The sequence below is a fragment of the Mesorhizobium sp. M0136 genome, from assembly GCF_040322515.1.
Lineage (GTDB): Bacteria > Pseudomonadota > Alphaproteobacteria > Rhizobiales > Rhizobiaceae > Mesorhizobium.
In genome coordinates this window covers 1-227,126 of record NZ_JAMYTP010000007.1, presented here as the reverse complement: position 1 = coordinate 227,126, position 227,126 = coordinate 1, and the positions used below count along the sequence as shown (strand labels likewise).

The window sequence follows — 227,126 nt, the reverse complement described above, 5'->3', positions numbered from 1 at the left end:
CATCGAACGCAGGCCGTTCTGTTCGACCGCGCAGATCGCGACGTCTGCGGCGCCAGTTCTCCGGTTTGGCGAGGCGGCGCATTCGCCACACGATCCGGCGGAATTTGGTTTGCCGGGCGCGGCGATTCTGCCTATAGTCGCTGATGTCGTCGGTTCCGTTTGGAACCAAGAGGGAATGCGGTGCGGGCGAAATTGTTTGCCCAATGCCGTGGCTGCCCCCGCAACTGTGTGCGGTAGTCCTCTCCATATGCCACTGAAGGTTCGCCTTCGGGAAGGTGGGGAAGGGCGCTGATCCGCGAGCCAGGAGACCTGCCGGCGACAGGAAACTGACTTCTATGCCCTCGGGTGGAGGGCGAAAGGACAAGACATGAATACCGCTTCCGTTTCGCTCGGCGCTTCCGCCTCCTCGCAGTCGCGTCTCATGCAGCTGGCGCTTGCTGCATTCCTCGGCATTTTCGTCATGGGCTTTGTCGGCTTTTCGCATATCGATGCCGTCCACAATGCCGCGCATGACTATCGCCACTCGATGGGCTTTCCCTGCCACTGACAAGGGGCTGACATCATGACACTGTTTCGCAACGTCGTGTTCATCGCGGCGATCGCAGGGCTTGTGGCCGGCGTCGTTCTCGCCTGCATGCAGGCCTACGCCACCGTGCCGCTCATCCTGAAGGCGGAAGTCTACGAACAGGCCGGCGGCGGCCATGACCATGCCGCGGCACCTGCGGCACCGGCCGAAAACGCAGCGGGCACGATGGCTATGAGCAACGCCGCGCCGGCACCGGCTGAAGCAATGGCTCCGGCTGAAGACGAAGGCTGGGCGCCGGCCGACGGCTTCGAGCGCTTTGGCTTCAGCGTCGTTGCCAATATCGTCACCGGCATTGGCTTCGCACTGGTCCTGGTCGCGGTTTCGGAATTCGCCGGCGGCATCGGCAATTGGCGCCAGGGCCTGTTCTGGGGGCTTGCCGGCTTTGCCGTGTTCACGCTGGCGCCCGGCCTCGGCCTGCCGCCGGAACTGCCGGCGATGCCGGCGGCCGACCTTGTCCAACGCCAGATCTGGTGGTGGGCAACAGTGGTGGCGACAGCGGCCGGTCTCGGCCTTATCGCCTTCCGCAGATCGCTGCCGCTGGCGATTCTTGCCGTGGCGTTGATCGTTGCGCCGCATACTGTCGGCGCGCCTCAGCCCGACAGTTTCGAGACGGCGATTCCGGAAGGCCTGCATCATCAGTTCGTGGTGGCGGTGACGCTGACCAATCTGGTGTTCTGGCTGATGCTCGGTATGGTCGTCGGGCTGGTGCGCGGACGCTTCACCGGCGCGGCAACCAGCCTGCGCGACAGCTTTGCCTGACCGCGCTGCCGGGGCGCTGACCCTGGTCATCGGCGGTGCGCGCTCCGGCAAGAGCGCGCATGCCGAGAGGCTGGTGAGCGCCTGTCCGGCGCCGTGGAGCTATATCGCCACAGCGCAAGCCTATGACGAGGAGATGCGTCAGCGCATCGCGCTGCACCGCTCGCGGCGAGGCGATGGCTGGACGACCATCGAGGCGCCGCTCGACCTTGCCGGCGCGATCGAGGCACTGCCCGACGGCCAGCCGGTGCTGATCGACTGCCTGACGCTGTGGCTGACCAACCACATGCTGGCCGACCATGATGTCGAGGCCGAATGCCGAAGGCTGGCCGATGTGCTGTCGCGGCCGCGCGGCCCGTGGTTCGTGGTGTCCAACGAAATCGGCCAGGGCATCGTGCCGGACAATGCGCTGGCAAGACGGTTTCGCGATGCCGCCGGCCGGCTGAACCAGGACGTCGCGGCGGTCGCCGGCACCGTGCTTTTGATGGTGGCGGGGCTGCCGCTCAAGGTGAAATGACATGGCTGATACTATCGATCCCAAGACCATTGAACAGGGGGACGAGGAACGCCACCGCGCCAAGATGGCCAAGCGCAAGGCGGTGCAGGACGCCGAGGTTGCAGCCAAGACGGTCGAGAAGGGGCTGTTGATCGTCAACACCGGGCCGGGCAAGGGCAAGACCACGGCCGCCTTCGGTCTGGCGCTCAGAATGCTCGGCTACGGCAAGCGCGTCGGCGTCGTCCAGTTCATCAAGGGCAAATGGCACACCGGCGAGAAGGACGCCTTTGCCGCCTTCGGCGACCGTGTCCTCTGGCACGCCATGGGCGAGGGCTTTACGTGGGAGACGCAGGACCTGAAACGCGACATCGCGGCGGCCGAGGCCGCCTGGGCGAAGGCGCTCGAGCTGATGGCCGAGCCGTCGATCAGCCTGGTGGTGCTCGACGAGTTGAACATCGCGCTGCGTTACGACTATCTCGACCTCGAAAAGGTGGTCGCGGCGCTGAAGTCACGCCGCGAAGGCCTGCATATCGTCGTCACCGGCCGCAACGCCAAGCCGGCACTGGTCGAGGCGGCCGACCTGGTCACCGAGATGGCCGTGACCAAGCACCACTTCTCCGCCGGCGTGAAGGCGCAGCAGGGGATTGAGTTCTGAGGGGTGTTGCTGGTTTGTCAAGGTCAGCGCTGCCCCTCATCGCCTGCCGGCGACTTCTCCCCGTGAAGGACGGGGAGAAGGAGCTAGCCGCAACGCTGGCGATCTCCCTCTCCCTGTCTTTTCACGGGGAGGTAAGGCTGAGGGGCAGCGCCGACCTGAACCGATTATTTGAGGCGTTGCCCTATTTTGTTCTTGCTTTGTACCGGCAGCTATGCTACTAATTCCGCTATGGTGCTAATTGGCTCCAACGACCCGCCGCTTGGCGGGTTTTTTGTTTGCGCTCGATCTCGAGCGCAGGTCACGCCAAGATAACAACCACTGCGACCACCCCGAACAGCGCAATCAGCAGCAAGTCGGCGACCTGGTAGAGTTTCAGCGCCCGTCGGACGTCGGTGCTCTCGACATCGTCGCGGCGGCCGCCCTCGCCCATCAACGCGTCTTCGACCATCACGCCGTCGTAGGAACGGGGGCCGGCGAGCGCCAGGCCGAGCGCGCCGGCCATCGCTGCCTCCGGCCAGCCGGCATTGGGCGAGCGGTGTTTTTTCGCATCGCGCCGCACGGCGTGCCAGGCGGCTTTGGCGTCGGCGCCCTTGACCAGGAAAGCCGCAAGCACGATCAGCAGCGCCGTCAGTCGCGACGCCGGCAGGTTGATCCAGTCGTCGAAGCGCGCAGCCGCCCAGCCGAAGGCTTCGTGGCGCGGAGTGCGGTGGCCGATCATCGAATCGGCGGTGTTTGCGGCCTTGTAGGCGACGCCGCCGGCGAGCCCGCCAATACCGATCCAGAAGGCCGGCGCGACGACACCGTCGGAGAAATTCTCGGCAAGACTTTCGATCGCTGCGCGGCAGACAGCGGCCCTGTCGAGCTTTTCCGGATCGCGGCCGACGATCCTGGAGACGGCGATGCGGCCCATGTCCAGTCCGCCGCTGTCGAGTGCGTCGGCCACCGCTTCGACGTGCTCGGCCAGGCTCTTCTGCGACAGCAGCGACGTCGCCAGGATTGCGGTGATCAACAAGCCGAGGGGAATGCTCCAAAGCATGGCTTCGATCCAGAAGGCGAGGGCGGCCGGCACCAGCACGATCACCAGCAGCGCGACGACGCCCCGGCGGCGACGGTCGGCGTCGGAATCAGTGGCGCGGTTGAGCCTGCGGTCGAGAAAGGATATCAGCCTGCCGAACCAGGTGACGGGATGGCCAATGGCATCGAAGAGCCGGGCCGGGTAGCCGAGTACAAGTTCGATGGCCAGCGACAGGAAAGTGATCAGGATCGACATGAAGTCTCTTGATGGGGTAACGGCGGCAGTGGACCACGGCGGAAGCCTTGGCCGGGCGAGGGCGCTTTTCCCTCACGCGCCGCTGCCTTTCGTCGACCTCTCGACCGGGATCAATCCGCACTCCTACCCGCTTTTCGATTTGCCCGCCACCGCCCTGTCGCGATTGCCGGAAACGGCGCGCAGCCGCGACTTGGCTGAACTCGCGGCAAGCGCCTATGGCGCGCCGTCGGCGGCGAACGTCGCGGCGGCGCCCGGCACGCAGATCCTGTTGCCGCGCGTCGCTTCGCTGGTCAGCCCGGGCAAGGCGCTGGTGCTCGGGCCGACTTATGCCGAGCATCGGCGGGCAGCAGCGATCGCCGGCCACACGGCGGCTGAAGTCGATAATTTCGAAGCCCTGGCGGCGGCCAACCTTGCGATCGTCGTCAATCCAAACAACCCGGACGGGCGCGTCGTCGAGCGCGAAAGATTGCTTCGACTTGCCGGGACATTACGCGCCAGAGGCGGGCTGCTGGTCGTCGACGAGGCCTTCATGGATGTCGGCCCGCGCAGCGAGAGCCTGGCCGGCGACGTCGACCAGGGCGGCATCGTTGTGCTGCGCTCGTTCGGCAAGTTCTTCGGCCTGGCCGGCCTGCGGCTTGGGTTTGCATTGGCCGACGCGCTGATGGTCGAGCGGCTGGAGGCGCAATTCGGGCCATGGGCGATTGCCGGGCCGGCGCTCGAATATGGCATAAGGGCGCTTGCCGACACCGGCTGGCAGGCCGGGATGCGGCGCCGTCTGGCCGAGGACGCCGCACGGCTCGACACGCTGTTCGGCCGCTTCGGCGTGCCTGTCGCCGGTGGCACCACGCTGTTCCGCTATCTCAGGCTGGCGAACGCTGCCGGCCTGTTTTCGGCGCTTGGCCAGCGCGGCATCCTGCTTCGGCATTTCGCCGGCCGGCCGGATGTGCTGCGCGCCGGCCTGCCGGGAGCCGACGAAGAATGGCGGCGGCTCGAATCGGCGCTTGCCGGCTGGGCCTCGCGGCGCGACGATGATGCCAAGGGAGAAACGACCCAATGATCCATGTCTGCTCGCTGTCCAAAGTCGAGGAAACGGTGACGAAGACCGGCGCCGGGCGGCTGCTTTCGCTGCTCGCCGCCGGAACGGAGGTGGTGCGACCGGCCTCGATCACCAGGGAAAACCATCTGCATCTGGTCATGCACGACATTGCGGTGGCGCAGGAGGGCATGACCATGCCGGGCGAGGAGCACGTTGTGACCCTGCTCGATTTCGCCCGCCAATGGGACCGCTCGCGGCCGCTGGTGGTGCATTGCTATGCCGGCATCAGCCGCTCGACCGCCTCGGCCTATATCATCGCGGCAGCGCTGGCGCCGAAGCGCGACGAGGCCGAGTTGGCCGAGACTCTGCGCAGGCTGTCGCCGACGGCGACACCCAATCCGCGGCTGATCGCGATCGCCGACACGCTGCTCGATCGCAGGGGCCGGATGATCGAAGCGATCCAGGCGATCGGGCGCGGCGCGGATGCTTTCGAAGGCACACCGTTCGAATTGAAAATCTGAGCCTAAAAACAAATTCCAGGAAAGTGCGCAGGAGTTCTAGGACACGGCCAAGGGGCGAATGATGATCGGGAGAATTTTGGCCATCGTTGTTGGCGTGGTCTGCGCGACAGGCAGCGCCATGGCCGCGTCCATGCCGGCTCTCAAGTCGATCGACCTGGCAGCGCTCCAAGCCACTGTCAAGGGTTTGGCCAAGGAACTTATGCTGCCCGGTGCCATGGTTTTGCTCAAGACTCCGCGGGGCAACCTCGTCTTCGGCTACGGTACGACTGAACTGGGTGCCACGAACTCGCCGCGCGCCGATACCCACTTCCGTGCGGCCTCGAACACCAAGACGATGACCGCCGCTGTTATCGTGCAACTGGTGCAGGAAGGGAAACTGAGCTTTGCCGATCTGATCTCAAAATACGTCCAGCGCGTTCCCAACGGCGACGAGATAACCATTCGGCAGCTCATAACAATGCGGAGCGGCCTCCCTAACTTCACAAATGCGCCGGAACTTGCCGAAAGCCTGGATAGGTATCCTTACAGGGTATGGACCGCCGATGAAGTACTCGGCATGGCGTTCAAACGGCCGCCGGACTTCGCGCCGGGTGCCGAATTCGAGTACAACAACACCAACTACTATCTGCTCGGCCTTGTTGCCGAGAAGATCGACGGCAAGCCGCTCTCGACCATCTTCCGGGACCGCTTGTTCGGGCCGCTCGGCATGAAGAACACGGCGTTGCCGCCGAGCACGTCGAACGCCATCCCCGAACCATACTCAAACGGTTACCTCTACGGCAGTACGTCGTACGCCCTGGCTGATGCGCCCTATCCGGACGACCTCCAGGCTGCGGCCAGGGCCGGAACGCTCAAGCCCAACGACGACACATGGCAGAACCCGTCCGCCTACTTTGCGGCTGGCGGAGTCATCTCCACCGCCGATGACCTCGCGACCTGGATGCGCGCGCTGGTCGGGGGCAAGCTCTTCAATGCCGACTTCCAGCGGCAGTGGCTTGCAAGCCCTGTGGCGCCGGAGCCGGGCGAACCCGCCATGCAAAAATACGGCTATGGCATCCTAACGCTGACCTTCGGGCCTAACGTAATCTACTATCACGAAGGCGAGATGCCCGGTTACCAGTCCTTCATGGGCTACGATCCGGCCAATGACGTCACCCTGGTCATATGGACCAACCTGACTCTCGCGCTCGACGGCCAGGCGACCGCCAACACCTTGATGGTGAAGATACTGGACGAAATCTACACGGTGTCGCCGCTTCAAGAGGGGAAGTGAGGATCCTCGCGCGAATGGAATCGCCCCTCGTGAGCGAGGCCTGAGCTGGTGGGATCGAACACCTACGCCAGCCAATCCGCCAGCTTGGCCTTGCGCATGTCCCTAACCAAGCCGATGAAGCCGTCGGCCTGATGCTCGGCGGTGAGCCGGCCTTTTTCGGCGGTGGCAATGCTGGCGTCGCCGACCACGCCATTCGGGTTGAGATCGCTGGCGATCCAGGCGAAGGCGTGCGTTCCGGTGTGGCGCAGCAGCGAAAATTCCTTTTCGGCGCGGGCAACCTTGGACACGAAATTGTCGGCCTTGGCCATATCGACGAGGTCGGACCGGAAATGCAGCATCAGCGAGGTCTCGACGTCGCCGCCATGAATGCCGTGGCGGCCTTCGAGATCGGTGTACATACCGGCCGGCCGGCCAAAGCGCTGCCAGCTGGTCTTCACCGCCAGCATCTTTGCCCGCACACGCAATTCGCGGGTGACGATGCCCATGATCTCTTCATTGCCGCCATGCGAGTTGACGACAATCAGTTTTCGGACGCCGGCGCGCGCGACCGACAGGCCGAGTTCGGTCCATGCCTCGACCAAGGTCGTCGCCGGCAGGGTGAGGGTGCCGGGCGCATGCAGGTGCTCGTTCGACTTGCCTACCGCCTGCACCGGCAGGATGCGGATGTCGAGATCGCCGGGCAGGCGGGCGATCACCGTTTCCAGCATACCGTTCATGATCGAGGTGTCGGTCGAAACCGGCAGATGCGGCCCGTGCTGCTCGATCGCTGCCAGCGGCAGAACGGCAATGGTCGCCTCAGGATCGATGGTCGCGTATTCGGTGGTCCGGTAGTCACCCCACCATACGCGCTTTTTTGTTCCGGCCATTTTGAACCTCGAAGAGACTGAATGGGCGTTTGCGCTGCCCCTCACCCTTAGCCTCTGCCCGTGAAGGACGGGGAAGAGGGGGATCGCCAGCGTTCCGGCTCGCTCTTCTCCCCGTCACTACACAGGGAGAAGGTGCCGGCACGCGGATGAGGGGCCGCGCCAACCTTTGTCGTGTAACTTGAGATCATCGGCCTGTCGATTCCAGCCGCTGGCCAGCGCTGCTCAACCCGCCGCGATGACCTCGATCTCGACCTTGAATTCCGGCCGGGCAAAACCTGAAACGATCATCAGCGTCGAGGCCGGCGCAGGGCTGGCGAACAGCCGGTCGCGAACCTCCATATAGGGGCGCAGGAAGGCGCGGTCGGTGACGTAGGCGTTGATGCGGACGATGTCGGACAGGCTGAGCCCGGCCTCGCCGAGAATCGCCGATATGTTCTGGAAACAGAGCTCGGCCTGTGCGCCGGCGTCTTCCGGGATCTGGTCGTCCGCTGTGATCGCGACCTGGCCCGAACACAGCACCAGCCGCTTGTCGGGCGGCAGCTCGACGCCGTGGCTGTAGCGGGCGAAGGGCGGCTTGATCGACTTCGGCGTGAGAAATTTGAACATGGCAATCTCCGTTCACGGCAGCCTATCGCATCGGCCCGAAAATCGAGATCGATTTTCGGAAAGCACGATGCGACAGGATACGAAGTTTTAGAGCGTACTTTGTGCGTCCAAGTGGACGCACGTCGCTCTAATGCGGGATCGATGCGGGCATCAAGATGACGGTGCATGTCACGAGTGCGATTGTGGACAGGCGATCAAAAAATAGGCACGATGCCTTTCGTACAGCATGACCCGTCCGGCCTTCGCGCCGCCATTGCACAGGCGGGCATTGCACAAGCGGGCGGTCCCGGCGCAACGCGCCGGTGGCATGTGTCTTGCTTCTTGAAACAATGGTGTCGAGCCCGCCGCGTAACGCGCCGGAGCGAACAAAGGGTGGTGTGGATGTACGGAAAACTGAAGATTTCGGCCGGCGCGATCGTGCTGCTTGGCGCAGGCACGCTTGCTGCGGCAGCGAACGAAAAAGTCACCTTCGGCACCAATTGGCTGGCCGAGCCGGAGCATGGCGGTTACTACCAGGCGGTGGCGGATGGCACCTATGCGGCCTGCGGCATCGACGTGACGATCATGCAGGGCGGCCCACAGGTCAGCGGCCGGCCGCTGCTGCTGGCCGGCAAGATCGATTTCTACATGGGCGGCAATTTGCTGTCGGCCTTCGATGCCGTGCAGCAAGGCATACCGATGCGCGTCGTCGCCGCCGACTTCCAGAAGGACCCGCAGGTCATCATGTCCCATCCCGGCCAGGGGCTGGACAAATGGGAAGACCTGAAGAACGCCGACCAGTACATCCTCGGCGACGAAGGTGCGCAGACCTTCTTCCAGTGGATGGTCACCGACCTTGGGTTCGATGCCGCCAAGCGCGTGCCATACACCTTCAACCCTGCGCCGTTCATCGCCAACAAGAAGTCGATCCAGCAGGGTTACGTCACCTCGGAGCCATTCGCCGTTCAGAAGCAGGGCGGTTTCACGCCGAACCAGTTCCTGCTGGCCGACTATGGCTGGGACACATATGCAACGACGGTCGAGACCATGCAGGAGACGATCGACAAGCGGCCCGAGGTGGTCCAGTGCTTCGTCGATGGTTCGGCCAAGGGCTGGTACAATTATCTCTACGGCGACAACAAGGCCGCCAACGAAATGATCAAGAAGGAAAATCCGGACATGACGGATGAGCAGATCGCCTTCTCGATCGAGCAGTTGAAGAAGTTCGGGGTGGTCGATTCCGGCGACAGCGAAAAGCTTGGCATCGGCGCCATGACCGACGCGCGCATCCAGAGTTTTTACGACAAGATGGTCAAGGCGAAGGTCGCGCTGGCGGGCATCGACATCAAGAAGGCCTACACGCTTTCCTTCGTCAACAAGGGCGTCGGGCTCGACCTGAAGAAGTAGACCGTGAAGCTGGAGAAAGTGGCGCAACAGCCAGGAAGTGTACCGGGGCCGACGCTGTTGGCGCTGCGTGGCGTCGGCAAGGTTTTTTCCAACGGCGTCACCGCGCTCAGCAATGTCGAGCTGACGATCCGGGAAGGCGATTTCCTCAGCCTGCTCGGCCCGTCCGGCTGCGGCAAATCGACGGCGCTGCGGCTGATTGCCGGCCTGTCGACGCCGACCTCGGGCCTGCTCGACTGGCGCGGCAGCGGCGCCCGCGATCGTTCGAATATCGGCGACCGCTCGAATATCGGCTTCGTCTTCCAGGAGCCGACGCTGCTGCCCTGGGCCGACGTCTTCGACAATGTCTGGCTGCCGCTGCGGCTGAAGGGCGTGTCGCGGGCCAAGGCGGCACCGACGGTGATGGAGATGCTGGCGCGGGTTCACCTGACCGGCTTCGAGAAGGCGGTGCCGCGCGAACTGTCGGGCGGCATGAAGATGCGCGTCTCGATCGCCCGCGCCATGGTGACCAAGCCGCGGATTCTGTTGATGGACGAGCCGTTCGCGGCACTCGACGAGATCACCCGCTTCAAGCTCAACAATGACCTTCTGGAGCTATGGCAGGATGAGCGTTTCACCGTCGTTTTCGTCACCCACAGCGTCTTCGAAAGCGTTTTCCTCTCCAACCGTGTCGTCGTCATGGCGGCGCGGCCGGGCCGAGTGTTCGCGGAGCTTGCCGTCGACGCGCCCTATCCGCGCGACGAGGCGTTTCGCACCTCGCCCGACTATGCCGCGCTCTGCCGCCAGGCATCCGACGTGCTGATCGGCGCCATCAACTCAACTGCCGGACCGCATCATGACGGCCATTGAAGAACCAGTCCTGGCGCTCGACCCGGAGGAGGCGCGCCGCGTCCGCCAGGAGCGCTTCGAGCGCATCGGCAGATGGCTGCTGCCGCTGGCCATCATGATCCTGGCGATCTGGCTGTGGGACCGTGTCTGCGTCTGGAACGACATCCCGAAATACATCCTGCCGCGTCCCGGCGTGGTACTGCAGACGTTGCATGACGATGCCGGGCTGCTGTTCTCCTCGCTGCTGGTGACACTCAGGATCACCTTCTTGAGCCTGCTTCTCGCCGTCATCGGCGGCGTCGGGCTGGCGGTGCTGTTCGCTCAGTCGAAATGGGTGGAGATGTCGTTCTTTCCGTTCGCCATCGTGCTCCAGGTGACGCCGATCGTCGCGATCTTTCCGCTGATCAACATCTATGTCGACAACCAGACGACAAAGCTTTTGCTTTGCGCCTGGATCGTCGCCTTCTTCCCAATCCTCTCCAACACCACGCTCGGCCTCAATTCGGTCGACCGCAATCTGCGCGACATGTTCAAGCTCAACGGTGCGACCCGCTGGCAGCAGTTGCGCTACCTGCGGCTGCCGGCGGCGATGCCTTATTTCCTCGGCGGGCTGAAGATCGCCGGCGGGCTGTCGCTGATCGGCGCGGTGGTGGCCGAGTTCGTCGCCGGCGCCACCGGCCAGTCGTCCGGCCTCGCCTCGCGCATCATCGAGGCCGGCTACCGGCTCAACGCGCCAAGGCTGTTCGCCGCGCTGATCCTGATCTCGCTCACCGGCATCCTGATCTTCCTGGTGCTGTCGCTTGTATCGCATCTCATTTTGCGGCGCTGGCACGAGAGCGCATTGAGGCAGGAGCGGTAGGCATGGTCGGCGCCGTTACCCCCCTCGGTCCTGCCGGACATCTCCCCCTCATGGGGGGAGATTGGACCTCATTCCGGATTTCGCCAATTACTGACGTGGCAAGGCGTGTGCCCCGGTTGAAGCTGCCGATCTCCCCCCTTGAGGGGGAGATGTCCGGCAGGACAGAGGGGAGTGCGGCTTGATACCAGCCTCTGGTCCTTATCATCTTGCAAACGTTCGTGTTCATCAGTCGCTGACGCCAGGGCTTGCCGCAGCATTCGATGCCGACGGCTTTGCGCTTACGGATATCGCCGTCGCCAATGGAAAAATCTCCAGCATTGCAGCACATCAGCGATCCAACACGCCAGCAGGCGCCACCGATCTCGGCGGCCGGATCGTCTTGCCCTGCTTCGTCGACTGCCACACCCATATCGACAAGGGCCATATCTGGCCTCGAAAGCCCAACCCGGACGGCACCTTCATGGGCGCGCTGAACGCAACGGGCGCCGACCGGGCGGCGCGCTGGAGCGCCGACGACGTTGCCCGCCGCATGGATTTTTCGCTGCGCTCGGCCTATGCGCATGGCACCAGGGCGCTGCGCACGCATCTCGACAGCGTTGCGCCGCAGGAAGAGATCTCCTGGCCGGTGTTCGAGACGATGCGGGATAAATGGCGCGGCCGCATCGAGCTGCAGGCGGCCTGCCTGCTCGGCATCGAGGGCGTGCGCGACAGGAAATGGTTCGAGAGGCTGGCCAAGCGAGTGGCTGCGGCCAACGGCGTGCTCGGCGTCGTCACCTATATGGTGCCGGATCTCGAAGAACTGCTCGACCAGGTATTTGCGCAGGCGATCAAGCACGGCCTCGACCTCGATTTCCATGCCGACGAGACCGACGATATCGCGGCGATCTCGTTGAAGAAAATCGCCGAAGCCGCCCTTTGGAACGGTTTCGAGGGGAACATCCTGGTCGGCCATTGCTGCTCGCTGGCGCGCCAGCCCGATCTCGACGTGCTCGACACGCTAGACAAGGTCGCCAAGGCCGGCTTGGCGGTGGTGTCGCTGCCGATGTGCAATCTCTATCTGCAGGACCGGCGCGGCGACAACACCACGCCGCGCTGGCGCGGGGTGACGTTGCTGCACGAGATGAAGGCGCGCGGCATTGCCGTGGCCGTCGCCTCCGACAATACGCGCGACCCGTTCTACGCCTATGGCGATCTCGACATGCTTGAGGTTTACCGGATGGCGACGCGCATCCTGCATCTCGACCATCCCGTCGCCGACTGGCCGCAAGCGGTGACTTCGACGCCGGCCAAGGTGATGCGGCTCGACGGTTTCGGCACGCTTGCCGCCGGAGCGCCGGCCGATTTCGTCGTCTTCAAGGGGCGGAGCTGGACGGAATTGCTGTCACGGCCCGAATCGGATCGCATCGTTGTACGCGACGGCCTGGCGATCGAGCGCCAGTTGCCCGATTATGCCGAACTCGATGATCTGATGGTGGAATGATGGATATTGCGGCGCTCAAGCGCGACCTGCACGGTTTGAAGATCGACGACCATCCGGCGATCGTCCAGCAGAAGAGCCGCGACTTCTACTGGTACAGCCCGGTGCTGAAGCAGCAGCTCGATCACGTCACCGGCGACCTGATCGTGACGCCGAAAACCGAAGACGAGGTCGTCCGCATTCTCGCCGCCTGTCACCGGCATGGCGTGCCGGTGACGCCGCGCGGCAGCGGTACCGGGAACTACGGCCAAGCGATGCCCTTGTCCGGCGGCGTCGTGCTCAATCTCGCCGAGATGAACGCGGTCAAGACGATCGCCCCCGGCCGTGTCGTCACTGGCCCCGGCGCCGTGCTCGCCGACATCGACAGAGCGACGCGGGCGCATTCCGGCCAGGAGCTCCGCATGTCGCCGTCGACCTACAACACGGCATCGATCGGCGGCTTCGTCGCCGGCGGCTCCGGCGGTATCGGCTCGATCCGCTGGGGCGGACTGCGCGATCTCGGCAATGTCATCCGGCTGAGGACCGTGACGATGGAGGCTGAGCCGCGTGTCATGGAGCTCACCGGCGAGGACGTGCTGAAGGTGATGCATGCCTACGGCACCAACGGCATCATCACCGAAGTCGAGATGCCGCTGACCGCCAGCTATGACTGGATCGACGTCATCGTCGGCTTCGACGATTTCATGGATGCGGCCGGCTTCGGCAACGACCTCGCCATCCAGGACGGCATACTGGCGAAACTGATCACGCCGATCGCAGCACCGATCCCCTACGATTATTTCAAGCGCCACCAGCGGTTTTTCCGGCGCGGCCAAAGCATCGTCGTCCTGATGATCGCACCGCATGCAATGGATGCCTTCCTCGCCTTCACGGCGCGCAGCAAGGGCGAGATTGTCTTCCGCGCCGACAAGGAGGCCGATCTCAAAGGGTTGCCGCCGGCCTATGAGCTGACCTGGAACCACACGACGCTGCGTGCCATCCGGGTCGATCCGACGATCACCTACCTGCAGACCCGCTACCCTTCGCCGGACCACCTCGGCCACGTCAAGGCGATGGTCGATCGCTTCGGCGACGAGGTGCCGGCGCATCTCGAATTCATCCGCTTCGACGGCGCCATCGGCATCGCAGGGCTGCCGCTGGTGCGTTTCACCACGGCGGAGCGGCTCGACGAGATCATCCGCATCCACGAGGACAATGGCTGCTGGATCTTCAACCCGCACCGCTACACGCTGGAAGAAGGCGGCATGAAGCGCACCGACGAGGTGCAGCTCGCCTTCAAGCGCGAAACCGACCCGCAAGGGCTGCTCAATCCGGGCAAGATGATCGCCTGGGAAAACCCGGACTATGATTATCGCTCGGGCAAGTCGTTCCTTTTCAAGGGGCTGGAGAACGCGGGTTGAACGTCCTCGTCCTCTACGCTCATCCGGTGGAGACCAGCTTCAATGCCGGCCTGCACCGGACCATCGTCGAGCGCCTGAAGTCGGCCGGCCATGTGGTCGACGACTGCGACCTCTATGCCGAGAATTTCGATCCCAGGCTGACGCGCGCCGAACGGATGTCCTATCACGACGAACGCAGCGACGGCGATCCGGCGTCGCCTTATGTCGAGCGCTTGCTGCGGGCCGAGGCGCTAGTGCTGTCGTTTCCGGTGTGGAACTTCGGCTATCCGGCCATTCTGAAGGGCTTTTTCGATCGCGTCTTCCTGCCCGGCGTGTCGTTCAAGCTGGTCGCCGGCAAGGTGCAGCCGTCACTGCACAATATTCGCAAGGTGGTCGCGGTCACGACCTATGGCGGCAGCCGGTTCCGAGCCATGCTGATGGGTGACCCGCCGCGCAAGCTGGTCAATCGGGTGCTGCGTGCGACGATCAAGCCCGGCGGGTCGGTTTCCTACCTTGCGCATTACTCGATGAACCTGTCGACCGAGGGTAGTCGGACGAGGTTCGTGGCGAAAGTCGCGGCCAGGATCGACGCGTTCTGAGGTGCGCTACATCCGCACTCGTTCCGCCTTCGGATCGTACATCGGTTTAAGCGACGCCTCCGCCGCAAAGCGCTCGCCGGCGATCTCGATCTCGTAGGACGACGACAGGACATCCGCCTCGCTCTCGCCCTTGCAAGGCACGTAACCAAGCCCGATAGCGCCGCCGAGATGATGGCCGTAATTGCCCGAGGTAATCGGGCCGACGATCTTGCCGTCGCGCAGGATCGCCTCGTTGTGGAAGAGCAGCGGCTCGGTGTCGTTCAGGCGAAACTGCACCAGCCGGCGCGACAGGCCGGTTTCTTTCTTCTTCAGCACCGCATCGCGGCCGAGGAAGTCTCCCTTGGCCGTCTTCACGGCAAAGCCGAGGCCGGCCTCCAGCACATTGTCTTCGTCGGTGATGTCGTGGCCGAAATGCCTGAAGGCCTTTTCGATGCGGCAGGAATCCAATGTGTGCAGGCCGCATAGCTTCAGGCCGACGTCGGCGCCGGCTTCTTCTATCGCCTCGAAGACGTGGGCGGCCTGATCGGTCGAGACATAAAGCTCCCAGCCGAGCTCGCCGACATAGGTGACGCGGTGGGCGCGGGCCAGCCCCATGCCAATTTCGATCTCCTGAAACGTCCCGAACGGGTTGTTTTCGTTTGAAAAATCGTTGGGGCTCACCCTTTGAATCAGCTTTCTCGCATCCGGGCCCATCAGGCAGAGCACGGCTTCGGCAGCGGTCACATCGGTGATGACGACGAACTCGTCGGCGAGGTGTTTTCGCAGCCAGGCCAGATCGCGCTGCAGCGTCGCACCGGGCACGACGAGGAAGAAGGCTGTTTCAGACAGCCGCGAGGCGGTGAGGTCGCTCTCGATGCCACCGCGCTGGTTGAGCATCTGGGTATAAACGATCTTGCCCGGCGCCACATCCATGTCGTTGGCGCAGAGGCTTTGCAGGAAGGCGCAGGCGTCGCGGCCTTCGACGCGGATCTTGCCGAACGAGGTCATGTCGAACAGGCCGACGCCGTTCCTGACCGCCAGATGCTCCTCGCGCTGGTTGTCGAACCAGTTCTGCCGTTTCCAGGAATAGCGGTATTCGCGCTCCTGGCCGGGCCTAGCGAACCAGTTGGCGCGCTCCCAGCCGGCGACCTCGCCGAACACTGCACCGCGCGCTTTCAGATGCTCATGCAGCGGCGAGCGCCTTATGTTCCGCGAAGTCGCCATCTGCCGGTAGGGGAAATGATCGGCGTAGAGCAGGCCGAGCGTTTCGGAGACGCGCTCCTTGAGATAACGGCGGTTCTTCTGGAACGGCTGGGCGCGGCGGATGTCGACCTCCCAGAGATCGAAAGGCGCCTCGCCGTCATTGATCCATTGCGCCAGCGCCATGCCGGCGCCACCGGAGGAGACGATGCCGATCGAATTGTAGCCGGTCGCCATCCAGTAGCCGGAAAGCTCCGGCGCCTCGCCGAGATAGTAGCGATCGTCGGGCGTGAAGCTTTCGGGGCCGTTGAAGAAGGTGTGGATGCCGGCGGTGGCCAGCATCGGCATGCGGTTAACGCCCATTTCGAGGATCGGCTCGAAATGATCCATGTCCGAGGGCAACTGGTCGAAGCAGAAATCCTCGCTTATGCCGTTCATGCCCCACGGCTTGGCTACCGGTTCGAAAGCGCCGAGCATCATCTTGCCGGCATCTTCCTTGTAGTAAGCGCACTCGTCCGGGACGCGCAGCACCGGCAGGCGGGAAAGCCCGGCGATCGGTTCGGTGACGAGATAGAAATGTTCGCAGGCGTGCAACGGAATAGTGACGCCATTCTGGGCGCCAAGCTCGCGTGCCCACATGCCGGCGCAGTTGACGACGATGTCGGTATCGATCGTGCCTTGCTCGTCGCCCTGCGCCCAGGACACCCCGGTGACGCGGCCGGCCCTGGTATGGACCTTGGTCACCTTCACATTCTCGACGATCGTCGCACCGCGCTGGCGCGCGCCCTTGGCCAAGGCCATGGCGATGTTGGCGGGGTCGCACTGGCCGTCGAGCGGCAGATGCACGGCGCCGACCACATCGGATACATTTAGATGCGGGTACATCTGCTTGACTTCACCTGGCGAAATCTCGCGCACGTCGACATCGAAGGCGCGGGCGAGAGACGCCTGCCGATAGATCTCGTGCTTGCGCTCGTCGGTCAGCGCCACGGTGATCGAGCCGACCTGGCGCATGCCGGTGCCGACGTCGGTCTCGGCCTCGAGCTTGACGTAGAGGTCCGCCGAATATTTCGCCAGCCGCGTCATGTTCTGCGAGCCGCGCAATTGGCCAATCAGGCCGGCAGCGTGCCATGTCGTGCCTGACGTCAGCTGCTTGCGCTCGAGCAGCACGATATCGGTCCAGCCGAGTTTGGCCAGATGATAGGCGACCGAGCAACCGGAGACGCCGCCGCCGATGATGACCGCCCTTGCTTTGGGAGGAATGGCCTTGGTCGGAATGGCTTTGGTGGGCGGGGCGCTCATGCGGCCTCGCGGCGATAGCTGGATGCGAAGCGGCGCAGGCGTGTGGCAGCCTCCATCAGCACCGGCTCAGGCTGGCAGAGGCTGAAGCGGATGTGGCCTGCTGCGGCCGCGCCGAAGCTCGAGCCGGGCATAACGCCGACCTTCTCCTGGTCGAGGAAAGCCCAGGCGAATTTTTCGTCGTCTGGCTCGATCGCCGATATGTCGAGCATCACATACATGCCGCCTTCGGAGCCGCGCACGGTGACGTTGTTCATCCCGCGCATGGCATCGAGAACGACGGCGCGCCTCGCGGCATAGCGCTCGGCGATCTCCTCGACGCCGTAGCCGTTTTCGAGCGCCTCGGCGCAGGCGAGGCTGATGAAGGCTGGCAGGCCGTAGGTCATCACCAGATTGAGGTCGGTCAGCAGCGAGATCATCTCCTCGGGCCCGGTCAGCCAGCCCATGCGCCAGCCGGTCATGCCGTGGCTCTTGGACATCGAATTGATGACCAGCGTGCGTTCCGCCATGCCAGGCAGCGAGCGTGGTGAGACGTGCTCGCCGCCGCCCAGCGTCCAGTAGACCTCGTCCGACAGCAGCCAGAGGTCATGCTCGCGGCAGATCTGCGCCAGCTCTTCCAGGCGCTCGCGCGAATAGACGGCGCCCGTGGGATTGTTCGGCGTGTTGATCAGGATGGCGCGGGTGTTCGGCCGAAGGGCGGCGCGGATGTCGGCGGCGCGCGGCTGAAAGCTGTCTTCGGCGGGGGTCTCGACGACGCTGAACTCGGCGCCCGCCGCACTGAAGGTATTCGGATAGGTGGCGTAATAGGGCGCAACGACGATGGCATGGTCGCCCTGGTCGAGAACCGCTTGAATGGCCGCGTAAAGCGCGGCCTGCCCGCCCGGCGTGGCGATGACCTGGTCGGGGCTGGTCGCAACCCCGGTGCACCGCGTCGACGCCGCCGCCATCGCCTTGCGCAGGCGTGGAACGCCGGCAAGCGGGGTGTAGTGGTGATTGCTGGCGCGGACGGCCGTCACGCAGGCTTCGATCGTCTCGCCCGGCGTGTCAAAATCATGGTCGCCGACCGACAGCATGATGATGTCCTCGCCGGCCTGCTTGCGCGCCCAGGCAGCGGAATGAACCTCCCAGCCATCCTTGCCCAAAGGCACGATGCCGGAAATGCGCGATGATGGTCTGGGCATTACGCTACTCCCGAAATTTCGTAGCCGGCCTGTTCGAGCCGGTCGCGCAGCGCGGCGATGTGGGCCGGTCCGACTTCGCAGCAGCCGCCGACGATGCCGGCGCCAGCCTCGACCCAGCCGATCGCCTGGCCGGCATAGGCATCCGGATCGAGGTCGTGGCGGGCGTGCAGCACTTCCACGGTGCCGCCATGCTTGAGTGCCTCGACCGAAGTGAAGCCGTTGGCATAGGCGCCGACCGGCCCGCCGAGGGCGATCAGTTCGGGGAGCGCTGCAGCGATCGCCTCGGGCCGGCAGCAATTGATCAGCCGGGCCGCGACGGGCAGGCCGTCGAGAGCGCTTGCCGCCGCCGCAATGGCTTCGCCGCTGCGCAGGCGCGGCGCGCCGTGGTCGGCGAGCGTCCACGACACCCATACGGGCTTGCCGCTTTCCGATGCCGCGGTGACGGCGGCGCGCGCCTCTTCGGCCGACGCCATGGTTTCGCACAGAAACAGATCGACGCCGTCCGCCTGCTCGGCAACGATACGGCGATAGACGTCGAGCGTATCCTGGAAGGATATCGTCAGCGCTGGCGCATAGCTGCCGAACAGCGGCGACAGGCAGCCGGCGATCGCCGTGTCGCCGGCTTGGTCGCGCGCTTGCCTTGCCAGTTCGATGCCGCGCTTCTGCAGCGGCTTGAACAGCTCTTCCGCGCCTTCGCGCGCCAGCCGCTCCGGCGTTGCGGAATAAGTGTTGATGGTTATGACGCGGGCGCCGGCGCGGATAAATTCGGCATGCAGGTCGCGCACCAGATCCGGTTCGTCGATGAGCACCCTGGCCGACCACAGCGGCGTCGGCTCGGAGCTGCTGCGGCGGACCAGCTCTTGGCCCATGCCGCCATCGGTGAGGATCACTTTCTTCATGCTCTGAGCCTCTCGTTCTTTGGATCCCATAACGGCTCATCCTCCTGCACGACCGCCCGAAAACGTTCGCCGAAGATCTCGACCTCGACCGCCGTTCCCGGCCCGGTCAGGTCGGCGCGCAGCATGCCGAGCGCGATCGATTTGTCGATACGATGACCCCAGCCGCCGGACGTCGTCTCGCCGACGATCCGGCCGTCATGCCACAGCGTCGACATATAAGGCGCATCGCAGTCGCCGGGGTTTTCGACGACAAGCGTGACGAAGCGTTTCTTGACACCCTGCTGCTTCTCGTTCTGCAGCGCTGCCTTGCCGCGGAAGTCAGGCTTGTCCCATCTGACGAAGCGCTCCAGCCCGCCCTGCAGGATCGAATAGGCGGTCGACAGGTCGCCCTTCCAGGTGCGGTAACCTTTTTCGAGCCGCAGCGAATCCAGCGCGTACATGCCGAACGGTTTCAGGCCGTGCTTCTGGCCAGCTGCCCAGACGGTGTCGAAGATCGCTGCAGTATCATCGATCTTGCTGTGGATTTCCCAGCCGAGCTCGCCCGCGAAGGACACGCGCACCAGCTTTGCCCAACGTCCGGCGATACTGGTCTCCTGATGCGTCAGCCAGGGCAGGGTGAGGTCGGCCGCGCAGAGTTCGGCCAGGATTTTTCGCGAGTTGGGGCCGGCGAGGATCTGGGTAGAGTATTCCTCCGTCCTGTCGATCAGCTTGAATGTGGCGTCCTTCGGAATGCGCGATTTCAGCCATTCGAGATCATGCCACTGAGCCACAGCGGCGGTGATCAGCGTCATCAGGTTCTCGTCGTGGCGGACCACCGACATCTCGGTGACGATGCGGCCCTTGTCGTCGGCAAAATAGACGAGGCCGATGCGGCCGGGTTTCGGCACCAGGCCTGTGACCTGGAGGCTGAGCCATTCGGCCGCACCTGGACCATCGAGATTGAAACGGGAAAAGCCCGGCAGGTCCAGAATGCCGGCGGCATCGCGGACGGCGAGGCATTCTTGGCGCACACGATGCTGCCACGGCCCGTCGCGGCGGAAAGTCAGCGTGGCTTCTTCGGAGACGTCGTCACCGGGCTGCGCATACCAGGTGGCGCGTTCCCAGCCATTATAGGCATCGAACTGGGCGCCGAGTGCCTTGATGCGGCCGTGGAGCGGCGACAGCTTGCAGTCGCGTCCGGCCGGCCAGGCATGGCGCGGGAACTGGATGGCGTATTCGTTGCCGTAGATTTCCATGCCCTTGGCAATATAATAATCCGGAGCCGAGGCGAAGGCGGTGAAACGGCGCGGATCGCAGGACCACATATCCCATTCGGTCTGGCCCTCGGTCACCCATTCGGCCAGCACCTTGCCGGCGCCGCCGCCCTGGGCGATGCCGAAGGTGAAGACGCAGGCCTCGAAGGCGTTGGGCACGCCGGGCATCGGCCCGATCAGCGGGTTGCCGTCCGGCGCGTAGGGGATCGGCCCGTTGATGACCTTGGATAGGCCGGCGGTGCCGAGGATCGGCACGCGGGCGACAGCATCGGCCAGGTAATCTTCCAGCCGATCGAGATCGTCGGGAAACAGCTGGAACGAAAAGTCGTCGGGCATCGGGTCGTTGTGGCCGACCCAGTGGGCGCGGCAATTGCGCTCATAAGGGCCGAGATTCATGCCGTTCTTTTCCTGGCGCAGATAATAGGACGTATCGACGTCGCGCAGCAGCGGCAGCTTCTTGCCCTGTTCCTTCGACCACGCCGCCAGTTCGGGGATCTCCTCGAACAGGATATATTGATGGCTCATCACCATCATCGGCACCTCGCGGCCGAACATCCTGCCGATCTCGGCGGCGCGGTATCCGGCGGCGTTGACGACGATCTCGCAGCGGATCTCGCCTTGCGCCGTCTCGACCACCCACTCGTCGTTTTCTCGGCGCACGCCGGTGACCGGGCAGAAGCGGATGATCTTCGCGCCCATGTCGCGGGCACCTTTAGCCAGCGCCTGGGTCAATTGCGCCGGGTCGATGTCGCCGTCATTCGGATCGTAGAGCGCGCCTTTCAGCTCATGCGTCTCGATGAAGGGGTAACGACGCTTGATCTCGTCGAGCCCGACGACATCGATGTCCATGCCCTGGTAGCGGCCCATGCCCTTGGCGCGCTGGAATTCCTGCATGCGCTCCGCGCTATGGGCTAGCCTGAGCGAGCCGGTGACGTGGTAGTTCATTGGATAGCCGACCTCGTCGCCCAGCCGGCGATAGAGTTCGGTCGAATATCGCTGCATGTTCATCAGCGACCATGACGAGGAGAAAGTCGGCACGTTGCCGGCGGCATGCCAGGTCGAGCCGGAAGTCAGCTCGTTCTTCTCCAGAAGCACGCAGTCGATCCAGCCCGCTTTGGCGAGATGATAGAGCGAGGAGGCGCCGACGACACCGCCTCCGATGATCACAACGCGTGCCGTGGTCGGCAAACCGGCCATGTTCTTCTCCGACTATTTGTTTTGATGCATGTCGTTGTCCCAAACCGCTACGCACTTTTGGGCGACATGCATTCGTTCAGTAGACAGGCGGCGAAACCACCCAGATGACGACAGCCGGCTCGGCTCCAGGATTGCGCCAGCGGAACGGCTTGCCGTCGAAGCGGAAGGAGTCGCCTTCGCCAAGCCGGTGCCAGACGCCAGCAATTTCGATGTCGAAGCTGCCGGAAGCGACGTAGCCGGCTTCCTCGGTCGGCCGGCGCGCCTCGGTCTTCAGCTCGGCACCCGGGGCGAAGGCCGAACGCAGCATCTCGAAGCTACCGCCGAGATCTGGCGACAGCAGCTCCTCCACCAGGCCAGAATCGCTTGTGCCAAGCACGCGTCGGCTGCCGGCGCGCACGACCACGCCGCGCTCGGTCTCGACAGGCACGTCATGGCTGAAGAACAGGCTGACCGGCACGCCGAACAATTCGGCGAAGGCTCTGAGGTCGCCGAGCGACGGGATCGACAGGCCGCGCTCGACCTGGCTGACCCAGCCGACGGAGCGGCCGAGCTTGAGGCCGGTCTCGGCAAGCGTCAGTCCGCGCGCCTTGCGCAAGGCGCGGATGTCGCCGGCCAGCAGCCGTTCGCCACTGTCTTGTTCCGATCTGGTCGCGGTTGAGGGCAAAGCTGTCCCTGTTTCGGTGAAAAATTCCCAGCAAATTTCATGTGACGGCACGTTTGTGAAAAAATCAAGAGGATTTTCATGCGCCTACAAGATTTACTTGCGCCATTTTGACGGTTCGGGCAAAGGCTCGGCGCACGAGCGGCGAGTGGGGCGTCCGGTCGAGGCGGATAGGCTTATCGGGCGTTCAAAAAGACGCGCAAGGATGCTCCATCACTTCTAGTCGGCGCATGATCCTTCCGGAGAATCGGGTTCGGGATCATACGCAAAGGGACGGCCATGCTGGAAAATAACTCCCGGATTGCGGCGGCGATCGTCGATGACGCGATCACCTCGCGCCGATCGGTACGCGCCTTCTTGCCCGATATGATCGACGACGAGACCATCCGCGATATTCTCGCCGTTGCCGCGCGCGCGCCCTCAGGCACCAACATGCAGCCCTGGAAGGTCTATGTGACCAAGGGCGAGGTCAAGCAGCGCATCAGCGATGCCATCCTCAGCTCGGGCATCCGTGCCGAAAAGGCGGAATGGGACGAATATCGCTATTATCCCGACCAGTTCTTCGAACCCTATCTGACGCGGCGGCGGGCCAACGGCTTCGGTCTCTACGGCGTGCTCGGCATCGGCCGGCGCGAGGTCGACAGGATGCGCGCGCAGCACGACCGCAACTTCATCTTCTTCGATGCGCCGGTCGGCATGATCTTCACCGTCGACCGGCGGCTGAACAAAGGGTCGTGGATCGACTACGGCATGTTCCTCCAAAACATCATGGTCGCGGCGCGGGGCAGGGGCCTGCACACCTGTCCGCAAGCTGCCTTCGCGCCCTATCACCGGCAGATCAGGCCGGTGCTCAACATTCCCGACGAGGAGATCGTCGTCTGCGGCATGGCGCTCGGCTATGAGGACACGTCCAAGCCCGAAAACGCATTCCGCACCGACCGCGCGCCGCTGGAAGAGTGGGTGACGTTCGCCAGCTAACGTGGCGACGCGCCGCCTGAGTTATTGCACGTCGTAGCCGACTTCCTCGCTGGCGTGGCAGAGTGCCTTCCAGAACGAGCGTGCGAACGAGCGGAACACATAGATATCGAACTGATCGGCCGCGGTGCGCTGGATCTGCGCGAAGACGTCGTGATGCATGGTCGAGCGGCCGGCGCCGATCGGGAAGGCCGGCAGCGCGAAGTCGATGGCGAAGAACTTCGCCAGCACCCACTCGGCCTTCGGCCCGGCGATACGGATCGCGGTGCGGCCGTGCGAAAGGTCGGTGACCGTACCGATGGCCGGAGTGACGACATCGGCAAAGGCCGTCGCCAATCCCTCGGCTTCATCGACAACCGTAAATTTTCCCGGCGCAAAGCCGAACACCGACCTGGCGCCGTTCGTCACACCGCCGCCGGCGCCGTCGGGCAAAGTCAGGCCGGTGGCCGTATGGATGCCGGCCATCAACGTCTTCTCCTCGCCGGGCCAGGCGGCGAGCTGCAGAATCGACCCCGGCCTGGTTTCGGAGAGGATGATTTCGACGCCGTGCTCGAAATCGCCATGCGAGCCCCGATGCAGCACCGGCTCAAGCGGTGATTGGCGTTCAACCATGCATGCGGCTCCCGTCCGGATCGAAGAAATGGTTGGAGACGATCTCGACCGGCCCGAACCGGTTGCGCAACGGGTCGGAAACGTAGGCACGCGAGCCGCGCCGCGCCTTGCCGCCCTTGACCAGGGCCAGCGCGATATATTTGCCGAGCGCCGGCGAATAGCAGCAGGCGGTGATGTGGCCAAGCGAGCCGTGGGGATTGGCTTCGTCAAGCTGCTCGACGATGTGTGCGCCCCCATTGAGCGGCTGGTTGTCGAGCGAAACTATACCGACGAGTTCCAGGCGGTCCGGTGCGATCAGCCCCTCGCGATCCATCATCGCCGAGCCGATGAACGGCTTCTTCTTCGACAGCATCCAGTCGAGATGCAGGTCGCGTGCCGTGGTACGGCCGTCGATCTCGGCACCGGTGACGTGGCCTTTCTCGATACGCATGGTGCCCAGCGCCTCCAGCCCGTAGGTCACCAGCCCGAACGGCTTGCCGGCTTCGATGAGCGCCTCCCAGACATGGGTGCCGTAACCGCCGCCGGAATAGACCTCGAAGGCCATTTCGCCGGAGAAGGACAGCCGGCAGATCATCACCGGCACGCCGGCGATTTCGCCGTGGACGATGCCCATGAAGGGCAGTGCGGCATTGTCGACGGCGGTGCCGCTGACGCAACCAGCCAATATCTGCCTTGCCTTCGGCCCGCCGATGGCGGCACCGGCCCATTGATCGGTCACCGAGGTGACGTGGACCTTCAGCTCCGGCCAGATCACGTCGAGGAAATACTCCAGATGCTGCATCACCTTGCCGGCATTGGCGGTGGTGGTGGTCATCAGGAAATCCTGCTCGCCGAGCCGCCATGTTGTGCCGTCGTCGAAGGCGAGACCGTCCTCGCGCAGCATCAGCCCGTAGCGCGCCTTGCCGACGGCCAGCGTCGAAAACATGTTGGTGTAGACGCGGTCAAGGAATTCCGCCGCGTCCGGGCCTTGCACGGCGATCTTGCCCAGTGTCGAGACGTCGACCATGCCGGCGCTCTCGCGCGTGGCTCTCGCCTCGCGCACATAGGCCTGCTCGATCGTCTCGCCGGGGTGGCCGTAGATCATCGGCCGGTACCAGAGGCCGGCCGAATACATGGTCGCGCCGTTGGCGACGTGCCAGTCATGCATCGGCGTCAGTCGCTCGGGTTTCAGATCGCCGAAGCGTTCGGCGGCAAGCGAGCCGATCGATACCGCCGCAAAGGGCGGGCGAAAGCGTGTCGTGCCGACCTGCGGGATCGGCTTGCCCAGCGCCTCGGCCATGATGGCGAGGCCTGGTATGTTGGAACTCTTGCCCTGATCGGTCGCCATGCCGAGCGTGGTGTAGCGCTTCAGATGTTCGACCGAGACGAAGCCTTCCCGATGCGCCAGCCGCACGTCGTCGGCCGTCACATCATGCTGGAAATCGACGAAGCTCTTTCCACTGGCCCTGATCTCGAACACCGGCGCCGGATCGGGATCGCCGGGAGCGGCTTCGACAACCGGCAAGGCCGCCGGCGTGCCGGTTCCGCCCGTCGCGGAAAAACCGGCGGCGCGACCTTCGGCGATCGCCTCGGCGGTGGAGAAACTGCCGGTGAAGGCGCCGGCGCCGATCCATTGCCGTGTTGCAGGTTTCGGCGGCAGGAACGCTTGCAACGTTTCGTTCCATTCCGCCTTGGCGCCGGCCTGGCTGGCCAGATGGATGGTCGGCGACCAGCCGCCTGACATCAGCAGGCAATCGGCGTGAATGCTGCGCGCATCGCCGGAAAGCGCGCCACTCGCCATATCGAAGCGCTGCACCTTGAAGCCGGACAGCGCCTTGCCGCCCTCGGTGGCGATCACCGCGTGGCCAGAAAAGATCTCGGCCTCGGTTTCGCCGGCCAGCTTGCGCATCTCGCTCGAAAGCTCAGGGCGTACGTCGACGATGGCGACGACCACGGCGCCGGCCTTCTTCAGCGCCAGGGCCGCGCGATAGGCGCTGTCATTGTTGGTGAACAGCCCGATCCTGTCGCCGGGCAGCACGCCATATTCAGTGGCAAAACGCTCGGCCGCATGCGCCAGCATCACGCCTGGTCGATCATTGCCCGGAAAGACCAGCGGACGCTCCAGGGAGCCGGTGGCCAGCACCACCGACTTGGCGCGGATTGTCCAGTAGCGATGGCGGGGTTCGCCCTTGCCGGGCGTTTCCTTGTGGTCGGTGACGCGTTCGAGCGCAGCAAGCGTGTTGCCGTCATAATAGCCCCAGACCGTGGTGCGCGGCAGCAGGCGGACATTGTCACGGCCTTCGAGCTGGCCAGCGGCGCGCCCCGCCCAGTCGGCGGCCGGCATGCCATCGATCGTCTCGCCCGACCAATTGGCCGAGCCGCCGAAATGCGGCTCGAGCTCGGCCAGGATGACGCGTGCACCCTGATCGGAAGCAGCCCTGGCGGCCATCAGCCCGGCCGGGCCGGAGCCGACTACCAACACATCGCAAAACGCATTCATGCGTTCGTAGCGCGCCGTATCGTGAGCCGTGCCTGCCTTGCCCAGGCCGGCGGCACGGCGGATGAAATGCTCACAGAACATCCAGAAGCGCGTGCCCTTCAGCGGACCGATCACCGGTCCCATGAAGGTCTTGTAGTAGAAGCCGGCCGACAAAAGCTTGCCGCCGAGCTGGTTCACGGCACTGACGTCCCAGGCAAGTGAGGGGAAACGGTTCTGGCTGATTGCGGTCAGCCCGTCATAGATCTCGACCATGGTGGCGGGAATGTTCGGCTCGCGAACCTCGCCCCTCAACACGGTGACCAGCGCGTTAGGCTCCTCGACGCCGGCGGTCAGCACGCCGCGGGGACGGTGATATTTGAACGAACGCCCGAACAGGGTGACGCCGTTGGCCAGCAGCGCCGAAGCCAGCGTGTCGCCGGCGTGGCCGGTATAGGGCGCGCCGTCGAAGGTGAAACGGATGGTCCGCAGCCGGTCTATGAGGCCGCCGGCCTCGGTACGGCGCGGGCTCATGGCTTGTCCTCGGCCCGGTGCCGCGCAACCGAATTGTGATCGCCGCGCGCGAACGCGGTGCTGGAAATCTCGTGCGTCAGCGTGTTGCGCACGACCCTGAGATGGGCGCGGCAGCCGCCGGAATGCTGCCAGATCTCATTGTGGTCACCGGCCGGGTTCAGCCGGTCGTAGACATAGGCGTTCCAGGCGTCGAGATTCTGCGAGGCCGGCTGTGGGCGCTGGCGATTGCCGTCGCCATGATAGGTGAATTCGATCACGTCGCGCGGGCCGCAATAGGGGCAGGTGATGAGCATGGATCTCTTAAACTTCTCGTTTGACCACGATCTTGTCCGAAAACCGGTTTCCACTTTTCGCTGACGCGGACCTGCGGTTCGGGATCATGGCCTAATGCAGCCGGGGCGTGGCGCCCTGGCCCTTGTCGTCGATCACCAGGCCACGATAGAAGCGGTCGAGCGTGAAGGCCGCGTTGAGATCGTGTGGCTCGTCCTTGGCAATGGTCCAGGCAAAGCACCAGCCGGAAGCCGGCGTCGCCTTGAAGCCGCCATAGCACCAGCCGCAGTTGAGATACATGCCCGGCAGCGGACCGGTGGTGATGATTGGCGAGCCGTCCATAGACATGTCGCAGACGCCGCCCCATGAGCGCAGCATGCGGACACGGGCCAGCCCAGGGAACAGCGCCAGCATCTCGCTCATCACCTCATCGACGATCGGCAGGCTGCCGCGTTGGGCGTAGCTGTTGTAGCCGTCGAGATCGCCGCCATAGACAAGGCCGCCCTTGTCCGATTGCGACATGTAAAAATGGCCCATGCCGAAGGTGAGGACCGTATCGATGAACGGCTTTAGCGATTCCGTGACGAAGGCCTGCAGCACGTGGCTCTCGATCGGCATCGTCTCGATCCCGGCGAGCCGCATGACTTGCCCGGTGCTGCCGGCCACTGCGACGGCTACCTTCTTGGCGCGGATTTCGCCGCGCGTCGTCGTGACGCCGGTGATACGGTCGCCGTCGCGCAGGAAGCCGGTGACCTCGCAGTTTTCGATGATGTCGACGCCGCGGCGATCTGCGCCGCGCGCATAGCCCCAGGCGACGGCGTCGTGGCGGGCGGTGCCGGCGCGCCGCTGCATCAGGCCGCCGACAATCGGGAAGCGCGCGGTGGCCGAGACGTCCAATGCCGGTACCAGGCGGGCGATCTCCGCCGTAGTCATCAGTTCGGCGTCGACGCCGAGATGGCGCATGGCGTTGCCGCGCCGGGCATAGTCGTCGAGCTGGGCAGGTGTGTGGGCGAGGTTCAGGCAGCCGCGCTGCGAGAACATGACGTTGTAGTTGAGGTCGTGGGCCAGGTTCTCCCACAGCTTCATCGAATGCTCGTAAAAGCGCGTGTTGGCCGGCAGGAGATAATTGGAACGGACCGCCGTGGTGTTGCGGCCGACATTGCCGGAGCCGAGCCAGCCCTTCTCCAGCACCGCGACATTGGTGATGCCGTGCTCCTTGGCTAGGTAGTAAGCGGTCGACAGGCCATGGCCGCCGCCGCCGATGACGATCACGTCGTAGGACGCCTTCGGGTCGGGCTTGCGCCAGGCCGGCCTCCAATCCTTGTTTCCGGTCAGCGCGTTTTTGAGAAGCGAAAAGGCCGAATATTCCGCCATTCTTATTGTCATCCATTTCAGGCTTGGCGGCAGACTATAGAGCAGGTGGCCAACGCAAAGCCAAGATTGCGCCATCGCTTTTCGACTCCCCGACTTCGATTGACCGACTTCGATTGGCCGACTTCGAAAAACGAGACGCTGCGGTGACTTGCCCCGTGATATGAGCCTCTTTATCAAGGACGTGCTTCAAAACTGCCGATGCCGCCCGCGAGTCACCAGAAAAAACATGTTCTTTCGTCTACTCCGCCTGGTCTTGATTCTTGCGCTTTTCGTCTCGGCGCCGCCGTCGTTCGTTGCAATGGCGCAGGCACTCGGGCAGGGCGCCGCCGGGTTGATCGCAGACCAGCAGAAGGTCATCCAGAGTCTGACGGCCAAAACCGACGGTCTCGAGAAGAAGATACAGCAGGACGGCCAAGACGATGCCACCCTGGTGGAAATCCGTCTGCAATTGGAGGATCTGTCGCGGGCGGCGCTCACCAGCGCGCTAGCGTTCCGCTCGCGTCTCGGCGATATCAACGATCGGATTGAGGTGCTGGGACCTCCGCCGGCCGCGGGCCAGCCGGCCGAGCCAGACATCGTAACCGGTGAACGCCAGGCCTTGGCTTCCGAAAAAGCCGAGATCAACGCCGTTATTGCCAGCGCGCAGAATCTGTCGATCCGCATCAGTGGGCTGATCGAGAAGATCGGCAACATGCGCAGCGAGCTGTTCCGCAATGTGCTTACCAAGCGCTACGTGCTGTCCGATGCGCTTAGCCCCGAAGTCTTTTCCGACGCCAACGCTGAGTTTTCCGGCTTCTATAAGGCGGTCTCGTCCTGGCTGAGCTTCGCCTTCAAGTTCAAGTTCCAGGCCATTCTTGCCGCGACTTTGATGGCGCTCGCATTCGCTGCAGTGCTTTTTATCGGCGGCCGACGCCTGTTCGGCCGCGTCTTCGAAGCGGATCCCTCCGTCGAGGACCCCTCCTATCTCAGCCGGCTGTCGGTGGCGTTCTGGTCGACATTGCTGCCGACGCTGGCGGTCGGCGCCTTCCTTGTCTCGACGATCTTCTTCTTCAATTATTACAACGTTTTACGCGGTGACATCGGCATCTTCCTGAATTCGCTGGTTGCCGTTGTCGCGGTGGTGTTCTGCGTCAACCGCCTGACCAACGCAGCGCTCGAGCCCCGACTGCCGAACTGGCGTCTGATCCCGGTCGAAACCGGCCCGGCGCGCTGGCTGGTGCGGCTGACGACCGCTATGGCCGTCGCCATCGGCATCAACTATTTCCTGTCGGTCGTGAACGACAAGATGGGCTCGCCACTGTCGCTGACCATCGCCAGAAGCTTCATCGCCACCATCATCGTCGGCATCATCCTGATCCTGATGGGCTTGTTGAAGCCGTTCAAGGCTCCCGACGGAAGCTGGCGCCCCTGGCCGGCGTGGCTGCGCTACACCGCCATCGCGCTAGGCCTATTCACCATCGCATCGGCACTGCTTGGCTATATCGGCCTTGCAATTTTCGTCTCGCTGCAGGTCGTAGTCACCGGCACGATCCTGGTCACCGCCTATATCGGTTTCCTGTCGGCGCGGGCGATCGGCGAGGAAGGCGGGTTCGCCAAAACTTCGATCGGGCGCTGGCTAGCGGCCAATTCAAGCTACGAAGAGACCGCCCTCGACCAGCTCGGGCTTGTCGTCAGCGCCGCCATCAACATCATGATTGTGCTGGTGTTCCTGCCGCTGATCCTGTTGATGTGGGGTTTCCAGCCCGGCGACATCCAGGCCTGGGCCTACAAGCTGGCGACCGGCCTCACCATCGGTTCGGTGACGATCTCGGTCACCGGCATTCTCACCGGCGTTGTCGTCTTCATTATCGGCTATTTCCTGACGCGCTGGTTCCAGGGCTGGCTCGACGGCTCGGTGATGGCGCGCGGCCGGGTCGACACCGGCGTGCGCAATTCGATCCGGCTGGCGGTCGGTTATGCCGGCGTCGCGGTCGCGGCACTGGTCGGCATCTCGGCGGCCGGTATCGACCTCTCCAATCTCGCGCTGGTCGCCGGCGCCCTGTCCCTCGGCATCGGTTTCGGCCTGCAGAATGTCGTCTCGAATTTCGTGTCGGGCCTGATCCTGCTGGCCGAGCGGCCGTTCAAGGTCGGCGACTGGATCGTCGCCGGCGACATCAGCGGCACAGTCAAGAAGATCAGCGTGCGCGCCACCGAGATCGAAACGTTCCAACGGCAATCGGTGATCCTGCCCAATTCAAACCTGATCAACAATGCGGTCGGCAACTGGACGCACCGCAACAAGCTCGGCCGCATCGACATCAAGGTCGGCGTTGCCTATGGCAGCGACGTCAAGCACGTGCATGGCGTCCTGTTGGAGATCGCACGCAGCCATCCGCTGGTGCTGAAGAACCCGGAACCCTTTGTGTTGTTTTCCAATTTCGGCCCGGCCGCGCTCGAATTCGAGATCCGCGTGTTCCTGGCAGACGTTCTTAGTGGCAATATCGTCCAGAACGACATCCGCTTTGCCATCTTGGATGTGTTCGCCGACCAGCATATCGAAATTCCGTCGACACCGCGCGCCGTCGTCGAGACCAAAAAGCACGAGGCGTGGCCGATCGACGACGACAAGATCGAAGTCGAATTCGCCGAACGGGAACAAGCAAAAGCTCTAGCGGCGGTCGAGGCGAAACGTCTCGCCAAGTCGGGACGCAAGGTACGCAAGCCAGATCCTGACTAGCAGCGTGCCTTCAAGTCTTCGGAAATCAATTGCGGCATGAATGCGGCATTCAGTTGCTGTTCAGCTTGCATTGCATATAAGCTCACCTGCAAACGGCGAGAATGCCTTGCGAAATGCAACAGAGGCGGTGGCAACACCGATACTGCAAAATGTGGAAGTCTCTCGTCGCCGCCATCGCTTTTCTGGCCGTGGGCGGTTCGGCCCATGCCGCCAGCGCGGTCAACAAGGACGCCGAGACCCGCACGCTGATCGTGACGGAAGGCGGCGGCAAGACCGAGCTGGCGCTGGCCGCCGGCGAAACCGTGGAATTTTGCCCGAGCGGCTGTTTTGTTACCTTGCCGAATGGCGACCTCGAGGCGCTGACGGGTTCGGAAACCGTCGAGATCTCGGGCGGCGTCGCGCGCATCAAGTAAAGTCGACGCCATGATTTTTGAAGGCCGGGCAAACGCCCGGCCTTTTATTTACTTCCAGTAATCGGCGATGAAGGTATTCAATTTTCTTCGAAGCTGCGCAGAACGGGCTCTAGCAGCGCTTTCGTACCGAGCAGGGCGAAGGCGTAGGACCAACTGCATTCGACGAGCTGGTGGCGCGGGCTTTTTTGGCGATGTCGCAAACAGGCTGCAAGCGCGCCGCCGCGCCGACCTATAGTCTGCTCGCAATAGCATCTTGGAGTCGCGGGCAATGGCAGGGTTTCCGGAAAAGGCGAAGGTCGTCATCGTAGGGCTGGGCGGCATCGTCGGCGCATCGGTCGCCCATCACCTGATCGAGCGCGGATGGGACGATATTGTCGGCATCGACAAATCGGGCATCCCGACGGATATCGGCTCGACGGCGCACGCCTCCGACTTCTGCTACACGACCAGCCATGATTTCCTGTCGTGCTGGACGACGCTCTATTCCATCGATTTCTACGAAAAGATGGGTCATTACGCCCGCATCGGCGGCCTCGAGGTCGCACGCGTCGGAGACGACGCCCGCATGGCGGAAATCAAGCGCAAGATCGCCTCGGCGAAGGCCTTCGGCACACGCGCCCGCCTGATCGATCCCGCCGAAATCAAGGAAAAATTCCCGCTGATCGAAGAAGAGATGGTACAGGGCGGCCTGTGGGATCCCGATGCCGGCCTCGTCATCCCGCGTTCGCAGACAGTCGCCGGCAAGCTGGTCGACCAGGCGGAAGCCTCGGGCAAACTCAAGGCGTTTGCCAACACCTCGGCCAGGTCGCTCGTCATCGACAACGGCCGCATCAAGGGCGTGGTGACCGACCGCGGCACCATCCAGGCCGACTACGTCGTGGTCTGCACGGGCATCTGGGGGCGGCTGATCGCGGAAATGGCGGGCGAGGACCTGCCGGTCATGCCGATCGACCACCCGCTCACCTTCTTCGGGCCGTACACCGAGTTCGCCGGCACCGGCAAGGAGATCGGCTGGCCGCTGCTGCGCGACCAGGGTAATTCGGCCTATATGCGCGATACCGGCGATCCCAAGACCGCCGAAGGCGGGCAGATCGAATGGGGTTATTACGAAGAGACCAATCCGCGCCTTTGCCATCCGCGCGATATTCTCGAGAAAAACGAGGCACGGCTTTCGCCCTCGCAGCGCGATCTCGACATGGAGCAGATCCTGGCGCCGCTCGAGCGGGCCATGGAACTGACGCCGATCCTGGGCGAGCTGGGCTACAATGAGAGCCATTCCTTCAACGGGCTGCTGCAGGTGACGGCGGACGGCGGTCCTTCGATGGGCGAAAGCCAGAAGGTGAGGGGCCTCTGGTATGCCGTGGCGATCTGGGTCAAGGACGGTCCCGGCATGGGCAAGCTCGTCGCCGACTGGATGACAGACGGCCGCACGGCGATCGACCATCACGCCATCGACTATTCGCGCTTCTATCCGCACCAGACGAAAGAGCAGTTCATCTGGGACCGCTGCACTGAAACGGCGATGAAGGTCTACAATCCGGCGGTCCATCCGCGCGAGCCCTTCTCCAAGGCTCGCAATGTCCGCCGCTCGCCGTTCTGGGAGCGCGAGAAGGAACTCGGCGGCTATTTCATGGAGCTCGGCGGCTGGGAGCGCGCCCATGGCTACGCCGCCAACGAGCATCTGCTCGAGAAATACGGCAACCGGGTGCCGGTGCGCCAAAACGAATGGGATAACCGCCACTTCTGGCGCGTCTCGAACGCCGAGCATCTCGCCATGAGCGAGGATTGCGGCATCGTCAACCTGTCGCATTTCGCCATGTACGACGTCGAAGGCCCGGACAATGTCGCGCTGATGGAATGGCTGTGCGCGGCGAAGATCGGCGGCGACGGCAATATCGGCAAGGGCATCTATACCCATTTCCTCGACGAGGCAGGCATGGTGCGCGCCGACCTGACCGTCATCCGCATGGCCGACCGCTGCCGCGTCATCGACGGCGCCGATGCCGGGCCGCGCGACTTCCAGTACATGCGCCGGACGGCAGAAGACAAAGGCTTCGACGTTACCGTCACCGACGTGACCGAGAAGTACGTGACCATCGGCATCTGGGGTCCGAACGCGCGGGCGACATTGAGCAAGTGCGTGGAAAACCCCGACGGGCTGACGCCGGAGAATTTTCCCTTTGCCGCGATCAAGCCCGTCAGGATCGCCGGCAAGGACGTGACCGCCTTCCGCATCTCCTATGTCGGCGAGCAAGGGTGGGAACTGCACATGCGCTACGAGGACGGCCTCGCTGTCTGGGACGCGCTGCGGTCGACCGGCGTGATGGCCTTTGGCGTCGAGACCTATGCCAACAGCCGCCGTATGGAGAAGAGCCTGCGTCTGCAAAACGCGGATCTGTTGACCGAATATAATCTGCTGGAAGCCGACCTTGCCCGACCGAAGGTCAAGGAGCCCGATTTCTGCGGCAAGGCAAAGCATCTGGAATATCGCGCCCGGGTGCACCAGCCGGCCATGCTTTGCACGCTTATCATGACGGACAATACCGATTCCAACGGCGTTCCCCGCTATCCGGTCGGCACGATGCCGGTGATGGACCCGCAAACCGGTGAGACGCTCGTCGACGAGCTCGGCCGCCGCTCCTTCACGACCTCGGTGGCCTACGGTCCGACCCTCGGCAAGAACATCGCGCTCGCCTACCTTCCCTGGGCGTATTGCCAGGAGGGCCGCAAGCTGAACGTCGAATATTTCGGCGAGAAATACCCGGTCGAAGTGGCCGCCGTCGGCTACAGGCCGCTCTACGACCCGGAGAACCTCAATCCGCGCAGCTAAGCATCGGGACGGTCGCAAAAATGTGACCGAATGAGCCCGGCTCTCCACCGGGCTTTCTCTTTGTCGATCGGCGATTTTCGCTTAACGTGCGGCATGTCTGGTTTTGCCCGTGCAAGACATTTCGTCTCGGGTGCCGCCGCGCTGGCGTCGGTGCTATGGCCGGCGGCAATCTCCCGCGCCGCCGAGCCGGTCGATGTCGAACTGGTGCTGGCAGTCGACGTATCCTTGTCCATGTCGCCGGACGAGCTCGAAATCCAGCGTCATGGCTATGCGGCGGCGCTGACGCATGACGATGTCCTGCAGGCAATCGGCGAAGGCGCTCATGGCAAGATTGCCGTCACGTATGTCGAATGGGCTGGCGCGACCTGGCAGCAGGTCGTCGTGCCGTGGACGGTGATCGCCAATCGTGCCGACGCCGAGCGGCTGGCAGCGCAGCTTTCCGCTCATCCGCCGGCCAGTGCCAGGCGCACCTCGATCTCCGGCGCGCTGGAATTCGCCAGCGATCTCTTTGCCGAAAGCGGCTTCCGGGGCGTCAAGCGGGTGATCGACATTTCGGGTGACGGCCCCAACAACCAGGGCGCACCTGTCGATATAACCCGCGACGCCGTGATCAAGCAGGGCATCACCGTCAACGGCCTCCCGCTGATGACCAGGGGCGGGTTCACCAGCGCCTACGATGTCAACAATCTCGACCGCTACTACAGCGACTGCGTCATCGGCGGGCCGGGCTCCTTCATGATTCCGGTCAATGACTGGACGCAGTTTCCGGAGGCCATCCGCCGCAAGCTGGTGCTGGAGCTTGCCGGTCCGGCCTGGCCGCAGCGAGCGGCGGAAGAGGCGGCGCATCCGCCATTGGTGCTGGCACAGGACATCCCCGTCACCGACTGCCTGGTCGGCGAAAAAATGTGGCGCGACCGCAGCTGGATGTACAACACCCGTTAATGGCGAAGTTTGCTGCCGGTGGTGACATGCCGCAGTGCAGCATCTGCTTCATTGACAAGCCTGTGCGCGTCTGTGAGACAATTCTCCATCCGAACAAAAAAGGGGAACCGACATGAACAGGATCGGAATTCTTGCAGCAAGCTTGACGCTTGCCGTCGGATTGTCCGCGCCGGCCACCGCCGCTACATCGGTCAGCATCGGCATCAGTGGATGGACCGGCTTTGCGCCGCTGACGCTCGCGAAGCAGGCCGGCATCTTCGAAAAGCACGGCCTCGACGTCACCTTGAAGAAGGTGCCGCAAGCCAGTCGGCCCCTCGCCATCGCCAGCGGCGACCTGCAATGCGCCGCCACTACGGTCGAGACCTGGCTGGTCTGGAACGCTAACGGCGTGACGACCAAGCAGATATTCCAGCTCGACAAGTCCTACGGCGCCGACGGCATCGTCGCCCGCAACGACATCAAGACCGTCGCCGATCTCAAAGGTAAGTCTGTCGCGTCCTCGGCGCCGGGCACGTCGCCCTATTTCATGCTGGCCTGGGTGCTCAACAAGAACGGCATGTCGACCAAGGACGTGACGGTCGTCAACCTGGAGCCGGACGCGGCGGCGCAGGCGTTTCTCGCCGGACAGAACGATGCGGCGGTCACCTATGAGCCGTTCATCTCGGCGGTGCGCGAAAAGTCCGACCAGGGCCATATCCTTGTGACCACTCTCGATTATCCGATGGTGCTCGACACGGTCGGCTGCACGCCGGAGTTCCTCAAGGCCAATCCGGATGCGGCCAAGGCGCTTGCCGACAGCTATTTCGAGGCACTTGACCTGATAAAGAGCGACCCGGCGAAATCCTATGAGACGATGGGCGCCGACGTGAAGCAGTCGGCCAAGGAATTCGAAGAGTCGGCAAAATACCTGAAATGGGCCGACAAGGCTGAAAACAAGCAGTTCTTCATCAAGGAATTCCAGGACTTTTCCAAGACCGCCGGCGAGCTTCTGCTGCAGATGGGGTTGATCAAGGAAGCGCCCGACGTATCGACATTGGCCGACACCAGCGCCGTCGCCGACTAACCGGCAGGATTGTCGCCCGGCGGCGGCGCGTGCGCCGCCGCTTTTTCATTCCGATCAGAGGACGGTCGAAGATGCCGCGCCCCTTGCATCCGGTCTCGCCGGGCATTCGAACCGTGCTCGGCATTTCGTTCTTCGTGCTGTTCGTGGCGTTCTGGGCGTGGATCACGCTTGGCGGCCACGTCAATCGCATTTTCCTTGCCGATCCGCTGTCGATGGTGAGAGACGGTTGGCGGCTGCTGGTCGAGGACCGCTTCTGGCTCGACATCCTTATCACCATCTGGCGCGTCTTCGGCGGATTCCTGATGGCGGCCATCGTTGCCGTGCCGCTCGGCATCGTGATGGGTGCCTGGAAGCCCGTGGAGGCGTTCCTGGAGCCGTTCGTCTCCTTCGCCCGCTATCTGCCGGCATCGGCCTTCATTCCGCTGCTCATCCTGTGGGCGGGCGTTGGCGAGCTCGAAAAACTGCTGGTGATCTTCGTCGGCTCGGTGTTCCAGATCATCCTGATCATCGCGGTCAAGGTCGGCGGCACACGGCGCGACCTGGTCGAGGCGGCCTACACGCTTGGCTCGTCCGACAACGGCATCGTGCGGCGCGTGATCATGCCGGCCAATGCGCCCGAGATCGCCGAAACCCTGCGCCTGGTGCTCGGTTGGGCCTGGACCTATGTCATCGTCGCCGAGCTGATCGGCTCGTCGTCGGGCATCGGCTACATGATCATCAACAGCCAGTCGCGGCTGGCGACAGGGCAGATCATCTTCGGCATCATTGTCATCGGCCTGATCGGGCTGTTGTCCGATTTCGCCTTCAAGTCGCTCAACCGTTGGCTGTTTCCATGGAGCCTGGCGTGAGCAAGCTGGTCATCGAAGGCGTCTCGCGCACCTTCACTGGTGTCGGCGGTGGGCAGCCGGTCAAGGCGCTGATGCCGATCGATCTGGCGGTCGCCGCCAACGACTTCATCACCATCCTGGGGCCATCCGGCTGTGGAAAGTCGACGCTGCTCAGGATCGTCGCCGGCCTCGAAGCGCTGAGTGGGGGACGTGTTATGCTCGACGGCAGGCTGGTGGACCGGCCCGGTCCAGACCGCGGCATGGTTTTCCAGTCCTATACGCTGTTTCCGTGGCTGACGGTCGCCGAGAACATCGGCTTCGGCCTGCGCGAACGTGGAATGGCCGAGCACGAGCGCAGCGAAATCGTCGCTTCTTACGTCGATCTCGTCGGGCTGAGAGGTTTTGAAAACCATTGGCCGAAGCAGCTTTCCGGCGGCATGCAGCAGCGCACCGCGATTGCCAGGGCACTGGCCAACGATCCGGAGATCCTGCTGCTCGACGAGCCGTTCGGCGCACTCGACAACCAGACCCGCGGGCTGATGCAGGAACTGCTTCTCGGCATATGGGAGCGCCGGCAAAAAACGGTGCTGTTCGTCACCCACGACATCGAGGAGGCGATCTTCATGGCGTCGCGCGTGGTGGTGATGACGGCACGGCCGGGCCGCATCAAATCGGACGTTGCCGTCGACCTGCCGCATCCGCGCCATTACACGCTGAAGACCAGCCCGGAGTTTTCGGCACTGAAGGCGCGGCTGACCGAAGATATCCGCGTCGAGGCGATGCGCACGGCCGAAGTGCATTGACTCGGCGGGCTTCGTTCAGCCGATGGCCCGATCAAGCCGCCAGAAGCTGCTTGCGGTCGACGCGTTCCTGTTGCGGCGAGCGGGCGTACAACTCGCGATAGCATTTGGAGAAATGCGAGGCGGAAACAAAGCCGCAGGCGACCGCCACTTCGACCACCGGCAACGACGACTGGATCAGCAGGTGCCGGGCGCGGTCGAGGCGGATCTCCAGATAGTAACGGGCAGGGGAGCGCCCCATCTCGGTGCGGAACAGGCGCTCAATCTGCCGGCGCGACAGGTCGACATGGTCAGCGATCTCGATCAGCGAGAGCGGCTCGGAGAGATTGGCTTCCATCAGCTCGATAATGGTCAGCACCTTGGAATTCTGCACGCCAAGGCGGGCGCGCAGCGGCAGGCGCTGGCGGTCGGTCGGGCTGCGCACGCGATCGGTCAGCACCTGCTCGCAGACGCGGTTGACGAGGCTCTCGTCGAAATCGTCGCCGATCAGCTTCAGCATCATATCGAGGGCGGCGGTGCCGCCGGCGCAGGTGTAGATGTTCTGGTCGATCTCGAAGAGGTCGGCGAAGACATTGGCCTTGGGGAACGCCTCGGAAAAGCCCGGCAGGTTCTCCCAATGGATGGCGCAGCGCTTGTTGGACAACAGGCCTGCTGCGGCCAGGATATGCGCGCCGGTACACAGGCCGCCGACGGCAACGCCACGATTGTACTCCTCGCGCAACCAGGCAAAGGCCGATTTGTTCTGGTAGCGCTCGACATTGATGCCGCTGCAGACGATGGCCATGTTCGGCCGGTCCGGTCCGGACATCTTCTTGCGCTCTTCGTCCAGCGACGTGTTGACGGCGCATTCGACGCCGTTCGAGGCGCGCACCGGCTTGCCGTCGATGCTGGCGAGCCGCCAGCGATAGGCTTCATAGCCGAGCATGCGGTTGGCCGAACGCAACGGATCGAGCGCCGTTGCGAAGGCGATCATGGTGAAATCGGGGACCAGGAAGAATACGAACGATCGCCGGATCGGGTGCTTTACGACGTTCACGGGTAGATCCTCACGCTGCAATGGCGCGAACAGGATGTCGCGATCAGCATAGCGACATCAGGAAAAACGTTTCCTGTCAATTGGCTAGATGGCAACGGAGCGACTTTATTTGCGACATGGGTCGCAAATGGGCAATCGCTGTGCGGCGAAGGAACGTGACAGGCCGCCGGATCGACCAACGAGCCTACGCAGTCTGCGCACACGAAAACGCCGCCTCGGCAAAACCGAGGCGGCGCTGGATCGACTTCGAAGCAGCGCTGGGCTGCTTCCGCCAGGATTGCTGTCTCAGGCGACGAAGCCGAGGCGCGCGGCAGCCATGGCCCCGGTCTGGCCGGGCATGGTGTTGGCCAGGCGCTGGCGCTCGAGCGCGGTCGTCAGGTTCATTTCGCGGCGGGCAAAGAGGCGGGCAAAAAGCTTCATGATCATCTCCATTCAGTTGCTCAGACGGGTCGCCTTCGCTTGATGGAGTGGGGCAGCTCGTTTGTTGATGATCATATAGGCTTACGTGAGGGGAAACTAAATCGCAAAAGCGAAGCACTTGATATGAAAAGCGACACGGAATGCGACAAATTTGGGCAACCTGCCCAGGATTTTCGATTATTTACAATGTGTTGATTGCCAGTGCGGGCTGCTATGCGACTTGCTCATATGCGGCATGCGACGGCGACATGGCTCGGGAAAATCATTTGAATACAAACAAAAAAGGCCTGCCGGGCTGATCTGCGCGGCAGGCCTTCAGCTGTTGATACACACGGTTTACTTTGCTCCAGCCCAAGATCCCACACCATGGCGAGTGCCGGTCTTGGCATCGGCAGCTTCGGGCCAGCCGATATCCTTCTGCAGTTCAATCGGCAGCGCGCGGATGGCACGTTCCGTCTGGTAGCGGGCACGGGCCTCGCTGAACTCGGTCGCGATCCGACCGATGGATGACAGGATAGACATCTCATTCTCCTTCGCGTTTGGCCGGGATTGTCCCGGCGCTTGCAGCGTCAGGCGGTACACCGGGTTTGTTTCAGCTTCATTTCGTGTCGATTGCAGGTCCGTGTCATGGTTGTTTCGGGACCACTTCGATGCGTCCCGCCTTCGATGGAGTTGACTATCCTCCCAAACTGATGTTCAATCAAACGAAATGGAATGATGGTTTGCATCAGAAAAATTGAAGGTCGCTTGCCATGAACGCCCCACTCAATCATCCGCTGCCGCTGCTCGATCTCGACGTTCTGCGCACTTTCGTCGCAATCGCCGAGACCGGCAGCTTCACCAGTGCGGCCAATGCGGTCTTCCGCACGCCGTCGGCCGTCTCCATGCAGATCAAGAAGCTGGAGGACATTCTCGGCCGCTCGGTGTTCGCGCGCGACGCCCGTTCGGTGACGCTGACCACCGATGGCGAGATGCTGCTCGGCTATGCGCGCCGGCTGCTGTCGATCAATCGCGAGGTGGTGTCGAAGTTCATCATTCCAGACATTGTCGGGGTGGTGCGGCTCGGCTCGCCGGACGATTATGGCGAACGTGTGCTGCCGCATGTGCTGAAGCGATTCGCACAGTCGCATCCTTCCATCGCGGTCGACGTCACCATCGACCAGAGCGTCAACCTGCGCCGTCGCATGGACGATCGGGCACTAGACATCACGCTGCTCACCAACTCATACAAGACCAGCGCGATCGGCGCCGAAGTACTGCTCACCGAGCCTATCGTCTGGGCCGGTGCCAAGGGGGGCTGTGCGCATCTGCGCGAGCCGCTGCCGGTCTCCTTGTGGGAAGAAGGCTGCGCCTGGCGGGCGGGGGCATTGGAGGCGCTTGGTCGCGAGGGCCGCAACTACCGTATCGCCTATATGAGCGCGCACACGGCCGGCCAGCGCGCCGCGATCATGGCGGATCTTGCAGTCGCGCCGCTGCCGAAATCGTTCCTCGGCAGTGACATGGTCGAGCTGTGTCCGAAGGACGGCATGCCTGACATCGGCACCTACAATCTCGCCATGGTGGTGACGCCAGACGCCAGCGCTCCGGTGAAAGCAGTCGCGGACCACATCCGCGCGACGTTTGAGATGTTCAGGGAAACTGGGAAGTTCTGAGCCAACTACGACCTGAGCGGCGCAACCAGATCGCGAGGGGTTCCGTCGCGGTCTGCCCTTTGCAGCGACAACTCTCCTGCCTTGGCATGATAACTGTCAGTTTCGTTGGTCAAGAAGGCCACTATGCTGTCCCGCGCGCGCCGCGCCTCCGGCATGTCGATCAACGGCCAGACATGGAACATGCCTTGCTCGTGGACGACCTCTATTTCGACGCCGGCCGCGCGCGCCTTTTCCGCGAAGATCAGATTGTCGGGGGTGAGCAGATCGCGTGAACCGGTCAGCAGCAGCGTTTTGGGCAGCACCGACAGGTCGCCGTAAACCGGGCTGATGCGCCAGTCGGTGGGATCTATGCCGGCGCTGTAAAGCCGGATCGCCTCGCGGCCGCCGGCAATGCCCAGCCACGGATCGTTGCGTTCGGCCTCATACATTTCTGGGTTGGCGAGCGACACGTCGAGGCCGGGCGAAATCAGCACGTGGCGTGATGGCAAGGGCAGGCCGTCTTGCGCAGCCATCATGGTCAGCACGACAGCCATGTTTCCGCCGGCGGAATCGCCCATGAAGATGATGTCATTTGCCCTGGTTTCGCCGAACATCTGGCGGTAGACGGCGCCGACCATACCGAACATCGCGTGGAAATCGTGTTCGGGAGCAATGGGATAGATCGGCACGGTGATGCCGAACCCGAGGCGGTCGGCCATGTCGGCGATCAGCCGCCAATGATAGGGGGTGATTTCAAAGACGTAAGCGCCGCCGTGCAGGTAGAGAATCCGCCTCCGCTCACCAGCCTTGGGCGCGATCTCGTAGACGGGAAAGCCGTTGATCGTGCGGGTTGTGATCTCCAGGCGCGACCGCAGCGACGCAGGCGGCCGATGGTTTTCCGTCTTGCGCGCATAGGCGATCCAGCGCTGCAGGTTCTCCGGGCTGGAAAACGCCTTCTTACGGCTGTACCTGAGCACGAACGAAACGACGTGGCTTTTGAGACTGGGCATGCAGATACACGGACTTCGGCTGAGCCGACTAAGAGAACCCCCGACTATTTCGAAGATTGTGTCGCCACCAAAAAAGTCAAGATTTATGCAATCTCAACACGGTGGTTTGACTCCAGCTGGCGATAAAGCGCCCGGTCCATGAAGTCGCTAGCCCACCTGGGCAGCTCAGCGCCGCGGCGGCAATGCGGCGCGCAGCCAATTGCTGGGTGCAGCCGGAGCCGCATTGCGGCCCCGGCGAATACCAAGCAGCTTGCATTTGTCGATGAAGTTCATCCGCGCTGCATGCCCCAGCCGACCGAAAGCTGCCTTTCGCTTGAACGCGGCGACACCGGCCAGCCAATGTCCTTCTGGATCTCAGGCGGCAAGCTGTTGAGGATGCGCAGCGACTTGCGCGCTTCACGTGTTTTCTTGAAGGCCGCACCATAGCGGCCGAGGCTTCCGAACATCGACATCTTGATCTCCTTTGGAGCGTTGCGGTGGCCGAAAACTGTTTCTGCCTGCCGTTCGATGCCGGTTAAATGCTCCGCACATGTATCTGGCGGATTTCACGAAAACGCGATTTCGTTTCCAGATCGGCGCGATCTGGAAACATTTGCATACAAATGAAAATGGAAAGGCTGACAGCCTAGCGGAGGCGAGTCATCCCCGCCCGCGCCGCGCGGCGTGGCCTTCGCGCGAACGCCGTCGCGGGGCAGCGTCGCCGGCAATGCCGTCTTCGCTCACCGTCTTGCGCGGCGGCAGTTTCACCGCCGCCGACAGCTTGGGGAACGGGTCGATCTTATTTGGGAGCGCCATGGCATAAACGAAATGTTCCTGGAATTTCGGCTCCAGCGCCGTCTCGATCTTCTCGATCCTGCTGACGGTTTCCTCGATCTCGCGGCGATAGCCGCGGTTCAGGAGCGCCATGCGGGCGCCGGCGCCGGCCGCATTGCCGACGGCCGAGACCTTGTCGAGGTCGCAGTCCGGGATCAGGCCCAGCACCATTGCGTATTTCGGATCGATGAACGAGCCGAACGCGCCGGCAAAATGGATACGGTCGACATGTTCGGTGTGCTGCTTTTCCATCAAAAGCTTGGTTCCGGCATAAAGCGCCGCCTTGGCAAGCTGGATGGCGCGCACGTCGGTCTGGGTAATGGTGATCTTGGGCTCGCCTTCCTTCAGCACATAGGAGAAGGTGCGGCCATTGGCGACGACGCGAGGCGAATGGCCGCACAGCGATCCATCGACGACGCCGTCCTCGGAAATGATGCCGGCGAGGTACATCTCGGCTACCACCTCGATGATGCCGGAGCCGCAAATGCCAGTGACGCCGGTCGCCTGCACGCTGTCGAGGAAGCCCGGCTCGTCGGACCAGAGTTCCGAGCCGATAACGCGGTATTTCGGCTCCAGCGTTTCGGGATCGATACGGACGCGTTCGATTGCACCCGGTGCGGCACGCTGGCCACCGGAGATTTCCGCACCCTCGAAGGCCGGGCCGGTTGGCGAGGAGGCCGCCACGACCCGCTGGCGATTGCCGAGCACGATCTCGGCATTGGTACCGACATCGACGATCAGCATCATCTCGTCCTGCCGATGCGGGCCTTCCGACAGCGTCACTGCAGCCGCATCAGCGCCGACATGGCCGGCAATGCAAGGCAGCATGTAAAGCCTGGCGCCCTGGTTGAGTTTCAAGCCGATATCCGATGCCTTGATGTGCACGGCGCCGGAGACGGCTAGCGCGAAGGGAGCGCCGCCGAGCTCGGTCGGATCGATGCCGAGGAACAGATGATGCATGATCGGATTACCGACGAAAACGGAATCCAGGATATCGTTACGCTGGACGTTGCCTTCGGCGCAGACCTTGTCGACGAGGCCCGAAATGGCCTCGCGCACGGCGACCGTCATGCCTTCGCGGCCGTCCGGGTTCATCATCACGTAAGAGACGCGGCTCATCAGATCCTCGCCGAAGCGGATCTGCGGATTGGAGGTGCCCGACGAGGCGGCGACCCGACCCGACAGCAACGATACCAGATGCATGGCGATCGTGGTCGAGCCGATATCGCAGGCAAGCCCGTACGCCTCGTTCTTCAGGCCAGGCCACAGAGCGATGACCCGCGCGGTTTCGCTGTCGGTGTCCTTGTGGATGGCGGCCGTCGCGGCCCAGTTGCCTTTGCGCAAAATGCCTTGCACCTGCGGCAACAGATGGAAATCGAAATCGAGGCTCTTGAGGCCCCAGTCCTTCATCAGCGCGATCTTCAGACGGTCGAGGTCGCCGAGCGGCTTGTGCATGTCGGGTTCTTCGATCTCGACATAGCACATGCGGATAGCCGCATCGCGGGCGATGACCCTGGTATCGGCGTCCTTGCGGATAGTCTGCGCGTTAATAACGGTGTCCTGCGGCACGTCGACGACGAGATCGCCGAGGATCTGTGCCGAGCAGGACAGGCGGCGCCGCTCGGGGAGCCCGCGAACGCGCTCGTAGCGCTCTTCCTTGGCGCCCTTGGGCGAGAGGTGATCGTTGGAGGAGACGATCTTGTGCTTGGCGAAATTGCCTTCCTGCACCTCGATCTGGCAACGCCCGCAAGTGGCACGCCCGCCGCACACGCTCTCGACGTAGACACCAAGCTGGCGCGCGGCATCCAGAACCGGCGTGCCGACCGGAAACCGCCCGCGCTTGCCCGACGGCATGAACAGCACGAGCGGATCAGTGATGTTGACGGGAGAGTTCATTCGTTCCAGACTTTACTTTCTACGCTGCTCGGGTCTTGGCCACGGCAGCGATGCCGCGGTGTTTCGGTTCCTCCCCAGTCGTAAACCCATATCGTGTCGGCCAAGCCATGGCTCAACCCCGGGCCATCCGAGCTTCGCGGCCGCCGCGCCTGCGTCCGCCATTGCCATTGCCATCGCCCGGCGCGTTGACCTGCGTCCGGGCGGCAACGGCCTGGCCGCCTTCAGCAGGCTTGTAGTCCTTGTATGTCCTGATCCAGTTGGTGCAGTTCTCGTCGGTGCCGTTCAGCACGTTGGCGCCGCGCACCGCTTCCATTTCCTGCGGCCGCACCGGGTTCATGATCGCCGAGGTCATGCCTGCGCCGATCACCATCGGGATGAAGGCGGCGTTGATGCCATGACGGTGCGGCAGGCCGAACGAGATGTTGGAGAGGCCGCAGGTGGTGTTGACCTTGAGCTCCTCGCGCAGCCGGCGTAGCAAGGCAAATACCTGGCGGCCGGCATCGCCAAGCGCGCCGATCGGCATGACCAGCGGGTCGACGACCACGTCATGCGCCGGAATGCCGAAGTCGGCACAGCGCTGAACGATCTTCTTGGCGACGGCAAAGCGCACATCGGGGTCCATCGAAATACCGGTCTCGTCGTTGGAAATGGCGACGACCGGAACGTTGTATTTCTTGATCAGCGGCAGGATGGCTTCGAGCTTTTCCTCCTCGCCGGTGACGGAATTGACCAGCGGCCGGCCCTTGGCGACCTTCAGCGCCGCTTCGATCGCGGCGGTCACCGAGGAGTCGATCGACAGCGGCAGATCGACCAGGCCCTGCACGATCTCCAGCGTCTGCACCAGCAGCGCCGGCTCGGTGGAGTTGGGGTCGACTGCGGTGACGCCGGCGTTGACGTCGAGCATGGTCGCGCCGCAGGCGGCCTGCTCCAGCGCATCCTTGATGACGGTCTCAAAATTGCCGGCGATCATTTCGGCGGCGAGCTTTTTGCGGCCGGTCGGATTGATGCGCTCGCCGATCACGCAGAAGGGCTGATCGAAGCCGATGATGATTTCTCGTGTCGCCGATGCGACGATGGTGCGGGTCATGAAATCTCTCCATCGTGATATAAAGAGTTCTTTATATCGTTATCTGTTTGTGATCAAGCGAATGCTGACGATTCGCGCTGTCAATGCGCGGTTTTGACCATGTCGACCTGGGTTTCGGTGAGGTCGTCATGCAGTATGTGGTCGAGCCGGTCGGCAACGAGCTGGTCGTCGCGGCGGATTTCGCGCTTCCATGGCCGGCGGCCCTTCAGCACGCCGGATTCGTCGACGATCTCGGCGACGTATTCTTCCTGGCGATAGGCCATCACATGAACGCCGGACACACCGGGAATTTCCTTCACCTCATTGATGATGTCGATGCAGAGCTGCTTACCTTCCTTCTTCTGATCCTGAGCGCCTTCCAGGCGCTTGACGATCTGATCGGGAATGTGAATGCCCGGCACGTTGGAGCGGATCCATTTGGCCGTCTTGGCCGAGGCCAGCGGCCCGACGCCGCACAGGATGAAGCATTTCTCGGTATAGCCGAGATCGCGGACCTTCTGCATGTAGGTACGGAACATCGGCACGTCGAAGCAATACTGGCTCTGCACGAACTGCGCGCCGGCAGCGATCTTCTTGCCAAGCCGATAGGGCCGGAAATCGATCGGCGGCGCGAACGGGTTGATGGCCGCGCCAAGGAAAAGCTGCGGCGGGGTCGTCAATTTGCGGCCGGACAGGAATTTTCCGTTGTCGCGCATGATACGGCAGGTTTCGAGCAGCGACATGCAGTCGAGATCGAACACCGGCTTGGCGCCGGGCTGGTCGCCGGCCTGCACGCCGTCGCCGGTCAGGCAGAGCATATTGGCGACGCCCATCGCAGCACCTCCAAGCACGTCGCCCTGGATGGCGATGCGGTTCCGGTCGCGGCAGGCGATCTGCATGATCGGGGCATAGCCCATGCGGGTCAGGAGGGCGCAGATGCCGACCGACGACATGTGGCAGTTGGCGCCGGAAGCGTCGACGGCATTGATGGCGTCGACCCAGCCGTCGAAAATCCTGGCGCGGTTGTAGACGTCTTCCGGATCGGCGCTGTCGGGCGGATTGAGCTCGGTCGTCACTGCGAATTCGCCGCGTCTCAATACGCGCTCCAGGCGACCACGCGAGGTGTGGCCGGGCAGGGGATCGAGCGGCAAATGGATGCCGGCCGGATTCTCGTCGGGCTGGCGGCCAATCATGCCGACGCTCCAGTGTTGGTAATGTTCCGGGCCGCATCGCGGGCGGCCGCCGCCTGCGCGGTGACGCGCAGCCACGCGGAGGTCTCGCGCAAGGATTGGTCGACCGGTTTCTGCACCTCCAAAATCCTGTCGCCATGCACCATGTTCCGCGAGCCTTCCCAGGCCTTAACCCAGACGCAGGGCATATCAGGCTCGACCTCGCAATTGCCGTTGGCGCGGACACCGCCACAAGGGCCGTTGCGCAATTGCTTAGGGCAGTTCATCGGGCACGACATGCCGGTCGAGGAAAGGATGCACTGGCCGCACATGCGGCAGTCGAACATGAAACCCTTGACGCGCTTTTCGACGAATTTCACCGGTCCTTCGACGCGGCTGTAGCCGATGCCCTTCCAAAGCGGGTGGAGGAGCAGAAACATGTCGGCGAATTTGGCGTAAAACCATTCGAGCAACCGCGAATGCCGGACCGACCAAAGCCGCACTGCAAACGAACGCTGCACGCGCCGCTGCGGCGACACGTCGGCCGGCTTGTAGTCGGATTTCGGCGCCGCCTTCCTGACGATGGTCGCCTGCGTCAGGCCGGTCTGAGCCGTCGTCGCCGGCATTGATTGGGGATCAGACATTTTCTTTGCCGCCCGCCTTGACCAGAGCTATCAGCCGCTCGCGGTCGTATTTCGCATCGATTTCCTGAAGAGCCTTCTCCGCCTCGGCTTCAAGATCGTCACCGACTGGGATGGGTTCTGCCTTGCGCCATTCGGCAAGATAGTCGTCGGTGCCGCCGGCGCCGGTGCGCATGGCGCACATGTCGATCGCCTCGGTGAAGCGCAGCGGCAGTTCGCGCTTGGCGTTCTGCCGGCCCTTTTTGACGATGACCTGGGCGGGGATGTCGCGCCAGTAGACGACGATCAGATCGGCCATGAATTCCTGCTCCTGCAGAGCGCCGCGCGTCCAATCGAACGCACAAACGATGCTCTACCATCTAACTCCGCTGCATCGTGCCCTCCAAAGATCGATTCCGATGTTTTGGGCCAATGCAGTGGTTTCGAGCATTGCCGGAAGCGCTGTTGGGCTGCTTGTTATGGGACGACGCGGGGGCCTTCAAAAGCGACGCAATCGACGGCCGCGGTTGAAAGCGGAGTCTTTCAGCACAGGTCAGCCGGCGCGGCCATCGAAGCTGCCGACCAGCTTCCTGTGGAAACGCACGTAACCTCGTTCGGTCGTGCCTAGATGCTCCGCGACGATCTCATGGAAGCGCGGCAGGCGGTGGAAGGGAACGGCCGGATAGGAATGGTGCTCCGAATGGTATGGCATGTTCCAGGCCACGAAGCGCACCAGCCTGTTGGTGAAGGTGGTGCGGGTGTTCTCGAGCATGTTGGCGACATGCGGGCACAACGCGTGCTCGGCCAGCAGGTAGGCCCGCAAAAACGGCTGTCCTACCAGCACCGGCACGATCCAGACCCACAACAGCAGCGCCGACTGTATGGTGAGAGATGCGGCCAGCAACACCGCATAACCGATAAGGAACAGCCGTGCTTCGGCAACCACCTTGCCGCGACTCTTTTCCGGTACGAAGCCGTCGCGATTGCGGCCAGCCGCATTGGTTGCGACCACGCGGCCCATGGCGATCCAATAGGGGCCGCCCGACAGATAGCGCAGATATTGGCTGACGGTCTCCGGCTTCGGCGCCCTCAGTTCGGGGTCGTTTTCGGGGTCGTGCGTATGGCGGTGATGGGCGAAATGGAAATAGCGGAACCATGCCGGCGGCAGCAGGATCAGGAAGCCGGCCACGGCGGCAACAGCGCGATTGAACGCCGTTTCATGGATGGTCTCGTGCAGCGGCGTGAAGAAGAAGACGATCAGGATTCCCTGCGGCAAGACGAGAAGCGGCCAGAACGGGATGCGGGCGGCGATCAACGCGCCCAGCAGGATAACCAGCCCGCCATGGGCGGCCAGCCGGAAAATGCCTGGCCGGTCAAGCCTGGCGGTGAGGTCGCGACGGTCCTCGACCGAAAGGCCGGCAATGATGGTGCGGTGATCGATGTCGCTCATGATGCAATGTTAGCGGCGGGTGGGCATCCGGTAAATCGGCGCGTCACCAGACGCCGTTCGTTATCCCGGTCCAGAGATAGGACCAGACCGTCGGGTGATACCATTGTTTCGAAGGCAGGCCGGGCTCGACCGTGCCGAGCTTGCCGGCCAGCGCATCTCTGACCGCCTCGACGCAGATGTCGCGCGAGAACGCCGCCTGCCGCAACGCGTAGCTTGAAATTGTGTCGCCCGGCTGCGGTTTTGCCGGGTCAGCATCATCGTGCCGAGTTGACCGATGGCCGAGGCCCAGCCTTGCCGTCGCGCCCGTCCGAGAAGCAATTGCTTTTTGGATTCAGGTGCTTCGAGGATAACACTGACCGGCCCGAGTTGATCGGCGACCGCGTTGACGATCGCCCAGATATGCGAGCCGCCTTCGGTGACGACGACGATCGGTCGACCGTGCCATGGTTCGCGACCTCCGCAAAGACCTGTTCTTTGCGTGCGAATGCTAGGCTGACCGGGTTAACCCTTGATGATCGGAGGGCTCAGCGCTTGAATTCGAGGATGTCGAGCTTCGATTCGTAATAGGGCGCCGGGAACTCGATGCGCCATTCGCTGGCGCTGTTGCGGAAGGCATAGCCGACCTGATCGCTTTCCGGGCCGCTGCCGTAGGGCTTTGCCGGATCGTCGTTGACGTAGAAGGAACCAAGATAGATCGCGCGTTTCTCGCCATCGTCGAAGAAGCGGCCCTTGGTGCGCTGCGAGCCGGTGATCTTTTCCAGTCTCCAGCCGGAACCGTCGTCGCTCACCTTGCATTTGAACCAGCCATAGATGACGAGCGGGCTCAATCCGCCGGCCTTGATGGTGCGGCATTGCCACTTGCCGGTCAGGTCGTTGTCGGAGAAGGAAACCAGCGGCTTTGCCAGCAAGGCGTCGAGCTGCTTGACCTCGGCTGGATCGCCGGCCTTCGCCTCGTCAAGCGCTGCCTTGCGCGTCTCGCCATATTTGTCGAGCCGCGCCTTGTCGGCAGCCGTTATAAACTTCTGCACCTCGCCATCGGCGAACGCGGGCATGGTCAAGCAGAGGACAGTTGCTGCGGCAAACATGAGGCGAGCGATCATCGGTGGCGTTTCCCTGTTGATGGCTGGAGCAGCCCGTTTTCTTGTCTGGCGCATACCTTAATGTTTCGCCACGTTCTGTCATCCGTGCTTGGGCATCGACAGCGGAAACGAGGTGGAAAGAATGCGGATCTTGCTGACGGGATCGTCGGGCTGGCTGGGCAGCGCCTTGGCACCGCGCCTGCGGGCCCTCGGCCATGACGTCACCGGCCTCGATCCCATTCCGTCTTCGGAAACTCCAATCGTCGGCTCAGTCGCCGATCGCGACCTGGTCATGCAGGCGGTCGAGGAGAACCGCATCGAGGCCATCATCCACAGCGGCGCGCTGCACAAGCCCGACATCGAACGTTATCGCAACGAGGATTTCGTCGAGACGAATGTGCGCGGTACGCTCAACCTGCTCGATGCGGCCGCTGCATTCGCGGTTCAGCGCTTCGTGTTTACGTCGACGACATCGCTGATGATTTCCGAGGCCATACGCGCCGGTTTCACGGGAGGCGCGCGCAAGGCGGCATGGCTGACGGAAGACATGTCGCCGGAGCCACGCAACATCTATGGCGTCACCAAGCTTGCCGCGGAACATCTTTGTCGCCTTTACCAGCTCCAGTTCGGCCTTCCGTCGATCGTACTGCGCACCGCTCGGTTCTTTCCCGAAGCAGACGATATGGCGCACGTGATCGAACAGTCGGATGCCAACACCAAAGCCAATGAGCTTTTGTTTCGCCGGCTGACGGTGGAGGATGCTGCCGATGCCCATATCGCTGCCTTGGAGAAAGCACCGCAATTGGGCTTCGACATCTTCATCATTTCGGCACCAACACCGTTCCAGCCCGAGGATTGCGCGGCATTGATCACCGATGCACCATCGGTCGTCGCACGCTATTTTCCGGATTATCCGGCACTCTACGCGAAGAAAGGCTGGACGATTTTTTCGTCGATCGACCGGGTCTACGATGCGTCGCGAGCGAGGGACCGGCTGGGTTTCGTCTGCAAGACGAGCTTTGCCGATGTGCTCGCCGGGCTCGAAGCTGAAGAAGGCCTTGCCTAGAAGTACCGTCAAGCCAGGATTGCAGCGCTGGCCAGTTCCTTCGTCAGGTCACCATAGCCGGTTGAGCGCCGCTCATAGGCGAGACCGAGCATTTTCGCCGCCTTTTCGGCGACCTTGTCGAGTTCCGGGTCGTCAGTCTGAGCGATATAGATCAGCTTCTCGTAGTTGCCGAAATAGTCTTTGATCAGCTCCGGGTGCTTGTCCAGGCCGAGCGGCTTCATGAAGAAGGCATCGAATTGCCGGCAGAGGAAATCGGTCATGTAGAACGACATCATGTCATCATCGGCGACCTTCGCATAGGTATCCATGCCCTGGTAGAAAGCAAAGCAATGCGGCCCGGCCATGCGCTCGACGCCATGCTTCTCGCAGATCCGATCGAGCAAGCCACCCGTGCCGCAATCGGCATAGCCTACGAAGATGTGTCTGTAGCCGTCGGTCTTGGCCTTCTCGATTGCCTTGTCCATGGCCGGCGCGATGCGGTCCGGATAGAAGTGGAACTCCGCTGGCAGGCAGGTCAGGTCGAGATGGTCGAGCCCAAGCTGCTCCTTGACCGCCAAAACCTCGCGCGCAATCATCCCGCAGGCGATGACGAGCAGCCTGTCGCCCTGATCGGATTGTTGTTTTCGCGCGATGGTCATGGAACCAGTCTAATCCATCTTCGTTGCTGTCCAGCGAATTTATATGCTGAGGGAGACACCATTCATGAAATTGTTCCGCGTTGCGCCAATCGCTATTCTCGCCTGCGCCTTGGCTGTTTCGGCCTGCGCCAACACGGTGCGCGGCGTCGGTAAGGACATCAAATCCACTGCTAAGGCTGTTGACGATACCGTCAAGAAACCCTGATCCGCACGGCTCTAAACATTTGGGAATAAAAAAGCCGCACTGCAAGGCGCGGCTTTTCTCGTTGGTGCCGGACTTATTGGCTCAGGCCGAAGCGCGGACGTTGTGCTTGCGCTTCATGAAGTCCTTGGCGGTCTCGACTGCCACCGCGGCGTCGCGGCAATAGGCGTCGGCACCGACGGCTTTGCCGAATTCCTCGTTGAGCGGCGCACCGCCGACCAGCACAACATAGTCGTCGCGAATGCCCTTTTCCTTCATCGTATCGATGACGACCTTCATGTAAGGCATGGTCGTCGTCAGCAGCGCCGACATGCCGATGATGTCGGGCTGGTGCTTTTCGATGGCATCGAGATATTTTTCGACCGCATTGTTGATGCCGAGGTCAATGACATCGAAGCCGGCGCCTTCCATCATCATGCCGACCAGGTTCTTGCCGATATCGTGGATGTCGCCCTTGACGGTGCCGATCACCATCTTGCCCTGCTTTGGTGCGCCAGTGGCGACAAGCAGCGGACGCAGGATGAACATGCCGGCCTTCATCGCGTTGGCCGACAGCAGCACTTCGGGAACGAACAGGATGCCATCGCGGAAGTCCTCACCGACGATGCGCATGCCTTCGACCAGAGCCTCGGTCAACACCTTGTAAGGCGCCCAGCCGCGCTCGAGAAGGATATTGGTGCCTTCCTCAATTTCTTCCTTCAACCCATCATAAAGATCGTCGTGCATCTGCTGCACCAACTCGTCGTCGGAGAGTTCCGAAAGGATGATCTCGTCGTCGGCCATTTTTTCTCAGGCTCCTTGCCGGCTACAACTATCGCGGCAGCTTAAAAATATCGCGCCAATACCTAACCCGCATGGGCCGGTTGTCCATAGCTGATTTGCGACTTCCCGCAAAACGAAAGCGACCGTAAATTTCTTGGAATTCTTGTCGATTTTGCGACAGGCGTTGGCGCTGGCGGGCCGTTTCGAATAGGGTGCATGGCTACGATCCGGCCAGAGACCGCAATATGCGGCCGCAAACGGATTTCAGGCCGGTACAAGAGCCCGGCCGGAGTAAATCAAGGCCAGAACGAAAGCCAGGGAAGAACGATTATGAGTGAGAACGCGCCGGTCGATCAGGAAGCGTCAAACGCGCGGCGCGGGCGCGCGGCCAGCGGTGGCGCCGCAGCCCGACGGGCTGCACGTTCGGGCGGCGGCCCCGGCACACAGCTCACCTATATCAAGCGCAAGATCAACGTCTATGAAGTGCTGGACGAGGAAGGGCTGGCGCTGATCGAAAAGAACACCGACACGGTGCTGGAGGAGATCGGCATCATCTTCCGCGACGACGCCGAGGCGCTAAAGCTTTGGAAAGAGGCGGGCGCCGACGTCAAGGGCGAGCGGGTGCATTTCCCCAAGGGCCTCTGCCGCTCGCTGTTGAAGACCGCTCCGTCCGTCTATACCCAGCACGCCCGCAACGGCGAGCGCTCGGTGCAGATCGGCGGCAACGCGACAGTGTTCGCGCCAGTCTATGGACCGCCCTTCGTGCGCGATCTCGACGGCGTCAGGCGCTATGCGACGATCGAGGATTTCCGGAATTTCGTGAAACTCGCCTATATGGCGCCGTCGATCCACCATTCGGGCGGCACGGTTTGCGAGCCGGTCGACGTGCCGGTCAACAAACGGCATCTCGACATGATCTACAGCCATATCAAATATTCGGACAAGCCGTTCATGGGCTCGGTGACCGCGCCCGAGCGCGCTGAAGACACGGTGGCGATGGCCAAGATCGTGTTTGGTGACGATTTCGTCGAGAACAACACAGTGCTGACCAGCCTGATCAATGCCAACTCGCCGATGGTCTTCGACGAGACCATGCTGGGAGCGCTGAAGGTCTATTCGCGCCACAATCAGGCCTGTATCGTCACGCCGTTCATCCTTGCCGGTGCGATGAGCCCGGTGACGGTCGCCGGCACGCTGACACAGGTTTTGGCCGAGGTTCTGGCCGGGGCATCGTTCACACAACTGATCCGGCCGGGTGCGCCGGTTCTGTTCGGCACCTTCGCCTCGTCGATCTCGATGCAGTCGGGCGCGCCGACTTTCGGCACGCCGGAGCCGTCGCTGGTCTCGTATGGCGCCGCACAGCTTGCCCGCAGGCTCGGCCTGCCGTTCCGCACCGGCGGTTCGCTCTGTGCTTCAAAAATCCCCGATGCGCAGGCCGCCTACGAGAGCGCCAACACGCTGAACTCGACGATCCTGGCCGGCACCAATTTCGTGCTGCATTCGGCCGGCTGGCTCGAGGGCGGTCTCGCCTCCTGCTACGAAAAGTTCATGATGGATATCGACCAGCTCGGCATGACGCAGAAGTTCTCCGAAGGCGTCGACCTGTCGGAAAACGGCCAGGCGATGGACGCCATCCGCCAGGTTGGCCCGGGCAGCCATTATCTCGGCTGCGATCACACCCAGGCCAATTTCCAGACCGCGTTCTATCGTTCCAACATTGCCGACAACAATTCTTACGAGCAATGGCTGGCCGAAGGCGAAAAAACCGCGCCGCAGCGCGCCAACGAGCTCGCCCGCCGCTGGCTGGAAAGCTACGAGGCGCCGTATCTCGACCCGGGCATCGACGACGGACTGAAGGACTTTATTGCCAGGAAGAAGGCGTCGATGGCCGACGCCTTCACCTGAAAGGAGCCCGAATCAGGCGGGGCTAAAGTCGCCAACATCATCCACAAGGAAGTCTGGCGGAGCGCCTTCTCCGACCCGGACAAGAAGGGATGATCCTCGAGCGCAGCATGGTCGAAACCATCGCGGCGGCACTTTCCGCACACGGTCTCGTGCTTCGCGGCGGCTTCAATTTTGCAGGCGCTGAGAAGGCGCCTTCCGATCTCTCCGGCGCTGCCGCCAGATCCGTCCTGCTGGTGGGGCAGGCGGGTGCCGCACCTTGGCCGCACTTCCTGCGCTGGCTGGAGAAACAGTCACAGCCGATCGACGATCCGCTCGACAAATGGTCGCGCGAAGTGATCGGCGCGGTGGCCGGAAAATTCGGGGCGCGCGCGGTGTCACCGTCCGACAGGCCTTATCTGCCGTTCCAGCAATGGGCGATACGTGCGGAGGGGCTGAAGCCGTCACCGCTCGGCATTCTCATGCATCCGAAATATGGACTCTGGCATGCCTATCGCGGCGCGCTGCTGTTCGAAGACAAAATTGCGCTCCAAGAACCCCGCGGCATGATTCACCTTTGCGACACATGTCTGGAAAAACCTTGCCTGAAATCCTGTCCGGTAGAGGCTTATTCTGCGGATGGTTTTGCACATGAAACCTGTCTGGCGCATGTGCGCGGGCAAAACGGCGCGCCCTGCCGGACCGGCGGCTGCCTTGATCGCAACGCCTGTCCTTACGGCACCGACTATCGCTATCCGGCCGAAGTTCAGGCCTTTCACATGGCAGCATTCGCGCGTCTGTAGCGTCGCCGAATGCCGCACGAAATCTTGAAGCAGATCGCCTCACTACAGCTTGCGGCGACGGTCACCGCGGGTATCTATCGCAGGTCAGATCAACGGAGCGGATGATGGCCACGCAAGCGATGCGGATCAAGACAAGCGACGGCATTGCCAAGGCCCGGCTGTTCCGTTCGGCGGCCCCAGCCAAGGCAGCGATCATCCTCTACATGGACGTTTTCGGTCCGCGACCGGCGCTTGATCAGATGGCGGAGCGGCTTACGGGCGAGGGCTATGCGGTGCTTGTGCCGGACCTCTTTTACCGCAATGCGCCCTACGGTCCGTTCCCAAGACTGCGTTCGGCGACGAGAGGAGCAAGACCGCAATCACAGGTCTCCTCGAAGGCACGACCCAGGAAAAGACGATCCGCGACAGCGGCGCTTTCCTCGATGCGCTCGCTGCGCAAGGACTGGCCGGGCCGGTCGGCATTGTCGGCTACTGCATGGGTGGAGCGCGGGCACTGAACGCAGCGGCCAGCTATCCCGGCCGCATCGTTGCCGCGGCCAGTTTCCACGGCGGCAATCTGGCTGGTGACGCCGCTGACAGTCCGCACCGGAAGGCCGCTTCGCTCAAGGCAAGGGTTTATATCGGTACGGCCGGCACTGATCGCAGCTTTCCGCCCGCGCAAGCGGCGCGGCTGGCCGAAGCGCTGCGCGCGGCCGAGGTCGACCATGTCATCGAGAACTATGCCGGCATGGCGCACGGCTGGTGCGTGCCGGACCACAGCGCCTTCGATGCAGCCGGCGCCGAGCGCCACTGGAAGCGGCTGACGACGCTGTTCGCGGAGACGCTCGGTCAGGGCACGCCAACCGTTACGACGTGACGGTGCGCCAGAAAATTCTTTCCATCGCCCCAAGGAACAGCCATTAGCCTTCGTCCAACAGGCAATGATGGCGATGATGCTGGACGAAAGCGAAGCCTCCGACGCTGAACTGATCGGGCGGGCGAAGGGCGGAGATCGGGGTGCTTTCGGCAAGTTGCTCGAAAGGCACTACGGTTTCGTCTATCGCGCCGCCTATCGCTGGTGCGGGAAAAAGGCCGACGCCGAAGATATCGCCCAGGAAGTCTGCGTCCGGCTTGGCCGGGCGATCCGCGACTATCATGGCAGCGGCGCCTTCACGACATGGCTCTACGCCATGACGCTGAATGCGGCGCGCGACATGATGCGCAAGACCGCCCGCGAGACGGTCAAGACCGATGCCTATGGCGCCTATGTCCTGATTTCGGGGGAAATCTCGGCTGAGCCGGAGGACCCGGCCGAGGCGCTCTGGGCGGCGGTGCGCAAGCTGCCGGACAAGCAGCGCGATGCGGTGCTGCTGGTTTATGGCGAAGGGCTGAGCCATGCAGCCGCCGCCGAGGCGATGGCGATCTCGGAGACGACGGTTTCCTGGCACATCCATGAAGCGAAGAAACGGCTGAAGACGCTGATGCGTTCAGCCGGGGAAGTGTGACCATGGTCGACGACAACGAACTCAACAAACTGCGCGACATCGCGGCACCGGCGCCGGACGCGGACGCAAAGGCGCGTGCCCTCCAGGCCGCGCTGCGCGCCTATGACATGGAAGAAAAAACTTTACCGGCCGCCCAAGGATCGGCAAGCGGGCTTCGTCTCACAGAGCGAGCACAAAGGCTCTGGAGCGAAATCATGCAAAAGAAACTCTTCGCCACGCCGGCCATCGCCGGGCTCGTTGCCCTGCCGATCGCCGGATACGCTGCCATGTACATGCTTGGGGAATCCAAATTCAGCGGGCCCGAATTCGGCGGGGACGATAAGATCACCGAGACACTGGCCGACAAGCCGGCGACCGTCAAACCGCCGGTCGTGGCCGAAGCAGACAAGCAGAAGAAGGCGGACGCCGACAGCGAAAGCCGTAACGCCGGCGAGGCGCTTGTGGCGCCGACATCGCCGCCGAAAGCGGAATCGACCGCAGTCGGCGGGTTGACCCAGCAGGACGTGCTCACCCGCAATGCTCCCGAACCGGCGCAGAGTGGCGAGTTTGTGCTGAATGGCGGCACCAGCACCGCGGCTCCGGCCGTCGATGGCGGCGCGCGGGTCGGACGCATGCCTGGCACGGTTGCCGATTCCAAGCTGATGGCACAGCAGCCTGCCGCTGCGCCGGCCGACCAGATGCTGCCGCAAGAGGAAAACCGCGACCGCGTCGAGAATTTCAAGACCAACCCGGTGCATGCCGCACTGGAAGATCCGGTCTCGACGTTCTCTATCGATGTCGACACCGCTTCCTATTCCTTTGTGCGGCGCTCGCTGAAGGAAGGTTTTATTCCGCAAGCCGATACGGTGCGCGTCGAGGAGATGGTCAACTACTTCCCCTATGACTGGAAGGGACCGGACTCCGCCTCGGCGCCGTTCAACTCGACCGTCAGCGTGATGCCGACGCCGTGGAACGAGCACACCAAGCTGATGCATGTCGCCATCAAGGGCTTCGACGTGAAGCCTGCCGAGCAGCCCAAGGCCAATCTGGTCTTCCTGATCGATGTGTCGGGCTCGATGAACGAGCAGGACAAGCTGCCGCTCCTGCAGTCGGCCTTCCGACTGCTGGTCAACAAGCTGAGACCTGACGACACCGTCTCGATCGTCACCTATGCGGGCGATGCCGGTACCGTGCTGGAGCCCACCAAGGCTTCGGAAAAGGACAAGATCCTCGCTGCCATCGACAATCTGACATCCGGCGGCTCGACGGCAGGCGAGGCCGGCATCAGGCAAGCCTACCGGCTGGCGCAGAAATCCTTCGTCAAGGACGGCATCAATCGGGTGATGCTCGCCACCGACGGTGATTTCAATGTCGGCCAGACCGACGATGACGATCTGAAGCGGCTGATCGAAAAGGAGCGCAAGACAGGCGTATTCCTGTCGGTGTTCGGCTTCGGCCGCGACAATCTGAACGATCAGATGATGCAGACCATCGCCCAGAACGGCAATGGCACCGCTGCCTATATCGATACGTTGGCGGAGGCCGAGAAGGTACTGGTCGAGGATGCCTCCTCGACACTGTTCACCATCGCCAAGGACGTGAAGATCCAGGTCGAGTTCAACCCGAACAAGGTTTCGGAGTACCGGCTGATCGGCTACGAGACCCGCGCCATGAATCGCGAGGATTTCAACAATGACCGGGTCGACGCCGGCGAGATCGGCTCAGGCCATTCGGTCACAGCGATCTACGAAATCACGCCTAAGGGCAGCGGCGGCGAACAGATTGATCAACTGCGCTATGGCCAGGCCTCGGTGAACAATGGCGGTGTTGCCAATGCCGACGAATATGCCTTCGTCAAGATCCGCTACAAGCTGCCGAAGGAGGACACTTCGAAGCTGATCACCACGCCAGTGACGTCAGCCAACGAAGTGGCGTCGTTCGACCAGGCCAGCACCGACCAGCGTTTCTCCGTTGCCGTTGCTGCCTTCGGCCAGAAGCTGCGCGACGAGGATGCGACCGCGAAGTTCGGCTACGACAAGATCATGCAGATTGCCATCGCCGCCAGAGGAGCCGACCCGTTTGGATACCGGTCCGAGTTCCTCTCGCTTGTGCGCCTTGCCTCGGCGCTCGGCGGTAACCGGTAGTGGCAATGACGGCCGGTTTCTTTCAGATGGGATCGTTCTGATAGGTGGAGCCGGCCTACGGGCGGGTGAGGCAGGCCGGCGAGGGGAACCTTGCCGGCCTTTTTCCGCGGCCGCACTGCTTCGCGCGGACCGCGTCGCAGACGAAGACGTCAGGCGCGTCCGCGGCGCCGCTCGCGGCGGGCTTCGCTGGTCTCGGCGACGTTGACCGTAGCCTGCTTGTTGCGCATCGGGCCGATGCGTTCGACGATCTGCTCGACGGTCGGGCGATCCGACTTGGTGTGCGCATCGAGCGCCTTGCGCATGGCGGCAAGGTGTTGGAACGAGGTACCGCAGCAGCCGCCGACGATCTTGGCGCCGGCATCGACGGCTAGGCGCACGTAGTCGGCCATCAGCTCGGGTGTGCCGGAATAGTAGATCTCGGCACCGCGAAATTCGGGGATGCCGCAATTGCCCTTTACGATCACCGTTGCCTCCGGCTTCGCCTCGGTCATGTCGAGCAGCGAAGCGAGAATATCGGAGGCGCCGACGCCGCAATTGGCGCCGACACCGAGCGGGGTCTGCGACAGGCCATCGACAACGCCGTGAATGTCCTTTGGCAGCAACCCCATCATGGTACGCCCGGCGGTGTCGAAGGAACCGGTATAGGTATACGGCAGGCCGACGCGGATGGCGGCTTCGGCGGCGGCGCGGATCTCGTCGGGCGCCGACATGGTCTCGATCCAGGCGACTTCGGCGCCGCCCGCCTTCAGGCCTTCGATCTGCTCGGCAAAGGCCTCGACCGCCTCATCATAGGTCATGGCGCCGAGCGGTACCAGCAACTCGCCGGTCGGGCCGACTGAGCCGGCCACGATCACTTTGCGGCCGGCCTTTTTTGCAACGGCATTTGCGATCTCGGCGGCGCGCTTGTTCAGTGCATAGACCCGGTCCTGCGCATGATGCAGCTTGAGCCGATGGCGGGTGCCGCCAAAAGAGTTGGTCAGGATGATGTCGGCGCCGGCATCGACAAAGTTCTGGTGCAGGCTGGTGATGGTGTCGGGAGCGGTCTCGTTCAAGAGCTCGGGAGCCTCGCCGGCCTCAAGGCCCATGGCGAACAGATTGGTGCCGGTGGCGCCATCGGCGAGCAGGACGCCCTTTTCGGCAAGCAGCGCGTCGATCGGATTGGTCATTGTGGAATACGCCTTCCCGGAGAATTATTGAGATAACGATATAAAGAATTCTTTATGTGACGTCAATGTCGGTGCGGGGAACAGCCGGTCAAAATCGCATCTCCGCCAGCTTTCGTGTGAAGCTGGCCGCCTCATGCGCGTTGACGTCCGCGGCACGGATCAGATTGTCGAAATGGCTGGTCAGGATGCGGATCGGCTGCGTGGCGTTCAGCACCAGATACATGTCGCCGACGTAAATGGCAGCGCGATAAGGTCCGAAGATCGTGTAGGGGATCGAATAGCGCATCCGCCCGTCATAGAGAAACAGGCGGAAGGTGGGATAGAGGTCGTCGAGCAGTGTCGCCATGTGCAGGAGTTGCTGGTGGCGGTCGGCTTCCGGAAAGCGGTCCCACACGCCCAGCCCGCGCGCGAAGATCTCCAGCGTGTGGCGCGGCATACAGACTTCCATGTCGGTTTCGGGCCGTCGGTTGTAGTCAATGCGATACTGCGTTTCGCCGGCCTGTGCCTCGCGGCTCTTGTTGGCGATGACGGCTTCATAGTCGACAAGCGCCTCGGTGCGCAGAAGATCGGGAATGCCGGCCGGCACGTAGCGGATTTTCGTTCCCGCCGCCTCGGCATGCCAGCGAGCCAGCAGCGTGCGGTCGAAGCCGTCCGGCGCCTCCTCGATCTCAAGGCTCTCGCGGATTTCACCGGTGACGCCCTCGTCGTGGCTGAGGCCGAGCAGCCAGTCGAGCGAGACTTTGAATTCGGCGGCGATGTTGAGCAGCGTTTCAGCACGGGGAAGGCGGGTCGAGCCGCCGGAGAGCAGCTGCGACAGGGCCGAACGGTCGATGCCAACCGCACCGGCGAACGCTGACTGGTTCAAATCGGACCTTGTCAAGAGCATTTTCAGGCGCTCGCGAAAGATCGTCGACAGGTCGCGTTTGTCCAAATGCCGTCCCACTCGATAGGAGGAAAAATTTGCGCTGAAACCTGCGAGCGCGGAGCTTCAGGCGTAAATGAATCCGGTTCGTTGTTTACAATGCATAACATATGCAGCTGAAAATGCGCAATCGCAACAGTTTGTGCGCTTTATCGCGTTGCCCCGATGCAACACTCCTGACACAATGCTGTCAGGAATCAAACGGGTTCCGGCGACTGGAAGGCAGTGGTCGATAGCATGACGAGCATGGGCAATAGGCGACACGGCGCAGCAGCCATCGAATGGCCGACCGTATTTCTCGCACTTCTCTGCTACGGCGGCTGGCTCGCTGCCGGCTTTCTGCTCTGGCCATCCTACCCGCTGCTGGCGCTCGCCTTTCTGACCCTGATTGCGACGCTGCAATCCTCGCTGATGCACGAGGTCCTGCACGGCCACCCAACCCGGAACGCGCGGCTCAACGAAGCGTTTGTGTTCCTGCCGATTGGCCTTGTCTGGCCGTTTCGCCGGTTCAAGACCATTCACCTGCGCCACCATGCAGACGAGCGCCTGACCGATCCGCTCGACGATCCCGAAAGCTATTACAAGGCGCTCTGGCAGCACGAGGGACTGCCGTCGGCGATGAAATTCCTGCTGAAGATCAACAATACAATGCTCGGCCGTTTCGTGCTGGGCCCGTGGCTGTCCTGCATAGGCTTTTTCATCGGCGACGCCAGGCAGGTCGTCGCGGGCGACAAGGTCGTCCGCAAGGCCTGGCTGCTGCACGCTATCGGCCTCGCCATCGTGCTGCCCATCGTGCAGTTCGGCTTCGGCATGCCATTGTGGCTTTACGTTCTGGTGCCGGTATGGCTGGGACAATCGCTGATTTCGATCCGCACCTACGCCGAGCACCAATGGTCGGAACATCCGGAAGGCCGCACGATCATCGTCGAGCGCTCGCCGCTGTCCTTCCTGTTCCTCAACAATAATCTACATTTCGTCCATCATAAGAGCCCGACGGTGGCCTGGTACAGGCTGCCGAAACTGTTTCGCGACCGCCGCGACGAGTGGCTGCGGATGAACAATGGCTACGCCTATCCGAACTACTTCGCGTTGCTCAAGGCCTATGCCTTCAAGGCGAAGGAGCCGGTTGTCCACCCCGTGCTGCGGCGCATGCCGGAACCGGGACGCGCATTCAAGCCGCGTGTCAGGGCACGCAGCCTCAATGGGCTTGGCAGCGCACCGGTACCCGCCGAGCCGCCGAAAGAGTGATTCTTGCGTTGTTGCAGGCGGTTCCGCGCGGACGACGCTTTCCTGAACTTGTCAATTTCCCCGCATAACGGTCAAATCCCCGACATGAGCGAATTCATTGCGGCTTTGCCGATGTATGACTGGCCGGAAGCGCGGGACGAGGTCGACGCGCAATGGGCGCGGTTGCGCGACACTTTCAGACAAAGAGGCATCGATGCGCCGGAGACGATCATCCGCCGCAATGGCGATTTGCCTCCAGTGCCTGGCGGTATCCGAGACGATCAGGGAAAACCCGTCGCGCCAGATCCGGCGACATTGCCGCCGGACGAGCTGGATTTTCACCGGCTCTGGCTGCACCCGGCGCTCCTCCTTGCGCAAACCTGTTGGGGACCGATGGAACTCGGCCTGTCGCAACGTGTCCAGCTCGTCGGTCAGCCGCGTTACGACGCCTTCGAGGGTGGACAGGGCGAACTCTATTCGAGCGCCATCATCATGAGAGCGGGCGAGGCACCACAGGCAAGGTCGCCGGCCGACGGCGGTGCCGTCATTCCGCTCGATCTGCTGCGCGGCCAGCGTTTCACCTTTAACAGCCTGGATTCCATGTCGGGCATCATCGCGCCAACTCGCGACCTGCAAGCATTGGGCGAGAGTCTGGACATCTTTTCCGCGTTGAGCGAAAGCTGTGGGCACCGTGCTTCGATCGTTGCCGTTGCCGAGGGCAGGGCCGACGTCGCGGCGATCGACTGCGAGAGTTGGGCGCTGGCGCAGCGTTTCGAGCCTGCGGCGCAGAAGGTGACGGTCGTCGGCTGGACAAGGCGTCGCAAAGGCTTGCCGTTCATCACGGCCAGGACAACGCCGGAAACGATCGTCACCACGATGCGCGAGGCGATCGCAGCGCTCACATAACCGCGTCGCGTTCGGTCGGCCTCATGCGAGCACTTTAGATTCCTGTTTATGCATGTCGTTATCGCAAAACCGCTGCCCACCCTCGGGTCAAGCCCGAGGGCATGCTTTTGTGGGACATGCATTAGCAGCCGCCAAGCAGCCGATTGTCGAGCGGGTAGGTCGAAAGCTTCTCGTTGCCGGTTTCGGTGATCAGGATCTGTTCCTCGATCTTGGCGCCTTCGTAGCCGCCAAGCCGACCGATATAGCTCTCGACGCACAGCACCATGCCAGGTTCGAGCACTCCGTCGGGTGTGTCGTCGGTCCAGTCGCTAGCATGCGGCAAAGTCGGGTATTCGTCGGCAAGACCGACGCCGTGATAGAGCACCCCGTAACGGGCGGGGAAGCAGTCCCCCGGCGGCACTGACGAGCGCTCGACGAGGTCGCGGAACGATACGCCCGGCCGCATCAGCTCCGTGTTGTTGGCGATCTGGTCGGCGGCGATGCGGAACAGGTCGCGCTGGTCCTGCGACGGCGGCGCGTCACCGCAAAGCCAAGTGCGCGAAAGGTCGGCGCAGAAGCCGTAAGGACCGATCAGGTCGGTATCGAAAGCGACGAGCTCGCCGACCTCGATCGTCCGCGACGAGCACTCCTGGAACCACGGATTGGTGCGCGGACCCGACGACAGGAGCCGGGTTTCGATCCATTCGCCGCCGCGCGCGATGTTGCCACGATGGAGTTCGGCCCACAATTCATTCTCCGAGATGCCAGGCCTTAGCGCCTGCTCCATCTCGCCCATCGCTGCCTCGCAAGCGACGATCGCCCGGCGCATGGCAAGGATCTCGTCGGGCGATTTGATCAGCCGCGCATTTTCCATCACCCCTTCGCCATTGCCGGTCGAAATGCCGAGACGGGCGAGCTCTTCGATGCCCTCGGGATTAATGTGGTCGACGGCGATGCGGCGATTGCCGCCGCCATGTTCCAATACCAGCTCGGCGATGCCGGCTGCCCAGCGGCGGACTTTTTGACCGGTCAGCTCGCCGCTGTACAGGTAAGCCCACGACACCGCCGGCCGCACCTCGTCGACGACGCCGGAATGATCGGAAAGATGCTCGCAGGAGAAATAGTCGAACAGCACCACCGGGCCATCGGTGGCGACGAAACAATGCCTGGTCCGATTGTGTGCGACCCAGAGCTGCATGTTGGTCGCATCCGTCGCATAGCGGATGTTGACCGGATCGTAGAGCAAGGCTCCCGCATAGTCGCGGCGCTTCAGCTCGGCGCGGATGCGCTCGAGCCGGTATCGGCGCATGGCGGGCAGGTCAGGAGCAGCAATTCCCGCCGCCTGCCATTCGGTTTCCGCCAGCGCTCCATAGCCCAGCGCATGCTGGTTGAGTTCAGCGGCCTTCAGCCGCGATTTTTTGCGCAGCACATCGTTCGAGCCGTCCGGCTCGAACGGCATGATCTTGCGGTGATGACGGGGCCGGTCAGTCGGGTTCCTGTCCACCCTCGGCTCCTCCGCTAACGCCTTCTTTTGGCGCCGTGGCTCCTCCCACCGCCATTCTCTTCAATCTTACATAGGCGCCGGGCCGGGTGGACTTGCCGGTGCCACGCAACAGCGGAACCATCATTTGCCGCGGCTGGCCGTCCGGCTCATAGCCGGCCGCTTTGAGCTGCTCCAAAATGACCGGACGCGGATCGTCGCGGTCAAGCCAGACGAGTACGGCCGGCTCCTGCATCAGCATTTCGAAATTAGGCACTTCCTGGTCAAGTGCGACCAGTTTTTCGTCGACCAGCCGCAGGTTTCCGACCCATGCACCATCAGATATTGCGGTTTTGGCCGGTCCGTCCGCAGTCAGTTGGCGATAGAGGGCCGGGTAATCCACGCGGATCATCCGCGACAGACCACTGGTCCCGTTTATCTGGACGTACCAGGTGGCGGGCGCGAGGAGCACGGCGATGATCGCTCCAGCCGCGATTACCAGGAGCTGCGCATTCCTGCCGCGCGGCGTCAGCCGTTCCATAGTGGCGACGATGGCCGGCGGCAACATGAACAGGACCGGTAGCAGCCAGCGATCCTTGACCACCGTCACGCCGGTGGCCAGTACAAGTATCGCAAGCATGGCCAAGCCGAGCGCCAAGGTACGCCTCAACAGAATTTCCCGAGCCGGACCTTTCGGGTGCCACTCGGAGAAACGAAACCCGGCCAGCCCGAAAGCCAGCGCGGAGACGAGCACCGGCAAGACCGCGAAATTGAAGGTCCCCATGATAAACTTGCGGGCACCGACAAAGGCCGCCGCCATGCGCCCTCGTTGCGAGTCTATTCCGAACTTCTCGCCTCTCGACAATAAATCGGCGGGATGCATGAGGCTCCAATAGGTGGTTGGCGCCAGCACCAATATCGCGACCGCTATGCTGATGGCGAACTTCGGATCGAGGATTACGCTGCGCCATTCGCGCAGCGACAGCACTGCCGCAACAAGGGCTATCACGAGAAAGACATCATTATATTTGGCAAGAATTGCAGCCGCCGTGGCCAAGCCAAACGCCGCATAGGCGACCATGCTTCGCCGCTCGAGAAGATAGGCCATGGCAAGCAGGAGCAGCGAGCAGAAGGCGACGACGGCGACGGAATGCGACAAGGCGCGCTGCGATTCCCAGACGATCTGCGGGATCGTAAACAGACCGAACATGGCCGCCGCCGCTGTCGCTTTGGTGTAGCCGAACCGCCGCATGGCGGCGAACACGCTGCAGGCGGCGAGGAACAGCACGGAGTATTTGACGAGCTTCAGCGTGAAGATACTGGTGCCGAAAACATGCGCGGCCAGCCAGTTGATCCAGGTGTAGAGGGGTGGTTGCGAGCCGCCATATCCAGCCCAGAGATACGGTATATAGATCAGCTGCTCCGCATCATCGATGCCGACGCCGGTTCCCGCCCAAGAGCTCAACAGGGACAGTATGATGGTCTGCAAGGCGAAGTAAGCCGCGACCATGACAATCGCCGCCGGGAACGGGCCGATCCGTCCCTCGGCCAGCCACTCGGCCCATCTCAGATTGTACTTCAATGAAATCTCATCGCCCTTGCCAGCAGAGTGTTGCCGGCTGCGCTAGCATGAAGAGCATGCTCCGCACAATGCGACCGGCTGGCTGCGCCTACGTCCTCATCTTTTCGCCGCTCGGATCGAACGGCGGTTCGACATTGATGCGTGCGGGACGCCGGTGGCCAAGGATTTCGATCTCGAACAGGCCGGCGCTCTCGTTCTCGGCAAGCGCTGCCGGTACATAGCCTTGCGCCATCGACTTCTCGACATAATGCGCATAGCCGCCGGAGGTGATCCAGCCGACCACGCGCCAGTCGCCGTCGACAATGCCGCGCACGGCAGACGCGCCTTCGGCGGCGTTCGAGCCGCGCACTTCCTTGCCGCCCGCGTCGAAGCGCGGTGCACCGTAGCCATGCGGCTTTTCCACGGTGCCGTAATCCTTGCCGCCGACTTTGGCCCAGATCGGCTCGTCGCCCATGACGTCGGCATCCGCGGCATCGACGATGAAGGAAACGCGGCGCAGCTTCGGCCCTGCCGCCTGTTCCCTGGCTGCCGCCTCCCGGCCGATGAAATCGTTCTTCTCCAGCTTGATGAAGCGGTCCATCGAGCCTTCGAATGGTCCGTAGATCGGACGTAGCTCGCGGAACCAGGTCGGGAAGTTCTTCTCAAGGCGCATCGAGAGCAAAGCCCGCATGCCGAAATCGATAAGGCCAAACTCTTCGCCAGCCTCCTTGATCGCCTTGTAGACCAGGCGCTGGTAGGCGGGCGCCATCCAGATCTCATAGCCGAGGTCGCCGGTGTAGGTGATGCGGTTGACCATGCAGGGCGCGCCGCCGACCGCCATCTCGCGGAAATCCATGAAGCGGAAGGCCTTGGTCGAGATGTCGACATCGACCAGTTTCTGCAGCAGGTCACGCGATTTCGGCCCGGCGATCGACAACCCGACCAGCGTCTGGTCGAAGCGGTGGATGCGGATGCTTCCATCCTTCGGCAGATGCTTCTCGAACCAGCGCATGTGGTATTTCTGCGCTGCCGAAGAACCCCAGATCATGAAGCGTTCTTCGCCCGCCTTGGCGATGGTGAAGTCGCCGATCAGCCGGCCGAACTCGTTCAGCATCGGCGTCAGCACGATGCGGCCGGTCCTTGGCATGCGATTGGTCATCAGCCGGTTGAGGAAGTCCTCGGCCCCTGGTCCGGAGACTTCGTATTTGGCAAAGTTGGCGATCTCGGTGACGCCGACCTTCTCGCGGGTGGCGCGCACCTCCTCGCCGATCGGGCCGAAATCATTGGAGCGGTGGAAGGACACGACGTCCTTCGGCTCCGAGCCTTTCGGCGCGAACCAGAGCGGGGTTTCGAGACCCCAGCTGTCGCCCATGACGGCGTTGTTGGCGAGCATGGTGTCGTAAAGCGGGGTCGTCTGCGCCGGTCTTGCCGCCGGCAATTCCTCGTTGGGAAAGCGGATGGAGAAACGGCGCGAATAGTTTTCGCGCACCTTTGCGTTGGTGTAGCGCAGCGTTGCCCATTCGCCGAAGCGGGCCACGTCCATGCCCCAGACGTCGAAGCCGGGGTCGCCATGGACCATCCAGTTGGACAGCGCCAGGCCGACGCCGCCACCCTGGCTGAAGCCGGCCATGACGGCGCAGGCGCACCAGAAATTGGTCAGGCCCTGCACCGGGCCGACCAGCGGGTTGCCGTCCAGCGCGAAGGTGAAGGGACCATTGATGATCTGCTTGATGCCGGCCTTCTCGATGCCGGGGAAATGCTTGAAGCCGATCTCAAGCGACGGCGCGATGCGGTCGATGTCGGGCTGCAGCAGCTCGTGGCCGAAATCCCACGGCGTGTTGACCGGCGACCACGGCTTGCAGGCCTTTTCATAGGTACCGAGCAGGATGCCGTTGCGCTCCTGGCGGGTATAGATCTCGCCCTTGAAATCGAGCACGCCGATCATCTCGCGGCCGGTCGACTTGTTGAATTCCTCGACCTCCGGCATCGGCTCGGTCAGGAGATACATGTGCTCCATGGCCAGCACCGGCAGTTCGACGCCGACCATGCGACCGATCTCACGCGCCCACAGGCCGCCGCAGTTGACGACATGCTCGGCTTTGACCGTGCCTTGCTCGGTGACGACGTTCCAGGTGCCGTCGACCTCCTGCGTCAGTTCGACGACGCGGTTGCGCAGCACGATCTCGGCGCCCAGCTTCCTGGCGGCCTTGGCATAGGCGTGGGTGGTGCCGGAAGGATCGAGGTGGCCCTCGACCGGATCCCACATGGCGCCGACGAAATTCGTCTCGTCCATCAGCGGGAACATCGCCTTCGCCTCGGACGGCGTGATCAGTTCTGTGTCCATGCCGAGATAGCGGCCCTTGGCGTGGGCGAGCCGCAGGAAGTCCATGCGCTCGGGCGTATCGGCCATCATCACGCCGCCGGTCAGGTGCAGCGAGCAGGATTGGCCGGAAATCTCCTCGATCTCCTTGTAAAGCTGCACCGTATAGGCCTGCAGCTTGGCGACGTTGGGATCGCCGTTCAGCGTATGGAAGCCGCCCGCCGCATGCCAGGACGAGCCGGAGGTGAGCTCCGAACGCTCGATCAGCAGGATGTCGGTCCAGCCAGCTTTGGCCAGATGATAGAGCACCGAGCAGCCAACGACCCCGCCGCCGATGACAACCGCTTTTGCATGAGATTTCATTAAGATAATTCCGTTTTTGAAGAGATTGAATCGAGTGAGCGGGGCGCGAAAACAAAGCGGAGGTCGAATACGGCGATGTTTTCGGCCAGCCTGCCATCAAGCGCGGCAAGAATGGTTTCACAGACGGAAGTACGATGTTTCAGGACGTCATGGTTCCAAAGACGCAGGATCGAATAGCCTTGGGCGCGCATGAAATCATCGCGGCGGCGGTCATATGAACTGTCGGCGTGCTGTTGTCCGTCGATTTCAACAACAAGCCATTTTTCGCGGCAGACGAAGTCTGCAAAAAAGGCGCCGATGGAGAACTGACGCGTAAAGCGATAGCCGCCAAGCTTGCGCGCCTTTAATTCAAGCCAGAGCAGTGCTTCCGCCTGATTGCCTGCTTGCCTAAGTTTTCGTGCTCGCTCGGTTGTACCTATTTTGCGGCGACTACGCGTTTCATGAACGGCTTCCCCCACTCCGTCGCTGCTTCGCAGCGCCACCTCTCCCCCCTCCGGAGGGAGAGGAAGGGGGCTGGCTGGAATAAGGTCGCGCCCTTCCTCTACCCCGTCGATCGGGGGAGAGGTGTCGAGCGAAGCTCGACGGAGCGGGGGTCGACTGTTCATCAAACCAATGATCAGAAATCGGTCGGTGCGCCGCCTTCGGCCCGGCGCTTGTCGACGAAAGCGTTGAGCTCCTCGCGAATTGCCGGGTCCATATAGGGCTCTTCATAGGACGCCAGCCGTTCCTTCCACACGCGATTGGCTTTTTCGAGCGCCGTCGGCGATCCCGCCTCCGCCCAACTCTCGAAATTGCGCCAGTCCGAAATGATTGGCGCGTAAAACGCGGTCTTGTAGCGGTCCTGCGTGTGCTGGGTGCCGAAGAAATGGCCGCCGGGGCCGACCGACTGGATGGCATCGAAACCGAGCGCTTCGTCGGAAAGATCGAGCGGCGTCAGGAACTCGGCGACCATCTGCAACAGGTCTATATCGAGGATGGTCTTTTCGTAGGAGCAGCGCAGGCCGCCTTCGAGCCAGCCGGCCGCATGCATCATCAGATTGCCGCCACCTTGGATGGCGCCCCACAGCGAGAACACGCTTTCATAGGCGGCTTGAGCGTCGACCGTGTTAGCGGCGCAGGTGTTGGAGGTGCGGTAGGGGATGTTGTAGCGGCGGGCGAGCTGCCCGCCGACCAGCTGCGCCTTCATATATTCCGGCGTGCCGAAGGCCGGCGCGCCGGACTTCATATCGACATTCGAGGTGAAGCCGCCGTAGCCGACAGGCGCGCCCTTGCGCACCATCTGCGCAAAGGCGATGCCGGACAGCGCCTCGGCATTCTGTTGCACCAGCGCGCCGGCAATCGTCACCGGCGCCATGGCGCCGGACAGGGTGAAGGGCGTCACGATGACCACCTGGCCCTTGCTCGACATCTGGATGATACCTTCCATCATCGGCACGTCGAGCTTGAGCGGCGAATTGGTGTTGATGATGGTGAATACCGACGGCTCTGCGAGCAACTGCTCATGGCTGATGCCGCGCGCGATCCTGGTGATCTCGATGCCGTCGACGTTGCGCTCCTTACCGAGCGAATAGATGTGGAACATCTTGTCGGTCAGCGTGGCGAGGTCACGGATGCATTCGAGGTGGCGCACGGACGGATGGATGTCGATCGGCTCGACCGGGTACCCGCCCGTGCAGTTCAATATGTTGTGCATCTGCGCAAGCTTGAGGAAGTTGCGGTAGTCCTGCTGGTTGCCTGGCCGGCGGCCGCGGTCGACGTCTGAGCAATTGGGTGCCGACGCCATCATCGAGATGATCAGATTATCGCCGCCGAAGCGCACATTGTGCGTCGGGTTGCGGGCGTGGATGGTGAATTCCGGCGGGCAGTGCGCTACCAGTTCCAGGATCATGTCGCTGTCGAAGCGCACCCGCTCGCTGCCTTCGCGGACATCGGCGCCATGCGCCTTCATGATGCGCCGGGCTTCGTCATGCAGCACGTCGACGCCGATTTCCCGCAGCACGCGCAGAGAGGCGAGATGAATTGATTCCAGCTCGTCGTCGGAAACCAGCCGGGTCGGCGTCAGCGGGTTCTTCAACTGCCGAAACGGCGGCTGCTCAAACGTCGTCGATCCGCCGGCACGCTTCCCCGCGCGGCCGCCGCGACGGGCGCGGTCGTTTGCCAGTGCCGGTTCGGCGGGCTGAAGGGCGGCGGTCATAAGAGTCCTCGTACGCTGCGGCAATGCGGCGGCATAATGGACCGCCGGCCGTCCGGCCATTGCGGAGGCGGCGACCACTAGGGCGAGGGAAGCGACATGCCCTGGGGACAGCCGGCTGGATCGCCAGCCTCTTGATCGCGTTCCGGCTGGCGCAAGCGGTTTTCCTTGCCGGTGCTTACCGCGACGGAACCGAAACGCTAATCCTGCATCATGGACCGGGCGGTACAAAGCAGCGGCGAAATAGGGCAATGGGCGGCGATCACCGGCGTGATCGCCACCGTCTCGGTGTTCGCCATCGCGCAAGGGCTGAGCTATCCGCTGTTGAGCTTCATCCTGCAGCGCCAGGGTGTCTCGCCGGCCATAATCGGCCTGTCGGCGGCAATGACGCCGATCGGCTTCATCGTCTCGTCGCCGCTGGTTCCGGCGCTGGCGCGGCGTTTCGGGGCAGGGCGCACCGCGCTTACTTGCGCGGCACTTTCCGCGCTGGTGCTGGCGCTGATCGGCTGGACCCAAAACGTCTATCTGTGGTTTCCGCTGCGCTTTTTGATCGGCGCCGTCACCAACCCGCTCTACGTGCTGAGCGAAGTCTGGGTGATCGCACTGGCGCCGCCGGCACGCCGCGGCCGCGTCATGGGCATCTATTCGACCATCATTTCGGCGGGCTTTGCGGCGGGGCCGCTGTGCCTGCTTGCGGTCGGCACCGTGGGATGGCCGCCGTTTCTGGTCGGCATCGGCGCATTCCTGTTTTGCGGCGCCTGCCTCGCCTCGGTGCTGGCACGGCTGCCCAAGGTCGACGAGAGCGGGCACCGGGTTTCGGTGCTGGGGTTCGTGCCGCAGGCGTGGCTGCTGTTGTCGGCGGTGATTGTGGCCGCCGGTTTCGAACAGGCGGTGCTCGCCTTGCTGCCGGTCTACGGAACACATTATGGCATTGCGGAAGCGCACATGTCGGCGCTGCTGTCAGTGATGATCGCCGGCAATATCGCTATGCAGGTGCCGCTCGGCTTGTTGGCGGAACGACTGACGGCGCGGCTGGTGCGGTTCATCTGTGTTTCGATGACGGTGCTGGGATGCGCGCTGCTGCCGGTTCTCATCGAGACGCCGCTGATCTGGCCGTGCGTCTTCGTCTGGGGTGCGGTTTCGTACGGTATCTACACGATGTCGATCATCGAGCTCGGCGAGCGGTTCACCGGCTCGGCACTGGTCGCCGGCAATGCCGCCTTCTCTTTGATGTGGGGCATCGGCGGCATCGCCGTGCCGCCGCTGGCGGGCAGCGCCATGGATGTTGTTGGCGCCGGCGGCCTGCCAATGACGCTCGGTGCCATTTGCCTGGCGCTGGCAGTTGTAACGGTCATTCGAAGACGGATGGCGTGAATGCCAGAAAGCCGCCGTTTCTGACGAACGACTTGAATATAAGCGGCCCCATGTCGATCTTGGCTATGCCGCCGCCCGACTCAACCGGAGACCTCATGACCAAATCGAATACCAAGGGCCAGCCGGGTTCGGCGGCCGAAGACCCGTTTCTCTGGCTGGAGGACAGGAGGGGCAAGCAGGCGCTCGACTGGGTGCATCGCCAAAATGCGATCACGGTCGGGGAGCTGCAGGGTGATCCGTCCTATCAGACGTCGTTCCAGACGGCGCTCGACCTGATGACGGCCGAGGATAACATCGCCGTCGGGGCCGCTATCAACGGCTATGTCTATAATTTCTGGCAGGACCGAACGAACGTACTCGGCCTCTGGCGGCGCACCACGGTCGCGTCCTACAAGACCGACAAGCCGGAATGGCAGACGATCATCGACTTCGACAGCCTGGCGGCGAAAGAGGGAGTGAAATGGGTGTTCAGCGGCGCCAGCCGACTTTATCCCGACTTCAGCCGCTGCCTGCTCAGCCTGTCGCCGGATGGCGGCGATGCCAGCGAGATGCGCGAATTCGATATCGAAAGCAGGTCCTTCGTCGATGGCGGCTTTCGTGCTCCTGCCTCGAAGTCGAGCTTTAGCTGGCTGGACGAGGACACGGTTACCGTTTCCGCCGCCTTCGAGGAGGACGACAAGACCCAGTCCGGTTATCCGCGCGTGGTCAAGCTTTGGCGGCGCGGCACGCCACTGAACGAGGCGATGCCGATCTTTGAGGCGCTGAAGCAGGATCTTGCCGCCGGCGGGTCCGTCGAATTCGACGGCGACAAGCGTCATGTCTTCCTCGCCCGGACCATCGACTTCTTCGCCTCGCACAGTTTCCTGCGGCTGCCATCGGGCGAAAACAGGCGCATCCCGCTGCCGGACGACGTCACCGATACAGCGGTGTTCAAGGGCCAGCTTGTCTTCGGCGTGCGTACGCCATGGACGGCGCCGGACGGCACGCTATGCAAGCCCGACGGGCTCTATTCACTCGATTTCGAGCGCTGGATCGAAACCGGGCTATTCGGATCCCTCGATACCGTGCTCGAGCCGGCGCATCGTGTCTCGATCGCCGGTATTGCCCGCACGCAGGACCGGCTGTTCATCAATTTGATGGACAATGTGCGCGGCAAGGTCGTCGCCGGCAAGCGCAGCGACAGCCGCTGGGAGTTCAAGCCCGTGGCTTTACCCGAAAACGGCAATGTCGGCATCAGCCATGCCGAGCATTTCGGTTCCAGCGTCTCCTTCTCCTTCACCGATTTCCTGACGCCGAGCTCGATCATCTGGTCGGACGACAACGCCGCGGGCCTCGCAACGGTGAAGTCGCAGCCGGCGCGTTTCGATGCGTCGTCGCTGGTCTCCGAACAGTTCGAAGCGCGCTCGAAGGATGGCACGATGATCCCGTACTTCGTCGTCAGGAGGCGCGACTTGCATGGACCCGTGCCGACATTGCTTTACGGCTATGGCGGCTTCGAAGTGCCGCTGCTGCCCGGCTATGCCGGCGTGCGCGGCAGGCTGTGGCTGGAGAAGGGCAATGCCTATGTGCAGGCCAACATACGCGGCGGCGGCGAGTTCGGCCCGAACTGGCATCAGGCGGCGCTCAAGGCCAATCGCCAGAATGCCTTCGACGACTTCGCCGCGGTCGCGCAAGATCTGGTGAAGCGCGGCATCGCTACGCCCGCCACGCTGGGCATCCAAGGCGGATCGAATGGTGGCTTGCTGACCGGCGTCTCGCTGACCCAGCACCCGGAATTGTTCGGTGCCGTGATCATCGAGGTGCCGCTGCTCGATATGCTGCGCTACACCGAACTGCCGCCCGGCGCGTCGTGGATGGCCGAGTATGGCGATCCGGCGAAGCCGGAAGAGGCAGCCTGGCTCGCCGCCTATTCGCCGTACCAGCATGTAGACACGGACGCAGCCTATCCGCCGGTGTTGCTGACGACCTCGACCGCCGACGATCGCGTCCATCCCGGGCACGCGCGCAAGATGGCGGCACGGCTGCAGGCGGCCGGCCACGGCAAGACGCTGTTCTTCGAGGAGACCGAGGGCGGCCATGGCGGACGCGGCGATCGGCGGCCGCAAGCAGCCCAGGCGGCGATGAAATATGTCTTCCTGCAGCGGGCCCTAACTGGCACCAATTGACTGGCACCAATTGACCGGCGTCGCTTGACCGGCACGGCTTGAACTGAGGGCTCGAGGCAGCCTAAGGTACATGCATGGCTCGGCTGGCGAAATCGGGTTGCGCATTTGGGGTCGCGGTGACGCCGTCGCCGCGCACGCTTCGCGCCGAGCTGTTGCGGCTGTGCGCCCGCATCGGCTATTCGCCGCCCGCTGTCCTCTGACGAATCCGCCCCGGCGCAAAAGCTGCCGGATTGGTTCAAGAGGAAAGATCAGACATGACCTACCAGAATTATTCGCTGAAGCAGCTTCAGCAGATCGATGCCGCGCATCACCTTCATCCGTTCACCGACCACAAAGAGATGCGCGAGACCGGCTCGCGGATCATCACTCGCGCCAACGGGCCGTTCATCTACGATTCCGAAGGGACGGAAATCCTCGACGGCATGGCAGGGCTGTGGTGCGTCAATGTCGGCTATGGCCGCGACGAGCTGGCCGACGCCGCCTACGCCCAGATGAAGGAATTGCCCTACTACAACTCCTTCTTCAAATGCTCGACGCCGACGCCGGTTCTGCTGTCGAAAAAGCTGGCGGAGATCGCGCCAAGGCACATCAACCAGGTGTTCTACGGCTCGTCCGGTTCGGAGGCCAACGACACGGCGCTGCGCCTGGTCCGTCACTATTGGGTGCTGGAAGGCAAACCGGAGAAGAACCGCATCATCTCGCGCAAGATGGGCTATCACGGCTCGACCATCGCCGGCGCCTCGCTCGGCGGCATGGATTTGATGCACAAGCAGCTCGGCGGCGCCGTGCCCAACATCGTCCATGTAATGATGCCCTATGCCTATGAGCTCGCACTGCCCGGCGAAAGCGACCATGATTTCGGCCTGCGCGCGGCAAAAGCGGTCGAGGACGCGATCCTCGAAGCTGGCGCCGACAAGGTGGCCGCCTTCATCGGCGAACCGGTGATGGGGGCAGGCGGGGTGAAGATCCCGCCGATGAGCTATTGGCCGGAAGTGCAGCGCATCTGCCGCAAATACGACGTCCTGCTGATGCTGGACGAGGTCATCACCGGCTACGGCCGCACCGGCGAGTGGTTCGCGGCACAAGCCTTCGATGTCGAGCCCGACACCATCACCACGGCCAAGGCGCTGACCTCTGGCTATCAGCCGCTGTCGGCGCTGCTGGTCAGCGACCGCATCGCGGCGACGCTGGTCGAAAAGGGCGGTGAATTCTATCACGGCTACACCTATGCCGGGCACCCGGTGGCCTGCGCGGTGGCGCTGAAGAACCTCGAGATCATCGAGCGCGAGGGGCTGGTCGAGCGCGTCAGGAACGACACCGGGCCTTACTTCGCCAGGGCTTTGCAGGAACGTCTCGGCGAGCACGATCTGGTCGGCGAGGTGCGCTCGTTCGGGCTGATGGGAGCGATCGAGATCGTCAAGGACAAGGCAACCAAGGAACGCTTCCTGCCGGCCGGCAACGCGGCGGTGACCGTTCGCGACCACGCAATTGCCCAGGGCATGATGCTGCGCGCCACCGGCGAGACGATGATCCTGTCGCCGCCGCTGATCTGGACGCGCGAGACGATCGACATGGCCTGCGATCGTATCGCAAAGGCGCTCGATCTGGCCGAAGCAGATCTGCGCAAGCGGTGAACGACCGCCGGGCGCTCCATGTCGGACGCCCGGCGATCGACCGAGCGCTTGCCGGGCGAGGAAGCGAAACGCAAAAACCGCGCTCCATCGGAACGCGGCTTTGCCAGATACGCACGGCGCTTCGCCAACAATACACTTGCGAAACTAAAGGCGAAACTTACGGGCTCCGGTACGCGAGACCTGATCCGGAGCGCCGGGCGGATGTCCGCCTCGCAATCCGTTTTAAACGCATATCGTTACTGCAGGGTTAGCAAGAGCTTAAGCAAACCTAAATTTGCCGACTTTCCGCTTTGGGCAGATCGAAAACCTGTGAACTTGGAGCTTACGCGGGGTTACCACGGAGGAAATTAATGATGCCGGAAAAATCGGCACCGGCATTCCCCTGTGCGTTGAACAGCGCATAGAGCTGAGCTGCCTCGGCGCCGAGCGGCGTTGCTGCACCGATGCTCTGTGCGGCCTCCTGCGACAGTTTCAGGTCCTTCAGCATCAGTGCCGCCGCGAAGCCAGGCTTATAGCCATTGTTGGCGGGCGATGTCGGCACCGGGCCGGGCACCGGGCAATAGGTGGTCAGCGACCAGCACTGGCCGGACGAGGTCGAGGCGACGTCGAACAGCGCCTGGTGCGACAGGCCGAGCTTTTCCGCCAGCACGAAGGCCTCGGCAACACCGATCATCGAAATGCCCAAAATCATGTTGTTGCAGATCTTCGCCGCCTGTCCGGCGCCGTCGTCGCCGCAATGAACGATGCGGCCGGCCATCGGCTTGAGGATTGGTTCGGCCTTGGCGAAGGCATCCTTCGAACCGCCGGCCATGAAGGTCAGCGTGCCGGCCGCGGCACCGCCCGTGCCGCCGGAGACCGGCGCGTCGATCGACAGCAACCCGTGCTTGGCGGCGATGGCATGGGCCTTTCGAGCCGACTCGACATCGATGGTCGAGGAATCGATGAACAGCGCGCCTTTTTTTGCCTTGGACGCTATGTCTGCGTAAACCGTCAGAACATGCTTACCGGCTGGCAGCATGGTGATGACCGCATCGGCGTCTTTCACCGCTGCAACGGCGTTGGCCATGATGACGACGCCGTGTTCCCTGGCGATGACGAGGTTCTCCGGCACCAGGTCGAACCCGTGCACGGCATACCCGGCCTTGACCAGGTTGGCGGCCATCGGATTGCCCATATTGCCGAGGCCGATGAAGGCGAGGGTGGTCATATTGGCGCTCCCGTGGTGTGGGTAGGCAGTAGGCAGTAGGCAGTAGGCGGTAGGCAGTAAGCGACCTATTCGGGCGCAAGTTTGTTAATAAGCTGGCGAAGCATTTTCCCAATGCCCTCGGTCGCTAAAAGCACGTGATAAGCTTGATCATGCGTAGCAAGGCCAATGCGTTCAGCGATCTGGAGGTGTGTCTCGAACTCCTTCAGCGATCCCTGGGCAATCCTGAGAAATTGCTGATAGGAGCCTCTGTTGTCTCGGCCGTAACCTTCCGCGATGTTTGCAGGAATAGAGGTTGCTGAGCGGCGGATCTGGCTGGTCAACCCATACAATTCCTCTTTTGGCCATGCCTTGGTCAGGGAGTAGGTGGTGACGGCCAGATCCATCGCTTGCTGCCATACGATAAGATCCTTGTACGAATTGATCTTGCCGGTCATCTTTCTGCCTACTGTCTACTGCCTACTGCCTACTGCCTTACCGCCCGATCAGGGCGCGAGCGATGATGACGCGCATGATCTCGTTGGTGCCTTCGAGGATCTGGTGGACACGCAGGTCGCGCACCAGCTTCTCGATGCCGTAATCGTGCAGATAACCATAGCCGCCGTGCAGCTGCAGGGCGTCGTTGGCGACATTGAAGCCGGTGTCGGTGACGAAGCGCTTCGCCATCGCCGACCATTTTGAGGCATCCGGCGTGTTGCGGTCGAGCTTCGAAGCGGCGGTGTAGAGGAAGACGCGCGCTGCCTGCAATTCGGTCTCCATGTCCGCAAGCTTGAACTGCAGCGCCTGGAACTGGTTGATCTTCGAGCCGAAAGCCTTGCGCTCGGCCGTGTAAGCGAGCGCCTTGTCGAGTGCCGATTGCGCGCCGCCGAGCGAGCAGGCGGCGATGTTCAACCGGCCGCCGTCGAGCCCGGCCATGGCGATGCCGAAGCCGGCGCCTTCTGCCGACAGAAGGTTTTCCGCCGGCACCTTGCAGTCCTCGAAGACGACCTGGCGCGTCGACTGCATGTGCCAGCCCATCTTGTGCTCGTTGGCGCCGAAAGAAAGGCCCGGCGCATCGTTCGGCACGACGAAGGTGGAAATGCCTTTCGGCCCGTCGGCGCCGGTGCGCGCCATGACGACATAGAGGTCGCTGTCGCCGGCACCGGAGATAAACTGCTTGGCGCCGTTCAGCACATAGTCGCCGCCGCTCTTTGTCGCGCGCGTCTTCAGCGCCGCCGCATCCGAGCCCGATCCGGGCTCGGTCAGGCAATAGCTTGCCAGCCATTCCATTGAGGTCAGCTTCGGCAGGAAGCGCCGGCGCTGTTCGTCGCTGCCGAAGCGGTCGATCATCGATGCCGCCATATTGTGGATAGAGATGAAGGCGGAAAACGCCGGATCCGCCCGCGAAAGCGCCTCGAAGATCAGCACGGCGTCGAGCCGGCCGAGCCCCGAGCCGCCGACATCCTCGCGGACATATATGCCTCCAAGGCCGAGCGGGCCCGTCTCGCGGATCACGTCGGCGGGGAAATACTTGTTGCGATCCCAGTCGAGTGCGTTCGGCGCCACACGGTCGGCGGCGAAGGCCTCGGCCATCTCCTGGATGGCGCGCTGGTCCTCGTTGAGTTCGAACTGGCTGGTGCCAGCATCGACAGCGGCGTCCATGGCGTGCTCCCTGACGTTTCCGGCCTGCTGGCCTGTCGTTTTTGGCTTTGCGCGCCGTTCAATCTAGACCAATGATGCCGCCGCGCAACCCGACCCGTCTGCGCAGCCGCTGTGCGCGAATGCGCTTTGGAGCAAAGTGTGACGACAAAATTCGACGAACTGCTTGGATGCTTCCATGCCTATCTCCAGACGTTCGACGATGCTCTGGTGCGCGACGCCGTGGCCCGGATCGGCTGGGACATGCCAAGCCGGCCGCTCGAACCGCATGCACTGCCTTGTCTCGTCCAGCTCGACCGTATCGTCGAACTCGCTCCCGTTGCGGCCAAGCCGCTGGCGCGGCTGGTTGCGGCGCGTCGCGGCGATCTGCGCTGGGGCCAGACCTATGGGGAAGCGGATTTCGGCAAGGTTTTCATCGACAATTACGGCTGGCTGGAGGTGTTCGGTACGCGCGGCTATTTCGTCAATGAAGAGGTCGCGGCCGGCCTGCTGATCCTTGGACCCGACATCGTCTACCCCGATCACCACCATGTCGCGGAGGAGATCTACATCCCGCTGACCGGCGGCACCGAATGGCGCATGGGCGATGGCGGTTTTCGCCTTCGAGCGCCGGGCGAGGTGATCCACCATGCCCCTGGCGTCAGCCACGCCATGCGCACCGGCAAGGAGCCGCTGCTGGCGCTCTATCTCTGGCGCGGCGGGCCACTGGCGGCCAAGTCGACGATCACCGCAACCGTTGCGCAGGGCAGGGGCTGATATGGCCAAGGCGATCATGCTGCAGGGCACGGGTTCGGATGTCGGCAAGACGGTGCTCGTCGCCGGGCTGTGCCGCGCGGCCAGGAACCGTGGGCTGAAAGTGCGGCCGTTCAAGCCGCAGAACATGTCGAACAACGCCGCCGTCGCCGATATTCCCCGCGTTTCAGGCGGCGGTGAGATCGGCCGCGCCCAATGGCTGCAGGCGATCGCCTGCGGGGTGCCGCCGACCATCCACATGAACCCGGTGCTCCTCAAGCCGCAGACCGATGTCGGCGCTCAAGTGGTAGTGCAGGGCAAGGTGTTCGGCGAGGCGCGGGCGCGCGACTATCAGGCGCTGAAGGGCCGGCTGATGGATGCGGTGCTGGACTCCTGGGCGACGGTCGGCGAGGGCGCGGACCTGGTCATTGTCGAGGGCGCGGGATCGCCGGCCGAGATCAACCTCAGGAGCCGCGACATTGCCAATATGGGCTTTGCGACGCGCGCCGGCGTGCCGGTGATCCTGGTCGGCGATATCGATCGCGGCGGCGTCATCGCCTCGGTCGCCGGCACCCACCTGATCCTGCCGGACGAGGACCGGCGCATGATCGTCGGCTATCTCATCAACAAGTTCCGCGGCGATGTCACGCTGTTCGACGATGGCATCGAGGCGATCGAAAAATTCACCGGCTGGCGCTGCTTTGGCGTGGTGCCGTGGCTGAAGGCGGCGGCGCGGCTGCCGTCGGAAGACTCCGTCGTGCTCGAACGGTTGGCGTCCGGTGAGAAGCGCGCGCTGAAGATCGCCGTGCCGGTGCTTTCGCGCATCGCCAATTTCGACGATCTCGACCCGCTCAAGGCCGAACCGCAGGTCGAGGTGGTGTTCGTGCCGCCTGGCCAGCGCCTGCCCCAGGATGCAGGGCTGGTGGTCATTCCCGGCTCGAAGTCGACGATTGGCGATCTCCTGAAATTCCGCGAGAACGGCTGGGACCGCGACCTTGCCGCGCATAGGAAACGCGGTGGCCATATCGTCGGCATTTGCGGCGGCTTCCAGATGCTCGGCCATGTCGTGCGCGATCCCGACGGCATCGAGGGCAGCGTTACCGAGGCGCAAGGCCTCGGGCTGCTCGACGTCGAAACGGTGATGGAGCCGGAAAAGACGGTGCGCAACGTCAGCGCGCGCTCGGTGCCGTTCGATCTGCCGCTCGAGGGCTACGAGATCCATCTCGGCCGCACCACCGGTCCGGACACGCTGCGGCCGTCCGCCGTTATCAACGGCATCGATGACGGCGCTATCTCGGCCGACGGCAAGGTGCTGGGCACCTATATGCACGGGCTGTTTTCCGCCGATGCCTTCCGGGCGAAATTCCTCGAAAGCCTCGGCGTGAAGGGCGGCGGCATCGACTACCGCGCCGAGGTCGAACGGGCACTCGACGAGATCGCCGCCGAACTGGAAACCCACCTCGACTGCGACGCGATTTTTGGGCTGGCGCGTTAGAGCTCAATGTTCCTTAGCGCAGAAGCTTGGGCAGGCCGGATGTGCCTGCGTTGGCGGATCGCATGCCTTGGCAATTAGCGCAAACGCCCATCGCTTCGTCATCCTGGGGCGGAGCAAGGAGCGAAGCGACGCGGCGCAGACCCCAGGATCCATGCCGCGACTTCAGAGCGCTGCGGCGGTGCAAAATTCTGCTCCGTTGCACTCTTTGATCAAGGTTACGGCATGGATCCCAGGGTCTCCGCGACGGAGTTTCGCTCCTGCTTCGCCCAGGGATGACGAAGTTGGGGAGCGCGGCCAATTCAAGCCTTTTCGTCAGCCTTCGGCCAGTAGGTGCCGAACGACCAGACATTGCCTTCCGGATCGCGGCAGATGAATTCGCGGCTGCCATAGTCGCGGTCGGTGAGTTCTTCCAGAATCTCGGCGCCGGCGGTCTTTGCCCGCGCGTATGCCGCATCTGCGTCAGCGACCGCAACGTAGATCGACTTGCCGCCGCCCGAACCGGGCGCGCCGACCATCTTGCCATAGGCATCGTCGCGCGCCGTGCCGAGCATGATGATCGAGGAGCCGAAAGCGAGTTCGGCATGGTGCACCACGTCGCCTTCGCCATAGCGGGCGCGAAGGCTAAAGCCGAAGGCCTCGCACAGCCAATCGATCATCCTGCCGGCATTCCTGTAGCGCAGCGCCGGATAAAGCCGCGGTGGTTCGGTGGTGTTCGGCATGACTGATCTCCTTCAGCGGGTTGGTCGATCAACCCAGTCTGGGCGAAGGCTGGTTGCGCGTCTTGAAGAAATGTTACCTCGCGGCGACAGTGGTCGGCGTGACGCCTGCGAGGTCGCGGAACTCGCGCACCAGATGCGCCTGGTCGGCATAGCCGCAGTCGGCGGCGATGTCGGCCCAATCACTGTTGGCCTGTCTCGACAGGCCAAGCGCATGGTTGAAACGGACGATGCGCGACAGCGTTTTTGGGCCGGTGCCGACTGCGTCCGAAAATTTTCCGGTAAGATGCTTGCGGCTCCAGCCAAGCTTTTCGGCCAGCGTCGAGATGCGGGTCCGCCCACGCGTAGAGACGATCGTCTCATAGGCCCAGACCATTTCGGCCTGAGTGCGGTCTGCGCTTGCCAACCGATCGCCGACGAAGGCCTCGGCGATGGCAAAGCGTGAGTTCCAATCCGGCGCATTGCCAAGCCTTTCGCGAAGCGCGATGCCTTCGACGCCGAGCACGTCATCCAGGCCGACCATGCGGTCGGTCAGTTCGCTCATCGGGCGGCCGAAGAAGCGACGAGCGCCGAGCGGAGTGAAATTGATCTGCACACAGCAGGCGCCGCCGAAGGAATCGATCACCACCGGCCCGGCATAAAGGCCGGCGGCAAAACTGGCGAAACGGTCATTGTCGCTGGGGTTCCTGCCGAGCCCGATGGCAAAGGGTTCGGCAAAGCTGATGACCAGCGGCACGGTCAGCGAGGCATATTCGATCGCGCGGAAATGGCCTGGCATGGTTTCGCGAAAGCCGCACATGTCAGTGACGGCGCCCTGAAGTCGATGGCTCGGCGCGCGCCACACCATCTCGAACCGATCGAGCTCCGGGCCGTCGTGGCGGCTGCCGTCTTCGCTGGTGGGCATTGTGCTTTCCCTGGTCCAGGAATTCTAACAGACCATCCTGCAGAATCAAAAGCGCCCGGGTTTTGGCCGGGCGCTCCGAGTTGCCTGAGATTCCGAATTGTCTGGACGTGTTTAAGCGCCGCGCATCAGACAGCCGGCGGCCAGCACGATGTAGGCGATGACGACAATCCACACGGAAGCCAAAGGGATAAACGCAAGAACGCCAAGCGCGGCGAGAACGCCGATGATGGCGATGACAAGGGATATGATAAAAATAAGCTGGGTAGGTGCACTGAGATTCATGTCCGTCCCTCCTCAATATGATTCGTACAGCGGCATAGTATCAGTCGCACGGTCACACACCAATGAGCGCAGCGGCTTGCAGCTTTCCGGCGAGAAAAACATGCGGCTCCAGCACGCGCATCCCCGTTTGCGCCAGGCCGATTCCGCGCTACCTTCCGAACGAATCGGAAGGGGCTGATGGCGATGGGATTGCTGGACCAGATACGCTCGATTTTCGACGGCGACCCCGGCGTGCGCAAGGTGGCGGACGATCCGGTGCTGTCGGCGGAGCTACTGATGCTGTTCCGCATGATACTGGCCGATGGGTCGGTCAGCGAAAGCGAAATGACCGCCTTCAGGCGTATCTGCCGGGACGCCTTCGGCATTCCCGAAACCAGCGTCGACAGCGTCATCGAATATCTCAACGAATTCGGCTACGAGACCAACGGCTCCCAGGCCATCGCGCAATTCCGCGACCTCGATGTAGAGCGGCGCAAGCTGCTCGCCCGCCACATGGCGGAAATCGCCAAGGCCGATTCGCAACTTGCCGGGAGTGAGATGCAGCTGCTGCGCCGCACGCTCGACCTGCTCGACATCAGCCCTGCCGATGTGGTCAAGCCGCAAGGCTAACGGTCGCCGCTCACCCCTGTTCCTGCAGCCGTTTCGCGATCGCCCGATGCAAATCGGGAGCGGCGGCGACCAACGCCTTGGCCGCTGCGGATTGCGGGTGGTCGAGCACGTCGCTTGTCCTGCCGCGCTCAACGATCTTGCCGTCATGCATGACCAGCACTTCGTCGGTGATGGCGCGGGCGACGGTCAGATCATGGGTGATGAACAGATACGCGATGCCGAGCTTCTGGTTCAGGTCGGCGAAGAGGTCGAGGATCTGGGCGCGGATCGAGACATCGAGCGCCGAGACCGGCTCGTCGGCGACGACCAGCTTCGGCCGCGTGATGATGGCGCGGGCGATCGAAAGGCGCTGACGCTGGCCACCCGAAAACTCATGCGGATACTTGTCCATGTCGCCTGGTGAGAGGCCGACCTCGTGTAGCGCATGCGCCACCATCTCGCGTCGCGCGGCGGGCACCGGCTTCTTCTCCAGCACATGCAGCGGCTCGGCCACCAATCTCTCGACCTTCTGGCGTGGGTCGAACGAACCGTACGGGTCCTGGAACACGACCTGCATGTCGCGCCGTGCCGGCTTCAGCTCCGCCTCGCTCTTGCCGGTGAGGGTATCGCCGCGGAAGCGGATCGCTCCCGATGTCGGCCCGTCCAGCGCCAGGACCATGCGGGCGAGCGTCGACTTGCCGCAGCCGGAACGGCCGACGAGCGCCACCGACTGGCCGGGCGCCATCGAGAACGATACATCGTCGACGGCGCGGATTGGAGCCGCGCGTTTCAACAGGGATGTGCGCCGTCCCGGATAATCCCGCGTTACGTTCTCTACCTGAAGCAGCGGTTTGGCCGATCCGCTGTCATGTGCGCGGGCCCGCGCCGGCACATGCATGGAGGCCTGCGCCAGCTGTCGCGTGTAGGGATGAAGCTGTTCGGACAGCGTGCGCGCGGTATCGCCGGCCTCCATCACCTCGCCATGGCGCAGGATGATGATGCGGTCCGCCATCTCGGTCACCACTGCGAGGTCGTGCGAGATCAGCAGAAGACCCATGCGGTTTTCCGCTACGAGGTCGCGCAGCAGGTCGAGAATCTGCGCCTGCAGCACCACGTCGAGCGCGGTCGTCGGCTCGTCGGCAATCAGCAGCTTGGGCTTCAGCGCACAGGCGATGGCGATGACGACGCGCTGGCGCTGGCCGCCGGAGAGTTCGTGCGGATAACGCGAGAGCGGGAATTGTGCTGCCGGCAGGCCGACCCGGTCCAGCATTTTTCGCGCCCGTTCCTCAGCGTCGGCGCGGCTCGCCCTGGTGTGCCAGCGAATACCCTCGGCGACCTGCTCGCCGATGGTTTTGACCGGATTGAGCGCCGTCATTGGCTCCTGGAACACCATGCCGATGTCGTCGCCGCGCAGCGCGCACATCTGGTCCTCGCTGGCGGCAAGGATGTCGATGCCGTCGAAGGTGATGCGTCCGCTGGTATGCGCTGCCCAGGGCAGAAGCTGCATGACGGTGAGCGCCGTCATCGACTTGCCGGAGCCGGATTCGCCGACTAGCCCCATCACTTCGCCCGGCGCGACGGAAAGTTCGATGTCTCTGAGGATACGGGTGCTGCCGATGGTCAGCGACAGCTTCTCGATTTCGAGCAGGCTCATCGCTGCCGCCGCGATTTCGGATCGAGGATGTCGGCAATGCCGTCGCCAAGCAGGTTGAGGCCAAGCACCGTGATGACAATCGCCATGCCCGGAAAGATCGCCATCCACGGTGCCACCACCATGCGGGTCTGGGCGTCGAACAGCATGCGGCCCCAGCTCGGCATCGGTGGCTGGGTGCCCAGCCCGACATAGGAAAGCCCGGCTTCGGCCAGTATGCCCAGCGCGAACTGGATGGTGCCTTGCACCAGCAGCAGCGTGGCGATGTTGGGCAGCACATGTTCGATGCTGATTAGCGTCCTGCTCTTGCCGGCGGCGCGGGCGGCGAGGATGAATTCGCGCGGCCAGATCGCCAGGGCGCCGGCCCGGGCGACGCGCGCGAACACCGGGATGTTGAAGATGCCGATGGCAATGATGGCGTTGAACGCGCCCGGCCCGAAGATGGCGGTGATCATAATTGCCGAAAGCAGCGCCGGAAAGGCGAAGACCAAATCGTTCAACCGCATCAGCACGTCGTCGGCGAAGCCGCCGCGCGCCGCGGCAAAGGCGCCGAGCGGTACGCCGACGCCCATGCCGATGCCGACCGCCACCAGCGCCACGGCAATCGAGTTGCGGGCGCCAACCATGATCATCGACAGGATGTCGCGACCGAAATGGTCGGTGCCGAACCAGTGCGCCAGCGACGGCGCCTGGGTCTTGTCGGAAATGACCAGATTGGTGACATCGTAAGGCGCCCAGAAGAAGGACAAGATCGCGACCGCCGCCACCAGTGCGGTGACGACGAAGCCGGCGAGGAACGAACGGTTTCGAAACGCCTTGGCCAGGATGCCGGCAAGGTTCTCGTCGGGGATGTCGATGTGCAGCGTCATTGCCGGCCTCTCAGGCGCGGATCGACCACCGCATAGGAGAGATCGACAACGAAATTGACGATGATGACCGCGGCGACCAGCAACATGACGACGCTCTCGACCACGATCAGGTCACGCTGATTGATCGCCTGGAACACCAGCCGGCCGAGGCCGGGCAAGTAGAAGACGTTCTCGATGATGATGGTGCCGGCAAGCAGGAAGGCGAATTGCAGGCCTAGAATGGTGACCACCGGGATCATGGCGTTGCGCAGCGCATGCCGCCACAAGACAAGGCGATAGGGCAGGCCCTTGGCGCGGGCGGTTCGGATGTAGTCCTCGTTCAGCACTTCGATCAGCGCCGAGCGGGTGACCCGGGCGAGGATCGCCGCCTGTGGCAGAGCGAGGGCGACCGCCGGCAGAAGTAGCGATTTCAGTGCCGGCCAGACGCCGGCGCTCCAGCCGGGAAAGCCGCCGCCCGGCACCAGCCGCAGCCAGACGGCGAACAGATAAATCAGCATCAGCGCAAACCAGAAATTGGGCACGGCGACGCCAAGCTGGGCGGCACCCATCGCGATCGTGTCGCCGGCCCGGCCGTGCCGGCTGGCGGAAAACAGTCCGACCGGAATGGCAATGACGGTGGACAGCGCCAGCGCCATCAGTGCCAGCGGCAGCGAGACGACGAGGCGCTCACGGACCAGATCGATGACCGGCACCGAATAGGTGTAGGAACGGCCGAAATCGAGGCTCAGCAAGCCGCCGGCCCAATGCAGATAGCGCAGCACGACGGGAGCGTTGAGACCCATCTGGTTGCGCAGCAATTCGATCTGGTCGGCACTGGCGTTCAGGCCAAGCATCAGCCGCGCCGGGTCGCCGGGAATGATCTCCAGCACGGCAAAGACCACTATCGAGGCCAGAACCAGCGTGACGACGGCGATGGCGAGCCGCTTGAGGAGGTAGGCGGTCATGGACGTTGAGGAACCGCTGCGTTGGCGAACGCAGAAACCGGGCGAAGCTTGCGTTCCCGCCCACCCTCTGTGCCGGACATCTCCCCCTCAAGCGGGGAGATTGAGCCCTCTTCGCTAACCACTAGCGTTGCAAGGACAGAGCCAGCGTGGAAACGGCCAGTCTCCCCCCTTGAGGGGGAGATGTCCGGCAGGACAGAGGGGGGTATGACGGAGTGCAACTTTCGCCCCTTCTGTCAGCGCCTCAATCCGTCCACTTCACCTTGGTCAGGTCGTTGGCCTGGATCGGGGCGTTTTCCCACAGGCCCTGCAGTTTGGCGTCCCAGACGCCGACCTTCGGCAATTCGTACAGGAAGCCGACCACGGCGTCATCTGCCAGGACCTTCTGCGCCTCGCCAAGCAGCGTCGTGCGCTTGGCCTCATCGGAGGTAAGGTTCAGCTCCTCGATGATTTTGTCGAAGGCCGGATTGTCGTAGTTGAAGTAATAGTCCTTACGCGAATAGATATCGATGTCGTTGGGCTCGGTATGGGAAACGATGGTCAGGTCGTAATCCTTCTTGGTGAAGACCTGGTCCAGCCATTGCGCCCATTCAACCGGTATGATCTCGAGATCGACGCCGATTTCGCGAAGCTCGGAGGCGATGATCTCGCCACCGAGCCGCGCGTAGGAGGGCGGCGGCAGCTTGAGCGTCGCCTTGAAGCCATTCTCTAGGCCGGCTTCCTTCAGCAATTCCTTGGCCTTGTCCACATTGTGCGGATAGAGGCCGGTGAGGTCGACATAGGCCTTGCTGGCGGGCGACATGTGCGAGCCGATCGGCACGCCGAGGCCGGCCGAGGCGCCGTCGATGATCGCCTTGCGATCGAGCGCAAAGGAAATCGCCTGCCTGACCTGTAGCTTGTCGAACGGCGGCTTCTTGTTGTTGATCGACAGGATGGTTTCACCCTCGGTCGAGCCGATCACCACCTTGAAGCGTGGGTCGTCCTTGACCTGGGCGACGCTGTCGGGGTCGAAGAACGGAAAGGCCTGAACGTCGCCGGAAAGCAGCGCCGGAACGGCGGCGGCGGCATCCGGAATGATGCGGAACTCGGCCTTGTCGAGGAATACCGGGGCGCCCCAGTAATTGTCCGACTTGACCAGCGTGATCGATGAGCCCTTGGCCCAGTTCTGGAACTTGAATGGGCCGGTGCCAACAGGCTTTTCCTTGTTGGTGTCGGCTGTCTCAGGCGCCACGATAACCGCGTCGCCCCAGCCCATATTGTAGAGGAACGAGCCTTGCGGGTTCTTCAGCGTGACCTTTACCGTCGCGGGATCGCCAACCTCGACCTTGTCGATGGCGGCAAACAGGCCCTTTTGCGCGTTGACGGAATTTTCGGCGCGGGCACGGTCGAGCGAGAATTTCACGTCGTCGGCGTTGAAGTCGGTGCCGTCATGGAATTTCACGCCGGTATGCAGCTTGAAAATGTAGACCTTGCCATCGTCGGAAATGCTCCAGCTTTCCGCGAGATCGGGCAGCACCTCGCCGTTCGGGCCGATGCGGGTCAGGCCCTCGAAGACATTGGCATAGAGTACCTCGTCGATTGCCGCGGCGGCACCCGCGGTCGGGTCGAGATGCGGGGGTTCGAGCGTAATGCCGATGACCAGGTCGGTGCGCGCGGCCATCGCCGAGGTTCCGGCGGCCAACGCCAGCGCCGCGGCGGCCAGAATGGTTTTCCACAATTTCATCGTGCAACTCCCCATGTCTAAAACACGTGCTCAAACCCGGCCGGATAGAAGCGTGAATTCGCCGCCGAGTAAATTGCGTTTCGTCCCGTCGGCGGTCGCCGGGAGGAATGTTTTTTCGCCCATGGCCGGATCATCGCGGGCCGGCGTCCCTCAGCAGAACGTTGAGGCCGATCGCCATCACCTTTGCCGAGTCCAGCATATCGGCAATGCCGACCCATTCATCGGGCCGGTGGGCGAGATCGAGGATGCCCGGGCCATAGGCGATGCAGTCATAGATGTGGCCGATACGGGCGATGTGCTTCTGGTCGTAAGTGCCGGGCGAAATCACGTAATCCGGTTCGCGGTCGAATATCTCCATGATGCCTTGCGCGACCGCCTTAACCACCGGCGCGTCGCGCTCGGTCATCAGCGGCAGCACCTCCATCAGATCGCGGATTTCGTAGTCGAACTTTTTGCGCTCGCGCTTCAGCCGTTCGAGGATATCGGTCACCTCGCTCTTGACCGTAGCGAGATCCTCTTCGAGCAGGAAGCGGCGGTCGATGGTCAGCCGGCAGGAATCGGGCACGTTGGGCGAGGGCAGGCCGGGCCGGAAATCCTCCGTCTGGCCGCCATGGACCGAGTTGATGTTCATGGTTGAGCGTTTTGCGCCTTCGGGCACGACCGGCATGCGCGTCATCTTGCGGTCGAGCGCCGGAAACAATTCGTCCTCGAAGGCGCGCAGCACGGCGCCCATATGGCGCACCGCATTGTCGCCGAGGAACGGCATCGAGCCGTGCGCGATCTCGCCCCTGGTCTCGATCTCCGCCCACCAGACGCCGCGATGGCCAAGGCAGATGCGATCCTTGTTGAGCGGTTCGGGAATGATGACGTGGTCGACCTTCGGCCTGGAGAAATAGCCGAGCTTGGCCAGATGCGCGACGCCGCCAAAGCCGCCGGACTCCTCGTCGACCGTGCCTGAAATCTCGATGGCGCCGGGAAAATCGGGAAAGACCTCCATGAAGGCTTCAGCGGCGATGATCGAGGCGGCAAGCCCGCCTTTCATGTCGCAAGCGCCGCGGCCATAGACCTTGCCATCCCTGACGATGCCGGCGAACGGATCGAGGCTCCAGCCGTCGCCAGGCTCGACGACGTCGATATGCGAATTGAAGTGCACGCAAGCACCCGGCGCCCGGCCATCGAAGCGGGCGACGACGTTGACGCGCGGGTAACGGTCAGTGTCGCCAGGTGTGCCCTCGCCACGGATGAATTCGGTCTCAAAACCACGCTTCTTCAGCCGCGCGCCGATATATTCGGCACATGGCCGATAAGCTTCGCCGGGCGGATTGATGGTCGGAAAGCGGATCAGATCCGCAGTCAGTGCAACCAGATCATCGGCTCGGTCATCGATAGCCTTGAGGAGCCGTTCGTTCGGTTCGTTCATTCGGCGAATTGAGCAGCGGATGAGGGGGTTTTGCAAGCCCGATGGCGAATTGCCAGGCGATTGCGTGTCGTTACGGCAACTATTGCGGGAAATCGTTCAAATTCGCTGCTTGGGATTGGTGAAATCGTCAGGGAGTAAGTGTTAGCTCGCTGGCTTGCCATCAAAGCGCTGGAGAACAGCGTGAGGGCAGGCAGGCAAGGGGCATCAAAGGGGTTTGATTGCATGAAAAACACTGTTCTCATGGCAGCGACATTAGTAGCGATGCTGTTCGGTTCGTCGTTCGAGAGCCGTGCGGCCAGCCTGGTCGCGAACATCGATATTTCCTCACAGACGATGACGGTAAGATACGGGCTGTCGTATTACCGGTGGAGCGTTTCCACCGCCCGCAAAGGCTACATCACACCACGCGGCAGCTATCGTCCACAGCGGACGGCCCGGATGTGGTATTCGCGCAAATACGACATGTCGCCGATGCCCTATTCGGTGTTCTTCCGCGGCGGCTATGCCATCCACGGCACCGGCGCGATCCGGCAATTGGGGCGCCCGGCATCGCATGGCTGTGTGCGCCTTCACCCCAGCAACGCGGCCGCATTCTATTCGATGGTGCGCAAAGCCGGCTTCGGCAATACGCGGATCCTCGTGACGAATTAGGGTCTGCTCCCCCGCCCGCAACAAAAAACCCGCCGGAGCGGCGGGTTCGTCAGGGCCAAATAGCACCATAACTAAATTTATAGCATAGCTGCCGGCACAAAGCAAGAACAAAATACGTCAGTAGCGGAAAACGCTTGCTATGGTTTCCGCTCAAGCGGCTTTGTCGCGCATTGTCGCCGGCCGACGCTTTTTGCGCTTGCTGATCTCCCAGCGCTTGTGGAACCACATCCACTGGCCGGGGTCTTCGCGCACCCAGCGCTCGACGACGTCGTTGAGAAGCTGGGTGGTGGCGGGGACGTCGACACTGCCGCCGGCGGTGCGCGGCAAGGTGAGCTTGTCCTCGATCTCGAGCCGGAAACGATTGTTCGGCAAGCGCACGCAGCGCGCCGGGTAGACATCGCAATCGTAGTGCCGCGCCAGGGTGCCGAGGACCCGGTTGCTCTCGCAGGGGCGGCCGAAGAATGTCGTCTCGAGCCCGCCGGTGAATTTCTGGTCGACCAGCACGCCGATATTGCCGCCCTTCTCCAGGACGGCCGCAAGCGCGAACGAGGCACCGGTCGAAGACGGCAGCAGCGATCCCATGCTCGAGCGGCGGGTCGAGAGGATGTAGTCGGCGAGGTAAGGGTTGTTGGGCGGGCGAAACAGCGCCGTGATATTCATGCCGAAAGTCGCCGCCGCCACCGGCAGCAGCTCGAAATTGCCGAGATGCCCGGTAAAGACGATATGCGGCTTATCCTCGCCCGCGATGCGCACGAAATGCTCCACGCCCTTGACCTCGACACGGCCCGGCTTCGTCGCAGCGGGATCGTAGTCGAACAAAGCATCGAGAAAGATGTATTCGGCGGCCAGGCGGGCCATGTTGCCCCACATGTCGGAAGCGATCGCTTCGATCTCGGCATGGCTTTTTTCCGGATAGGCCTGGCGCAGATTGTCGACCGCAACCTGATGGCGCGCCACCCAAGGGCCGATGCGGCGGGCGGCGCGGTCGGCAAAATTGAGCGCGCTGTCGGGCGGCAGCAGGCGCAGCGCGGAGATGATGATCATCGCGACCCGCGCGACCAGCCAGTAGTTGAACTGGCGAAGCCGCCTGCCATAGCGGAATCCCAGGTCCCTGCGGATCTTCTTGAAGGCGTTGCCGATCATTCTCAGCCGACGCGCAGGATGATCTTGCCGAAGACGTCGCGGCCTTCCATGCGTTTCAGCGCCGCATCGATGCCGTCGAAGCCGACCTCGGTGTCGATCACCGGCGCGACCAGGCCCGCCGCCATCTTCTGCATGGCGTCGGCCATGTTTTCCATGCGGCAGCCGAACGAGCCGAGCAGCTTCAGCTGCTGCTGGAACAACTGCATCAAATTGATCTGCGTCGACACGCCGGAGGTCGAGCCGCAGGTGACCAGCCGGCCGCCGCGTTTGAGGCACAGCATGGACGCGGCAAAGGTGTCGGCGCCGACATGCTCGAACACCACGTCGACGCCCTTCTTCTTGGTCAGCTTGCGCACGACGCCCTCGAAGCGGTCGTCGCGGTAATTGATGACGTGGTCGGCGCCGAGCGCCTTGGCCTTGTCGATCTTGTCGTTCGAGCCGACGGTGGTGATGACCGTGCAGCCCATCTTCTTGGCCAGCTGAATAGCGGCGGAGCCGATGCCGGAGCCGCCGGCATGGACCAGTATCGTCTCGCCGGGCTGCAGCCGGGCGTTGTCGAACAGCATGTGCTCGACCGTGCCGAAGGTGACAGGCGCCACCGCCGCGCCGATTTCGCTCACGCCTGGCGGGGCGGGGACCAGAAGGCGCGCCGGCAGGTTGATCTTTTCCTGCGCAAAGCCGTCGAGATGGAAGCCGTGAACGCCCGAAACATGCTCGCAGAGATTGTCGCGGCCTTCGCGGCAGGCGCGGCAAAGCCCGCAGGTGCGGGCGCCATAGATCGACACCAACTGTCCGGGCAGGAGGCTGGAAACGCCGGGGCCGACCGCCTCGACCTCGCCGGAGGCCTCGGCGCCGACGACCAGCGGCAGCTTGCGCTTGGCGAAGGCCATGCCGCGCCAGCCCCAGACGTCGATGTGGTTCAGCGCCACGGCCTTGATGCGCAGCGTCACCTCGCCGAGCGACGGCGGCGGCGGTGGCGGCAGGTCCACCGTTTCAAGCCGGCGATCCTCGATAAGTTGCAATGCGCGCATGCCAGATCCCAGGTTGCGCAGGACCGAGAACCGTTTCGGAAAGGACCATGCGCACGACAAAAGTGCTAGAGCGGAACGGTCGCTTAGACCGGTTCCCGCGCCATGACAAGGCAGGTGTTCTGACCGCCGAAGCCGAAGGAGTTCGACAGGACCGTGCCGATCTCGGCGTTGCGCTTGGTGTTCGGCACCACGTCGAGCACGATCGCCGGGTCGGGATTGTCGTAGTTGATGGTCGGCGGAATGACGCTTTCGCGCATCGTCATCAGCGAAAATGCGGCCTCGACGGCACCGGCAGCCGATAGGGTGTGGCCGATCATCGACTTGTTCGACGAGACCGGCATCGATGAGATCCGCTCGCCGAATACCGTCGACAGCGACAAGTGCTCCATCTTGTCGTTTTCGGGCGTCGAGGTGCCATGGGCATTGACATAATCGATCCCGTCCTCGCTCAAGCCGGCATCGGCAAGAGCGGCGCGCACCGCCGCGATCGCCGGCGAACCGTCCGGCTTGGAGCGGGTGCGATGGAAGTCGTCGGCCTTTTCGCCGCAGCCGCGCAATATGCCGAGAACGGTGGCGCCGCGGGCAAGTGCTGCCTCCAGCGATTCCAGTACAAGGGCGCCCGAGCCTTCGGCCAGCACGAAGCCGTCGCGGTCCTTGGAGAAGGGTTTTGAGGCCTTTTCGGGGATGTCGTTATGGGTGGAGAGCGCGGACAGAAGCGAGAAGCGGATCAGCGCCTCGGCGGTTGCCGAGCCGTCGGCGCCGATCGACAGCGCCCTGTCGCATTCGCCGCGGCGGATCGCCTCGACACCGAGCTGGATCGCCGTGGCGCCCGAAGCGCAGGCGGTCGACAGCGTGATCGGCAGGCCACGCGTGCCGAAACGGTCGGCAAGCCGGTCGGCGATCGAGCCGAACTGGGTGGTCTCGAAGGTGTCGAGTTCCCTGAGGCCGCGCGCTACCCGCAGCAGCCTCTCTGCACCGGTGTCGTGCGTGTCGGAATTGTAGAGCGAAAAGCGCTCGCTCCAGTCGAGCTCGACCGGCGGCGAAGCGAGGAAGAGCGGTCCGCCGAAATCGCCGGCATCGAGGCCGGCCTCCGACATCGCTTCCTGGGCGGCGGTTTCGGCAAGCTCATAGGTGAGAAGACTGGCGCCCTTGGAACTCGACGGCAGGAAATCGACCATGCCGGAGATGCGGGTGTTGAGATGATCGACCGGGAAGCGGGTGATCGGATGGATGCCGGATTTGCCTGACGTAAGTGCCGCCCAATTGTCGGCTTTGCCGACACCGAGCGACGTCACCACGCCGATGCCGGTGACCGCGACGATAGGCCTGCCCATATGGTCGTTCAGATTGGCCATTTGTTGTCCAAAAACCTGTTTCTCTTGCAGTAATCGGATCGCCCGAAAACCGCATCACGATTTCGGTCCGATGCTCTAGGCGGCTTTGATCAGCGCCATGCCCTCGAATTGGTGATAGCCGATCGCCGTTGCAAGGACGGTCTTCGGGACGCCGGCAAACGGTTTTTCGACTGTGGCGTCGAAGACAGGGTAGGCCGCCTTGCGGTCGACAGCCAGGGCCGCCAGCGCAACGGCAAAGGGGAACTGCGCTTCCTTCATGTGGCCGGTCAGCGTCGAAAAGCCGCGTGCGGCGATCGCCGGATTGGCCTCGAGTGCCGATTTCTCGGCGGCGGTCGCGGCATGGGCGCCCGAAGCGCCGGAGATCGCCAGCAGTTCGCCGTCCGGCAATGCGGCTTGCTTCAACAGCGCGGCGATCTCACCGGCGAGTTCGCCCCGCCGTCGCCTGGCGCGACCGGACAGGACCGGGCCGAGTTCCGCGTAGATCTTCCGGCCACGGCTTTCCGCGTGCTCGCGCTGCTCCAGGACGAGAAACGCGCCGCCGGATCCGGTCACCACACCGCCGCCTTCGGCGCCTTGCCTCTGCCAGACCGGCCGCCACGCGCCGCGATGCAGGTAGCCGGCCAATTCATAGCCGAGCAGCATGTCGGAATGTTCGGTCTGGAAAGCGCCGCCGACCAGTATATGCGTCGACTGGCCGGAGCGGATGCGCGCGGCCGCCGTCTCGACCGCGGCAACGCCCGCACCTTCCTCGCCCATGAAGGTGCGAGAGGAGCCTGTCACCTTGTGGACGATCGAGATGTTGCCGGCGAGCAGGTTGGAAAGCTGTGCCAGAAACAGCGTCGGGCGCAATTCCGTGGTCAGCTTCTCGTTAAGCAGCACGTCGCGGTCATTGCGGCTTTCCGATGCCGCGAGAATGGCCGCATCGACCGCCTCGTCGCGCTCGCCGCCGCCGGCGGCCACCACCATGTCCATGGTCGCGCAGAGTTCGTCATTGCCCTTGATGCCGGCATCGTCGAGCGCAAGGCCGGCCGCATAGGTGCCGAGCCTCTGCCAGGTCTCCATCTGCCGCTGGTCGCCGCGCTTGGCGATCTGCAGGTTCCAGTCGATCTCCGGCAGCGGATGGACCGTATAGGGCGAGAAGCGCGAGGCCTCCAGAACCGGCTCAAGGCCCGGCTGGACAAGCTTTTGCCAATGCGCATCCGGACCCTCGCCCAGCGACGAGACAAGGCCGATGCCTGATATGACGACGTCGTGGGGGTTCATTGGGGGCTGTTGTGGGTCGGGCGCGTCAGGCGCTGTGTTCACGCGGCGTTCTTGGCGGCGACGAGCGCGTCGATCTTGGCGCACAGGTTCTTCATGACGAAATAGTCGTCGGTCGAAGCCTTGCCGTCGTTGACCTCCTGCGTCCACTTTTCCAGCGGCACCTTGATGCCGAATTCCTTGTCGATGGCAAAGACGATGTCGAGGAAGTCGAGGCTGTCGATGCCGAGATCGTCGATGGTGTGGCTTTCGGGCGTGATCGTCTCGATATCGATCTCGCTGGTGTCGGCGATGATCTTGGCGACTTTGTCGAACGTGGTGGACAAGGGCTTTTCCTTCGATTGCGGGCGGAATCTGTCCGCATGTGTTTGGCGCTGTCTAATCGGTTTTTCCGGGCAGGAAAAGGCCTGATGCGCCGACCGCAACTGGGATTGATGTTCTGGCAGAGCAATAGGGGTCGCTGGCAACCCCTCCCGGCGATATGCCCAAACCGTCTTATCTCTGGTCATTGCGTGTACCAATGTACCACGAAGATCTATGACCACAGAAACGCGTGCAGACCGGGTGCGCCTGGAAAAACGATTGGCGAAGGTGCTCAAGGCCTTGGCTGAGCATCGCGACATGAGCCTGGGTGGACGGCTGGCGCATCGCATCCGCTATGTTCGCGTTACGCCGGATTCGCGTTTCGGATTTGTCGAGGTGGCCTGCCGACCGACACTAACGGAGGCACGGAGGCGTCGATTACCTATGCGTTCACGGCCTTGAGCCCGGCAGGAGCATCGTGTCTGTCCGAACTGACGGAGGACGCGTTTGCGGACATGATCGAGGGATGGAAGCTCCGTGTCGACGCTTGGCTGGTAGCGGTGAAAATCTGACGCCAGGTAACTTAAACGATTGCCACCAAGGGTGGAATGTTACCTTCGTCTCGTAGATGGGAACCAGCAAGTAGCGGACAAAGCTGTCGCTCAGTGAGTTTTCCTTCGTTCTGTGCCTTGATGGGACAATTCCTCGCCGCTGATCGGAGCAACACCCGTGGCCATGCATTCCTTCCACATCCACATCCCGGATGAACAGATCGAGTACCTACAGCGTCGTATCCAAGCGACAAGATGGCCGTCGTCGATCTTCGCATACGGATGGGAGGACGGTACTGACGTTGATTTCCTCAGAAAGCTTTCACGTTACTGGGAATACGATTTCAGGTGGCGCGATCACGAAAAACGTCTGAACCTGTTGCCTCAGTTTAGGGTCACGATAGACGGGTGCGACATCCATTTCGTTCACCAGAAAGGAAAGGGGTCAGCGCCCTTGCCGTTGATCCTCACTCATGGCTGGCCCGGCTCCTTCGCCGAGTTCGAGCATGTCATTCCGCTGCTCACGGATCCTGCCAAATACGGCGGGGATGCCGAGGACGCCTTCGATGTCGTCGCACCGTCGCTTCCGGGTTTCGGCTTCTCGTCCCCGCCGCGTCAGGCCGGCGTTAGCTCAAAGCATGTCGCGAAGCTGTGGCGGGGGCTGATGCGCGAACTGGGATATGATCGCTTCGCCGCACAAGGTGGCGACATCGGCGCCGGAGTCTCAACCTGGCTCGCTCGGCTTTACCCGGAGGACCTTATCGGATTGCACCTGAATTACATTCCAGGCAGTTTCCGCCCGACCCTCGGTCGCGACGACCCACCTGTCACGCCGGAGGAGAAGGCATTCCTCGACAGTGCGGCGAATTTCGCCGCGACGGAGGGGGCCTACGCTTTTCTGCAGGGGACCAAGCCCCAGACGCTAGCCTTTGCACTGACAGATTCCCCAATCGGGCTAGCCGCATGGATTGCCGAGAAGTTCCGCAGTTGGAGCGACTGCGAAGGCGAACTCGAACGCGCCATCCCTCTAGACACGCTGCTTACCGACATCTCGCTCTACTGGTTCGGTAACACGATCGAGGCCTCGCTCCGGATTTACAAAGAGAACCGGCTCTGCCCCCTGACCTTCGGGCCAAGGGAGCGAATAACACCGCCCCTCGGCGTTGCAGTCTTCCCTCGAGAGCTTCCTATGCCACCTCGCTCCTGGGTCGAGCGAGTCTTCCGTGTCGAGCGCTGGACCGACATGCCGAAAGGAGGACATTTCGCGGCGATTGAGCAACCCGAACTCCTGGTCGAGGACATCCGGGCGTTTTTTCGGCCGCTGAGGCTCCGGCCGGCAAAGTAAAGGACGAAAACCTCGCCCGTTGTCACGGCTCGGAAGTCCTGATGAGACGTACCATCGCATTCGCTTTCGTTGAAAGCGCTCGTTGGTCCTGACTAAGGGTCAATGTCGACCTTGGACTCGATCAAGACCTCATCGCGGGTCGGAACCGGTATTCCGCTTAAGTACCAAACGCTAGATTTCACTACTAGCGAACGCTTCAACCGGCTCCGGCGCAGATCAGAAAGTGACGCGGCCGAGTACCCGCAGGCCGTCGCCCTGCGGCTCGACGACCACGGCCTCGCCTTCACGCGGCGAGATCCCGGTCAATTCCTTGATGTTTTCGAGATGCGTGACCATGACCAGATTGTCGGAGCCGGAATAGCCGCGGATCTCGGCAAGGATCGCGGCAATCTGGTCGGCCTTTTCCTTTTCGTCGGTCTTCAGCAGGTCAAGCGGTGCGAACGGCTCCGGCTCGCTTTCGAAAGCGATGCGGGCGGTCTCGAGGCAGCGGCAATAGCGGCTGGACAGCACGCGCTCGACCGGTGCGGCGCGGGCGCCAAACAGCGCGCCGATCTTGCGCGCCTGTTGCTTGCCGCGCTCAGAGAGATTGACCTGGGTCGCGCATTTGCCGAGGTCGAAATTGGCGGCATCGGTGGTGCCGGTGACCATGGCATGGCGAAGCAGGACCACATGCCCGCCGTCGCGGAGCAGCGCCCAGCCGGCTTCCGTCGCATGGGCTGTGGCGGAAACGGCAAGCAACAGCAGCGCCAGCACAAATCGAAGCATCAGACATCCTTTTCGGGTGACCGGCAGGCAGGTCCCCGGTGACCGGCATATAGGGACGGCAAAGCCGGCTGAAAGACAAGCCGAGTGCAACCTGCGGCCGAGACGCCTATTTCTTCGCTATCTGCTTCTTCACCAGATCGATCTTGCGGTCGGTCAGCGGGATAGGGGGTGTGTAGCCGGCTTCGGTAAAGCCCTGTTTGGCGTTCTCGAAGAATTCGATCGCCTTTTGGTATTCGGCATTGCCGCCGCCATAGCTGCCGCGGTTCCAGTGGACGTCGCCGAGATTGTTCTGCTCGAAGGCCCATTGCATCGGCTGGCCTTCGCGGGTGAAGACCTTGAGCGTCGCCTCGAAGGCAGCTTCGGCGTCGTCCAGATATTTGCCGGTCCGTTCGAGATTGCCGAGATTGATCAGGCTCATGCCGATCACCGTTCCCAGATTTTCCGCCGCGGTCGCGTTTGCCAGTGCCCTGGCACCGCGCACCGGCTCCAATCCGCCGGCGCTGACCGGCGAGGCCGAGGCCGTCGGCGCCCGGCGCAGCACCGCATCCGCCGGAAACGGGTTGGTGCGGCAGGCATCGAGCAGCATGATCGTTACCGGCACGGCCGTCTTCAATTCGTCCATGACGGCGGAGATCGGCACCAGGGCCTGATCGGCGTCCTTCAATGAAGAAACGTCGGCGTCGACCGGCACCAGATAGTTTTCGCCGCCGGCCTCGATGCCGTGGCCGGAATAGTAGATCAAGGCGACGTCGGCGTCCTCGGCATCCTCAGCGAAACGCTCGAGGTCGCGCTTCAGCTTTGCCGCGTCGCGGTCGGTGACGCTGCGCGCGTCGAAGCCGAGATCGGTCAGCATCTTGGCGATGTCGCGGGCGTCGTTGGCGGGGTTGGGAAGAGCCGCTATGTGCTGGTATTTCGACTGGCCGACAATCAGCGCCACGCCCTTGAGGCTCGCCGGCTCAGCGGCATGAGCCGAGGTCACCACGAGGCAAAGCATGGCGCCGACGAAAGCCGTCAGCCACGCCTGCTTGAAGAAGTGCTGATTTCCGACAAGGCCCATTCGCCGCGTGTCCCCCGACAGCCCTGTATAGCGCTGGCATCCAACCATGGGCAAATTCGGACAAGATCCGAGCGGCCGGATTGTTGGCCGGTACATTCGCGAGGGAAGGGCGGTTGCGCCGCCGCCCGGCCTCGCCTATCACGGGAAAAATGTCTCCGCTTACCGAAACCGTCCTCTTCGTCTTCAGTCTCGTCGGGCTCGGCTATCTTGCCGGGTTGACCGGCTATTTGAAGCCGGCGAGCGGCGAGGGCGTATCCGAATTCGCCATCAACGTGGCAATGCCGCTTTTGCTGTTCCAGACCATGGTAAAGGCCGATTTCCACGGCGTGGCGCCGTGGCCGCTATGGGGCGCTTATTTCGCGGCGGTCGCGCTCACCTGGGCCACCGGCCATCTGGTTATTACGCGCATCTTCGGGCGGGACGCCCGCGCCGGCGTCGTCGGCGGCGTATCGTCGTCCTTCTCCAACGTTGTCCTGCTCGGCGCGCCCTTCATTATCGGCGTGTTCGGGCCGGCCGGGTTCGAAGTGCTGTCACTGCTCGTCTCCATTCACCTGCCGGTGATGATGATGGCCTCGATCATCCTGTTCGAGATGTTCGGCCGCGGCGGCAGCGAGCCTGTGCATCCGCTCCGCGTCGTCAGGAGCTTTCTCAGGAGGGTATTCATCAATCCGCTGATCATCGGCATACTGGCCGGGCTGGCGTGGCGCTTCACCGGTGCGCCGCTGCCGGTGCTTGCGACGCGGCTGAGCGACGCGCTGGCCGGCACGGCCGCCCCGGTTGCGCTGTTTGCCATGGGGCTCAGCCTGCGCCGCTTTGGCATCTCCGGCAATGTAAGGCCGGCGCTGGCGCTGTCGGCGCTGAAGCTGTTCCTGATGCCGGCGCTGGTTCTCGGCCTGGTGTGGCTGATCGGCCTGCCGCCATTGACGGCCAAGGTGGCGGTGATGGTTGCGGCGTTGCCGTCCGGCATCAATTCCTATCTCATCGCGGTGCAGTTCAACACCGGCCAGGCGCTGGCGTCGAACCAGATGACCATCGCCACCGCCTGTGCTGTCGTGACCACGGCGTTTTGGCTGACAGTGGTCGTCGTCGTTTTTGGATAAGAGCCCGGCTGCATCGCTCTCGCTTTGGCTGGCCCAAACCCTATATGCCATCTTGTGATTGCTTGCGGGGCTTGCCCTGGGCTAAGAGCAGTGGCTCTAGCGATGCTATCGCGCACGTCCATTCACGAAATCAGCGACCGGCCCGCCAGGTGCCGAACGGAGGCGAGATCATGCTTCAGAAAACCAGCCATTTCATGCGGCAGGCCAATCTCATCAATGGCGAATGGGTGCAGGCCGATTCAGGCCAGACGATCGACGTCAACAATCCTGCCACCGGCCTCAAGATCGGCACAGTGCCGAAGTCGGGCAAGGCCGAGACCCGCCGCGCCATCGAAGCCGCCGACGTTGCCTTCCAGACATGGCGCAAGACCACCGCGCTCGAACGCTCGAAGCTGTTGCGCAAGCTGCACGACGCGATGATGGACAATCAGGACGTGCTGGCCGAACTGCTGACCATCGAACAGGGCAAGTCGCTGTTCGAATCGAAGGGCGAGATCGGCTCGGCCGCGTCCTACATATTGTGGTTCGCCGAGGAAGGTCGCCGCACCTATGGCGACGTCGTGCCGTCGCCCTGGGCTGACCGCCGCATCCTGGTGACCAAGGAACCGGTCGGCGTCATCGCCGCCATCACGCCGTGGAATTTCCCATCCTCGATGCTGGCCCGCAAGCTTGGCCCGGCGCTTGCCGCCGGCTGTACCGCCGTGGTCAAGCCCGCGTCGCAGACGCCTTATTCCGGCCTTGCCTGGGGCGCGCTTGCCGAGGAGGTCGGCTTCCCCAAAGGCGTAATCAATATCCTGACCGGCGCCGCCGGTGAGATCGGCGACGAGATCTGTGCCAACCCACTGGTCAAGAAGATCACCTTCACCGGCTCGACGGAGGTCGGCAAGATCCTGATCCAGAAGTCGTCGGTGACCGTCAAGAAAGTGTCGATGGAGCTCGGCGGCAATGCGCCGTTCATCGTCTTCGACGACGCCGACATCGAGCGGGCCGTCGCCGGCGCCATCACCGCCAAGTACCGCAATTCCGGCCAGACCTGCGTCTGCACCAACCGCTTCCTGGTGCAGGCCGGCATCTATGACCAGTTCGTCGAAAAGCTGGCTACTGCGAGCAACGGGCTGAAGGTCGGTTCCGGCCTCGAGGAGGGTGTCCAGCAGGGACCGCTGATCGATGAGAAGGCGGTGGAGAAGGTCGAGGAGCTGATTGCCGACGCTACTGCCAAAGGCGGCAAGGTCGTCGCCGGCGGCAAGCGCCACGCGCTCGGCGGCTCGTTCTTCCAGCCGACGGTGATCGCCAATGCGACGCCGAAGATGCGCTTCATGAAGGAAGAAATCTTCGGCCCGGTAGCACCGGTATTCAAGTTCGAGACCGAGGAAGAGGCCGTAGCACTCGCCAACGACACCGAGTTCGGCCTGGCCTGCTACTTCTACACCGGCGATCTCGGCCGCGCCTTCCGGGTCATGGAAGGGCTGAAATACGGCATGGTCGGCGTCAATGAAGGGCTCATCACCACCCCTGAAGCGCCTTTCGGCGGCGTCAAGGAATCGGGCCTCGGCAAGGAAGGCGGCCATCAGGGCATCGAGGATTATCTCGACACCAAATATGTCTGCATCGGCGGACTTGGTCTCTAGAAGCCTGATGCGGTAATACCGAAAACGACCCTGGGCCGCTTCGAAAGGCCAGGCTGGCATCGAGCAGCGAACTTGCGAGCATGGCAATGAAGGACGGCGAGGTTTTCGGCACGACGCAGGCGGGCGAGGCCGTCCGCCGCTTCACCATCCGTGGCGGCGGCCTCACCGCCAACATCATCGGGCTGGGTGCGATCATCCAGGATCTGCGTCTGGCCGGGCACGACGCGCCGCTGGTGCTCGGCTATGATCGTTTCGGGCACTATGAGACTGACACCGCCTTCTTCGGCACCGTCGTCGGGCGCTATGCCAATCGTATCCGCGACGGGCGCTTCACTCTCGCCGGCAAACGCTACCAGACCGAGCGTAATTTCCTCGAAAAGCACACGCTGCATGGCGGTTCGCAAGGTTTTTCGCGCCGGCCCTGGGCGGTTTCGCTGCATGGCAGGGATTTTGTCACGCTGACCCTGCACGACCCGGACGGCATGATGGGCTTTCCCGGCGCACTCGATGTGACCTGCACCTACCGGCTGAAGATCCCCGGCACGCTCAGCGTCGAACTGACCGCCACCTGTGAGGAGCCGACGCTCTGCAACCTCACCCAGCATTCCTATTTCAACCTGGATGACGGCGGCGCCGGCGACATTCTCGACCACCGGCTGATGCTGAATGCCGGGGCCTATCTTCCTGTCGACGCCGATCTGATCCCGACAGGCACGGTCAAGCCGGTCGACGGCACGCCCTTCGATTTTCGCCAGGCCCGGCCGCTGCGCATGGAGACCGAGGGCGAACAACTCCCCTACGACCAGAATTTCTGCCTCGCCTCGACGCGCGGGCCGCTGAAGCAGGCGTCGTGGGCGCAAGGCGCGAATTCCGGGGTCGAGATGGAGCTCTGGACCACGGAGCCGGGCGTCCAGCTCTATACCGGCCAGTATCTGGCGCCGTCCTCGCCTGGACTGGGCGGACGCCAGTACAAGGCCTTTTCGGGTTTCTGCCTAGAGCCGCAAATCTGGCCGGATGCGCCCAACCGGCCGTATTTCCCGCAAGCCACGCTGTGGCCCGGGCAGATCTACCATCACGTGACGGAATACCGGTTCAGGCTGCCTTAGGGTTGGACTGCCGCTGCCGAAGCGTACGACTCGAGCGTCGCGAACATGCCCAGCGCAGCGCCTTCGGGATGATAGTGTCCTGAAGGTTCTGCAAAAGCTCTGGAGAGAGAACAGCTCTTGGCCTGAGGCAAGGGGCTGCCATGGCACGCTGGTGACGTTTTGACCACCGATTCCCGTGGAAGGGGAGTGCCATGACCAATCGAGAAATTAGACTGAGCAGAGGGCGAGTTGAAAGCGTTGCTGTCGTCGGATGAGGACGGCTTTCGCAAGGTCTTGGAGATTGTGGTGCAGGAGGCTTTGGAGGCCGAGATGACGCAGGCCATCCAAGGAACTTACCAAGGGCAATCAGTAACGCACTTCGTCGACCCGCAAACCGGCTTGAATGTCATTCGCGATAGTTCAGGAAATCTCCTGTCTGGATGGAAGCTCAGTCCCAAGCAGTTAGAATATGTCTTGACGACCGGCAAACTGGGAGGCGAACTATGAGCAGCGTATCTGGCGAATACCGTACGTTGGTTGAAACTTTTCTCGCAGGGGAAATAGATGCTCATAAGTTGGTAGAAATTTACTTAAAGAAATTTAAGGATGAGACGCGAGCCATCCCAGAGCAGGAGTTTAAGGTGATAGATGAGATCTTTGCTGACATTGACTCATACACTTCCGATATCAGCTTGATTAGAGAGAATCCTAGATTCTATCTTGACGAAGCACAACTGAGAGTAAAAGTTGCGGAGGCCGTAGACCGGCTCCCATGAGGCTTACCGGCTGCCCGGCGGACACGCCAACGTCATCGCTGAATGCAACGCCATTTTTCCAGAGCTTGACGCACACAACTTTCGAGATCCCTAGTCTGCGGCAGAGCTTCAGCTATCTGGCGGGTTATCTCAGAACCGGCTGGAACGTTCTTTTGGCTGAGGCGACTTCAAGCCGTGACAGGAGCATTCCGGATCAGCGGGAAGTCGCGCAGCGGTCTCCAGCGCGACCCGCGAGGCTGTCGTGGAAAGATTGGGCAGCACGTCCTCCTGCAGCAATTTCTGGCGATTGCGATCCATATAGTCGTTGAAGCCCGCCGTCACGAACGCGCAAGGCACGAAACACGCGCCGATCTCGCGCGACAGGGTCGCCTCAGGGGCGATGGAATGGTTGAGTACATCCGCCCCCATGCCCCGATACGCCAAGGCTTCGGCTGGCGTTGTCAGCCGGGGCCCATAACAGTGGGCAGCCACCAACTGCTGTTCGATGCCATAAACGCGGCATTCGGCTGGCCAATGACGGCGGGCCGTTTCGACCAGAACCGCCGCACATCTTGGACACACGATTTGCTTGCCCGAACAGTCAAAGCTCTGGCGGTCAGGCAACAGTGAAAACGGGGTCTGCGTCAGTTCGATGATGTCGGCGGTCACCACCATGTCGCCCGGCTGGATCGCCTTGTTGACGGCGCCAACCGTCGAGCAGGCGAGAACTTGCCGTACACCCGCCCGCATCAATACCCAGAACGCGCGGCGATGGCAGGAATGGTCGATACGGTCGCGGGGATTGCCGTGCGAATACATGCACAGCGCGCGTTTTGCTCTCCCTTCCGCTGTGATCGACGCATCGAACTCGAGCAGCTTCCAGTTGTCGGTGCGACCGAAAGGTGTTTCAAAACTCATGTCGCGCCGCAAGGTGCGCACACCATCGAATTCGACATCTTCCGGGAAGGCAAGCCCCCAGTTTGCCGACCCGGTGATGATGGCCAACCCTACCTGAGGGATGTCCGTCGAATGATCCGTCAGATCGTCGGCTGCATGGTAATTGGCGGGCATGTTTCCAGTCTCGGTCAGGATTTTTGGCGAAGGGTCACAATCAGGACCACGGCCACGACGATGACGGTCCACAATGTCGAGATCGCCGCAATGGTCGGATCGATCTGATCGCGCAGCGACAGGAACATAAGCTTCGGCATCGTGCTGTTGCGACCGCTTGCGATGAAGATCGAAATCACAGACTCGTCGAGCGAAGTCAGGAATGCCATCAATGTCCCCGACAGCAAGCTGATCCGAAGTTGCGGAACGACTATTCCGCCAATGGCTCTGGCCCAGTTTGCACCGAGGCTGCGCGCCGCCTGAACCTGGTTCCAGTCAAAGCGGGCCAGAGCGGGTAGCAACACAATGCAGGCGACCGGAACGGCCAGCACCACATGTCCGACCAGCACACCCAACAGCGTTCCGATCAGATGTTGTGCGGCCAACACAAAGAAGAGACCGATCGCAAGCAGGATACCTGGGGTGATCGAGGGGGTCAGCAGGACGCTCTGGATGGCCGCAGCGGTCTTTCCGCCCAGCCGGTTCATTGAAATGCAGGCGAGCAGCGCGAAGGGCACCGCGATCAACGCCGTCAACGTCCCAAGGATCAAACTCGTCCTCAGCGCGGCCATCCACGTTGCCGAGCCGAAGAAGTTCTCGTACCAGCGCAACGAGTAGGCGTGCGGCGGAAACTCGAGGAGATTCGACGCCGAAAAGGAAAGCGGCACCACCACGAGCGTCGGCAGCATCAGAAATGCCATGACAAGAGCGGCAAAGCTCCAGAGCAAAATGCGGGCGAGCCTGTTTTGCGGATAGGCTTCAAGCATGGGAGGCTTCCACGGTGTTCTGGGCCACCAGCCGGCGTGCCGCCAGCAACATCACACCGATCAGCGCCATGAGAACGAGGAGCAGAATGCCCAGGACGCTCGCCGATCCCCAGTCCTGAAAGGTCGATAATGTACGCTCGATCCGGGTAGAGAGCGGATTTACCTTGCCGCCGCCAAGCACCGCCGGCGTGATGAAAAAACCTATGGCGTAGATGAGGACGATGATCGAACCCGAGAAGATGCCGCCCGCCGAAAGCGGCATAATGACGGTGCGGATGACCTGCCTGAGAGTGGCTCCCATGCTCGCTGCCGCGCGAATGAGATTTGGGTCGATATCGCGCATCGCAGCATAAACAGGCAGCAGAAAGAGTGGCAGCATGTAGTGCACCATGCCGATGAGCGTTCCCGTGAAGTTGTAGACCAGCGGCAATGGCTCCGCCGTCAGGCCTGAACCGGTCAACGCCGCGTTGATCAGGCCGTCGCGCCGCAAAAGCACGAGCCAACCATAGGTACGCACCAGAATGGAGGTCCACAGCGGCAGCATGACGAACGCCATGAGCACGTTGGCCAACCTTGGTCTGACGCTGGCCAGAGCGAGCGCCAGAGGGGTGCCGAGGAGAATGCAGGCCGCTAGCGTACCCAAAGACAGTTCGAGGGTCGTGACGAGCGCCGACCATGTCAGTCCGCTCGAAAGGACCTTCTGGTAATTGCCGACGGTGTACTCACCTCCGGTGGTCAGGAAGGATTGCCGGATGATCCAAAGGATGGGCAGTATCGCCGCCAGTCCAACGATGAACAGCGCCGGGAGCGAAAGCGATAGAAAAAACCGCCGCTCGCGCCGTGCATCCGCTGCGAGCGCCGGATCCCGGACGACGGTCACGCCGTCGCTCCCGGTATCGCGTGAACCTTCGCGGCTGGTGCATATGCGGTCATCCGCTGACCGGCGGCAAGTTCGGCGCAACCGCCGGCCAGCGCTGCCGGAATGCAGACAAGAACCTCTTGCCCACCGTCAAGCGCCAGCGTCAAAAGCCAGTTCTCGCCGCGGAACGCTTTGGTGCGCAGTATTCCTTCGAGGGCCACTCCGTCTCCTCCGACGAGCTTCGCATCAAGATGGAAGCTTTCGGCGCGGATCATCAGCGTTTCGTGTGATGCTTCGGCGCCGTCGATTCTGCGCGCCGAGCCCGGGGCCACAATGTTGGCCTCGCCCATGAACTCCGCGACGAAGCGGGTCGATGGACGATCATAAATCCGCTGCGGCGTATCTATCTGCTGGATGCGGCCAGAATTCATCACCGCAATCCGGTCAGACATAATCAGCGCTTCGCGCTGGTCGTGGGTCACATAGATTGTGGTGATCCGTAGATGATCATGCAGACGCCGGATCTCATATTGCATGGTCTCGCGCAGATTCTTGTCGAGCGCCGACAGCGGCTCGTCCATCAACATCACGCGCGGTTCGAAGACGATAGCCCGCGCCAATGCCACCCGTTGACGTTGGCCGCCGGATAGTGCGGCAATATTGCGCTCCGCCAAGCCATCCAGCTTCACGCGGGCCAAGGTATCAAGCGCCCGCTGACGCGCCTCCGCTCTCGGTACCTTGCGCAGCACCAGCGGATACGCGACGTTCGCCAGGACGTTCATGTGGGGAAACAAGGCGTAATTCTGGAATACTATGCCGATGTCTCGCTTGTTGGGCGGCAGGCGGGTGATGTCTCGATCGCCCAGGAAAAGTTTACCGGAATCCGGCCGGACAAAACCGGCCAGAGCCATGAGTAACGTGGTCTTGCCCGATCCCGATGGCCCTAGCAGCGTGAGGAATTCGCCAGCCTGAATGTCGAGCGAAACATCATCCAGTGCGACGTAGGACCCATAAGCCTTGTGCACGCTTTCGATGGTGATCGCGAGCGACTTCATTATGTGCTCCAGCCTTGAAGCGCGTCGCGTTCGACCGGCTTCACGCGACGCGCTTTAGGTTCTTGTTTTCATGCATGTCGTTGTCGCGCGCTGCACATTTCTGCGCGACATGCGTCAGAGCTGAGAGTCAGCGAGCCATCATTTCATCGAAGGCTCTTTGGGCAGCCTCGCCATTCTTGACCCACCATTCTGAATTGGAAAACACCGAAGTGCCAGCATTTTCAGGCGCGGTCGCAAGTGTCTTCAGACGGTCCTCGGGAATAAGGCCACCCTCATATGCCGCAGGATTGACTGGGCCATAGGCAATGAAATCGGTCAGCTTGGCAACCCGCGCGGGCTGCGTCATCGCAGCAATGAGCTTCATCGCGGCCTCCTTGTTCGGCGCTCCCTTCGGCACCCCAAGACAGTCCGTGCCGATGACCGAACCCTTGAACGTGTAGTCAGCCGCGCCGCCATCTGCTTTCACGGTTTGGGCGCGTCCGTTCCAGGTAATGACCAAATCCGCCTCACCGTCTTTCAGCAACTGTGCGGACTGGGCGCCCGAGGTCCACCACACGGCGACGTTTGGTTTAATCGCTTCAAGCCGCTTGATGGCGCGCTCTAGCCCGTCCGGTGTGCTGAGCACGGAATAGACGTCCGACGGTGCTACGCCATCGGAGAGAAGCGCGATCTCGATCGAGTCTTGCGCATTGGCCCGCAACGCGCGACGGCCAGAAAATTTGGCAACATCCCAGAACTCCGCCCACGTCTTCGGCGGGTTCTGGCCATAGGTCTTGGTGTTCCACGACATGACGGTGCCATAGGAATCGAACGGATAGCAGTAGTCGGACTTTGCGCCGTCCGGCACGGATTTCGGATCGATGATCTTGTAGTCGAGCGGCTCCAGCAGCGACTGTGCGGCCGCCTGCGCCCCTTCCGGCGAACCCAGGTGGACGATATCGGTCGTGACTGCACCCGAGGTAACCTGCATCTTCAGGGCGGCCAGGCCGTCGCTCTGCGTCTCCTCGCGGACATCATAGCCAAGCTCTTTTGCAGCCGGGCCCCACATGGCCTCCTTGATGGCGTTGCCATAGTCGCCGCCCGCGGTCGTGATGGTGACCGTCTGCGCATGCACGGGCAGGGCAGCCGAGACTGCGAATGCTGTTAAGGAAATGCGTAGCCAGGACATAGGTTCTCCTCCCCAACGTCTATGGAATATCGCTTGAAAGAGCCATTATTTTGTAATCGTAACGTTACGATTGCATCTGGATACGCTAGAGTCAAGCTGCTTCCTATGGGAGTTCGGATTGACCGGGATGTCGAATTCGGTAACGCTATGGCGGTCAGCAAATCAGCCGGCGCTTTCGCAAATGAAGTCGGGCGAACAATGGCCAATCTAAAGCAGATCGCCGCGGAACTTTCCCTCTCGGTGACCACGGTGTCCCGCGCTCTGAAGGATGGACCGGAAGTGCAGCCCTCGACCATAGCCCGCGTCAAGGAGGCGGCTAAGCGGGTCGGCTATTTACCAAATCATCATGGTCGCGCGCTCAAAACCGGTCGAACGCAGACGCTGACGGCGGTGCTCCCGATGGAGACACGAGACCATCTGTCCGATCTGTTGAAGCTTCCTTTAATCGAAGGCATGACGCTGGCGGCGCGGCAAGCCGGTTATAGTCTGTCCATCTATTCCACCACTCCCGACGACGATGCCGTTGAGAGTGTGCAGCGGCAGCTTCAGGCGCGCAGCGCAGACGGCCTGATCATCACACGCCTGGTGTCGGCTGATCCGCGCGTCAAGCTGCTGCTGGATCAACGCATGCCATTCGTCGCGTTTGGAAGAACCGACCTGGATATCGCCTATCCCTATGTCGATGTGGACAATGAACAGATTGCCTACGAGGCGACCCGGCGGCTCATGGATAAGGGCTGTCGACGCATTGCGCTGCAACTTCTCGTTCCGGAGGACCAGGCGAGTGCTATGCGTCTTTCCGGGTATGGAAGGGCAATGGCCGAGGCCGGTATTCCGATCGACCAATCGCTGATCGGTCATGGCATGTTCACCATGGAATCGAGCGCCGGCTGGTTCGATCGCTTGCTGGCGTCATCAGATCCGCCAACGGGCTTGGCGTGCGCCAACGAACTGGGCCTTCTGGGAGCGTTGCACGCTCTCGGCAAGCGGGGTCTTACAGCAGGCCGCGACGTCCACATCGTCACCCGCGACAGCACGCGGCTGGCACGCTTCCTGCCCGCAAAGATCGGAGTTCATTCCGTGGATATGGCGGGTGTTGGACGCAAACTTATCGAAGTCCTGGAGAGCCGGATCATCAATCCGCTTGGGCCGGTGGAGACAGTCTTGGTACAAGGCAGATTCGAGCCGGCCGAATAGTCCGGGCGGCCCTCAGGAGGCCACCTCGTTTTGAACCGGCCGGATCAGCGCCTTTGCGGCATCTGCCGGAACCGGAGCTCCAGGACGGCGATGTCCTGGTAGCGGTCCATGCTGCTGGGGTGAACCTGCTCGATTCCAAGGTCAGAACCGGAGAATTCAAGCTCATCCTGCCCTATCGGCGGCCGTTCATCCTGGGCCACGACGTGGCCGAACGGTTATCCGCGTGGGACCGAAAGTTCGCAAGTTCAAAGCCGGCGACGATGTCTATGCGCGGCCGCGCGATGGCCGGATTGGGACATTCGCCGAATTCATTGCCGTGGATGAAGCCGACGTGGCCTTGAAGCCTGAGAATCTCAGCATGGAAGAAGCGGCCTCGATTCCCCTGGTCGGACTGACCGCCTGGCAGACGCTTATCGACAGGGCAAACCTGACGAAGGGACAGAAGGTCTTCATTCAGGCTGGTTCCGGCGGCGTCGGAACATTCGCCATTCAGTTGGCCAAGCACCTCGGCGCGACCGTTGCGACAACCGCGAGCGCGGCGAGTGCCGATCTGCTGAAAAGCCTCGGCGCCGATGTCGTCGTCGACTACAGGAAAGACGACTTCGAGAAAGTTTTGTCGGGCTACGATGTCGTCTTGAACAGCCAGGACGCCAAAACACTGGAAAAATCCATGAGCGTGCTGAAAGCGGGTGGGAAGCTCATCTCCATTTCCGGTCCACCGGATCCCGAATTTGCCAGGAAAAGGGACTGAATTTGATGCTGAGGCTGGTGCTGCGCGTCCTGAGTCTCGGAATTCGGGCCAAAGCCAAGCGCCGCGGCGTGCAGTTTTCGTTCCTTTTCATGTGGGCGCAGGGCGATCAGCTGAGCAAAATCACCTCTCTCATCGAAGCCGGCGCGATCCGCCCGGTTGTGGATCGAGTCTTTCCATTCGAAGCGACCAATGATGCCCTGGCCTATGTCGAAACAGGACGCGCCAAGGGCAAGGTCGTCATCAAGCTCAGATAGCAGGTGCCTCGAACGCACCCCTCAGCGTCTCGAACGGCGCCAGGGCGCCGCGCACCTGCACGACGGCGGCGGCAACGCGATGGGCGCGCTGCACTGCTTCTTCCGGGGCATGTCCGGCAAGGCGAGCGGCGAGGTAGGCGCCGTTGAAGGAGTCGCCGGCGCCAGTGGTGTCGACCGGCGCGGCGACATGCACCGCCGGCACCGATTGCGAGCCGCTGTTCCGGGCGATCAGCGCCGGCTCCTCGCCGTTCTTGACGACGACTTCGCCGACCAGCTTTCGCAGCCGTTCGGCTGTTTCCTGCGGTGTCGTGTCACCAAACAGCACCTGCTCGTCGGGGAAGGTCGGCAGCGCGATGTCGGCGACTGCGAGCGCCTCGAGCATGGCGGCCTGTGCTTCCTCGCGCCGGCGCCACAGCCGCGGCCGGTAATTGGGATCAAAGGCGATCAGCGAGCCGGCCGCGCGCGCTGTGGCCACGGCCGTCAGCAGTACCTTGCGTGGACCCTCGTCGAGAATTGCCAAAGTGATTCCGGAAAAATAGACAAGCGCCTGGTCTTCAAGGCTTTTCTGCAATGCGGCTGGGTCCGAAGCCAGCTGCCTTGCGGCCGCATCGGCCCGCCAATAGGTGAAAGAACGTTCGGCGCCGGTCAGCGTGATCGCATAGAGGCCGGGGCGGGCGCCCGCTATCACCGGGCTGGCGCCGATGCCGATGCCGTTCTCGGCCAGGAACTTGATCTGGTCGCGCGAGAACGGGTCGTCGCCGAAGGCCGACACGTAGGTCGCCGGCCGCTCGCTGCTCAAGGCATGCAGCGCCCATAAAGTGTTGAACGTGTCGCCGGCAAAGCCCATGCGCCAGTTCGGCCCGGCCTGGCCCGAAAGCTCGAGCATGCACTCGCCAATCGAGGCGATGCCGTTTCCTGCCATGAAGCACTCCTCCATCCTGCAATTGCGGTGCTGTAGCTTTTTGCGGCCGGCAGCGCCATGCTTGGCGACGGCGGATTCTTGCGCTGGGCGCGATTTCCCACAGGGGGTGGGACGCGATCTGCCCAGCGAAACGTTATCCGCAGAACAGGAATTGGTTTGGCATCGTTATGGCGTTATCTTCTTGGAGGCCTCGGCCTGGCTGCCTTGCTTGCCGGCGTGCTGGCCGTCGTCTATCTGACGGCGCCGCATGCGCCGCAACCAAGCTCGGACGTAGGCCGTTCCAAGACGACGGCGAACAAGCTGTTCGTGGCGACTTTCGAGCCCGAGAAAGGCGTCATCCGGCAGGGCGAACTGGAATCCTGGCTGCTGACGCTGAATACCGTCGACGGTGCGCCGGTGGAAGGTGCTGCGATAACGATTTCCGGCGGCATGCCGCAGCACAAGCACGGTCTGCCGACCAGCCCACAGGCGACCGATTACCTCGGCGCCGGGCGCTATCGCATCGACGGGGTCAAATTCACGATGAGCGGGTGGTGGCAATTGCATTTTGCCATTTCCGCTGCGGCCGGTTCGGACACTGTCGTCTTCAACGTGGTGCTGTGAGCCGCTGATGAGCCGGTTTTCCAGTCTTCTCGTGTTGGTGGTGGTGGCCGTGCTTGCCGGCTGCGGCAGACCGGAGTTTTCCGATGCCGAAAAGCAGACCATCGCCTCATTGGCGCTGTCCAGGCTGCCGCCGCTGAAGCCCGACACCACCAATCGCTTCGCCGATGTGCCGGCCGCCGCGGCACTCGGCTCGACGCTGTTCTTCGACACCGGGATGAGCGGCGACGGCACGGTATCGTGCTCGACCTGCCACAAGATCGACCGCCAATTCCAGGACGACCTGCCGCAAGCGGTCGGCGTCGGCCGCACCAATCGTCGTACCATGCCGTTGGCCGGCGTCGCTCATGATCCCTGGTTCTTCTGGGACGGGCGGCGCGACAGCCTGTGGGCGCAAGCGCTGACACCGCTTGAAAATCCGCTGGAGCAGGCGGGCAACCGCGCCGCCTTCGCGCATTACATCAAGGCCCGCTTCGGCGAGCGCTATGAGCGCATCTTCGGCCCGCTGCCGAACCTTTCGGGCGTGCCGGCCAATGCCAGCCCGCTCGGCACCGATGCCGAGAAGGCGGCCTGGAAAGCCATGCCCGCCAGCCAAGCCGAGGAGGTCAACCGCGTCTTTGCCAACATCGGCAAGGCGATCGCCGCCTTCGAGCGCTCGATCGCGCCGCCGCAGACACGCTTCGACCGCTTTGCCATCGATCTGGCTGCGGGCGCCGAGCCGAAAGGCGACGCTGCCTTTTCGCCGGAGGAAATCCTCGGCCTGAAGCTGTTCATCGGCAAGGCCAATTGCGTGACCTGCCACAATGGCCCGCGTTTTACCGACGGCAGCTTCCACAACACCGGCGTGCCGCCGGTCACGGGCCTGCCGCCGGATCGCGGCCGCGTCGACGCGGTGCGCCAAGTCGAGGCCGATCCGTTCAACTGTTTCGGCGCCTTTCGCGACGGCGATGCCAGCGCCTGCCGCGAACTGCACTTCATGGTCAAGGCCGGGCCGGAACTCGTTCGTGCGTATAAGACGCCGTCACTGCGGGGTGCCGCCACCCGGCCGCCCTACATGCACGCCGGGCAGTTTTCCTCGCTCGACGAGGTGGTGGCGCATTATTCCAAGGCACCGGCAAGCGTCGAGGGCACATCCGAGATCCACCCGCTGCAGCTTTCGGACCGCGAACGCGCGGCGCTGGTGGCGTTTTTGAAGACACTGGCGGAGTGAGGGTGGCTCAGCCCGCTCGGTAGCGATCGGCTTTCTAAGTCCTTTACTCCGCCAACATTGCCGCAACAGCGCTCTCCTACCGATCCTTCACCGTCTCCATCGCGACAAACGTCGAGGTCTGGGCAACGTGCGGCAGGGCGGAGATGCGCTCGCCGAGCACGCGGCGGTAGGCGGCGATGTCGGTGGTGCGGACCTTCAGCAGATAGTCGAAGCTCGACGCCATCATGTGGCACTGCTCGATCTCCGGCACCGCCTGCACGGCGCGGTTGAAGGCGTCGAGCGCGGCCGAGCGGGTGTCGGACAGTTTCACCTGGACGAAGGCGACATGACCTTCGCCCATCCGCTCGCGGTCGACGATCGCCTGGTAGCCTCTGATAAAGCCGTCCATCTCCAGCCGCTTGACCCGCGCCTGCACCGGCGTCTTCGACAGGCCGACTTTTGCCGCGAGTTCCGACATGGAAAGCCGGCCATTGCTGCCCAGCGCCGACAGGATGTTCCTGTCAATGCGGTCCAATTGGTCTTCTGTCATTGAAATTCTGGTCAAATTGGCGTGGATCGGCCGTCATGATAGATCAATCGACCTGCGCTGTCGATTTCTTTGGACCGACTGCGATCGGGCTTTGTGCTAGCTTTGCGCCATTCGGTCCGGCAGCCGCCGGCCCGCTCACTGATGCTTGCTCTACAGGACCGTCATGCCAGCGCTCGATGCCATCCGCCAGCAGATCCGTGCCAATTACCTGCCTGACGAAGACGCGGCTGTGAAGCGGCTGGCCGAGGCGACGGGGCTTTCAGGGAAAGACCGAAAGGCGATCTCGGCCCGCGCTGCCGATCTGGTGCGGGCAGTGCGCGGCTCGTCCGATCCGCGGCTGATGGAGGTCTTTCTGTCCGCCTATGGCCTCTCGACCAAGGAGGGCGTGGCGCTGATGTGCCTGGCCGAGGCGCTGCTGCGGGTGCCCGACACCGAGACGATGGACGATCTCATCGCCGACAAGATCGCGCCGCACGACTGGTCGGCGCATGCGGGCGGCTCGAGCTCGATCTTCATCAACGCGTCGACCTGGGCGCTGATGCTGACCGGCCGGGTGCTCGACGAAGGCGAGGGCGGCATCGAAGGCACGCTGCGCGCCATGGTGCGCCGGTTGGGCGAGCCGGTCATCCGCAAGGCGGTCGCGGCTGCCATGCGCGAAATGGGCGAGCAGTTCGTGCTTGGCCGCACCATCGTCGAGGCGGTCAGGCGCGGCCGGCCGATGACACAGAAAGGCTATCTCTATTCCTTCGACATGCTGGGCGAGGCGGCCCGCACCGAGGCCGACGCCTTGCGCTATCTCAAGGCCTATGCCGACGCCATCTCGTCGCTCGATGCCGGCGCCAACGGCCCCGACATCCGCCAGAACCACGGCATCTCGGTCAAGCTTTCGGCGCTGCATCCGCGCTATGAAGTGACGCAGAAGGAAAAGATGCTGCCGGTCATGGCCGAGCGGCTGCTGTCGCTGGCGCTCGCAGCGCGCCATTCGCGCATGGGCCTCAACATCGACGCCGAGGAAGCCGACCGCCTCGATTTGTCGCTCGACGTCATCGAGCGGGTGCTGGCCGAGCCGGAACTTGCCGGCTGGAACGGTTTTGGCGTCGTCGTCCAGGCCTATGGCCCACGCGCCGCCTTCGTCATCGACTGGCTCTACGAACTGGCGAGGAAATATGACCGCGGCATCATGGTGCGGCTGGTCAAGGGCGCCTATTGGGACACCGAGATCAAGCGGGCGCAGACGCTCGGGCTCGACGGCTATCCAGTCTTTACCCGCAAGGCCAATACCGACGTCTCCTACCTGGCCTGCGCCAACAAGCTGTTGGCGATGACCGACCGCATCTATCCGCAATTCGCCACCCACAACGCCCACACCGTCGCCGCCATCCTGTCGATGACGACGGACCGCGATACATTCGAATTCCAGCGGCTGCACGGCATGGGCGAAGCTCTGCACGAGACGGTGCGCAAAGCCGAAGGCACGCGCTGCCGCATCTATGCGCCGGTCGGCGCCCATTCCGACCTGCTTGCCTATCTGGTCCGCCGGCTGCTGGAGAACGGCGCCAATTCCTCCTTTGTCCACCAGCTCACCGACGAGGAGGTCGAGCCCGAGGACATTGCCCGCGACCCACTCGAGACGGTGGAGAAACAAGGCCCCGCCGCCAATCCGGCGATCGTGCCGCCGTCGGCGATCTTCGGTCCCGGCCGGCGCAACTCCAAGGGTTTCGATATCACCGACACGCTGACGCTGGCTGCGATCGACAAGGCGAGGGCCGAGTTCGCCGGGCCGGAGCGCTGGCACGCCAAGCCGGTCAGCCGCGCTGCCGGCTATGGCAAGCAGCGTCCGGTCGTCAATCCGGCAAAACCTTCGGAAGTGGTCGGCACGGTCAGCGAGGCCGGCGCCAAGCAGGTCGAGACCGCCGTGCGCATCGCCGTCGAGGCACAACCGGCATGGGCAAGACGCCCGGTCGCCGAGCGCGCCGCCATCCTCAACCGGGCGGCCGATCTCTACGAAGCGAACGCCGTCGAGTTCTTTGCACTCGCCGCCCGCGAGGCCGGCAAGTCGCTCGCCGACGGCGTTGCCGAGGTGCGCGAGGCAGTCGATTTCCTGCGCTACTATGCGGCCGAGGCCGCAAATGCCGAGGCGGGAACCGACGCGCGCGGCGCCATCGCCTGCATCTCGCCGTGGAATTTTCCGCTCGCCATCTTCACCGGGCAGATCGCGGCAGCACTCGTCACCGGTAATTCCGTCATCGCCAAGCCTGCCGAACAGACGCCGCTGATCGCTTTTCGCGCCGTCCAGCTGCTGCGCGAGGCCGGGGTGCCGGAAGACGTCATCCAGCTTCTGCCCGGCGACGGCCCCTCGGTCGGCGGCCCGCTGACCGCTGACCCGCGCATTGCCGGCGTCTGCTTCACCGGCTCGACGGAGGTCGCCAAGCTGATCGAAAAGCAACTCGCCGAGACCGCTGCGCCCGATGCCATGCTGATCGCCGAGACCGGCGGCCTGAACGCCATGATCGTCGATTCCACTGCGCTGCCCGAACAGGCGGTGCGCGACATCCTGGCCTCCGCCTTCCAGAGTGCCGGCCAGCGCTGCTCGGCATTGCGCATTCTCTACGTGCAGAAGGACGTCGAGAAGAAGATGCTGGAGATGCTGAAAGGCGCGATGGAAGCGCTCAGCCTCGGCGACCCCTGGCGGGTATCGACCGATGTCGGCCCGGTCATCGACGACGAGGCGCAAGCGTCGATCCGCGACTACTGCACCAAAATGGGCCTGCAGGGCCGGCTGATCGCCAAACTCGAAGCACCGAAGGATGGCCGCTTCGTTGCGCCGCACGTCTTTCGGGTCAAGGGCATCGAGGAGCTGGAGCGCGAGGTGTTCGGGCCGGTGCTGCATGTCGCCACCTTCGATGCCGACGAGATCGATGCGGTGATCGCGGCGATCAACCGCAAGGGCTATGGCCTGACCTTCGGCCTGCACACCCGCATCGAAGGCCGCGCCCAGCATTTCGTCGACGGCATCAATGCCGGCAACATCTACGTCAACCGCAACCAGATCGGCGCCGTCGTCGGCGCGCAGCCGTTTGGCGGCGAGGGGCTTTCCGGCACCGGGCCGAAGGCTGGCGGCCCGCATTATCTCCGGCGCTTCCGCAAGGGACCGGAGGCCGGCCCCCATCTTGCCGAAGGCCGCAAGGTGACGGCGACCGAGCTCGCCGACAATCTGCCGGACCCGGCGTTTGGCGGGTGGTCGACGCGGCCGGATCGCGTCGCCATCCTGAGGAAACATCTGCGCGGCAAGGGCGGCGCGGCCATCGGCGCTGCAGCCGCGATCGATTTCGGCCAGGTCGACCTGCCCGGGCCGACCGGCGAGGCCAACACGCTGTCGCTGGCGCCGCGCGGGCGCGTGCTGTGCCTCGGTCCCGACGCGGATACGCTGCTTGCCCAGACCATCCAGGCGCTGGCCGCCGGCAACGCGGTGCTCGCCGTCGCGCCCGGCGCGCCGGCGGCGCTATCAGCGCTGACCGGCAAGGGCTTGCCGCTGGCGGCGATCGACGGCCGGCCGGACCCGGTCGAAGCGCGCTCGCTGCGGGTTGACGTCGTGGCCTTTTCCGGCACGCCCGAGGCCGCGCGCATCGTGCGCAAGGTCATCGCCGAGCGCGCCGGCCCGATCGTGCCGCTGGTCAGCGAAGTCTATTATCCGGCCGCCTATGCGCACGAGCGCGCCGTCTGCGTCGACACCACGGCGGCGGGCGGCAATGCCAGCCTGCTGGCCGCTGCGTAGGGTTTCGCCAGGGTTCGCGTATCGCGGGCCGTGTAAATCGCTTCAGGTTTCCCCTCACCCTTACTCTCTCCCCGTGAAGAACGGGGAGGGGGTCGCCCAGCGTTGCGTCCACCACGCCCCTTCTTCCCGTTCTTTACGGGAGAAGGTCCCGGCAGGGGGTTGAGGGGCGGCGCCGGCTTTGGTGGCTGAGAGCGATAGTTACCTGATACCGAGCGGCACCTCGAACTGCCAAGCCGAGCGACCGGCTCCTTCCGGAATGGGAGGAAACGGAGAAGCCCGGCGGATTGCGTCGAGTGCGGCTTTGTCCAGCGCGGCAACACCCGAACTGCCCGTCAGCCTGGCCGACCGGACGCTGCCATTCGATGCGACGGTAAAGGCGACGGTAGCCGTGCCGGTGGCGCGCGTGCGCGTCGAATTGAACGCCCGCACCAGCTTAGACCTGATCTTGCCGGGATAGTTGGTGACGGCTGCATTGCCGACGCCTGATTTGCCGCCCCTGCTGGCGGTCAGGATCTTGCCGTCCTTCTTGCCGTCGGCCGCGCCGCGCGCGACATCCGTTTCGTCGCGGCCGCCGGAGCCGGTCTTTTTCTTCTTGGAATCGGCTTTGGCAAGTGCCTTGCTCGCTTTCTTGCGCAAGGCCGGCTTTTCGGGCTCGTTTGGTTCGGCCCTCCTGGCCGGCTTTTTCTGCGCGGTTGCCTTCTTCGGCTGCTTGGGCTCCGGCCTGTTCGGCTTCGGTTCTTCCGCCGCGCCGACTGTCTCGGTCGTCCGAACTGTTTCGGCCGGCGTCCGATCGGCTGGTGCCGGAGCACTCGTCTCGGCAGGCTCGGCCGTTTCGACCGCGCTGACTGGCGGCGGCACGGCGTTGTCGTCGGCAGGCACCAGCCTGTCGGTCGCAAGAATGTCGGGCGATGGGTCCTGGCGGGCAGGCTGGACGGGTTGGGCAGGTGCGGGATCGGTGCGATCGGCAGGCGCAGCAGCTTCCGTGGCGGCCTCGCTGACCGGCTCGACCACTTCTGTTCCGGAAGCTTCGGCCGCGTCAGTGACCGGCTGAAGCGTCTCCTCCGCCGCAGTCGCCTGTGCCTCGACCGTTTCCACCGGTCTTGCGTCCAGCATCGTCACCATCGTCACGTTGGCCACGTCCGGGTCGTCTCCGACATCGCTGGCTGCCTGCTGCGGGTCGGCGCCGAGCAGCATTTCGCCTTGCTGGTCGGCACCTTCGATCCTTGGCCGGTCGTCCGGCAGCGTGAGAAAAGCCAGCGCCACGGCTACGTGGAATGCGCAAGAGCAGGCGATCGCCACCGTCCAGTTGCGGCGCCGCTGCTTCTGTCGTGCCTGCCGCATTGGCTCCACAGGCACCGTAGGCAAGTTGCCGTCGGCATCGACGATGTAACTGTCTTCCGGTCTGTCGCGCAGCGAAACACGCAGCGCCTCGCGCGGGATGGCGAAATCCGGATCGTCCGGCTCCGGCGGCAGGAAACCGGCTAGCGGCCACGCCACGGCGTTTCGTGCGAAGGCGGGTTCCAGTCCCAAAATTTAGACCCCGAAGGAGATGCCGGTCCTGGTCTGCGTGTTCAGCCCGCGCATGCAGGCATTCGGCTCGGCGCCGGCGCATTCCGTGGCGCTGTTGATCAACACGCGGCTGAGCTTGCCGCAATCGGTGCCGGCAAGGTCGAAACGCGTCACCTTGGTCTTGCCTGCCGGCAGCTCCTTGAAATCGAGCACGGTCAGCCGATCGACGACACCGACTTCGTTGAACAGCGCGATCTCGAATGCCGCCTTGGACAGATCGGCACCGAGATTGTTGGTGACCACGAAGGTCAGGCGGCAGGCCTTGTCGGATGGTTGCGCGCCGTTCAGTTCTAGGTTCAGCGCCGGCGCTGGCTGCTGTGTCCATGCCGGAGCCGCCGCAAGCGATATTGCCAGCACCGCGGCGAACAGACGAAGGGATGCCGTCATGCCTGTCATTGTTGTCAGCCTCCAAACCTCATGGTCGCCGCCAGCTTCAGGGTGACGCCGGGCTCGTAGACGACGCTCATCGTCGATGCGTTCAGCGGGTTGGCGTATTTGACGTCGAACAGATTGTCGGCGCGGAAATCGACCTTGAAATTGTCGGTCGCCTGGTAACTGGCGAAGGCATTGACCAGCGTATAGTCCTTGGCCACCGCGTTGCCCTGCGGCTTGCCGTTGTATTGCACCTCGCCGCCGATTGTCAGCCTGTCCTCGAGGAAGCGAAAGCCGAGTTGCCCGGTGACCTGGGAGGAGGGGACGGTGACAAGGTCCGCCCGTTCGCCTTCATAGGAGATGGTGTGGCCGTCGGTGACCGACGCCGACAGCCCGGCAAAGCCCCAGGCGGCGTCATAGACGCCCTCCATCTCGAAGCCGTGAATCCTGGCCTTGGCGAAATTCTGGTACTGGAAGCAGATCGGGATGCCCGGACCGAATGGGCAGCCGCTGGTCGGGTCGAACGGCGACAACGTCACGCCGTCGATGTAGTCGTCGACGTTGTTGTTGAAATAGGCCGCCTTCAGCCGCAGCGCGTCATCAGCCTCGATGACACCATTGGTGCTGTAATTGACGCCAAACTCCACCGTCTTGCCGATTTCAGGCTTCAAATTCGGATTGGGGAGAAACGGGAAGCTGACGCCTGACGGATGATTGCCGCTGATCAGCGTCTCCGACACCGACGGTGAACGGTAGCCTTCCGCATAGGTGCCGTAGAATTGCAGCCCGGAAAGGCCGGCGGTTTCGAAGGGCGAAACGCCCACCGTGATGCGTGGCGACAGCCGGTTGCCAGAGGTTTCGCCGACATCGCTGTCGAGCTTGTAGCTGTCGTAACGCAGCCCGGCGATGACCTCGAGCCAGTCCCAGGTGAGCTTGTCCTGGACGTATGCGCCGGAGACGTTTCTATCGCCCGAGGGCGTGTAGAAACTGTCGCCGCCCGCCGTGCCGCCTGTCTCGACATCGTCGCCAACCCAGTCGCCGCCGTAGGTCAGCTCATGCGCGATTCCAACGGTCTCGAATCTCGAGGTGTTCCAGATGTCGATGCCGGAAGTGCCGATATCGAAGGTCGATATCGAACCCGCTGGCAGGATGATCGGAAGACCGGTGACCGGATCAAACCGGTTTTGCGCGACAAGGGTCGTCAGATCGAGCTTGGTCTTGTTGTAAGATGCGTTGATGTGGAGATCGAGCCAGCTCCTGTCTTCGTCGGTGATGTTGTAGCGGGCCGTGAAGGTATTCGCCTTCAGGTCGGCGTCGTTCACCGGCGCACTGCCGCTGGTTTCGGTCCATCCGTCGTTCGAGCCGATCCAACCGAGCTTCAGCTGGCTGTTGTCGCTGGGGCGGATGGTCGTCTTGAGCAGCCCGCTCAAGACATCGAAGCCGGTGCCCGCTACAGTGTCGCCGCCGCCATGCTTGTAGTCGTCATAATCGCGGTAGACGATGTTGCCGAGCACGTCCCAATTCTCGTTGATCCGATAGGCACCGCTGGCGCTGGTGGTCCAGCCTTCGCCGTTGGTTTCGTAGCGCCCGGTCGCTGCTGCCGCCCAGGTCTCGTCGGACCTGAGGAAATCCTGCGCATCTTTGGTGTCGAAAAAGACGACGCCGCCGATCGCCCCGGAGCCATAGGTGTTGGCGACCGGGCCGCGGATCACGTCGACGGATTTGATTAATTCGGGATCGATGTAGAAGGTCGATTGCGTGCCATGATCCGAGCGCTGGAAATTCTGACGAGCGCCGTCGACAATGACGGAGACGCGGCCGAAATCCTGCAAGCCGCGGATGTTGATGCTGGAGCTGACACGCCTTGCGTCGGCCTGGACGGCGACACCCGGCACACCGAACAGCATTTCGTTGGGCGTCGTCGCCATGCGGCGCTCGAGCTGTTCCTCATCGACATGGCTGGCTGAAGCAAGCGATTCGATCGCCGTCTCGCCGGTACGGCTGAGGATCAGGATCTTGTCGAGCAGCGTGGTACCCGTCAAAACCGGCTTTGCCTGTTCGGGCTGTTGTGACGGGTCAGTCCGTTGCTGGCCGGTTGCCGGTTGGGCGGCCTGCTGGGCGCCGGCCGGTGTGGCGAGCAGCGGGATCGCCGCCGCGCCGGCCAGCAACGCGGCCATTTTGCTTGCCATAGACCCCATTTTTCTTGCTGTCGACCAGTGTGCCAGGCCGCTGCCCGCCGGCCGTCCCCAATTCGCCAACCCCATGCTGCAACTCCAAGAATCCATGTTCGATGCTGGCTGGCTTGGGGCTCGCTGGCATTTTTCATCGCGTCCGGCGTCTTAAATGTTGACTCATTTACTCCGGTATTGCACTGCTAGATAACATGACCATTCGAGTCAAGAATTGAATCGGCATTTCACGCAGGCGCCGAGCCAGATGCCCGGCACAGAACAGGGAGCGAACCCATGAACACGCACAATCCCAGCGACTTTCACTATCGCGTCCGCCGTTCCGACGAAAATTCCGTCCGTTTCGAACGGGTCCAATCGGCCGTGAGAACGCTGTCCAGCAACACGCTGTTCCAGGGTGAGCACGAGATCGGCATCGAGCATCACGGTGCGCTGTATCGGCTGAAGATCACCCGGCAGGGCAAGCTCATCCTCAACAAGTAGGTGGTAGAAATGGACCAGCGCGTAAAACCCGCCCCGCACGAGATCCGGCGGGCACGGGCAGACAATCCGAAAATGCGCGAGCGTGATCTCGCCGCCCGGCTGAGGATTTCGGAGGCCGAACTGGTCGCCGCGCATTGCGGCGACGGGGTCGTGCGCGTCGAGCCGCGTGTCAACGACCTCTTGACTGGCCTCGAAGCTGTCGGTGAGGTGATGGCGCTGACCCGCAACGAAAGCGCGGTGCACGAGAAGATTGGCGTCTACGACAAGGTCGTCACCGGCAATCACAATGCCATGGTGCTCGGCGAAAACATCGACCTGCGCATTTTCCCCAAAGTCTGGGCGCACGGCTTTGCCGTGGAAAAGCGCGATGGCGCCGACATCCGCCGCAGCCTGCAGTTCTTCGACACCGCAGGCGAGGCGGTACACAAGATGCATCTCAGGCCAGCCTCCAACCTCTACGCCTATCAGAAACTGGTGGCCGGGCTGGAATCGCCGAACCAGGAGCCGACGATGGCGATTTCAGCGGGCACGGCTGACGAGACCGAGACTGCGGACAATTCGGCGAGCGTCGACGATCTGCGCAACCGCTGGAGCCAGTTGACCGACGTGCACCAGTTCTTCGGCATGCTGAAGACACTGAAGATCAGCCGCCGACAGGCGGTGCGCATGGTCGGCCAGGACTACGCCTGGCTGGTCGAGAAGGATGCGGTGAACGCCATGTTCAACCACGCCGCTGCCGACGCCATTCCGATCATGTGCTTTGTCGGCAATCGCGGCTGCATCCAGATCCATTCCGGCCCCGTCGCCTCGATCAAGCCGATGGGACCATGGCTCAACGTGCTCGACGAGACCTTCCATCTGCACCTGCGGACCGACCACATCGATGAGGTCTGGGCCGTGCGCAAGCCGACCAAGGACGGCCATGTCACGTCGCTCGAAGTCTATGGCGCCGACGGCAAGATGATCATCCAGTTCTTCGGTAAGCGGCACGAAGGCGAAAGCGAGCGCGAAGACTGGCGCTTTCTGGCCGAAAACCTGCCGCGCATTCCAAGCCCGACCGCAGCCTGAGGACAACGACGATGGTTCTTGTCTCCAGGCTGGCATCGGTCTCCAGGCCGGCGCTTGGTCCTGCGGCCGCCGTTTTCCTGGCATTCGCCGCGCTGATGACGGCTCAAGCCGCCGAGGGCATCGCGACTTTCGCCGATCGCTCGAGGATCGTGGCTATTGGTGGCTCGATAACCGAGATCGTCCACGCGCTCGGCGAGCAGGATCGGCTGGTCGCCCGCGATTCGACCAGCCGTTACCCCGAGGCGGCGCTCAAGCTGCCTGACATCGGATACATGCGCCAGCTGTCGCCGGAGGGTGTGCTGTCGGTCAATCCGTCGGGCATACTGGCGCTGCACGGCAGCGGACCGAAGGAAGCCGTCGACGTGCTGAAGAAAACGAGCATCCCGTTCATCGAGGTGCCCGAGCGCTACGACCACGAAGGCATTCTAGAAAAGATCCACATTGTCGGCAGGGCACTTGGCGTGGGCGCCAAGGCTGATGCGCTGGCGGTCGAGATCGACGCCAAGCTGAAGGCAGCTGAAAAGCAGACCGCCTCGATCGAGGAGCGCAGGCGCATCCTGTTCGTGCTGTCGATGCAGGGCGGCAAGCTGCTTGCCGCCGGCAGCGACACCGCCGCCGACGGCATCATCAAGCTGTCGGGCGGCATCAACGCCATCGATGGCTTTGCCGGCTACAAGCAATTGTCGGACGAGGCAGTCATCACCGCCAGGCCCGACGTGATCCTGATGATGAACAACGCCGGGCCGGCCACCGCGGATGACGAATTGTTTTCGAACCCTGCCGTGGCTTCGACGCCGGCGGGTGCAGCCCGCACGCTGATCCGCATGGACGGCGGCTACCTGCTCGGCTTCGGTCCACGCACGACCGACGCCATCCATGATCTCGCCGTCTCGCTCTATGGCAGCCAGGTCGCGGATTGAGCGCGATGGCCGATCATTCGATCGCCGGTGCGACGGGCATTATGGCGACGGCAGGTGACCGTTCGCGGCGTGCCTGCCTCGTCATCGTGCTACTCTGCGTCGGGCTGGTTATCGCCGTGCTGTTGTCGCTGACCTCCGGCGCGTCCGATGCCTCGGCCATCGGCGTCATGCACAACTGGCTGTTCGGCGCGTTGCCCGGCGACGCGGCGTTGAGCGCCCGCGACCGCCTGATCATCCATGACATCCGTCTGCCGCGCATGATTCTGGGCGTGCTGATCGGTGCATCGCTTGCCGTCTCCGGTGCCGTCATGCAGGGGTTGTTCCGCAATCCGCTGGCCGACCCCGGCCTGATCGGCGTTTCGGCTGGATCGAGCCTCGGTGCGGTCGCCGTCATCGTGCTTGGTTCGACCATGCTGGCGCCGCTGACTTCAGCGCTCGGCACGACGGCTTTGCCGCTGGCTGCGTTCTGCGGCGGGCTGGCGACGACACTGCTGCTCTATCGGGTCGCGACACGACAAGGCCGGACCTCGGTCGCCACCATGCTGCTCGCCGGCATCGCGCTGGCGGCGCTTGCCATGGCGCTGACCGGCATCCTGATCTTCATGGCCGACGACCGGCAATTGCGCGACCTGACCTTCTGGCAGCTCGGTTCGCTGGGCGGCGCAACCTGGCAAAAGATCGGCTCGGTCGGGCCGGTCATCGTGCTGGCGCTGGCGGCAATGCCGTTCCTGGCGCGCGGCCTCAACGCGCTGGCGCTTGGCGAGGCCACCGCCGGCCATCTCGGCATTCCGGTGCAGCGGCTGAAATACACCGCCATCATCGGCGTCTCGGCAGCGGTCGGCGCCTCCGTCGCGGTCAGCGGCGGCATCGGCTTCGTCGGTATCGTCGTACCGCATTTGCTGCGTTTGCTGATTGGCCCGGACAACCGCTATCTGCTGCCTGCATCGGCACTGCTTGGTGCGGCGCTGCTGCTTTTGGCCGACGCCGCCGCCCGCACCATCGTCGCCCCGGCCGAATTGCCGATCGGCATCGTCACCGCGGTCGCCGGCGCACCGTTCTTCCTGTGGATACTGCTGCGTAAGCGCGGCGTCATCGACCTGTGAGAGACCGTTTGGAAACTCTACTCTGGCGGCCATCTGATGGCGTTTTTCTGCGCTTCCGGTGCTCACGGACCCAAATGTCCGCTCCGCTCCGGTTCTCGAAACCACCACCATATGACTCGCCAGAGCGAATATCGAAACAGTCTCTAAGAGGTTTTTATGATCGAAGCGCGGGATGTCTCGGTGGCGATCGGCGGCAAGCGCATTGTCGCCCATATCGATTTCGCGGCTCGGCCCGGCGAGGTCGCGGCCATCGTCGGCCCCAACGGTTCGGGCAAGACGACCTTTCTCAGAGCACTGTCCGGCGATCTTGCTTATTCGGGAGAGGTCACCGTCAACGGCCGCAATCTATCCGCGATGAAGCCGGTCGAGGCGGCGACGGTGCGCGCGGTGCTGCCGCAGGCGACGACGCTGTCCTTCCCGTTCACCGTGCGTGAGATCGTCAGGCTAGGCCTGGTCGGCGGGCGCTCCGGCGCGTTGCCCGGCGAGGACCAGCGCCTGCCCGAACGGGCGCTGGCTCGCGTCGACCTCGACGGTTTTGCCGGCCGCTTCTACCAGGAGCTGTCCGGCGGCGAGCAGCAGCGCGTGCAGCTTGCCCGCGTTCTGTGCCAGATATGGGCGCCGGTGCTCGACGGCAAGCCGCGCTATTTGTTCCTCGACGAGCCGGTGTCCAGCCTCGACATCAAACACCAGCTGATCATCATGGACATCGCGCGTGATTTCGCCAGGCGCGGCGGCGGCGTGGTCGCCATCCTGCACGACCTCAATTTGACGGCGATGTATGCCGACCGGATCTTCGTCATGCATCGCGGCAGGCTCGCCGCTACAGGTTCGCCGCAACAGGTGCTCAGCGACGAGCTGATCGAAAAGGTCTTCGATTGCCGGCTGAAGGTCGGCGTGTTGCCGGCCGCAAACATGCCGTTCGTACTGCCGCAATCGGCGGCTTAGGCAATCAGAGAACTCAAGCGGCCGGCGCCCTTTGCACCAGCATGTCGATGCCGAGCAGGTGTCGCACATTCGGGCGCGCCGCCACCAGATCGGCGATCGTGTAGCGCGACAGCACGGCGAAGAAGGCGTTGAGCGCTTCGCGCAATGCCGAATTCAAGGCGCAGCTGTCGACCAGCGGGCATTCGGCGGCGTCGTTCTCGAAGCACTCGGCCATGGCAAAGCTTTCCTCCGTCACCCGCACGACATCGAACAGGCTGATTGATTCGGCCGCACGGCCGAGCCTGACGCCGCCATTCCTGCCGCGCACCGTTTCGATCAGCCCGTGCTCGACCAGCGGCTGCAGAATCTTGAACAGGAAAAGTTCCGATACCGAATAGGCGGCGGCGATCTCGGGGATGCGGCTCAACCGTTCGGTGTTGGCGGCGCAATACATCAGAATGCGCATGGCGTAGTTTGTCTGACGGGTAAGCCGCATCGTGTCCTCACATAGCAGTGGTTGGCGTCAATATGGCCTATAGTTTGGAACAATTCCAGACTGGCGCTGCATAATAGATGAATTCCGGCCTCAAGTTTGCGTGCACGATTGCGCGCGCTGAAACCAGCGGGGCGCTTTCCGGGGCAGGCGGCACTAGATAAGTTCGCATACACGATCAGGAGCGGCCCATCATGTCTCGACCAGCCCCGGCATTTGCATCTGTCGCGTCCGCCCGGTTCGATGCCGATGCCAAGCTTTCGGCGCTCAGGCGCACCAAGTTCGTTGCCGCCGCAGCACTTGCGTTTTGCGTGCTGGTCTTTGCGGTGGCGAAATCGCTCGAGAGCCGGCATGCGTGGCTGGGCTTCGTCGCCGCTTTCGCCGAACCGGCGACGATCGGCGGGCTGGCCGACTGGTATGCGGTGGTGGCGCTGTTTCGGCGGCCGCTTGGCCTGCCGATCCCGCATACGGCCATCATCCCGGAAAACCAGAACCGCATCGCCGACAATCTCGGCCGCTTCATCGAGGTCAATTTCCTGGCGCCGGAACCGGTGCGCGAAAAGCTTGCCGAGGTGGACTTTTCGGCGCTGGTCGCGGACTGGCTGGCCGACCCGAACCGCGCCGCCGATTTGTCGCGTTTCGTTGGCCGGCTGGTGCCGCAGACGCTGGCAGCGGTCGAGCAATCCGGGCTGCGCGGATTCGTCACCAGCCGCATGCTGGAGCAGATCGAGAAGGTACCGCTGGCGCCGCTTGCCGCCGAGCTGCTGTCGGCGCTGACCGACGATCGCCGCCACCAGAAATTATTCGACGAGTTCACCAAGGTGGTCGGCCGCTTCCTGAGCGACGAGCAGGCGCTGGCGACGATGCGCGAGAAGATCCGCGAGGAACTGCCGTCGCTATTCAACCTGTTTCGCGCCGACGCCTATCTGTTGAAGAAGATCGTTGCGTCGGCCGGCTCGCTGCTCGATGAGGTGCGGGCCGATCCGCACCACCCGATGAGAGCCGAATTCGACCTTTTCGTCGAAACCTTCGTCGAGCGGTTGAGGACATCCAAACAATATGCCAGGCGCGCCGAGAAGCTGAAGCGCGATTTCCTTGCCCGGCCAGAGCTCAGCGCGTTGGCCGGCGATATGTGGGACAGCCTGCGGCTGTTCATCGAACAGGACGCCAAGGCGCCGAATTCGATGATCCGCGACCATCTCGCCACCATGTTCGTCGAGGTCGGCCGCCATCTTGCCGACGACGCGCAGATCAGGGCCGACATGAACCAGGGCTTCATCGTGGCGCTGGCCTCCTTCGTCGAAAGCCAGAAAAGCGGCGTGTCGAAGTTCATCGCCGACCAGGTCAAGCGCTGGGACCTCGCGCAACTGACAAGGCTTATAGAAATGAACATCGGCAAGGACCTGCAATATATCCGCTTCAACGGCATGATCATCGGTGGCCTTGCCGGGCTCGTGCTCTACATCGCCGAACGGCTGTTTCTCGTCGGCTGACTCGTCCGAATGGACCGCTGAGCTTCGCTGCACTATCTTCGGTGCAGTGGCGGCGTTCACGGCAACAGGGGGAGAGAACCAGCATGGCAAAACGACCGGAGTCTGAGTCCTTCATCGACATGTTCGGCAAGTTCGGCCGCGACCTGAAGCTGCCGAATGTCGACGTCGAGGCGATCCTCGCCCACCACGCCAGGAACCTGGAGGCGCTGGAGAAGTCGGCCCGGGCGAGTGCCGCCGGAGCGTCGGCGCTGTTGTCAAGGCAACGCGAGATGCTGCAGGACACGCTGCGCGAAATCACCGACATGGCACAAAACTACCGAGCGCCCGGCACTCCGCAGGAAATGATGCAGAAGCAGGCGGCGTTCGCCAGGAAATCCTTCGAGACCGCGCTGAAGAATGCCGGCGAGATGGCCGAACTGGCGAGGGCGTCCGGTAGCGAATCGATCGAAATCCTGCGCAGCCGCATCAAAGAGGCGATGGAGGAGATCCGCGCCGGCCACCATAAGAGGTAAGCTGTTCCCCGGCAGCACGCTTGCCGGCAGCGAAGACCGGCGATTCGCGGCCGAAGATTATGGGCTGGAATCGCACTGGCGAATTGACAGGGGCGGCCGGTCGTGGTCCGGAACAGGCAAGCGATCGGGAAAGCAGGAATGACGCAGATACGGCCGAGGACGCCGCCGACCTTCGAGCAACTCAGGGCGATGGCCGGGCAGGAGTTGGGCGTTTCGGACTGGACGTTGGTCGATCAGCACCGCATCGACCAGTTTGCCGAATGCACTGGCGATCATCAATGGATCCATGTCGATCCCGAACGGGCGAAGCGGCAAAGCCCGTTCCGAACGACGATCGCGCATGGCTATCTGACCCTGTCGATCATCGGCGCGCTGGCGCTCGAGATGGGCATCGTGCCCGAAAACACGCAGGCCGCGTTCAATTACGGTTTCGACAAAGTGCGTTTCGTGGCGCCGGTCAGGGTCGGCTCGCGAATCAGGCTGCGCACCACGCTGTTGTCGATGGAAGACAAAGGTCCGGGGCAGTATTTGATGAAGGCCGCCAATACAGTCGAGATCGAAGGCGAGCAAAAGCCGGCGCTGACCGCCGAGACGCTCGTCATGCTTTATGCACGCCGCAAGCGGGCAGGGGCCTGAGAGCACAGCCTCAGGCCAGCAGGCTTCCGGCAGCGCAATCAACGCGACATCGCCTCTTCAAGCGCCCTGAAAATCCGGTCGTCGCCCGATTGGGCGACGTTGAAGCGCATGTAACGGCTGGCCGAACGGGACAGGCTGAACGCATTGCCGGGCGCAAGCACGACGTTGGCCGACAAAGCGTGACGGGCGACGTCCGCGGCATCTATTCCCTCCGGCAGCCTGCACCATAAAAACATGCCGGCCGGCTGATCTATCCACGGCACGATGCCGATTGCCCTGAGCCGGGTGCCGGTTTCTTCCATGGCGTGCGAGAGCCGCGCGCGCAGCAGATCGACGTGCTTGCGATAGAGGCCGTCCTTCAGCAACGTCAGCACCAGTTCGGATGCAAGTCGCCCGCTGCCAAAGGATGTGGCAATCTTGAGATCGGTCAAACCTTCCATCCAGTCGCGAGGAGCGGCGATGAAGCCGCAGCGCACCGATGCCGACAGCGTCTTGGAAAAGCTTCCGATATGGATGACCCGGCTGAGGCCGTCGAAGGCCGCCAGCCTGGGCGCGGGCGTGTGTTCGAAATCGGCGAAGATATCGTCCTCGATGATCGTCAGCCCCGACTGGTCGGCGAGCTTCAGCACCCGATGGGCAACGACCGGGGACAATATCGCGCCGGTCGGATTATGGAGCGCCGAATTGGTGATGTAGAGGCGCGGCCGGTACTCGTTCAGCGCCTGCGCGAACAGTTCGATGTCCGGCCCCGAGCGCGTGTAGGGGACACTGATCACCTTGGCCCGATGGGCGCGCAACAGGGCATGGAAGTTGAAATAGCACGGATCGTCGACCAACACCGTGTCACCCGGTTCGAGCAGGAACCGGCACAGCAGGTCGATCGCCTGAGTGCCCGATTCCGTCAGCATGATCTGTTCCGGGGACGCTTCGATGCCGTGCTCGGCCATGCGCCGCGCCAACAGATGTCGCAACGCCGGCAACCCGAGCGGCGTGCCGTAATCGGTCAGCGCTGCATCGTCGGCGCGGGCCATCGTCCGCAGCGAGCGACGCAATCCAGCCTCGGGCATCCATGACGCCGGCAACCAGCCGCAACCCGGTTTCAGGACGCCGTCGCCGGCTTCCAGCGATTGGCGTGAGACCCAGAGCGGGTCGACAGCACGGTCAAGCCTGGGGCCGATCTCGGCCAGCGACAGCGGAGCCAGCGGTCCGGCGGCATAGAAGCCCGAGCCTGGCCGCGAGCGGATCATGCCTTCCGCCGCAAGACGTTCATAGGCTTCGACCACGGTGGATTTGGAAACCTGCATGGCCTTGGCGAAAGCCCGGATCGAAGGCAGCCGCATTCCCGGCGTCAGGCTGCGCGAGGCGATCCTGTGCCTGATCGTCGCCATGACGCTTTCGACAAGCGTTCGGCTGCCTTCATCTGTTGTCGTCTGCTCGTCCATCCGTACTGCTCGCTCCACCATGACAGTTTTGTCAAACTGTACCTGATTGTCTCTGGCGGAGCCATACTCTCGGCCCGATAGAGGGCGAAATCAGCGGGGCATCTATGGACAAGGCGGCGAGTAGCTGGGCGGCGAGCAGTTGGGCGGCGAGTGGCTGGGCGGCAAGTGGCTGGGTCAACGGGTTCATCGGCGTGCTGATCTTCAGCGGTTCGCTGCCGGCGACGCGCGTGGCGGTGATGGATTTCGATCCGGTGTTCGTAACGGTCGCCCGTGCGGCTTCGGCGGGCATCCTCGGCCTGGCGCTGCTGCTTCTCTTTCGCCAGAAGCGCCCGGAGCGGCGAGATCTGTTCCCGCTGGCGATCGTGGCGCTTGGCGTCGTGGTCGGCTTTCCCCTGCTGACAGCGCTGGCGCTCAAACACATCACGTCGGCTCACTCGAGCATTTTCGTCGGCCTGTTGCCGTTGGCGACCGCGATCTTCGGCGTGGTTCGAGGCGGCGATCGCCCGAAGCCGGCGTTCTGGCTGTTCTCGTGCCTCGGCAGCGCCCTTGTCGCCGGTTTCGCAGTCACCCAAGGCCTGTCGGTCTCGCCGCTCGGCGACATCCTGATGCTGGCCGCCATCATCGTGTGCGGATTGGGCTATGCCGAAGGAGCGGCGCTGTCGCGCAAACTCGGCGGTTGGCAGGTGATTTCGTGGGCACTGGTGCTGTCGCTGCCCTTCATGCTGGCGCTGACGTTCATCACGATGCCGCCGTCGCTCGAAAGTGCCGGCAGGGGCGCCTGGATTGGCTTGGCCTATGTTTCGCTGTTCAGCATGCTGATCGGTTTCGTGTTCTGGTATCGCGGCCTGGCGCAAGGCGGCATCGCCGCGGTCGGTCAGTTGCAGCTGCTGCAGCCCTTCTTCGGCCTCGGGCTGGCGGCAGCGCTGCTGCATGAGCAGGTCAGTCCCGCCATGATCGCCGTCACCGCAGCCATCGTGCTTTGCGTCGTCGGTGCCAAGAGATATGCGAAATAGGTGCGCCAGCGCACTCTTGACTCGATACAATCGCGTCCAATTGATACCAAGAGCTGCCGACCTGGCGGAACGACGTCTCGAGGTGCCGAGTCGGCCAGAGTGGCACAAAGGCGCGAGGTGGCCTCACGTCGGCGTGGAGGAAAAAGGGACGATTTTGGTGCCTGGGGTCCAGAAGGTAGTCTTGTCCTCCGGCGGCGAGGTGGCCGTCCGGACGGCTGGTGACGCTTCCAAGCCCGCGCTCGTGCTGCTGCACGGCTTTCCCAGCTCTTCGCGGACGTTTCGCGACGTGATCGCGCCGCTCTCCGGCTGCGCCTATGTCGTGGCGCCTGACCTGCCGGGCTTCGGCGCGTCCGATCTGCCGCCCGAGCCATCGTTCGACATGCTGGCCGGCGCGATTGAAGAGCTGCTCTCGCGTCTCAACGTTGGCCGCAGGTTTCTTTATCTGCATGATTTCGGAACCCCGGTAGCGCTTCATCTCGCCATGCGCGCGCCGGAACTCGTCGAAGGCCTCGTTATCCAGAATGCCAATGCCCACCGCTCCGGTTTTGGTCCGCAATGGGCAGACACATTGGACTTCTGGGCTGCGCCGAATGCGGCGAATGAGCAGGCCGCCACCGCCCATCTGACCCTTGAGGGAACCCGCGACCAATACGTCGCCGGGCTGCCAGCCGAGATCGCGGCGCTGGTCGATCCAGGTAATTGGATCGAAGACTGGCGGGTCATGTGCCTGCCGGGACGACTTGATCTGCAGAAGGCGCTCATTGCCGACTACGGCCGATATGTCGACCGGTTCGGGGAGGTGGCTGATTATCTGGCGAAGCATCAGCCCCGAGCGATGCTTCTTTGGGGTCGCCACGATGCCTTCTTCGACATTGCAGAGGTTCAATCGTGGCTTGTGGATCTTCCCCGGATGGAGGCTCACGTCTTCGACGCAGGACATTTCCTCCTGGAGACGCATGCGCTCAAGGCTGCTGAACTGATGCTGGAGTTCGTCGCCGGCGGCTCAGCTAAGCGCGCTGGCCGCGGCGACCAGAAATACTCGCAAGGATCAGCGCCGCCACTACCAGGGCCGTCGCCACCTGGAAAGTGACCTGCATCCCTCGTGCGGCTGCCGCAGGTGCTAATATCTGCTGACCGCTACCTTCGCTTCCGCCAGCCGATGCGAAGGCAAACACCGCGCCCATCACCGACGCACCGGTGATCAGGCCTAGATTGCGCGAGAGATTGAGCAGGCCGGAGACGACGCCGCGCTGGTCGGATGCCACGCCGGTCATCACGGCTGAATTGTTGGAGGTCTGAAACAGGCTGTAGCCGGTGCAGACGATGATGATCGGCACGATGTAGCCGGCAATACCGAATTCCGCCCGCGACAGAGCAAAAGTACCAATAGCGAGATCGAACAGGCCGACGATCGTGATCCGGTGCGCCCCGAAACGATCGACCAGGCGTCCGGCCGGCAGCGCCGCCAATGCGGTAACCAGAGGGCCGGTCGACAGAACCAGCCCGACCATGGCTGCGTCCAGCCCAAGCGTGCGCGACAGATAGAACGGCGCGACCGCCAGCGTCGCCATCATCACGGTGGCGACGATCAGGCTCATGGCGAGGCTTGCGTTCAGCGCCTGGTCGCGGAACCTCGCAGGTTGAATCAAAGGGTTCTCGGCCCTTGTCTGCGCAATCACGAACAGCAGGCCAGCCACGGCGGCGGCAATCAGCAAGCCGGTATTGAGAGAACCAAAACTGCCGCGCCCAAGAGTCATGGCGAGCGCATAGGCGGCCAGCGTCAGCGCGAGCAAAGCCGTGCCTATGCCGTCGAAACCGCGCCGATCTGGCGTCTTTTTTCCGGCCGGCAGGACGCGCCAGGCAAGCGCGAAAGCCAGCGCCCCCAACGGCAGATTGATGAGGAAGATCGCGCGCCAGCCGAGGCCGGCGATCAGCAATCCGCCAAGCGACGGGCCAAGCGTGGTGCCGATCGCCGACATGGCGCCGAGCAGGCCCATGGCGCTGCCGGTTTTTCCCCGGGGAACCGTGTCCGCGACAAAGGCCAGCGTAAGAGCCATCATGACAGCCGCGCCGAGCCCCTGTGCCGCCCGTGCGGCGATCAGCAGCCAGAGCGTCGGGGCAAGCCCGCAAAGCACGGATGCGAAGGTGAACAGGGCAATGCCGCCGAGCAATAGCGGGCGGCGGCCGAAATGTCGGCGAGCCGTCCGGCGCTGACGACCAGGGTGGTGATGGCGAGCAGATAGGCAAGAACGACCCATTGCACGAGCTGGAACGATGCGCCGAACGCCTGCATCAGCGATGGCAGCCCGACGCTGGCGATGCTGGTGGCGAGCGACGACAGCAGCGTTGAAAGCGACAGGCTTGCCAATGCCCATCGGGTCGAGCGTGCGCTCACCGGGGCAACTTCGTCCCAGGTCTTTTCAGCGGTCGATGCCAAGGTGAACTCCTTTGCCGTCAGCCCCAAATCGGAGCTGTCGGAGGCTATTCCCTCGCATGATGTGGCGGAAGGCGCAGTATTTGCATCTTATTCGTGCATGAAACGCCACATTACGGCTGAGCTGTGCTACGGTCCTTCCATGTCGTCGCCCGATCTCAATCTGCTTGTCGCCCTTGATGTGCTGCTGACCGAGGGCAGTGTGGCGCGCGCGGCCGGGCGGCTGCGCCTCAGTCCCTCGGCGATGAGCCGGACGTTGGCGCGGTTGCGCCAGGCGACAGGCGACCCATTGCTGGTTCGGGCCGGCCGTGGTCTGGTTGCGACGCCGCGCGCGCTCGAATTGCAGCAGCAAGTGGGCCGCGTCGTGCAGGATGCGGAAGCGCTGCTGCGTCCGGCCAGGCCCCTCGACCTCTCCGCTCTCGACAAGGTCTTCACGCTGCGCGCCAACGAAAGTTTTGTCGAGGAGTTCGCACCGCGTCTTGTGACCCGTGTCGAAGCGGATGCGCCTGGTGTGCGGCTGCGTTTTGCGCCGAAATCCGACAAGAGCGACATGTCGTTGCGCGACGCGGCGATTGATCTCGAAATCGGGGTTGCCAGTGAAACGAGCCCTGAAATGCGCATTCAGGCGCTGTTTCGCGACCGCTTCATCGGTGTGGTGCGAACGGGACATAAACTGAGCGAGGGCCCGGTGAGCCCGGAACGTTATGCGGCCGGTCGCCACATCAGCGTGTCGCGGCGTGGCCGCGAAAAGGGCCCGATCGACGAGGCCTTGAAACTGCTGGGTCTCCAGCGGACGGTTGCGTGCATGGTTTCCAGCTTCTCGGCCACGCTCGCCATGGCGCGCGCCTCCGATCTGATCGCCAGCGTCCCCGAACGGCACACGCTGGGCGCGCGCGCACGCATGTACAGCTTCCCGTTGCCGGTCGATATCGAGGAGGTCACCATTTCGATGCTCTGGCATCCGCGGCTCGATGTCGATCCGGCGCAGCGCTGGCTAAGAGCCTGCGTGCGGGAGGTCTGCGCGTCGTTTCGTTGATCCAGAGTCGGGGCGTGATCTAGAATCTGGTCACAACGCCGATGCCGATGCCTTCGAAGCCGCCCATCGCCATCAAAGCGGCCGGCGCTTCCTCGAGGCTGATCTTGTTGCCGACCAGGAGTTCGGGTTTGAGCTTGCCGGTGCGGATCATCTCCATCATCGCCTGGTAGCGAAACGCCTGCATGCCGTGGCTGCCGCGGATTTCGAGCTCGAATGCGATCACCTTGTCCATCGGAATCTGCGGCCTGGCATGGTCGCCGAGCATCAGGCCGACCTGCACGTGGCGCCCGCGGCGGCGCAGGTTCGCGATCGAATTGAACGAGGTTGTCGGGTGGCCGAGCGCGTCCATCGACATATGCGCGCCGCCATTGGTGATCTGCTTGACCGCCTTGACCACGTTCGGCGTGTTCGCCGCGTTGATCGTCGCCACCGCGCCGATCTTTTTGGCAAAGTCCAGCTTCTCGTCGGTGAGGTCGATGGCGACGACATTGGCGCCCATGGCGCTGGCGATCATGATCGCCGACAGGCCGACGCCGCCGCAGCCATGCACGGCCACCCATTCGCCGGGAGTCACGCGGCCCTGATCGACGACGGCGCGGAACGAGGTGACGAAGCGGCAGCCGAGGCTGGCGGCGGTGGCGAATTCCATCTCGTCGGGCAAGCGTACGAGATTGGTATCGGCATGGTCGATGGCGACATATTCGGCGAACGACCCCCAGGCGGTGAAGCCGGGCTGGAACTGGTGCTCGCAGACCTGGTGGTTGCCCGACGTGCATTCGAAGCAGCGGCCGCAGCCGACGGCAAACGGCACGGTGACGCGCTCGCCGCCCTTCCAGCGGGTCACCTGGTTGCCTGCGGAGACCACGACGCCGGCCAGTTCGTGGCCCGGCACATGCGGCAGCCGGATGCCGTCGTCGTGGCCCATCCAGCCATGCCAATCGCTGCGGCAGAGGCCAGTCGCCTCCACCTTGATGACGACGCCTTCCGGCGAAGGCGTCGGATCCGGCACCGTCTGAATCGTTGGCGTTTCGCCGAACTTTTCGAAAACGACGGCTTTCATCGGCAGTTCCTCATCACTTCATGCAATTGCGGTCTATTCGGCATCGATCTGGTTCTCCGGCGCGGCCTTCCGGAATGCCGGCAGCGCCGTGCAGGCGGCGTGGATGCGTGCGATCGTCGGGTAGGGCGTCATGTCGACGCCGAAGCGGGCATTGCTGGTGACCTGTGCGACCAGGCAGATGTCGGCCAGCCCCGGCGTGTCGCCATGGCAGAATGTCTTGGTCTCGGGCGAGGAAGCCAGAATCTTTTCAAGCGGCTGGAAGCCTTCGTTGACCCAGTGCCGGAACCAGTTGACGACATCCTGGTCGCCGGCGCCGAACAGCGTGCGCAACGAGGTCAGCACGCGCAGATTGTTCACCGGATGGATGTCGCAGGCGATCATCTGCCCCAGCATTCTGACGCGGGCGCGGCCAGGCGCATCCTTGGGCAGCAGCGGCGGCTCGGGCGTGGTCTCGTCGAGATATTCGATTATCGCCAGCGATTGCGTCAGCAGCGTGCCATCGCCTAGGACCAGCGCCGGCACCAGCCCTTGCGGATTGACCGCGAGGTAGGCGGGATCCAGATGCTCGCCGTGGCGCAAATGATGCGGCACGTACTCGTAGGCCAAGCCCTTCATCTCCAGCGCGATCCGCACCCGGTAAGAGGTCGAGGAACGGTAGTAGTTGTGAAGGACGATATCGCTCATTGTGTCACGGGCTCGGTTGGCCGATGGTCAGTTCGATTTCGCCGATGCCGTCGACGCCGCCGGTGATCTTTTCGCCCGGCCCAACGGCGCCGACCCCGGCTGGCGTGCCGGTGAAGATCAGGTCGCCGGGCCGGAGTTCTACCGCCTCGCTGCAAATCGAGACGATGTCGGGAACCGGCCAGATCAGTTCGGCAAGGTCGCCGTCCTGCCTGATCTCGCCGTCGACCGCGAGCCAGATGCGGCCCTTGTCGGGATGACCGGATTGTTGCGCCGGGACCAGCGGGCCGCAGGGCGCTGAACGGTCGAAGGCTTTCGACCAGTCCCACGGTCGTGCCGCCTTTTTCGCCTCGTCCTGAAGGTCGCGGCGGGTCAGGTCGACGCCGACGCCGTAACCCCAGACATGGTCCAGCGCCCGCTGGCGCGGGATGCGAAAGCCGGCCTTGCCGATCGCGACGACCAGCTCGATTTCGTGGTGCAGGTTTCGGGTCAGCGGTGGGTAGGGGACCGTGGTGCCTGAACCGGCTACCGCGTCGACCACTGCGTCGCCTGGTTTGGTGAAGAAGAAGGGAGGGTCGCGCTCGTCATTGCCGAGCTCGCGGGCATGGGCGGCGTAGTTGCGGCCGACGCAGAAGATCCGGCGCACCGCAAAACGCTCCGGCGAGCCGGCCACGGCCACCGACGGGGTTGCGGGCAGGGGAAGGACGAAGCCGGTCATGCACTGTCTCTGTTCAGTGGATCTGTCCCCGGCACATTCGGCCGATTTGGGCAAACGGGCAAGGCATTGGATGGCGGAACAGCAGGCCTGCCGCACGGTGCCGCGGAAATCGTCGGTCCATTCTGCTTTAGCCAGCCAAGATGGCAATGTACTATTTGGCAATAAGCTGGCCATGGTTGCCGGACTATTCTAGACCAGAACAGACCAGACCGAACCGAAGTGAAGCTAATGACCGCTGTCAACGATCGCGCCCGGTTCCTCATCATCGACGACCATCCGCTGTTTCGCGAGGCGCTGCACAGCGCCGTCCAGATGGCCTATCCGGAGGTCGACACGGTGGAAGCGCGCTCGATTGCCGAGGCGCTCGAGCTTCTGACGGATGCCAAGCCGTTCGACCTCGCACTGCTCGATCTCAGTATGCCCGACGTGCATGGCTTTGACGGGCTGCTGCAGCTCAGGACGCGTTACCCGCGCCTGCCGGTCGTCATCGTCTCCGGCTATGAGGAGCCGAAGATCATTTCCGAGGCGCTGTCCTACGGCGCGGCCGGCTTCATTCCGAAATCGGCACGCAAGAGCGATCTTGCCGCGGCCATCCGCTCGGTGATGGAAGGTGCGATCTATGTTCCCCAGACCTATGAGGGCCGGCCGCCCGACGCCGACAGCACCGACCGCGCCGAGATGGTACAGCGCCTGGCCACGCTGACGCCGCAGCAGCTCAAGGTGCTGCAGATGCTGCGCCAGGGCCTGCTCAACAAACAGATCGCCTACGAGCTGCAGGTCGGCGAGACCACGGTCAAGGCGCATGTCTCGGAAATCCTGCGCAAGCTCAACGTCTACAGCCGCACCCAGGCGGTGATCGAGGTCTCGAAGCTGGACAATGCCGAGCTGTTTCGCGATCCGGCGGGGTTTTGAGAGGGCTCGCTAAAAAGCGCACCGTCACTGGAGTCGACCGCACTCGTGTCACCGCAATCGGACTAGACTAGCGACGGCTCTCACGTTTCCCAACGCCAGCTAAGGAACGGGCCTCTCTCTAGTCAGATCAAACTCGCGGGGCGATTGCTCGGCGGCAGTTAGCCTCTTTCCGGCATCTAGTAAAATGGCCGCTCCGGGTCCAACGTAGAATGCTCTAACTTTACTGAATTGCTTTCTGAACGCCCTGCTAAAAATCTTCATTAGCTCCTGAGCAAGCGGCGCGTCGGAGGCTGTTGCCACGCGGCCATTTATGACAACATCTTCACCCCATCGCCCACCGGGGGAAAGCGTGACTGTGTCCGGGTTGATAAGCTGATCTAACGAATATCGGATACCGAAGACTGTTTTTATCGGCCTCACCTCAATCGGAATGTCGCGGCGAGTGACAAGAAATGATTGACCGCTGGAAGCCGATCCAGTGGCTGATTGCCCAAGACTGGGAATTTGCCTTCCATTGGTAAAAGTTTCAAATTCCATCGTGGGAAACTGACCCATGAGAATGTATTTTATCGGAATTACATGCTCTACAGCTTCCAACATAGGGAGAAGATCATCCTTTAGCGCGAAGAAGTGAACCTGCTTCATATGAATTACCGCCTAGGCACAAGCAATGGCTGGAATACGGTGACCCGTGTGCTGGGAAGATACGACCAGTTCAAGCCAGCAAATGCGCCAGCAGCGCCCTTAGCTGCGCTGGCTTCAGCGGCTTGCGCATCAGCTCGATGCCAGCGGCGCGGGCGGCGTTGGCGACGGTCTCCGAACCGTCGGCGGTGACGATCAGCGCCGGCACGGCGCGGCCGAGATAATCACGGACCTCGGCGATTGTGGTGGTGCCGAGGTCGCCGCCGTCGAGATGCTGGTCGGCTATGACAATGTCTGGCAACCAGTCGGTATCGCCAAGCATGTCGATCGCGTCACCGGTCGAGGTGGCGGGGCGCACCAGGCATTGCCAGCGCTCGAGCAGGGAGGTCATCGCCTGCAGCACCTCGATGTCGTTCTCGACCAGCAGCACCCTTGTGCCGAACAGACCGTACCCGCGCGGCCGCTCCATGTCGACGGTGCCGGCGATTGGATCGGCCGTGTCGCCGATCCCGACCGGAACGTCGATATGGAAAATCGTGCCATGTCCGACCTTCGACGAAAACGTGACGGGATGGCCGAGTGCCGCGGCGATGCGGCGCACGATGGCCAGCCCCAACCCCAGCCCGCCGGCGGCAAGCCCGGCATCCGTCGGGATCACGCCCCGATGGAATTCCTCGAACACCGCCTCGCGCTGGTCGTCGGGGATGCCGCAGCCGGTATCGGCGACGTCGATGCGGATCGTGTCGCCGCGATGCCTGGTGCCGACCAACACGCCGCCCGAGCGGGTATAGCGCAGTGCATTGGACAGGATGTTCTGCAGGATGCGGCGCAGCAAGGTTCGGTCCGAACGAACGAGCGCATCGACCGGCCGGAACTTCAGCGTCAGCCCCTTCATCTCCGCGACCGGCTGAAAATCCGAGCGCAGAGACGAAAACAGCGTCTCCAGGCTGACATCGGTGATGTCGGGCTGCACGACGCCGGCATCGAGCTTGGAAATGTCCAGCAAGGTGCGGAGCAGGTCCTCCATCGTCTCCAGCGATCGCTCGACCTGGCGGACCAGGTTTCTGCCTTCCTCGCTGGTCTGTACTTCGGCAAGCGCCGAGACCGACAGATGCGCGGCGTTCAGCGGCTGCAGCACGTCATGGCTGGCGGCCGCCAGGAACCTGGTCTTGGACAGGTTCGCCAGCTCGGCGTTTTCCTTGGCTGCGTTCAAGTCGATGTTCGACTGCTCCAGCCGGCGCAAGGTCGAATGCAGCTCTTCGGTGCGGCTGCGCACTCGGCTCTCAAGCGAAATGGCAGTCTGGAACAGCGAAAAAGCATTGCCTTGCTGGTCCATGGAGCGCTCGACGCGGCTGATCAGCGCGGCGTTGATCTTCTTCAGCCTTTCCAGGTCGTCGATGTTCCTGAGCGGCATGCCGGATTTCCTACTCCGCCGCTTCGGCCGCATTGCGTTCACCGAAGGCGATGCCGGTGAAGGTCTGGTTCAGATGCATCGAACGGTACTGTTCGCCATAGGTGCCAAAGCCGAGGACGTTGTTGACCTTGTAGAGTTCCGAAATCTCGCGATAGACCTGCCGATTGCGCGCGTCGAGCCGGCGCAGCACGCAGTCGAAACCGAGGATCAGGTCGATGCCGCCAAGCCTTTCGCTGACGTCGCTGAGAGCGGCGCGGGTCGCCTCGACCATGTCCTTAGGCTGGGCGACGGCAAGCACGACACCATCGTCGATGGCGCAGAAGAACGACAGCGAGCCGTCCGCGTGCATCTTCTGGATTGAACGGCAGTAAAATTCGCCGCCGACTTTCACCACCACCGGGTGCGAGGCAAAACTCAGTGGCGTCAGCATCTGCGCGACGACGCCGACCGAGGCGGCATATTCCTCGGCGGCAATGGTGGCGTTGAATTCGCGCACGATGCGGTGGTCGGGATCGGATGCCGTCACCACCAGCTTCTCGTCGGTGGGAACGAAATTGTCGGTCTTGAACACGTGGAAAGGAATTTCCGTGGTGATCAGCACGATGATGGCGCTGTCGGAGGTCACTTTGCCGTTCGAGATCAGCCGCGTTGTCTCGAATTTCAAGTCATCGCCAGCCGACCCGCCGATCAATGGAATATCGTCGAGCCCCCAATGGATGGCGGAGGTCACCGCTTCTTCGGCATAAGACAGGCCGTCGATCAAGCAGAGGGCGAAAGTGGTGTCGGCTCGCTCGTGCCCGAGGCGCTCGCGTAACGAACGCCTCAGCGCCTCGACTTCGCCGGTAATCCCGTCCATGCCCGATGAGGACAGATTTTCGACCATGGTGCTGGCGGCCGAAAACGATGCGGAGGGAAGCAGCATAGCCAGGATCTGGCCTTCCTCCAGCCCCTTGGGCGTTATCTCACCGGCCGTCGAGCAGCCGGCATAGTGGAGCGCCGGCGCGTGGGTCTTCAGCGCTTCCGACAGGGCGACGGCCTCTATGAGGCTCTGCGAGAAAAACAGGAGGGCAAACCCGGCGTCAATGGCCGCTGCTTCCGCTGCCACCGCCCGGGCGAACGCATCCGCATCGGATTCGTCGGTGGTGAGCACCGAAAGGCCGCATGCATAGCGCGTCCGTGACTTGGCCAGCGGCTTCCTCCTCCATTTCCTCCAACGCTCTTTTTTGTGCGCGTCTGGCGCGCCGGCGTCGAGGTCATTGTTGTCTTGAAGCGGTGCTTTGGCAATCAGCCAACATGATGGATTTGAAGTTTCTGCCGTTTGACGGCGTCAGCGCAGCCGCTCACGGACGGAAGCTGTGCGTCCCGTACTTCGGGCGTGTCGTTATCTCGCACTTGCACAAAGTTGTAGTGCACTGCAATATAGCTGAGAATGCGGCCTTGAGCCCGCCTTTCGCAGAGGGGACCGGCATGACGGACATCTCCGCGACGCGTCTTGTCGCGGCCAGGCCTGTCGCCGACACATCGTCAAGGGCGAGGCTTGCCTATCTCGACGGCTGGCGCGGCCTGTCGATCGCGCTGGTGCTGATCGGCCATTTCTTCCCCGTCCCCGGCATCAATCTCGGCGTCCTGGGCGTCGAATTCTTCTTCGTGCTCAGCGGCCGGCTGATGGCCGAGATCCTGTTCGTCGAATACTATCCGCTGAAGAAATTCTTCAAGCGCCGGTTCTCCCGCATCTATCCGGCACTGCTGGTTTTCGTCGTCGTCGCGATGATCGCCTTGTCCGGCACGTTCATCGCCTTCAAGTGGAAGGCGGCGCTGACGGCGCTGACGTTCACCTACAATTACGCCGGAGTTCTCGTTACCCGCGCCGGCGCGCTCGACCATATCTGGTCGCTCTGCGTCGAAGAGCATGCGTATATCATTCTGGCTCTGATCAGCGTCGTCGTCCGGAGACGGTCCCGCGTCATCATGCTGCTCGGCGCTTTGTCGCTGCTGGCCATGGCGAACGGCGCCATCTCCTACTGGGTGCTCGCAATAGGCTACGAGGGCACCTATTGGCGCACTGACGTGCACATCGCCTCGATCCTGCTGTCGGCGGCGTTATGCCTGCTCAAGGCCGACGACAGGCTGCCGGCGCTGCTCAAGGGGCCGCATGTTGCCCTGGCGGCCACAGTCGTGGCTGTGCTCCTTTTCATGGCTGCCGTGCCAACCCCCATTCACTATCTGGTCGCGGTGCCGCTGCTGGCGCTCGCTGTCAATTTGCTCGACTTCAGCAGCCGCTACCTGACCGGGTTTCTGTCGTCCCTGCCAATGACGATGCTGGGCCTATGGTCGTATTCGCTCTATCTTTGGCAGCAGCCCTTTTATCAATTCGTCGACATAAAAGGCAGTTCGCCGTGGTTGATGCTGGCGGCGGCGTTCGCTTGCGCGCTGTGCAGCTACTACATCATCGAAAAGCCGGCCCGCTCCTGGCTGAACCGCAATTGGTAGGGCGAACGGCGCCCGCCGTTTTAGCCGGCGATCCGCCTTGCATAATACCGCACGGCTTTCCTGCCACCGTGGATTACCGCGTCGCCCACTTCCGCAAAGCCGAGTGCGGCATGGAAGGCGTCCGAAGCCGGATTGGGCGGCTCGGCATTGACTTCGCAGGTGACGATCGCCTGGCTGGCGCGTGACGCCTGCTCGAACAGATCCTCATACAGCCGGCGGGCATGGCCGCGCCCGCGCGCTGCGGCGGCGACCACGACGCGATCGACATAGACGAACCGCGGGTAACGATCGCGAAACCACAGGAAGTTCGGGCTATCGTAGCTGGCGTCCTGGTCGAAGGTCATGATGAAGGCTTCGAGCGAACCGATACGGCGCGCGTAAAACGCTTCGCCGAGCAGGAAGGAAAGGCGCTCGGGTTCGAGCCACGACAATTCCGCGGCATGCTCGTTGTTGAGCGCGAGGACGGCGGGCTCATCCTGCGGCGAGACCTGCTCGATCGGCAAATGCGTTTCAATCATGTTTTCTTCTGTCATCCGGCATCATAGCCGGGCGGCGGCGATGGTCGCCGCCACCATCGCCCCGTCGGTCACGGTGTTGCGGTATTCGCGGTCGAGGTCGGTGCCGCCCATGCCGACCCTTGGGTTGCGGTAACGCATGGCACTCGGCACGTCCTTGAGCGCGGCGAAATGCATTTCGCTCAACCCGGTTTTCCTCCGCACCTTGCCGATGTTCTCTGGGTCAAGCCCGCCGCAGCCGAGGATGATAATGCGGTCGCCGGCCTGCGTGACAAGATCGGCGAGCAGGTCAGCGCCCTCGAGCGCCGTGTCGCGCTGGCCGCTGGTCAGCACGCGGCCGACCTTGCAGCGGATCAGTGTCTCCAGCGCCTCTGTCGGGTCGCGGGTCATGTCGAAGGCGCGGTGGCAGGTGACGTTCAAGCTTCCCGCCGCCTTCACCAGTTGGCTCATGCGCTGCTCATCGATCGTTCCGTCGGCATTAAGGCAGCCGATAACGACACCGGCGACGCCGGTGTCGGCAAGGGCGCCGACATCGGCGAGCATCGAACGATACTCGGCTTCGCTATAGAGAAAATCGCCGCCGCGCGGCCGCACGATGACGTGGAACGGGATCGTCGCCAGCTCGAGCGCCGTGCGCACCGTGCCGAAGCTCGGTGTGATGCCGCCTTCGATCAGGCTGGCACAGAGCTCGACACGGTCGGCGCCGGCGGCTTGCGCGGCCAGCAGGCCGTCTATGCCTTCGACGCAGATCTCGATCAGCGGCAGGCGAGGGCGTTCGGTCTCGATCATAGGCGATCCGTCGATGATTTCAGCTGCCCAGCGGTAGCATCGGGCATGGTGCGATGAAAGCCGGAAGTGTTGGCTCAATGTGCTCGCGATCGCGCCTGCCATTCCGCCGCTTGACACATTCATAACTTCAGGGTTATACGTAAACGATAGCTGGTGGGTTATTGGTTCTCGTGGAGAGCGCGTTGGTGAACAGACCAGCCAAACCGCAAACAACGGGTCCGAAGTTATGACTGGAGCAACTACAGTCGAAACCAAATCCATTGTCGTCGAGCGTCTCATACCGCACGCGGCTGAAAAGATATGGCGCGCACTGACCGTGCCGCATCTGGTTGCCGAATGGCTGATGAAGAACGACTTTGCGCCTGTGCAAGGCCATCGCTTCACCTTTCGCGCGACGCCGGTACCGGGCTGGTCGGGCGTGACGAACTGCGAGGTGCTGAAGATCGAGCCGCCGCGCCTACTCGCCTACAGCTGGGGCGACGGCACCGAATCCGACAGCGGTCTGAAGACCGTCGTGACATGGTCGTTGACGCCCGAAGGTACGGCGACCCGGGTGCGCATGGAGCATTCCGGGTTCCGGGCCGAGGACGAGCGCGGGTACATCGGAATGGGAAGCGGCTGGCCGCGCATTCTCGAGCGGCTTGAGCAGGTGACTGCCTCGCAAAGCTGAAGATCCCTGCGCTCGCCGCAACGCGGCGGCCGGCGAACTGACAGAGCCAAGGATGTCGAGACCCCGGATGTTCGGCGTCCTGCCGAAAAGGCCCTTGCCGCCCTGGTCATCCAGATTGCCCTCATCAACGCATTCAACCGGCTCAACGCAACTACCAGGCAGATGATCGGCGCCTGGGGCTGAACGGGGCCGGGTTCTCGAAAGGTCACATCAGATACGCAGCTTGTGAGCGTTCGCGCGCACGAAGTCGATGAAGGCCCGCAGCTTCGGCGGTACGAGGCGGCGGCTGGGATAATAGAGGTGGAGCGGCTCGTAAGCGGGACAGAAAGGCTCCAGCACCTTGACCAGCGCGCCTGAGGCAAGAAGCGGCGCGGCGAGGCCCTCGACCGCGAAGGCGAGGCCAAGCCCCTGCTCGGCGGCGGTAATGCACAGCAGAAGCGTGTTCGCGACCAGACATGCGTCCGGCGTGAATGCGACTTCGCGTCCCTCCACGATGAACTCCCATGGCGAAATCGCGCGGGTGAGGGCGAATGCAATGCAGCGATGGGCGGCGAGGTCGGCCGGCCGCTTCGGCGTACCATTGCGCGCCAGATAGTCCGGGCTGCCCACCACGACCATCTGCAAGGGCCCGCCCAGACGCGCGCCGATCATGTCTTTGTCGAGAAGCTCGCCGATGCGCAGACCGGCGTCGAAGCCCTCGGCGGCGATGTCTACGAAGCTGTCGTCGAAAATCAGACTAAGCCGCACTTCGGGATAAGCATCCATGAACGGCCGCATCAGCGGCTCGATCAGCAGCGGGGCGGCGATCCACGGCAGACTGAGGCGCAACGTGCCGGCTGGGCGGTCGCGAGCCTCGCGCAGCGCCGCACCAGCCGCCCGGATATCTTCGGCTGCCGGGCGCACATGGTCGAGGTACTGGGCGCCAGCTTCGGTCAAGCCGACGCTACGGGTCGTCCGGTTGAGCAACCGCACCCCCAAGCGCTCCTCGAGCCCCTTGACCGCCTCGCTCAACGAGGCCGGAGCGACGCCGAGCTCGGCGGCGGCGCGGGTGAAGCTTTTGGCCTCCGCAACTTTTACGAAAGCGACGATGCCGCTGAACTGGTCGAGGCGCATTGTAAGGATTTTCCAAATAGCCCTGTCGAATTCTACTGGTTTTTCCGGTGAACAAAAGGCGTCATGTTGAGTCCGACGAACGGGCCTCGGTGTTGGGAACGGCTCGAACAGGGAAGGAAACAGGACCGATGACCAGGCTTGCTTCGCTCGCCGCCGCCGCTCTTCTGGCGGTGTCTGCCGCCCCGGCGAATGGCGGCCCGCTGGAAGACAGCAACATCCAACTCGTCAAGGACTACTACGCCGCTTATGCGACCGGGAATCCCGAGGCCGTCCGGCCCTTCCTCGCACCCGACATCGTGTGGCGCATTCCCGGCCATCATCCGCTTGCCGGCGACAAGCGCGGGCCGGACGAGGTGGTCGCCTTCTTCCGCGGCTTGGCCGACGGCAAATTCAAGGCCGAGCCGATCTTCTTCCAGGCGCAAGGCGACCTTGTCGTCGATGTCCATCGCGGCTGGTCGAATGTCGGCTCGGGTCCCGAGATCGACCAGCTCTACGCCCTGATGTTCCGCATCAAGGACGGCAAGATCACCGAGGCACAGAATTTTTTGACCGACATGTACCAGTCGGACGCCTTCTACTGGGCGCATTACCTGCTGAAGCCACTGCCCGGCCGACTTGCTGGCGAGCGCTGAGACGGCGGTCTTTTTCGCAACGCGCCGCGGTTCTCACTCCAAGCCAAAGGAGACTTGCAATGCTTAAAACCCTGACACTTGCTGCAGCAACCGCCGTGACGCTAGCCGCCTCCAATGCCGCCGCCGCACCGCGCGTCGAGCGCGTCACATTCTCCTCGCACGGTGAGCAGATCGTCGGCGAGCTCTATCTGCCGGAGGATTTGGAGGCGGCAAAACCTCGGCCCGCGGTGGTCGTGACCGGCGCCTGGATGACGGTGAAGGAACAGATGCCGGCCCGCTACGCCCGCGAGATGGCGGATCGCGGGTTCGTCGCCCTGACCTTCGATTTTCGCGGTTGGGGAGAAAGCGGCGGCCTACGCCGCCAGTACGAGGATCCTAAGGCCAAGATCGCCGACATCGAAGCGGCGGTCGCCTATCTCGCGACCCGGCCCGAGACCGATCAGGACCGCATCGGCGGGCTCGGCATTTGCGCCAGTTCCGGCTATATGGTCACCGCAGCGGCCGAAAACGCCGCGATCAAATCGGTCGCCCTCGTTGCGCCCTGGTTGCAGGATGCCGAAGTGGTGGAGCAGGCCTACGGCGGCAGGCACGGCGTCGCCAGGCTTGAGGCCGCGAGCGATGCGGCCGAGGCCGCGTATCGCCGCACCGGCAAACAGGCGTTCCTGCCGGCTGCGAGCCTGTCCGACAAGCGCGCGATCATGTTTAAGGTGCCTTATTACACCGAACCCGATCGCGGCATGATCCCGGCCTGGCGTAACGAGGCCGATCCGGCCTTCTGGCGCGGCTGGCTGAGGTTCGACGCCATCCAGGCTGCCCCGCGCCTGCACCAGCCCTTTCTGATGGTGCATAGCGAGGCGGCTGCCATTCCGCAGGGTGGGCACAAGTTCTACGCGCGGCTGACCAGTTCCAGGCAGGAGCTGTGGCTCGACAACGTCACCCAGTTCGATTTCTACGATCGCGCCGCGCCGGTGAAGGCGGCGAGCGATGCCGCCGCCGCGCACTTCCGCGCGACGCTCGGCAGTGCAGGGGAGGCGGGACAATGAGCTTCGTCACCCGCCGGCATGTCCTGGCCTCGGCGGTTTCCGCTGCGATGGTTTCCGCCGTCTCGGCGCCCGCCTCGAGCGCCCCGGGAGATGCGCTGACGGTCAAAGACAGGATCACAATCGCCGAGGCAGTGGCCGGGATCGGCCTCTATGCCGACCTGCGTGAATGGAACCGGGTCAGATCCTATCTCGCGCCCCGTGTCACGACCGACTATACCAGCCTCTTCGGCGGCGAGGTCACGACCAGCGGCCGCGACGCGCTGATCGGCGCAGTGGCAAGCACTGCTGCCGGGTTTCGACGCCACCCAGCACCTCATCACCAACATCATTGTCGAAGGCGCGGGCAATGATGCCATGGCACGCAGCCATGTCCGCGCAGCCCACTGGATCGACGGGCGGTTCTGGACGGTCGGTGGCAGCTATCTCCACCGGCTGGTGCGGACGCCGGAAGGCTGGCGCGTCAAGGCAATCTCCATCCGCCGCTTGTACGAAGAGGGGAATCGCGCCGTTCTGGCCGCTGCGGCCGACCGGGTAAAGGCGGAGGCCAAATGAGTGTTCGGGTTTGCGCATGCCCAGTCACGCGGCGAGGTTGCTCGGAGCATCGGCAACGTGAATATTGATCGAAATGTCGGGGCAGGCTTGGCGCATGCGGCATTAGTGGCGCCACCGCGGAGACAGGACATGACCCTTTCATTGCAAGAGGTTTCGGATCGGCTTGAGACTGTAGCGGGTTCTGAAGTTAATCCGCCGAGTTAATCCGCCGACGCGAGCCGTCGGCAGATCACGGTTGTTCCAGACCGCTCAGGCGGTCTTGCTCTTCCTCTGGCTCAAAGCGCCTAGCAGCGCCTCAGCTGCCTCGCTCGATGATGCTGGGTTCTGACCCGTGATAAGCTGACCATCGACGACTGTGTGGACGCCCCAGTCCTTGACCTTGGAGAAAACCGCGCCGAGGCTGATCAGTTCGTCCTCGACCAAGAACGGCACGACATTCGTGAGACCTACGGTCTCCTCCTCGCTATTGGTGAAGCCGGTGACGTAGCGTCCCTGCACAAACGGCGTGCCGTCGGGACTGGTCACGCGATGCAGAACGCCCGGTGCGTGGCAAACGAGGGCGATCGGCTTGCCGGCCGCGATGAAGGATCCGATCAGCTTGATCGAATTCGGATCTTCGGCCAAATCCCACAGCGGGCCGTGGCCGCCGGGGTAGAAGACCGTGTCGAAGTCCTTCTGGTCGACACTGTCCAGGCGCACGGTTTCTGCGAGCTGCGCCTTGGCAACATCGTCAGCACTGAAGCGCCGTGTAAGGTCGGTCTGGAACATAGGCTCGTCGCTTTTCGGATCGAGAGGCGGCTGGCCGCCCTTCGGCGAGGCGAGGGTGATCTCGGCGCCGGCGTCCTTGAAGACGTAGTAGGGGGCTGCCAGTTCCTCGAGCCAGAAGCCGGTTTTCTTGCCGGTGTTACCGAGAGTGTCGTGGGAGGTGAGTACCATCAGGACTTTCATTGTCAGATCCTTTTCTCAGGTGATGCCGCGCCAATGAGGCGTCGTAGTTGGTTGATTTGGAGCTCAATCGGCCGCGTCGGCTTGTCGATGCACGGATAATGGCACCTGCCCATGTATTTTAGAAATTTATTTCATTTATTTTATATATTCATGTCAGATTATATCTCGATGAGATACGATCTGAACCTGCTCCCGGTTTTCCTCGCCCTGATGGAAGAGCGGAGCGTGACACGGGCAGCAGCGCGACTGGGCATCACCCAGCCGGCGCTGTCCAATTCGTTGAACCGCCTGCGCGACACCCTCCGGGATCCGCTATTCATCCGGGAAAGGTATGGCATTAAGCCGACGCAATTGGCTGAGGAGATCGCTCCGACGATCGATGCAGCGCTGGCGCAACTGGACGATCTCATTTTGAACCAGCAGGAATTTCAGCCAGCAAAGGCCGAACGGCTGTTCACGCTTGCCCCCAACAGTTACGTGGAGCTTGTGTTGATGCCGGCCCTCGTCGCGAGGACGCGTGAGCTGGCGCCTGGTATCAAGCTCCGCATGACAGCATTTGGCAACGATCTCGCCGAGACCGGCGTCATTTCCGGTACCACGGCCATGGTGATTGGCCGGATCGTCGATCCGCCGGGCAATCTTGTCGTCCAGCATCTTATGGACGATGGGCTCGCCTGCGCGGTGCGCAAGGATCATCCCGACGTTCGAGACCATATTTCCCGAGAACAGTATGAAAGGCTCAAGCACGTGAATGTGCTCCCGCCGGGCCGGCTGCGGGCGGGCCTCTTCCAGGCATTGGAGCAACAAAACCTCAAGCGAGAGATTGCCCTTTCTGTCACGCACTTCCTGGCCGTGCCAGAGATGCTTGCCGTCACGGATTACTGCGCAACGCTGCCGAGACTGATCTGCCGCAGCCTTGAGAGGGATCCGCGCCTGAAGATACTACCGCCGCCCGTCGACCTCGGCACTTTTCCGGTGCAGATGGCTTGGCACATTCGCTACCGCCACGACCCAGCCCACAGGTGGTTGCGTTCGATGATCGGCGAATTGGCAAAAGAAATGACGTCGAAGACCTAAGACGGCTTTCTTGTATCCGCGTTGATGTCCGCAAAGGCCAAACCGGGCCATTCATCGTGCCGTATGCCGAGCACCAGATCCGGACTTGCCCGAGCTATCAGCAAGCGGCAGCTAGGGTCGCACCATGCCGCCAACTAAGTGCTGTCCGTCACGACCGACTACACTAGCCTCTACGGCGGCGAAGCGGGGACCAGCGACCGCGACGCGCTGATCGCGCAGTGGCAAGCACTGCTGCCGGGTTTTGACGCCACCCAGCACCTTATCACCAACATCATTGTCGAAGGCGCGGGCAATGATGCCATGGCGCGCAGTCACGTCCGCGCAACCCACTGGATCGGCGGGCGGTTCTGGGCGGTCGGCGGCAGCTATCTCCACCGGCTGGTGCGGACGCCGGAAGGTTGGCGCGTCAAGGCAATCTCCATCCGCCACTTGTACGAAGAGGGGGATCGCGCCGTGCTGGCCGCTGCGGCCGACCGGGTAAAGGCGGAGGCCAAATGAGTGTTCGGGTTTGCGCATGCCCAGTCGCGCGGCGAGGTTGCTCGAAGCATCGGCAACGTGAATATTGGTCGAAAATGTCGGGGCAGGCTTGGCGCATGCGGCATTTGTGCCGCCAACCGCGGACACGAGACATGACCCTTTCATTGCAAGAGGTTTCGGATCGGCTTGAGATCGAACAGCTGCTTGTTCGCTATTGCTACGCTGTGGACGATCGCGACTGGGACGCCTATCGCAAAATATTCACACTCGATGCCGTGCTTGACGACACTGTAACAGGTGGAATCAGGAGCGGTGTGGATGAGCATGTCGCTTACATGAAAGGCGCCCTTTCGAAGATATTGATCTCGCAGCACGCCATTTCGACAATCCTTCTGGATCTCCGAGGGGATGAGGCCAGCGCGCGCGTGCATTGTTCATGCCCGATGGTGGTCGACCTCGGCGAAGGCAAAAGGCAGGTCTTCTTCCAAGGGCTCTGGTATCGCGACCGCGTCGTACGCACGTCCGAGGGCTGGCGCATAAGTGAACTTGTCGAGGAAGGCTATTGGAATCACAATTTGCCGGAGGGGTTCGCGTTCTGACGTCGGTTACGCGCTGTGCTGGATCCGCCCCGGACGCCATTTTCAGACGTGGCAGCTAATGGCGCAACACGGTGTTCTTGGTGCCTTCTTCGACCTGGTCGATGACCAGCAGCTTGACCGGATCGGCGCCGACATTGGTCGCCTGATGCCATTGCCCGATCATCTCGATGATGAAATCACCTGTTTGATAGGTGTTGCTCTTGCCGGTCTCGACGTTGGTGACCTGAAGCGTGCCAGCCTCGACATAGGCATAGCGCGGAAACGGATGCTTGTGGACCGGCAAGGTCGCGCCCGGCGCGATCTGATAGGCCGAGACCAGGACCTGGACGTTCTTCTGGGGCAGCGTGATCGGCTGGCCGGACGCGGTCTCGGTGCGAGAGGCAAGCGGGGTCACGACAACCGGCGTCCCGCTGGCATCCAGCGCCTGGGCGCTGTTTGCAAACAGTGCAGCCGTGAGCAACAGCGTCGGTGCCAAGATTTTTCGCATGATTCCCCCCGAACTGCGTCAGCATTGCGCAGCAAGCTTTGAGGCGCAAGGTTGTCTGTTCAGGAGCGCCTTATCCCGCTCTTCTGAACATGCCCGGCGTCATACCTTGCATGGCCCGGAATGTACGGGAAAAATGGCTCTGGTCGGCGAAACCCGCCGTAATAGCTGCGTCGGCGAGGCCAAATCCCTGTTCGATCAGCGCGCTCGCCCGGCGCAATCGCCGGTCGCGGATATAGGCCGCCGGCGTCAGGCCAATTGCCTTGTTGAAATCGCGGATGACCTGGAACCGGGTCACGCCAGCCGCGCCGGCAAGCCGCTTGAGGTCGAGCTGCGAGCCAAGCTCGCTTTCGACAAGATCGCGGTAGAGCGAAAATCTTCGCTGCGATCCGGAGCTTTCGATCTCTTCGGCCTGTCCGCTCGAGTCGCCATGCCGAACGATCAGTTGTCTAAGCGCCACGAGCAGGGACGTCTCGGCCGTCATTGTGTCCGGGGATGTCGAGCCGTGGTGCGCTGCCGTCAATGCTGCGGCGAGACTGCTGTCTTCGATCGTCGCGCGCGAAAACACTGGAGCGCCGTCGCGGCCGAGTTCGCGGGTAAGCGCGGTCATCATCGGCACCGAAGGATAAAATGTCCGGTAGGCCCAGCCTTCATCCGCCCCGCGTTCGCCGTCATGCCACTCTTCAGGATTGACGACGGCAATGGCGCCCGCCGGAGCGAGAACACTTTGACGGCCGATGCGAATGCGCTCGCAGCCGGCGGTGATCAGGGCGATCACATAGGTCGGGTGCGTGTGCAGGTCGTAGCGGTGCCGGGTGAAGCGCGCCTCGAACAGGCCCAGGTCGGGGAAGCACGGATGGCGCCAGTATTTCCCGGTCTCTGCCGCTTCGATTGTCTTTGCCATGGTCAATCCGGTTCAAGACGCTTTTCGTCGGGTCTTCTATGGCTGGCGGGATCAAACCGCGCCGCCTTGCCGGCGTGAAAGGAGGCATCATGCTGCATAATGACCCCATCGCCGCGCTGACACCAGAGGTCATAGGCTGGCGGCACCATATCCATGCCAATCCGGAGCTCGGATTTAATGAATACGAAACGGCGCGTTTCGTTGCAGAGAAGCTGCGCTCCTTCGGCGTCGACGAGGTGCATGAAGGGATCGGCGGCACCGGCATCGTCGGTGTCCTGCGCAGCGGTGGCGGCGCACGCGCCATCGGCCTTCGCGCCGAGCTCGACGCGCTTCCGGTGCTGGAGAAAACCGGCTTGGCCTATGCCTCCAGGAAAGAAGGAGTAATGCACGCCTGCGGCCATGACGGCCACACCGCGATGCTGCTCGGCGCCGCCAAATTGCTTAGCGATTGCCGTGCCTTCGACGGCACCGTCACTTTCATCTTTCAGCCGGCCGAGGAAAACGAGGGCGGCAGCATGCGCATGATCGAGGACGGCCTGTTCAAGCGCTTTCCGGTCGAGGCGGTCTACGCGGTCCACAACTGGCCGGGCATCAGGCTGGGGACGATCGCCGCCCGCGCTGGTGCCCAAATGGCGGCCGTCGATAATTTCGAACTGACCTTCGAGGGTCTTGGCGCGCATGCCGCGATGCCGCAGCTCGGCGATGACCCGATCCTGGCCGCCGGCGCCTTCGTGCAAGCCGTCCAGCGCATCGTCGGCCGCTCGGTCGACCCGCAAAGCGCGCTTGTCGTCAGCCTCACGCAGATCCATGGCGGCAATGTCGGCAACATCGTGCCGGGCAAGGTCTGGCTGCAAGGCACCTGCCGCTTCTTCGAGCCCGAACTTTCCGATCACTGCGAGAGGCTGATCGGCGAGATCGCACAAGGCATTGCCGCCGCGCATTCGCTCAACGCCAGGCTCGACTACCGGAAGGGCTATCCGCCGCTGATCAACACGGCGGACGCGACGACCCGCGCCGTCGAGGCGGCGGCATCCGTCGTCGGCCGGGAGAATGTGTTGACCGAGTTCAGCCCCAGTCTCGGCTGCGAGGATTTCGCTTTCATGATCCGCGACGCCGGCGGCTGTTATGCGTGGATCGGTGCCGGGGAGGTCGGCCCGGGCGAAGGCCTACATGGCGACCGCTACGTTTTCAACGACGAGATCGTGCCGACGGTGATGCGCTATTACGTCAACCTCGTCGAGCAGACGCTTCCGCGGGCCGGTCCTTCTACAGCAGTTTTTCCGGCGTGATCGGCAACTCCCGGATCCGCTTGCCTGTGGCGTCGAAGACGGCATTGGCCACCGCAGCGGCAACGCCTGTGGCGCCGAGCTCGCCGATGCCCTTGCCGCCGATCGGGCTGGCATGCTCGTCCATCTCGTCGACAAAGTGGATTATGATGTCGCCGGGAATGTCGGCATTGACCGGAATGGCGACCCCGGAAAGGTTCTTCGACAGGAACCGCCCAAGCACTGGTTCGTGCCTGCTCTGCTCCATCGCCGCCATGCCCCAGCCCCAGATGATGCCGCCCGTCATCTGGCTGCGTGCGGTGCGGGGATTGACGATGCGGCCGGCGCTGTAGCTGCCGACGGCGCGACGAAGCCTGAGCAGGCCGAGCCCCGGATCGACGCCGACCTCCATGAAAATCGCGCCGAAAGTGCGCATGGCGAGGCCTTTGCCATGCTGCGCCGGATCGAACGAGCCGGAGCCGATGATCTCGCCGATGTCGGTATGGCTCATAACGTCGGCGATCGTCTGACCGCCGGCAGCGCCTTTGCGCCGAATCTTGCCGTCCTGCATCTCCACCTCGTCCGGCAGCAGATTGGCAAGACGGGCAAGCTGCGAACGCGCATCTTCGGCGGCGGCAAGCACCGCCGCGCCCACCCCCATGGTCGATGACGAGCCATAGGTCGGTCCCGCCTCCGGCAGCTCTGTATCGCCCATTTCCAACTCGATCTTCTCCATCGGCAGGCCCAGCACATCGGCCGCGATCTGCGGAAAGATGGTGAGTGTTCCGGTCCCTATGTCCTGGGTGCCGGTGCGGATGAGCACTCTGCCGTCCCTGTGCAGCCTGACCTCGGCTGCAGGCGTCGGGTGGCGGAAACAGCCCATGCTGCAGGTTGCCATGCCGTAGCCGATCAGCCAATCGCCATCGCGTTGCGGCTTGCGCGGGCGCTCGCGCCAGCCGAACAGCCGGGCGCCTTCCTCATAAGCCTCGCGCAGCTTCTTCGATGACCAGGGCTGGCCGGTGGCCGGATCCGTGTCCGCATGGTTGATCAGACGCAGGTCGAGCGGATCGATGCCGAGGCGGTGTGCGAGCTCGTCCATCGCGCTTTCGAGGGCCCAGGTGCCGGGACCCTCGACCGGCGCGCGCAGCGCCGTCGGCATGGCGACGTTCGCGCGCTCGACGCGCTGGCTGAGACGCATGGCCGGCGTGGCGTAGAGACCCTTCGAGGCTTCGGTGGCGAACTCGACGAAATCGTCGCTCACGGTGGTCAGGTTGACCACGTCCTGTTGCACGGCGGTCAGCTTGCCCGACCTGTCCGCAGCCAGCACGATCTTCTGTGCCATGCGCGGCTGGTAGCCGAGGCAGGAATAGGCATTGGCGCGGCTGAGCGCCAGCCTGACCGGGCGCTGCATGATGCGCGCCGCGGCGGCGGCCAGCACCTGATGCGGCCAGATCCAACCCTTGCCGCCGAAGCCGCCGCCGGTATGGCGGGAAATCACGCGGACCTTTCCGGCGGGGACATTCAAACGGGCGGCAAGCACCTGGCGGACACCATAGACGTGCTGCGTGGCGTCGTGCAGCGTCAGCTCTCCGTCGTTCCACTCAGCGAGCGTCGCCGAGGGCTCCATGGCGTTGTGGTGGCGCGACGGCTGCAGGTAGACGGCTTCGACCATGGCGGCTGCGTCGCTAAGCCCGCGGTCGACGTCGCCCTTGGTAAATGTCGGCTCCAGGAACAGGAAGCCGCTCTCCCTCGGCACGACCGCAGCCTTGTCGATGGCGGTCCACTCCGGCGGTGCCGGCAATTCCGGCTCGGCGAACTCGAAGCGCAATGCGACGTGGCGGGCACCGGCCTCCGCCGCCTCCAGCGTCTCGCCCAGCACAATGGCAAGCGGCTGACCCTCGTGACGTATCTCGTCGCCCTGCATGGGCATGAAGCTCTGCGCTGCCGGTGGGCCTTCGGCCTGCTGCATCTGCGTATCGGGCTCGGCCCTCGGCGATGCGAACCGACCGAATTTTGGCATGTCCTCATGCGTGAGCACACGCACGACGCCCTTCTCGGCGAGCGCGTCGTCGACCATGATCGACGTCACGCGGCCGGCCGGAACGGGCGCGGTCACGAGTACCGCATAGAGCAGGTCGGGGGCGAAATAGTCGGCCGCATAGCGGGCGCGGCCGGTGACCTTGACGCCGCCGTCAGGGCGGGCAACAGGCTGGCTGATCATCATGACGACATCCTCGCTGCTCTTTCGATCGCCCGCAAAGCGGCGGTCTTGGCCAGTTCGATCTTGTAGGCGTTCTGCGACAAGGGACGCGCTTGGGCGAAGGATTGCTCGATAGCGGTGCTCAAAGCCTCGCGATCGCCGATTTCGGCACCGGCGAGCTGCTCCTCGGCGGTGCTCAGCCGCCACGGTCGCAGCGCCACGGACCCCAGCGCCAGGGCCGCCCGACGGATGGTTTGGCCGTCCATCTCCAGCACAGCGGCGGCAGAGACGATGGCGTATTCGTAGGATTCGCGCTCGCGCACCTTGAGGTAGGCCGATCGCGGCGCCGGCGCCGGCAGCTCGATTGCCGTGATCAGTTCGCCTTGCTGCAACACATTGTCTGCCTCGGGGCGCGTGTCGGGAAGCAGGTGGAATTCCGCTGCCGGAATGCGCCGGCCGCCGCTGCGGTGCGCGGTGACGATGACCGCATCAAGTGCTGCCAGCGCCACGGCCGGGTCGGATGGCTGGGTGGCGACGCAATGCTCGGTCCAGCCGAATATCGCGTGATTGTCGTTGATGCCATGCAATGCCGAGCAGCCGGAGCCGAGCTGACGCTTGTTGCATGGCAACTGCTCTTCGGCACGGAAATAGGCACAGCGCGTCTTCTGCAGAAGATTGCCGCCTATCGTTGCCAGGTTTCTCAGCTGCGGCGATGCGGCGTTGAGGATCGCCTGGCTCAACACCGGATAGTTGCGCACGACCAACGCATGCAGCGCGACATCGTTGAGATGCATCAGCGCGCCGATCGTCAAGCCGCCGCCGGGCAGTGGTTCGACCTGATCCAGCCCGTCGAGGCGGGAGATGTCGATGATCCGGGTCGGCTCGGCAATGCCAAGGCGCAGCCAGTTGAGCAATTCGGTGCCGCCGGCGAGAAAGGCGCTGTCCGGCGCGGCACCGGCTGCGATCGTGTCGCCCAGGCTGTCGGCGCGTGCATAGACGAATGGGGTCATTGGCTCGCCCTCCCGGCCGCTGCGCGCACCGCCTCGACGATTTGCGGATAGGCCGAGCAGCGGCACAGATTCCCGCTCATCCATTCGCGGATCTCGGCATCGGAGCCGGTATGTCCCTCCTCGATCAGCGCCGCCGCCGACATCACCTGGCCGGGCGTGCAGAATCCGCACTGAAAACCATCATGATCGATGAACGCCTGCTGCACGGGATGAAGCGCATCGCCGTCCGCCAGCCCTTCGATCGTGGTAACCTCGCGTCCCTCGCAGGACACGGCAAGTATCATGCAGGCATTCACACGCCGCCCGTCGAGGTGCACGGTGCAGGCGCCGCACTCGCCGAAATTGCATCCCTTTTTCGTTCCGGTCAGATGAAGCCGCTCGCGCAGCAGGTCGAGCAGCGTGACGCGGGGATCGAGATCGGAAAGGCTGTGATCCTCTCCGTTCACCCGCAACCTCAATAGGTGCCGATCGTGGAAGTTCATGTGGGGTACCTCGAAGCACATGCCGTACTCGCCGCAAGGACTTGTCCAGCAAGCAGCCACCCACCTGTCGAGGCGAAATAGGGCGGTCGATTCCGGGGAAAAGGCGCTGCCGGTCAGGCAAGGCTAAAAAACGCGCATCCGAGATTTGCGGCGGAAAGGCCCTGAATGCCGCCCCAAAAAGTGCACTGTCACCGTAATTCGGGTGTGAAGTAACGGTGAAAGATTTATGGAGTAACGCATCAGTTTGGTTAGCCAGTTTCCTGGGAGTCATTTGCCGATATAGGCGGCCAGCTCGTCAGGTGTCCCCATGGGAAAGGCGCGTTTCAGATGGTCGAGGAATGCGGAGACGCGCGCGCTCAGCAGCCGCCGAGAGGGATAGAGTGTCCACAGGGCGATGTCGGGTCCCTCGACATCCCCCCAAAGTACCAGCGTTCCGTCCGCCAGATCATGGCTCACTAGCGACACTGGAAGGCGTCCCGCGCCGACGCCCGCTCGCACTGCATCCCGGACCATGATGAGCGACGACAACGCAAGGACGGGCTCGATCGCGATTGTTAACCGGCCAGTGGGCGTCTTCACCTCCCAAGCCCCGCGATCTGTCGAACGCATGACGGCCGGGGTCGCCAGGCCTTCGGCCGGCAGGGCGAGGTCAGGACTTGCCACGACCACCAGCCGATCACGCAGAAAGGCTCGCCCAACGAGGCTCTCATCCGGATCCGGATTGACCCGGATCACCAGGTCAAATCCCTCTTCGATCATGTCGACGACGCGGTCTTCGGTCGTGACCTCGAGCCTGACCTCTGGGTATTTCAGGGCGAAGCCGGCGGCGATCTTCCCCATCGCGGTCTGTGCGAACAGCAATGGGGCGCTGATCCGCAACCGGCCGCGCGGCCTTTCGCCGCCTGAGGCGATCGCCGCCGTCGTCTCTTCGAGCTCGGAAAGCAACCGGCCCGCGCGCTCGAAAAGCGCGCGTCCTTCTTCCGTCAGCTTTAACGCGCGCGCGCCACGCTCAAACAGCCGTAGATCCAGACTCGCCTCCAGTTCCGCCACGCGTCGGGACAAGGTGGCCTTCGGGCGCCCGGCAGCGCGGGCGGCCTTACCGAAGCCCCCGTGGCGGGCGACCAGATTGAAATCAGCAAGGGCAAGTAGATCCATGTGTTCCACCTGTGGGACGGCGTGTTCAGATATAATGCCTACCGACACAAATGTGGATCACTAATTTTCTGGGACGCCATCCGGCTCAACTCAGGAGTAATCCCATGACCATTCTCGTTACCGGCGCGACCGGCAATGTCGGCCGCAACGTAGTCGAACAGCTCGTGAAGCGTGGCGCCGATGTGCGCGCTTTGGTTCGCGATCCCTCGAAGGCCAATTTCCCCACTGGCGTAGATGTCGTGCAGGGCGACCTGCTCGATGTCGATTCCCTGCGCAAGGCGTTCTCCGGCGTCTCCACCCTTTTCCTGCTGAACGCGGTGGTGGCCGACGAATACACCCAGGCGCTGGTAGCGCTGGCCGTTGCCCGTGAGGCCGGCATCGAGCGGATCGTCTATCTGTCGGTGATCCACAGCGACATCTACGTCAATGTGCCGCATTTCGCGGGTAAGTTCGGCGTCGAGCGGATGATCGAACAGATGGAGCTCAACGCCACCATCCTGCGGCCCGCCTACTTCATGGACAACGACATCACGATCAAGGACGTGGTGATCGGCTACGGCATCTATCCGATGCCGATCGGAGCCAAGGGCATCGCCATGATCGACGCGCGGGACCTGGGCGAGATCGCCGCGATCGAACTCCTCCGCCGTGAGCAGGCCGCCGCGCCGCTCCCGCTCAATCGCATCAACCTGGTCGGCCCCGACACGCTGACTGGCACGGACGTCGCAGCGATCTGGACGGACGTCCTCGGTCGACATATCGCGTATCCCGGCGACGACACCGCCGGCTTCGAGCAGAACCTGCGGCAGTTCATGCCGAGCTGGATGGCGCTCGACATGCGCCTGATGGCCGAGCGCTTCCTCACGGACGGCATGGTCCCCGATGCCGGCGATGTCGATCGGCTGACCGCGCTGCTGGGCCGACCGTTGCGCTCCTATCGCGACTATGCGGCCGCAATTGCCGGCTGAGCCCCATCACCGACGTTCTGTCCAGGAGACATATCATGATTTACTCGACCGCTACCGTTCCGGTGAATCCCCGAGGCGAGACCAAGCTGACCCGTGCGCAGATATGGCAGGGCCTGGAACTCAAGGCGCGCGACGCCCGCCTGTTCCTGCCCGCAGGCCTCTGCACCCGTTGCGACGTCGTGGAGGAGAGCGCGACCCACTTCGTGCGCGAAGCTATGATCGCCGGTACTGATCTGCGCGTGAGCGAGCTGCTTCATAAGCACGGACGAAACGCAAAGCCAGTCCGTCAAAACGCGGGTGTAGATGACCTACTGCTTCACGGCTTTGTCCAGTTCAAGCGTTGTGCCTGACAAGGTGGTGGCCGAAGCATTGTCTAACGTCAACGTTCGTTGTGCCTGACCAAACGCTGAATAGCGGCGAACCCAAAGGCTCCCCAACGCAACGTACCCCGACTGTGCGCGTTCTAGTGAAATGGGAGGGCGCCATAGCCGATCTGACGGGGGTGGTCTGATGACAAATCGGAGCAACAGGGATGGCAAAGTTTAAAGAAGCTCTTGAGCGCGGGAAGAAAGCTCGCCGTCAGCAGGAGGAGCCCGTCGGCGGCGCGGAGATGGGGAAGCGAGATGCCCCCATGGCGGACTTCGGCGAGCAAGCAAAGGCTTGGCTAAACGACGTCGTGATTGCATCGCTGGAGGCGGCCAAGGCTGACGTGGCAGGCGAGGTGGCTATCGACATAGACACCGCGCCACGCCGGCAGGTCAAAGCTTTAACCCCGTCGATTCGTTTCCAGATCTACAGGAAGCGAGAATTGGAGAAGACGCCTAGAAGAACCTTTACGGTCAACGTTAAGGTGAGCGGGGCGGTATCCGTATCTTCGCCGGGGATGGTGACCAAAGATGTGGGAAACATAGGGGATAGGTCCGACCTACGGGTCCGCACCTTAATAGCCGAACTGATCGAGGACGCTGCCAAGGGTACATAGCAAGGCTATGCCCATGGGCCATGTGGAAACCGAAGGGGTACGGGGGGTCTTCGCGCGAGCCAGTTATCCAATCCCCCGCTCAGAAATTTCTACCAAACATTCCCGACCCCGCCTTCACACGAAATCGTATGTTGATTTTTTCCCAAGTAGGATCATCAATGATCGCTTGGGTTCTAGCCTTGAGGGGGCGCCCAGGATGGGCGATCGACCGAACTCTCCACCCGCCGCAGCTACCACGAAGGACCTTGTGCAGAAAGTGATCCTGCAAGCCTCTCGCGGTGAAATCATATCGGTAAAGGGGACCATCGCAGCGATTCGCCGAGACGTTCCGCATCTGCTGGTTACTGACGATGAACTGGTCTACCTTATCAGTGCGGCCCCGGCCTTTGGAATGGCAGTCGCTTTCGACCTTCACGAATAGCCTCGCTTGGGGGCGTGTTGGCGTTCATGTTAAACCTATCGCCACGACGAAACCCACGACAAGCGAAATGGCCAGGGCGACAAATACGGAGCCGGGAGGAAGAGGGTCCGGATACCATGTCGCGCATCGAATCCGAATAGAACAGGCCGCGCCACCTGACCTTCCTCATTGAAGCCTTTGAAATCGGCTTGCCCTGACGTGTCGAAGATCACGTCGACCAGATCGGGCAGCTTAGCCCGCGCCATGGCGCCGACCAAGTATGCAGGTGTAAAATAGAGGAATTCAGATAAAATCATGAGTCTATCCCGAGGGTATGCGAACCCAATGGGGTGCGACGCGCTCGCATGGCTGATGACACGGGGCAGGGACAGCTGCAGCTCATTCGAGGAAGAACTGCGCGCGGTTGCTGGCCAGTGCCGTCCGAAAGCCGTCGAAGACCTCCATGGGTGTTCCCTCGGGGTTGTCGTCGGGTCCTAAGACATTCCAGGGATCGCTCGACGCGCTCCGCCATTCTGGGACCTTTGCTGGTACGGGCCCGTGCTCGGCGGTCCCGGACCGTTCGACATCATGCAATTACCGAAGCATCAAGATCGGTTATGCGGTCTGTTCCGACCACATCCACACGCCTGAACTGCTGCGATCGCATTCGGCGCAGCTTTTCGACTGGATCATGGAGGCAGGCTCAGTGTCCGGATCGGTGGCGAATACGGAATGGCGGACGCAGCAACCGCCCATGCCGACATGGAAAGCCGCGGGACGACGGGCAAGCTGCTGCTGGTCCCATGACATGCGATTGGCCGATCGAGGCTGGATGGCGACGCTCTGCGACCCACAAGTGCTAGCGATCCATATCTATGTATAGCAGCCACTCGGTCCAGTCGCCTCTACCTTAAGGCAAGAAGACTTCCTGTCCCGAGAGAATGATCGATGTCCACGATGTCGCCTATCCTTACAAGACGCCACTTGCTCGCCATCTCTGCGGCTGCCGGCGCCGTTGGCCTGTTGCCGTCAAGCACGGCCGCTGCGGCTGAAAGCACAGCTATAAGACCCTTCCGCGTCGACATTCAGGAAGCAGCCGTCGCTGATCTTCGTCAGCGCCTGGCGGCGACGCGTTGGCCGGACAAAGAGACCGTCACAGCTCTGTCGCAGGGCGTCCAGCTTGAACGGCTTCGCGACCTCATCGAATACTGGACGACCGACTACGACTGGCGAACGATCGAGGCTCACCTCAACCGGCTGCCGATGTTCGTCACCGAAATCGACGGGCTCGAGATCCACTTCATCCATATTCGTTCGCCACATGCCGACGCCTTGCCGATGATCATGACGCATGGCTGGCCCGGCTCGATTCTGGAGTTTCTCAAAGTCCTGGGGCCTCTCACAGATCCGACAGCCTTCGGCGGCGATGCTGAGGACGCCTTTCACCTCGTCGTGCCCTCGATCCCCGGCTTCGGCTTCTCCGCAAAGCCGACCAAGACGGGGTGGGGTTCCGATCGCATCGGCAGAGCATGGGCGCTTCTGATGCAGCGGCTGGGCTATGATCGCTATGTCTCGCAGGGCGGCGATTGCGGCTCGGTGATATCGCATCGAATGGCGTTGCAGAACGTGCCGGGGCTTATCGGCATTCACGTCAATATGCCGGGCACGGTTCCAAGCGAGATCGCGGCTATTCTGGCGGCCGGCGGGCCAGCGCCGAAAGACCTTCCCGACGATGAAAGGAAGGCGTTCGACGCGCTCGACAAATTTTACAGGGACAGTTCCGGCTATGCGGCGATGATGGTCACACGGCCCCAGACCATTGGCTATTCGCTGGTCGATTCACCACTTGGGCTTGCCGCGTGGATCTACGAAAAGTTTGCTCAGTGGACCGACAGCGACGGACAGCCGGAGCGTGTGCTGACAAGGGACGAGATGCTCGACGACATCTCGCTCTACTGGTTGACCGCAACGGGTGCATCGGCCGCGCGGATATACTGGGAAGACCATTCCAACAACTTCAACGCGGTCGACATTCAGGCGCTTCCGGTCGCCGTGACCGTGTTCCCCGGTGAAATCTATTGTGCGCCGCGCGGCTGGGCTGAGCGCTGCTACCACAACCTCATCTACTTCAACGAGGCGGAGAACGGCGGCCACTTCGCCGCTTGGGAACAGCCGGAAATCTTCACACGCGAAATACGAGCGGCCTTCAGATCGCTGCGTTGATTGAATGGTTCTCATGGAAGGGATTCAAACGATGATCACACAACCGAAGCGGCTCTACACCGGCCGGGTTCATACCACCGGTGGCCGCGATGGCTCCTCGCGCAGCTCCGACGGCAGGCTTGACATCAGGCTTTCCACGCCTGGCGGCCCGGGCGACGGCACCAATCCGGAGCAGCTCTTCGCGGCTGGCTGGTCGGCCTGCTTTGAAGGCGCCATGGCGATCGCCGCGCGCAAGATGCAAGTAGTTTTGCCCGCCGAAACCGCGATCGACGCGGAGGTCGACCTGAACTCCGGCGACGACGGCTTCTTCCTCAGCGCGCGCCTCGATGTGAGCCTTCCCGGCCTGAATCCTGACGTAGCGCGGGCGATTGTCGATGCCGCGCATCGGACTTGTCCCTATTCGAAAGCTACGCGCGGCAACATCAAAGTGGCCATCACTCTGGCCTAACGCGCACCGCCGCCAATCCCTTCATCCCGACTCGACTGGAGCCACCAATGCAGACCGGAACCAACCCTGAATTTATCGACCTCGATCGCCGTCGCCTCCTGGCGGTCGGAGCCGCAGCCGTGGCCATGGCGCAGCTGGTGGCGGTGCGACCGGCAATGTCGCAAGCTACATCGCCAAAGGCCGCGTTCGCCGCCCTGAAGCAGGTCGATGCCGGCCTGCTCTCTGTCGGCTATGCGGAACAAGGTCCTGCGGACGGCCCCGCCGTCATTCTGCTGCACGGCTGGCCCTACGACATCCATAGCTATGTCGACGTAGCATCTCTTCTTGCCGGCGCTGGCTACCGTGTCCTCGTCCCGCATCTTCGCGGATACGGGACGACCCGCTTCCGTTCGGACGCTACTTTTCGCAACGGGCAGCAAGCCGCGCTCGGCGTCGATCTCGTCGACTTCATGGACGCGCTCGGTATCGAGAAGGCGATCCTGGGCGGCTATGATTGGGGAGCGCGCACCGCAAATGTGGTTGCGGCTCTGTGGCCGCAGCGTTGCAAGGCGATGGTTTCGGTCAGCGGCTATCTGATCGGCAGCCAGGCGGCCAACAAGGCGCCGCTTCCGCCGCAGGCCGAGTTGCAATGGTGGTACCAGTTCTACTTCGCCACGGATCGGGGCCGCGCGGGCTATGCGAAGAACACTGACGATTTCGCCAAGCTGATCTGGCGACTCGCGTCGCCGCACTGGAACTTCGATGACGCGACCTTCGCCAGGAGCGCCGCGGCCTTTCGCAATCCCGATCACGTCGACATCGTCATCCACAATTACCGCTGGCGGCTCGGCCTTGCCGACGGCGAACGTCGTTATGACGAGATGGAGGAAAAGCTCGCCAAGGCGCCCGTGATCGGCGTTCCAACCATCACGATGGAAGGTGACGCCAACGGCGCGCCGCATCCCGATCCGGCCAACTATGCCGGCAAGTTCTCGGGCAAGTACGAGCATCGGCTTGTGTCGGGCGGCATTGGCCACGACCTGCCGCAGGAAGCGCCAGAGGCGTTCGCCAAGGCCATCGTCGACGTAGACGGCTTCTGAGGGGAGAAGCGTGATGAAACGATATCTGGCCATTGCAGCCGTCGCAGCCTTGTCCGCGGCTCTTGCGATCACATGCGTGGCGATTGACAGGGCCGGCGCCCAAGAGCCTTCGCAGGCATCCCCGATCTATGGGGTGACAATTCCGGATGGATACCGAAAATGGGAGCTGGTCGCGCCCGCGCTGGAAGGCGACCCGCTGAACGAACTCCGTGCGGTCGTCGGAAACGCGGTCGCACTGGACGCCTACAGGAAAGGCACGCTGCCGTTCCCCGATGGCAGCGTTCTCGTGAAGCTGGCCTGGAAGCGAACCCAGTCGGCAGAGTTCGAATCGGCATCCGTGCCGGGAGCGCCAACGACCGTGCAGGTGATGGTCAAGGATTCGAAGAAATACGCGGCGAGTGGCGGCTGGGGTTTCGGCCGTTTCATTGATGGCAAGCCGGTCGACCTAGCGCAGCACGAGACATGTTTCGCCTGCCACGAGGCCCGCGTCCAAAACCACGACTACGTCTTCACGCGCTACGCACCATAGCCACGCGCGTTTGGTGCAGAGCGCTTGGCGGCGAAAATGGAAAGGGACAACAAATGACGCAGAGATGGCTTATCACTGGGACTTCGAGAGGAACGGGCCGCGCGCTTGCCCAAGCAGTCCTCGAGGCCGGGCATAAGGTTATCGCAACGGCCCGCAATCCCGAACAGATATCCGACCTGGGCGCACGCTTCGGTGAATCGGTCAGGACCTTCCCCTTGGATGTAACTGATCCGAACGCCGCCGAGGCTGCGGTTGGGCTTGCCGTCGACACGTTCGGAGGGCTCGACGTGCTGGTCAACAACGCCGGGTATGGAAACGTCAATTCGGTAGAGGACACTGCACTGGAGGATTTTCGGAGGCAGATCGAGACAAACCTGTTCGGCACCATCATCGTGACCAAGGCCGCTATCCCCATCATGCGCGAGCAGCGCAGCGGGCACATCATCCAGTTTTCGTCCGTGGGAGGGCGTATCGGGGCTCCTGGACGCGCACCCTATTCGTCGGCGAAGTGGGCCATAGAGGGGTTCTCGGAATGCCTCGCCCGCGAAATGGGACTTGTCGGGGTGAAAGTCACCGTGATCGAGCCCGGCGGCATGCGAACCGATTTCTCCGGTGTATCGACCACCCTCAAGGAGGGCCGCCCCGAGTATGATCGAGTGGTGGGCGAGACGGCCCGCATGCAGCGCAATTATGACGGTCGGCAACCGGGCGACCCGGCTCGCGTGGCCCAGGCCATCCTGAAGATAGCGGCAATGGATGATCCTCCATTCCGACTGCCAGTGGGAAGCGATGCCCTGAAGATTCTCGTGCAGGCGGATCTCAGAAGGCTGGAAGAGCTGGAACGGTGGCGGGAACTAAGCCAGTCGACCGACTTCCCTCGCGACGAAACGGACGACCGGTCGGGCTCTCGGCCTGCGTCGCCGCCTTTCCTCGCTCTGAACTCCGCTGTCTAATTATCTCCAACACGAAAGGACCACACAATGAAAACCTTACTGGCAGGGTTGGCCATCATTGCCGCCACTTTGGGCAGCGCACAGGCGCAATCCGGAAAGCCGACTGTCGTTCTGGTGCATGGCGCGTTTGCGGATGCGTCGAGTTGGAACGGCGTTGTCGCTATCCTCGAGAAGGACGGCTACTCCGTCGTGGCCGCGGCCAACCCTTTGCGTGGCGTCAAGAAAGACGGCGGCTATATAGCCTCTCTTGCTTCCAGCATCGAGGCTCCTGTCGTACTCGTCGGCCATTCGTATGGGGGTTCAGTGATCAGCGAAGCCGCCGCGGGCCAGGCGAATGTGAAGGCGCTGGTCTACGTCGCTGCCTTCGCACCGGAGGTCGGCGAAACGGCCGTGGAGCTTTCCGGCAAGTTTCCCGGCAGTTCGCTTGGCCCGACGCTCGCCAAGCCAGTCGCATTGTCCGAAGGCGGCTCGGATCTGTACATCCAGCAGGACAAGTTTCACGACCAGTTTGCAGCCGACGTCCCGGTCGGCGAAGCGAAGCTGATGGCGGCAACGCAACGCCCGATCACCGAAGCCGCTCTCAACGAACGCCAGGCCAATGCGGCCTGGAAAGCCATACCCAGCTGGTTCATCTACGGCGATGCCGACAAGAACATTCCGCCACGGGCCTCCGAGTTCATGGCTGAACGGGCTCATGCGCGCAAAACCGTCTCCGTCAAGGGCGCGTCCCATGTCGTGATGGTGTCGCACCCTGCGGCTGTGGCGGAGTTGATCGAGCAAGCCGCAGGCGAGACAGCGCCGTGAAGCCGAGCTTCATGAGGCCGATCACCGGAAGCGGGTAGCGTCGCCGTCGGGTGGGGCGGCCAGACGGCCGATCGACTGGCTGGGTCTCGGTCTGACAATCGTGCGTCAGACCGCCGACCTGCTCCCCCCATCCGATCTGTGGCCAGTCGGTCGAGAACGATGGCTCGGTCTTTTCGGTTGAATTGCCATTCTACCTGCCCGAAAATGGGCTGTCAGAAGGCGGTGATATGACCTGGAGGGATTTCGAGGAATGCGGCCCTTTGCGATAAGACCTTCCAGCCGGCCGAGCCGGTGAACGCCCGTGGCCGGATGGTCGGCTGTTTTGCTCATCTGCAGTACGCCGGGCCATCTCGGCGCTCGGCTCCCCAGGTTTGCCAAGCGACTTCGGTTCACTAAACCGAGACATAGCATGAGCAACAGCGTCTACCGCTTGGCGGCAGTCCTCCTTGCGCTTGGCATCTTCCTGTTCGACGTGCTGTCGCCGCTCGAGGGAGCGATCGCGGTACTCTACGTGCTCGTCGTACTCATTGCGGCCCGCACCTCGCGGCGAGCGGACGTGTTGGTCGCCGCTGCTGGCGCCATCGTACTGACGGTGCTGGCCTATGTCATTTCCCACGGCATGGAGAGCTTCGGATCTCCCGCTTTACGCGCAGCCGTAAGCCTTGCGGCCATCGCCATCGCCACCGCGCTGGCGCTCCAGAGTCAGGCCGCCACGGAAACCCTGGCTGCGCAGGCTCGCTTGCTGAACCTCTCGCACGACATGATCTTCGTTCGCGACATCCGCGGTGTCATCACCTTTTGGAACGACGCTGCCGCGGAGGTCTATGGCTGGACCGCAGCCGAGGCGATCGGTCGGGTGGCGGACGAACTGCTCGGTACGAAATACCTTGCCGACCGGGCAGTGGTTGAAGCTGCATTGCTCAAAAGCGGGCGATGGGAGGGGATCTTAGAGCATCAGACGCGAACCGGTGCGCGGCTCGTGCTGGACAGCCGCTGGGCGATACAGCGGGACCGCCACGGAAACGGCGTTGGCGTCCTGGAAACGCACACCGACATAACGGAGCGCCAGACAGCTCATGCAGCACTGGTCAGGAGTGAGCGGCGCTACAGGCGCATGTTCGATACAAGCCGGATCGGCGTCATCGAAGAAGACTGGAGCGCAGTCCAAGCCGAGCTTGCCAACGTAGCGGAGGAAGGGACCTCGATTGCCGACCATCTCGCCGCCAACCCGGACTTCTACACGCGCGCCAGACGGCTCATCAGAATCGTGGACGTCAATGCAGCGCTCCTGTCCATGCTTTCAGTGGATGATCGCACGCAGTTCCTGAACACGCTGGACGATGTCCTGGGTGCGGCCGATACGACTTTCCCGGGCGCGCTCGTTGCGTTTGCGCGCGGTGACGCCTTCTATGAGGGGGAGACGGAGATGGTCTCGAGCGACGGGAAGGCCGTCCCTGTGCTGTTCACCATCACCTTTCCCTCTTCACCTGACGACGGCGACAAGGCTCTGGTATACGTAGTGGACATCACGGACCGTAAGCGCGCCCAGGACGCTATCCAGCAGGCACAGGCCGAACTCGCCCACGCCGCGCGCGTCGCCACCCTCGGTGAGCTGACCGCGTCGATTGCGCACGAGGTCAGCCAGCCGCTCATGGCGGTGGTGACGAACGGCGAGGCAGGGATGCGCTGGCTCCGCCGCGATCCGCCCGAGCTCAACGAGGTGGAGTTCGCGCTCGGGCGCGCTGTCGCCGAGGGGCGAAGGGCAAGCGACATCGTGAAGCGCATCAGGGCTTTCCTGAAGAAGGCGCCGTCACATCGAGACGAACTGGCCTTGTCCGCATTGCTGGAAGACGCCGTGGCGCTCGTCCAGCGTGAGATTGCGAAGGCCAACATACAGCTCAAGATCGACCTGCAGCCTCACCTTCCCAACATACGCGGTGACCGCGTTCAGCTGCAGCAAGTCCTGGTCAACCTCATGATCAATGCGGCGCACGCCATGGCCGGGCAGGACGGCGCGCGCATGCAGTTCATAACCGCCGCCAAAACCGAGGTGGACGACATCGAGATCATCGTGCAGGACACCGGGCCGGGAATACCGAATGAGCATCTTCAGCGATTGTTCGAACCGTTTTTCACGACCAAGCAGGACGGCATGGGAATGGGCCTTGCCATATGCAAGACAACGATTGAGGCGCATGGCGGGCGAATGACAGTTGAGAGCCTGCCGCGGCAGGGCGCGACGTTCCGCGTGACCCTACCCTCCGTCGATGCAAGTGCGACCGCATGAACAGGGCTACTTCCATGAAAGTTGCTTCGTCTCCGACAGGACCATCTCCCTTTGTTGTCGTCGTCGACGACGACCCGGGCGTGCGCGACGCACTCGACAGCCTGTTCCGTTCGGTCGGGATGTCGACCTACTTGTTCGGCAGTCCGGCCGAGATGATTCAAGCCAGCCTTCCCCAGTCGCCGGGCTGCATCATCCTCGATGTCCGTCTGCCGGGCGTCAGCGGCCTGGACTTCCAGTCGCAGATGACGAAACAGGGAATCGAACTGCCGGTGGTCTTCATGACCGGTCACGGCGATATTCCGATGACGGTCCGCGCCATGAAAGCCGGCGCCGTCGATTTCCTCTCAAAGCCGTTTCGCGACCAGGACATGCTGGACGCGGTAACAAGCGCGATCGAGCGGGATCGGGTCAGGAGGGTCGAGCGCACGGAGAGCGATCGCCTGCGAGCGGAATATGAAACGTTGACGCCGCGCGAGCGCGAGGTGATGGGCCATGTCGTCGCCGGCCTGATGAACAAGCAGGTGGCGGGCGTGATCGGGCTTTCGGAAATCACGGTGAAGATCCATCGCGGCAATGTCATGCGCAAGATGGGCGTCCGCACGCTCGCGGACCTTGTTCGCAAGGCAGAGGCGCTGGGTATTTCAGGTCGCTGACCGGCATGGTGCAAACCTCCGTATGATTTCCTTTCGGGCCAATGTGCCTCATGGATGACGGGTGGCTCTGTGGAGATGACCTGCTGCAATCGAGCGGCATGAACGCCTTTGATTATGCTCAAGATTCCCAAGATTGCGATCGTCGATGACGATGACGGAGTGCGAAGCTCGCTCGCCAGCCTGCTCAGATCTCTCGGCTATGAAGTGTGTGGCTATGCGTCGGCGCTCGAATTTCTTGACGATAAAATTGCCGACGATCCTGGCTGCATGATCACTGACATCCAGATGCCCGGAATGTCGGGCGACGAACTTCAGGCGGAGCTGATAGCAAGAGGCCGGATTTTTCCGATGATCTTCATGACGGCTTTCCCAAACGAGGCGACGCGAAACAAGGTGATGGCTGCAGGCGCCCGTGCGTTTCTGGAAAAACCAGTTGAAGCTGATGCGATTACAAGCTGCCTGGAACTACTTCCTCGAGACTAGCCAACTTCTCGCGCGCGGTTCGGGAAGTAGCATGCATAGGAGTTGCAAGTACCCCAACAATACGAGTTCAAACTCAAACGCACTCGCGCCACCGGCGTCTGCTTTTAGGAACGGAGAATAGATACCCGAAGGTCCGATATTAGGCGCGAAGCAGTCATCCAGCGGCAGCCTGACAGTGGTCGCTTGGTCAATTCTTCCGGTTCTTGAGCTGGACGGTTTCGTCAGCCGAATCTATGTAACGGCTTGTTTCGGCGCAATCGCGCCGGGTGCAAGTCTTTTCACAATGTCGCCGCCGAATCTAGGATGAGGGCCTTGCAAGCCTAGGCGAGGGTAGGGCGCTACGCTAGCTTACCGCTGACTTCGATCGGCCTCTCCGCTGTTTGCCGCCATTCTAGCACAAGTGGAGCGGATCGTTGCGCAGGGAAAAATCGCACGCTGGCGCGCAATATCGCGCCATAGCGCAGAAGAGGCGGTGGCTCCCCGGGCCGGATTCGAACCAGCGACCAACCGGTTAACAGCCGGTTGCTCTACCACTGAGCTACCGGGGAACAGAGGCTCTTGCGTGAGTGGGGCAGCCTATAGCAAACCCGTTTCGGCTTTGCAAAGAAGCATTTCGCATTTTTTCGACGCTTTTTGGCGCGGGGCATCCTGGCAGTGGCCGGCAAGCGCCCTCATATGAGCTGTCTCTCGCCTGTCACGGAACGGAAAAGGCCGTTGCGGCTTTCTCCGGGTGATGGCCTACTGATGCAAACGGATCGATATTTCACATGACGGCAATGAGCGACGACCAGCCACCGGCCCGGAAAATCTCGGTCTTCGGCCGCCAGTTCACCATGCCGCGCTCGCGCGGCCTCCGGATTGCGATCGGCGTCGTGCTGATCATCGGCGGCATTCTCGGCTTCCTGCCGATCCTGGGTTTCTGGATGGTGCCGATCGGATTGCTGGTGCTCTCCTACGAATTCGCGTTGGTGCGCCGTCACCGGCGCCGCTTCGTCGTCTGGTGGGAGCGACGCCGCCGGCCGGATTGAGGTTGCCCTGCTGACAGGCGGGAAACAGGGCAATTGTTTGAGAGCGGCGTGGTCATCACCGAGGCTGGTCGAAACAGCTTTCCAGGCGTTCGCAGAGCTCGTTGAGAACGGCGGTAGCCGATGCCAGCCGCGCCCGGTCGCGCGGCGGCAGGCTGTTTGCGCCTTCTATGCTGAGGCGATCGATGGCATAGCGCACAAGCTCTGCAGACTGCGACAATCCGCGCGGTGTGCCGTCTTTCGTAGCTGCTCGACCCATGGCGGAACTCTCCTTTCTGCCCAACGTGGCCGCCGGTTTCGGGTTCCTGTCGCCGAGGATCATCCTTAACGATAAGCTAATATGTTATTGCTAGCATGGCATTGCATTGATAAGCAGTGCCTCGATGTCGGAAGAACCGTTGGGAATGCATGGTGGCCGCTTGACGGCATTTTCGCCGCAACCTATTGGAGCCGGGTGGAACGCCGGGAGCAATGAGGCCTCGTGGCGGAGTGGTTACGCAGAGGACTGCAAATCCTTGCACCCCGGTTCGATTCCGGGCGAGGCCTCCAATGCCCGAGCTCCCGCGCGTCAGCGCCAGGGGGCTTCAGTTCCGGTCGAAACAGCCGCGGCCTTTGCGCGGCAAGCGGATGGTTGGAACATGAGCGCTGATTTTGCCGAACGCCGGGTGAAGATGGTCGACGGCCAGATCCGCACCACCGACGTGACCAGCGCACCGCTGCTCGAGGCTATGCTTGTCGTGCCGCGCGAGGCCTTTGTTGCCCCCGGCCAGCGTGACCTTGCCTATATCGACGAGGACATCCGCATTGCCGATACGGCCGATGGTCCGCGCTATTTGATGGAACCGTCGCCATTGGCCAAGCTGATGCAGCTGGCCGATATCGGCCCAAGCGATTCGGCACTCGATGTCGGCTGCGGCACCGGCTATGCGGCGGCGATCCTGTCGCGGCTGGCAAGGTCCGTGGTAGCGCTGGAAAGCGATCCGGCGCTGGCCGAGACCGCCACTTCGACGCTTGCTGCGCTGGGGTGCGGCAATGTCACCGTGGTCCAGGGACCGCTGCCGCAAGGCCATGCCGCCAATGGGCCTTACGACGTCATCCTGATCGGTGGCAGCGTCGGCGAGGTGCCGGCGGCGCTGTTCGACCAGCTTGCCGAAGGCGGCCGACTCGTCGCCGTGGAAGGGCAGGGCAATTCGGGCGTAGCCCGGCTTTTTTTTAAGACTGGGGGGGTTGTAACGGGAAGACGCGCATTTAATGCGGCAATTAAGCCACTACCGGGATTCGAACGCATTCCCGCCTTCGAATTCTGAGTGATTTTGCCTTGCAGCGAAGGCGCTGTCATGATCGCTTGCGTTTGAACAATCGTTGCTGATCTGCATAACCGGGCGTTTCTGGGGCTTTCAGCGGGGGAACGATAAAAAACGCGGCGCCGGCTGATCAGAAGGAGAAGCCAGCGTGGCGCAGTTCCCGTGCAAAACGAATGAGGGAATATAACGTGCCGTCTGTACGCAAGTTACTTTTTACCGCCGTCCTCGGTTCGGCGACCGCGCTGTCTCCAATGGCCGCCTCGGCCGAAACCATTCTCGGGGCCCTTTCAAAGGCCTATCAGAACAATTCCTCGCTCAATTCGACACGCGCCGGCGTCCGCGTCACCGACGAGGGCGTTGCCATCGCCAAGTCCGGCTGGCGCCCGACCGTAACGGGTTCCGCGGACATCGACTACACCAGCACCCACGTCAATGGTACTAGTCGAACCGCGCGCATAACCACGGGCAACTTTGGCGTCCAGATCAACCAAACCCTGTTCGACGGCTTCCAGACCAAGAACAACGTCGCTGCCGCTGAAGCGCGGGTCCGCGCTTCGTTCGAAAGCCTGCGCAACACCGAAGAGAACACGCTATTCAACGCAGCGAGCGCCTATATGGATGTGATCCGCGACCGCCAGATTGCGGTGCTGACCGAACAGAACCTGCAATTCCTGACCGAACAGGCGCGTGCGGCGCGGTCGCGCTTCGACGTCGGCGAAGGTACGCGCACCGACGTCGCGCAAGCCGACGCCCAGCGTGCCTCCGCGGTGGCGCAGTTGAGCGCCGCCCGCGCGACGGCGCTGGCAAGCGCTGCGACCTACCGCCAGATCGTCGGCGACGAGCCGGGCAGGCTCAGGCCGGCTTCGCCGGTGTCTAAGCTGTTGCCGTCGAGTCTCGATGCGGCGATCGCGATCGCATCGGCCGAGCATCCGGCCATCCTTGCCACCGCGCATCTGGTCGATGCGGCGGCGTTTTCGGTGAAGTCTGCCGAAGGCGCGCTGCTGCCGCAGCTTTCGGCCAGCGCCGGCGTTTCCAGCGACTATCGCAACACGGTTCCAGGCGTCCTTGGGGCGTCGCAGGATGGCACCAGGACGTCGGCGAACATCGGCGCCACGCTGATCGTGCCGATCTATTCGGGCGGACGGACCTCGGCGACCGTTCGCCAGTCGAAGGAATCACTCAGCCAGGCCCGTATCGAGGTCGATGTCAGTCGCGACCAAGTGCGCCAGGCTGTGACCTCGGCATGGTCGCAATACACCGCCGCGCAGCAAAGCGTCACGGCCAACCGGCAGGTGGTCGCCGCCGCACAGCTTGCCCTGAACGGCGTCATCGAAGAGCGCAATGTCGGCCAGCGCACCACGCTCGACGTGCTCAACGCGCAGGCAACCCTCATCACCGCCAAGATCAATCTTGTCAGCGCCGAACGCGACGTTGTGGTGGCAAGCTATGCCATCCTCTCGGCGGTTGGCCATTTGTCGGCAGACCGGCTTGCGCTCAATGTGACGAAGTACAGGCCCGAAGAGCATTACAATGCCGTCAAGGACAAGTGGATCGGCCTGCGCACGCCGGACGGCCGCTGATCGCCAGGCCGTGTCTTCAGCCCGCGCTCGAACGACGCGCGGGCTTCAACTCCCGACCCTAATCTGTTGAAATCCGAGATGTCGCCACATTGGGGATTCTCGCAAGGCGTTCCGTCGGTTACGCTGTTGCCATGATTCGAATCCGGCGTTTGCCGGACAGGAAATCTGAGAACGAGTCACAAGGGCGGCGGATGTGACGATGGCGACGGCGAGCAGCGTACAGCGCGAACCTTCCATGGAAGAGATACTGGCTTCCATCAGAAGGATCATCGAGGACAGCGATACCGGCCGCAAGCAGCCGGGCGAAGCGGACGAGCTGCGCCAGGATCTGCAACCGGCACCGGCAGCCGGACGCACAGCGGAGGCGGATGCGTTCAGCTCCGAACTGCGCGGCGGACTGGAGATCGCCAAGCCGGCCACGCGGGCCGAGGTGCAGCCAACGGCCGCGCCGGTCATTGAGCGCCTGGAAACGCCGCTCCGCCCCGGCCCGGTAAAAGCACCGGTGACGCTGGCTGAGGTGAACGCCGCTCCCGCACCGGCCGCAAAGCCGGATCGGCCTGCGATGGCCAACGCTGGCGAGACGACCGACACCATCATTGCCGATTGGCGGCGCGAGATCGCCGCGGTCGGCGACGCGATGACCAAGCCGGAGCGCGCCGAGCCACCCCGGACGCCGGACGCCGAGCCGAAAGCCGAGGTTTTCGAGGACGAGGCGACTGCTGGACCTGCGCCGGAGCTTTCGGAAATTGAGCCGGAACCTTCGAAACTCGGCCCGGAACCTTCGAAAATCGCCCTGGAATCTTCGAAAATCGGCCCGGAGTCTTCGAAAATCGGACTTGCGCGTCCGGCGGCGAGCGAGCCGCCGCCCGCACGTCCGGCGATCCTTTCGGAGCATACGGGCCGGCAGGTTGCCGCCGCCTTCGGCGAGCTTTCCGACGCGTTTGCCAGCCGCAGCAAGAAGACCTTCGACGAGATGGCCGAGGAGATGCTGCGGCCCATGCTGCAGGACTGGCTGGACAACAACCTGCCGACGCTGGTCGAGCGGCTGGTGCGCGAGGAAATCGAGCGCGTCGCGCGCGGCGCACAGTAGCAGTTCGGAGGAGACGCCGCCGATAGGCGGCTCGACCGGCGAATTGTCGAAGTCGGGGCTGCCCCTCATCCGCCTGCCGGCACCTTCTCCTCGCATAGTGAGAGGAAGAAGGAGCTGACCGCAACCGCGGCGCCTTTTCCGCAACGTTTGTGATTGGCGAACGCTTTCAGTACAGGCGTCTTTCGCCCCGTCACCATACGGGGAGAAATGCCCGGCAGGGCAATGAGGGGCGGCGCAAACCTGAAGCGATTGCCTTGCAACATTCAGTTGCGCGAGTTGCACCGAACCATCCCGGCGCTATCTATTGGCCATGCCGCCCTTGCGGTTGACTTGGCAACAACCTTCCGATTTACACCGGACCACAAATTCCGGACAGCGCGGACCGTTTTCCCATGCTCGAAAAGACCTACGACGCCAAAGCCGTCGAGCCGAAGATTGCCAGGATCTGGGAAGAGGCCGACGCGTTTCGGGCCGGCGCCGGGGCCGAGGAGGGGGCTGAAGCCTTCACCATCGTCATCCCGCCGCCGAACGTCACCGGCTCGCTGCATATGGGCCACGCGCTCAACAACACGCTGCAGGACATTCTGGTGCGCTTCGAGCGCATGCGCGGCAAAAACGTGCTGTGGCAGCCGGGGATGGATCATGCCGGCATCGCCACGCAGATGGTGGTCGAGCGCCAGCTGATGGAAAAGCAGATCCACCGCCGCGACCTGACGCGCGATGAGTTCATCGACAAGGTGTGGGAGTGGAAGGCAGAATCCGGCGGCGCCATCCTCAACCAGCTGAAGCGGCTCGGGGCCTCGGCCGACTGGAGCCGGGAGCGCTTCACCATGGACGAGGGCCTGTCCAAGGCCGTGCTCGAAGTGTTCGTGACGCTCTACAAGGAAGGGCTGATCTATAAGGACAAGCGCCTTGTGAACTGGGACCCGAAGCTGTTGACCGCCATCTCGGATCTCGAGGTCGAGCAGCAGGAAGTCAACGGCAACCTCTGGCACTTCCGCTATCCGATCGAAGGCATGACCTTCGATCCGGAAAATCCGAAGACCTTCATCACCGTTGCGACGACCCGGCCGGAGACGATGCTGGGCGATACGGCTGTCGCAGTCCACCCCGACGACGAGCGTTTCCGGCATCTTGTCGGCAAGAAACTCATCCTGCCGATCGTCGGCCGCAGGATCCCGGTGGTCGCGGACGAGTATTCCGATCCCGAAAAAGGCAGCGGTGCGGTCAAGATCACGCCGGCGCATGACTTCAACGATTTCGAGGTCGGCAAGCGCCACCGGCTGCCGGCGGTCAACGTCCTCACCGTCAATGCGGCGGTGAGCCTCAAGGACAATGAGGACTTTCTCGCCGGACTGGAAGTGACGCCGGAGCACCAGGCCGTATGGGACAGCCTCGACGGCCTGGACCGTTTCGACGCGCGCAAGAAGATCGTCGAGTTGATGGAGGCGGGCGGCTTTCTCGAGAAGGTCGAGCCGCATCGCCACACGGTGCCGCACGGCGACCGCGGCGGCGTGCCGATCGAGCCGTTTCTGACCGACCAATGGTATGTCAATGCGGCGGAACTGGCCAAGCCGGCGATCGCCTCGGTGCGCGAGAGCCGTACCAATTTCGTGCCCAAAAACTGGGAAAAGACCTATTTCGACTGGATGGAGAACATCCAGCCCTGGTGCATTTCGCGCCAGCTCTGGTGGGGCCACCAGATCCCTGCCTGGTATGGGCCGGACGGGCATGTCTTTGTCGAAAAGACCGAGGAAGAAGCCCTCGGTGCCGCCGTCGAATATTATCTGGCGCTGGAAGGGCCGTGGAAGGCCTGGGTCGAGGACAAGCTCGAGAATTTCCAGCCTGGCGAGATCCTGACCCGCGACGAGGACGTGCTCGATACATGGTTCTCGTCGGCGCTGTGGCCGTTCTCGACGCTTGGCTGGCCGGACCAGACGCCGGAACTGAAGACCTATTACCCGACCGACGTGCTGGTGACCGGTTTCGACATCATCTTCTTCTGGGTCGCCCGCATGATGATGATGGGCCTGCATTTCATGGATCAGGAGCCGTTTCATACCGTCTATGTCCATGCGCTGGTTCGCGACAAGAACGGGCAGAAGATGTCGAAGTCGAAAGGCAACGTCATCGATCCGCTCGAGCTCATCGACGAATACGGCGCCGATGCGCTGCGCTTCACCTTGACGGTGATGGCAGCGCAAGGGCGCGACGTTAAGCTCGATCCGGCCCGCATTGCAGGTTATCGCAATTTCGGCACCAAGCTGTGGAACGCGACGCGCTTCGCCGAGATGAACGAAGTGGCGCGCGACGACGATTTCTGGCTGCAGGACGCCAAGCTGGCGGTCAACCGCTGGATCCTGACGGAGCTGACGCGAGCCGCGCGCGACATAACCGACGGCATCACCTCGTACCGCTTCAATGAGGCGGCGGGTGCTGCCTACCGGTTTGTCTGGAACCAGTTCTGCGACTGGTATCTGGAACTGCTGAAGCCGGTGTTCATGGGCGCCGACGAGGCCGCCAAGGCCGAGAGCAGGGCATGCGTCGCCTTCGTGCTGGACGAGATCTATAAGCTGCTGCATCCGATGATGCCGTTCATGACCGAGGAACTGTGGGCCGAAACCGCCGGCGAGGGCAGGCAACGGCCGTCGCTGCTTTGTCATGCGGCTTGGCCGTCGCCCGACTTCGAGGACGAGGCGGCCGCCGCCGACATCAACTGGCTGGTCGATCTCGTCTCCGGCATCCGCTCGGTGCGTTCGGAGATGAACGTGCCGCCGGCGGCGATCGCACCGCTCGTGGTGATCGGCGCCAACGAAACGACACGCGAAAGGCTCGAGCGTCAGGGCTCGGCCATCAAGCGTCTGGCGCGGGTCGGCGACATCTCGCTAGCGGAGGCGCCACCCAGGGGATCCGCCCAGATCGTCGTCAACGAGGCGACCATCTGTCTGCCGCTCGGCAGCCTGATCGACCTTGCCGCCGAGGCAGCGCGCCTGCACAAGGAGCTTGCCAAGGTGACCGAGGAAATAGCGCGGCTCTACAAGAAGCTGTCCAACGAGAAATTCGTCGCCAACGCGCCGGAAGAGGTAGTGGAGGCCGAGCGTGAAAAACTCGCCGAATATCGCGAGGCGCAAGAGAAGCTTTCGGTCGCATTGGCGCGGGTGCGCGATGCGGGCTGATCAAACAAACTGGGCCGGCTGGCTACAATAGATTCGCCGTTCACGAATCTGCTTTCCAGCTACGCCGCCTGCCACGAAAACAGGCATTCCGCAGCGTAAATCTTGAGGCAAATTGAATGTTTTTGCCCCATTGTTGCCATAATGTAACAATGGCCGGCTGGGCAGGCAAAATTCCCTGTTCCCTGGTGATTTAGGCGGTTTTCCCGAGTTTTCTCGTCGATTTGTATTGAGGCGGCCATTTTCCTGCCTCGGTAAGAAGGCCGACACCTTGTCGGAAATGCGGTCCGCTAAGGTATACATGTACGCACGGCGAATTCGTTGTTGCGCCGTTAACCTGAATTGGTTCAGCTTGATGCAAGGACATTTCGGGGAGGAGATTCATGTGTTGTTCGCGTCTGAAAGTGCTGCTGGGCGCGGGGGCTTTTTCGCTGGCTTTTGCCGGGACGGTGCAAGCCGGGGGCTTTGACCGGGGCGGCGTCAACATCGACCAGCTGTTCGACGCGGCGCCTTATTCGTTCGATGCGGGCGTCACCTATGTTTCGCCACAGCGCAAACTCAAGAATGTGCAGCGTCTCGATGGCTCGGGATTGTCGACGTCGGCGGTGGATGTTGGCGGCGACTATGCAGTGCCGCATGTGGGGCTAAAGGCCAACCTCTTTGAACCGGTGGACTGTCTTGCGACCTATACGGAACCGTATGGTGCGGATGCAAACTTCGGCGCCAATAACTCCTATTCGCCGACAGCGGTCAAATACGCCGTCGACACAAACGATTTCGGTCTTACCTGTTCCTACAAGGTGAACGTCGGCAAGGGCGCCTTTCGGTTCATCGGCGGTGTCTCGTACCAACAGGTCGACGCGTTTCTGTCCCGCCAGACACTGCTCGCCTTCGGCAATACCGGCCTCGGCGTCTTCAAGCTGTCCGACGAGGCATGGGGTTGGCGTGCGGGCGCAGCCTATGAGATCCCCGAGATCGCTCTGCGCGCCAGCCTGATGTACTCTTCGAGCTACAAATATGACGGGCTGTCGGGAACCGTCGACACGACCGGCTTCAGGGGCGCCTTTCCAGCGGATCTGATTCCCGGCTCTACCGGCGTGTACCCAGTCTCGGCGTCGGCTGAGATACCTCAAGCTTTGGAATTCAAGCTGCAGAGCGGCATAGCTCCTGGCTGGCTGGCCTTTGGTTCCGTCCGCTGGCAGGAGTGGAGCAAGCTTGGCGTCATTGCCATCAATGGCGTGCGCAGTCCGGTAACCGGTGCTCCCTCGCCCGTTTCATTCGATCTGCTTTATCGCGACGGCTGGACGGTCACCGGCGGCATCGGTCACAAGTTCACCGATCAATTGTCGGGCGTGGTTTCGCTGACCTGGGATCGCGGCACCTCGACGACCTCCGGCTATCAGTCGGATACCTGGGCCGTGGCCAGCGGCGTCTCCTATTCGCCGAATGATCAGGTCGAGGTCAGGCTCGGCGGCTCGATCGGTGTGCTGACGAGCGGGTCATCGGCTTTCAGCGGTGTCGGCGACGAGGCAAATGCGGTCACCTACACTTACGACAACGACCTGCTTCTCGCCGGTTCGGCTTCCGTTAAGATCAAGTTCTAACTACGGATTTTTAAACGACAAAACGGCCGGGCACTGCCCGCTCGGTTCATTCGGCGCTCGTCCGGCATTCGGCGGCGCAACAATTGCCCCCAAGATGTTCGCTCCTGTAATTGTGACGTTTTGGCAACAGTTTCTGAACAACCCTCGCGCCACCCGGCCGCCCGGGAACATTGCCCATTTCCCGCCATAAACGCGGCGCACCTCGAATTTGTCTCGGGACACGCGCCAAAAGGCTAGGCGAAGAGGCAGGCCGCACCGCCCGCGGCAAGGACGAGTATGGACACCAGAGCGATCTCCAAGGCCAAGCTGCCGAGCCGCCACGTGACCGTTGGTCCCGAGCGGGCGCCGCATCGCTCCTACCTCTATGCTATGGGGCTGTCGGCGGCCGAGATCGCGCAGCCGCTGGTCGGTGTCGCCAGCTGCTGGAACGAAGCCGCACCCTGCAACATCTCGCTGATGCGCCAGGCGCAAGTGGTCAAGAAGGGCGTGGCGGCGGCCAACGGCACGCCACGCGAATTCTGCACCATCACCGTCACCGACGGCATCGCCATGGGCCATCAGGGCATGAAGTCGTCGCTGGTGTCGCGCGAGGTCATCGCCGACTCGGTCGAGCTCACCATGCGCGGCCATTGCTACGATGCGCTGGTCGGATTGGCCGGTTGCGACAAGTCGCTGCCCGGCATGATGATGGCTATGGTGCGCCTCAACGTACCGTCGATCTTCATCTATGGCGGCTCGATCCTGCCCGGCAGCTACCGTGGCCGGCAGATCACCGTGCAGGACGTGTTCGAGGCGGTGGGCCAGCACTCGGTCGGCACCATCGGCGACGCCGAGCTGCTCGAGATCGAGCAAGCCGCATGTCCTTCGGCCGGCTCCTGCGGCGCCCAGTTCACCGCCAACACCATGGCCACCGTCGCTGAGGCCATCGGCCTGGCGCTGCCCTATTCCTGCGGCGCGCCTGCACCCTACGAGATGCGTGACCGCTTCAATTTCGCTTCCGGCGAAAAGATCATGGAACTGATCGGAAGGAACATCCGCCCGCGCGACATCGTTACCATAGAAGCGTTGGAAAATGCCGCGACCGTGGTCTCGGCCACCGGCGGCTCGACCAACGCGGCGCTGCATCTGCCGGCGATCGCGCACGAGGCCGGGATAAAGTTCGATCTTTTCGACGTGGCCAGGATATTTGAGAAGACACCCTACATCGCCGACCTCAAGCCGGGCGGCAAGTACGTCGCCAAGGACATGTTCGAGGCCGGCGGCATTCCACTCTTGATGAAGACGCTGCTCGACCATGGCTACCTTCATGGCGATTGCCTGACGGTGACTGGCCGCACTTTGGCCGAAAATATGGAACATGTTTCCTGGAATGACAGCCAGGATGTGGTCCGTCCCGCCAACAGGCCGATTACCCAGACCGGCGGGGTCGTGGGCTTGAAGGGTAACCTTGCCCCCGAAGGCGCGATCGTGAAGGTCGCCGGCATGACGGAGCTGAAATTCTCGGGTCCGGCGCGCTGCTTCGATTCGGAAGAGGAATGTTTCGAAGCGGTTACGCATCGCAACTATAGGGAAGGCGAGGTTCTCGTCATCCGCTACGAGGGTCCGCGCGGCGGCCCGGGCATGCGCGAAATGCTGTCGACGACGGCGGCTCTCTACGGCCAGGGCATGGGCGGCAAGGTGGCGCTCATCACCGACGGGCGTTTTTCGGGCGCAACGCGCGGTTTCTGCATCGGCCATGTCGGACCGGAAGCGGCAGTGGGCGGCCCGATCGGGCTGCTTAGGGATGGCGACCTGATCTCGATCGATGCGGTGAACGGCACGATCGAGGTTGCATTGTCCAAAGCCGAACTGGCGGCGAGGGCAAAGGCATGGAAGGCGCGCACCACCGACTATCAGTCGGGCGCGATCTGGAAATACGCACAGACGGTCGGATCTGCCCGCGACGGCGCGGTCACCCATCCCGGCGGTGCCAAAGAAACACACTGCTATGCGGACATCTGAGTTGTTGAGGTCGTCTGTTCTTTCGGCACTGGTTGCGCTCGCCACGTTTGGCGCGACCTTGGGCGCCGTCGGCCAGGCCATGGCCTTCGACGACAAGGTGTTCGACGACAAGACCGGCGTGAAGCCGCAGTCGAGCCCGTGGGCGGTGTTCCAGTTCGGCTTTTCCGCCTACAAAAACGGCCATAAGGAGCAGGCCGCGGAAGCCTATAAATATGCCGCCGAGAACGGCCAGATCGGCGCCACCTGGAAGCTTGCGCGCATGTATGCCGAAGGCGATGGCGTGGCGCGAGACGACTACGCGGCGTTCAAGTTCTTCTCAGAGATCGTCGACCAGGATGTCGAGCCCGGTTCGCCCGAGGAAAGCTATGTTTCGGACGCACTGGTGGCGCTTGGCGACTATCTGAGGAAGGGCATTCCCGGCAGCCCCGTCGAGGAGAACGAGGTGGCGGCCCAGGAATATTACATGCGTGCCGCCGCCAACTACCGCAATCCGAATGCCCAGTTCGAGATGGGCCAGATGTTCCTCAAGGGTGAGGGCGGCGTCAAGGCCAGCGTCAAGCAGGCCGGACGCTGGTTCCAGCTGGCGGCCGAAAAGGGCCATGCGGGCGCGCAGGCGACGCTCGGCAATCTGCTCTTCCAAAGCGGCAAGATCGTGCGGGGGCTGGCGATGATGACCGCGGCGCTCGAACGGGCCTCACCTGCCGACCAGCCATGGATCCGCGGCATGCAGGAAGAAGCGTTTGCCGCCGCCGGCGAAGCCGACCGCCGCACCGCGATCTCGCTGGCCGACGACATCCTCACCAAGGGTGGCGGCGACCAGTAGGCCGGCAGAAATTCCGTTTTGAGATCAATTCTCGTTCGGTTCCGCCGGCATGCCGCTGGGCGCCGGCGTTGAGATCGGCGTGCCTTGCAAATGCGGGGCCGGCGTGTCCTCCGGGCATCCATCCCGCTGCTTTGTCCAGGACGTGTTGTTGAGCACCATCTCGCAACGGGCGAGGTAGCTTTGGCCGGCAGGCGTCAGACAGGCGACCCGGCCGATCTGGAATGATTTGCCGTTGGCAAGGCACTCTGCATCGGCAAAAGCCGGGGTCGCCACCGCCATCGCAAGCGCGCAGCCAATCGGGCAGAGTGCAAATCGAGTAGTCATGGGAACCCCAGCCACCATGATGATTTCCCATCAAGCGCGCGATTTGTGGCGAGAAGAGGTCAACTTATCAATGTGCCGCCGGACAGCAGGTCCGGGTCAGGCTGGCCGCAGCGCCAGATCGATCGCCACCGGCACGTGGTCGGAGGGTTTTTCCCAGGCGCGCACCTGCTTCTCGATCGAAGCCGAGGAAAACCAGTTGGCGGCTTCGGGCGACAGAAGCAAATGGTCGATGCGGATGCCGTTGTTCTTCTGCCAGGCGCCGGCCTGATAGTCCCAGAACGTAAAGACATCCGCGGAGTCGGTGACGGCACGCACGGCTTCGGTGAAGCCGAGATTCTTCAGCCGCCGGAACGCCTGCCGCGTCGCGGGCTGGAACAGTGCATCGCTTAGCCAGTTTTCCGGATATTTCGCGTCGATTGGCTCGGGGATGACATTGTAGTCGCCGGCCAGGACCAGCGGCTCTTCCAGAGCAAGCCGCTCCTCGGCCCAGCGCTCAAGTCGCGACATCCACGAAAGCTTGTAGGAGAACTTCTTCTCGTCGTCGATCGGGTTGCCGTTCGGCAGGTAGATCGAGGCAACGCGCAAGGCGCCCTTGTCGGTCGAGAACACGCCCTCGATGAAACGCGCCTGTTCGTCGGCATCGTCGCCCGGCAAGCCGCGATTGATCTCATCGAAACGCAGCTTCGACAGGATGGCGACGCCGTTGAAGCCTTTTTGGCCGTAAGTCTCGACATTGTAGCCGAGCGCCTCGATCTCGGCGCGAGGAAACTGCTCGTCGACCGTCTTGATCTCCTGCAGGCAGGCGATGTCGGGCGCGCTTTCCGTCAGCCAATGGGTCAAATTGCCGATGCGGGCGCGAACGCCGTTGATGTTCCAGGTGACGATTTTCATGGCGGCCTCGATAGGCTGGTGATCCGGAGACTAGCGATCCGGTGGATGACGTTCGACAAGGCCGATCGTATTGCCTGCCGGGTCCTTTAGGAAGGCCATCCATTCGCTTTCCCCGGCTTGGCCGAACAGGCCTTCGGTGTCGCGATGAACGAGCGCCGGCGGCGCGGTGAAGGGGATGCCGGCGGCCTTTGCCGAAGCGTGGAATTCTTCGAGGCCCGATATATCGAGATAGACGGTGCCGGCCGGCAGGCCGTCGGTGAAAAGCAGGCGCACGTCACCGGCCAGGATGAAGGCGATGCCCGGAGGGTCGAAACGCGCGTGCAGGCTCATGCCGAGCACTTCGCGCCAGAACGCCAGCGTCGCATCGAGGTCGCGCCCGGCGGAAAGCGCGACCTGACGGACCGCGCCGACACGGCGCATGCTCATTCACTCCCGAAAGGTTGGGGTTCGGCATTTTCCGCGAGTGTTTGCTCTATCATCCATCGCAGGTGCGATGCCTGCTCGCGCGTTGCATTCTCGTCCATCCAATCACAGCCGTTGTAAAGGTCTCCAAGCCAGTGTGGAAAATCGTATTTGTCCTCGATCGGCGACACCATACGGCAGACCTGAAAGGGTTCCAGGTCGCTGTCAAGGTAAGTCCGAATGCGTCGAAGGAACAGCTTACGTGCTATTTCCTTGGCTTCATCGGACTTGTCGTTGAAATCGGGAAAATACCGCGCGATCAGCGATCTCAAATGGCCATGAGCTTTCGCAAGATTAACGGCATTCCGCGGATTGCACCGCACGAGCTGCACATAGTCAGCATCGTCTGCGTAGACCCGAGCTGCCTTGTGATGGTTGGCCCAACCAACGATATCGACATCGGAAATTGCTTCTATCTCGCGGGCGACAAGGACCGTCATCGGATCCTCAAGGCCCTCGAGGAGCGGCTTCATATTTTCAAATACTGAAGCTGGTGCCGCAGCCGCAGGAGGCGACCGCATTCGGGTTTCTGATCTGGAACGACTGGCCCATCAGATCGTCGACGAAATCGATTACCGAGCCGCCCATGTAGACCAGCGACAGGTCGTCGATAAGTACGGTGGCGCCGTCCTTTTCGATGGCGACGTCGTCGTCATTGCGCCTGTCGACCAGGTCGAACTTGTAGGAGAAGCCGGAACAGCCGCCGCCCTCGACCGAAACGCGCAGCGCCGTCTTACCGGCTTCGCTCGCCACAATCTTGGCGATCCGCCTGGCGGCGGCGTCGGTCATCTCGACTTTCATGGCGGTCTTGGCATCAGCGCCCATGGGCGTCACCTTGCATTCGGTTTCGTATGATAGGTATGAAGCGCGACGGGGCAAGTCAACTGCGGCATACGCTATGACCAACGAGTTGGGCGACATCGGATTCGGCTATCGGCCGCGCGCGGCCTATGCCAGCGACCCGGCAAAGTCGCGCGGGCGGCTGTACGATGAGGTGGAAAGCCCGACGCGCACGCCGTTCCAGCGCGACCGCGACCGCATCATCCATTCGACGGCGTTCCGCCGGCTGAAGCACAAGACGCAAGTGTTCGTCGCGCACGAAGGCGACCATTACCGCACGAGGCTGACGCATTCGATCGAGGTCGCGCAAATCGCACGCGCTCTGGCGCGGGCGCTGCGCGGCGACGAGGACCTGGCCGAGGCGGTGGCCCTGGTGCACGACTTCGGCCACACGCCCTTCGGCCATACCGGCGAGGACGCGCTGAATGAGAAGATGGCCGCCTGGGGCGGATTCGACCACAATGCACAGTCGCTGCGTGTGGTGACGCGGCTGGAGCGGCGCTATGCCGAGTTCGATGGGCTGAACCTCACCTGGGAAACGCTGGAGGGGCTGGTCAAGCATAATGGCCCACTGACCGATGCCAAAGGCAAAGGGCTGAAGGGGCCGGTGCCGCAGGCAATCCGCGACTATTCCGAACTGCACGACCTCGAGCTCGACCGCTTCGCCGGTATCGAGGCGCAGTGCGCGGCAATTGCCGACGACATCGCTTACAACACCCACGACATCGATGACGGGCTGAGGGCAGGGCTGTTGACGCTCGATATGCTGGAGGGCGTTTCGCTGCCGGGGTCGATCCTCAAGGGCGTGCGTCAGCGCTATCCGGCGCTCGATGACGTACGCACCGGCCACGAGCTGATGCGCCGGCAGATCACCATCATGGTCGAGGACGTGATCGTCTCGACGACGGCCAATCTGGCGCGCATCAAGCCTGACAGCGCCGAAGCGGTAAGGGCGGCCGGCGAGACGATGGTGAGCTTCTCCGCCGAGACGGCCGTATCGGAAAAGGAGCTGAAGGCCTTTCTTTACAAGCATCTCTACCGGCACGCGGACGTCATGCGGGTGCGCGCCGATGCCGACCAGATCGTCAGGGACCTGTTCGACGTCTATTTCGCCGATCCGCGCGCCATGCCGGATGGCTGGCGCGAAGGGCTCGACCGGGCAGAGGACCGCGTCAAGGCGCGCAGTGTTGCCGATTTCCTGGCCGGCATGACGGACACTTATGCGCTCAAGGAACACCGGCGTTTGTTTGACCATACGCCGGATTTGGGCTAGGGCGGGCTCGATTTTGCCGGCCAACGCGCCGGATCCCTGCAAAACCGTCAGAGCCACAGCAATGAACATCTTCGCCGATTTCAACGCGCGAATCATAAAGGCCGTCGAAGCGCTTGATTTGAAAGACAAGGATGGGGTGTCGCCGGACCTGTCGCGCATCGCCGTCGAGCCGCCGCGCGATGCCAGCCACGGCGACCTCGCGACCAACGCTGCCATGGTGTTGGCCAAGCCGACCGGCCAGAACCCGCGCGCGCTGGCCGAAAGGCTGGCCGAGGCGGTGCGCGCCGACGAGGATATCGCGGCCGCCGAGATCGCCGGCCCGGGCTTCGTCAATCTCAGGCTCAAGGACGGTTTCTGGCAGGCGCATCTGACGACGCTGCTCGGCGAAGGCCGCAATTACGGCCGCTCGACTGTCGGCGGCGGCAAGAAAACCAATGTCGAATATGTCTCGGCCAACCCGACCGGGCCGATGCATGTCGGCCATTGCCGAGGTGCCGTGGTCGGCGACGCGCTCGCCAATCTGATGGCCTTCGCCGGGTATGACGTGACCAAGGAATATGTCATCAACGATGCCGGTTCGCAAATTGACGTGCTCGGACGCTCGGTCATGCTGCGCTATCGCGAGGCGCTTGGCGATGAGATCGGCGAGATTCCGGCCGGGCTTTATCCAGGCGACTATCTGATCCCCGTTGGTCAAGCGCTGGCCAGCGAATTCGGCCGCTCCCTGCTGCAGATGCCGGACGAGGAGGCGCTTGCCATCGTCAAGGACAGGACGATCGATGCGATGATGACGATGATCCGCGAGGATCTGGCGCTGCTCAACGTGCATCACGACGTCTTCTTCTCCGAGCGGACGCTGCATGCCAACAATGCGAAGAAGATCCGCTCGGCGATCAGCGACCTGACGCTGAAGGGCCACATCTATAAGGGCAAGCTGCCGCCGCCCAAGGGCGAGAAGCCGGAGGACTGGGAGGACCGCGAGCAGACGCTGTTTCGCTCGACCGCAGTCGGAGACGACATGGATCGGGCGCTGGTCAAGTCGGATGGCACCTTCACCTATTTCGCCGCCGATGTCGCTTACCTCAAGGACAAGGTCGATCGCGGCTTCGTCGATCTGATCTATGTGCTTGGCGCCGACCATGGCGGCTATGTGAAACGGCTGGAAGCGCTTGCCCGGGCAATTGCCGGCGACGAGGTCAAGCTTACCGTGCTGCTTTGCCAGCTGGTGAGGCTGTTTCGCGCCGGCGAGCCGGTTCGCATGTCGAAGCGGTCGGGCGAGTTCGTGACCTTGCGCGAAGTGGTCGAGGAGGTCGGCCGCGACCCGATCCGCTTCATGATGCTCTATCGCAAGAACGACGCGCCGCTCGACTTCGACTTCGCCAAGGTGACCGAGCAGTCGAAGGATAATCCCGTATTCTACGTGCAGTATGCCTCGGCGCGCTGCCATTCGGTGTTCCGGCAGGCGAGCGAGCAGTTGGGCGAGGCCATGTTCGACCGCAACCAGCTGGCCGCCGAAGTGGCTTTGCTGACCGACGAGGGTGAGATCGGCCTGATCAGGAAGCTCGCCGAATATCCTCGGCTGATCGAAGCCGCGGCCCTCGCGCTCGAGCCCCATCGGCTGGCATTTTACCTCTACGAACTCGCTTCCAGCTTCCACGGACACTGGAACCGGGGCACCGACAATCCCGACTTACGTTTTGTTAAGGTTAACGACCGACAATTGACGTATGCCAGACTAGGGCTGGTGCAGGCTGTTTCGGACGTTTTGACGTCCGGCCTGACGCTGATCGGAGCCAATGCGCCCACCGAAATGCGTTAGGTTTGAGTAAAAAACCTGTCACCTTTTGCCCACATTGCGCTGGTAAGGGCCAACCCTACGCGACGTCCATGGCGTCCGAATGAGTGCGAGTTCGGGAACAATAATGGCAGACAGAACCCAGCTGAGAGCAGCCGACCACAACGACATCGCCAACGATGATCCGTTCGCGGAACTGACCAGGATCATGGGGTTCGACCCGCGCCAGCCGGTCAAACCGCAAACGCCGGCCCAGCCGAAAACCGCTGCCGCCGAACCGTCGGTGGACGAGGGCGATTTCGAGATCGATCTCGAGAAGGAGTTGATGGGCGAATTCGGCGCCGACGCCAATGATAATGCTTCCCCTGCCAAGCTTCGCGAGCCGACACCCGAACCGACCGCCGCCGACGAAATGGAGGACGCGCTTGCTGCCTCATTCGAACAGGATTTCGCGTTCGACGACAGTGCGGTGGATGATGTTGCTCCTGTTGCGGCCGCTCCTGTTGCCGCCGACGAAATTGCCTCCGGCCCCGAAAGGGCGTTCGCTCCCGCTGTCGAGCCGGAGTTCGATGAAGAGTTCGATAACGCCGTCGCCGGCTCGCTCGAAGACGTGTCGCCGTTCGAGGACGACCTTTCGAGTGACGACGAACTTGCCGCCTCGCTCGACCAGGATTTTCGGCTCGACGACGATGTGACCGGCGAGGACGAACCCAGGGCCGCGGCCGAGGCGATCGAGCCGGTCGACGAGTCCGCCTTGGACCAGGAGTTCGACGACGCCGTGGCAAGCTCGCTCGAAGACGAGCTGATGCTCGAAGAGCATGAGCCGATGGAGCAGGCGGTCGCCGTTGAAACGGCGGCGCAAGCGGCCGCGCCTGCGTTCGATGACGCGTTCGACGACGCGGTTGCAAGCTCGCTCGAAGACGAGCCGATGTTCGACGAGCAGGAGCCGGCTGATAACGCCGCCCCGGCATCGCCGGTTGAGGCGGCCGATGAGAATTTTGCCGGCCATGCCGATGATGCCATGGCCGATGTCGACATGGACTTCGACGTTCGCGCGAACGAGCCTGCCGAAATCGAAGAACCAGAGTTTATCGAAGAGCTGTCGATCGAAGAGCCAGAGGCCGCCCGGCTTTCCGGCACGGCCGCTGAAGCGGCGCTCGACGACGATTTCGATCTGAGCTTCGACGATGCGCCTGCCGAGCACCCCGAACAGCCCGTAGCGCAGGTCGTTGCAGCCGAACCCGCGGCCCAGGCCGCCGCTGTCGTCCCAACGGCCCCAGTGGCCGAGGAACGCAGCCTGGAGGACGAACTGAACGCGCTGTTGGGTGCGATGAGCACACGGCCGGCACAAGCGGTCAACGAACCTCAGACAAGCCAGCAGGAACGTCAGACAAACCAGCAGCCTGCCCAGAAGCCCGTGATGGCTGTTCAGCAGCCCATCGCGCCGGTAATTCAGAAGCCAGCAGTGGCTGCTGAACAGCCAATGGCGGCGGTCAAAGACGTCGCCAACGACCCGGTGCATGCTGTCGACGAGCTGGATTGGGAACTCGACGAGCACGAGCCCGCTGAGCCGCCGCAGTCCAGTGCCGCCGATGACGCCGATCTTGGCAGTGTCCTCCTCGATGAGCTTGAAGGCGAGGATTTCGGTGTTGAAGCCGCTGCCGGACCTGCGGGTGATTTAGACAACAATGCGCTCGACGCCGACTTCGCCAGGAACATCGGCCTGGATCATGACTCGGCCGACAAGAGTGCGGCAGCTGCTGCCGAAGAAGACCCGCTCGATGCGCTGAACTGGCTGACGACACGCGCCACGCCGCCCGAGCCGGCCCGCTCGTGGAGCCGCGTGACGCCGGTCGCACAGCCTCAACCCGCTTTTGCAAGCCAGCCGGTGGCTTCGGCGCGTCCGGCACCACCGCCGCAGCCGGCTGCAACGCCGTCCTATCGGGCCGCACCGGTCGAAGAGAGGCCGTCCTATGAAGGCCAGGTATCCCGTGAAGATAGGTCATCCTATGAAGATCGGCCCGCCTACATGGAAGCTGCGCCAAGCTCGCATCAACAGCCTTCCGCCTATGACGAGATGCCCGATGTCGAGACGGTCGACGTGCCCGAGCGCGTCGTGGCGCTGGCGGACGATCTCGACATTCCGGAGCTCAACTTCGACGATGACGAGCCGGTGGCGCCCGCCTACGACGATCTCGATGCCGATTTTGCCAGCCTTCTCACCGAAATGAATGCCACGGATATAGCGCCGGCCCCGGTGCGCAGTGCTGGCTATGACGATGAATACGATGCCGGCTTCGCGTCTGGCTACAAGCAAGATCGCGGCGAGACGCGCGCCTATGGCGCAAAGCCTGCGGTAGCCCCTGTCAGCCCGGCAGCCGCTTCCTATGCAGATGCAGCGGACGGTTTCGATCTGGGCCCATTGCCCGGCGGCCAGCCGGTTTCGCAAGCCGACGATTTCACCTTCGATGAGCTCGACTACGATCCCGAACTGGACGAGGAGATGTCAGTTCCCGGCCTCGCCGAACGCGAGGCCGAAAGGCAGCCGCGCAGGCGCGGGCTGCTGATAGGTGCGGTGGTCGGCGCCGTTGCGATCGCCGGAGGCCTTGGCGCCTTTGCGTTGACCCTCGGCGGCAAGAGCGGCGGCGATGCGCCGGTCATCGTCAAAGCCGACAACAGGCCGATCAAGATCAAGCCGGAAAATCCAGGCGGCACTGTCGTGCCGAACCAGGACAACAAGGTTTATGACGCTGTGGCCAAGGGCGCCAAGCCCGCCGAGCCGGTTCAGCAGAAGCTGGTCACCAACACCGAAGAGCCTGTGGACCTGAAGGCCAACGAACCGGAGAGCCGCGTCGTCGATCTTTCGCCCAATGACCCCGATGCCGCAGACGATATCGACGCACCCGGCACCGAGGCGTCTGATAGCAATGCGTCTGGCACCAACGCGCCTGACACCAATGCACTTGGCGCCAGTGCGGCTGGCGCTACCGACACCGCCGCCGCACCGGCGCCCAAGTCCGAGGATCGCATCGCGCAGGTTCTGCAGGAGGCCGAGAAGGGTGCCGAGACCGTCGCCGTTGCGCCGCGCAAGGTACGGACCATGGTCGTGAAACCTGACGGCTCGCTGGTGGCGCGCGAGGATCCGGCGCCAGCCGCCCCGCAGATGGCCGCTGCCGAGCCGACCGATCCGGCGCCGCAGCACGTGGCTCCGGCCGCCCAGGCGGACGCCGCCGCGCAGACCGGCACCGTGCCCCTGATCGACCAAATGACAAGCGACCCGAAGATTGGCGACCCGAAGATTGGCGACCAGCCGAGTGGCGATCAGGCGAGCGGCGATCAGGCCGAAGCCTCCAAGCTGCAGCCGGCGCCCAAGCCCGAGACAAAGGCTGAAGCCAAGGCCCAGGCGTCAGCCAGCAAGCAGTCGGCCACCACCCCGGCCACGGTTCCGGTGGCGCCGCAGCGCCCGTCCGACCAGCCGGTCGACGTGGTCGGCGAGGTCAAGCCCGATCAGGTTGCTTCCATCGATCCGGCCGCTGCCGGCGCTGGTTCGTGGTCGATACAGATCGCTTCGCAGCCGACAGTCGAAAGCGCCCAGGCGACTTACCAGGATCTGCAGCGCCGCTACGGCAGCGTGCTTTCCGGCCGCACCGCCAACATCGTCAAGGCCGAGATTGCCGGCAAGGGCACCTTCTACCGCGTCCGCGTTCCGGCGCAGTCTCGCAACGAGGCGATCAAACTGTGCACCAGCTACAAGGCTGCCGGCGGCAATTGCTTCGTGTCCCACTAACGGCACCAAAGCCCTCGAAAAGCCGGCGCCCGCGCCGGCTTTTTTGCGTGAAAGGAAACCTTTGGAGGCAATCGCGGGCGATTCCCTTTGTCGTCGCGAAGCTCTAAACTGTTCCGCATGACCGAATCAAAATCCATGATCCTCGGCTGCGCCGGGAAATCACTGAGCCGCGACGAGATCCGTTTCTACCGCAACGAATGCCCGTGGGGTTTCATCCTGTTTGCGCGCAATATCGGCGAGACCGAGCAGATCCGCGATCTGGTCGCAGCCATGCGCGACTGCGTCGGGCGTGCGGACGCGCCGGTATTCATCGACCAGGAGGGCGGCCGCGTGCAGCGCCTGCGGCCGCCGCTGGCGCCAAACTATCCGGCTGCCGGTGCACTCGGCGCCTTGTGGCGCGACGACTATGACGCCGGCACCCGTGCCGCATGGCTGATGGCGCGGCTGCATGCCTTCGACCTGCTGCGCTACGGCATCACGGCGGATTGCCTGCCGGTGCTCGACGTGCCGATCGAGGGCGCCAGCGACGTCATCGGCGCGCGCGCTTATGGCAAGGAGCCGCGCGCCGTTATCGAATTGGGTCGCGCCGCGGCGGAAGGCCTGATGGCGGGCGGCGTGCTGCCGGTGATGAAGCATATTCCCGGTCATGGAAGGGCCTTCGCCGATACGCATTTCGAACTGCCGACCGTCGACGCCTCGATCGGCGACCTGCAGCGGCATGATTTTGCGCCATTCAGGGAGCTCAACCATTTGCCGATGGCGATGACGGCGCATGTCGTCTATAGCGCGATCGACCCGAAGAACCCGGCCACCACATCCGGCAAGGTCATCGAAAAGATCATCCGCGGCGAAATCGGCTTCGACGGTCTGTTGATGAGCGACGACACTTCGATGAAGGCACTTTCTGGGGATTTCCCGTCAAAGGCGGCCGCTATCCTTGCGGCGGGCTGCGATCTGGTCCTTCACTGCAACGGCGTGTTCGAGGAGATGGCCGGCATTGCATCGCGAACGACCGGGCTTGAAGGCAAGTCGTTTGAGCGCGCGGAGCGGGCGCTGACCTATATCAGGAACCGTGACGTTGCGGACGAGACCGAGATTCGGGCCGAATTTGCCAGTTATTTCGACGCGGTAGCCTAGCATCAAAGGAAGCGAAGTGGCGGAAGCATTGGACCTGAAGGCCGGCAAGGCCGCACCGATGGACCGCTTGTGGGCCGAGAATGACGATTCCCGGCTGACCGGCGATCCGGCGTTGGTCGTCGATGTGGCCGGTTTCGAAGGTCCGCTCGATCTTCTGCTGCATCTTGCCCGCAATCAGAAGGTCGACCTGTCGCGCATCTCGATCCTGGCGCTGGCCGAACAGTATCTGGCGTTCGTCGAGAAGGTGAGGGCGCTGAGGCTGGAGCTTGCCGCCGACTATCTGGTGATGGCAGCGTGGTTGGCGTTTCTCAAGTCGAAGCTCCTGATCCCCAAGCAGCCCGGCGACGAAGGCGAAAGCGGCGAGGAACTGGCGGCGGTGCTGCAGTTCCGGCTGAAGCGGCTGGAGGCCATGCGCGACGCGGCGGCACGGCTGGTCAACCGCAACCGGCTCGGACGCGACGTCTTTGCACGCGGCATGCCGGAGATGGTGATCGTCGAGAAGCGCAATGCCTATTCGGCCTCGCTCTATGACCTGTTGACCGCCTATGCCCAGCAACGCCAGAAGCAGGCGATCACCAATGTGACGATTGCCAGGCGCGGCGTGTGGTCGCTCAAGGATGCGCGCGACGTGCTGACCAGGCTGATCGGGTCGCTGCGCGACTGGACGGCGCTCGACAGTTTCCTGGTCGAATATCTGGCCGGCCCGGAAGAGCGGCGCACCGCGGTTGCCAGCTCGTTTGCGGCGACGCTGGAACTGGTGCGCGAAGGCAAGATGGAAATGCGGCAGGACCAGGTTTTCGCGCCGCTTTATCTGCGCGGCCGCGCCCAGGCCATCAAGATAGTCGAGGGGACATCATGAGCGAACGCGCCAACGCTTCGGTCATTCCGTTCAAGGTCGACGACGACGCCGAGCAAGGCGCGGTCGCCGAGAACCCGGCACAAAATCAGGGGCAGAATTTGTCGCGGAATCCTGGCGAGCGGCTGCATATGGCGGAGGCCGTACGGATGGCCGAGGCGATCGTATTCGCCAGCGCCGAGCCGGTCAGCGAAAAACAGCTCACTTCGCGGCTGCCCGACGGCATCAACATTGCCGCGGCAATGGCCGAACTGCAGCAGATCTATGCGCGGCGCGGCGTCAATCTGGTGCGCGTCGGCGATGCCTGGGCGTTTCGCACCGCCGGCGACCTCGCCTTCCTGATGAGCCGTGACACGGTGCAGCAGCGCAAACTGTCCCGCGCTGCCCTCGAAGTGCTGGCGATCATCGCCTACCACCAGCCGGTAACGCGCGCCGAGATCGAGGACATCCGCGGCGTCGAAACGTCAAAGGGGACGCTCGACACGCTGATGGAGACCGAATGGGTGAGGATGCGCGGCCGGCGCCGCACGCCCGGCCGTCCCGTCACCTATGGCACGACCGATATTTTCCTCGACCATTTCGCACTGGAGGAGATACGCGATCTCCCCGGCATGGAGGAATTGAAGGGTGCGGGGCTGCTGTCCGGCCGTATGCCGTCGAATTTCTCGGTGCCGCTGCCGCCGGCCGACCCCGATGCGCTCACCGACGACGAGGATCCGCTGACCGATATCGACCTCGAGGAACTCGGTCTTTTGACGCCGCGCGTCACGGAAGATTGAGCCGAGCGCCATCTTAAAGCCACAGGCAGGATGGAACTGCGCCGATTGGTAGCGGGCCGCCGTGCCGAAAGTGCGTGACTTCGGCGACTCATTCATGAACTCTGTCGCAGTTCTGTTTGAATCCGAACCCGAAAGCGCATAGATCAGCGTCTGGGAAACCGTTCGAGAGAGATTTGCTATGGGTTCATTTTCGATTTGGCACTGGATGATCGTTCTGGTGATCGTGCTGCTGGTCTTCGGCCGCGGCAAGATCCCCGAGCTGATGGGCGACATGGCCAAGGGCATCAAGAGCTTCAAGAAGGGCATGGCGGACGACGAGACTGCTGAGGACAAGCGCACCGTCGAACACCGTGCCGACGAAACCGTTTCGGTACCGAAGGAAAAGGCCAGCAAAGGCTGAGCCCAAACTTTAGTCGGAACGTATAGCCATGTTCGAAGTCGGCTGGACCGAGATGCTGGTGATCGCGATCGTCATGATCGTGGTCGTCGGGCCCAAGGATTTGCCCAACATGCTGCGCACCTTCGGTCGCACGACGGCGAAGCTGCGCGCCATGGCTTCCGATTTCCAGCGGCAGTTCAACGACGCGTTGAAGGAAGCCGAACTCGACGACGTCAAGAAGTCGGTCGATTCGCTGAGAAGTCTCAATCCGGCAGCCGAGATCAGGAAGCAGCTCAATCCATTCGAACAGGCCGCCGCCGACGTCCGTTCCGGCGTCGATGCCGTGATGAAACCCAAGCCGGCCGTCGATGCCGCCGCTTCGACGGAGCAGGCAGCCGAGCCGCTGAACAACGGCGCAACGACGATGCCGGGCGTCAGCCCGCCGGAGCCGACGCCGGCCACGCCGATTTTTCCGGCGATGACGGACGAGTCCGTCGTGGCGCCGGCCGTGCAGGCGCAAACGGCTGCAGCGGCAGTGCCGCAAAAAGCATCTGCGGCAAGGAAGAAGCCGGCGCCCGTGAAAGCCGCGGCCGCCGCGCCGGCCAAGCCGGCAAAGACCGCTGCGCCAAAGGCCGCCGCAAAAGCTGAGCCGAAACCGCAGTCGTCAGCAGCGAAGAAGCCGGCGGCAGCAGCGAAGAAGCCGGCCGCCAGGAAAACGGCGGGAGCCGCCAAGTGAGCGTTTCGGACAAGGAAAAGGACGAGATCGAAAAATCGTCGGCTCCGCTGATGGAGCACCTGATCGAGCTGCGCCGGCGGTTGATCTGGTCGATCGGCGGTTTTTTCGTCGCCTTCCTGGTCTGCTTCTTTTTCGCCAAGCGGCTGTTCAACCTTCTGGTCATTCCGTTTAAATGGGCCACGCAATGGGCCGGGCTCGACCCGCACAAGGTCGAGCTGATCTATACGGCGCCACAGGAATTCTTCTTTACCCAGGTCAAGCTCGCCATGTTCGGCGGCATGGTCATAGCGTTTCCGCTGATCGCCACGCAGATCTACAAATTCATCGCGCCCGGCCTCTACAAGAACGAACGCAATGCCTTCCTGCCGTTCCTGATCGCCTCGCCGATCCTGTTCCTGATGGGCGCGTCGCTGGTCTATTTCTTCTTCACGCCGATGGTGATGTGGTTTTTCCTCGCAATGCAGCAGACCGGCACCAATGACCAGGTGCAGATTTCGCTGCTGCCGAAAGTGTCCGAATATCTCAGTCTGATCATGACGCTGATCTTCTCCTTCGGCCTGGTGTTCCAGCTGCCGGTAGTGACAAGCCTGATGACGCGGGTCGGCATGCTGTCGTCCACGGCCCTTGCCGAGAAGCGCAAATGGGCCATCGTCATTGCCTTCGTCGTGGCGGCGGTGCTGACGCCGCCCGACCCGATGAGCCAGATCGGCCTCGCCATTCCGACGATCCTGCTCTACGAGGTCTCGATCTGGTCGGCCCGGCTGATCGAGCGCAGCAAGGAGCGCGACCGTGTGGCTCGCGAAAAACAGGACGCCACGGAAGAGGTGGCCGACAAGCCGGCGGACGCGTCATCGACGTAGGTTCGGTTGAAGCGGACAGCATCTTTCTTCCGACCGCTGCAACTTTGTTCTTGCTTTGTGCCGGCAGCTATGCTACTAATTTGGCTAGGGTGCCAATTGGCTCCAAAAACCCGCCCACTCAGGGCGGGTTTTTTTGTTTCTTCCTTTTGAAGTTCCGGTGTTGCCGCCTGAGGTCGGCGGGACAGCGCCCCCCTCTGTCCTGCCGGACATCTCCCCCACTTGGGGGGAGATTGGCAACTTCGCCGATGGCTTGCTTTTTCAGCGCCGGAGATTGGCGAAAGCCGCAGTGACGGCCGATCTCCCCACCCGTGGGGGAGATGTCCGGCAGGACAGAGGGGGCGCGAAGGAACTCTGCCTTGACGCCTTGCATCGATGCGGTTTACCCCCTCTGGTCTTTGTTTTGGGCATGTCATTGCCCCAAACCGCTGCGCACTTTTGGGCGACATGCCCTCTGAGGACGAACAGATCATGCTTGACATCAAATGGATTCGCGACAACCCGAAGGCCCTTGTCGAAGCGCTCCAGAAGCGCTCTTGGTCGGCTGAGGATGCGCGGTCCACGGTCGACGACCTGATCGCGGCGGATGAGGCGCGGCGCGAGCATCTGACCGAGCTGCAGGCCAGACAAGAACGCCGCAACGCCGTCTCGAAGGAGATCGGCAATGCCATGCGCTCGGGCGACGCCGCTCTTGCCGAAAGGCTGAAGGCCGAGGTCGGCGAGATCAAGGCCTTCATCCAGAATGGCGAGGCGCGCGAGCGCGAGCTCGACAAGGCGCTGAACGATGTGTTGGCAGTGCTGCCAAACGTGCCGTTCGACGACGTGCCGGTCGGCAAGGACGAGCACGACAACGTCGTCAAGCGCGTCGTTGGCGAGGTGCTGACGCGGCCGAACTGGGTGAAGGAGCATTTCGAGATCGGCGAAGCGCTCGGCATGATGGATTTCGAGCGGGCAGCACGGCTTTCCGGCTCGCGCTTCACCGTGCTCAAAAGCGGCCTGGCGCGGATGGAACGCGCGCTCGGCCAGTTCATGCTGGATCTGCACACCACCGAGCACGGCTATGTAGAGATCCAGCCGCCGTTGATGGTGCGCGACGAGGTGCTTTTCGGAACCGGGCAACTGCCGAAATTCGAGGAGGATTTATTCTTCGTTCGGCACGGGGACGGCAGGCTTGGCCTGATCCCAACCGCCGAAGTGCCGCTCACCAATCTCGTTCGCGACGAGATCACGCCGCACGAAAAACTGCCGCTGCGCTATACGGCGCTGACGCCGTGCTTCCGCTCCGAGGCGGGCTCGGCCGGGCGCGACACGCGCGGAATGCTGCGCCAGCACCAGTTCTACAAGGTCGAACTGGTGTCGATCACCGACCAGGAGACTTCGGTTGCCGAGCATGAGCGCATGACCGAATGCGCCGAGAAGGTGCTGAAGCGGCTCGGCCTGCCGTTCCGCACCGTGACGCTGTGCACCGGCGACATGGGCTTTGGCGCGCGCAAGACCTACGACATCGAGGTCTGGCTGCCCGGCCAGAATGCCTATCGCGAGATATCGTCGTGCTCGGTATGCGGCGATTTCCAGGCGCGGCGCATGGACGCCCGCTACAAGGACAAGGACGGCAAGGGCAACCGCTTCGTCCACACGCTGAATGGTTCGGGCACCGCCGTCGGCCGCGCTCTCATTGCCGTCATCGAAAATTACCAGAACGAGGACGGCAGCGTAACCATTCCTGAAGCGCTTAGGCCTTACATGGGCGGTCTGGAAAAGATCGAATCGAAATAATGCGCATCCTTCTGACCAACGACGACGGCATCCATGCCGAGGGCCTTGCATCACTCGAACGCATCGCGCGCACGCTGTCGGACGACGTCTGGGTGGTGGCACCGGAACAGGATCAGTCCGGCTATGCGCATTCGCTGTCGATCTCGGAGCCGCTGCGGCTCAGGAAAATCGGCGAAAAGCACTTTGCGGTGCGCGGCACGCCGACCGACTGCGTCATCATGGGCGTGAAGAAGATCCTGCCCGAAGCGCCTGACCTGATCCTGTCCGGCGTCAATTCCGGCGCCAACATCGCCGACGACGTCACCTATTCGGGCACGGTCGCCGGCGCCATGGAAGGCGCGCTGCTCGGCGTGCGCTCGATCGCCATCAGCCAGGCCTATTCCTATGTTGGCGAGGACCGCGTCGTTCCCTACGAGACCGCCGAAGCGCTGGCGCCGGCGCTGCTCGAAAAGCTCGTCGCCATGCCATTGCCGGACGGCGTGCTGCTCAACGTCAATTTTCCGAATTGCGAGCCGCAAGAGATCGCCGGAACTGTGGTTACTTCGCAGGGCAAGCTGGTCCACAGCCTGTGGGTCGACGAGCGGCGCGACGGGCGCGGCCTGCCATACTACTGGCTACGCTTCGGCCGCGAGCCCGTCGAGGGCAAGCAAGGCACCGACCTCCATGCCTTGCGCAATCGGCTGGTGTCGGTGACGCCGCTGCAGCTCGATCTCACCGCGCATGAAATCCGCGATCAACTGGCCAAGGCGCTCGCATGAACTCAAACCACGCTGCAACGGTCGACGAGCGCGAAGGTTTCGCTGCCTTCCTGCTTCGCCTGCGCGGCAGGGGCACGGTGCCGAAGGCGCTGATCGCCGCCTTTGAGGCGACGCCGCGGCGCGGCTTTCTGTCTCCGCATTTTCACTCCATAGCCTGGTCGGACCGTATGCTGCCGATCGAATGCGGCGAGGCCATCGAAGGCGCCGACCTGCAGGCGGCGGTGATCGCGGCACTTGCCATCGAGCCGGGCAACCGCGTGCTCGAGATCGGCACCGGGTCGGGCTACACGGCGGCGGTGATGTCGCGGCTTGCCGCGCGGATCGTCACCATCGACCGTTACAAGACGCTGGCCGAACAGGCCCGGCAGCGCCTTGAGGCACTCGCCATCGGCAATGTCATCGTGCGTCAGGCGGACGGTTCCAACGGGCTGGCCAACGAAGCGCCGTTCGACCGCATCGTTGCCTGGGCGGCCTTCGACAGCCTGCCGCGCTTTCTCCTCGATCAATTGTCGAGCGGCGGCATCGTCATCGCGCCGATCGGACCCGACGAGGGCGAGCAGGTGCTGGCCAAGCTTACCAAGGTCGGCAGCCGCTTCGAACGCGAGGATATCGGCCTGGTGCGCCTGCAGCCGATCCTGCACGGTGTCGCCGCCGTCATCTAGGCTGTGTCGATATTCAGGTGAGGTCGGCCTGCAAATGGCGGCTTCCTCCGCTTCCGGTGCTCACGTACCCAAAAGTACGCTCCGCTCCGGTTCTCGGAACCCACCATTTTCGGCTCGGCCTGACCTGAATCTCGGCACACCCGGCGCCCGGATCCTCGAATATTTTAAGAAAATTTGCGTCTGATTCTACAGGTTTAACCGACCGGTAACATTAACGCGCTTTAATCACACTCAGTTGTACCGGGTCTGTGCGGGTTAGTGCGATGCAATTCAGTGTTTTGAAGGCAAACGGACGCAATCTGGCGCGTGGCTGCGCCGTCCTCATGATCGCAGGCGCTGCGACGGGGTGTAGTTCCCAGGTGGCGCGGTTCAACAGCGTCGACGACGTGTTCACCGCCTCGACCAACAACCAGCGCGCCATCATCGACAAGCAGGATGCTGCCCAGCCCTATCCGGGCGATGTTGCGGCCGCGCCGATCGACGGCAGCCACACCCAGTCGGTCAGCCGCTCAAGCCTCGAACCGGTCACGGCACAGCAGTTGCCGCCGCCGGCTCCCGCGCTGGCACCTGCCGCCCGTCCGGTGCGTACCGCTGCCGCGCCGGCCCTGGCGCCTGCCGCTCCTCGTGTCGACAGGACGGCAACCGGCACCGTCGCTCCGGCGGCAAGGCCGTTCAAGAACGCCGAGCCCGACGCGCCGCGCATGGCGACGGCCGCCGGCGCGCCACATGCAACCGAGATCGTCGTCAAGGACGGCGAGACCATTTCCGGCCTGTCACGGCGCTACGGCGTGCCGGCCGATGCCATCATGAAAGTCAACGGGCTGAGCGCGACCAAGGGGCTGAAGACCGGCCAGAAGCTCGTCATCCCGGCCTATGCGTATTCGAGCAACGGCGCCGCGCCGAAAGTCGCCGATGCCAAGCCCGCGAACGGCACCAAGCACGACCAGCCGGCCGACGCGCCGGAGAAGGTGGCCGTGCTGCCGCAGCAGCCGAAACTCAGGGAAGGCAAGTCTGCCGCGCAGGTGGACGCCTCGGCTGCCGCGAGCCAGCCGAAGGATGGAAAGACTGCGGCGAAGGTGGCTTCGGCGACGGCCAAACCGGCCGGTGCCGGCGGCACTTACACGGTTCAGCAAGGCGATACGCTGTCCGCCATTGCCAGAAAGACCGGCGTCGGCGTCGTTGCGCTGAAGCAGGCGAACGGCATGCAGGATGGACTGCTCAAGATCGGCCAGACCCTGAAAGTGCCGGCAGGCGGAACCGCTGTCGTCGCCGGCGTGAAGCCGGCAAAGGTCGATCCGGTGACGACGGCCACCACCCAGCCGCCGGCCAAGGCCACGCCGACGCAGACGCTCGCCTCCTACACGCCGCCGAAGAAGGATGCGAAAGTCATCCAGCAGGCCGAGGACGACGATGCGGTGGCGCCGGACGCGACCGGCATCGGCAAGATGCGTTGGCCGGTGCGCGGCCGCGTGATCTCAAGCTTCGGCGGCGGCAAGGACGGCGTCGACATTGCCGTGCCCGAGGGGACGCCGGTCAAGGCGGCTGAAAACGGTGTCGTCATCTATGCCGGTGACGGCCTCAAGGAATTCGGCAACACGGTGCTGGTGCGGCACGAAAACGGTCTGGTCACTGTCTACGGCCACGCCAGCTCGATCGAGGTGCAGCGCGGCCAGAAGGTCAAGCGCGGCCAGGAAATCGCCCTGTCCGGCATGAGCGGCACCACCGACTCGCCGAAACTGCATTTCGAAGTGCGCAAGAACTCGGCGCCGGTCGATCCTTCGACCTATCTCGAATAGACGACGAAAAGCGATTTGCGGGCCACCTGACCTTCAGCCCGCCGAGGAAGTCCGCTTCGCAAGGTGCGGGCTTCTTCTGCTGTTAGCCCTTGAGCGGCTAATCCTTCAGCGGCTTGCCGAGCCTGCCAGCCAGGTCCTGGGTGAACTGCCAGGCGACGCGGCCCGAACGGCTGCCGCGCGTCGTCGCCCATTCCAGCGCCTCGGCGCGCAGCGTCTCGGGATCGATGGCGAGATCGTGATGGCGGACATAGCCGTCGATCATGTCGAGATATTCGTCCTGCGAACATTTGTGGAAGCCAAGCCACAGGCCGAAGCGGTCCGACAGCGAAACCTTCTCCTCGACCGCTTCGGACGGATTGATCGCCGTCGAGCGCTCATTGTCGATCATGTCGCGCGGCAACAAATGCCGCCGGTTCGAGGTGGCGTAGAAGATGACGTTGGCCGGGCGGCCCTCGACGCCGCCTTCAAGTGCTGCCTTCAGCGATTTATAGGACGTGTCGTCATGGTCGAATGACAGGTCGTCGCAAAACAGGATAAAGCGGAAGGGCGCTGCCTTCAGCAGGCTCATCAGCTTCGGAAGCGTGTCGATGTCTTCGCGATGGATCTCGATGAGCTTGAGCGGCAGGTCGAGCTTGGTCGAAGCGTTGACCGCGGCGTGCACGGCCTTGACCAGCGACGATTTGCCCATGCCGCGCGCGCCCCATAACAGCACGTTGTTGGCGGCATAGCCGGAGGCGAAGCGCTCGGTGTTGTCGACCAATATGTCGCGGACGCGGTCGACCCCGCGGATCAGGCCGATGTCGACGCGGTTGACCTTGAGCACCGGCTCCAGATAGCCGGGGTCGGCCTGCCAGACGAAGCAATCGGCGTCGCCGAGGTCGGTTTGCGGCACCGGCGGCGGCGCGAGGCGGGCGATCGCCTCGATCAGACGGTCGAGCTTCTGGCTCAGGATATCGATGGTGCTGTCGGTCATCTCTTGTCTTTTTGTTTCGCATTCGGGACGGTGCGGCAGGCCAACCTACCTGATTTAAGCGGTTTCGAAACTCGTCCCAAGCATTTGTTCGGGCATCATCTTTTGCGAAAACCGAGCGTCGCTTTTCGGGATCACCCTCTAACACGGCTCACCAGGCCGGAAAAGCAGCCGATTTGCCCGGCCGCGCAGTTGCATTGGCAACGTTACCGACTATATTCCGGCCAAATTTGGCGGGGCCGTCAAATTCCCAGAACGGTTTGCGGCTGTTTTTAAAATTCAGGAGTACCTCGATGTTCGTGACACCGGCATACGCCCAAGGCATCGGCGGCGACTCGTCCGCAATGTTTATCCAGATCGTGCCGTTTGCTCTGATTTTCGTGATCATGTATTTTCTGATCATCCGGCCGCAGCGTACGCAGCTGAAGAAGCGCGGCGAGATGCTGGCGGCGGTTCGCCGCGGCGACACCGTTATCACCGGTGGCGGCTTGGTCGGCAAGGTAACCAAGGTGATCGACGATAACGAGCTCGAGATCGACCTTGGCGGCGGTACCAAGGTGACGGCGCTGCGCTCGACGATCGCCGACGTGCGCGTCAAGGGCGAGCCGGTGGCGAACCAGAACGCCAAGAAATAACCGAATTGTCGGCGGAACGATCCGCGGGCAGGGCTCTGACGAACGACGGCATATGTTCCACCTTTGGCGCCTGAAGATGATCCTGAAGTGGCTTGCCTTGGCCGGCACGGTTGTCTTCCACGCGACTAATATCTTCGCCGCCGGTTTGCATACCACGCGACCCGAATGGCTTGCCGAAAGCCAGTCAATAGTTGAAGCAAGCCAGCAGGATGGTCCACACATCCTGCTCAGGTTGGATGTGACCGACGTGATCGAGGGCCGGCTGAAAGCGACACGCGACGAGGTCCGGTCGCTGTTACGCGAAGCAAGGATCGGCTATACCGGCCTTGCCAGTTCGGCTCGGACCGTTCAGGTGCACATAACAGATCCGGCTCAGCTTTACCTCGCCAAGGCGGCAATCAAAACGGTGACCGATCCTGTCGCGGACAGCGGCGTCCAGGAAATGACCCTGGACGACAGTGAGCCCGGCCTGCTCAAATTCACCGTAACGGATGCAGGTTTGAAGTATCGAACTTCGGCCGCGCTTGCACAGTCGGTTGAAGTCATCAAAGATCGTATCCGCGACCTGGGCGCCACCCACCCGGTGGTTCGGTCAACGAATGAAGACGGCATATTGGTCCGCACGTCGGGCGTTGCCGATCCGCAAAGGCTAGGACAAATTCTCACCCGGCCCGGTCACCTGAGCTTCCAACTCGTTGATCTGTCGATGCCAGTCGACGAGGCAATCAGCGGCCGCCCGCCCGTCGGCTCGGCGGTTTTTTATTCGATGGACGATCCTCCGGTTCCCTACTTGATCGAAAATCGGGTTATCCTTTCAGGTAAAAATGTGCTGGATGCGCAAGCAACCCGCAATTTGGCGACCGATGAACGCGTCGTCTCATTCCGGCTTGATTCCCGGGGTACGGCGCGTTTCAAATGGGCTACGACGCAATATATCGGCAAGCCGTTTGCGGTTATATTAGACGATAAGGTTATTTCGGCGCCTGTTATCCGAGAGCCCATTGAAGGCGGCACCGGTCAGATATCGGGAAATTTCACCGCTGAAAGCGCCAATGACCTCGCCCTGCTGCTGCGCACCGGCCCCTTGCCAGCAAGATTGACAATCGCCGAGGAAGCACGATAGGGCCGGCCGTGGTCAGAATTAGAAATATGCCCGCAAACCGACCGATGGCGGAATGCTGCCGCTTGTACGCCTGAACGGATAAGAACTGATGCTTTATTTTTCGCGCTTCAAGATGATCCTGATCTGGCTGGCCGTGGCCGCCACAGTGGTCCTCGCTGCGCCCAACCTTTTTTCCGCCAGCACGCTGGCCAAGCTTCCCGACTGGGTGCCGAAGCGGCAGATGACGCTCGGCCTCGACCTGCAGGGCGGCTCGCACATCCTGCTCAGGATGGATCCGAACGATCTGATCAAGGATCGGCTGGAGACGACGCGCGACGAAATCAGGACGCTGCTGCGCGATGCCAAGATCGGCTATACCGGTCTTTCCGGAACGGGCCGCACGGTGCAGGTCCGCATCACCGATCCGGCACAGATCGACGCTGCTAAGAAAGCCTTGCAACCATTGACCAATCCGGTGGCCGCCGGCCTGTTCAGCGGCGGCTCCGTCCAGGAGATGACGCTGGATGATTCCGAGCCCGGCCTGCTCAAATTTGGCGTTACCGATGCGGGGATCAAGTATCGCACCTCGACGGCGCTGACGCAGGCGATCCAGGTTGTCGAGCGTCGCGTCAACGAACTCGGCACCACCGAGCCGATCGTGCAGCGCCAAGGCGACGACCGTATCCTGGTGCAGGTACCTGGTCTCCAGGACCCGCAGCGGTTGAAGGAAATTCTTGGCCAGACCGCAAAGCTGACGTTCCAGATGGTCGACCAATCGATGCCGGTACAGGACGCGCTGAACGGCCGTCCGCCGCCGGGATCCTCGGTGCTGTATTCGCAGGACGACCCACCGGTTCCGTACCTGATCGAGAACCGCGTCATCGTTTCGGGTGAAAACCTTGTCGATGCCCAGGCGACGTTCAATTCCCAGACCAACGAGCCGGTTGTTTCGTTCCGGTTCGATTCGAAAGGGGCGCAGCGGTTCGGCCAGGCGACGGCACAGAATGTTGGCAAGCTGTTTGCCATCATCCTCGACAATCAGGTGATTTCGGCGCCGCAGATCCGTGAACCGATCCCGGGCGGCACCGGACAGATATCGGGGAATTTCACCGCCGAGAGCGCCAACGATCTCGCCGTGCTGCTGCGCGCCGGCGCCTTGCCAGCGACGCTGACGGTAATCGAAGAGCGGACGGTGGGGCCGGGACTTGGCCAGGACTCCATCCATGCCGGCAAGGTCGCCGGCATCATCGGGTCGATCCTGGTGGTGGCATTCATGTTCGTCGCCTACGGCTTCCTCGGCTTCCTCGCCAACATCGCGCTGGCGGTGCATGTGGCGATGATCGTCGGGCTGCTGTCGCTGCTTGGAGCGACACTGACCCTACCCGGTATCGCCGGTATCGTGCTGACCATCGGCATGGCGGTCGATTCGAACGTTCTCATCTATGAACGCATCCGCGAGGAGCGACGTGCCGGCCGCTCGGTCATTCAGGCGATCGATACCGGTTTCAGCAAGGCGCTGGCGACCATCGTCGATTCCAACGTGACCTCACTGATCGCGACCGTGGTGCTGTTCTGGCTCGGAACCGGGCCGGTGAAGGGCTTTGCCGTCACCTATGCCATCGGCATCCTGACTACGGTCTTCACCGCCTTCACCTTCACACGCCTGCTCGTGTCGATCTGGCTTCGCCGCGCCCGTCCGAAGGAGTTGCCGCGGGCGCCTGTGACGTTCATTCCACCAGGCACGAAAATTCCGTTCATGGGTATTCGCCGCTGGACGTTCACACTGTCCAGCGTGCTTTCGGTGCTGTCGGTCATCGGCTTCATGACCATCGACATAAATTACGGCATCGATTTCAAGGGCGGCTCACTGATCGAGGTGCAGTCCAAGGCCGGCAATGCCGATCTGGCCGACATCCGCGGCAGGCTGACGGAACTTAATATCGGCGAGGTGCAGGTTCAGCAGTTCGGCGAACCGAACGACGTGCTGATCCGCGTCGGCACGCAGGCGGGCGGCGAGAACGCTGAGCAGACCGTCATCGACAAGGTGCGCGGCGAGCTGCAGGATCAGTATGATTTCCGCCGCGTCGAAGTGGTGGGGCCGACGGTCTCGGGCGAGCTTGCCAAGCAAGGCACCATCGCCATGCTTGTCGCGCTGCTCGGCATCCTGATCTATGTCTGGTTCCGCTTCGAATGGCAGTTCGCGGTCGGCGCCATCGTTGCGACCGTGCACGACGTGGTCATGACGATCGGCTTCTTCGTCATCACCGGCCTGGAATTCAACCAGTCGTCGCTGGCGGCGATCCTCACCATCATCGGTTATTCGCTCAACGATACGATCGTCGTCTATGACCGCGTTCGCGAGGATCTGCGAAAATACAAGCGAATGCCACTGCCGCAACTGCTGAACAACGCCATCAACGAGACGCTGTCGAGGACGACGCTGACCTCGGTGACGACGATCCTGGCGCTGCTGGCACTGGTGCTGTTCGGCGGCGAGGTGATCCGCTCGTTCACCATGGCGATGCTGTTCGGCGTCGTGTTCGGCACTTATTCGTCGATCTTTATCGCCGCGCCACTGCTTATCCTGTTCAAGCTGCGGCCGCAGGCCACAGCGTCCGATGAGGAAAAGCCAGTGGGCGGCGGCAAAGCCATAGCCACCTGACGGCTTGCCTCAAAAGTGGCCAAGGGCATCGTCATCCGCGAGGCGCATTTCCCGGGCCGCGCACCGATCGAGGCTTACGGCAATGGCGGTTTCCGCTTTGCCGACATGTCGCATCGCGGCTCGCTGCTGTGCCTGCCTTCGGGCATCTATGGCTGGGAGGCGGCCGATCCGTTGGCGCTGACGGCAGCGGATTTCGCCAAGCTGTTCAACGAGGCCGCCAAGGTTGAGATCCTGTTGGTCGGCAGCGGCAAGGATCTGAGGCCATTGCCTGCCGCGCTGCGTACGGCGCTGAAAGAAGCGGGCATTTCCGCCGATCCGATGTCGACGGGGGCGGCGGTGCGGACCTATAATGTGCTGCTGGCGGAAGATCGCGCCGTGGCCGCAGCGCTCATCGCCGTCGACTGACGTGGCCGAAAACACCAAAGTCGTCATGGACACGGTGCGTGCCGCCGACCATGACCGCTATCTCAGTGTGCTCTATGCGCCCGAGAACAAGCGCGACGCGCTGTTTTCGCTCTATGCCTTCAATGCCGAAGTCGCCGGCATACGCGATCGCATCCACGAGGCGCTGCCGGGCGAGGTGCGGCTGCAATGGTGGCGAGACGTGATCGCCGCCGAAGAGGATCGGACTCAGATCGGCCATCCCGTGGCGGACGCGCTGAGGGCGGCGATTTCCGCCCACCGCCTGCCTAAGGCCGCCTTCGAGAACATGCTCGAAGCGCGCATCTTCGATCTCTATGACGATCCGATGCCGTCGCGCACCGATCTCGAAGGCTATTGCGGCGAGACTGCCGCAGCACTCATCCAGCTTGCGGCGATGGTGCTCGATCCGGTCCAAGCACCACGCTTTGCCGAACTTGCCGGCAGGGCAGGTTGTGCGCAGGCGATGACCGGTCTCCTGCTTCTGTTGCCGCTGCATCGCAAGCGGGGACAGTGCTTTGTCCCGGCCGATATTTTGGCTGCGGCGGGATCGTCGCCGCAAGAGTTCGTTACAGGTGACGGCGGGCCGGGCGCGGAACGCGCGGTCGCCGCGATGATCGCGCTTGCACGCGAGCATCTTTCCGCTTTCGAGCAGGGGGCGTCCACCCTGCCGGTTTCACTGCGTCCGGCCTTTCTGCCGCTGGCTCTGACGCGCGCCTATCTCGACAAGATGGGCGGCTCCCGCCATTCACCGCTTGATGGCGCGGTGCGGCTTTCGGCCTTGCGCCGGCATTGGCTCTTGTTCCGGCGTGCGACGCAAGGCTGGCCGGCTGTGTGAAGGCTGATTGCTAATGAGGAAATCCGGCCTGCGGCGAGCATCGGCCCGGCTGAGTAGTTTCCATCATGACGGATCACTCGATCCGCCATCGCGCATCAGCGTTTCATAATCGCAACCGCCATAGAAGATGTTGACGATGCGGACGACATCATCGTCGACAACATAGGCGATGATAGCCGAGTGTTCGAACGGCACCGTTCGCAATCCTGGCGCAATGTCGCCGCGCGGCCGGCCGCCACGCGGTGGATTGCCGATGTTTTGACATCGATCTTCGATGCGCAGGACGATTTCAATGCAACGTCAGGATTTCCACCAGTCTCAACAATATGCCGGAAAATATCGGCCAAATTATTTTTGACGTCTTCGCGATATTCGACCTCAAGCCGCCGAATCATCGGCGCGGCTCGAATACTGCGCGACGAATTCCCTAAGACGGGCACGAACTTCTTCGCCTGAAAGGTTTGGCCTTGTGTCCTCGATCGAGGCCTTCACCCGTGCCCTGATCGAGGCCATGCGCTCGGCATGTTCTTCCTCTTCGCGCTGGAAGGCGCGAAGAGCCGCGCGGACGACCTCGCTCGCCGATCCGTAGGAGCCGTCCTCGACCTTTTCGCGGATCATACGCGCCATGGCGGGTGTTACGGTGACGGACAGTTTCTCAGCGGATTCCATGGGATTTGGCCTCGCGATATAAAGTAGGATATTATCCTACTTCTCCGCCGCGAAATCCGCAAGAACCGAGATCTATTCCGCAGCTTGCGCTGTTGCAGGCATCCCCAGCCATTCGCGGCAGTCGGCGAGCGCACGCGATGTCACCGCGTGCCGCTTGGCGACCGTCTTGTCCTTGCCGCGCAGCCGCTTGCCTTCGATCTTTGGCGCCTCCACGGGCGGGAACAGGCCGAAATTGACATTCATTGGCTGGAAAGAGCGCTTTCCCGGCTCGTCGTCGGAGACAATGTGGCCACCGGTGATGTGGTTGAGCAATGCGCCGAAGGCGGTGGTCAAGGGCGGCAGCGACGGCGCGTGGCCAAGCCTTTCGGCGGCGGCGAAACGCCCGGCAAGCAAGCCGATGGCGGCGCTCTCGACATAGCCCTCGCAGCCGGTGATCTGGCCGGCAAAACGCAAGCCGAGCCGCGACTTCAACTGCAGCGAAGCGTCGAGCAGCGTCGGCGAATTGATGTAGGTGTTGCGGTGCAGGCCACCGAGGCGGGCGAATTCGGCGTGTTCCAGCCCGGGAATGGTGCGGAATATGCGCACCTGCTCGGCGTGCTTCAGCTTGGTCTGGAAGCCGACCATGTTATAGAGCGTGCCCAGCGCATTGTCCTGGCGAAGCTGAACGACGGCATACGCCTTTACAGACGGATTATGCGCATCGGTCAGTCCCATCGGCTTCATCGGCCCGTAGCGCAATGTCTCGACGCCGCGCTCGGCCATCACCTCGATCGGCAGGCAGCCGTCGAAATAGGGCGTGCCTTCCCATTGCTTGAATTCGGTTTTCTGGCCGTCGACCAGCGCCTGCACGAAGGCAAGGTACTGCTCCTTATCCATCGGGCAGTTGATGTAATCCTTGCCGGTGCCGCCGGGGCCGACCTTGTCGTAGCGCGACTGGAACCAGCAGATGTCCATGTCGATTGTGTCGAAATGGACGATCGGCGCGATGGCGTCGAAGAAGGCGAGCGCGTCGGCGCCGGTTGCTTCCGCGATCGACTGGGCGAGCGAAGGCGCGGTCAGTGGACCGGTGGCAACGATCGCCTGGTCCCAATCCGCCGGCGGCAGGCCGGGCACTTCCTCACGTCGGATGGTGATGAGCGGGTGGGCTTCGAGCTTCTTGGTGACCGCTTCGGAAAATCCGTCGCGGTCAACGGCAAGCGCACCGCCGGCCGGCACCTGATGCGCGTCGCCGGCGCTCATGATCAGTGAACCGGCCAGCCGCATTTCGGCGTGCAGCAGGCCGACGGCATTGGTTTGCGCATCGTCGGAGCGGAAGGAATTCGAACAGACGAGCTCGGCCAGCCCGTCGGTCTTGTGCGCGTTGGTGCCGCGGACGGGACGCATTTCATGCAGGACAACGGGAACGCCGGCTTCGGCCGCCTGCCAGGCGGCTTCGGAGCCGGCAAGTCCGCCGCCGATAACGTGAATGGGGTTCTTGTCCATGAGCGCCGAAATAGTCGCTTGGCGCAAGGATTGCAATTGCCACGCGGGAGAATGGCTGACGGGGGAAGCCGCCCCAAAACAACAACACCCGCCGGGGGAGGAGGTCCGGCGGGTGTCGTTTTGTTGGTCGATCATCGGGAGGAGGTGAAGATCGACCGTATTCGTCATTGCCGGGGAGGAGGTCGGCTTTGACGAAATTCTTTCGCCATTTGAAGGGCGCGAAACCCTTTTAGAAACAACCTGGAAACAGCGCCCGCCGGGGGAGGAGGTCCGGCGGGCGCCGTTTTTGTGGTCAACCCTCGGGAGGAGGTGAAGGCTGACCGTATCCGTCAGGGTCGGGGAGGAGGTCGACCTTGGCGAAATTCTTGTGGTTAGATCGCTTTGCGAGCGATCATCTTGATCTCGTCGCGGACGATGCCGAGATCGTTGAGCTGGCGGTTCGACAGGCGACCCAGCTCGGTAACCGTCTCGCGGTAGACGCGCCAGTTACGATAGTTGCGGATCAGGTTCATTGTCGTTCTCTTTTCAAAACTGGTTCGGACCATTTGCGGCCCGAAGGATTAGACCGACTTGCGGGCGACGTAGTGAATGTCGCTGCGGCTGATGCCGAGATCGGTCAGTTCACGGGTGCTCAGGCGGCTCAGCTCGGACACGGTGTCCCTATAGCGGCGCCAGTTGCGATAGTTGCGGATCAGGTTCATGGTAGTCTCGTTTCGTCTTTCTTTCGGATCATTCCGTCTTTGTGTGCACCGTGAAAATAGGTGGGGTCATATCGATTTAAAAGCGCTATTGGTGCATGGCAGCAATGCAATTTGTGCAATGCAACATTAACGCGCGTCCGGTTTTCCGCCCAGATCGGAAAAATGCCGTTAGGTCAAACGCTTGGCCGGACAAGCTAAAAGGACCGAGCAAAGGGGGAGGGGCATGGCGAGCTATTCGTCACGGGTCAGGTCGGATATCGCACGATGGCAACAGGCCGGCCTGATCGACGCGCCGACAGCCGTTGCGCTGACGCGAGACGTCGAGGCAAACGAACGCAAATCGCTGAGTTTCGGCTCGATCCTGGCGATGATGGCGGCGCTGCTGTTCGGCGCCGCTACCCTGATCTTCATCGCCGCCAACTGGGAAGTCATCCCGCGGTTGGTGCGGGTCGCGGCACTTTTTGCCGTTATCCTTGCCGGCTATGTCGGCGGGGCGGTGCTGAAGATGCGCGACCATGCGGCGATCGGCGAGGCGCTGTGGATCGTCGCGGCAGCAGCGTTCGGCGGATCGATCGCGCTGATCGGCCAGATGTATCATTTGTCGGGCGACGAGGCCTCGGCCTTGATCACCTGGGGCGCCGGCACGGCGCTGGCGGCGGTGGCGCTGCGCTCAAACCCGCTGACCGTCGCTGCCGTCGGCATCGCCGATGCCTGGCTGTTCCTGAGAGGGTTCGACTACTTCCGGCGCACGGAATTTCCGCATCTCTTCGTGGTCATGGCGCTAATTGTGTTCGCCGTTTCGTTCTGGACGCGCAGCCAGGCGGCGCGCCACCTGATCATCCTGTCGGTCCTTTTCTACCTCGTGCTGTTGGCCATGGAATACGACACGCTGCAAGTCGCCATCCCGCTCGTTGCCGCGTCGGTGCTGCTTTTTACCGCTGCGATCTTTGCTGCCGGGCCGGTCGAGAGGGTTTTGCAACTCGGCGGCAGGTTACCCTTGCACGCGCTGATCGGCTTTCTCACCGGCCTGGCGATGATTCAATTCGAACTGGCGGATGAAAGCAGCTACAATGGCGGCTTCGCCATTGCCTCGGCTGTTGCGCTGGCCGGCATCGTCGCGGCGATCGTGCTGGGCGGCCGCGAGAGCCGGGGACTGCGCTGGGTTGCCTATGCGGGCTTCGCCTTCGAACTCGCCATCATTTATGTGGTGATGCTGCAATCAATGCTGGACACGGCAGGCTTCTTGCTTGCGGCGGCGGTGCTTCTCGCCGTTCTTGCTTTCATTATCATCCGCATAGAAAAGCGAATGAACGCCTCGAACATGACAGGAGCGGCGGCATGATGACCGGCAAAAGACTGATCATCTCGGCGCTGGTCCTGGCGCTCGTCCAGATCGGCTTTCTGAGCTGGATCATCGCCGGACGCGCGGCGATCCTGCGCGATGGCAAGCAGGTCCTGCTCAGGGTCGAGCCGATCGATCCGCGCGATCTCTTGCGCGGTGACTACATTCTGCTCGGCTACGATATTTCGCGCATACCGGTGAAACTGATCGGCAACATTCCGGCCGGCAAGCTTTCCAGCGAGGAAACGTCGATCGTGGTCAGGCTGAAGCAGGGCGCCGATGGCTATTGGGGGCCGACCGCGGCTTGGTTCGGGCAAGCGCCGGCGCCGGCAGCATCCGGTGAAGCCGATATCGTCGGACACGTCTCCGAGGGCTGGGATATCAGCCAGGGAGCAACGACGATCGCGCCGGAGTACGGCATCGAGCGCTTCTATCTGCCGGAAGGCGAGGGGATAGCGATCCAGAACGACATGCGGGTGCGGCCGTTCGGCATCCGCGTGGCGATCGCGGCCAACGGCACGGCGCAGATCAAGGCGCTGGTCGACGGCGACAAGACACTGTTCGAGGAGCCGCTTTATTAGATCGCTACTGCCTTGCCAATGACCCCTCCTTCGCCAGGGCTTCGGAGGAGCTTCGAGTGGCCTGCCACCCGAAGCTCGAAGAGCGAAGGGTGGTGCGGATGAAGGGACTCGAACCCCCACGCCTTTCGGCACTGGAACCTAAATCCAGGGCGTCTACCAATTCCGCCACATCCGCATTGCCCGGCCAATCCCATGTAGCCATCATTCTGTCAATGTCAGAGCCCACATCGGCATCATTGGCCGGAATGCAAAGATGGTTGAAAATCGGCCGCGCCTGTGACAAAAGGCGTGTCGAATGTGACGGGACGCGACGATCCGCTTCTGCAGAATGTGATAAGAAGTAGGAAAAACAAAGACTTATTCACATTTTGGAGCGTATTTCTGGAGGATTTGTGCCGCGTTGAGCGGACAGATCGCCAAGTCCCGCACCAAAAGCCATTCCCGGCAAGATCATACCGGCAGGCTGTAAGCGGCAGGGGCCGTTTGACGGCCTCATTGGTGGAAACAAAGGTTTTATGATGCAGGTCACCGAAACGCTCAACTCCGGTCTCAAGCGCGAGATCAAGATCACCGTGCCGGCTGGTGACATGGAAGCCAAGCTGATGGCGCGGCTCTCCGATGCCAGGAACAAGGTCCGCATCAACGGCTTCCGCCCCGGCAAGGTGCCGGTGCAGCATCTGCGCAAAGTATACGGCAAGTCGTTCATGGCCGAAGTGGTCAACGAGATCCTCAACGATTCGACCCGTTCGATCATCACCGGGCGCGGCGAAAAGGCTGCCATGCAGCCCGAAGTGATCATGACCGAGGACGAGAAGGAAGCCGAGAAGATCCTGGCAGGCGGCGCCGATTTCGAGTTCCGCCTGAACTATGAGGTAATACCGCCGATCGAGATCAAGGATTTCTCCGACATCAAGGTGACGCGCCAGGTGTTCGACGTGCCGGATGAAGAGATCGATGAGCAGGTCAAGCGTGTCGCTGAATCCGCCCGCACTTACGAGCCGAAGACGGGCAAGGCCGCCGAGGGCGACCGCGTGACCATCGATTATGTCGGCAAGATCGACGGCGAAGCCTTCAACGGCGGTGCCGGCACCGATCAGCCGCTGGTGCTCGGCTCGAAGGAATTCATCCCCGGCTTCGAGGACCAGCTGGTCGGCAGCAAGGCCGGCGACGAGAAGCAGGTCACGGTTACCTTCCCGGAAAACTACCAGGCGGCGCATCTGGCCGGCAAGGAAGCCACTTTTGACGTGACGGTCAAGGAAGTGTCGAAGCCCGGCGCGCTTGAGATTAACGACGAGATGGCCAAGAATCTCGGCCTGGAATCGCTGGAGCGCCTGCGCGAGGTGGTGCGCGGTCAGATCGAGAACCAGTTCGGCTCGATAACGCGCCAGAAAGTCAAGCGGCAGTTGCTCGACCAGCTCGACGCTGCCTACTCGTTCGAGGCCCCGTCCAAGCTCGTCGAGGCCGAGTTCAACAACATCTGGAACCAGGTCAATCGCGATCTCGAAGCCGCCGGGCGCACCTTTGCCGACGAAGAGACGACGGAAGAAGAAGCGCGTGCTGAATACATGCGGCTTGCCGAGCGCCGCGTGCGTCTCGGCCTGGTTCTCGCCGAAATCGGCGAGAAGGCCGGCGTCACGGTGACGGACGAGGAACTGCAGCGCGGCCTGTTCGAGCAGGTACGCCGCTACCCGGCCAACCAGCAGCAGGAAGCCTTCGAATTCTATCGCAACAATCCCGAAGCGCTGAACACGTTGCGCGCGCCGATGTTCGAAGAGAAGGTGGTCGACCATCTGCTCGGCCAGATTTCGGTCACCGATGTCAAGGTCAGCAAGGAAGAACTGCTGGCCGACGACGAGGATACGGAGACAACCAAGGCCAAGCCGGCGAAGAAGGCGGCTGCGAAAAAAGCGGACGCAAAGAAGGCCGACGACGACGCCGAAGAGCCGAAGAAAAAGGCCGCGCCGAAGAAGAAGGCCGCCAAGGACGCTGAATAACGTTCCTGCTGAATTCCGAAAGGCCGCCTTCTCGAGGCGGCCTTTTTCGTTGTGGCGCAGACGCAACGGATTTCACGTATCTGGCGGTCGAGGTAGCGATACGAAGCTTTGATGATTATCTGCGTTGGGTTGCGAAATCGCAGCGGTTGTTGGAGGCATCGTTGAGACAGTTCTTCGGTATCGGAAGCGTGGCGGCGGCGTTCCTGCTTGCGTCGGTCTTCGGCATTGCCCAGGCTGATACGGTTCTCGACAACTGGCGGTTCGACAAGAGCAGCGATGGCCTTGTCACCGCCTCGCTTTACGCGACCAACAAGCTCATCACCGGTGGCGGCGCATTGAGCTACAGCCCGGTGTTGACGATCGCCTGCCGGACCGCCGGCGAACCGCGTTGGAGCGAATGGCTGCAGCTGAGCGATACAGTGTCCGCCAGCCGAACCATCGCCATGTCGGTGACTGTCGACCAATCCGCCAAGCTCAACGAAAGCTGGTCGGTCGGGCCGCATAGCAGGATGCTGGTCCGCGACGGTGCCGATGGCATCAGGCGACTGATTTCCGCGGACCGGTTGCTGCTGTCCTGGCGGTTCGGGCTGCTGTCGGGGCGCGGCAAAGCCGAGTTTGACCTCGCCGGAGTTGAAGAGGCGGTCGGCCGGATCGCCACCACCTGCAACACCAAATTGCCTTGAGCGGATTGTCCGCATTGATCCATTGCATGATCGAACTCTACCTGCCGGCCCGGTTCCGTGGTATGTAGGTGCCGCAACTCCAGGCAGTGGATATCCGTTCTGCCATTCAAGAGCGCATGCCAGCGGACTAAAGGTGGGCCTGCGCAGGTCAGCCAGGCAAATCGGCGATCAGGGAGGAAATGCCATGCGTGCCATTGTGTTTTTTATCGTAATGTCCGTCGCCACCGTCATTGCCGGCCCCTCGCGGGCACAGGATGCGGCGGCGGGTGAGAAGGTCTTCGCCAAATGCAAGGTCTGCCACGTCGCAGACAAGGACCAGAACAAGGTCGGTCCGTCGCTGAACGGCGTCATCGGCCGAACGGCCGGCACGCATCCAGGGTTCAGCTATTCCAAGGCGATGACCGAGGCCGGCAAGTCGGGCGTCAAATGGGACGAAGCCACGCTGACGACCTACCTTCGCGATCCCAAGGCGATGGTCAAAGGAACGAAGATGGCGTTCGCCGGCCTCAAGAAAGACGAGGACATCGCCAATGTCATCGCCTACCTGAAGCAATTCTCCAAATAGCGCGGCTCTTCCGCCGGATCTTGGTATCGCAAACAGGTCGAGGCATAGCCTCGGCCGCAATCTGCCGGCAGTGTCGGTGGGGAGGGCGGCTCGTTGCAAAAAAGACATTGGCCGGCTAGGCTGCCGTTCCCATCGGTGGTCGTCTGAATGTCGACTGAAGAAAGCCGTCTCAAGGATACCGGCATCCGCCTCTCGGAGGCGACGGCGGGTGATTTCATTGCGCTCTTGAAACCACGCGTCATGGCACTTGCCGTGTTTACTGCCTTCGTCGGCCTGATGATGGCGCCCGGCGTGATGAATCCAGTTATCGCCGTAATCGCCATCGGCGCAATCGCGGTTGGAGCGGGAGCCGCCGGCGCGCTCAATATGTGGTACGACGCAGACATAGACGCCTTGATGTCTCGCACGTCCAAGCGACCAATTCCGTCCGGTCGCGTCACGCCTGGCGAAGCTCTCGGCTTCGGTCTGGTGCTTTCCGCGCTGTCGGTCATGACGCTCGGCGTGTTGGTGGGATGGCTCGCCGCATCGTTGTTGGCGTTCACCATCTTTTTCTATGTCGTTATCTACACAATGTGGCTGAAGCGCTCGACGCCACAGAATATCGTCATAGGCGGCGCGGCAGGCGCCCTTCCTCCGGTAATCGGGTGGGCGGCCGCAACAGGCGCAATCGGCATTGAAAGTCTCATTCTGTTTCTGATTATTTTCCTCTGGACGCCGCCTCATTTCTGGGCGCTGGCCCTTTTCAAGGTCGGCGACTATGCCGCGGCTGGCATCCCGATGATGCCGAATGTGGCCGGCCAGCACTCGACTAGAAAACAAATCTTCGCCTATTCGCTGCTTTTGGCGCCAATCGGCGTGCTCCCTTGGGGCTTCGGCTTCGCGAGCGGATATTACGGCACTGCTTCAGCCGCGTTGGGTGCAGGTTTCATTTGGCAGGCCTGGAAGGTTCTCGTCGCCGACAAGGAGATGAAGCCGGCAAAGGCGCTGTTTGCGTATTCGATTGTCTATCTTTTCGCAATATTTGCGGCGTTGCTTGCCGACACCATTGTAATGCGAGTGATCGCTTCAGCCGGCTATTGACCCCGGCTCAAAACATCACGTTGGCAGAGCACAAAATCCCAGCAACAGCAGAATAACGACGCCAAGGCAGAGTATGAGAACTGTCCTTCCGTCCATGACCTTCACCTTCGACTAGAAGAGCATATCGAAGAACCATGTCCGTAGCTAGTCGGGCTACCCGGGACCTCCTACTCCCGGGCCTTCCTACAAAGCGCGACAAGTCCCCCGCATGAGAGTATATTGATCATGGTGCAGGTCGCGGTTTGCGTGGGCCAATCATGCAGAACGGCAGCACCGTAAAACGCGACCTTACCGGACCTGGTCTGGAGGAATGGTCATGGCAAGCTTTCACGTGATAGCAGGCGCCAGCGAGACGCTGGAACACACCAGAATTCGAAAAATCGGTGTCTCCGATCTTTTTGATGCGCTCAGGCGTGGCGTCGATGATTTCATGGTCAAGCCGTCGCACATCGTATTTCTCTGCCTGATCTATCCGATTGCCGGAGTCGTGCTTGCTGTCTGGACATCAGGCAACAACACGCTGCCGTTGCTGTTTCCGCTTGTGTCCGGCTTTGCGCTGATTGGTCCGTTCGCGGCGATCGGCCTGTATGAGATCAGCCGGCGGCGGGAAGCCGGGCTCGACGCCTCGTGGAGACACGCCTTTGAGGTCAGGAGTTCTCCAGCGCTGCCGGCTATTGCAGCGGTCGGCGTCATGCTGCTTGCGATCTTCATCGCCTGGCTTTTGACGGCCCAGATATTTTACCAGACCCTGTTCGGCCCGGCGCCGCCGCAATCGCTGTCCAGCTTCATCAGTGAAATATTCGCCACGGGACGCGGCTGGACGCTCATCATCCTGGGTCACGCCATCGGCTTCGTGTTCGCCGCGGTTGTGTTGTGCACCACGGTCGTCGCATTCCCGTTGTTGCTCGACCGCGATGTTGGCGCCTACGAAGCCATCCACACCTCGGTGCGCGTTGTTCTAGCCAACCCGATCGTGATGGCGGTGTGGGGCCTTATTGTCGCCGTCGCCCTGATCATCGGATCGCTGCCAGTGTTCGCCGGGTTGGCAGTCGTGCTGCCGATCCTTGGTCATGCCACCTGGCATGTTTACCGGAAAGTTGTGGAATCGCCGCCGGCCACCAGACCGTGAGTTGAAAAAATGCACTCTGCCCGCACCGGCGAAAGTGCCGGTGCGGGCAGGGTGAGGCAGAGCTTTCAATAGGCGGGGTGGCTGAAACGGGCCTGGCGCGCGTCCTTTGTCAGGTCGCGGAAATCTTTGCCGCTCACATGCACAAGCGTCTTGTGGTCGCCGCCCTCGAAATAGATTTCGGGAGCGTCGCCAAGGCTTTCATCGAGAACCACTGGCACATCATAGGCCGCGCCGATCGGCGGCACAGCGCCGACGTCGCAATCGCCGAACAACGAGACCACCTCGTCTTCGGACGCCAGCCCAAGAGGCTTCTCCATGACATCCTGCAATGTCGCGAGTTCTATCCTGTGCGTGCTTGGAACCACGGCCAGCGCGTAGCCTCGGTCGTGGTGAACGACCACCGATTTGGCCATTATGCTGCCGGGCACATGTGCCGCAATGGCGGATTGTCTGCTTGTCGCGGTGCGGTGATGCTCGACGGTATCGTAGGAAATTCCTTTCCTATCGATGAAGTCCTTCAATCTGTTTGCGATGGTCATCTTGGGCGCCCCTTGCTGGTGTTCGCGACGCATGTGGAAACGCCGGCATCGCCTGTCGTTTCCTATACCAACAGAAATGGACCAGCCGTGGATTGTTTCAAGGCTAAGCTTCAAGGACCGGACCGCCTGGAGCCGGATTGCATGTCAGGGCCCGGCCCCGAAAAACGCCATTCGGGTGAGCAGCGTGTAGTCCGCTTCGAAGACCATCATCGTCACGAACACCAGCACCAGCACCGGCGGCAGGATGATCGCATATGTCAGCGCCAGCCGTTCCCAGGCCATGTGCATGAAGATGGCGACGATCAGTCCGGCCTTGAGCATCATGAAGATCAGGATCAGCGACCATCTGAGATAGCTATGGAGACCGAAATAGTCGACCAGATAGGAGCAGGTGCTGAGGATGAACAGCCACGCCCACACCACCAGATAGAGCTTGATCGGGTGCTCCTGATGAACCTCCGCCGGGGTAACGCCGGTCGTCGTCGCATCATGCCTATGGGCGCTGTCCAGTGCGTGTTGTCCCAGGCCGTTTGCGGTTGCTTCAGCCATGTCCTGCCTCTCACCAAAGATAGAAAAATGCGAAAATGAACACCCAGACCAGGTCGACGAAATGCCAGTAGAGCCCCATGATTTCGACGTTCTCGTAGCGCCCCCTCCGGCTGGTGAAGAAGCCGGGCCGTCCGACGTCGAAATCCCCGCGCCAGACCTTTCGCGCCACGATGATCAGGAAGATCACCCCGATCGTCACATGCGTGCCGTGGAAGCCGGTAATCATGAAAAAGGATGCGCCGAACTGTGCAGCGCCCCAGGGATTGCCCCAAGGCCGCACGCCCTCGGTGATCAGCTTGGTCCATTCGAAGGCCTGCATGCCGACGAAGGTCGCGCCGAGTGCTGCGGTCAAGAGCATCAGGACTGCCGTCTTGCGGCGGTCGCGGCGGTAGCCGAAATTGACCGCCATGGCCATCGTTCCGCTGCTCGAGATCAGCACGAAGGTCATGATGGCGATAAGGATCAGCGGAATGTCGGAGCCGCCGATGCGCAGGGCGAAGACCTCGCTCGGATTGGGCCAAGGCACGCGTGTGGAGATACGTGCGGTCATGTAGGAGAGCAGGAAGCAGCCGAAGATGAACGTGTCGCTGAGCAGGAAGATCCACATCATGGCCTTGCCCCAGGACACGTTCTTGAACGCCCGCTGATCCGAGGACCAGTCGGCGGCGATGCCTTGCCAGCCCGCGGGCCGCGGCTCTGTTCGGCCGATGTGGGCCAGTGTCGTCTCTGCCATCCGCCCGTTCCTCCTAGGTCAGCAACCCTCGGCAAATGTCGATTAAAGTCGAAGCCCAGCCGGCCAGAAGCGCAAAGATGGCGAGCCAGACGAAAAGCAGGAAATGCCAGTACATGGCGCACAGCTCGACACTGAGGCGAAGCCGCTGCGGCTGCGCTCCGTTCCAGGCGCCGACGCTCGTTCTGCCCAGCCCGACCAGTCCTCCCAGTATATGCAGGCCATGCATTCCTGTTAGCAGGTAGAAGAAGCTGTTGGCCGGATTGGATGCCAGAAAATAGCCGTCCGCACTCAGTTCCCGCCATGCCACAAGCTGTCCAATCAGGAAGACGAGCGCCGTGAGTCCAGCTGTGGTGAGGCCGAGCCTGACCATGTCCACTTGACCCTTGCGCGCCGCGAGCGAAGCGCACTGTATCGCAATGCTGCTCAAGACCAGTACGCCGGTGTTAAGCCAGAGCAGGGGCGGGATGGGCAGCGGCCGCCAATCCGACAGCGCCATGCGCATGAAGTAAGCACTGGTGAACAGCGCGAACAGGCAGCCGACGACGGCAAGGAAGACGCCGAGACCGATCTTTGCGGTCGGCAGCGCCGATCGGTCCAGAGCGACAAAATCCCCGGCCATGCTTTGCTCGAGCCACGGCTTCGTCATTAGCCGCTGATGGGAAAGCCACCACCCCGCAATACCGGCGATCACGAGCAGGAAGACCAGGATTACGCTCATGCCGGCTCCCTGGAGGGCGCGAAGGAGCCCGGAACGTTTTGTGGTATGAAGTCCTCCTTGGCTCCCGGTACGCTGTAGTCATAGGCCCAGCGATAGACGATCGGCAGATCCTTGCCGAAATTGCCGTGGGCGGGCGGTGTTTGCGGCGTCTGCCACTCGAGCGTCGTTGCCCGCCACGGATTGCCGCCAGCCTCACGGCCATGGCGGATGCTCCAGATGAGATTGAACAGAAACACAATCTGGGCAAAACCGACCATAAAAGCCATGATGCTGATAAACGAGTTCAGGTGGTGGGCCGATTCCGTCATGATCGTCATGTCGGTTAATTCGTTGTAGCGCCGCGGCACGCCCATCAAGCCGAGATAGTGCATGGGAAAGAAAATCAGATAGGCGCCGAGGAAGGTGATCCAGAAGTGGAACCGGCCCAGTGTCTCGTTCAGCATCCGGCCGGTGACCTTTGGGTACCAGTGGTAGATCGCCCCGAAAATCACGAGGATCGGGGCAACCCCCATGACCATATGGAAATGGGCGACGACGAACATCGTGTCCGACAGCGGAACGTCGACAACGACATTGCCGAGAAACAAGCCGGTCAGCCCGCCATTGACGAAGGTAACAATGAAGGCCAGGGCGAAAAGCATTGGAATGGTGAGGTGGATATCGCCGCGCCACAGCGTCAGCACCCAATTGTAGACCTTGATGGCGGTCGGAACGGCGATGATCAGTGTCGTGGTGGCGAAGAAGAAGCCGAAATAGGGATGCATGCCGCTGACATACATATGGTGCGCCCAGACTACGAAGCTCAACGCGCCGATGCCGACGATGGCCCAGACCATCATGCGGTAGCCGAATATGTTCTTGCGCGCATGGGTGCTGATCAGGTCGGACACGATGCCGAAGGCCGGAAGCGCAACGATGTAGACCTCCGGGTGGCCGAAGAACCAGAACAGATGCTGGAACAGGATCGGGCTGCCGCCGCCGTGCTGCAACTGTTCGCCCATCTCAACGATCGCCGGCATGAAGAAGCTGGTGCCGAGCGCCCGGTCGAGAAGCATCATCACGCAGGCGACGAACAGCGCCGGGAAGGCGAGCAGCGCCATGACGGTGGCGGTGAAAATACCCCAGACAGTGAGCGGAAGGCGCATCAGCGTCATGCCGCGCGTGCGGCCCTGTAGCACCGTCACAACATAGTTCAGGCCGCCCATGGTAAAGCCGATGATGAACAGGATCAGCGAGACGAGCATCAGGATGATGCCCCAGTCCTGGCCGCCGGGCGTACCGGTCATGATCGCCTGCGGCGGATAGAGCGTCCAGCCGGCACCCGTCGGTCCGCCGGGCGCGAAAAAGCTCGACACCAGAACCAGCACGGCCAGCAGATAGATCCAGTAGCTCAGCATGTTGACATAGGGAAAGACCATGTCGCGAGCGCCAACCATCAGCGGGATCAGATAGTTGCCGAAGCCGCCCAGGAAGAGTGCGGTGAGCAGGTAGATCACCATGATCATGCCGTGCATGGTGATGAACTGGTAGTAGGCTTCCGGGGTGATGAAATCGAATGTGCCGGGGAAACCGAGTTGCAGCCGCATCAGCCAGGAAAGCACCAGCGCGACCATGCCGATCGCTGTCGCCGTCGCCGAATACTGGATGGCAATGACCTTGGCGTCCTGCGAGAAAACGTATTTCGTCCACCAGCTGTGCGGATGGTAGAGTTCCATTTCCGCGACTTCGGCCGGCGGTACCGCATCTGCAGGTGTGATATCGACCATAGGAACACCTCCGTGCCCTCTTCGGCCAGCCCGACAGTTCGGGCTTGCCGCACTATTTTCAATCCCGACGGCGCACCGTCGTTTCGGTTTCCTACTCTGCCGAGCCCATCTGTTGGGGCGCGGACAGCTGCGCAAAAGTCTGCTGCTGGCCAAGCCACGCCAGATAGTCTTCCTGCGTATCGACCATGACCACGCCATGCATCATCGGATGTCCCTGGCCGCAGAGTTCGGCACACAGGACCTGGAAGGTTCCGGTCTTGGTCGGAGTGAACCAGAAATAGGTGACCGAGCCCGGGATCATGTCCATCTTGGCGCGGAATTCCGGCACGTAGAAATCGTGCAGCACATCGATCGAGCGGAGCAGCATCTTGACCGGTTTGCCAACCGGGAGGTGCAGGTCGGCCGCTTCCACTACGACATCGTCCTGGCCGTTGGCATCGGTGGCGATGACGCCGAGTGGATTTTCAGCGTTGACGTCGCGAGTGTCGGATGTGCCGAGCTTGCCGTCCTTGCCGGGCAGGCGGAAACTCCATTGCCACTGCTGGCCGACGACTTCGACCTCTGTTGCGTCGCTTGGAACGTTAACGAACCGGCTCCAGACGAACAGGCCTGGAACGAGCAAAGCCGTGACGCCAACCGCGGTGACAACCGTCAGCCAGGATTCGAGCCGCCTGTTCTCAGGTTCATATGCCGCCTGATTGCCTTCCCGATGACGGAAGCGGAAGACGCAATAGGCCATGAAAAGAACCACTGCGGCGAAGACGACGCCGGTGATCCAGAAAGTTATGATGATGGTGTTGTCGATATAGTCCCAGTTCGAGGCAATCGGCGTCCACCACCATGGGCTCAGGAAGTGGAACAACACCGAGCCCACGACTATCAGAACGAGTACAAGCGCAACGGCCATGTCCCGGTTCCTCCCGGTATTCCAAGCGGCGCAAGCCGTCCCGGGAAATACCAAGTGCATCATAACTTGATTTGCGATGAAAATTCTAGAGCCGGCTGTGGGAAGGGCAAAAATACCATTTCGCGGCGCTGGCGGTCCTTCGGTTCGGCGGTGACAGCGGCAGGCAATGGCGAGCACACCGAATGCGCCTGGCAGAACCACCGGAACGGCGATCGTCGGGATCGCTTCCGACAGCTCGACGAAGGGAGCGGGGCCACTTTATTGGCCGGCAGATGTCACCCGCCAAACTGTGTTGCCGACGTCGTCGGCGATGAGCAGGGCCCCGGTCTTGTCGACAGCCAGGCCGACAGGCCGGCCGCGCGCCTTGTTGTCCTTGTTCAGGAAGTCGGTCACCACGTCGGTAGCGACGCCGCTAGGATGGCCGCCGCTGAATGGTACGAACACCACCTTGTAGCCATTGAAGCGCGTGCGGTTCCAGCTGCCGTGTTCGCCAACGAAAGCGCCGCCGCGATATGCCTCGGGGAGGCTGTTTGCCGTATAGAAGGCCAGTCCCAGAGGGGCGACGTGGGAACTCAGCGCATAGTCCGGAACGATCGCTTTCGCGACCAGGTCCGGACGCTGGGGCATGACGCGGGGATCGAGATGCTGGCCATAATAGCTGTATGGCCATCCGTAGAAGCCGCCATCCTTTACCGACGTCAGATAATCCGGCACGAGATTGGGGCCGAGCTCGTCGCGCTCATTGATCACTGCCCAGAGCGCCCCGGTCTGCGGCTCCCAGCTCAGGCCGTTTGGATTGCGCAAACCGCTGGCGAAAATGCGCGACTGGCCGGTGGCCCTGTCTACCTGCCAGATGGCGGCGCGGTTCTTCTCCGCCTCAATGCCGTTTTCGGCGACGTTGCTGTTCGAGCCGACGCCGACATAGAGCAGTGAGCCGTCGGGGCTTGCCACCAGGCTCTTCGTCCAATGGTGGTCGATCGGGCCGCCGGGCAGGGCGGTTAGCGGCGTTCCGGGCGCGGTGATCTTTGTGTCACCAGTGTTGTAGCAGGGCTATCGCATATGAGTGATGGCATTGATGAGATAGTCGTCGTTCCAGGCGCATTTCTTGATGCGATGGCTGATGGGGACT

The 227,126-nt window shown here is 62.7% G+C and carries 209 protein-coding genes, 3 tRNA genes, 9 pseudogenes and 1 riboswitch; of the genes and pseudogenes, 117 read left to right on the top strand and 104 right to left on the bottom strand.

The features are described from left to right. Nucleotides 1-133 precede the first annotated feature (133 nt). Nucleotides 134-331, top strand: a riboswitch (cobalamin riboswitch). Nucleotides 332-367: 36 nt separating this feature from the next. From NKJ35_RS11290 to cobO, 4 genes are read left to right on the top strand one after another with little or no spacing between them, the layout of a single operon-like run. Next, the gene (locus NKJ35_RS11290) at nt 368-547 is read left to right on the top strand and encodes a CbtB domain-containing protein (protein WP_023676561.1); all 180 of its coding nucleotides are present in this window, start codon (nt 368-370) and stop codon (nt 545-547) included. Between the two features lie 15 nt (nt 548-562). Continuing rightward, nucleotides 563-1,345 carry a CbtA family protein gene (locus NKJ35_RS11285; protein WP_352646981.1) on the top strand — a complete coding sequence of 261 codons (783 nt, stop codon included), beginning with the start codon at nt 563-565 and terminating at the stop codon, nt 1,343-1,345. Next, nucleotides 1,338-1,859 (top strand): bifunctional adenosylcobinamide kinase/adenosylcobinamide-phosphate guanylyltransferase, encoded by a 522-nt coding sequence (gene cobU, locus NKJ35_RS11280; RefSeq protein ID WP_352646979.1) that lies wholly within the window; start codon nt 1,338-1,340, stop codon nt 1,857-1,859. Before NKJ35_RS11285 ends, cobU begins: the two co-directional genes overlap by 8 nt. Before the next feature lies 1 nt (nt 1,860). After that, entirely contained in the window at nt 1,861-2,493 is a 633-nt protein-coding gene (cobO, locus tag NKJ35_RS11275) for a cob(I)yrinic acid a,c-diamide adenosyltransferase (RefSeq protein WP_352477569.1), read from the top strand. A gap of 298 nt (nt 2,494-2,791) precedes the next feature. On the opposite strand, the gene cbiB is transcribed toward cobO, so the two are convergent. Beyond that, nucleotides 2,792-3,763, bottom strand: coding sequence for an adenosylcobinamide-phosphate synthase CbiB (gene cbiB, locus NKJ35_RS11270; RefSeq protein ID WP_352646977.1), 972 nt, complete (start codon nt 3,761-3,763; stop codon nt 2,792-2,794). On the opposite strand from cbiB, the gene cobD reads away from it, so the two are divergent. From cobD to NKJ35_RS11255, 3 genes are all read left to right on the top strand, one after another. Further along, entirely contained in the window at nt 3,762-4,820 is a 1,059-nt protein-coding gene (cobD, locus tag NKJ35_RS11265; RefSeq protein WP_352646975.1) for a threonine-phosphate decarboxylase CobD, read from the top strand. The two genes, cbiB and cobD, sit on opposite strands and share 2 nt — an antisense overlap. Next, complete coding sequence (locus NKJ35_RS11260) at nt 4,817-5,320, top strand: tyrosine phosphatase family protein (RefSeq protein WP_352646973.1); 504 nt, start codon at nt 4,817-4,819, stop codon at nt 5,318-5,320. The genes cobD and NKJ35_RS11260 overlap by 4 nt, the downstream gene beginning before the upstream one ends. Nucleotides 5,321-5,396: 76 nt before the next feature. Continuing rightward, nucleotides 5,397-6,593 (top strand): serine hydrolase domain-containing protein, encoded by a 1,197-nt coding sequence (locus NKJ35_RS11255; protein WP_352646971.1) that lies wholly within the window; start codon nt 5,397-5,399, stop codon nt 6,591-6,593. 62 nt (nt 6,594-6,655) lie between these two features. Here the strand turns inward: NKJ35_RS11255 and NKJ35_RS11250 are convergent, their stop codons facing one another. After that, entirely contained in the window at nt 6,656-7,459 is an 804-nt protein-coding gene (locus NKJ35_RS11250) for a creatininase family protein (protein ID WP_352646969.1), read from the bottom strand. Nucleotides 7,460-7,681: 222 nt separating this feature from the next. Next, nucleotides 7,682-8,065 carry a RidA family protein gene (locus NKJ35_RS11245; RefSeq protein WP_352646967.1) on the bottom strand — a complete coding sequence of 128 codons (384 nt, stop codon included), beginning with the start codon at nt 8,063-8,065 and terminating at the stop codon, nt 7,682-7,684. Nucleotides 8,066-8,446: 381 nt separating this feature from the next. On the opposite strand from NKJ35_RS11245, the gene NKJ35_RS11240 reads away from it, so the two are divergent. From NKJ35_RS11240 to NKJ35_RS11215, 6 genes are all read left to right on the top strand, one after another. Continuing rightward, nucleotides 8,447-9,451 (top strand): ABC transporter substrate-binding protein, encoded by a 1,005-nt coding sequence (locus NKJ35_RS11240; RefSeq protein ID WP_352646965.1) that lies wholly within the window; start codon nt 8,447-8,449, stop codon nt 9,449-9,451. Between the two features lie 3 nt (nt 9,452-9,454). Further along, nucleotides 9,455-10,297 (top strand): ABC transporter ATP-binding protein, encoded by an 843-nt coding sequence (locus NKJ35_RS11235; RefSeq protein ID WP_352646963.1) that lies wholly within the window; start codon nt 9,455-9,457, stop codon nt 10,295-10,297. Further along, nucleotides 10,284-11,135, top strand: a complete 852-nt coding sequence (locus NKJ35_RS11230) for an ABC transporter permease (protein ID WP_254818144.1) — start codon at nt 10,284-10,286, stop codon at nt 11,133-11,135. Before NKJ35_RS11235 ends, NKJ35_RS11230 begins: the two co-directional genes overlap by 14 nt. Nucleotides 11,136-11,313: 178 nt before the next feature. Beyond that, nucleotides 11,314-12,615 carry a cytosine deaminase gene (locus NKJ35_RS11225; RefSeq protein ID WP_352646960.1) on the top strand — a complete coding sequence of 434 codons (1,302 nt, stop codon included), beginning with the start codon at nt 11,314-11,316 and terminating at the stop codon, nt 12,613-12,615. Further along, nucleotides 12,612-14,012, top strand: coding sequence for an FAD-binding oxidoreductase (locus tag NKJ35_RS11220; protein ID WP_502894201.1), 1,401 nt, complete (start codon nt 12,612-12,614; stop codon nt 14,010-14,012). Before NKJ35_RS11225 ends, NKJ35_RS11220 begins: the two co-directional genes overlap by 4 nt. Then, nucleotides 14,009-14,590: an NAD(P)H-dependent oxidoreductase gene (locus NKJ35_RS11215; protein WP_352646958.1), complete on the top strand. Its 582-nt coding sequence runs from the start codon at nt 14,009-14,011 to the stop codon at nt 14,588-14,590. The genes NKJ35_RS11220 and NKJ35_RS11215 overlap by 4 nt, the downstream gene beginning before the upstream one ends. 6 nt (nt 14,591-14,596) lie before the next feature. Here the strand turns inward: NKJ35_RS11215 and NKJ35_RS11210 are convergent, their stop codons facing one another. From NKJ35_RS11210 to NKJ35_RS11190, 5 genes are all read right to left on the bottom strand, one after another. Then, entirely contained in the window at nt 14,597-17,071 is a 2,475-nt protein-coding gene (locus NKJ35_RS11210; RefSeq protein ID WP_352646956.1) for a GcvT family protein, read from the bottom strand. Beyond that, entirely contained in the window at nt 17,068-18,249 is a 1,182-nt protein-coding gene (locus NKJ35_RS11205; RefSeq protein ID WP_352646954.1) for a pyridoxal phosphate-dependent aminotransferase, read from the bottom strand. Before NKJ35_RS11205 ends, NKJ35_RS11210 begins: the two co-directional genes overlap by 4 nt. After that, nucleotides 18,249-19,148, bottom strand: coding sequence for a homocysteine S-methyltransferase family protein (locus NKJ35_RS11200; protein WP_352646952.1), 900 nt, complete (start codon nt 19,146-19,148; stop codon nt 18,249-18,251). Before NKJ35_RS11200 ends, NKJ35_RS11205 begins: the two co-directional genes overlap by 1 nt. Further along, nucleotides 19,145-21,598, bottom strand: coding sequence for a GcvT family protein (locus tag NKJ35_RS11195; protein WP_352646950.1), 2,454 nt, complete (start codon nt 21,596-21,598; stop codon nt 19,145-19,147). Before NKJ35_RS11195 ends, NKJ35_RS11200 begins: the two co-directional genes overlap by 4 nt. A gap of 76 nt (nt 21,599-21,674) precedes the next feature. After that, nucleotides 21,675-22,262, bottom strand: coding sequence for a helix-turn-helix domain-containing protein (locus NKJ35_RS11190; RefSeq protein WP_352646948.1), 588 nt, complete (start codon nt 22,260-22,262; stop codon nt 21,675-21,677). A gap of 276 nt (nt 22,263-22,538) precedes the next feature. On the opposite strand from NKJ35_RS11190, the gene NKJ35_RS11185 reads away from it, so the two are divergent. Next, nucleotides 22,539-23,237 carry a nitroreductase gene (locus tag NKJ35_RS11185; protein WP_352646946.1) on the top strand — a complete coding sequence of 233 codons (699 nt, stop codon included), beginning with the start codon at nt 22,539-22,541 and terminating at the stop codon, nt 23,235-23,237. A gap of 21 nt (nt 23,238-23,258) precedes the next feature. Here the strand turns inward: NKJ35_RS11185 and NKJ35_RS11180 are convergent, their stop codons facing one another. From NKJ35_RS11180 to NKJ35_RS11165, 4 genes are all read right to left on the bottom strand, one after another. Next, a complete protein-coding gene (locus tag NKJ35_RS11180; RefSeq protein WP_352646944.1) occupies nt 23,259-23,846 on the bottom strand; it encodes a sarcosine oxidase subunit gamma in 588 nt (195 codons plus the stop codon). Beyond that, nucleotides 23,839-26,835 (bottom strand): sarcosine oxidase subunit alpha, encoded by a 2,997-nt coding sequence (locus NKJ35_RS11175; RefSeq protein WP_352646942.1) that lies wholly within the window; start codon nt 26,833-26,835, stop codon nt 23,839-23,841. Before NKJ35_RS11175 ends, NKJ35_RS11180 begins: the two co-directional genes overlap by 8 nt. Next, nucleotides 26,832-27,128: a sarcosine oxidase subunit delta gene (locus tag NKJ35_RS11170; protein WP_352646940.1), complete on the bottom strand. Its 297-nt coding sequence runs from the start codon at nt 27,126-27,128 to the stop codon at nt 26,832-26,834. Before NKJ35_RS11170 ends, NKJ35_RS11175 begins: the two co-directional genes overlap by 4 nt. Before the next feature lie 91 nt (nt 27,129-27,219). Beyond that, on the bottom strand, nt 27,220-28,479 hold the full coding sequence (locus tag NKJ35_RS11165; RefSeq protein ID WP_352646938.1) for a sarcosine oxidase subunit beta: 1,260 nt from the start codon (nt 28,477-28,479) through the stop codon (nt 27,220-27,222). A gap of 226 nt (nt 28,480-28,705) precedes the next feature. Between NKJ35_RS11165 and NKJ35_RS11160 the strand changes: the two genes are divergently transcribed. From NKJ35_RS11160 to NKJ35_RS11130, 7 genes are all read left to right on the top strand, one after another. Beyond that, a complete protein-coding gene (locus tag NKJ35_RS11160; RefSeq protein ID WP_352646936.1) occupies nt 28,706-31,195 on the top strand; it encodes a mechanosensitive ion channel family protein in 2,490 nt (829 codons plus the stop codon). A 149-nt stretch (nt 31,196-31,344) separates the two neighbouring features. Next, on the top strand, nt 31,345-31,608 hold the full coding sequence (locus tag NKJ35_RS11155) for a hypothetical protein (RefSeq protein WP_254818157.1): 264 nt from the start codon (nt 31,345-31,347) through the stop codon (nt 31,606-31,608). Between the two features lie 268 nt (nt 31,609-31,876). Next, nucleotides 31,877-34,438 carry a GcvT family protein gene (locus NKJ35_RS11150; RefSeq protein ID WP_352646933.1) on the top strand — a complete coding sequence of 854 codons (2,562 nt, stop codon included), beginning with the start codon at nt 31,877-31,879 and terminating at the stop codon, nt 34,436-34,438. Between the two features lie 93 nt (nt 34,439-34,531). Beyond that, complete coding sequence (locus NKJ35_RS11145; protein WP_352646931.1) at nt 34,532-35,380, top strand: DUF1194 domain-containing protein; 849 nt, start codon at nt 34,532-34,534, stop codon at nt 35,378-35,380. A 112-nt stretch (nt 35,381-35,492) separates the two neighbouring features. Continuing rightward, nucleotides 35,493-36,443 (top strand): ABC transporter substrate-binding protein, encoded by a 951-nt coding sequence (locus NKJ35_RS11140; protein WP_352646929.1) that lies wholly within the window; start codon nt 35,493-35,495, stop codon nt 36,441-36,443. Nucleotides 36,444-36,514: 71 nt separating this feature from the next. Beyond that, entirely contained in the window at nt 36,515-37,291 is a 777-nt protein-coding gene (locus tag NKJ35_RS11135; protein WP_352646927.1) for an ABC transporter permease, read from the top strand. Then, nucleotides 37,288-38,073, top strand: a complete 786-nt coding sequence (locus NKJ35_RS11130) for an ABC transporter ATP-binding protein (RefSeq protein WP_352646925.1) — start codon at nt 37,288-37,290, stop codon at nt 38,071-38,073. Before NKJ35_RS11135 ends, NKJ35_RS11130 begins: the two co-directional genes overlap by 4 nt. A 31-nt stretch (nt 38,074-38,104) precedes the next feature. Here the strand turns inward: NKJ35_RS11130 and NKJ35_RS11125 are convergent, their stop codons facing one another. The 3 genes from NKJ35_RS11125 to NKJ35_RS11115 all read right to left on the bottom strand — a co-directional run bounded on the left by NKJ35_RS11125 (nt 38,105) and on the right by NKJ35_RS11115 (nt 40,048). Next, nucleotides 38,105-39,043 carry a GlxA family transcriptional regulator gene (locus NKJ35_RS11125; protein ID WP_352647057.1) on the bottom strand — a complete coding sequence of 313 codons (939 nt, stop codon included), beginning with the start codon at nt 39,041-39,043 and terminating at the stop codon, nt 38,105-38,107. A gap of 348 nt (nt 39,044-39,391) precedes the next feature. Continuing rightward, nucleotides 39,392-39,526: a hypothetical protein gene (locus NKJ35_RS11120; protein ID WP_013894968.1), complete on the bottom strand. Its 135-nt coding sequence runs from the start codon at nt 39,524-39,526 to the stop codon at nt 39,392-39,394. 336 nt (nt 39,527-39,862) lie between these two features. Continuing rightward, nucleotides 39,863-40,048, bottom strand: coding sequence for a hypothetical protein (locus tag NKJ35_RS11115; protein WP_023719925.1), 186 nt, complete (start codon nt 40,046-40,048; stop codon nt 39,863-39,865). Between the two features lie 230 nt (nt 40,049-40,278). Here NKJ35_RS11115 and NKJ35_RS11110 point away from each other — a divergent pair, with 230 nt between their 5' ends. Continuing rightward, nucleotides 40,279-41,178: a LysR substrate-binding domain-containing protein gene (locus NKJ35_RS11110; protein WP_352646923.1), complete on the top strand. Its 900-nt coding sequence runs from the start codon at nt 40,279-40,281 to the stop codon at nt 41,176-41,178. Between the two features lie 5 nt (nt 41,179-41,183). Here the strand turns inward: NKJ35_RS11110 and NKJ35_RS11105 are convergent, their stop codons facing one another. The 10 genes and pseudogenes from NKJ35_RS11105 to NKJ35_RS11060 form a co-directional block, all read right to left on the bottom strand. Further along, nucleotides 41,184-42,167 (bottom strand): alpha/beta hydrolase, encoded by a 984-nt coding sequence (locus NKJ35_RS11105; protein WP_352505745.1) that lies wholly within the window; start codon nt 42,165-42,167, stop codon nt 41,184-41,186. Between the two features lie 269 nt (nt 42,168-42,436). Then, a complete protein-coding gene (locus NKJ35_RS11100) occupies nt 42,437-42,619 on the bottom strand; it encodes a hypothetical protein (protein ID WP_352477599.1) in 183 nt (60 codons plus the stop codon). 187 nt (nt 42,620-42,806) lie between these two features. Then, nucleotides 42,807-44,876, bottom strand: coding sequence for an ASKHA domain-containing protein (locus NKJ35_RS11095; RefSeq protein WP_352646921.1), 2,070 nt, complete (start codon nt 44,874-44,876; stop codon nt 42,807-42,809). Nucleotides 44,877-44,988: 112 nt separating this feature from the next. Then, complete coding sequence (locus NKJ35_RS11090; RefSeq protein ID WP_352646919.1) at nt 44,989-45,963, bottom strand: methyltetrahydrofolate cobalamin methyltransferase; 975 nt, start codon at nt 45,961-45,963, stop codon at nt 44,989-44,991. A gap of 80 nt (nt 45,964-46,043) precedes the next feature. Continuing rightward, nucleotides 46,044-47,135, bottom strand: a complete 1,092-nt coding sequence (locus tag NKJ35_RS11085; protein ID WP_352477600.1) for a methylenetetrahydrofolate reductase — start codon at nt 47,133-47,135, stop codon at nt 46,044-46,046. Further along, nucleotides 47,132-47,755, bottom strand: a complete 624-nt coding sequence (locus NKJ35_RS11080; protein WP_352505747.1) for a methylenetetrahydrofolate reductase C-terminal domain-containing protein — start codon at nt 47,753-47,755, stop codon at nt 47,132-47,134. The genes NKJ35_RS11085 and NKJ35_RS11080 overlap by 4 nt, the downstream gene beginning before the upstream one ends. Continuing rightward, the gene (locus NKJ35_RS11075; protein WP_352646916.1) at nt 47,748-48,050 is read right to left on the bottom strand and encodes a virulence factor; all 303 of its coding nucleotides are present in this window, start codon (nt 48,048-48,050) and stop codon (nt 47,748-47,750) included. The genes NKJ35_RS11080 and NKJ35_RS11075 overlap by 8 nt, the downstream gene beginning before the upstream one ends. A 234-nt stretch (nt 48,051-48,284) precedes the next feature. Then, the gene (locus NKJ35_RS11070; protein WP_352646914.1) at nt 48,285-49,181 is read right to left on the bottom strand and encodes a fatty acid desaturase; all 897 of its coding nucleotides are present in this window, start codon (nt 49,179-49,181) and stop codon (nt 48,285-48,287) included. Nucleotides 49,182-49,224: 43 nt separating this feature from the next. Beyond that, nucleotides 49,225-49,667: pseudogene (locus NKJ35_RS11065) on the bottom strand (hypothetical protein). A 38-nt stretch (nt 49,668-49,705) separates the two neighbouring features. Continuing rightward, nucleotides 49,706-50,281, bottom strand: coding sequence for a DUF4893 domain-containing protein (locus tag NKJ35_RS11060; RefSeq protein ID WP_352646913.1), 576 nt, complete (start codon nt 50,279-50,281; stop codon nt 49,706-49,708). A gap of 121 nt (nt 50,282-50,402) precedes the next feature. Here NKJ35_RS11060 and NKJ35_RS11055 point away from each other — a divergent pair, with 121 nt between their 5' ends. After that, nucleotides 50,403-51,326, top strand: a complete 924-nt coding sequence (locus tag NKJ35_RS11055) for an NAD-dependent epimerase/dehydratase family protein (protein WP_352646911.1) — start codon at nt 50,403-50,405, stop codon at nt 51,324-51,326. 8 nt (nt 51,327-51,334) lie between these two features. Here the strand turns inward: NKJ35_RS11055 and NKJ35_RS11050 are convergent, their stop codons facing one another. Further along, entirely contained in the window at nt 51,335-51,964 is a 630-nt protein-coding gene (locus NKJ35_RS11050) for a DUF1638 domain-containing protein (protein ID WP_352646910.1), read from the bottom strand. Nucleotides 51,965-52,028: 64 nt separating this feature from the next. On the opposite strand from NKJ35_RS11050, the gene NKJ35_RS11045 reads away from it, so the two are divergent. Next, on the top strand, nt 52,029-52,169 hold the full coding sequence (locus NKJ35_RS11045) for an entericidin A/B family lipoprotein (protein ID WP_023676507.1): 141 nt from the start codon (nt 52,029-52,031) through the stop codon (nt 52,167-52,169). A gap of 81 nt (nt 52,170-52,250) precedes the next feature. Here NKJ35_RS11045 and NKJ35_RS11040 read toward each other — a convergent pair whose 3' ends face one another. Further along, complete coding sequence (locus NKJ35_RS11040) at nt 52,251-52,949, bottom strand: cobalamin B12-binding domain-containing protein (protein ID WP_023676506.1); 699 nt, start codon at nt 52,947-52,949, stop codon at nt 52,251-52,253. A 309-nt stretch (nt 52,950-53,258) separates the two neighbouring features. Between NKJ35_RS11040 and NKJ35_RS11035 the strand changes: the two genes are divergently transcribed. The 5 genes and pseudogenes from NKJ35_RS11035 to NKJ35_RS11015 all read left to right on the top strand — a co-directional run bounded on the left by NKJ35_RS11035 (nt 53,259) and on the right by NKJ35_RS11015 (nt 59,219). After that, complete coding sequence (locus NKJ35_RS11035; protein WP_352646908.1) at nt 53,259-54,833, top strand: trimethylamine methyltransferase family protein; 1,575 nt, start codon at nt 53,259-53,261, stop codon at nt 54,831-54,833. An 89-nt stretch (nt 54,834-54,922) separates the two neighbouring features. Then, on the top strand, nt 54,923-55,612 hold the full coding sequence (locus NKJ35_RS11030) for a hypothetical protein (RefSeq protein ID WP_352646906.1): 690 nt from the start codon (nt 54,923-54,925) through the stop codon (nt 55,610-55,612). Nucleotides 55,613-55,713: 101 nt separating this feature from the next. Further along, nucleotides 55,714-56,468 (top strand): annotated as a pseudogene (locus NKJ35_RS11025) (dienelactone hydrolase family protein). 67 nt (nt 56,469-56,535) lie between these two features. Then, nucleotides 56,536-57,096, top strand: a complete 561-nt coding sequence (locus NKJ35_RS11020; RefSeq protein ID WP_254818176.1) for an RNA polymerase sigma factor — start codon at nt 56,536-56,538, stop codon at nt 57,094-57,096. Between the two features lie 2 nt (nt 57,097-57,098). Continuing rightward, complete coding sequence (locus tag NKJ35_RS11015) at nt 57,099-59,219, top strand: vWA domain-containing protein (RefSeq protein WP_352646904.1); 2,121 nt, start codon at nt 57,099-57,101, stop codon at nt 59,217-59,219. A 149-nt stretch (nt 59,220-59,368) separates the two neighbouring features. Here NKJ35_RS11015 and bmt read toward each other — a convergent pair whose 3' ends face one another. Both bmt and NKJ35_RS11005 read right to left on the bottom strand, forming a co-directional pair. Continuing rightward, the gene (gene bmt / locus NKJ35_RS11010) at nt 59,369-60,385 is read right to left on the bottom strand and encodes a betaine--homocysteine S-methyltransferase (protein ID WP_352646902.1); all 1,017 of its coding nucleotides are present in this window, start codon (nt 60,383-60,385) and stop codon (nt 59,369-59,371) included. Nucleotides 60,386-60,473: 88 nt separating this feature from the next. Further along, nucleotides 60,474-61,316 (bottom strand): helix-turn-helix domain-containing protein, encoded by an 843-nt coding sequence (locus tag NKJ35_RS11005; RefSeq protein WP_254818179.1) that lies wholly within the window; start codon nt 61,314-61,316, stop codon nt 60,474-60,476. A 228-nt stretch (nt 61,317-61,544) separates the two neighbouring features. On the opposite strand from NKJ35_RS11005, the gene NKJ35_RS11000 reads away from it, so the two are divergent. Together NKJ35_RS11000 and NKJ35_RS10995 are read left to right on the top strand one after the other, a co-directional pair. Then, nucleotides 61,545-62,555, top strand: coding sequence for a fatty acid desaturase (locus NKJ35_RS11000; RefSeq protein ID WP_352646899.1), 1,011 nt, complete (start codon nt 61,545-61,547; stop codon nt 62,553-62,555). 84 nt (nt 62,556-62,639) lie between these two features. Continuing rightward, nucleotides 62,640-63,440, top strand: coding sequence for a phosphate/phosphite/phosphonate ABC transporter substrate-binding protein (locus NKJ35_RS10995; RefSeq protein ID WP_352646897.1), 801 nt, complete (start codon nt 62,640-62,642; stop codon nt 63,438-63,440). A 121-nt stretch (nt 63,441-63,561) separates the two neighbouring features. On the opposite strand, the gene NKJ35_RS10990 is transcribed toward NKJ35_RS10995, so the two are convergent. The 5 genes from NKJ35_RS10990 to NKJ35_RS10970 form a co-directional block, all read right to left on the bottom strand. Beyond that, nucleotides 63,562-64,878: a M24 family metallopeptidase gene (locus tag NKJ35_RS10990; protein ID WP_352647054.1), complete on the bottom strand. Its 1,317-nt coding sequence runs from the start codon at nt 64,876-64,878 to the stop codon at nt 63,562-63,564. A 25-nt stretch (nt 64,879-64,903) separates the two neighbouring features. Beyond that, a complete protein-coding gene (locus tag NKJ35_RS10985; RefSeq protein WP_352646895.1) occupies nt 64,904-66,481 on the bottom strand; it encodes an ArnT family glycosyltransferase in 1,578 nt (525 codons plus the stop codon). Between the two features lie 88 nt (nt 66,482-66,569). Continuing rightward, nucleotides 66,570-69,143 (bottom strand): GcvT family protein, encoded by a 2,574-nt coding sequence (locus NKJ35_RS10980; protein ID WP_352646893.1) that lies wholly within the window; start codon nt 69,141-69,143, stop codon nt 66,570-66,572. After that, nucleotides 69,143-69,625 carry an endonuclease domain-containing protein gene (locus NKJ35_RS10975; RefSeq protein WP_352646891.1) on the bottom strand — a complete coding sequence of 161 codons (483 nt, stop codon included), beginning with the start codon at nt 69,623-69,625 and terminating at the stop codon, nt 69,143-69,145. Before NKJ35_RS10975 ends, NKJ35_RS10980 begins: the two co-directional genes overlap by 1 nt. Nucleotides 69,626-69,759: 134 nt before the next feature. Next, nucleotides 69,760-71,337 carry a trimethylamine methyltransferase family protein gene (locus tag NKJ35_RS10970; RefSeq protein ID WP_352646889.1) on the bottom strand — a complete coding sequence of 526 codons (1,578 nt, stop codon included), beginning with the start codon at nt 71,335-71,337 and terminating at the stop codon, nt 69,760-69,762. A gap of 210 nt (nt 71,338-71,547) precedes the next feature. On the opposite strand from NKJ35_RS10970, the gene NKJ35_RS10965 reads away from it, so the two are divergent. From NKJ35_RS10965 to NKJ35_RS10955, 3 genes are all read left to right on the top strand, one after another. After that, nucleotides 71,548-72,708 (top strand): MFS transporter, encoded by a 1,161-nt coding sequence (locus tag NKJ35_RS10965; protein ID WP_352477618.1) that lies wholly within the window; start codon nt 71,548-71,550, stop codon nt 72,706-72,708. A 95-nt stretch (nt 72,709-72,803) separates the two neighbouring features. Then, a complete protein-coding gene (locus NKJ35_RS10960) occupies nt 72,804-74,873 on the top strand; it encodes a prolyl oligopeptidase family serine peptidase (RefSeq protein WP_352646887.1) in 2,070 nt (689 codons plus the stop codon). 254 nt (nt 74,874-75,127) lie between these two features. Then, nucleotides 75,128-76,507, top strand: a complete 1,380-nt coding sequence (locus tag NKJ35_RS10955; protein ID WP_352646885.1) for an aspartate aminotransferase family protein — start codon at nt 75,128-75,130, stop codon at nt 76,505-76,507. A 322-nt stretch (nt 76,508-76,829) separates the two neighbouring features. Here NKJ35_RS10955 and mmsB read toward each other — a convergent pair whose 3' ends face one another. The 3 genes from mmsB to NKJ35_RS10940 form a co-directional block, all read right to left on the bottom strand. Beyond that, nucleotides 76,830-77,714: a 3-hydroxyisobutyrate dehydrogenase gene (mmsB, locus tag NKJ35_RS10950; RefSeq protein ID WP_352646883.1), complete on the bottom strand. Its 885-nt coding sequence runs from the start codon at nt 77,712-77,714 to the stop codon at nt 76,830-76,832. Between the two features lie 65 nt (nt 77,715-77,779). After that, on the bottom strand, nt 77,780-78,148 hold the full coding sequence (locus NKJ35_RS10945; protein WP_254818189.1) for a four helix bundle protein: 369 nt from the start codon (nt 78,146-78,148) through the stop codon (nt 77,780-77,782). 37 nt (nt 78,149-78,185) lie between these two features. Beyond that, nucleotides 78,186-79,352 (bottom strand): isobutyryl-CoA dehydrogenase, encoded by a 1,167-nt coding sequence (locus NKJ35_RS10940; RefSeq protein ID WP_352646881.1) that lies wholly within the window; start codon nt 79,350-79,352, stop codon nt 78,186-78,188. 138 nt (nt 79,353-79,490) lie between these two features. On the opposite strand from NKJ35_RS10940, the gene NKJ35_RS10935 reads away from it, so the two are divergent. Both NKJ35_RS10935 and NKJ35_RS10930 read left to right on the top strand, forming a co-directional pair. Continuing rightward, nucleotides 79,491-80,105, top strand: a complete 615-nt coding sequence (locus NKJ35_RS10935) for a dimethylsulfonioproprionate lyase family protein (RefSeq protein ID WP_352646879.1) — start codon at nt 79,491-79,493, stop codon at nt 80,103-80,105. Between the two features lies 1 nt (nt 80,106). Beyond that, nucleotides 80,107-81,576: a cobyric acid synthase gene (locus NKJ35_RS10930; protein WP_352646877.1), complete on the top strand. Its 1,470-nt coding sequence runs from the start codon at nt 80,107-80,109 to the stop codon at nt 81,574-81,576. Nucleotides 81,577-81,875: 299 nt separating this feature from the next. Here the strand turns inward: NKJ35_RS10930 and NKJ35_RS10925 are convergent, their stop codons facing one another. From NKJ35_RS10925 to NKJ35_RS10915, 3 genes are all read right to left on the bottom strand, one after another. Then, nucleotides 81,876-82,295, bottom strand: a complete 420-nt coding sequence (locus NKJ35_RS10925; RefSeq protein ID WP_352646875.1) for a VOC family protein — start codon at nt 82,293-82,295, stop codon at nt 81,876-81,878. Between the two features lie 73 nt (nt 82,296-82,368). Beyond that, nucleotides 82,369-83,196 carry a helix-turn-helix domain-containing protein gene (locus NKJ35_RS10920; protein WP_352646873.1) on the bottom strand — a complete coding sequence of 276 codons (828 nt, stop codon included), beginning with the start codon at nt 83,194-83,196 and terminating at the stop codon, nt 82,369-82,371. Nucleotides 83,197-83,307: 111 nt separating this feature from the next. Further along, nucleotides 83,308-83,478 carry a hypothetical protein gene (locus NKJ35_RS10915; RefSeq protein WP_254818195.1) on the bottom strand — a complete coding sequence of 57 codons (171 nt, stop codon included), beginning with the start codon at nt 83,476-83,478 and terminating at the stop codon, nt 83,308-83,310. A 177-nt stretch (nt 83,479-83,655) separates the two neighbouring features. Between NKJ35_RS10915 and NKJ35_RS10910 the strand changes: the two genes are divergently transcribed. After that, entirely contained in the window at nt 83,656-84,087 is a 432-nt protein-coding gene (locus NKJ35_RS10910; protein ID WP_352646871.1) for a TerB family tellurite resistance protein, read from the top strand. Nucleotides 84,088-84,097: 10 nt separating this feature from the next. Here the strand turns inward: NKJ35_RS10910 and NKJ35_RS10905 are convergent, their stop codons facing one another. From NKJ35_RS10905 to NKJ35_RS10885, 5 genes are all read right to left on the bottom strand, one after another. Next, nucleotides 84,098-85,720 carry an ABC transporter ATP-binding protein gene (locus NKJ35_RS10905; protein ID WP_352646869.1) on the bottom strand — a complete coding sequence of 541 codons (1,623 nt, stop codon included), beginning with the start codon at nt 85,718-85,720 and terminating at the stop codon, nt 84,098-84,100. Beyond that, nucleotides 85,717-86,586: an ABC transporter permease gene (locus NKJ35_RS10900; protein ID WP_352646867.1), complete on the bottom strand. Its 870-nt coding sequence runs from the start codon at nt 86,584-86,586 to the stop codon at nt 85,717-85,719. Before NKJ35_RS10900 ends, NKJ35_RS10905 begins: the two co-directional genes overlap by 4 nt. Continuing rightward, nucleotides 86,583-87,530 carry an ABC transporter permease gene (locus tag NKJ35_RS10895; protein ID WP_352646865.1) on the bottom strand — a complete coding sequence of 316 codons (948 nt, stop codon included), beginning with the start codon at nt 87,528-87,530 and terminating at the stop codon, nt 86,583-86,585. Before NKJ35_RS10895 ends, NKJ35_RS10900 begins: the two co-directional genes overlap by 4 nt. Before the next feature lie 241 nt (nt 87,531-87,771). Further along, entirely contained in the window at nt 87,772-89,250 is a 1,479-nt protein-coding gene (locus NKJ35_RS10890) for an ABC transporter substrate-binding protein (protein ID WP_352646863.1), read from the bottom strand. Between the two features lie 130 nt (nt 89,251-89,380). Next, on the bottom strand, nt 89,381-90,670 hold the full coding sequence (locus NKJ35_RS10885) for an acetylornithine deacetylase/succinyl-diaminopimelate desuccinylase family protein (RefSeq protein WP_352646861.1): 1,290 nt from the start codon (nt 90,668-90,670) through the stop codon (nt 89,381-89,383). A gap of 222 nt (nt 90,671-90,892) precedes the next feature. On the opposite strand from NKJ35_RS10885, the gene NKJ35_RS10880 reads away from it, so the two are divergent. Next, nucleotides 90,893-91,321, top strand: coding sequence for a L,D-transpeptidase (locus NKJ35_RS10880; protein ID WP_352646859.1), 429 nt, complete (start codon nt 90,893-90,895; stop codon nt 91,319-91,321). 150 nt (nt 91,322-91,471) lie between these two features. On the opposite strand, the gene NKJ35_RS10875 is transcribed toward NKJ35_RS10880, so the two are convergent. The 5 genes from NKJ35_RS10875 to NKJ35_RS10855 all read right to left on the bottom strand — a co-directional run bounded on the left by NKJ35_RS10875 (nt 91,472) and on the right by NKJ35_RS10855 (nt 96,436). Beyond that, entirely contained in the window at nt 91,472-92,464 is a 993-nt protein-coding gene (locus NKJ35_RS10875) for a lipid A biosynthesis lauroyl acyltransferase (protein WP_352646857.1), read from the bottom strand. Nucleotides 92,465-92,466: 2 nt separating this feature from the next. Next, complete coding sequence (locus NKJ35_RS10870) at nt 92,467-93,495, bottom strand: zinc-binding dehydrogenase (RefSeq protein ID WP_352477635.1); 1,029 nt, start codon at nt 93,493-93,495, stop codon at nt 92,467-92,469. An 83-nt stretch (nt 93,496-93,578) separates the two neighbouring features. Then, a complete protein-coding gene (locus tag NKJ35_RS10865) occupies nt 93,579-94,850 on the bottom strand; it encodes a beta-ketoacyl-ACP synthase (RefSeq protein WP_352646855.1) in 1,272 nt (423 codons plus the stop codon). A gap of 75 nt (nt 94,851-94,925) precedes the next feature. Then, complete coding sequence (locus NKJ35_RS10860; protein WP_352646853.1) at nt 94,926-96,113, bottom strand: beta-ketoacyl-ACP synthase; 1,188 nt, start codon at nt 96,111-96,113, stop codon at nt 94,926-94,928. 38 nt (nt 96,114-96,151) lie between these two features. After that, nucleotides 96,152-96,436 carry an acyl carrier protein gene (locus NKJ35_RS10855; RefSeq protein WP_254818207.1) on the bottom strand — a complete coding sequence of 95 codons (285 nt, stop codon included), beginning with the start codon at nt 96,434-96,436 and terminating at the stop codon, nt 96,152-96,154. A 712-nt stretch (nt 96,437-97,148) separates the two neighbouring features. Here NKJ35_RS10855 and NKJ35_RS10850 point away from each other — a divergent pair. Beyond that, entirely contained in the window at nt 97,149-98,309 is a 1,161-nt protein-coding gene (locus tag NKJ35_RS10850) for an alpha/beta fold hydrolase (RefSeq protein ID WP_352647052.1), read from the top strand. A gap of 216 nt (nt 98,310-98,525) precedes the next feature. Here the strand turns inward: NKJ35_RS10850 and NKJ35_RS10845 are convergent, their stop codons facing one another. Further along, the gene (locus NKJ35_RS10845) at nt 98,526-99,074 is read right to left on the bottom strand and encodes a histidine phosphatase family protein (RefSeq protein ID WP_254818209.1); all 549 of its coding nucleotides are present in this window, start codon (nt 99,072-99,074) and stop codon (nt 98,526-98,528) included. A gap of 106 nt (nt 99,075-99,180) precedes the next feature. Then, on the bottom strand, nt 99,181-100,131 hold the full coding sequence (locus tag NKJ35_RS10840; protein WP_352646851.1) for a caspase family protein: 951 nt from the start codon (nt 100,129-100,131) through the stop codon (nt 99,181-99,183). Nucleotides 100,132-100,280: 149 nt separating this feature from the next. On the opposite strand from NKJ35_RS10840, the gene NKJ35_RS10835 reads away from it, so the two are divergent. From NKJ35_RS10835 to NKJ35_RS10815, 5 genes are all read left to right on the top strand, one after another. Then, on the top strand, nt 100,281-101,231 hold the full coding sequence (locus tag NKJ35_RS10835) for an AEC family transporter (protein WP_352646850.1): 951 nt from the start codon (nt 100,281-100,283) through the stop codon (nt 101,229-101,231). A gap of 170 nt (nt 101,232-101,401) precedes the next feature. After that, the gene (locus NKJ35_RS10830; RefSeq protein ID WP_352477642.1) at nt 101,402-102,859 is read left to right on the top strand and encodes an NAD-dependent succinate-semialdehyde dehydrogenase; all 1,458 of its coding nucleotides are present in this window, start codon (nt 101,402-101,404) and stop codon (nt 102,857-102,859) included. 80 nt (nt 102,860-102,939) lie between these two features. Beyond that, entirely contained in the window at nt 102,940-103,965 is a 1,026-nt protein-coding gene (locus NKJ35_RS10825; RefSeq protein WP_352646848.1) for an aldose epimerase family protein, read from the top strand. Nucleotides 103,966-104,193: 228 nt separating this feature from the next. Further along, the gene (locus tag NKJ35_RS10820; RefSeq protein ID WP_352646846.1) at nt 104,194-104,451 is read left to right on the top strand and encodes a colicin D domain-containing protein; all 258 of its coding nucleotides are present in this window, start codon (nt 104,194-104,196) and stop codon (nt 104,449-104,451) included. Further along, nucleotides 104,448-104,720 (top strand): colicin immunity domain-containing protein, encoded by a 273-nt coding sequence (locus NKJ35_RS10815; RefSeq protein ID WP_352646844.1) that lies wholly within the window; start codon nt 104,448-104,450, stop codon nt 104,718-104,720. Before NKJ35_RS10820 ends, NKJ35_RS10815 begins: the two co-directional genes overlap by 4 nt. 129 nt (nt 104,721-104,849) lie before the next feature. On the opposite strand, the gene NKJ35_RS10810 is transcribed toward NKJ35_RS10815, so the two are convergent. From NKJ35_RS10810 to NKJ35_RS10790, 5 genes are all read right to left on the bottom strand, one after another. Continuing rightward, on the bottom strand, nt 104,850-105,770 hold the full coding sequence (locus NKJ35_RS10810) for a phosphorylase family protein (RefSeq protein WP_352646842.1): 921 nt from the start codon (nt 105,768-105,770) through the stop codon (nt 104,850-104,852). A 14-nt stretch (nt 105,771-105,784) separates the two neighbouring features. Then, nucleotides 105,785-106,576 carry an ABC transporter permease gene (locus NKJ35_RS10805; protein WP_352646840.1) on the bottom strand — a complete coding sequence of 264 codons (792 nt, stop codon included), beginning with the start codon at nt 106,574-106,576 and terminating at the stop codon, nt 105,785-105,787. After that, complete coding sequence (locus NKJ35_RS10800) at nt 106,569-107,456, bottom strand: ABC transporter permease (RefSeq protein WP_254818216.1); 888 nt, start codon at nt 107,454-107,456, stop codon at nt 106,569-106,571. Before NKJ35_RS10800 ends, NKJ35_RS10805 begins: the two co-directional genes overlap by 8 nt. Beyond that, complete coding sequence (locus NKJ35_RS10795) at nt 107,453-108,490, bottom strand: ABC transporter ATP-binding protein (RefSeq protein ID WP_254818389.1); 1,038 nt, start codon at nt 108,488-108,490, stop codon at nt 107,453-107,455. The genes NKJ35_RS10800 and NKJ35_RS10795 overlap by 4 nt, the downstream gene beginning before the upstream one ends. A 127-nt stretch (nt 108,491-108,617) precedes the next feature. Beyond that, complete coding sequence (locus NKJ35_RS10790; protein ID WP_352646838.1) at nt 108,618-109,658, bottom strand: ABC transporter substrate-binding protein; 1,041 nt, start codon at nt 109,656-109,658, stop codon at nt 108,618-108,620. A 147-nt stretch (nt 109,659-109,805) separates the two neighbouring features. Here NKJ35_RS10790 and NKJ35_RS10785 point away from each other — a divergent pair, with 147 nt between their 5' ends. Together NKJ35_RS10785 and NKJ35_RS10780 are read left to right on the top strand one after the other, a co-directional pair. Then, nucleotides 109,806-110,855: a LacI family DNA-binding transcriptional regulator gene (locus NKJ35_RS10785; RefSeq protein WP_352646836.1), complete on the top strand. Its 1,050-nt coding sequence runs from the start codon at nt 109,806-109,808 to the stop codon at nt 110,853-110,855. Between the two features lie 53 nt (nt 110,856-110,908). Then, nucleotides 110,909-111,860: pseudogene (locus NKJ35_RS10780) on the top strand (NADP-dependent oxidoreductase). Here the strand turns inward: NKJ35_RS10780 and NKJ35_RS10775 are convergent. Next, the gene (locus NKJ35_RS10775) at nt 111,853-112,782 is read right to left on the bottom strand and encodes a sugar kinase (RefSeq protein WP_352646835.1); all 930 of its coding nucleotides are present in this window, start codon (nt 112,780-112,782) and stop codon (nt 111,853-111,855) included. The pseudogene NKJ35_RS10780 and the gene NKJ35_RS10775 overlap by 8 nt on opposite strands. Before the next feature lie 156 nt (nt 112,783-112,938). On the opposite strand from NKJ35_RS10775, the gene NKJ35_RS10770 reads away from it, so the two are divergent. Together NKJ35_RS10770 and NKJ35_RS10765 are read left to right on the top strand one after the other, a co-directional pair. Further along, nucleotides 112,939-113,385 carry a FixH family protein gene (locus NKJ35_RS10770; RefSeq protein ID WP_352646833.1) on the top strand — a complete coding sequence of 149 codons (447 nt, stop codon included), beginning with the start codon at nt 112,939-112,941 and terminating at the stop codon, nt 113,383-113,385. A 7-nt stretch (nt 113,386-113,392) separates the two neighbouring features. Then, the gene (locus tag NKJ35_RS10765; protein WP_352646831.1) at nt 113,393-114,592 is read left to right on the top strand and encodes a cytochrome-c peroxidase; all 1,200 of its coding nucleotides are present in this window, start codon (nt 113,393-113,395) and stop codon (nt 114,590-114,592) included. Between the two features lie 76 nt (nt 114,593-114,668). Here the strand turns inward: NKJ35_RS10765 and NKJ35_RS10760 are convergent, their stop codons facing one another. After that, nucleotides 114,669-115,121 (bottom strand): Lrp/AsnC family transcriptional regulator, encoded by a 453-nt coding sequence (locus NKJ35_RS10760; RefSeq protein ID WP_352646829.1) that lies wholly within the window; start codon nt 115,119-115,121, stop codon nt 114,669-114,671. A 163-nt stretch (nt 115,122-115,284) separates the two neighbouring features. On the opposite strand from NKJ35_RS10760, the gene putA reads away from it, so the two are divergent. Further along, nucleotides 115,285-118,896: a bifunctional proline dehydrogenase/L-glutamate gamma-semialdehyde dehydrogenase PutA gene (gene putA, locus NKJ35_RS10755; protein ID WP_352646827.1), complete on the top strand. Its 3,612-nt coding sequence runs from the start codon at nt 115,285-115,287 to the stop codon at nt 118,894-118,896. A 198-nt stretch (nt 118,897-119,094) separates the two neighbouring features. On the opposite strand, the gene NKJ35_RS10750 is transcribed toward putA, so the two are convergent. The 3 genes from NKJ35_RS10750 to NKJ35_RS10740 are packed head-to-tail and all read right to left on the bottom strand — an operon-like array spanning nt 119,095 to nt 123,014. Continuing rightward, nucleotides 119,095-120,393 (bottom strand): energy transducer TonB family protein, encoded by a 1,299-nt coding sequence (locus NKJ35_RS10750; protein ID WP_352646824.1) that lies wholly within the window; start codon nt 120,391-120,393, stop codon nt 119,095-119,097. Nucleotides 120,394-120,429: 36 nt separating this feature from the next. Then, a complete protein-coding gene (locus tag NKJ35_RS10745) occupies nt 120,430-120,861 on the bottom strand; it encodes a hypothetical protein (RefSeq protein WP_352646822.1) in 432 nt (143 codons plus the stop codon). 5 nt (nt 120,862-120,866) lie between these two features. Next, nucleotides 120,867-123,014 carry a TonB-dependent hemoglobin/transferrin/lactoferrin family receptor gene (locus NKJ35_RS10740; RefSeq protein WP_352646821.1) on the bottom strand — a complete coding sequence of 716 codons (2,148 nt, stop codon included), beginning with the start codon at nt 123,012-123,014 and terminating at the stop codon, nt 120,867-120,869. A gap of 288 nt (nt 123,015-123,302) precedes the next feature. On the opposite strand from NKJ35_RS10740, the gene hemP reads away from it, so the two are divergent. The 5 genes from hemP (at nt 123,303) to NKJ35_RS10715 (ending at nt 127,545) form a co-directional block, all read left to right on the top strand. Beyond that, on the top strand, nt 123,303-123,509 hold the full coding sequence (hemP, locus tag NKJ35_RS10735; protein ID WP_352646819.1) for a hemin uptake protein HemP: 207 nt from the start codon (nt 123,303-123,305) through the stop codon (nt 123,507-123,509). A 9-nt stretch (nt 123,510-123,518) separates the two neighbouring features. Continuing rightward, nucleotides 123,519-124,577 (top strand): hemin-degrading factor, encoded by a 1,059-nt coding sequence (locus NKJ35_RS10730; RefSeq protein ID WP_352646817.1) that lies wholly within the window; start codon nt 123,519-123,521, stop codon nt 124,575-124,577. Nucleotides 124,578-124,588: 11 nt separating this feature from the next. Beyond that, the gene (locus tag NKJ35_RS10725; RefSeq protein WP_352646816.1) at nt 124,589-125,497 is read left to right on the top strand and encodes a heme/hemin ABC transporter substrate-binding protein; all 909 of its coding nucleotides are present in this window, start codon (nt 124,589-124,591) and stop codon (nt 125,495-125,497) included. A gap of 5 nt (nt 125,498-125,502) precedes the next feature. Further along, complete coding sequence (locus NKJ35_RS10720; RefSeq protein ID WP_352646814.1) at nt 125,503-126,600, top strand: FecCD family ABC transporter permease; 1,098 nt, start codon at nt 125,503-125,505, stop codon at nt 126,598-126,600. 156 nt (nt 126,601-126,756) lie between these two features. Continuing rightward, nucleotides 126,757-127,545 carry a heme ABC transporter ATP-binding protein gene (locus NKJ35_RS10715; RefSeq protein WP_352646812.1) on the top strand — a complete coding sequence of 263 codons (789 nt, stop codon included), beginning with the start codon at nt 126,757-126,759 and terminating at the stop codon, nt 127,543-127,545. Nucleotides 127,546-127,558: 13 nt separating this feature from the next. On the opposite strand, the gene rirA is transcribed toward NKJ35_RS10715, so the two are convergent. Then, nucleotides 127,559-128,020, bottom strand: a complete 462-nt coding sequence (rirA, locus tag NKJ35_RS10710; RefSeq protein ID WP_352477664.1) for an iron-responsive transcriptional regulator RirA — start codon at nt 128,018-128,020, stop codon at nt 127,559-127,561. Nucleotides 128,021-128,211: 191 nt separating this feature from the next. On the opposite strand from rirA, the gene NKJ35_RS10705 reads away from it, so the two are divergent. The 3 genes from NKJ35_RS10705 to NKJ35_RS10695 all read left to right on the top strand — a co-directional run bounded on the left by NKJ35_RS10705 (nt 128,212) and on the right by NKJ35_RS10695 (nt 130,658). Then, entirely contained in the window at nt 128,212-129,510 is a 1,299-nt protein-coding gene (locus NKJ35_RS10705; protein WP_352646809.1) for a DUF445 domain-containing protein, read from the top strand. An 83-nt stretch (nt 129,511-129,593) separates the two neighbouring features. Further along, the gene (locus NKJ35_RS10700; RefSeq protein ID WP_352646806.1) at nt 129,594-130,022 is read left to right on the top strand and encodes a phasin family protein; all 429 of its coding nucleotides are present in this window, start codon (nt 129,594-129,596) and stop codon (nt 130,020-130,022) included. Nucleotides 130,023-130,160: 138 nt separating this feature from the next. Continuing rightward, nucleotides 130,161-130,658, top strand: coding sequence for a MaoC family dehydratase (locus NKJ35_RS10695; RefSeq protein WP_254818237.1), 498 nt, complete (start codon nt 130,161-130,163; stop codon nt 130,656-130,658). Nucleotides 130,659-130,696: 38 nt separating this feature from the next. Here the strand turns inward: NKJ35_RS10695 and NKJ35_RS10690 are convergent, their stop codons facing one another. Beyond that, nucleotides 130,697-132,100 (bottom strand): aminotransferase-like domain-containing protein, encoded by a 1,404-nt coding sequence (locus NKJ35_RS10690; RefSeq protein WP_352646804.1) that lies wholly within the window; start codon nt 132,098-132,100, stop codon nt 130,697-130,699. 104 nt (nt 132,101-132,204) lie between these two features. Between NKJ35_RS10690 and NKJ35_RS10685 the strand changes: the two genes are divergently transcribed. Both NKJ35_RS10685 and NKJ35_RS10680 read left to right on the top strand, forming a co-directional pair. Next, a complete protein-coding gene (locus NKJ35_RS10685) occupies nt 132,205-133,113 on the top strand; it encodes a DMT family transporter (RefSeq protein WP_352646802.1) in 909 nt (302 codons plus the stop codon). 157 nt (nt 133,114-133,270) lie between these two features. After that, nucleotides 133,271-134,203 carry an alpha/beta fold hydrolase gene (locus NKJ35_RS10680; protein ID WP_352646799.1) on the top strand — a complete coding sequence of 311 codons (933 nt, stop codon included), beginning with the start codon at nt 133,271-133,273 and terminating at the stop codon, nt 134,201-134,203. Here NKJ35_RS10680 and NKJ35_RS10675 read toward each other — a convergent pair. Next, nucleotides 134,121-135,550: pseudogene (locus tag NKJ35_RS10675) on the bottom strand (MFS transporter). The gene NKJ35_RS10680 and the pseudogene NKJ35_RS10675 sit on opposite strands and share 83 nt — an antisense overlap. 139 nt (nt 135,551-135,689) lie before the next feature. Between NKJ35_RS10675 and NKJ35_RS10670 the strand changes: the two are divergent. After that, nucleotides 135,690-136,583 carry a LysR family transcriptional regulator gene (locus NKJ35_RS10670; RefSeq protein WP_352647050.1) on the top strand — a complete coding sequence of 298 codons (894 nt, stop codon included), beginning with the start codon at nt 135,690-135,692 and terminating at the stop codon, nt 136,581-136,583. 19 nt (nt 136,584-136,602) lie between these two features. On the opposite strand, the gene NKJ35_RS10665 is transcribed toward NKJ35_RS10670, so the two are convergent. Genes NKJ35_RS10665 through NKJ35_RS10655 form a run of 3 tightly spaced genes read right to left on the bottom strand, consistent with a single transcriptional unit; the run spans nt 136,603 to nt 139,042 of the window. Further along, entirely contained in the window at nt 136,603-137,643 is a 1,041-nt protein-coding gene (locus NKJ35_RS10665; RefSeq protein ID WP_352646797.1) for a zinc-dependent alcohol dehydrogenase family protein, read from the bottom strand. A gap of 33 nt (nt 137,644-137,676) precedes the next feature. Continuing rightward, nucleotides 137,677-138,327, bottom strand: a complete 651-nt coding sequence (gene maiA / locus NKJ35_RS10660; RefSeq protein ID WP_352646795.1) for a maleylacetoacetate isomerase — start codon at nt 138,325-138,327, stop codon at nt 137,677-137,679. A gap of 4 nt (nt 138,328-138,331) precedes the next feature. After that, complete coding sequence (locus NKJ35_RS10655; protein WP_254818244.1) at nt 138,332-139,042, bottom strand: fumarylacetoacetate hydrolase family protein; 711 nt, start codon at nt 139,040-139,042, stop codon at nt 138,332-138,334. A 228-nt stretch (nt 139,043-139,270) separates the two neighbouring features. On the opposite strand from NKJ35_RS10655, the gene NKJ35_RS10650 reads away from it, so the two are divergent. After that, nucleotides 139,271-139,954 carry a response regulator gene (locus NKJ35_RS10650; RefSeq protein WP_254818245.1) on the top strand — a complete coding sequence of 228 codons (684 nt, stop codon included), beginning with the start codon at nt 139,271-139,273 and terminating at the stop codon, nt 139,952-139,954. A 99-nt stretch (nt 139,955-140,053) separates the two neighbouring features. Here the strand turns inward: NKJ35_RS10650 and NKJ35_RS10645 are convergent, their stop codons facing one another. From NKJ35_RS10645 to NKJ35_RS10635, 3 genes are all read right to left on the bottom strand, one after another. Continuing rightward, nucleotides 140,054-140,599 (bottom strand): hypothetical protein, encoded by a 546-nt coding sequence (locus tag NKJ35_RS10645; protein ID WP_352646792.1) that lies wholly within the window; start codon nt 140,597-140,599, stop codon nt 140,054-140,056. A gap of 70 nt (nt 140,600-140,669) precedes the next feature. Then, a complete protein-coding gene (locus tag NKJ35_RS10640; protein ID WP_352646790.1) occupies nt 140,670-142,010 on the bottom strand; it encodes an ATP-binding response regulator in 1,341 nt (446 codons plus the stop codon). 10 nt (nt 142,011-142,020) lie between these two features. Further along, complete coding sequence (locus tag NKJ35_RS10635) at nt 142,021-143,160, bottom strand: FIST N-terminal domain-containing protein (RefSeq protein WP_352477679.1); 1,140 nt, start codon at nt 143,158-143,160, stop codon at nt 142,021-142,023. A gap of 317 nt (nt 143,161-143,477) precedes the next feature. On the opposite strand from NKJ35_RS10635, the gene NKJ35_RS10630 reads away from it, so the two are divergent. Beyond that, nucleotides 143,478-144,500, top strand: a complete 1,023-nt coding sequence (locus tag NKJ35_RS10630; RefSeq protein WP_352646788.1) for an acyltransferase family protein — start codon at nt 143,478-143,480, stop codon at nt 144,498-144,500. 20 nt (nt 144,501-144,520) lie between these two features. Here the strand turns inward: NKJ35_RS10630 and NKJ35_RS10625 are convergent, their stop codons facing one another. After that, nucleotides 144,521-145,018: a GNAT family N-acetyltransferase gene (locus tag NKJ35_RS10625; protein ID WP_352646786.1), complete on the bottom strand. Its 498-nt coding sequence runs from the start codon at nt 145,016-145,018 to the stop codon at nt 144,521-144,523. 21 nt (nt 145,019-145,039) lie between these two features. Further along, on the bottom strand, nt 145,040-145,804 hold the full coding sequence (locus NKJ35_RS10620) for a copper homeostasis protein CutC (RefSeq protein ID WP_352646784.1): 765 nt from the start codon (nt 145,802-145,804) through the stop codon (nt 145,040-145,042). Between the two features lie 226 nt (nt 145,805-146,030). Between NKJ35_RS10620 and NKJ35_RS10615 the strand changes: the two genes are divergently transcribed. Beyond that, the gene (locus NKJ35_RS10615) at nt 146,031-146,474 is read left to right on the top strand and encodes an SRPBCC family protein (RefSeq protein ID WP_352477683.1); all 444 of its coding nucleotides are present in this window, start codon (nt 146,031-146,033) and stop codon (nt 146,472-146,474) included. A 210-nt stretch (nt 146,475-146,684) separates the two neighbouring features. Here NKJ35_RS10615 and NKJ35_RS10605 read toward each other — a convergent pair whose 3' ends face one another. Continuing rightward, nucleotides 146,685-147,587, bottom strand: a complete 903-nt coding sequence (locus NKJ35_RS10605; RefSeq protein ID WP_352646782.1) for a LysR family transcriptional regulator — start codon at nt 147,585-147,587, stop codon at nt 146,685-146,687. A 128-nt stretch (nt 147,588-147,715) separates the two neighbouring features. Here NKJ35_RS10605 and NKJ35_RS10600 point away from each other — a divergent pair, with 128 nt between their 5' ends. From NKJ35_RS10600 to NKJ35_RS10590, 3 genes and pseudogenes are all read left to right on the top strand, one after another. After that, entirely contained in the window at nt 147,716-148,219 is a 504-nt protein-coding gene (locus NKJ35_RS10600; protein WP_352505813.1) for a nuclear transport factor 2 family protein, read from the top strand. A gap of 59 nt (nt 148,220-148,278) precedes the next feature. Continuing rightward, on the top strand, nt 148,279-149,262 hold the full coding sequence (locus NKJ35_RS10595) for an alpha/beta hydrolase (protein WP_352646780.1): 984 nt from the start codon (nt 148,279-148,281) through the stop codon (nt 149,260-149,262). Further along, nucleotides 149,259-149,814, top strand: a pseudogene (locus tag NKJ35_RS10590) (nuclear transport factor 2 family protein). Before NKJ35_RS10595 ends, NKJ35_RS10590 begins: the two are co-directional and overlap by 4 nt. A gap of 249 nt (nt 149,815-150,063) precedes the next feature. Here NKJ35_RS10590 and NKJ35_RS10585 read toward each other — a convergent pair. Beyond that, nucleotides 150,064-150,762 carry a type 1 glutamine amidotransferase domain-containing protein gene (locus NKJ35_RS10585; protein ID WP_254818257.1) on the bottom strand — a complete coding sequence of 233 codons (699 nt, stop codon included), beginning with the start codon at nt 150,760-150,762 and terminating at the stop codon, nt 150,064-150,066. 168 nt (nt 150,763-150,930) lie between these two features. Between NKJ35_RS10585 and NKJ35_RS10580 the strand changes: the two genes are divergently transcribed. From NKJ35_RS10580 to NKJ35_RS10570, 3 genes are all read left to right on the top strand, one after another. Beyond that, nucleotides 150,931-151,839, top strand: coding sequence for a LysR family transcriptional regulator (locus tag NKJ35_RS10580; RefSeq protein ID WP_352646778.1), 909 nt, complete (start codon nt 150,931-150,933; stop codon nt 151,837-151,839). Nucleotides 151,840-151,977: 138 nt separating this feature from the next. Next, on the top strand, nt 151,978-152,337 hold the full coding sequence (locus tag NKJ35_RS10575; protein ID WP_352646776.1) for a nuclear transport factor 2 family protein: 360 nt from the start codon (nt 151,978-151,980) through the stop codon (nt 152,335-152,337). 131 nt (nt 152,338-152,468) lie between these two features. Further along, nucleotides 152,469-152,915: a nuclear transport factor 2 family protein gene (locus NKJ35_RS10570; RefSeq protein WP_352505818.1), complete on the top strand. Its 447-nt coding sequence runs from the start codon at nt 152,469-152,471 to the stop codon at nt 152,913-152,915. Between the two features lie 55 nt (nt 152,916-152,970). Here the strand turns inward: NKJ35_RS10570 and NKJ35_RS10565 are convergent, their stop codons facing one another. Both NKJ35_RS10565 and NKJ35_RS10560 read right to left on the bottom strand, forming a co-directional pair. Further along, nucleotides 152,971-153,402 (bottom strand): cupin domain-containing protein, encoded by a 432-nt coding sequence (locus NKJ35_RS10565; RefSeq protein WP_352646773.1) that lies wholly within the window; start codon nt 153,400-153,402, stop codon nt 152,971-152,973. Nucleotides 153,403-153,472: 70 nt separating this feature from the next. Beyond that, nucleotides 153,473-154,303, bottom strand: coding sequence for a helix-turn-helix transcriptional regulator (locus NKJ35_RS10560; protein WP_352646772.1), 831 nt, complete (start codon nt 154,301-154,303; stop codon nt 153,473-153,475). A gap of 89 nt (nt 154,304-154,392) precedes the next feature. On the opposite strand from NKJ35_RS10560, the gene NKJ35_RS10555 reads away from it, so the two are divergent. Continuing rightward, nucleotides 154,393-155,592 (top strand): amidohydrolase, encoded by a 1,200-nt coding sequence (locus NKJ35_RS10555; RefSeq protein ID WP_352646770.1) that lies wholly within the window; start codon nt 154,393-154,395, stop codon nt 155,590-155,592. On the opposite strand, the gene NKJ35_RS10550 is transcribed toward NKJ35_RS10555, so the two are convergent. From NKJ35_RS10550 to NKJ35_RS10535, 4 genes are all read right to left on the bottom strand, one after another. After that, complete coding sequence (locus NKJ35_RS10550) at nt 155,570-157,792, bottom strand: xanthine dehydrogenase family protein molybdopterin-binding subunit (protein ID WP_352646769.1); 2,223 nt, start codon at nt 157,790-157,792, stop codon at nt 155,570-155,572. The two genes, NKJ35_RS10555 and NKJ35_RS10550, sit on opposite strands and share 23 nt — an antisense overlap. After that, nucleotides 157,789-158,778 (bottom strand): FAD binding domain-containing protein, encoded by a 990-nt coding sequence (locus NKJ35_RS10545; protein WP_352646768.1) that lies wholly within the window; start codon nt 158,776-158,778, stop codon nt 157,789-157,791. Before NKJ35_RS10545 ends, NKJ35_RS10550 begins: the two co-directional genes overlap by 4 nt. Next, nucleotides 158,775-159,260, bottom strand: coding sequence for a (2Fe-2S)-binding protein (locus NKJ35_RS10540; protein ID WP_254818266.1), 486 nt, complete (start codon nt 159,258-159,260; stop codon nt 158,775-158,777). Before NKJ35_RS10540 ends, NKJ35_RS10545 begins: the two co-directional genes overlap by 4 nt. Nucleotides 159,261-159,527: 267 nt before the next feature. Beyond that, a complete protein-coding gene (locus NKJ35_RS10535) occupies nt 159,528-160,415 on the bottom strand; it encodes a LysR family transcriptional regulator (protein WP_352646766.1) in 888 nt (295 codons plus the stop codon). Nucleotides 160,416-160,519: 104 nt separating this feature from the next. Between NKJ35_RS10535 and NKJ35_RS10530 the strand changes: the two genes are divergently transcribed. The 3 genes and pseudogenes from NKJ35_RS10530 to NKJ35_RS10520 all read left to right on the top strand — a co-directional run bounded on the left by NKJ35_RS10530 (nt 160,520) and on the right by NKJ35_RS10520 (nt 162,365). Continuing rightward, nucleotides 160,520-161,383 (top strand): SDR family oxidoreductase, encoded by an 864-nt coding sequence (locus NKJ35_RS10530; protein ID WP_352646764.1) that lies wholly within the window; start codon nt 160,520-160,522, stop codon nt 161,381-161,383. Nucleotides 161,384-161,418: 35 nt separating this feature from the next. Continuing rightward, a pseudogene (locus NKJ35_RS10525) lies at nt 161,419-161,622 on the top strand (AtaL-like protein); the annotation flags it as partial. A 293-nt stretch (nt 161,623-161,915) separates the two neighbouring features. After that, the gene (locus tag NKJ35_RS10520; protein ID WP_352646762.1) at nt 161,916-162,365 is read left to right on the top strand and encodes a hypothetical protein; all 450 of its coding nucleotides are present in this window, start codon (nt 161,916-161,918) and stop codon (nt 162,363-162,365) included. Between the two features lie 456 nt (nt 162,366-162,821). On the opposite strand, the gene NKJ35_RS10515 is transcribed toward NKJ35_RS10520, so the two are convergent. Together NKJ35_RS10515 and NKJ35_RS10510 are read right to left on the bottom strand one after the other, a co-directional pair. Beyond that, nucleotides 162,822-163,082, bottom strand: coding sequence for a hypothetical protein (locus NKJ35_RS10515; protein ID WP_352646760.1), 261 nt, complete (start codon nt 163,080-163,082; stop codon nt 162,822-162,824). Between the two features lie 91 nt (nt 163,083-163,173). Beyond that, nucleotides 163,174-163,254: pseudogene (locus NKJ35_RS10510) on the bottom strand (non-heme chloroperoxidase); the annotation flags it as partial. Between NKJ35_RS10510 and NKJ35_RS10505 the strand changes: the two are divergent. The 10 genes and pseudogenes from NKJ35_RS10505 to NKJ35_RS10460 all read left to right on the top strand — a co-directional run. Beyond that, nucleotides 163,253-163,572 (top strand): annotated as a pseudogene (locus NKJ35_RS10505) (zinc-binding dehydrogenase); the annotation flags it as partial. The pseudogenes NKJ35_RS10510 and NKJ35_RS10505 overlap by 2 nt on opposite strands. 141 nt (nt 163,573-163,713) lie before the next feature. Beyond that, complete coding sequence (locus tag NKJ35_RS10500) at nt 163,714-164,988, top strand: epoxide hydrolase family protein (RefSeq protein ID WP_352646759.1); 1,275 nt, start codon at nt 163,714-163,716, stop codon at nt 164,986-164,988. A 31-nt stretch (nt 164,989-165,019) separates the two neighbouring features. Continuing rightward, a complete protein-coding gene (locus NKJ35_RS10495) occupies nt 165,020-165,436 on the top strand; it encodes an organic hydroperoxide resistance protein (RefSeq protein ID WP_352646757.1) in 417 nt (138 codons plus the stop codon). Nucleotides 165,437-165,483: 47 nt separating this feature from the next. Continuing rightward, nucleotides 165,484-166,515, top strand: a complete 1,032-nt coding sequence (locus NKJ35_RS10490) for an alpha/beta fold hydrolase (protein WP_352646756.1) — start codon at nt 165,484-165,486, stop codon at nt 166,513-166,515. A gap of 13 nt (nt 166,516-166,528) precedes the next feature. Next, complete coding sequence (locus tag NKJ35_RS10485) at nt 166,529-167,044, top strand: cytochrome P460 family protein (RefSeq protein WP_352646753.1); 516 nt, start codon at nt 166,529-166,531, stop codon at nt 167,042-167,044. A 53-nt stretch (nt 167,045-167,097) separates the two neighbouring features. Continuing rightward, the gene (locus tag NKJ35_RS10480; protein ID WP_352646751.1) at nt 167,098-167,997 is read left to right on the top strand and encodes an oxidoreductase; all 900 of its coding nucleotides are present in this window, start codon (nt 167,098-167,100) and stop codon (nt 167,995-167,997) included. Between the two features lie 27 nt (nt 167,998-168,024). After that, nucleotides 168,025-168,801, top strand: a complete 777-nt coding sequence (locus tag NKJ35_RS10475; RefSeq protein ID WP_352646748.1) for an alpha/beta fold hydrolase — start codon at nt 168,025-168,027, stop codon at nt 168,799-168,801. 409 nt (nt 168,802-169,210) lie between these two features. Next, nucleotides 169,211-171,088 carry a PAS domain-containing sensor histidine kinase gene (locus tag NKJ35_RS10470; protein WP_352646746.1) on the top strand — a complete coding sequence of 626 codons (1,878 nt, stop codon included), beginning with the start codon at nt 169,211-169,213 and terminating at the stop codon, nt 171,086-171,088. 14 nt (nt 171,089-171,102) lie between these two features. Continuing rightward, nucleotides 171,103-171,741, top strand: a complete 639-nt coding sequence (locus NKJ35_RS10465; RefSeq protein WP_254818282.1) for a response regulator transcription factor — start codon at nt 171,103-171,105, stop codon at nt 171,739-171,741. A gap of 114 nt (nt 171,742-171,855) precedes the next feature. Then, nucleotides 171,856-172,224: a response regulator transcription factor gene (locus tag NKJ35_RS10460; protein ID WP_254818283.1), complete on the top strand. Its 369-nt coding sequence runs from the start codon at nt 171,856-171,858 to the stop codon at nt 172,222-172,224. A gap of 473 nt (nt 172,225-172,697) precedes the next feature. Here the strand turns inward: NKJ35_RS10460 and NKJ35_RS10455 are convergent. Then, nucleotides 172,698-172,772 (bottom strand) — tRNA-Asn (locus tag NKJ35_RS10455). 219 nt (nt 172,773-172,991) lie between these two features. Here NKJ35_RS10455 and NKJ35_RS10450 point away from each other — a divergent pair. Further along, entirely contained in the window at nt 172,992-173,252 is a 261-nt protein-coding gene (locus tag NKJ35_RS10450; RefSeq protein ID WP_254818304.1) for a hypothetical protein, read from the top strand. A gap of 55 nt (nt 173,253-173,307) precedes the next feature. Here the strand turns inward: NKJ35_RS10450 and NKJ35_RS10445 are convergent, their stop codons facing one another. Further along, complete coding sequence (locus tag NKJ35_RS10445; RefSeq protein ID WP_352646743.1) at nt 173,308-173,508, bottom strand: hypothetical protein; 201 nt, start codon at nt 173,506-173,508, stop codon at nt 173,308-173,310. 216 nt (nt 173,509-173,724) lie between these two features. Between NKJ35_RS10445 and NKJ35_RS10440 the strand changes: the two genes are divergently transcribed. The 8 genes from NKJ35_RS10440 (at nt 173,725) to NKJ35_RS10405 (ending at nt 184,824) form a co-directional block, all read left to right on the top strand. Next, nucleotides 173,725-173,798: transfer RNA gene (locus NKJ35_RS10440), tRNA-Cys, on the top strand. An 89-nt stretch (nt 173,799-173,887) separates the two neighbouring features. After that, on the top strand, nt 173,888-174,556 hold the full coding sequence (locus tag NKJ35_RS10435) for a protein-L-isoaspartate O-methyltransferase family protein (protein ID WP_352646741.1): 669 nt from the start codon (nt 173,888-173,890) through the stop codon (nt 174,554-174,556). A 185-nt stretch (nt 174,557-174,741) separates the two neighbouring features. Beyond that, on the top strand, nt 174,742-176,133 hold the full coding sequence (locus NKJ35_RS10430) for a TolC family outer membrane protein (protein ID WP_352646740.1): 1,392 nt from the start codon (nt 174,742-174,744) through the stop codon (nt 176,131-176,133). A 199-nt stretch (nt 176,134-176,332) separates the two neighbouring features. After that, complete coding sequence (locus tag NKJ35_RS10425; protein ID WP_352646738.1) at nt 176,333-177,223, top strand: DUF2497 domain-containing protein; 891 nt, start codon at nt 176,333-176,335, stop codon at nt 177,221-177,223. 392 nt (nt 177,224-177,615) lie between these two features. After that, nucleotides 177,616-180,399: a valine--tRNA ligase gene (locus tag NKJ35_RS10420; RefSeq protein ID WP_352646737.1), complete on the top strand. Its 2,784-nt coding sequence runs from the start codon at nt 177,616-177,618 to the stop codon at nt 180,397-180,399. Between the two features lie 380 nt (nt 180,400-180,779). After that, the gene (locus NKJ35_RS10415; protein ID WP_352646735.1) at nt 180,780-182,000 is read left to right on the top strand and encodes an OmpP1/FadL family transporter; all 1,221 of its coding nucleotides are present in this window, start codon (nt 180,780-180,782) and stop codon (nt 181,998-182,000) included. Nucleotides 182,001-182,276: 276 nt separating this feature from the next. Next, nucleotides 182,277-184,001, top strand: a complete 1,725-nt coding sequence (ilvD, locus tag NKJ35_RS10410; protein ID WP_352646733.1) for a dihydroxy-acid dehydratase — start codon at nt 182,277-182,279, stop codon at nt 183,999-184,001. Continuing rightward, nucleotides 183,988-184,824: a tetratricopeptide repeat protein gene (locus tag NKJ35_RS10405; protein ID WP_023678939.1), complete on the top strand. Its 837-nt coding sequence runs from the start codon at nt 183,988-183,990 to the stop codon at nt 184,822-184,824. The genes ilvD and NKJ35_RS10405 overlap by 14 nt, the downstream gene beginning before the upstream one ends. Before the next feature lie 24 nt (nt 184,825-184,848). Here NKJ35_RS10405 and NKJ35_RS10400 read toward each other — a convergent pair whose 3' ends face one another. From NKJ35_RS10400 to erpA, 5 genes are all read right to left on the bottom strand, one after another. Further along, nucleotides 184,849-185,166, bottom strand: coding sequence for a hypothetical protein (locus NKJ35_RS10400; protein WP_254818311.1), 318 nt, complete (start codon nt 185,164-185,166; stop codon nt 184,849-184,851). A gap of 78 nt (nt 185,167-185,244) precedes the next feature. Next, complete coding sequence (xth, locus tag NKJ35_RS10395; RefSeq protein WP_352646731.1) at nt 185,245-186,039, bottom strand: exodeoxyribonuclease III; 795 nt, start codon at nt 186,037-186,039, stop codon at nt 185,245-185,247. Nucleotides 186,040-186,069: 30 nt separating this feature from the next. Then, on the bottom strand, nt 186,070-186,459 hold the full coding sequence (locus tag NKJ35_RS10390; protein WP_352647048.1) for a VOC family protein: 390 nt from the start codon (nt 186,457-186,459) through the stop codon (nt 186,070-186,072). Nucleotides 186,460-186,461: 2 nt separating this feature from the next. Continuing rightward, nucleotides 186,462-186,941 (bottom strand): hypothetical protein, encoded by a 480-nt coding sequence (locus NKJ35_RS10385; RefSeq protein WP_352646730.1) that lies wholly within the window; start codon nt 186,939-186,941, stop codon nt 186,462-186,464. Between the two features lie 37 nt (nt 186,942-186,978). Then, nucleotides 186,979-187,326: an iron-sulfur cluster insertion protein ErpA gene (gene erpA / locus NKJ35_RS10380; RefSeq protein ID WP_254818314.1), complete on the bottom strand. Its 348-nt coding sequence runs from the start codon at nt 187,324-187,326 to the stop codon at nt 186,979-186,981. 73 nt (nt 187,327-187,399) lie between these two features. Between erpA and NKJ35_RS10375 the strand changes: the two genes are divergently transcribed. From NKJ35_RS10375 to NKJ35_RS10315, 13 genes are all read left to right on the top strand, one after another. Then, entirely contained in the window at nt 187,400-188,614 is a 1,215-nt protein-coding gene (locus tag NKJ35_RS10375) for a deoxyguanosinetriphosphate triphosphohydrolase (protein WP_352646728.1), read from the top strand. 61 nt (nt 188,615-188,675) lie between these two features. Then, the gene (gene argS / locus NKJ35_RS10370) at nt 188,676-190,433 is read left to right on the top strand and encodes an arginine--tRNA ligase (RefSeq protein ID WP_352646726.1); all 1,758 of its coding nucleotides are present in this window, start codon (nt 188,676-188,678) and stop codon (nt 190,431-190,433) included. Between the two features lie 103 nt (nt 190,434-190,536). Further along, complete coding sequence (locus NKJ35_RS10365; protein ID WP_352646725.1) at nt 190,537-194,196, top strand: SPOR domain-containing protein; 3,660 nt, start codon at nt 190,537-190,539, stop codon at nt 194,194-194,196. A gap of 117 nt (nt 194,197-194,313) precedes the next feature. After that, entirely contained in the window at nt 194,314-195,333 is a 1,020-nt protein-coding gene (gene nagZ / locus NKJ35_RS10360; RefSeq protein ID WP_352646724.1) for a beta-N-acetylhexosaminidase, read from the top strand. A 58-nt stretch (nt 195,334-195,391) separates the two neighbouring features. Further along, nucleotides 195,392-196,192 carry a segregation and condensation protein A gene (locus tag NKJ35_RS10355; RefSeq protein WP_254818393.1) on the top strand — a complete coding sequence of 267 codons (801 nt, stop codon included), beginning with the start codon at nt 195,392-195,394 and terminating at the stop codon, nt 196,190-196,192. Continuing rightward, a complete protein-coding gene (scpB, locus tag NKJ35_RS10350; RefSeq protein WP_352451389.1) occupies nt 196,189-196,968 on the top strand; it encodes an SMC-Scp complex subunit ScpB in 780 nt (259 codons plus the stop codon). The genes NKJ35_RS10355 and scpB overlap by 4 nt, the downstream gene beginning before the upstream one ends. A gap of 178 nt (nt 196,969-197,146) precedes the next feature. Further along, nucleotides 197,147-197,368 carry a twin-arginine translocase TatA/TatE family subunit gene (locus tag NKJ35_RS10345; RefSeq protein ID WP_254818320.1) on the top strand — a complete coding sequence of 74 codons (222 nt, stop codon included), beginning with the start codon at nt 197,147-197,149 and terminating at the stop codon, nt 197,366-197,368. A 28-nt stretch (nt 197,369-197,396) separates the two neighbouring features. Continuing rightward, the gene (tatB, locus tag NKJ35_RS10340) at nt 197,397-198,083 is read left to right on the top strand and encodes a Sec-independent protein translocase protein TatB (protein WP_352646720.1); all 687 of its coding nucleotides are present in this window, start codon (nt 197,397-197,399) and stop codon (nt 198,081-198,083) included. Beyond that, nucleotides 198,080-198,943 (top strand): twin-arginine translocase subunit TatC, encoded by an 864-nt coding sequence (gene tatC / locus NKJ35_RS10335; RefSeq protein ID WP_254818322.1) that lies wholly within the window; start codon nt 198,080-198,082, stop codon nt 198,941-198,943. The genes tatB and tatC overlap by 4 nt, the downstream gene beginning before the upstream one ends. Nucleotides 198,944-199,411: 468 nt before the next feature. Next, nucleotides 199,412-200,716, top strand: a complete 1,305-nt coding sequence (gene serS, locus NKJ35_RS10330) for a serine--tRNA ligase (RefSeq protein ID WP_352646718.1) — start codon at nt 199,412-199,414, stop codon at nt 200,714-200,716. Further along, entirely contained in the window at nt 200,716-201,474 is a 759-nt protein-coding gene (surE, locus tag NKJ35_RS10325; protein ID WP_352646716.1) for a 5'/3'-nucleotidase SurE, read from the top strand. The genes serS and surE overlap by 1 nt, the downstream gene beginning before the upstream one ends. Next, nucleotides 201,471-202,136: a protein-L-isoaspartate(D-aspartate) O-methyltransferase gene (locus tag NKJ35_RS10320; protein WP_352479785.1), complete on the top strand. Its 666-nt coding sequence runs from the start codon at nt 201,471-201,473 to the stop codon at nt 202,134-202,136. The genes surE and NKJ35_RS10320 overlap by 4 nt, the downstream gene beginning before the upstream one ends. 263 nt (nt 202,137-202,399) lie before the next feature. After that, on the top strand, nt 202,400-203,932 hold the full coding sequence (locus tag NKJ35_RS10315) for a peptidoglycan DD-metalloendopeptidase family protein (protein WP_352646714.1): 1,533 nt from the start codon (nt 202,400-202,402) through the stop codon (nt 203,930-203,932). Between the two features lie 97 nt (nt 203,933-204,029). Here the strand turns inward: NKJ35_RS10315 and NKJ35_RS10310 are convergent, their stop codons facing one another. Beyond that, a complete protein-coding gene (locus tag NKJ35_RS10310) occupies nt 204,030-204,905 on the bottom strand; it encodes an ATP-binding protein (RefSeq protein ID WP_254818327.1) in 876 nt (291 codons plus the stop codon). Between the two features lie 290 nt (nt 204,906-205,195). Here NKJ35_RS10310 and yajC point away from each other — a divergent pair, with 290 nt between their 5' ends. The 5 genes from yajC to NKJ35_RS10285 all read left to right on the top strand — a co-directional run bounded on the left by yajC (nt 205,196) and on the right by NKJ35_RS10285 (nt 210,559). After that, on the top strand, nt 205,196-205,537 hold the full coding sequence (gene yajC, locus NKJ35_RS10305; protein WP_352646712.1) for a preprotein translocase subunit YajC: 342 nt from the start codon (nt 205,196-205,198) through the stop codon (nt 205,535-205,537). Nucleotides 205,538-205,613: 76 nt separating this feature from the next. Continuing rightward, a complete protein-coding gene (locus NKJ35_RS10300) occupies nt 205,614-206,660 on the top strand; it encodes a SecDF P1 head subdomain-containing protein (RefSeq protein ID WP_352646710.1) in 1,047 nt (348 codons plus the stop codon). Between the two features lie 88 nt (nt 206,661-206,748). Further along, on the top strand, nt 206,749-209,301 hold the full coding sequence (gene secDF / locus NKJ35_RS10295; RefSeq protein WP_352646708.1) for a protein translocase subunit SecDF: 2,553 nt from the start codon (nt 206,749-206,751) through the stop codon (nt 209,299-209,301). 15 nt (nt 209,302-209,316) lie between these two features. After that, nucleotides 209,317-209,706 carry an Mth938-like domain-containing protein gene (locus tag NKJ35_RS10290; protein ID WP_352646706.1) on the top strand — a complete coding sequence of 130 codons (390 nt, stop codon included), beginning with the start codon at nt 209,317-209,319 and terminating at the stop codon, nt 209,704-209,706. Between the two features lie 25 nt (nt 209,707-209,731). After that, complete coding sequence (locus NKJ35_RS10285) at nt 209,732-210,559, top strand: phytoene/squalene synthase family protein (protein ID WP_502904628.1); 828 nt, start codon at nt 209,732-209,734, stop codon at nt 210,557-210,559. A gap of 63 nt (nt 210,560-210,622) precedes the next feature. Here NKJ35_RS10285 and NKJ35_RS10280 read toward each other — a convergent pair whose 3' ends face one another. The 5 genes from NKJ35_RS10280 to NKJ35_RS10260 all read right to left on the bottom strand — a co-directional run bounded on the left by NKJ35_RS10280 (nt 210,623) and on the right by NKJ35_RS10260 (nt 213,411). Then, nucleotides 210,623-210,814 carry a type II toxin-antitoxin system RelE/ParE family toxin gene (locus NKJ35_RS10280; RefSeq protein ID WP_352647046.1) on the bottom strand — a complete coding sequence of 64 codons (192 nt, stop codon included), beginning with the start codon at nt 210,812-210,814 and terminating at the stop codon, nt 210,623-210,625. A gap of 123 nt (nt 210,815-210,937) precedes the next feature. Then, the gene (locus NKJ35_RS10275; RefSeq protein WP_352646702.1) at nt 210,938-211,228 is read right to left on the bottom strand and encodes a type II toxin-antitoxin system ParD family antitoxin; all 291 of its coding nucleotides are present in this window, start codon (nt 211,226-211,228) and stop codon (nt 210,938-210,940) included. A 72-nt stretch (nt 211,229-211,300) separates the two neighbouring features. After that, complete coding sequence (gene trmFO, locus NKJ35_RS10270; protein ID WP_352646700.1) at nt 211,301-212,710, bottom strand: methylenetetrahydrofolate--tRNA-(uracil(54)-C(5))-methyltransferase (FADH(2)-oxidizing) TrmFO; 1,410 nt, start codon at nt 212,708-212,710, stop codon at nt 211,301-211,303. 371 nt (nt 212,711-213,081) lie between these two features. After that, nucleotides 213,082-213,222 carry a DUF1127 domain-containing protein gene (locus tag NKJ35_RS10265; RefSeq protein WP_254818334.1) on the bottom strand — a complete coding sequence of 47 codons (141 nt, stop codon included), beginning with the start codon at nt 213,220-213,222 and terminating at the stop codon, nt 213,082-213,084. A gap of 48 nt (nt 213,223-213,270) precedes the next feature. After that, the gene (locus NKJ35_RS10260) at nt 213,271-213,411 is read right to left on the bottom strand and encodes a DUF1127 domain-containing protein (protein ID WP_254818335.1); all 141 of its coding nucleotides are present in this window, start codon (nt 213,409-213,411) and stop codon (nt 213,271-213,273) included. Between the two features lie 223 nt (nt 213,412-213,634). Here NKJ35_RS10260 and NKJ35_RS10255 point away from each other — a divergent pair, with 223 nt between their 5' ends. After that, on the top strand, nt 213,635-214,753 hold the full coding sequence (locus NKJ35_RS10255; protein ID WP_352646699.1) for a DUF2157 domain-containing protein: 1,119 nt from the start codon (nt 213,635-213,637) through the stop codon (nt 214,751-214,753). Continuing rightward, nucleotides 214,750-215,334 (top strand): GDYXXLXY domain-containing protein, encoded by a 585-nt coding sequence (locus NKJ35_RS10250; protein ID WP_352646697.1) that lies wholly within the window; start codon nt 214,750-214,752, stop codon nt 215,332-215,334. The genes NKJ35_RS10255 and NKJ35_RS10250 overlap by 4 nt, the downstream gene beginning before the upstream one ends. Nucleotides 215,335-215,424: 90 nt before the next feature. Here NKJ35_RS10250 and NKJ35_RS10245 read toward each other — a convergent pair. Next, nucleotides 215,425-215,509: transfer RNA gene (locus NKJ35_RS10245), tRNA-Leu, on the bottom strand. Between the two features lie 343 nt (nt 215,510-215,852). Between NKJ35_RS10245 and tig the strand changes: the two genes are divergently transcribed. The 5 genes from tig to NKJ35_RS10220 all read left to right on the top strand — a co-directional run bounded on the left by tig (nt 215,853) and on the right by NKJ35_RS10220 (nt 220,785). Further along, complete coding sequence (tig, locus tag NKJ35_RS10240) at nt 215,853-217,328, top strand: trigger factor (RefSeq protein WP_352647044.1); 1,476 nt, start codon at nt 215,853-215,855, stop codon at nt 217,326-217,328. Between the two features lie 161 nt (nt 217,329-217,489). Continuing rightward, nucleotides 217,490-218,011, top strand: coding sequence for a hypothetical protein (locus NKJ35_RS10235; RefSeq protein WP_352646695.1), 522 nt, complete (start codon nt 217,490-217,492; stop codon nt 218,009-218,011). A 211-nt stretch (nt 218,012-218,222) separates the two neighbouring features. Next, a complete protein-coding gene (locus NKJ35_RS10230; RefSeq protein ID WP_502896050.1) occupies nt 218,223-218,576 on the top strand; it encodes a c-type cytochrome in 354 nt (117 codons plus the stop codon). A gap of 147 nt (nt 218,577-218,723) precedes the next feature. Then, nucleotides 218,724-219,656, top strand: a complete 933-nt coding sequence (locus tag NKJ35_RS10225; RefSeq protein ID WP_352479773.1) for a heme o synthase — start codon at nt 218,724-218,726, stop codon at nt 219,654-219,656. Nucleotides 219,657-219,972: 316 nt separating this feature from the next. Then, nucleotides 219,973-220,785, top strand: coding sequence for a DUF2189 domain-containing protein (locus tag NKJ35_RS10220; protein WP_254818341.1), 813 nt, complete (start codon nt 219,973-219,975; stop codon nt 220,783-220,785). 65 nt (nt 220,786-220,850) lie between these two features. Here the strand turns inward: NKJ35_RS10220 and NKJ35_RS10215 are convergent, their stop codons facing one another. From NKJ35_RS10215 to NKJ35_RS10185, 7 genes and pseudogenes are all read right to left on the bottom strand, one after another. Further along, nucleotides 220,851-221,324: an aminoacyl-tRNA deacylase gene (locus NKJ35_RS10215; RefSeq protein ID WP_254818342.1), complete on the bottom strand. Its 474-nt coding sequence runs from the start codon at nt 221,322-221,324 to the stop codon at nt 220,851-220,853. Nucleotides 221,325-221,468: 144 nt separating this feature from the next. Beyond that, nucleotides 221,469-221,873, bottom strand: a complete 405-nt coding sequence (locus NKJ35_RS10210; protein ID WP_352646691.1) for a cytochrome C oxidase subunit IV family protein — start codon at nt 221,871-221,873, stop codon at nt 221,469-221,471. A gap of 10 nt (nt 221,874-221,883) precedes the next feature. Then, complete coding sequence (locus NKJ35_RS10205; RefSeq protein ID WP_254818344.1) at nt 221,884-222,606, bottom strand: heme-copper oxidase subunit III family protein; 723 nt, start codon at nt 222,604-222,606, stop codon at nt 221,884-221,886. 13 nt (nt 222,607-222,619) lie between these two features. Further along, entirely contained in the window at nt 222,620-223,324 is a 705-nt protein-coding gene (locus NKJ35_RS10200; protein ID WP_352646689.1) for a cytochrome c oxidase subunit 3, read from the bottom strand. Continuing rightward, nucleotides 223,321-225,090 carry a cytochrome c oxidase subunit I gene (gene ctaD, locus NKJ35_RS10195; protein WP_254818346.1) on the bottom strand — a complete coding sequence of 590 codons (1,770 nt, stop codon included), beginning with the start codon at nt 225,088-225,090 and terminating at the stop codon, nt 223,321-223,323. The genes NKJ35_RS10200 and ctaD overlap by 4 nt, the downstream gene beginning before the upstream one ends. A 91-nt stretch (nt 225,091-225,181) precedes the next feature. After that, complete coding sequence (coxB, locus tag NKJ35_RS10190) at nt 225,182-225,997, bottom strand: cytochrome c oxidase subunit II (RefSeq protein WP_254818347.1); 816 nt, start codon at nt 225,995-225,997, stop codon at nt 225,182-225,184. A 258-nt stretch (nt 225,998-226,255) separates the two neighbouring features. Then, nucleotides 226,256-227,017, bottom strand: a pseudogene (locus NKJ35_RS10185) (PQQ-dependent sugar dehydrogenase); the annotation flags it as partial. Nucleotides 227,018-227,126: the final 109 nt, after the last annotated feature.

Coding starts and splice junctions, on each gene's coding strand:
- NKJ35_RS10910 (WP_352646871.1), top strand. CDS start 83,656: ATGGCGATGGGATTGCTGGACCAGATACGCTCGATTTTCGACGGCGAC.
- NKJ35_RS10540 (WP_254818266.1), bottom strand. CDS start 159,260: ATGAACTTCCACGATCGGCACCTATTGAGGTTGCGGGTGAACGGAGAG.
- NKJ35_RS10555 (WP_352646770.1), top strand. CDS start 154,393: ATGCTGCATAATGACCCCATCGCCGCGCTGACACCAGAGGTCATAGGC.
- NKJ35_RS11020 (WP_254818176.1), top strand. CDS start 56,536: ATGGCGATGATGCTGGACGAAAGCGAAGCCTCCGACGCTGAACTGATC.
- NKJ35_RS10890 (WP_352646863.1), bottom strand. CDS start 89,250: ATGAAATTGTGGAAAACCATTCTGGCCGCCGCGGCGCTGGCGTTGGCC.
- NKJ35_RS10645 (WP_352646792.1), bottom strand. CDS start 140,599: ATGAAGCAGGTTCACTTCTTCGCGCTAAAGGATGATCTTCTCCCTATG.
- NKJ35_RS10310 (WP_254818327.1), bottom strand. CDS start 204,905: ATGACCGACAGCACCATCGATATCCTGAGCCAGAAGCTCGACCGTCTG.
- NKJ35_RS10945 (WP_254818189.1), bottom strand. CDS start 78,148: ATGACCGGCAAGATCAATTCGTACAAGGATCTTATCGTATGGCAGCAA.
- NKJ35_RS11205 (WP_352646954.1), bottom strand. CDS start 18,249: ATGCCCAGACCATCATCGCGCATTTCCGGCATCGTGCCTTTGGGCAAG.
- NKJ35_RS10320 (WP_352479785.1), top strand. CDS start 201,471: ATGAACTCAAACCACGCTGCAACGGTCGACGAGCGCGAAGGTTTCGCT.
- NKJ35_RS10600 (WP_352505813.1), top strand. CDS start 147,716: ATGACCAGGCTTGCTTCGCTCGCCGCCGCCGCTCTTCTGGCGGTGTCT.
- NKJ35_RS10210 (WP_352646691.1), bottom strand. CDS start 221,873: ATGGCTGAAGCAACCGCAAACGGCCTGGGACAACACGCACTGGACAGC.
- NKJ35_RS10605 (WP_352646782.1), bottom strand. CDS start 147,587: ATGCGCCTCGACCAGTTCAGCGGCATCGTCGCTTTCGTAAAAGTTGCG.
- NKJ35_RS10880 (WP_352646859.1), top strand. CDS start 90,893: ATGAAAAACACTGTTCTCATGGCAGCGACATTAGTAGCGATGCTGTTC.
- NKJ35_RS11200 (WP_352646952.1), bottom strand. CDS start 19,148: ATGAAGAAAGTGATCCTCACCGATGGCGGCATGGGCCAAGAGCTGGTC.
- NKJ35_RS10690 (WP_352646804.1), bottom strand. CDS start 132,100: ATGGACGAGCAGACGACAACAGATGAAGGCAGCCGAACGCTTGTCGAA.
- ilvD (WP_352646733.1), top strand. CDS start 182,277: ATGGACACCAGAGCGATCTCCAAGGCCAAGCTGCCGAGCCGCCACGTG.
- NKJ35_RS10915 (WP_254818195.1), bottom strand. CDS start 83,478: ATGAATCTCAGTGCACCTACCCAGCTTATTTTTATCATATCCCTTGTC.
- NKJ35_RS10260 (WP_254818335.1), bottom strand. CDS start 213,411: ATGAACCTGATCCGCAACTATCGCAACTGGCGCCGCTATAGGGACACC.
- NKJ35_RS10775 (WP_352646835.1), bottom strand. CDS start 112,782: ATGGCAGGAAACGGCATCGCCTCGATTGGCGAGTGCATGCTCGAGCTT.
- NKJ35_RS10530 (WP_352646764.1), top strand. CDS start 160,520: ATGACCATTCTCGTTACCGGCGCGACCGGCAATGTCGGCCGCAACGTA.
- surE (WP_352646716.1), top strand. CDS start 200,716: ATGCGCATCCTTCTGACCAACGACGACGGCATCCATGCCGAGGGCCTT.
- NKJ35_RS11050 (WP_352646910.1), bottom strand. CDS start 51,964: ATGACCATCGCGCGAAAACAACAATCCGATCAGGGCGACAGGCTGCTC.
- NKJ35_RS10715 (WP_352646812.1), top strand. CDS start 126,757: ATGATCGAAGCGCGGGATGTCTCGGTGGCGATCGGCGGCAAGCGCATT.
- tig (WP_352647044.1), top strand. CDS start 215,853: ATGCAGGTCACCGAAACGCTCAACTCCGGTCTCAAGCGCGAGATCAAG.
- cobD (WP_352646975.1), top strand. CDS start 3,762: ATGAAGTCTCTTGATGGGGTAACGGCGGCAGTGGACCACGGCGGAAGC.
- NKJ35_RS10990 (WP_352647054.1), bottom strand. CDS start 64,878: ATGCCGTTCGAGCCGGACGGCTCGAACGATGTGCTGCGCAAAAAATCG.
- NKJ35_RS10520 (WP_352646762.1), top strand. CDS start 161,916: ATGGCAAAGTTTAAAGAAGCTCTTGAGCGCGGGAAGAAAGCTCGCCGT.
- NKJ35_RS10930 (WP_352646877.1), top strand. CDS start 80,107: ATGGCCAAGGCGATCATGCTGCAGGGCACGGGTTCGGATGTCGGCAAG.
- NKJ35_RS11080 (WP_352505747.1), bottom strand. CDS start 47,755: ATGTCTGATCCCCAATCAATGCCGGCGACGACGGCTCAGACCGGCCTG.
- NKJ35_RS10570 (WP_352505818.1), top strand. CDS start 152,469: ATGACCCTTTCATTGCAAGAGGTTTCGGATCGGCTTGAGATCGAACAG.
- NKJ35_RS11245 (WP_352646967.1), bottom strand. CDS start 8,065: ATGTTCAAATTTCTCACGCCGAAGTCGATCAAGCCGCCCTTCGCCCGC.
- NKJ35_RS11045 (WP_023676507.1), top strand. CDS start 52,029: ATGAAATTGTTCCGCGTTGCGCCAATCGCTATTCTCGCCTGCGCCTTG.
- NKJ35_RS10465 (WP_254818282.1), top strand. CDS start 171,103: ATGAAAGTTGCTTCGTCTCCGACAGGACCATCTCCCTTTGTTGTCGTC.
- NKJ35_RS10545 (WP_352646768.1), bottom strand. CDS start 158,778: ATGACCCCATTCGTCTATGCACGCGCCGACAGCCTGGGCGACACGATC.
- nagZ (WP_352646724.1), top strand. CDS start 194,314: ATGACCGAATCAAAATCCATGATCCTCGGCTGCGCCGGGAAATCACTG.
- NKJ35_RS10730 (WP_352646817.1), top strand. CDS start 123,519: ATGGACCAGCGCGTAAAACCCGCCCCGCACGAGATCCGGCGGGCACGG.
- NKJ35_RS10265 (WP_254818334.1), bottom strand. CDS start 213,222: ATGAACCTGATCCGCAACTATCGTAACTGGCGCGTCTACCGCGAGACG.
- NKJ35_RS11070 (WP_352646914.1), bottom strand. CDS start 49,181: ATGAGCGACATCGATCACCGCACCATCATTGCCGGCCTTTCGGTCGAG.
- NKJ35_RS10720 (WP_352646814.1), top strand. CDS start 125,503: ATGGCCGATCATTCGATCGCCGGTGCGACGGGCATTATGGCGACGGCA.
- NKJ35_RS11250 (WP_352646969.1), bottom strand. CDS start 7,459: ATGGCCGGAACAAAAAAGCGCGTATGGTGGGGTGACTACCGGACCACC.
- NKJ35_RS10865 (WP_352646855.1), bottom strand. CDS start 94,850: ATGGCCAATCTGAACGACCATATGGGCAGGCCTATCGTCGCGGTCACC.
- NKJ35_RS10435 (WP_352646741.1), top strand. CDS start 173,888: ATGAGCGCTGATTTTGCCGAACGCCGGGTGAAGATGGTCGACGGCCAG.
- NKJ35_RS10835 (WP_352646850.1), top strand. CDS start 100,281: ATGTCTCCGCTTACCGAAACCGTCCTCTTCGTCTTCAGTCTCGTCGGG.
- hemP (WP_352646819.1), top strand. CDS start 123,303: ATGAACACGCACAATCCCAGCGACTTTCACTATCGCGTCCGCCGTTCC.
- NKJ35_RS10760 (WP_352646829.1), bottom strand. CDS start 115,121: ATGACAGAAGACCAATTGGACCGCATTGACAGGAACATCCTGTCGGCG.
- cbiB (WP_352646977.1), bottom strand. CDS start 3,763: ATGTCGATCCTGATCACTTTCCTGTCGCTGGCCATCGAACTTGTACTC.
- xth (WP_352646731.1), bottom strand. CDS start 186,039: ATGAAAATCGTCACCTGGAACATCAACGGCGTTCGCGCCCGCATCGGC.
- NKJ35_RS10630 (WP_352646788.1), top strand. CDS start 143,478: ATGACGGACATCTCCGCGACGCGTCTTGTCGCGGCCAGGCCTGTCGCC.
- NKJ35_RS10805 (WP_352646840.1), bottom strand. CDS start 106,576: ATGCTTGAAGCCTATCCGCAAAACAGGCTCGCCCGCATTTTGCTCTGG.
- NKJ35_RS10535 (WP_352646766.1), bottom strand. CDS start 160,415: ATGGATCTACTTGCCCTTGCTGATTTCAATCTGGTCGCCCGCCACGGG.
- maiA (WP_352646795.1), bottom strand. CDS start 138,327: ATGAGCGATATCGTCCTTCACAACTACTACCGTTCCTCGACCTCTTAC.
- mmsB (WP_352646883.1), bottom strand. CDS start 77,714: ATGACCACCCTCGCCTTCATCGGCCTCGGCAATATGGGCAATCCGATG.
- cobO (WP_352477569.1), top strand. CDS start 1,861: ATGGCTGATACTATCGATCCCAAGACCATTGAACAGGGGGACGAGGAA.
- NKJ35_RS11220 (WP_502894201.1), top strand. CDS start 12,612: ATGATGGATATTGCGGCGCTCAAGCGCGACCTGCACGGTTTGAAGATC.
- NKJ35_RS10870 (WP_352477635.1), bottom strand. CDS start 93,495: ATGCGCGCATTGCAACTTATCGAGGATCGCCGGCTTGAAACGGTGGAC.
- secDF (WP_352646708.1), top strand. CDS start 206,749: ATGCTTTATTTTTCGCGCTTCAAGATGATCCTGATCTGGCTGGCCGTG.
- NKJ35_RS10225 (WP_352479773.1), top strand. CDS start 218,724: ATGTCGACTGAAGAAAGCCGTCTCAAGGATACCGGCATCCGCCTCTCG.
- NKJ35_RS10625 (WP_352646786.1), bottom strand. CDS start 145,018: ATGATTGAAACGCATTTGCCGATCGAGCAGGTCTCGCCGCAGGATGAG.
- NKJ35_RS11110 (WP_352646923.1), top strand. CDS start 40,279: ATGAACGCCCCACTCAATCATCCGCTGCCGCTGCTCGATCTCGACGTT.
- ctaD (WP_254818346.1), bottom strand. CDS start 225,090: ATGGTCGATATCACACCTGCAGATGCGGTACCGCCGGCCGAAGTCGCG.
- NKJ35_RS11100 (WP_352477599.1), bottom strand. CDS start 42,619: ATGTCGATGTTCGGAAGCCTCGGCCGCTATGGTGCGGCCTTCAAGAAA.
- NKJ35_RS10250 (WP_352646697.1), top strand. CDS start 214,750: ATGATGACCGGCAAAAGACTGATCATCTCGGCGCTGGTCCTGGCGCTC.
- NKJ35_RS11185 (WP_352646946.1), top strand. CDS start 22,539: ATGCTGGAAAATAACTCCCGGATTGCGGCGGCGATCGTCGATGACGCG.
- NKJ35_RS10220 (WP_254818341.1), top strand. CDS start 219,973: ATGGCAAGCTTTCACGTGATAGCAGGCGCCAGCGAGACGCTGGAACAC.
- erpA (WP_254818314.1), bottom strand. CDS start 187,326: ATGGGCGCTGATGCCAAGACCGCCATGAAAGTCGAGATGACCGACGCC.
- NKJ35_RS11210 (WP_352646956.1), bottom strand. CDS start 17,071: ATGAGCGCCCCGCCCACCAAAGCCATTCCGACCAAGGCCATTCCTCCC.
- NKJ35_RS10315 (WP_352646714.1), top strand. CDS start 202,400: ATGCAATTCAGTGTTTTGAAGGCAAACGGACGCAATCTGGCGCGTGGC.
- NKJ35_RS10355 (WP_254818393.1), top strand. CDS start 195,392: ATGGACCGCTTGTGGGCCGAGAATGACGATTCCCGGCTGACCGGCGAT.
- NKJ35_RS11290 (WP_023676561.1), top strand. CDS start 368: ATGAATACCGCTTCCGTTTCGCTCGGCGCTTCCGCCTCCTCGCAGTCG.
- NKJ35_RS10900 (WP_352646867.1), bottom strand. CDS start 86,586: ATGACGCTGCACATCGACATCCCCGACGAGAACCTTGCCGGCATCCTG.
- NKJ35_RS10940 (WP_352646881.1), bottom strand. CDS start 79,352: ATGGACGCCGCTGTCGATGCTGGCACCAGCCAGTTCGAACTCAACGAG.
- NKJ35_RS10970 (WP_352646889.1), bottom strand. CDS start 71,337: ATGACCGCCGCCCTTCAGCCCGCCGAACCGGCACTGGCAAACGACCGC.
- NKJ35_RS11230 (WP_254818144.1), top strand. CDS start 10,284: ATGACGGCCATTGAAGAACCAGTCCTGGCGCTCGACCCGGAGGAGGCG.
- NKJ35_RS10385 (WP_352646730.1), bottom strand. CDS start 186,941: ATGACGGTCCTTGTCGCCCGCGAGATAGAAGCAATTTCCGATGTCGAT.
- NKJ35_RS10560 (WP_352646772.1), bottom strand. CDS start 154,303: ATGGCAAAGACAATCGAAGCGGCAGAGACCGGGAAATACTGGCGCCAT.
- NKJ35_RS10585 (WP_254818257.1), bottom strand. CDS start 150,762: ATGAAAGTCCTGATGGTACTCACCTCCCACGACACTCTCGGTAACACC.
- NKJ35_RS10615 (WP_352477683.1), top strand. CDS start 146,031: ATGACTGGAGCAACTACAGTCGAAACCAAATCCATTGTCGTCGAGCGT.
- NKJ35_RS11090 (WP_352646919.1), bottom strand. CDS start 45,963: ATGACCCGCACCATCGTCGCATCGGCGACACGAGAAATCATCATCGGC.
- NKJ35_RS10815 (WP_352646844.1), top strand. CDS start 104,448: ATGAGCAGCGTATCTGGCGAATACCGTACGTTGGTTGAAACTTTTCTC.
- NKJ35_RS10390 (WP_352647048.1), bottom strand. CDS start 186,459: ATGCGCCGTGTCGGCGCGGTCCGTCAGGTCGCGCTTTCCGCCGGGCGC.
- NKJ35_RS10515 (WP_352646760.1), bottom strand. CDS start 163,082: ATGATTTTATCTGAATTCCTCTATTTTACACCTGCATACTTGGTCGGC.
- NKJ35_RS11150 (WP_352646933.1), top strand. CDS start 31,877: ATGGCAGGGTTTCCGGAAAAGGCGAAGGTCGTCATCGTAGGGCTGGGC.
- NKJ35_RS10895 (WP_352646865.1), bottom strand. CDS start 87,530: ATGACCGCCTACCTCCTCAAGCGGCTCGCCATCGCCGTCGTCACGCTG.
- NKJ35_RS10405 (WP_023678939.1), top strand. CDS start 183,988: ATGCGGACATCTGAGTTGTTGAGGTCGTCTGTTCTTTCGGCACTGGTT.
- NKJ35_RS10765 (WP_352646831.1), top strand. CDS start 113,393: ATGAGCCGGTTTTCCAGTCTTCTCGTGTTGGTGGTGGTGGCCGTGCTT.
- NKJ35_RS11030 (WP_352646906.1), top strand. CDS start 54,923: ATGATCCTCGAGCGCAGCATGGTCGAAACCATCGCGGCGGCACTTTCC.
- NKJ35_RS10650 (WP_254818245.1), top strand. CDS start 139,271: ATGACCGCTGTCAACGATCGCGCCCGGTTCCTCATCATCGACGACCAT.
- NKJ35_RS10500 (WP_352646759.1), top strand. CDS start 163,714: ATGTCCACGATGTCGCCTATCCTTACAAGACGCCACTTGCTCGCCATC.
- NKJ35_RS11085 (WP_352477600.1), bottom strand. CDS start 47,135: ATGATTGGCCGCCAGCCCGACGAGAATCCGGCCGGCATCCATTTGCCG.
- NKJ35_RS10795 (WP_254818389.1), bottom strand. CDS start 108,490: ATGAAGTCGCTCGCGATCACCATCGAAAGCGTGCACAAGGCTTATGGG.
- NKJ35_RS10885 (WP_352646861.1), bottom strand. CDS start 90,670: ATGAACGAACCGAACGAACGGCTCCTCAAGGCTATCGATGACCGAGCC.
- NKJ35_RS10495 (WP_352646757.1), top strand. CDS start 165,020: ATGATCACACAACCGAAGCGGCTCTACACCGGCCGGGTTCATACCACC.
- NKJ35_RS10905 (WP_352646869.1), bottom strand. CDS start 85,720: ATGAGCCTGCTCGAAATCGAGAAGCTGTCGCTGACCATCGGCAGCACC.
- NKJ35_RS10365 (WP_352646725.1), top strand. CDS start 190,537: ATGGCAGACAGAACCCAGCTGAGAGCAGCCGACCACAACGACATCGCC.
- NKJ35_RS10830 (WP_352477642.1), top strand. CDS start 101,402: ATGCTTCAGAAAACCAGCCATTTCATGCGGCAGGCCAATCTCATCAAT.
- NKJ35_RS10490 (WP_352646756.1), top strand. CDS start 165,484: ATGCAGACCGGAACCAACCCTGAATTTATCGACCTCGATCGCCGTCGC.
- argS (WP_352646726.1), top strand. CDS start 188,676: ATGAACATCTTCGCCGATTTCAACGCGCGAATCATAAAGGCCGTCGAA.
- putA (WP_352646827.1), top strand. CDS start 115,285: ATGCCAGCGCTCGATGCCATCCGCCAGCAGATCCGTGCCAATTACCTG.
- NKJ35_RS10205 (WP_254818344.1), bottom strand. CDS start 222,606: ATGGCAGAGACGACACTGGCCCACATCGGCCGAACAGAGCCGCGGCCC.
- NKJ35_RS11145 (WP_352646931.1), top strand. CDS start 34,532: ATGTCTGGTTTTGCCCGTGCAAGACATTTCGTCTCGGGTGCCGCCGCG.
- NKJ35_RS10790 (WP_352646838.1), bottom strand. CDS start 109,658: ATGTCCTGGCTACGCATTTCCTTAACAGCATTCGCAGTCTCGGCTGCC.
- NKJ35_RS10215 (WP_254818342.1), bottom strand. CDS start 221,324: ATGACCATCGCAAACAGATTGAAGGACTTCATCGATAGGAAAGGAATT.
- NKJ35_RS10980 (WP_352646893.1), bottom strand. CDS start 69,143: ATGAAATCTCATGCAAAAGCGGTTGTCATCGGCGGCGGGGTCGTTGGC.
- NKJ35_RS11015 (WP_352646904.1), top strand. CDS start 57,099: ATGGTCGACGACAACGAACTCAACAAACTGCGCGACATCGCGGCACCG.
- NKJ35_RS10960 (WP_352646887.1), top strand. CDS start 72,804: ATGACCAAATCGAATACCAAGGGCCAGCCGGGTTCGGCGGCCGAAGAC.
- coxB (WP_254818347.1), bottom strand. CDS start 225,997: ATGGCCGTTGCGCTTGTACTCGTTCTGATAGTCGTGGGCTCGGTGTTG.
- NKJ35_RS10375 (WP_352646728.1), top strand. CDS start 187,400: ATGACCAACGAGTTGGGCGACATCGGATTCGGCTATCGGCCGCGCGCG.
- scpB (WP_352451389.1), top strand. CDS start 196,189: ATGAGCGAACGCGCCAACGCTTCGGTCATTCCGTTCAAGGTCGACGAC.
- NKJ35_RS11075 (WP_352646916.1), bottom strand. CDS start 48,050: ATGGCCGATCTGATCGTCGTCTACTGGCGCGACATCCCCGCCCAGGTC.
- NKJ35_RS11095 (WP_352646921.1), bottom strand. CDS start 44,876: ATGAACTCTCCCGTCAACATCACTGATCCGCTCGTGCTGTTCATGCCG.
- NKJ35_RS10275 (WP_352646702.1), bottom strand. CDS start 211,228: ATGGAATCCGCTGAGAAACTGTCCGTCACCGTAACACCCGCCATGGCG.
- NKJ35_RS10955 (WP_352646885.1), top strand. CDS start 75,128: ATGACCTACCAGAATTATTCGCTGAAGCAGCTTCAGCAGATCGATGCC.
- NKJ35_RS11175 (WP_352646942.1), bottom strand. CDS start 26,835: ATGAGCCCGCGCCGTACCGAGGCCGGCGGCCTCATAGACCGGCTGCGG.
- NKJ35_RS11240 (WP_352646965.1), top strand. CDS start 8,447: ATGTACGGAAAACTGAAGATTTCGGCCGGCGCGATCGTGCTGCTTGGC.
- NKJ35_RS10450 (WP_254818304.1), top strand. CDS start 172,992: ATGACGGCAATGAGCGACGACCAGCCACCGGCCCGGAAAATCTCGGTC.
- NKJ35_RS11170 (WP_352646940.1), bottom strand. CDS start 27,128: ATGCTCATCACCTGCCCCTATTGCGGCCCGCGCGACGTGATCGAATTC.
- NKJ35_RS10470 (WP_352646746.1), top strand. CDS start 169,211: ATGAGCAACAGCGTCTACCGCTTGGCGGCAGTCCTCCTTGCGCTTGGC.
- NKJ35_RS11125 (WP_352647057.1), bottom strand. CDS start 39,043: ATGATCGCCTTCGCAACGGCGCTCGATCCGTTGCGTTCGGCCAACCGC.
- NKJ35_RS11155 (WP_254818157.1), top strand. CDS start 31,345: ATGTGGAAGTCTCTCGTCGCCGCCATCGCTTTTCTGGCCGTGGGCGGT.
- NKJ35_RS10485 (WP_352646753.1), top strand. CDS start 166,529: ATGAAACGATATCTGGCCATTGCAGCCGTCGCAGCCTTGTCCGCGGCT.
- NKJ35_RS11105 (WP_352505745.1), bottom strand. CDS start 42,167: ATGCCCAGTCTCAAAAGCCACGTCGTTTCGTTCGTGCTCAGGTACAGC.
- NKJ35_RS10845 (WP_254818209.1), bottom strand. CDS start 99,074: ATGCTTCGATTTGTGCTGGCGCTGCTGTTGCTTGCCGTTTCCGCCACA.
- NKJ35_RS11285 (WP_352646981.1), top strand. CDS start 563: ATGACACTGTTTCGCAACGTCGTGTTCATCGCGGCGATCGCAGGGCTT.
- NKJ35_RS10620 (WP_352646784.1), bottom strand. CDS start 145,804: ATGATCGAGACCGAACGCCCTCGCCTGCCGCTGATCGAGATCTGCGTC.
- NKJ35_RS10595 (WP_352646780.1), top strand. CDS start 148,279: ATGCTTAAAACCCTGACACTTGCTGCAGCAACCGCCGTGACGCTAGCC.
- NKJ35_RS11115 (WP_023719925.1), bottom strand. CDS start 40,048: ATGTCTATCCTGTCATCCATCGGTCGGATCGCGACCGAGTTCAGCGAG.
- NKJ35_RS10725 (WP_352646816.1), top strand. CDS start 124,589: ATGGTTCTTGTCTCCAGGCTGGCATCGGTCTCCAGGCCGGCGCTTGGT.
- NKJ35_RS10685 (WP_352646802.1), top strand. CDS start 132,205: ATGGACAAGGCGGCGAGTAGCTGGGCGGCGAGCAGTTGGGCGGCGAGT.
- NKJ35_RS11055 (WP_352646911.1), top strand. CDS start 50,403: ATGCGGATCTTGCTGACGGGATCGTCGGGCTGGCTGGGCAGCGCCTTG.
- NKJ35_RS10415 (WP_352646735.1), top strand. CDS start 180,780: ATGTGTTGTTCGCGTCTGAAAGTGCTGCTGGGCGCGGGGGCTTTTTCG.
- NKJ35_RS10705 (WP_352646809.1), top strand. CDS start 128,212: ATGTCTCGACCAGCCCCGGCATTTGCATCTGTCGCGTCCGCCCGGTTC.
- NKJ35_RS10995 (WP_352646897.1), top strand. CDS start 62,640: ATGAGCGAATTCATTGCGGCTTTGCCGATGTATGACTGGCCGGAAGCG.
- NKJ35_RS10860 (WP_352646853.1), bottom strand. CDS start 96,113: ATGAACCCCCACGACGTCGTCATATCAGGCATCGGCCTTGTCTCGTCG.
- rirA (WP_352477664.1), bottom strand. CDS start 128,020: ATGCGGCTTACCCGTCAGACAAACTACGCCATGCGCATTCTGATGTAT.
- NKJ35_RS10460 (WP_254818283.1), top strand. CDS start 171,856: ATGCTCAAGATTCCCAAGATTGCGATCGTCGATGACGATGACGGAGTG.
- NKJ35_RS10445 (WP_352646743.1), bottom strand. CDS start 173,508: ATGGGTCGAGCAGCTACGAAAGACGGCACACCGCGCGGATTGTCGCAG.
- NKJ35_RS11040 (WP_023676506.1), bottom strand. CDS start 52,949: ATGGCCGACGACGAGATCATCCTTTCGGAACTCTCCGACGACGAGTTG.
- NKJ35_RS10400 (WP_254818311.1), bottom strand. CDS start 185,166: ATGGTGGCTGGGGTTCCCATGACTACTCGATTTGCACTCTGCCCGATT.
- NKJ35_RS10475 (WP_352646748.1), top strand. CDS start 168,025: ATGAAAACCTTACTGGCAGGGTTGGCCATCATTGCCGCCACTTTGGGC.
- yajC (WP_352646712.1), top strand. CDS start 205,196: ATGTTCGTGACACCGGCATACGCCCAAGGCATCGGCGGCGACTCGTCC.
- NKJ35_RS10850 (WP_352647052.1), top strand. CDS start 97,149: ATGCATTCCTTCCACATCCACATCCCGGATGAACAGATCGAGTACCTA.
- NKJ35_RS10695 (WP_254818237.1), top strand. CDS start 130,161: ATGACGCAGATACGGCCGAGGACGCCGCCGACCTTCGAGCAACTCAGG.
- NKJ35_RS10740 (WP_352646821.1), bottom strand. CDS start 123,014: ATGGCCGCGTTGCTGGCCGGCGCGGCGGCGATCCCGCTGCTCGCCACA.
- NKJ35_RS10285 (WP_502904628.1), top strand. CDS start 209,732: ATGGACACGGTGCGTGCCGCCGACCATGACCGCTATCTCAGTGTGCTC.
- NKJ35_RS10785 (WP_352646836.1), top strand. CDS start 109,806: ATGGCGGTCAGCAAATCAGCCGGCGCTTTCGCAAATGAAGTCGGGCGA.
- NKJ35_RS11060 (WP_352646913.1), bottom strand. CDS start 50,281: ATGATCGCTCGCCTCATGTTTGCCGCAGCAACTGTCCTCTGCTTGACC.
- NKJ35_RS11140 (WP_352646929.1), top strand. CDS start 35,493: ATGAACAGGATCGGAATTCTTGCAGCAAGCTTGACGCTTGCCGTCGGA.
- NKJ35_RS10640 (WP_352646790.1), bottom strand. CDS start 142,010: ATGCCGCTCAGGAACATCGACGACCTGGAAAGGCTGAAGAAGATCAAC.
- NKJ35_RS11165 (WP_352646938.1), bottom strand. CDS start 28,479: ATGGCGGAATATTCGGCCTTTTCGCTTCTCAAAAACGCGCTGACCGGA.
- NKJ35_RS11120 (WP_013894968.1), bottom strand. CDS start 39,526: ATGAAGCTTTTTGCCCGCCTCTTTGCCCGCCGCGAAATGAACCTGACG.
- NKJ35_RS11260 (WP_352646973.1), top strand. CDS start 4,817: ATGATCCATGTCTGCTCGCTGTCCAAAGTCGAGGAAACGGTGACGAAG.
- NKJ35_RS11035 (WP_352646908.1), top strand. CDS start 53,259: ATGAGTGAGAACGCGCCGGTCGATCAGGAAGCGTCAAACGCGCGGCGC.
- trmFO (WP_352646700.1), bottom strand. CDS start 212,710: ATGGACAAGAACCCCATTCACGTTATCGGCGGCGGACTTGCCGGCTCC.
- NKJ35_RS10255 (WP_352646699.1), top strand. CDS start 213,635: ATGGCGAGCTATTCGTCACGGGTCAGGTCGGATATCGCACGATGGCAA.
- NKJ35_RS10230 (WP_502896050.1), top strand. CDS start 218,223: ATGTCCGTCGCCACCGTCATTGCCGGCCCCTCGCGGGCACAGGATGCG.
- NKJ35_RS10550 (WP_352646769.1), bottom strand. CDS start 157,792: ATGATGATCAGCCAGCCTGTTGCCCGCCCTGACGGCGGCGTCAAGGTC.
- NKJ35_RS10425 (WP_352646738.1), top strand. CDS start 176,333: ATGGCGACGGCGAGCAGCGTACAGCGCGAACCTTCCATGGAAGAGATA.
- NKJ35_RS10565 (WP_352646773.1), bottom strand. CDS start 153,402: ATGCGAAAAATCTTGGCACCGACGCTGTTGCTCACGGCTGCACTGTTT.
- NKJ35_RS11000 (WP_352646899.1), top strand. CDS start 61,545: ATGACGAGCATGGGCAATAGGCGACACGGCGCAGCAGCCATCGAATGG.
- NKJ35_RS11135 (WP_352646927.1), top strand. CDS start 36,515: ATGCCGCGCCCCTTGCATCCGGTCTCGCCGGGCATTCGAACCGTGCTC.
- NKJ35_RS10665 (WP_352646797.1), bottom strand. CDS start 137,643: ATGAAAGCCGTCGTTTTCGAAAAGTTCGGCGAAACGCCAACGATTCAG.
- NKJ35_RS10200 (WP_352646689.1), bottom strand. CDS start 223,324: ATGAGCGTAATCCTGGTCTTCCTGCTCGTGATCGCCGGTATTGCGGGG.
- NKJ35_RS10300 (WP_352646710.1), top strand. CDS start 205,614: ATGATCCTGAAGTGGCTTGCCTTGGCCGGCACGGTTGTCTTCCACGCG.
- NKJ35_RS10745 (WP_352646822.1), bottom strand. CDS start 120,861: ATGACAGGCATGACGGCATCCCTTCGTCTGTTCGCCGCGGTGCTGGCA.
- NKJ35_RS10840 (WP_352646851.1), bottom strand. CDS start 100,131: ATGGGCCTTGTCGGAAATCAGCACTTCTTCAAGCAGGCGTGGCTGACG.
- NKJ35_RS11195 (WP_352646950.1), bottom strand. CDS start 21,598: ATGGCCGGTTTGCCGACCACGGCACGCGTTGTGATCATCGGAGGCGGT.
- NKJ35_RS10655 (WP_254818244.1), bottom strand. CDS start 139,042: ATGACCGGCTTCGTCCTTCCCCTGCCCGCAACCCCGTCGGTGGCCGTG.
- NKJ35_RS10875 (WP_352646857.1), bottom strand. CDS start 92,464: ATGATCGGCAACGCCTTCAAGAAGATCCGCAGGGACCTGGGATTCCGC.
- NKJ35_RS10480 (WP_352646751.1), top strand. CDS start 167,098: ATGACGCAGAGATGGCTTATCACTGGGACTTCGAGAGGAACGGGCCGC.
- NKJ35_RS11160 (WP_352646936.1), top strand. CDS start 28,706: ATGTTCTTTCGTCTACTCCGCCTGGTCTTGATTCTTGCGCTTTTCGTC.
- NKJ35_RS10920 (WP_352646873.1), bottom strand. CDS start 83,196: ATGCCCACCAGCGAAGACGGCAGCCGCCACGACGGCCCGGAGCTCGAT.
- NKJ35_RS10420 (WP_352646737.1), top strand. CDS start 177,616: ATGCTCGAAAAGACCTACGACGCCAAAGCCGTCGAGCCGAAGATTGCC.
- bmt (WP_352646902.1), bottom strand. CDS start 60,385: ATGACCAATCCGATCGACGCGCTGCTTGCCGAAAAGGGCGTCCTGCTC.
- NKJ35_RS10925 (WP_352646875.1), bottom strand. CDS start 82,295: ATGCCGAACACCACCGAACCACCGCGGCTTTATCCGGCGCTGCGCTAC.
- NKJ35_RS10670 (WP_352647050.1), top strand. CDS start 135,690: ATGTCGTCGCCCGATCTCAATCTGCTTGTCGCCCTTGATGTGCTGCTG.
- NKJ35_RS10810 (WP_352646842.1), bottom strand. CDS start 105,770: ATGCCCGCCAATTACCATGCAGCCGACGATCTGACGGATCATTCGACG.
- NKJ35_RS10700 (WP_352646806.1), top strand. CDS start 129,594: ATGGCAAAACGACCGGAGTCTGAGTCCTTCATCGACATGTTCGGCAAG.
- tatB (WP_352646720.1), top strand. CDS start 197,397: ATGTTCGAAGTCGGCTGGACCGAGATGCTGGTGATCGCGATCGTCATG.
- NKJ35_RS11180 (WP_352646944.1), bottom strand. CDS start 23,846: ATGGTTGAACGCCAATCACCGCTTGAGCCGGTGCTGCATCGGGGCTCG.
- NKJ35_RS10345 (WP_254818320.1), top strand. CDS start 197,147: ATGGGTTCATTTTCGATTTGGCACTGGATGATCGTTCTGGTGATCGTG.
- NKJ35_RS10825 (WP_352646848.1), top strand. CDS start 102,940: ATGGCAATGAAGGACGGCGAGGTTTTCGGCACGACGCAGGCGGGCGAG.
- serS (WP_352646718.1), top strand. CDS start 199,412: ATGCTTGACATCAAATGGATTCGCGACAACCCGAAGGCCCTTGTCGAA.
- NKJ35_RS10580 (WP_352646778.1), top strand. CDS start 150,931: ATGAGATACGATCTGAACCTGCTCCCGGTTTTCCTCGCCCTGATGGAA.
- NKJ35_RS10965 (WP_352477618.1), top strand. CDS start 71,548: ATGGACCGGGCGGTACAAAGCAGCGGCGAAATAGGGCAATGGGCGGCG.